This is a genomic window from Kushneria pakistanensis, from assembly GCF_014652795.1.
GTDB lineage: Bacteria > Pseudomonadota > Gammaproteobacteria > Pseudomonadales > Halomonadaceae > Kushneria > Kushneria pakistanensis.
Genome location: NZ_BMZM01000001.1, coordinates 976,515 through 1,206,173 on the forward strand (window position 1 = coordinate 976,515; position 229,659 = coordinate 1,206,173).

General features: G+C 57.0%; 211 protein-coding genes, 5 tRNA genes and 1 riboswitch (1 of these 217 cut by a window edge). Of the genes, 104 read left to right on the forward strand and 112 right to left on the reverse strand.

Translation table 11 applies throughout. The features are described from left to right. Positions 1-1,072: the final stretch of an ATP-dependent DNA helicase DinG gene (gene dinG / locus IE123_RS04400; protein ID WP_189515415.1), read on the forward strand. 1,076 nt of this gene lie to the left of the window's left edge; 1,072 of the gene's 2,148 nt are visible here — the last part of the coding sequence; the start codon falls outside the window, past its left edge; it ends in the stop codon at positions 1,070-1,072. Between the two features lie 79 nt (positions 1,073-1,151). Here the strand turns inward: dinG and IE123_RS04405 are convergent, their stop codons facing one another. Next, positions 1,152-2,225, reverse strand: coding sequence for a 3-deoxy-7-phosphoheptulonate synthase (locus tag IE123_RS04405; protein WP_189515417.1), 1,074 nt, complete (start codon positions 2,223-2,225; stop codon positions 1,152-1,154). 311 nt (positions 2,226-2,536) lie between these two features. Between IE123_RS04405 and rpoE the strand changes: the two genes are divergently transcribed. The 16 genes from rpoE to IE123_RS04485 all read left to right on the forward strand — a co-directional run bounded on the left by rpoE (position 2,537) and on the right by IE123_RS04485 (position 22,026). After that, a complete protein-coding gene (gene rpoE, locus IE123_RS04410; protein ID WP_189515419.1) occupies positions 2,537-3,145 on the forward strand; it encodes an RNA polymerase sigma factor RpoE in 609 nt (202 codons plus the stop codon). Between the two features lie 130 nt (positions 3,146-3,275). Further along, positions 3,276-3,962 carry a sigma-E factor negative regulatory protein gene (locus IE123_RS04415; protein WP_189515421.1) on the forward strand — a complete coding sequence of 229 codons (687 nt, stop codon included), beginning with the start codon at positions 3,276-3,278 and terminating at the stop codon, positions 3,960-3,962. A 67-nt stretch (positions 3,963-4,029) separates the two neighbouring features. Next, positions 4,030-4,974 (forward strand): MucB/RseB C-terminal domain-containing protein, encoded by a 945-nt coding sequence (locus tag IE123_RS04420; protein WP_189515422.1) that lies wholly within the window; start codon positions 4,030-4,032, stop codon positions 4,972-4,974. A gap of 283 nt (positions 4,975-5,257) precedes the next feature. Continuing rightward, positions 5,258-6,667: a DegQ family serine endoprotease gene (locus tag IE123_RS04425; protein ID WP_189515924.1), complete on the forward strand. Its 1,410-nt coding sequence runs from the start codon at positions 5,258-5,260 to the stop codon at positions 6,665-6,667. Between the two features lie 202 nt (positions 6,668-6,869). Continuing rightward, positions 6,870-8,687, forward strand: coding sequence for a translation elongation factor 4 (gene lepA / locus IE123_RS04430; protein WP_189515423.1), 1,818 nt, complete (start codon positions 6,870-6,872; stop codon positions 8,685-8,687). 42 nt (positions 8,688-8,729) lie between these two features. Beyond that, on the forward strand, positions 8,730-9,533 hold the full coding sequence (lepB, locus tag IE123_RS04435; RefSeq protein WP_189515424.1) for a signal peptidase I: 804 nt from the start codon (positions 8,730-8,732) through the stop codon (positions 9,531-9,533). A gap of 129 nt (positions 9,534-9,662) precedes the next feature. Beyond that, positions 9,663-10,346 carry a ribonuclease III gene (gene rnc / locus IE123_RS04440; RefSeq protein ID WP_189515425.1) on the forward strand — a complete coding sequence of 228 codons (684 nt, stop codon included), beginning with the start codon at positions 9,663-9,665 and terminating at the stop codon, positions 10,344-10,346. A gap of 63 nt (positions 10,347-10,409) precedes the next feature. Further along, positions 10,410-11,348 carry a GTPase Era gene (era, locus tag IE123_RS04445; protein WP_189515427.1) on the forward strand — a complete coding sequence of 313 codons (939 nt, stop codon included), beginning with the start codon at positions 10,410-10,412 and terminating at the stop codon, positions 11,346-11,348. Positions 11,349-11,350: 2 nt separating this feature from the next. Next, on the forward strand, positions 11,351-12,061 hold the full coding sequence (gene recO, locus IE123_RS04450; RefSeq protein ID WP_189515429.1) for a DNA repair protein RecO: 711 nt from the start codon (positions 11,351-11,353) through the stop codon (positions 12,059-12,061). A gap of 11 nt (positions 12,062-12,072) precedes the next feature. Further along, a complete protein-coding gene (pdxJ, locus tag IE123_RS04455) occupies positions 12,073-12,852 on the forward strand; it encodes a pyridoxine 5'-phosphate synthase (RefSeq protein WP_189515431.1) in 780 nt (259 codons plus the stop codon). A 70-nt stretch (positions 12,853-12,922) separates the two neighbouring features. Next, positions 12,923-13,819: a cysteine synthase CysM gene (gene cysM, locus IE123_RS04460; RefSeq protein WP_189515433.1), complete on the forward strand. Its 897-nt coding sequence runs from the start codon at positions 12,923-12,925 to the stop codon at positions 13,817-13,819. A gap of 2 nt (positions 13,820-13,821) precedes the next feature. Further along, a complete protein-coding gene (locus IE123_RS04465) occupies positions 13,822-15,195 on the forward strand; it encodes a TRAM domain-containing protein (RefSeq protein ID WP_189515435.1) in 1,374 nt (457 codons plus the stop codon). A 22-nt stretch (positions 15,196-15,217) separates the two neighbouring features. Next, positions 15,218-17,485, forward strand: coding sequence for a GTP diphosphokinase (gene relA / locus IE123_RS04470; protein ID WP_189515438.1), 2,268 nt, complete (start codon positions 15,218-15,220; stop codon positions 17,483-17,485). A 31-nt stretch (positions 17,486-17,516) separates the two neighbouring features. Then, positions 17,517-18,353 carry a nucleoside triphosphate pyrophosphohydrolase gene (gene mazG / locus IE123_RS04475; protein ID WP_189515440.1) on the forward strand — a complete coding sequence of 279 codons (837 nt, stop codon included), beginning with the start codon at positions 17,517-17,519 and terminating at the stop codon, positions 18,351-18,353. 111 nt (positions 18,354-18,464) lie between these two features. Continuing rightward, a complete protein-coding gene (gene ppc / locus IE123_RS04480) occupies positions 18,465-21,188 on the forward strand; it encodes a phosphoenolpyruvate carboxylase (RefSeq protein ID WP_189515442.1) in 2,724 nt (907 codons plus the stop codon). A gap of 205 nt (positions 21,189-21,393) precedes the next feature. Then, positions 21,394-22,026: a superoxide dismutase gene (locus IE123_RS04485; RefSeq protein ID WP_189515444.1), complete on the forward strand. Its 633-nt coding sequence runs from the start codon at positions 21,394-21,396 to the stop codon at positions 22,024-22,026. Positions 22,027-22,103: 77 nt separating this feature from the next. Here IE123_RS04485 and IE123_RS04490 read toward each other — a convergent pair whose 3' ends face one another. Both IE123_RS04490 and IE123_RS04495 read right to left on the reverse strand, forming a co-directional pair. Next, complete coding sequence (locus tag IE123_RS04490; RefSeq protein ID WP_189515446.1) at positions 22,104-24,059, reverse strand: DNA topoisomerase III; 1,956 nt, start codon at positions 24,057-24,059, stop codon at positions 22,104-22,106. 3 nt (positions 24,060-24,062) lie between these two features. Further along, positions 24,063-25,964 (reverse strand): hypothetical protein, encoded by a 1,902-nt coding sequence (locus IE123_RS04495; RefSeq protein ID WP_229819587.1) that lies wholly within the window; start codon positions 25,962-25,964, stop codon positions 24,063-24,065. A 173-nt stretch (positions 25,965-26,137) separates the two neighbouring features. On the opposite strand from IE123_RS04495, the gene IE123_RS04500 reads away from it, so the two are divergent. Continuing rightward, a complete protein-coding gene (locus tag IE123_RS04500) occupies positions 26,138-27,970 on the forward strand; it encodes an SEC-C domain-containing protein (protein WP_189515448.1) in 1,833 nt (610 codons plus the stop codon). 33 nt (positions 27,971-28,003) lie between these two features. On the opposite strand, the gene mltA is transcribed toward IE123_RS04500, so the two are convergent. Together mltA and IE123_RS04510 are read right to left on the reverse strand one after the other, a co-directional pair. Then, positions 28,004-28,963, reverse strand: a complete 960-nt coding sequence (gene mltA, locus IE123_RS04505) for a murein transglycosylase A (protein WP_229819588.1) — start codon at positions 28,961-28,963, stop codon at positions 28,004-28,006. A 243-nt stretch (positions 28,964-29,206) separates the two neighbouring features. Then, positions 29,207-30,448 carry an AmpG family muropeptide MFS transporter gene (locus IE123_RS04510; protein ID WP_229819589.1) on the reverse strand — a complete coding sequence of 414 codons (1,242 nt, stop codon included), beginning with the start codon at positions 30,446-30,448 and terminating at the stop codon, positions 29,207-29,209. Between the two features lie 92 nt (positions 30,449-30,540). Here IE123_RS04510 and rfaH point away from each other — a divergent pair, with 92 nt between their 5' ends. Next, positions 30,541-31,065, forward strand: a complete 525-nt coding sequence (rfaH, locus tag IE123_RS04515) for a transcription/translation regulatory transformer protein RfaH (protein ID WP_189515450.1) — start codon at positions 30,541-30,543, stop codon at positions 31,063-31,065. Positions 31,066-31,078: 13 nt separating this feature from the next. Here the strand turns inward: rfaH and IE123_RS04520 are convergent, their stop codons facing one another. The 3 genes from IE123_RS04520 to IE123_RS04530 all read right to left on the reverse strand — a co-directional run bounded on the left by IE123_RS04520 (position 31,079) and on the right by IE123_RS04530 (position 34,382). Further along, positions 31,079-31,636 (reverse strand): transglycosylase SLT domain-containing protein, encoded by a 558-nt coding sequence (locus IE123_RS04520; RefSeq protein ID WP_229819590.1) that lies wholly within the window; start codon positions 31,634-31,636, stop codon positions 31,079-31,081. A gap of 34 nt (positions 31,637-31,670) precedes the next feature. Further along, positions 31,671-33,377 carry a proline--tRNA ligase gene (locus tag IE123_RS04525; protein WP_189515452.1) on the reverse strand — a complete coding sequence of 569 codons (1,707 nt, stop codon included), beginning with the start codon at positions 33,375-33,377 and terminating at the stop codon, positions 31,671-31,673. Positions 33,378-33,803: 426 nt separating this feature from the next. Beyond that, positions 33,804-34,382, reverse strand: a complete 579-nt coding sequence (locus tag IE123_RS04530; RefSeq protein ID WP_189515454.1) for an outer membrane beta-barrel protein — start codon at positions 34,380-34,382, stop codon at positions 33,804-33,806. Positions 34,383-34,725: 343 nt separating this feature from the next. Here IE123_RS04530 and IE123_RS04535 point away from each other — a divergent pair, with 343 nt between their 5' ends. Continuing rightward, positions 34,726-35,370, forward strand: a complete 645-nt coding sequence (locus IE123_RS04535; protein WP_229819591.1) for a MiaE family protein — start codon at positions 34,726-34,728, stop codon at positions 35,368-35,370. A 59-nt stretch (positions 35,371-35,429) separates the two neighbouring features. Here IE123_RS04535 and IE123_RS04540 read toward each other — a convergent pair whose 3' ends face one another. Further along, positions 35,430-36,185: a UDP-2,3-diacylglucosamine diphosphatase gene (locus IE123_RS04540; protein WP_189515456.1), complete on the reverse strand. Its 756-nt coding sequence runs from the start codon at positions 36,183-36,185 to the stop codon at positions 35,430-35,432. A 60-nt stretch (positions 36,186-36,245) separates the two neighbouring features. Next, the gene (locus IE123_RS04545) at positions 36,246-36,743 is read right to left on the reverse strand and encodes a peptidylprolyl isomerase (protein WP_189515458.1); all 498 of its coding nucleotides are present in this window, start codon (positions 36,741-36,743) and stop codon (positions 36,246-36,248) included. Between the two features lie 205 nt (positions 36,744-36,948). Between IE123_RS04545 and IE123_RS04550 the strand changes: the two genes are divergently transcribed. Together IE123_RS04550 and cysS are read left to right on the forward strand one after the other, a co-directional pair. Beyond that, on the forward strand, positions 36,949-38,628 hold the full coding sequence (locus tag IE123_RS04550) for a glutamine--tRNA ligase/YqeY domain fusion protein (RefSeq protein WP_189515460.1): 1,680 nt from the start codon (positions 36,949-36,951) through the stop codon (positions 38,626-38,628). Between the two features lie 14 nt (positions 38,629-38,642). Continuing rightward, entirely contained in the window at positions 38,643-40,019 is a 1,377-nt protein-coding gene (gene cysS, locus IE123_RS04555; RefSeq protein ID WP_189515462.1) for a cysteine--tRNA ligase, read from the forward strand. 103 nt (positions 40,020-40,122) lie between these two features. Here cysS and folD read toward each other — a convergent pair whose 3' ends face one another. Next, positions 40,123-40,980, reverse strand: coding sequence for a bifunctional methylenetetrahydrofolate dehydrogenase/methenyltetrahydrofolate cyclohydrolase FolD (folD, locus tag IE123_RS04560; protein ID WP_189515464.1), 858 nt, complete (start codon positions 40,978-40,980; stop codon positions 40,123-40,125). Between the two features lie 209 nt (positions 40,981-41,189). Between folD and IE123_RS04565 the strand changes: the two genes are divergently transcribed. The 10 genes from IE123_RS04565 (at position 41,190) to IE123_RS04610 (ending at position 51,399) form a co-directional block, all read left to right on the forward strand. After that, positions 41,190-41,266, forward strand: a tRNA-Pro gene (locus tag IE123_RS04565). Positions 41,267-41,332: 66 nt separating this feature from the next. Continuing rightward, a tRNA-Arg gene (locus IE123_RS04570) sits at positions 41,333-41,409 on the forward strand. A gap of 37 nt (positions 41,410-41,446) precedes the next feature. Then, a tRNA-His gene (locus tag IE123_RS04575) sits at positions 41,447-41,521 on the forward strand. 277 nt (positions 41,522-41,798) lie between these two features. Beyond that, positions 41,799-43,145 (forward strand): trigger factor, encoded by a 1,347-nt coding sequence (gene tig / locus IE123_RS04580; protein WP_189515466.1) that lies wholly within the window; start codon positions 41,799-41,801, stop codon positions 43,143-43,145. A gap of 90 nt (positions 43,146-43,235) precedes the next feature. Continuing rightward, complete coding sequence (clpP, locus tag IE123_RS04585; RefSeq protein ID WP_189515468.1) at positions 43,236-43,856, forward strand: ATP-dependent Clp endopeptidase proteolytic subunit ClpP; 621 nt, start codon at positions 43,236-43,238, stop codon at positions 43,854-43,856. A 66-nt stretch (positions 43,857-43,922) separates the two neighbouring features. Further along, positions 43,923-45,212: an ATP-dependent Clp protease ATP-binding subunit ClpX gene (gene clpX / locus IE123_RS04590; protein WP_189515470.1), complete on the forward strand. Its 1,290-nt coding sequence runs from the start codon at positions 43,923-43,925 to the stop codon at positions 45,210-45,212. 157 nt (positions 45,213-45,369) lie between these two features. Next, positions 45,370-47,787 carry an endopeptidase La gene (gene lon / locus IE123_RS04595; protein WP_189515472.1) on the forward strand — a complete coding sequence of 806 codons (2,418 nt, stop codon included), beginning with the start codon at positions 45,370-45,372 and terminating at the stop codon, positions 47,785-47,787. 171 nt (positions 47,788-47,958) lie between these two features. Continuing rightward, the gene (gene hupB / locus IE123_RS04600) at positions 47,959-48,231 is read left to right on the forward strand and encodes a nucleoid-associated protein HU-beta (protein ID WP_086622767.1); all 273 of its coding nucleotides are present in this window, start codon (positions 47,959-47,961) and stop codon (positions 48,229-48,231) included. 214 nt (positions 48,232-48,445) lie between these two features. Next, positions 48,446-50,284 carry a SurA N-terminal domain-containing protein gene (locus tag IE123_RS04605; RefSeq protein WP_189515474.1) on the forward strand — a complete coding sequence of 613 codons (1,839 nt, stop codon included), beginning with the start codon at positions 48,446-48,448 and terminating at the stop codon, positions 50,282-50,284. Positions 50,285-50,394: 110 nt separating this feature from the next. After that, positions 50,395-51,399, forward strand: a complete 1,005-nt coding sequence (locus IE123_RS04610) for an NADP-dependent oxidoreductase (protein ID WP_229819592.1) — start codon at positions 50,395-50,397, stop codon at positions 51,397-51,399. 55 nt (positions 51,400-51,454) lie between these two features. Here the strand turns inward: IE123_RS04610 and IE123_RS04615 are convergent, their stop codons facing one another. From IE123_RS04615 to IE123_RS04640, 6 genes are all read right to left on the reverse strand, one after another. Beyond that, on the reverse strand, positions 51,455-51,751 hold the full coding sequence (locus IE123_RS04615) for a YkgJ family cysteine cluster protein (protein WP_189515935.1): 297 nt from the start codon (positions 51,749-51,751) through the stop codon (positions 51,455-51,457). Between the two features lie 2 nt (positions 51,752-51,753). Next, complete coding sequence (locus tag IE123_RS04620; protein WP_189515479.1) at positions 51,754-52,602, reverse strand: 6-pyruvoyl trahydropterin synthase family protein; 849 nt, start codon at positions 52,600-52,602, stop codon at positions 51,754-51,756. Beyond that, the gene (gene queE / locus IE123_RS04625) at positions 52,602-53,246 is read right to left on the reverse strand and encodes a 7-carboxy-7-deazaguanine synthase (RefSeq protein WP_189515481.1); all 645 of its coding nucleotides are present in this window, start codon (positions 53,244-53,246) and stop codon (positions 52,602-52,604) included. Before queE ends, IE123_RS04620 begins: the two co-directional genes overlap by 1 nt. A 2-nt stretch (positions 53,247-53,248) precedes the next feature. Beyond that, positions 53,249-53,947, reverse strand: coding sequence for a 7-cyano-7-deazaguanine synthase QueC (gene queC, locus IE123_RS04630; RefSeq protein ID WP_189515483.1), 699 nt, complete (start codon positions 53,945-53,947; stop codon positions 53,249-53,251). A 231-nt stretch (positions 53,948-54,178) separates the two neighbouring features. Next, the gene (locus IE123_RS04635; RefSeq protein WP_189515485.1) at positions 54,179-54,796 is read right to left on the reverse strand and encodes a CBS domain-containing protein; all 618 of its coding nucleotides are present in this window, start codon (positions 54,794-54,796) and stop codon (positions 54,179-54,181) included. Between the two features lie 72 nt (positions 54,797-54,868). Beyond that, the gene (locus tag IE123_RS04640; RefSeq protein ID WP_189515487.1) at positions 54,869-55,369 is read right to left on the reverse strand and encodes a hypothetical protein; all 501 of its coding nucleotides are present in this window, start codon (positions 55,367-55,369) and stop codon (positions 54,869-54,871) included. 302 nt (positions 55,370-55,671) lie between these two features. Here IE123_RS04640 and IE123_RS04645 point away from each other — a divergent pair, with 302 nt between their 5' ends. Both IE123_RS04645 and IE123_RS04650 read left to right on the forward strand, forming a co-directional pair. Beyond that, positions 55,672-55,875: a hypothetical protein gene (locus IE123_RS04645; protein ID WP_189515489.1), complete on the forward strand. Its 204-nt coding sequence runs from the start codon at positions 55,672-55,674 to the stop codon at positions 55,873-55,875. Positions 55,876-56,096: 221 nt separating this feature from the next. Next, positions 56,097-56,687, forward strand: coding sequence for a hypothetical protein (locus IE123_RS04650; protein ID WP_189515490.1), 591 nt, complete (start codon positions 56,097-56,099; stop codon positions 56,685-56,687). A gap of 75 nt (positions 56,688-56,762) precedes the next feature. On the opposite strand, the gene IE123_RS04655 is transcribed toward IE123_RS04650, so the two are convergent. Then, positions 56,763-57,359, reverse strand: a complete 597-nt coding sequence (locus tag IE123_RS04655) for a rhomboid family intramembrane serine protease (protein WP_189515491.1) — start codon at positions 57,357-57,359, stop codon at positions 56,763-56,765. Positions 57,360-57,549: 190 nt separating this feature from the next. On the opposite strand from IE123_RS04655, the gene IE123_RS04660 reads away from it, so the two are divergent. Further along, on the forward strand, positions 57,550-58,938 hold the full coding sequence (locus IE123_RS04660) for an ethanolamine ammonia-lyase subunit EutB (RefSeq protein WP_189515492.1): 1,389 nt from the start codon (positions 57,550-57,552) through the stop codon (positions 58,936-58,938). Between the two features lie 16 nt (positions 58,939-58,954). Continuing rightward, positions 58,955-59,785 carry an ethanolamine ammonia-lyase subunit EutC gene (eutC, locus tag IE123_RS04665; protein ID WP_189515493.1) on the forward strand — a complete coding sequence of 277 codons (831 nt, stop codon included), beginning with the start codon at positions 58,955-58,957 and terminating at the stop codon, positions 59,783-59,785. 7 nt (positions 59,786-59,792) lie between these two features. Here eutC and IE123_RS04670 read toward each other — a convergent pair whose 3' ends face one another. The 7 genes from IE123_RS04670 to IE123_RS04700 are packed head-to-tail and all read right to left on the reverse strand — an operon-like array spanning position 59,793 to position 70,746. Then, on the reverse strand, positions 59,793-61,268 hold the full coding sequence (locus tag IE123_RS04670) for a cobyric acid synthase (RefSeq protein ID WP_189515937.1): 1,476 nt from the start codon (positions 61,266-61,268) through the stop codon (positions 59,793-59,795). Between the two features lie 35 nt (positions 61,269-61,303). After that, complete coding sequence (cobN, locus tag IE123_RS04675; protein ID WP_189515494.1) at positions 61,304-65,185, reverse strand: cobaltochelatase subunit CobN; 3,882 nt, start codon at positions 65,183-65,185, stop codon at positions 61,304-61,306. A gap of 37 nt (positions 65,186-65,222) precedes the next feature. After that, entirely contained in the window at positions 65,223-66,329 is a 1,107-nt protein-coding gene (cobW, locus tag IE123_RS04680; protein WP_189515496.1) for a cobalamin biosynthesis protein CobW, read from the reverse strand. 23 nt (positions 66,330-66,352) lie between these two features. Continuing rightward, a complete protein-coding gene (locus IE123_RS04685) occupies positions 66,353-66,805 on the reverse strand; it encodes a cobalamin biosynthesis protein (RefSeq protein WP_189515498.1) in 453 nt (150 codons plus the stop codon). Next, a complete protein-coding gene (locus tag IE123_RS04690) occupies positions 66,777-68,156 on the reverse strand; it encodes a cobyrinic acid a,c-diamide synthase CobB (protein WP_189515500.1) in 1,380 nt (459 codons plus the stop codon). The genes IE123_RS04685 and IE123_RS04690 overlap by 29 nt, the downstream gene beginning before the upstream one ends. Beyond that, positions 68,156-68,788: a cob(I)yrinic acid a,c-diamide adenosyltransferase gene (gene cobO / locus IE123_RS04695; RefSeq protein ID WP_229819593.1), complete on the reverse strand. Its 633-nt coding sequence runs from the start codon at positions 68,786-68,788 to the stop codon at positions 68,156-68,158. Before cobO ends, IE123_RS04690 begins: the two co-directional genes overlap by 1 nt. Continuing rightward, positions 68,785-70,746, reverse strand: a complete 1,962-nt coding sequence (locus IE123_RS04700) for an AAA family ATPase (protein ID WP_189515502.1) — start codon at positions 70,744-70,746, stop codon at positions 68,785-68,787. Before IE123_RS04700 ends, cobO begins: the two co-directional genes overlap by 4 nt. 194 nt (positions 70,747-70,940) lie before the next feature. Beyond that, positions 70,941-71,158: riboswitch (cobalamin riboswitch) on the reverse strand. A 131-nt stretch (positions 71,159-71,289) separates the two neighbouring features. Here IE123_RS04700 and cobT point away from each other — a divergent pair. The 7 genes from cobT to bluB are packed head-to-tail and all read left to right on the forward strand — an operon-like array spanning position 71,290 to position 77,007. Then, a complete protein-coding gene (gene cobT, locus IE123_RS04705) occupies positions 71,290-72,321 on the forward strand; it encodes a nicotinate-nucleotide--dimethylbenzimidazole phosphoribosyltransferase (RefSeq protein WP_189515504.1) in 1,032 nt (343 codons plus the stop codon). Positions 72,322-72,365: 44 nt separating this feature from the next. Continuing rightward, complete coding sequence (cobS, locus tag IE123_RS04710) at positions 72,366-73,100, forward strand: adenosylcobinamide-GDP ribazoletransferase (RefSeq protein ID WP_189515506.1); 735 nt, start codon at positions 72,366-72,368, stop codon at positions 73,098-73,100. Then, positions 73,093-73,614 carry a bifunctional adenosylcobinamide kinase/adenosylcobinamide-phosphate guanylyltransferase gene (gene cobU / locus IE123_RS04715; RefSeq protein WP_189515508.1) on the forward strand — a complete coding sequence of 174 codons (522 nt, stop codon included), beginning with the start codon at positions 73,093-73,095 and terminating at the stop codon, positions 73,612-73,614. The genes cobS and cobU overlap by 8 nt, the downstream gene beginning before the upstream one ends. Then, positions 73,611-74,264: a histidine phosphatase family protein gene (locus tag IE123_RS04720; protein ID WP_189515510.1), complete on the forward strand. Its 654-nt coding sequence runs from the start codon at positions 73,611-73,613 to the stop codon at positions 74,262-74,264. The genes cobU and IE123_RS04720 overlap by 4 nt, the downstream gene beginning before the upstream one ends. 48 nt (positions 74,265-74,312) lie before the next feature. Continuing rightward, entirely contained in the window at positions 74,313-75,254 is a 942-nt protein-coding gene (cbiB, locus tag IE123_RS04725) for an adenosylcobinamide-phosphate synthase CbiB (protein WP_189515512.1), read from the forward strand. Next, entirely contained in the window at positions 75,251-76,366 is a 1,116-nt protein-coding gene (locus IE123_RS04730; RefSeq protein ID WP_189515514.1) for an aminotransferase class I/II-fold pyridoxal phosphate-dependent enzyme, read from the forward strand. The genes cbiB and IE123_RS04730 overlap by 4 nt, the downstream gene beginning before the upstream one ends. Continuing rightward, complete coding sequence (gene bluB / locus IE123_RS04735; protein ID WP_189515517.1) at positions 76,363-77,007, forward strand: 5,6-dimethylbenzimidazole synthase; 645 nt, start codon at positions 76,363-76,365, stop codon at positions 77,005-77,007. Before IE123_RS04730 ends, bluB begins: the two co-directional genes overlap by 4 nt. A gap of 40 nt (positions 77,008-77,047) precedes the next feature. On the opposite strand, the gene IE123_RS04740 is transcribed toward bluB, so the two are convergent. Next, positions 77,048-78,742, reverse strand: coding sequence for an ABC transporter ATP-binding protein (locus IE123_RS04740; RefSeq protein WP_229819594.1), 1,695 nt, complete (start codon positions 78,740-78,742; stop codon positions 77,048-77,050). Positions 78,743-79,132: 390 nt separating this feature from the next. Between IE123_RS04740 and IE123_RS04745 the strand changes: the two genes are divergently transcribed. The 8 genes from IE123_RS04745 (at position 79,133) to IE123_RS04780 (ending at position 83,984) form a co-directional block, all read left to right on the forward strand. Further along, complete coding sequence (locus IE123_RS04745) at positions 79,133-79,657, forward strand: hypothetical protein (protein WP_189515521.1); 525 nt, start codon at positions 79,133-79,135, stop codon at positions 79,655-79,657. Between the two features lie 50 nt (positions 79,658-79,707). Further along, complete coding sequence (locus IE123_RS04750; protein WP_189515524.1) at positions 79,708-79,863, forward strand: YqaE/Pmp3 family membrane protein; 156 nt, start codon at positions 79,708-79,710, stop codon at positions 79,861-79,863. 75 nt (positions 79,864-79,938) lie between these two features. Then, positions 79,939-80,601: a metallophosphoesterase gene (locus IE123_RS04755; protein ID WP_189515525.1), complete on the forward strand. Its 663-nt coding sequence runs from the start codon at positions 79,939-79,941 to the stop codon at positions 80,599-80,601. Positions 80,602-80,681: 80 nt separating this feature from the next. Further along, positions 80,682-80,758, forward strand: a tRNA-Pro gene (locus tag IE123_RS04760). A 162-nt stretch (positions 80,759-80,920) separates the two neighbouring features. Beyond that, positions 80,921-81,064: a hypothetical protein gene (locus IE123_RS04765; protein WP_189515527.1), complete on the forward strand. Its 144-nt coding sequence runs from the start codon at positions 80,921-80,923 to the stop codon at positions 81,062-81,064. A gap of 292 nt (positions 81,065-81,356) precedes the next feature. Continuing rightward, on the forward strand, positions 81,357-81,563 hold the full coding sequence (locus IE123_RS04770; RefSeq protein WP_189515529.1) for a hypothetical protein: 207 nt from the start codon (positions 81,357-81,359) through the stop codon (positions 81,561-81,563). 488 nt (positions 81,564-82,051) lie between these two features. Beyond that, positions 82,052-82,891, forward strand: coding sequence for an alpha/beta fold hydrolase (locus tag IE123_RS04775; RefSeq protein WP_189515531.1), 840 nt, complete (start codon positions 82,052-82,054; stop codon positions 82,889-82,891). A 310-nt stretch (positions 82,892-83,201) separates the two neighbouring features. Continuing rightward, on the forward strand, positions 83,202-83,984 hold the full coding sequence (locus tag IE123_RS04780) for an amidohydrolase (RefSeq protein ID WP_189515533.1): 783 nt from the start codon (positions 83,202-83,204) through the stop codon (positions 83,982-83,984). A gap of 116 nt (positions 83,985-84,100) precedes the next feature. Here the strand turns inward: IE123_RS04780 and IE123_RS04785 are convergent, their stop codons facing one another. The 5 genes from IE123_RS04785 to gloB are packed head-to-tail and all read right to left on the reverse strand — an operon-like array spanning position 84,101 to position 90,485. After that, complete coding sequence (locus IE123_RS04785) at positions 84,101-85,699, reverse strand: ABC transporter ATP-binding protein (RefSeq protein ID WP_189515535.1); 1,599 nt, start codon at positions 85,697-85,699, stop codon at positions 84,101-84,103. Then, positions 85,696-86,772 (reverse strand): ABC transporter permease, encoded by a 1,077-nt coding sequence (locus IE123_RS04790; RefSeq protein WP_268246924.1) that lies wholly within the window; start codon positions 86,770-86,772, stop codon positions 85,696-85,698. The genes IE123_RS04785 and IE123_RS04790 overlap by 4 nt, the downstream gene beginning before the upstream one ends. 3 nt (positions 86,773-86,775) lie before the next feature. After that, the gene (locus tag IE123_RS04795) at positions 86,776-87,846 is read right to left on the reverse strand and encodes a microcin C ABC transporter permease YejB (RefSeq protein WP_189515537.1); all 1,071 of its coding nucleotides are present in this window, start codon (positions 87,844-87,846) and stop codon (positions 86,776-86,778) included. Between the two features lie 5 nt (positions 87,847-87,851). Continuing rightward, complete coding sequence (locus tag IE123_RS04800; protein ID WP_189515539.1) at positions 87,852-89,693, reverse strand: extracellular solute-binding protein; 1,842 nt, start codon at positions 89,691-89,693, stop codon at positions 87,852-87,854. A gap of 24 nt (positions 89,694-89,717) precedes the next feature. Beyond that, positions 89,718-90,485 carry a hydroxyacylglutathione hydrolase gene (gene gloB, locus IE123_RS04805; RefSeq protein ID WP_189515541.1) on the reverse strand — a complete coding sequence of 256 codons (768 nt, stop codon included), beginning with the start codon at positions 90,483-90,485 and terminating at the stop codon, positions 89,718-89,720. Between the two features lie 131 nt (positions 90,486-90,616). Here gloB and IE123_RS04810 point away from each other — a divergent pair, with 131 nt between their 5' ends. The 4 genes from IE123_RS04810 to nudC are packed head-to-tail and all read left to right on the forward strand — an operon-like array spanning position 90,617 to position 93,503. Continuing rightward, a complete protein-coding gene (locus IE123_RS04810; protein ID WP_189515543.1) occupies positions 90,617-91,486 on the forward strand; it encodes a class I SAM-dependent methyltransferase in 870 nt (289 codons plus the stop codon). A 34-nt stretch (positions 91,487-91,520) separates the two neighbouring features. Next, complete coding sequence (gene rnhA / locus IE123_RS04815; protein ID WP_229819595.1) at positions 91,521-91,988, forward strand: ribonuclease HI; 468 nt, start codon at positions 91,521-91,523, stop codon at positions 91,986-91,988. Next, positions 91,985-92,725 (forward strand): DNA polymerase III subunit epsilon, encoded by a 741-nt coding sequence (gene dnaQ, locus IE123_RS04820; RefSeq protein ID WP_189515548.1) that lies wholly within the window; start codon positions 91,985-91,987, stop codon positions 92,723-92,725. The genes rnhA and dnaQ overlap by 4 nt, the downstream gene beginning before the upstream one ends. Position 92,726: 1 nt before the next feature. Continuing rightward, positions 92,727-93,503 carry an NAD(+) diphosphatase gene (nudC, locus tag IE123_RS04825; RefSeq protein WP_229819596.1) on the forward strand — a complete coding sequence of 259 codons (777 nt, stop codon included), beginning with the start codon at positions 92,727-92,729 and terminating at the stop codon, positions 93,501-93,503. A gap of 51 nt (positions 93,504-93,554) precedes the next feature. Here nudC and IE123_RS04830 read toward each other — a convergent pair whose 3' ends face one another. After that, positions 93,555-93,881: an SCP2 sterol-binding domain-containing protein gene (locus tag IE123_RS04830; protein ID WP_189515552.1), complete on the reverse strand. Its 327-nt coding sequence runs from the start codon at positions 93,879-93,881 to the stop codon at positions 93,555-93,557. An 83-nt stretch (positions 93,882-93,964) separates the two neighbouring features. Here IE123_RS04830 and sohB point away from each other — a divergent pair, with 83 nt between their 5' ends. Then, positions 93,965-95,065, forward strand: a complete 1,101-nt coding sequence (gene sohB / locus IE123_RS04835) for a protease SohB (protein ID WP_229819597.1) — start codon at positions 93,965-93,967, stop codon at positions 95,063-95,065. A gap of 78 nt (positions 95,066-95,143) precedes the next feature. Here sohB and IE123_RS04840 read toward each other — a convergent pair whose 3' ends face one another. Then, complete coding sequence (locus IE123_RS04840) at positions 95,144-95,419, reverse strand: ArsR/SmtB family transcription factor (RefSeq protein WP_229819622.1); 276 nt, start codon at positions 95,417-95,419, stop codon at positions 95,144-95,146. Positions 95,420-95,669: 250 nt separating this feature from the next. On the opposite strand from IE123_RS04840, the gene IE123_RS04845 reads away from it, so the two are divergent. Next, positions 95,670-96,350, forward strand: a complete 681-nt coding sequence (locus IE123_RS04845; protein WP_189515556.1) for a 7-cyano-7-deazaguanine/7-aminomethyl-7-deazaguanine transporter — start codon at positions 95,670-95,672, stop codon at positions 96,348-96,350. A 61-nt stretch (positions 96,351-96,411) separates the two neighbouring features. Then, complete coding sequence (locus IE123_RS04850; protein ID WP_189515558.1) at positions 96,412-97,203, forward strand: alpha/beta fold hydrolase; 792 nt, start codon at positions 96,412-96,414, stop codon at positions 97,201-97,203. Between the two features lie 42 nt (positions 97,204-97,245). Here IE123_RS04850 and IE123_RS04855 read toward each other — a convergent pair whose 3' ends face one another. From IE123_RS04855 to IE123_RS04875, 5 genes are all read right to left on the reverse strand, one after another. Beyond that, on the reverse strand, positions 97,246-98,664 hold the full coding sequence (locus tag IE123_RS04855) for a 3'-5' exonuclease family protein (protein WP_229819598.1): 1,419 nt from the start codon (positions 98,662-98,664) through the stop codon (positions 97,246-97,248). 142 nt (positions 98,665-98,806) lie between these two features. Then, a complete protein-coding gene (gene mntR / locus IE123_RS04860) occupies positions 98,807-99,259 on the reverse strand; it encodes a manganese-binding transcriptional regulator MntR (RefSeq protein WP_189515560.1) in 453 nt (150 codons plus the stop codon). 170 nt (positions 99,260-99,429) lie between these two features. After that, on the reverse strand, positions 99,430-100,443 hold the full coding sequence (locus IE123_RS04865) for an ABC transporter substrate-binding protein (protein WP_189515562.1): 1,014 nt from the start codon (positions 100,441-100,443) through the stop codon (positions 99,430-99,432). After that, entirely contained in the window at positions 100,440-101,237 is a 798-nt protein-coding gene (locus IE123_RS04870) for an ABC transporter permease (RefSeq protein ID WP_189515564.1), read from the reverse strand. Before IE123_RS04870 ends, IE123_RS04865 begins: the two co-directional genes overlap by 4 nt. Beyond that, the gene (locus IE123_RS04875; RefSeq protein WP_229819599.1) at positions 101,234-101,965 is read right to left on the reverse strand and encodes an ABC transporter ATP-binding protein; all 732 of its coding nucleotides are present in this window, start codon (positions 101,963-101,965) and stop codon (positions 101,234-101,236) included. Before IE123_RS04875 ends, IE123_RS04870 begins: the two co-directional genes overlap by 4 nt. Positions 101,966-102,323: 358 nt before the next feature. Between IE123_RS04875 and IE123_RS04880 the strand changes: the two genes are divergently transcribed. Both IE123_RS04880 and IE123_RS04885 read left to right on the forward strand, forming a co-directional pair. Continuing rightward, positions 102,324-103,172, forward strand: coding sequence for a hypothetical protein (locus tag IE123_RS04880; RefSeq protein WP_189515568.1), 849 nt, complete (start codon positions 102,324-102,326; stop codon positions 103,170-103,172). 112 nt (positions 103,173-103,284) lie between these two features. Beyond that, complete coding sequence (locus IE123_RS04885; protein ID WP_189515570.1) at positions 103,285-104,994, forward strand: potassium/proton antiporter; 1,710 nt, start codon at positions 103,285-103,287, stop codon at positions 104,992-104,994. A gap of 63 nt (positions 104,995-105,057) precedes the next feature. On the opposite strand, the gene IE123_RS04890 is transcribed toward IE123_RS04885, so the two are convergent. From IE123_RS04890 to IE123_RS04900, 3 genes are all read right to left on the reverse strand, one after another. After that, the gene (locus tag IE123_RS04890) at positions 105,058-105,294 is read right to left on the reverse strand and encodes a hypothetical protein (RefSeq protein WP_189515572.1); all 237 of its coding nucleotides are present in this window, start codon (positions 105,292-105,294) and stop codon (positions 105,058-105,060) included. Positions 105,295-105,413: 119 nt separating this feature from the next. Beyond that, positions 105,414-105,665: a hypothetical protein gene (locus tag IE123_RS04895; RefSeq protein WP_189515574.1), complete on the reverse strand. Its 252-nt coding sequence runs from the start codon at positions 105,663-105,665 to the stop codon at positions 105,414-105,416. A gap of 225 nt (positions 105,666-105,890) precedes the next feature. Further along, positions 105,891-105,980 (reverse strand) — tRNA-Ser (locus IE123_RS04900). 147 nt (positions 105,981-106,127) lie between these two features. On the opposite strand from IE123_RS04900, the gene IE123_RS04905 reads away from it, so the two are divergent. The 6 genes from IE123_RS04905 to IE123_RS04930 all read left to right on the forward strand — a co-directional run bounded on the left by IE123_RS04905 (position 106,128) and on the right by IE123_RS04930 (position 108,993). After that, positions 106,128-106,793: a Bax inhibitor-1/YccA family protein gene (locus IE123_RS04905; protein WP_189515575.1), complete on the forward strand. Its 666-nt coding sequence runs from the start codon at positions 106,128-106,130 to the stop codon at positions 106,791-106,793. 103 nt (positions 106,794-106,896) lie between these two features. Beyond that, positions 106,897-107,289: a sulfurtransferase complex subunit TusD gene (tusD, locus tag IE123_RS04910; RefSeq protein ID WP_189515948.1), complete on the forward strand. Its 393-nt coding sequence runs from the start codon at positions 106,897-106,899 to the stop codon at positions 107,287-107,289. A 29-nt stretch (positions 107,290-107,318) separates the two neighbouring features. Next, on the forward strand, positions 107,319-107,672 hold the full coding sequence (locus tag IE123_RS04915) for a DsrE family protein (RefSeq protein ID WP_189515577.1): 354 nt from the start codon (positions 107,319-107,321) through the stop codon (positions 107,670-107,672). Between the two features lie 31 nt (positions 107,673-107,703). Then, on the forward strand, positions 107,704-107,991 hold the full coding sequence (gene tusB, locus IE123_RS04920; protein WP_189515579.1) for a sulfurtransferase complex subunit TusB: 288 nt from the start codon (positions 107,704-107,706) through the stop codon (positions 107,989-107,991). Between the two features lie 64 nt (positions 107,992-108,055). Further along, a complete protein-coding gene (locus tag IE123_RS04925; protein ID WP_189515581.1) occupies positions 108,056-108,406 on the forward strand; it encodes a TusE/DsrC/DsvC family sulfur relay protein in 351 nt (116 codons plus the stop codon). An 8-nt stretch (positions 108,407-108,414) separates the two neighbouring features. After that, on the forward strand, positions 108,415-108,993 hold the full coding sequence (locus IE123_RS04930) for an acyl carrier protein phosphodiesterase (protein ID WP_189515583.1): 579 nt from the start codon (positions 108,415-108,417) through the stop codon (positions 108,991-108,993). Here the strand turns inward: IE123_RS04930 and IE123_RS04935 are convergent. The 7 genes from IE123_RS04935 to wrbA form a co-directional block, all read right to left on the reverse strand. Beyond that, a complete protein-coding gene (locus IE123_RS04935) occupies positions 108,979-110,178 on the reverse strand; it encodes a molybdopterin molybdotransferase MoeA (protein WP_189515586.1) in 1,200 nt (399 codons plus the stop codon). The genes IE123_RS04930 and IE123_RS04935 overlap by 15 nt on opposite strands. Beyond that, the gene (gene moaB / locus IE123_RS04940) at positions 110,171-110,692 is read right to left on the reverse strand and encodes a molybdenum cofactor biosynthesis protein B (protein ID WP_189515588.1); all 522 of its coding nucleotides are present in this window, start codon (positions 110,690-110,692) and stop codon (positions 110,171-110,173) included. The genes IE123_RS04935 and moaB overlap by 8 nt, the downstream gene beginning before the upstream one ends. Further along, the gene (locus IE123_RS04945) at positions 110,689-111,009 is read right to left on the reverse strand and encodes a DUF1244 domain-containing protein (protein ID WP_189515589.1); all 321 of its coding nucleotides are present in this window, start codon (positions 111,007-111,009) and stop codon (positions 110,689-110,691) included. Before IE123_RS04945 ends, moaB begins: the two co-directional genes overlap by 4 nt. Before the next feature lie 110 nt (positions 111,010-111,119). Beyond that, on the reverse strand, positions 111,120-111,722 hold the full coding sequence (locus IE123_RS04950; RefSeq protein WP_229819601.1) for a helix-turn-helix domain-containing protein: 603 nt from the start codon (positions 111,720-111,722) through the stop codon (positions 111,120-111,122). 170 nt (positions 111,723-111,892) lie between these two features. Beyond that, positions 111,893-112,537 (reverse strand): pyridoxamine 5'-phosphate oxidase, encoded by a 645-nt coding sequence (gene pdxH / locus IE123_RS04955; protein ID WP_189515593.1) that lies wholly within the window; start codon positions 112,535-112,537, stop codon positions 111,893-111,895. 84 nt (positions 112,538-112,621) lie between these two features. Further along, entirely contained in the window at positions 112,622-113,032 is a 411-nt protein-coding gene (locus tag IE123_RS04960) for a DUF2069 domain-containing protein (protein ID WP_189515595.1), read from the reverse strand. A gap of 2 nt (positions 113,033-113,034) precedes the next feature. Next, positions 113,035-113,646, reverse strand: a complete 612-nt coding sequence (wrbA, locus tag IE123_RS04965; RefSeq protein ID WP_189515597.1) for an NAD(P)H:quinone oxidoreductase — start codon at positions 113,644-113,646, stop codon at positions 113,035-113,037. A 170-nt stretch (positions 113,647-113,816) separates the two neighbouring features. Between wrbA and IE123_RS04970 the strand changes: the two genes are divergently transcribed. Continuing rightward, positions 113,817-115,061, forward strand: a complete 1,245-nt coding sequence (locus IE123_RS04970) for a YihY family inner membrane protein (protein WP_189515599.1) — start codon at positions 113,817-113,819, stop codon at positions 115,059-115,061. Between the two features lie 139 nt (positions 115,062-115,200). Beyond that, positions 115,201-115,800 (forward strand): DNA endonuclease SmrA, encoded by a 600-nt coding sequence (gene smrA, locus IE123_RS04975; RefSeq protein WP_189515601.1) that lies wholly within the window; start codon positions 115,201-115,203, stop codon positions 115,798-115,800. Positions 115,801-115,909: 109 nt separating this feature from the next. On the opposite strand, the gene metH is transcribed toward smrA, so the two are convergent. Next, positions 115,910-119,617 carry a methionine synthase gene (gene metH, locus IE123_RS04980; RefSeq protein WP_189515602.1) on the reverse strand — a complete coding sequence of 1,236 codons (3,708 nt, stop codon included), beginning with the start codon at positions 119,615-119,617 and terminating at the stop codon, positions 115,910-115,912. Positions 119,618-119,879: 262 nt separating this feature from the next. Between metH and nfuA the strand changes: the two genes are divergently transcribed. Further along, positions 119,880-120,467 carry a Fe-S biogenesis protein NfuA gene (nfuA, locus tag IE123_RS04985; RefSeq protein ID WP_189515603.1) on the forward strand — a complete coding sequence of 196 codons (588 nt, stop codon included), beginning with the start codon at positions 119,880-119,882 and terminating at the stop codon, positions 120,465-120,467. A 107-nt stretch (positions 120,468-120,574) separates the two neighbouring features. Here nfuA and IE123_RS04990 read toward each other — a convergent pair whose 3' ends face one another. Continuing rightward, positions 120,575-121,540 carry a DNA-binding protein gene (locus tag IE123_RS04990; RefSeq protein WP_189515604.1) on the reverse strand — a complete coding sequence of 322 codons (966 nt, stop codon included), beginning with the start codon at positions 121,538-121,540 and terminating at the stop codon, positions 120,575-120,577. 238 nt (positions 121,541-121,778) lie between these two features. Between IE123_RS04990 and IE123_RS04995 the strand changes: the two genes are divergently transcribed. From IE123_RS04995 to IE123_RS05005, 3 genes are read left to right on the forward strand one after another with little or no spacing between them, the layout of a single operon-like run. Beyond that, positions 121,779-122,954, forward strand: a complete 1,176-nt coding sequence (locus IE123_RS04995) for a tyrosine-type recombinase/integrase (protein ID WP_229819602.1) — start codon at positions 121,779-121,781, stop codon at positions 122,952-122,954. A gap of 36 nt (positions 122,955-122,990) precedes the next feature. Further along, positions 122,991-123,401, forward strand: coding sequence for a SufE family protein (locus IE123_RS05000; RefSeq protein ID WP_189515605.1), 411 nt, complete (start codon positions 122,991-122,993; stop codon positions 123,399-123,401). 57 nt (positions 123,402-123,458) lie between these two features. Further along, the gene (locus IE123_RS05005) at positions 123,459-123,857 is read left to right on the forward strand and encodes a DUF2628 domain-containing protein (RefSeq protein ID WP_189515607.1); all 399 of its coding nucleotides are present in this window, start codon (positions 123,459-123,461) and stop codon (positions 123,855-123,857) included. Here IE123_RS05005 and yidD read toward each other — a convergent pair. Genes yidD through IE123_RS05025 form a run of 4 tightly spaced genes read right to left on the reverse strand, consistent with a single transcriptional unit; the run spans position 123,848 to position 126,489 of the window. Beyond that, on the reverse strand, positions 123,848-124,195 hold the full coding sequence (gene yidD / locus IE123_RS05010) for a membrane protein insertion efficiency factor YidD (protein ID WP_189515610.1): 348 nt from the start codon (positions 124,193-124,195) through the stop codon (positions 123,848-123,850). The two genes, IE123_RS05005 and yidD, sit on opposite strands and share 10 nt — an antisense overlap. Beyond that, complete coding sequence (hisI, locus tag IE123_RS05015) at positions 124,182-124,631, reverse strand: phosphoribosyl-AMP cyclohydrolase (protein ID WP_189515612.1); 450 nt, start codon at positions 124,629-124,631, stop codon at positions 124,182-124,184. The genes yidD and hisI overlap by 14 nt, the downstream gene beginning before the upstream one ends. A gap of 20 nt (positions 124,632-124,651) precedes the next feature. Further along, on the reverse strand, positions 124,652-125,986 hold the full coding sequence (locus IE123_RS05020; RefSeq protein ID WP_189515614.1) for a dihydroorotase: 1,335 nt from the start codon (positions 125,984-125,986) through the stop codon (positions 124,652-124,654). A 59-nt stretch (positions 125,987-126,045) separates the two neighbouring features. Continuing rightward, positions 126,046-126,489, reverse strand: coding sequence for a Fur family transcriptional regulator (locus tag IE123_RS05025; protein ID WP_189515616.1), 444 nt, complete (start codon positions 126,487-126,489; stop codon positions 126,046-126,048). Positions 126,490-126,762: 273 nt separating this feature from the next. Between IE123_RS05025 and IE123_RS05030 the strand changes: the two genes are divergently transcribed. Continuing rightward, the gene (locus tag IE123_RS05030; protein ID WP_189515618.1) at positions 126,763-127,245 is read left to right on the forward strand and encodes a DUF1161 domain-containing protein; all 483 of its coding nucleotides are present in this window, start codon (positions 126,763-126,765) and stop codon (positions 127,243-127,245) included. Positions 127,246-127,333: 88 nt separating this feature from the next. Here the strand turns inward: IE123_RS05030 and IE123_RS05035 are convergent, their stop codons facing one another. The 4 genes from IE123_RS05035 to gorA form a co-directional block, all read right to left on the reverse strand. Further along, the gene (locus tag IE123_RS05035) at positions 127,334-127,729 is read right to left on the reverse strand and encodes an ectoine synthase (RefSeq protein WP_189515620.1); all 396 of its coding nucleotides are present in this window, start codon (positions 127,727-127,729) and stop codon (positions 127,334-127,336) included. Between the two features lie 82 nt (positions 127,730-127,811). Next, positions 127,812-129,083 carry a diaminobutyrate--2-oxoglutarate transaminase gene (gene ectB / locus IE123_RS05040; protein WP_189515622.1) on the reverse strand — a complete coding sequence of 424 codons (1,272 nt, stop codon included), beginning with the start codon at positions 129,081-129,083 and terminating at the stop codon, positions 127,812-127,814. A gap of 55 nt (positions 129,084-129,138) precedes the next feature. Next, a complete protein-coding gene (gene ectA / locus IE123_RS05045) occupies positions 129,139-129,651 on the reverse strand; it encodes a diaminobutyrate acetyltransferase (RefSeq protein WP_373295794.1) in 513 nt (170 codons plus the stop codon). Positions 129,652-129,939: 288 nt separating this feature from the next. Beyond that, the gene (gene gorA / locus IE123_RS05050) at positions 129,940-131,301 is read right to left on the reverse strand and encodes a glutathione-disulfide reductase (protein ID WP_189515626.1); all 1,362 of its coding nucleotides are present in this window, start codon (positions 131,299-131,301) and stop codon (positions 129,940-129,942) included. 162 nt (positions 131,302-131,463) lie between these two features. Here gorA and can point away from each other — a divergent pair, with 162 nt between their 5' ends. Next, a complete protein-coding gene (gene can / locus IE123_RS05055; protein WP_189515628.1) occupies positions 131,464-132,108 on the forward strand; it encodes a carbonate dehydratase in 645 nt (214 codons plus the stop codon). Positions 132,109-132,232: 124 nt separating this feature from the next. Beyond that, entirely contained in the window at positions 132,233-133,270 is a 1,038-nt protein-coding gene (locus IE123_RS05060) for a hydrolase (protein WP_189515629.1), read from the forward strand. Positions 133,271-133,299: 29 nt separating this feature from the next. Here IE123_RS05060 and msrA read toward each other — a convergent pair whose 3' ends face one another. The 4 genes from msrA to IE123_RS05080 form a co-directional block, all read right to left on the reverse strand. Further along, complete coding sequence (gene msrA / locus IE123_RS05065) at positions 133,300-133,908, reverse strand: peptide-methionine (S)-S-oxide reductase MsrA (protein WP_229819623.1); 609 nt, start codon at positions 133,906-133,908, stop codon at positions 133,300-133,302. Between the two features lie 133 nt (positions 133,909-134,041). Further along, positions 134,042-138,172 (reverse strand): autotransporter assembly complex protein TamB, encoded by a 4,131-nt coding sequence (gene tamB / locus IE123_RS05070; RefSeq protein WP_189515631.1) that lies wholly within the window; start codon positions 138,170-138,172, stop codon positions 134,042-134,044. After that, positions 138,136-140,016, reverse strand: a complete 1,881-nt coding sequence (tamA, locus tag IE123_RS05075; protein ID WP_229819603.1) for an autotransporter assembly complex protein TamA — start codon at positions 140,014-140,016, stop codon at positions 138,136-138,138. The genes tamB and tamA overlap by 37 nt, the downstream gene beginning before the upstream one ends. 63 nt (positions 140,017-140,079) lie before the next feature. Further along, positions 140,080-140,682, reverse strand: coding sequence for a hypothetical protein (locus tag IE123_RS05080; protein ID WP_189515632.1), 603 nt, complete (start codon positions 140,680-140,682; stop codon positions 140,080-140,082). 303 nt (positions 140,683-140,985) lie between these two features. Between IE123_RS05080 and IE123_RS05085 the strand changes: the two genes are divergently transcribed. Next, positions 140,986-141,603: a superoxide dismutase gene (locus IE123_RS05085; protein ID WP_189515633.1), complete on the forward strand. Its 618-nt coding sequence runs from the start codon at positions 140,986-140,988 to the stop codon at positions 141,601-141,603. Between the two features lie 84 nt (positions 141,604-141,687). Here the strand turns inward: IE123_RS05085 and IE123_RS05090 are convergent, their stop codons facing one another. Both IE123_RS05090 and galU read right to left on the reverse strand, forming a co-directional pair. Next, complete coding sequence (locus tag IE123_RS05090) at positions 141,688-142,998, reverse strand: nucleotide sugar dehydrogenase (RefSeq protein ID WP_189515635.1); 1,311 nt, start codon at positions 142,996-142,998, stop codon at positions 141,688-141,690. Positions 142,999-143,000: 2 nt separating this feature from the next. Next, the gene (galU, locus tag IE123_RS05095; protein ID WP_189515637.1) at positions 143,001-143,891 is read right to left on the reverse strand and encodes a UTP--glucose-1-phosphate uridylyltransferase GalU; all 891 of its coding nucleotides are present in this window, start codon (positions 143,889-143,891) and stop codon (positions 143,001-143,003) included. Positions 143,892-144,560: 669 nt separating this feature from the next. Between galU and ubiG the strand changes: the two genes are divergently transcribed. Both ubiG and IE123_RS05105 read left to right on the forward strand, forming a co-directional pair. Continuing rightward, a complete protein-coding gene (gene ubiG / locus IE123_RS05100) occupies positions 144,561-145,280 on the forward strand; it encodes a bifunctional 2-polyprenyl-6-hydroxyphenol methylase/3-demethylubiquinol 3-O-methyltransferase UbiG (RefSeq protein WP_189515639.1) in 720 nt (239 codons plus the stop codon). Next, on the forward strand, positions 145,277-145,969 hold the full coding sequence (locus IE123_RS05105; RefSeq protein ID WP_189515641.1) for an HAD-IA family hydrolase: 693 nt from the start codon (positions 145,277-145,279) through the stop codon (positions 145,967-145,969). The genes ubiG and IE123_RS05105 overlap by 4 nt, the downstream gene beginning before the upstream one ends. 73 nt (positions 145,970-146,042) lie before the next feature. On the opposite strand, the gene ybgF is transcribed toward IE123_RS05105, so the two are convergent. The 13 genes from ybgF to IE123_RS05170 all read right to left on the reverse strand — a co-directional run bounded on the left by ybgF (position 146,043) and on the right by IE123_RS05170 (position 156,890). Continuing rightward, entirely contained in the window at positions 146,043-146,822 is a 780-nt protein-coding gene (gene ybgF, locus IE123_RS05110; RefSeq protein WP_189515643.1) for a tol-pal system protein YbgF, read from the reverse strand. Between the two features lie 14 nt (positions 146,823-146,836). After that, positions 146,837-147,355 (reverse strand): peptidoglycan-associated lipoprotein Pal, encoded by a 519-nt coding sequence (pal, locus tag IE123_RS05115; RefSeq protein ID WP_189515645.1) that lies wholly within the window; start codon positions 147,353-147,355, stop codon positions 146,837-146,839. A 48-nt stretch (positions 147,356-147,403) separates the two neighbouring features. Next, complete coding sequence (gene tolB / locus IE123_RS05120; RefSeq protein WP_189515647.1) at positions 147,404-148,699, reverse strand: Tol-Pal system beta propeller repeat protein TolB; 1,296 nt, start codon at positions 148,697-148,699, stop codon at positions 147,404-147,406. 106 nt (positions 148,700-148,805) lie between these two features. Beyond that, complete coding sequence (gene tolA, locus IE123_RS05125) at positions 148,806-149,999, reverse strand: cell envelope integrity protein TolA (protein WP_189515649.1); 1,194 nt, start codon at positions 149,997-149,999, stop codon at positions 148,806-148,808. Positions 150,000-150,008: 9 nt separating this feature from the next. After that, positions 150,009-150,446 (reverse strand): protein TolR, encoded by a 438-nt coding sequence (gene tolR / locus IE123_RS05130; protein WP_189515651.1) that lies wholly within the window; start codon positions 150,444-150,446, stop codon positions 150,009-150,011. Between the two features lie 10 nt (positions 150,447-150,456). Then, positions 150,457-151,143, reverse strand: a complete 687-nt coding sequence (gene tolQ, locus IE123_RS05135) for a protein TolQ (protein ID WP_229819604.1) — start codon at positions 151,141-151,143, stop codon at positions 150,457-150,459. Between the two features lie 11 nt (positions 151,144-151,154). After that, positions 151,155-151,559: a tol-pal system-associated acyl-CoA thioesterase gene (gene ybgC / locus IE123_RS05140; protein ID WP_189515653.1), complete on the reverse strand. Its 405-nt coding sequence runs from the start codon at positions 151,557-151,559 to the stop codon at positions 151,155-151,157. 5 nt (positions 151,560-151,564) lie between these two features. Continuing rightward, positions 151,565-152,611 carry a Holliday junction branch migration DNA helicase RuvB gene (gene ruvB / locus IE123_RS05145; RefSeq protein ID WP_189515655.1) on the reverse strand — a complete coding sequence of 349 codons (1,047 nt, stop codon included), beginning with the start codon at positions 152,609-152,611 and terminating at the stop codon, positions 151,565-151,567. Then, positions 152,608-153,246: a Holliday junction branch migration protein RuvA gene (gene ruvA / locus IE123_RS05150; protein ID WP_189515657.1), complete on the reverse strand. Its 639-nt coding sequence runs from the start codon at positions 153,244-153,246 to the stop codon at positions 152,608-152,610. The genes ruvB and ruvA overlap by 4 nt, the downstream gene beginning before the upstream one ends. 60 nt (positions 153,247-153,306) lie before the next feature. Then, positions 153,307-153,843, reverse strand: a complete 537-nt coding sequence (gene ruvC / locus IE123_RS05155; RefSeq protein WP_189515659.1) for a crossover junction endodeoxyribonuclease RuvC — start codon at positions 153,841-153,843, stop codon at positions 153,307-153,309. 28 nt (positions 153,844-153,871) lie between these two features. Then, a complete protein-coding gene (locus tag IE123_RS05160; protein WP_189515661.1) occupies positions 153,872-154,630 on the reverse strand; it encodes a YebC/PmpR family DNA-binding transcriptional regulator in 759 nt (252 codons plus the stop codon). A gap of 139 nt (positions 154,631-154,769) precedes the next feature. Further along, on the reverse strand, positions 154,770-156,548 hold the full coding sequence (gene aspS, locus IE123_RS05165) for an aspartate--tRNA ligase (protein ID WP_189515663.1): 1,779 nt from the start codon (positions 156,546-156,548) through the stop codon (positions 154,770-154,772). Positions 156,549-156,647: 99 nt separating this feature from the next. Further along, positions 156,648-156,890, reverse strand: coding sequence for an FmdB family zinc ribbon protein (locus tag IE123_RS05170; protein WP_189515665.1), 243 nt, complete (start codon positions 156,888-156,890; stop codon positions 156,648-156,650). Positions 156,891-157,090: 200 nt separating this feature from the next. Here IE123_RS05170 and IE123_RS05175 point away from each other — a divergent pair, with 200 nt between their 5' ends. The 5 genes from IE123_RS05175 to IE123_RS05195 all read left to right on the forward strand — a co-directional run bounded on the left by IE123_RS05175 (position 157,091) and on the right by IE123_RS05195 (position 162,220). Then, the gene (locus tag IE123_RS05175) at positions 157,091-158,029 is read left to right on the forward strand and encodes a D-2-hydroxyacid dehydrogenase (RefSeq protein ID WP_189515667.1); all 939 of its coding nucleotides are present in this window, start codon (positions 157,091-157,093) and stop codon (positions 158,027-158,029) included. A 201-nt stretch (positions 158,030-158,230) separates the two neighbouring features. Further along, positions 158,231-158,830: an undecaprenyl-diphosphatase gene (locus IE123_RS05180; protein WP_189515669.1), complete on the forward strand. Its 600-nt coding sequence runs from the start codon at positions 158,231-158,233 to the stop codon at positions 158,828-158,830. A gap of 206 nt (positions 158,831-159,036) precedes the next feature. Beyond that, positions 159,037-159,993 (forward strand): nucleoside hydrolase, encoded by a 957-nt coding sequence (locus IE123_RS05185; RefSeq protein ID WP_189515671.1) that lies wholly within the window; start codon positions 159,037-159,039, stop codon positions 159,991-159,993. A gap of 27 nt (positions 159,994-160,020) precedes the next feature. Beyond that, complete coding sequence (gene otsB, locus IE123_RS05190; RefSeq protein ID WP_189515673.1) at positions 160,021-160,788, forward strand: trehalose-phosphatase; 768 nt, start codon at positions 160,021-160,023, stop codon at positions 160,786-160,788. 28 nt (positions 160,789-160,816) lie between these two features. Next, positions 160,817-162,220, forward strand: coding sequence for an alpha,alpha-trehalose-phosphate synthase (UDP-forming) (locus tag IE123_RS05195; RefSeq protein WP_189515675.1), 1,404 nt, complete (start codon positions 160,817-160,819; stop codon positions 162,218-162,220). 93 nt (positions 162,221-162,313) lie between these two features. Here the strand turns inward: IE123_RS05195 and yccX are convergent, their stop codons facing one another. Both yccX and IE123_RS05205 read right to left on the reverse strand, forming a co-directional pair. Next, a complete protein-coding gene (gene yccX / locus IE123_RS05200; RefSeq protein ID WP_229819605.1) occupies positions 162,314-162,580 on the reverse strand; it encodes an acylphosphatase in 267 nt (88 codons plus the stop codon). 79 nt (positions 162,581-162,659) lie between these two features. Further along, entirely contained in the window at positions 162,660-163,577 is a 918-nt protein-coding gene (locus tag IE123_RS05205; protein WP_189515679.1) for a LysR substrate-binding domain-containing protein, read from the reverse strand. A 138-nt stretch (positions 163,578-163,715) separates the two neighbouring features. Here IE123_RS05205 and IE123_RS05210 point away from each other — a divergent pair, with 138 nt between their 5' ends. Beyond that, positions 163,716-164,966: a dicarboxylate/amino acid:cation symporter gene (locus IE123_RS05210; RefSeq protein WP_189515681.1), complete on the forward strand. Its 1,251-nt coding sequence runs from the start codon at positions 163,716-163,718 to the stop codon at positions 164,964-164,966. Between the two features lie 46 nt (positions 164,967-165,012). Here IE123_RS05210 and cls read toward each other — a convergent pair whose 3' ends face one another. From cls to IE123_RS05235, 5 genes are all read right to left on the reverse strand, one after another. Continuing rightward, complete coding sequence (gene cls, locus IE123_RS05215) at positions 165,013-166,434, reverse strand: cardiolipin synthase (protein WP_189515683.1); 1,422 nt, start codon at positions 166,432-166,434, stop codon at positions 165,013-165,015. Between the two features lie 62 nt (positions 166,435-166,496). Continuing rightward, positions 166,497-167,354, reverse strand: coding sequence for an endonuclease VIII (gene nei, locus IE123_RS05220; protein WP_189515686.1), 858 nt, complete (start codon positions 167,352-167,354; stop codon positions 166,497-166,499). Positions 167,355-167,457: 103 nt separating this feature from the next. Further along, the gene (gene uvrB / locus IE123_RS05225; RefSeq protein ID WP_189515688.1) at positions 167,458-169,488 is read right to left on the reverse strand and encodes an excinuclease ABC subunit UvrB; all 2,031 of its coding nucleotides are present in this window, start codon (positions 169,486-169,488) and stop codon (positions 167,458-167,460) included. A 327-nt stretch (positions 169,489-169,815) separates the two neighbouring features. Beyond that, the gene (locus IE123_RS05230) at positions 169,816-170,229 is read right to left on the reverse strand and encodes an OsmC family protein (RefSeq protein ID WP_189515690.1); all 414 of its coding nucleotides are present in this window, start codon (positions 170,227-170,229) and stop codon (positions 169,816-169,818) included. Between the two features lie 60 nt (positions 170,230-170,289). Continuing rightward, the gene (locus IE123_RS05235) at positions 170,290-170,481 is read right to left on the reverse strand and encodes a heavy-metal-associated domain-containing protein (protein WP_189515692.1); all 192 of its coding nucleotides are present in this window, start codon (positions 170,479-170,481) and stop codon (positions 170,290-170,292) included. A gap of 151 nt (positions 170,482-170,632) precedes the next feature. Here IE123_RS05235 and ygfZ point away from each other — a divergent pair, with 151 nt between their 5' ends. Further along, positions 170,633-171,673 (forward strand): CAF17-like 4Fe-4S cluster assembly/insertion protein YgfZ, encoded by a 1,041-nt coding sequence (ygfZ, locus tag IE123_RS05240; RefSeq protein ID WP_189515694.1) that lies wholly within the window; start codon positions 170,633-170,635, stop codon positions 171,671-171,673. A gap of 108 nt (positions 171,674-171,781) precedes the next feature. On the opposite strand, the gene mscL is transcribed toward ygfZ, so the two are convergent. The 3 genes from mscL to IE123_RS05255 form a co-directional block, all read right to left on the reverse strand. After that, positions 171,782-172,282: a large conductance mechanosensitive channel protein MscL gene (gene mscL / locus IE123_RS05245; RefSeq protein ID WP_189515696.1), complete on the reverse strand. Its 501-nt coding sequence runs from the start codon at positions 172,280-172,282 to the stop codon at positions 171,782-171,784. 108 nt (positions 172,283-172,390) lie between these two features. Beyond that, on the reverse strand, positions 172,391-173,977 hold the full coding sequence (locus IE123_RS05250; protein WP_189515698.1) for a peptide chain release factor 3: 1,587 nt from the start codon (positions 173,975-173,977) through the stop codon (positions 172,391-172,393). Positions 173,978-174,202: 225 nt separating this feature from the next. Then, positions 174,203-174,433, reverse strand: coding sequence for a hypothetical protein (locus IE123_RS05255; protein ID WP_189515700.1), 231 nt, complete (start codon positions 174,431-174,433; stop codon positions 174,203-174,205). Positions 174,434-174,641: 208 nt separating this feature from the next. On the opposite strand from IE123_RS05255, the gene IE123_RS05260 reads away from it, so the two are divergent. The 9 genes from IE123_RS05260 to IE123_RS05300 all read left to right on the forward strand — a co-directional run bounded on the left by IE123_RS05260 (position 174,642) and on the right by IE123_RS05300 (position 184,104). After that, positions 174,642-175,940: an ATP-binding protein gene (locus IE123_RS05260; protein ID WP_189515702.1), complete on the forward strand. Its 1,299-nt coding sequence runs from the start codon at positions 174,642-174,644 to the stop codon at positions 175,938-175,940. 6 nt (positions 175,941-175,946) lie between these two features. Then, on the forward strand, positions 175,947-176,483 hold the full coding sequence (locus IE123_RS05265) for a response regulator transcription factor (protein ID WP_189515705.1): 537 nt from the start codon (positions 175,947-175,949) through the stop codon (positions 176,481-176,483). 53 nt (positions 176,484-176,536) lie between these two features. Next, positions 176,537-177,352, forward strand: coding sequence for an inositol monophosphatase family protein (locus IE123_RS05270; RefSeq protein WP_189515707.1), 816 nt, complete (start codon positions 176,537-176,539; stop codon positions 177,350-177,352). Positions 177,353-177,447: 95 nt separating this feature from the next. Further along, positions 177,448-179,256, forward strand: a complete 1,809-nt coding sequence (locus tag IE123_RS05275; RefSeq protein WP_189515709.1) for a monovalent cation:proton antiporter-2 (CPA2) family protein — start codon at positions 177,448-177,450, stop codon at positions 179,254-179,256. A gap of 84 nt (positions 179,257-179,340) precedes the next feature. Next, complete coding sequence (locus IE123_RS05280) at positions 179,341-180,183, forward strand: fructosamine kinase family protein (RefSeq protein ID WP_189515711.1); 843 nt, start codon at positions 179,341-179,343, stop codon at positions 180,181-180,183. Between the two features lie 415 nt (positions 180,184-180,598). Beyond that, positions 180,599-181,477, forward strand: coding sequence for a 1-acylglycerol-3-phosphate O-acyltransferase, YihG family (gene yihG, locus IE123_RS05285; RefSeq protein WP_189515713.1), 879 nt, complete (start codon positions 180,599-180,601; stop codon positions 181,475-181,477). Beyond that, entirely contained in the window at positions 181,459-182,316 is an 858-nt protein-coding gene (locus IE123_RS05290) for a LysM peptidoglycan-binding domain-containing protein (protein ID WP_229819606.1), read from the forward strand. The genes yihG and IE123_RS05290 overlap by 19 nt, the downstream gene beginning before the upstream one ends. Next, positions 182,313-183,545 carry a glycosyltransferase family 4 protein gene (locus IE123_RS05295; RefSeq protein WP_189515715.1) on the forward strand — a complete coding sequence of 411 codons (1,233 nt, stop codon included), beginning with the start codon at positions 182,313-182,315 and terminating at the stop codon, positions 183,543-183,545. Before IE123_RS05290 ends, IE123_RS05295 begins: the two co-directional genes overlap by 4 nt. Further along, entirely contained in the window at positions 183,535-184,104 is a 570-nt protein-coding gene (locus tag IE123_RS05300; RefSeq protein WP_189515717.1) for a phosphatase PAP2 family protein, read from the forward strand. The genes IE123_RS05295 and IE123_RS05300 overlap by 11 nt, the downstream gene beginning before the upstream one ends. 80 nt (positions 184,105-184,184) lie before the next feature. Here IE123_RS05300 and gcvT read toward each other — a convergent pair whose 3' ends face one another. Together gcvT and IE123_RS05310 are read right to left on the reverse strand one after the other, a co-directional pair. Continuing rightward, entirely contained in the window at positions 184,185-185,300 is a 1,116-nt protein-coding gene (gene gcvT, locus IE123_RS05305; RefSeq protein ID WP_189515719.1) for a glycine cleavage system aminomethyltransferase GcvT, read from the reverse strand. 83 nt (positions 185,301-185,383) lie between these two features. Further along, a complete protein-coding gene (locus IE123_RS05310) occupies positions 185,384-186,757 on the reverse strand; it encodes an alanine/glycine:cation symporter family protein (RefSeq protein WP_189515721.1) in 1,374 nt (457 codons plus the stop codon). Between the two features lie 334 nt (positions 186,758-187,091). On the opposite strand from IE123_RS05310, the gene gcvH reads away from it, so the two are divergent. Both gcvH and gcvP read left to right on the forward strand, forming a co-directional pair. After that, positions 187,092-187,490: a glycine cleavage system protein GcvH gene (gene gcvH / locus IE123_RS05315; protein WP_189515723.1), complete on the forward strand. Its 399-nt coding sequence runs from the start codon at positions 187,092-187,094 to the stop codon at positions 187,488-187,490. Positions 187,491-187,622: 132 nt separating this feature from the next. Then, positions 187,623-190,514 carry an aminomethyl-transferring glycine dehydrogenase gene (gene gcvP / locus IE123_RS05320; RefSeq protein WP_189515726.1) on the forward strand — a complete coding sequence of 964 codons (2,892 nt, stop codon included), beginning with the start codon at positions 187,623-187,625 and terminating at the stop codon, positions 190,512-190,514. Positions 190,515-190,643: 129 nt separating this feature from the next. Here the strand turns inward: gcvP and IE123_RS05325 are convergent, their stop codons facing one another. Continuing rightward, positions 190,644-191,582, reverse strand: coding sequence for a LysR family transcriptional regulator (locus IE123_RS05325; RefSeq protein ID WP_189515728.1), 939 nt, complete (start codon positions 191,580-191,582; stop codon positions 190,644-190,646). A 194-nt stretch (positions 191,583-191,776) separates the two neighbouring features. Between IE123_RS05325 and IE123_RS05330 the strand changes: the two genes are divergently transcribed. Both IE123_RS05330 and ppnN read left to right on the forward strand, forming a co-directional pair. Beyond that, positions 191,777-192,061: a YfcL family protein gene (locus IE123_RS05330; protein ID WP_189515730.1), complete on the forward strand. Its 285-nt coding sequence runs from the start codon at positions 191,777-191,779 to the stop codon at positions 192,059-192,061. A 61-nt stretch (positions 192,062-192,122) separates the two neighbouring features. Continuing rightward, the gene (gene ppnN / locus IE123_RS05335) at positions 192,123-193,496 is read left to right on the forward strand and encodes a nucleotide 5'-monophosphate nucleosidase PpnN (RefSeq protein ID WP_308430187.1); all 1,374 of its coding nucleotides are present in this window, start codon (positions 192,123-192,125) and stop codon (positions 193,494-193,496) included. 24 nt (positions 193,497-193,520) lie between these two features. Here the strand turns inward: ppnN and IE123_RS05340 are convergent, their stop codons facing one another. The 13 genes from IE123_RS05340 to galE form a co-directional block, all read right to left on the reverse strand. Beyond that, positions 193,521-193,898, reverse strand: a complete 378-nt coding sequence (locus IE123_RS05340; protein WP_189515732.1) for a hypothetical protein — start codon at positions 193,896-193,898, stop codon at positions 193,521-193,523. Then, the gene (locus IE123_RS05345; protein ID WP_189515734.1) at positions 193,895-194,347 is read right to left on the reverse strand and encodes a flavodoxin domain-containing protein; all 453 of its coding nucleotides are present in this window, start codon (positions 194,345-194,347) and stop codon (positions 193,895-193,897) included. Before IE123_RS05345 ends, IE123_RS05340 begins: the two co-directional genes overlap by 4 nt. A gap of 149 nt (positions 194,348-194,496) precedes the next feature. Beyond that, the gene (locus tag IE123_RS05350) at positions 194,497-194,793 is read right to left on the reverse strand and encodes an integration host factor subunit alpha (protein ID WP_086622906.1); all 297 of its coding nucleotides are present in this window, start codon (positions 194,791-194,793) and stop codon (positions 194,497-194,499) included. Between the two features lie 40 nt (positions 194,794-194,833). Next, the gene (gene pheT / locus IE123_RS05355) at positions 194,834-197,218 is read right to left on the reverse strand and encodes a phenylalanine--tRNA ligase subunit beta (protein WP_189515736.1); all 2,385 of its coding nucleotides are present in this window, start codon (positions 197,216-197,218) and stop codon (positions 194,834-194,836) included. Positions 197,219-197,242: 24 nt separating this feature from the next. Further along, the gene (gene pheS / locus IE123_RS05360) at positions 197,243-198,262 is read right to left on the reverse strand and encodes a phenylalanine--tRNA ligase subunit alpha (protein WP_189515738.1); all 1,020 of its coding nucleotides are present in this window, start codon (positions 198,260-198,262) and stop codon (positions 197,243-197,245) included. 168 nt (positions 198,263-198,430) lie between these two features. Then, a complete protein-coding gene (gene rplT / locus IE123_RS05365; RefSeq protein WP_189515741.1) occupies positions 198,431-198,781 on the reverse strand; it encodes a 50S ribosomal protein L20 in 351 nt (116 codons plus the stop codon). 33 nt (positions 198,782-198,814) lie between these two features. Continuing rightward, positions 198,815-199,009 (reverse strand): 50S ribosomal protein L35, encoded by a 195-nt coding sequence (rpmI, locus tag IE123_RS05370; protein ID WP_189515742.1) that lies wholly within the window; start codon positions 199,007-199,009, stop codon positions 198,815-198,817. 105 nt (positions 199,010-199,114) lie between these two features. After that, positions 199,115-199,660 (reverse strand): translation initiation factor IF-3, encoded by a 546-nt coding sequence (gene infC / locus IE123_RS05375; protein ID WP_189515745.1) that lies wholly within the window; start codon positions 199,658-199,660, stop codon positions 199,115-199,117. Between the two features lie 26 nt (positions 199,661-199,686). Then, on the reverse strand, positions 199,687-201,585 hold the full coding sequence (gene thrS / locus IE123_RS05380) for a threonine--tRNA ligase (protein ID WP_189515747.1): 1,899 nt from the start codon (positions 201,583-201,585) through the stop codon (positions 199,687-199,689). 266 nt (positions 201,586-201,851) lie between these two features. Then, positions 201,852-202,790 carry an OmpA family protein gene (locus IE123_RS05385; RefSeq protein WP_189515749.1) on the reverse strand — a complete coding sequence of 313 codons (939 nt, stop codon included), beginning with the start codon at positions 202,788-202,790 and terminating at the stop codon, positions 201,852-201,854. 340 nt (positions 202,791-203,130) lie between these two features. Beyond that, positions 203,131-203,664, reverse strand: coding sequence for a DUF2489 domain-containing protein (locus IE123_RS05390; RefSeq protein WP_189515751.1), 534 nt, complete (start codon positions 203,662-203,664; stop codon positions 203,131-203,133). Between the two features lie 32 nt (positions 203,665-203,696). After that, positions 203,697-204,833 (reverse strand): glycosyltransferase family 4 protein, encoded by a 1,137-nt coding sequence (locus IE123_RS05395; protein ID WP_189515752.1) that lies wholly within the window; start codon positions 204,831-204,833, stop codon positions 203,697-203,699. A gap of 214 nt (positions 204,834-205,047) precedes the next feature. Then, complete coding sequence (gene galE, locus IE123_RS05400) at positions 205,048-206,067, reverse strand: UDP-glucose 4-epimerase GalE (protein WP_189515754.1); 1,020 nt, start codon at positions 206,065-206,067, stop codon at positions 205,048-205,050. Between the two features lie 193 nt (positions 206,068-206,260). On the opposite strand from galE, the gene IE123_RS05405 reads away from it, so the two are divergent. The 3 genes from IE123_RS05405 (at position 206,261) to IE123_RS05415 (ending at position 210,418) form a co-directional block, all read left to right on the forward strand. Then, entirely contained in the window at positions 206,261-207,715 is a 1,455-nt protein-coding gene (locus tag IE123_RS05405; protein WP_189515960.1) for an SLC13 family permease, read from the forward strand. A 247-nt stretch (positions 207,716-207,962) separates the two neighbouring features. Then, the gene (locus tag IE123_RS05410) at positions 207,963-209,180 is read left to right on the forward strand and encodes a glycosyltransferase family 4 protein (RefSeq protein WP_189515757.1); all 1,218 of its coding nucleotides are present in this window, start codon (positions 207,963-207,965) and stop codon (positions 209,178-209,180) included. Next, positions 209,177-210,418 carry a PIG-L family deacetylase gene (locus tag IE123_RS05415; protein ID WP_189515759.1) on the forward strand — a complete coding sequence of 414 codons (1,242 nt, stop codon included), beginning with the start codon at positions 209,177-209,179 and terminating at the stop codon, positions 210,416-210,418. The genes IE123_RS05410 and IE123_RS05415 overlap by 4 nt, the downstream gene beginning before the upstream one ends. 16 nt (positions 210,419-210,434) lie before the next feature. Here the strand turns inward: IE123_RS05415 and gltS are convergent, their stop codons facing one another. Next, positions 210,435-211,622 carry a sodium/glutamate symporter gene (gene gltS, locus IE123_RS05420; protein WP_189515761.1) on the reverse strand — a complete coding sequence of 396 codons (1,188 nt, stop codon included), beginning with the start codon at positions 211,620-211,622 and terminating at the stop codon, positions 210,435-210,437. A 272-nt stretch (positions 211,623-211,894) separates the two neighbouring features. On the opposite strand from gltS, the gene IE123_RS05425 reads away from it, so the two are divergent. Beyond that, complete coding sequence (locus tag IE123_RS05425; RefSeq protein WP_229819607.1) at positions 211,895-213,310, forward strand: SLC13 family permease; 1,416 nt, start codon at positions 211,895-211,897, stop codon at positions 213,308-213,310. A gap of 158 nt (positions 213,311-213,468) precedes the next feature. On the opposite strand, the gene IE123_RS16275 is transcribed toward IE123_RS05425, so the two are convergent. Both IE123_RS16275 and IE123_RS05435 read right to left on the reverse strand, forming a co-directional pair. Further along, positions 213,469-215,214, reverse strand: a complete 1,746-nt coding sequence (locus IE123_RS16275) for a methyl-accepting chemotaxis protein (RefSeq protein ID WP_308430188.1) — start codon at positions 215,212-215,214, stop codon at positions 213,469-213,471. A gap of 156 nt (positions 215,215-215,370) precedes the next feature. After that, the gene (locus IE123_RS05435; protein ID WP_229819608.1) at positions 215,371-217,080 is read right to left on the reverse strand and encodes a methyl-accepting chemotaxis protein; all 1,710 of its coding nucleotides are present in this window, start codon (positions 217,078-217,080) and stop codon (positions 215,371-215,373) included. Between the two features lie 263 nt (positions 217,081-217,343). Here IE123_RS05435 and guaD point away from each other — a divergent pair, with 263 nt between their 5' ends. Continuing rightward, positions 217,344-218,660 carry a guanine deaminase gene (gene guaD, locus IE123_RS05440; RefSeq protein WP_189515765.1) on the forward strand — a complete coding sequence of 439 codons (1,317 nt, stop codon included), beginning with the start codon at positions 217,344-217,346 and terminating at the stop codon, positions 218,658-218,660. Between the two features lie 80 nt (positions 218,661-218,740). After that, complete coding sequence (locus IE123_RS05445) at positions 218,741-220,120, forward strand: uracil-xanthine permease family protein (protein ID WP_189515767.1); 1,380 nt, start codon at positions 218,741-218,743, stop codon at positions 220,118-220,120. Between the two features lie 16 nt (positions 220,121-220,136). Here the strand turns inward: IE123_RS05445 and IE123_RS05450 are convergent, their stop codons facing one another. From IE123_RS05450 to IE123_RS05475, 6 genes are all read right to left on the reverse strand, one after another. Further along, positions 220,137-220,502, reverse strand: coding sequence for a hydroxyisourate hydrolase (locus IE123_RS05450; protein ID WP_189515768.1), 366 nt, complete (start codon positions 220,500-220,502; stop codon positions 220,137-220,139). 231 nt (positions 220,503-220,733) lie between these two features. Next, entirely contained in the window at positions 220,734-223,961 is a 3,228-nt protein-coding gene (locus tag IE123_RS05455) for an efflux RND transporter permease subunit (protein WP_189515770.1), read from the reverse strand. A gap of 15 nt (positions 223,962-223,976) precedes the next feature. Then, the gene (locus tag IE123_RS05460) at positions 223,977-225,260 is read right to left on the reverse strand and encodes an efflux RND transporter periplasmic adaptor subunit (RefSeq protein WP_189515772.1); all 1,284 of its coding nucleotides are present in this window, start codon (positions 225,258-225,260) and stop codon (positions 223,977-223,979) included. 237 nt (positions 225,261-225,497) lie between these two features. Next, positions 225,498-226,328: an AraC family transcriptional regulator gene (locus IE123_RS05465; RefSeq protein WP_189515774.1), complete on the reverse strand. Its 831-nt coding sequence runs from the start codon at positions 226,326-226,328 to the stop codon at positions 225,498-225,500. 831 nt (positions 226,329-227,159) lie between these two features. Beyond that, on the reverse strand, positions 227,160-227,876 hold the full coding sequence (locus IE123_RS05470) for an RNA polymerase sigma factor FliA (RefSeq protein WP_189515775.1): 717 nt from the start codon (positions 227,874-227,876) through the stop codon (positions 227,160-227,162). 152 nt (positions 227,877-228,028) lie between these two features. Then, complete coding sequence (locus tag IE123_RS05475; protein WP_189515778.1) at positions 228,029-229,258, reverse strand: cation:proton antiporter; 1,230 nt, start codon at positions 229,256-229,258, stop codon at positions 228,029-228,031. Positions 229,259-229,659: the final 401 nt, after the last annotated feature.

A 229,659-nucleotide genomic window follows, 5' to 3' on the forward strand; every position in this document is an offset into this window, starting at 1 on the left:
GGCTCAGCAACTTGTTACGCCCTTTGCCGAGCTCTCACGTCATCTGGAAACCATCAGCGATATCCTTCGTGAAAGCCTTGATCCGGACAAGTCGACCGGTCTTGCCCGTGAACAGGCAGAGGCCTGGCTGCCGTTGATTGCGCTTGTACATGGTCGTGCGCTCGAGGCGCATGCCCTGTGGCAGGCCTTTGGGGCTGATGAGGTCGAGGATGCACCGCCTCAGGCGCGCTGGCTGACCTTTGAACAGCGTATGGGCGAAGCTGAGCTGACCTTCTCGGCCAGTCCCGTCAGTGCGGCTGAAACGCTGGCCCGCTATTTATGGGGCGCCTGTCACGGTGCGGTACTGACGTCTGCCACGCTGACGGCGCTGGGGCGCTTCGATCGCCTCCAGGAGCGCGCGGGTCTGGCCAACCGCTATCGCTATCAGATCCTGCCAAGCCCGTTTGATTACTCGCGGGCGGTGCTGTCGGTGCCACGTGAAGCCGTGGATCCCGGCGATCGTGACGCTCACGAAAGTGCCATCGTGGACTTCATTGAAAAGCTTGGTGCAGATGAAGCAGCGCTGGTGCTCTTTTCCTCCCGCAAGCAGCTTCGTGCCGTCGTGGCAAGGCTGGATGACACAACGTCCACTCGGACGCTGTCGCAGGATGATATGCCGCGGCGTGAATTGATCGAGCGCCATCGAAAGCGTATCGATGACGGGCAGGGCAGTATCATTCTGGGGCTTGCCAGTTTTGCCGAAGGTATCGACCTGCCGGGTGATTATCTGACCCATGTGGTCATTACGCGTCTACCCTTTGCCGTGCCTGACGATCCGGTGGGTGCCACGCTGGCGGAGTGGATCGAGTCCCGGGGGGGCAATCCCTTCATGCGGATTTCGGTGCCCGATGCGTCGATCAAGCTGGTACAGGCTTGTGGGCGGTTGATCCGCAAGGAGGTCGATAGTGGGCGTATTACGCTGCTGGATCGACGTGTGCTGACGCGTCGCTATGGTCGCGCACTGCTGGATGCACTGCCGCCGTTTCGTCGCGAGATTGAAGGTGTCGGAGCGCCGGCAACGCTGGCCTCCTGAAAGACCTGATGTATGCAGGTAAAAAACCCGGCGATGGCCGGGTTTTTTTAGGCTGCGAGCAAACCCTGAGCTGGCTCGGTCAGCGCTTGCGTGACTTGAGCGGCTCGCGCAGCTTGTCGTTCACTTCCAGCAGCAGCTTCTCGCTGGTGTCCCAGTCGATGCAGGCATCCGTGATAGATACTCCGTATTCGAGCTGTGACGGATCGCTGGTCAGTTTCTGGGCGCCCCAGTTGATGTGGGATTCGATCATCAGGCCCATGATGGAGGTGTTGCCTTCCAGAATCTGCTGGGTGATGTTTTCCACCACCAGCGGCTGCAGGGCAGGATCCTTGTTGGAGTTGGCATGGGAGCAATCCACCATGATGTTGAGCTTGAGCCCTGCCTTCTCCAGCTCCTTTTCGGCCAGTGCGACGCTGACACTGTCGTAGTTGGGCTTGCCGTTGCCACCGCGTAGTACCACATGGGCGTTGGCATTGCCGCGTGTACGGATAATGGCGACCTGCCCCTGCTGATCGATACCCAGAAAGTTATGCGGTGAGGCGACCGAGCACAGCGCATTCATGGCCACATCAAGGCTGCCATCCGTGCCGTTTTTGAAACCGACCGGGCCCGAAAGCCCCGAGGCCATTTCACGATGCGTCTGTGATTCGGTCGTGCGGGCGCCAATGGCGGACCAGCTGATGCAGTCCTGCAGATACTGCGGTGAAATCGGGTCGAGTGCCTCGGTGGCCAGCGGCAGGCCCATCTCGCAAAGTTCAACAAGCAGGCCACGGGCCAGATGCAGTCCCTTTTGAATATCGAAGGAGTCATTAAGGTGCGGATCGTTGATCAGCCCCTTCCAGCCGGTGGTGGTGCGCGGCTTTTCAAAATAGACACGCATGACAATAAACAACGAATCACTCACGCGCTCTGCCAGCGTCTTCAGGCGACGGGCATAATCCTGGGCGGCTTTCGTATCATGGATGGAGCAGGGACCGATGACGACCAGCAGACGAGGATCTTCACCGCTGAGAATGCGCTCGATCGTGCGGCGGCTCTCGATGACGGTGTGTTCGGCCTCGCCCGACAGGGGAATCTCGCGCTTGAGAGCATCGGGAGTAACGAGCACGTCCTGGGAGAGAACGTTTAGATTATTGACCTGTTGCTGTGACATGAGCGTGCTATCCGGCAGTGCTTGGAAATCGAAACGGAATGTGGCCTGCATGATACGCGGCTGGCAGAGAATACTACCATGGAACCCAGACGCTTTTTCGTGGTCTCAATACTTTACAGTTTCCGGGAGATTCCTGTCCGGTGGATTGCTGTCGACTTGATGAGGCGTCGATAAAGGGGAACACTAACGCCATGGATCAAGGCCCGGAGCTTTCAGGTTATCACTATGATTTTAATTGTTTGTTACTTTCCTGAAGGGCCTGAAAAGACAGGTTCGAAAGGTTTGAACCCTGTCGTTGCGGGGGATCGCGAATGGGGTTGAAGGAAACGGATCATCAACTGGTCGAACGTGCACAAAAAGGGGACAACCAGGCCTTTGATCTTTTGATACGCAAGTATCAGCACAAGGTGATCGGTCTTGTGGGCCGCTATGTGCATGATCAGGCCGAAGTGCACGATGTGGCGCAGGAGGCCTTTATCAAGGCGTATCGGGCATTGGGACGCTTTCGTAATGAAAGTGCCTTTTATACCTGGATGTACCGCATCGCCATTAACACCGCGAAAAATTATCTGGTGGCTCGCGGGCGTCGTCCGCCCAACAGCGACATGGATATCAGTGATGCTGAAGTGCTGGACCAGAGCGGGCGGCTGGCGGATATCGATACGCCTGAATCGGCCATCGCTCGCGACCAGCTTGAGAGGGCAGTCTTTGAGGCCATTGAAAATCTGCCCGAGGATCTGCGCACTGCCATCACGCTTAGAGAGTTTGACGGGCTCTCCTATGAGGATATTGCCAGCATCATGCAGTGTCCGGTAGGAACCGTCCGGTCACGTATCTTTCGTGCCAGGGAGGCAGTGGACAATCGAATCAGGCCGCTGCTTTATCCGGAACAGCAGGATGACATGGTGCATGAACAATGACGTTGACCATGAGATCTACCCATGCAGGAGTACAGTCGATGAGAAGTGAGTCATGGGTAAAACTTAATCGGGTTTTGACTGTCTACCATACCGTGACGATGCGTCACGACGGGTTTGAGGGTGTCAGGGTATGAATCAGAAAGTACGGGAATCCCTTTCGGCATTGATGGATGGAGAGTGCAGCGAGTTCGAAACTCGACGTGTACTCAAATCGCTGTCTGAAGATGCTTCCGAAGAGGCCGATACCTGGCGTCGCTATCACCTTATGCGCAGCATCATGCAGCGTGAAAGTGCCATCGATACCTCGGTCGATCTGTCTGCTTCCATCCGGGCGCGCCTTGAGCAGGAACACATGCAAGAGGCTGCCGTGGATCAGGAGACGCATCGGCGTACGGTCCCGTTCTCCTTCATGGGCAGTGCGGCCATTGCCGCTGCCGTTAGCCTGATGGTCATGACCGGGGTGCAGGTGTACCGCGCCAATACCGGGCTTGAGAGCGTACCCGGCAATGGCGGTACCAGTCTGGCGTCGCGTGATGCTGCCATTGATGGCAGGGGCACGATGGTCGGCGGTGAGGGTGCCATGGCGTCTCTGGCAGCCTTTCGCGGGACCGGTGGCGAAGAGGGTGGCAATGTCATGCCCATTGGCGCTCAGACCTCATGGTTCATGGCGCCGGGCGAAGAAGATGCCGCGCGCAATGATCGCCAGCAGGCCGAGGTGCTTCAAAACTATCTGAATCGACATGTGGAACAGGCAGGCTATCGCAGCAATGTCTGGATGGCGAACATGCAGGGGCTGGCACCTGCCAGCGGCGAGTAGGGCGGACCTTTCATCAATGCGACAGTGGTTTTGTGCTTCTCTGATGGGAGCCATACTGGTTTCTCCCTTGCTTGCGTCACAGGCCGATGCCGGTGAACCTCACACCGAAGGTCGGACGCAGATTTCCTGCAGTCAGCTGGATCAGGAGGTGGGCGACGAAGGCGAGCAGTGGTTTCGGCGCAGCCTGATGGCCGAGCGCTGTCACGCCTTTCAGGTGGTGGCCTTGCGACTGGGCATGGGCTCGCTTCGGACTTTTCTGTTCGAGCATCGTATTGATGATGGGCAGGAGCAGGAAAATATTCAGTTTCTGGATGGCCCTGCCGAAACCGTTGAACACAAGGGCCATTCTCCGGGACTCTGGTGGACCGGACAATCTGAAGGCGCTCCTCATCTGGCGTCCATCGATGACACCGTCGAGCAGCTCCAAAAACACTACGACTTCAGCCTGATAGCCCGTGATATTGTCGCCGGTCGCAAGGCCGTCGTGCTTGATATTACGCCTCGCGATACGCAGCGCTACCCGCATCGTTTATGGCTGGATGTTGCCAGTGGTCTACCGCTTCGTCAGCAGCTGTTGAATGCCCAGGGATATGCCGTTGATACCGTGCAGATTGTACGTATCGACTCGCTTGTGCGCTCCAGCGACACCCTTTATCTCCAGGAGAGTGAAGGTGATGTAACGCCCGAGACGGCCTGGCAGCCGGACTGGCTACCGCAGGGGTTTTATCGTCAACCGGCAGCGCTTGATGTCACCCTCAATGGTGCAAGGCTTCAGCGTGAAATCTATAGTGACGGTCTTGCGACCATGAGCATTTTTGCAGGTCCGGTCAGCGATGAAAATGCACTGCGGGAAGGCGTCCATCAACTGGGTAACTTTCGCGCTGCAGCCCGCCGTGTGCCACATGATAACCAGACATGGCAGGTGATTGCCGTAGGCGCTCTGCCGGCTGAAGTGCTCACGCACGTTGTCTCTCGAGTGCGTTTGCAGGGCGATACCCAGACAGGGCAATAGCGGTCAGACAAAAACGGGTTGCGATATCTCATTGATGTTGTACTGAAAGCAGCCCTGAAAAGCGTTTGCCCTTTACTGTGGTCAAGGGAAGCAAATCCCCCGTTCCGAGAACTTAATTGGTTCTTAATAGTCTATAAGCGCGACAGGAGGAGCGTTCGGCTCCTGTCCTGATCACCGCATCTGCTACCGCCATAGTCATAAGAGTATCCGGAGTCCAAAGATGGCCGATCTCTCTTTTACCAACGCTCCCGCCGTTCGAAAGCATGCCTGCCGCTGGCAGCTCATGGCACTGTTCATGCTGTTGATAACGGCCCTGATGGCCCTGTCGCTGCCGGCCAGCGCCGTTGAGCAACGCAATGGTTTGCCCGATTTTACTGCACTGGTTAAAAGCGCCGCCCCTGCTGTTGTCAATATTTCGACGACACGCGAAGCCGCCGCCCGTTCCGGCATGAGAATGCCCAATCAGCAGCTGCCGGATATTTTTCGTCACTTTTTTGGCGATCAGTTGCCGCCCGGGTTCGGTGGTATGCCTGAGCAGCCGGGTAGCCGAACGCTGAGCTCACTGGGGTCGGGTTTTATCATCAGCAGTGATGGCTATATCCTCACCAATGCGCATGTGATCGACGGTGCCGATACCGTGACGGTACGACTCAATGATCGCCGCGAACTGACAGCAGATGTGATCGGTCAGGATCAAAAAACCGATATCGCACTGATCAAGGTGGATGCAGGCAACCTTCCCACGCTCAATATGGGCGATTCCGATAGCCTTGAAACCGGTGAGTGGGTAGCGGCCATTGGCTCGCCCTTCGGGTTTGATCATTCGGTAACTGCCGGGATTGTCAGCGCCATTAACCGTACGCTACCCACCGATAGTTATGTGCCTTTCATTCAGACTGATGTTGCCATCAACCCCGGTAATTCGGGTGGGCCGCTGTTCAATCTTGATGGCGAGGTCGTCGGCATCAATTCGCAGATATTTACCCGTAGCGGCGGTTTCATGGGCGTGTCCTTTGCCATTCCGATCAATGTCGCCATGGATATCGCCGATCAGCTCAAGGATAACGGACGCGTGGATCGCGGCTGGCTGGGCGTTGTCATTCAGCCTGTTTCCGAAGATCTGGCCGACTCCTTTGGTCTGGATCGCGCTCGTGGTGCGCTGATTGCCGAGGTCGCACCGGATAGTCCCGCTGAAAAATCAGGTCTTCGCTCCGGTGACATTATTCTCAGGGCCGGGGACAGTGATATCGATACTTCCGATGCACTTCCGCGTTTGATTGGCCGCGTCTCACCCGATGAGAGTATCAACCTGCGCGTGCAGCGTGACGGCCGTGAGCAGAGCATCAAGGTGAAAGTGGGTCAGTGGCCTGATAGTGAAAGCAGCACCAGCGATATGCCCCAGAGTGGCAACGATCGTATTGGTCTGGCGGTGTCTGGATTGAGTCCCGAACAGCGCCAGCAGCTGGGCATCGAGGCCGGCGTACTGGTGCAGCAGGTGGCACCGGACAGCGCTGCGGCACGTGCCGGACTGCAGCCGGGCGATGTGGTCGTTGAACTTGCCGGGCAATCGGTGGATTCGGTCAGCACGCTGCGCAAGCTGGTCGGTCAGCTTGATGACAAAAAGGTAGTGCCCATGCGCATCAATCGTGATGGCACCACACTTTTTGTGCCGCTGCGGATCACGCCGCGTTGATCAATGCAACGATACCGGGGGCCCATTATGGGCCCCTTTGTCGGTCGCCTTACTGTATTGCCTTCAGGGTTTCCCATCAGTGCCTTGCCTATCCCCGGGTCCGTCGACACGCTACAATGCGCCCATTTTCGGCCATGGTCATCAGGCGTCTTTTTCAAGAGCAGTGATGACGCATGGCGCTTCAAACAGGTGATCACCTCGAATGACGAATGACGCAGGCAACGGGACGCTGAAACATATCCGTAACTTCTCGATCATTGCCCATATTGATCACGGGAAGTCCACGCTGGCGGATCGTATCATCCAGATCTGCGGCGGGCTGACCGAGCGCGAGCTCAAGGAGCAGGTGCTCGATTCCATGGATCTTGAGCGTGAGCGGGGTATCACGATCAAGGCGCAGTCGGTCACGCTGGATTACAAGGCCGATGATGGGACGGTCTATCAGCTCAACTTCATCGATACCCCCGGGCATGTCGACTTTTCCTATGAAGTATCACGCTCGCTGTATGCCTGTGAAGGTGCACTGCTGGTCGTCGATGCCGGTCAGGGGGTAGAGGCGCAGTCGGTCGCCAACTGCTACACCGCCATCGAGCAGGGTCTTGAAGTCCTTCCCGTCCTCAACAAGATGGACCTGCCTCAGGCGGATCCCGAAAAGGTCATCCACGAAATCGAGGAGATCATCGGGATTGAAGCCGGCAACGCTTCTCGGGTCTCGGCCAAGACCGGTATCGGCATGGAAGGGCTGCTTGAGCAGCTGGTGAGCTTTATCCCGCCGCCCAAGGGAGATGTCACCAGGCCCGTTCAGGCGCTGATCATTGATTCCTGGTTCGATAACTATCAGGGTGTTGTATCGCTGGTTCGTCTTTTTGACGGTACGCTCAAAAAGGGTGACAAGATCCTGATGAAGTCCACCGGGCGCGAGTGGGACATCAACGATATCGGCATATTTACGCCGCGTCAGACCAGTACCGGGCAGCTGCGTGCCGGTGAGGTGGGTTATATCGTTGCCGGTATCAAGGATATTCATGGCGCGCCGGTAGGCGACACCATTACCCATGCCAAAACGCCTCAGGTGGAACGCCTTCCGGGCTTTCAGAAGGTCAAGCCGCAGGTCTATGCCGGCATGTTCCCGATCAGCTCCGATGACTACGAGGACTTTCGTGATGCGCTCGAGAAGCTGGCGCTCAACGATGCTTCGCTCGATTACATTCCCGAAAATTCCGATGCGCTTGGTTTTGGCTTTCGTGTGGGCTTTCTGGGTACGCTGCACATGGAAATCGTGCAGGAGCGTCTGGAGCGTGAATACGATCTCGATCTGCTGACGACAGCGCCGACCGTTATCTATGAGCTTGCCATGGATAATGGCGAGCTTGTGTACGTCTCCAATCCCTCCAAGCTGCCTGACATGTCTTCGGTCAGCGAGATTCGCGAGCCCATCGTACGCGCCAATATTCTGGTGCCGCAGGAATATGTCGGCAACGTCATTAACGAATGTGTAGTGCGTCGTGGTGTCCAGCTGGACATGCAGGTGCTGGGTAGCCAGATGCAGCTGGTCTATGAACTGCCGATGAGTGACGTGGTGATGGATTTCTTTGATCGATTGAAATCCGTTTCGAAAGGGTATGCTTCACTGGATTACAGCTTTGAGCGCTTTGAAGCAGCAAAACTTGCACGTCTTGATGTCTTGATCAACGGCGAGCGCGTTGATGCTCTGGCCACCATCGTGCATCGCGATCAATCACATCATCGTGGCCGTGCGCTGGTCGACAAGATGCAGGAGATGATCCCGCGTCAGATGTTTGATGTCGCCATACAGGCTGCCCTTGGGGGACATGTCGTGGCGCGTTCAACGGTCAAGGCGCTGCGCAAGAACGTGACCGCCAAGTGCTACGGCGGCGACGTCTCGCGCAAGCGCAAGCTGCTGGACAAGCAAAAGCAGGGTAAAAAGCGCATGAAGCAGGTCGGCAAGGTGGAAATTCCGCAGGATGCCTTCCTGGCCGTGCTGAAAGTCAATGATTGAGCGTAGCGCAGGCTACGCTCCCGTGAGTCGGGAAAGCATGTAATGGATTTTTCACTTCTGCTGGTGATAGCCGTCCTGGTGACCGGGGCGATCTGGCTGCTGGATATTGTTGTGCTGCGTCGTCGACGCGCAGCCACCACGACAGGTGGCAGCCGCCCGCCGGGAGAGGTGACTCACGACACGACCGTGCCGGGCGAGCGAAAGGAGCCCTGGTATGTGGATTATTCCAGGGCGTTTTTCCCGGTGCTGCTGGTCGTGCTGGTGTTGCGCTCGTTTATTATCGAGCCGTTTCAGATTCCGTCGCGCTCCATGGAGCCGACCCTGGATGTGGGGGACTTCATTGCGGTCAGCAAGTTCTCCTACGGCCTGCGCCTGCCCGTGATCAATACCAAAATTCTGGACACGGGCGAGCCGGAACGCGGCGATATCATGGTGTTTCGCTTTCCTGGTGACACTTCAGTCAATTACATCAAGCGCGTGATTGGTGTGCCGGGTGATCGCATTCGTTATCAGGACAAGCAGCTCTATATCAATGGGCAGCCCATCCAGAAGGATCTGCTGGATGACAGCAGCGGCGAAAACGACACCCAGGCACTTTATAAAGAGCATCTCAGAGGTGTGGAGCATCATATCTTCAACAATCTTGATGCGCCGGGCCCGCAAATGAGTGAAGTGACCGTCCCCCCGGGTCACTACTTCATGATGGGCGACAACCGTGACGATTCCAACGACAGCCGCTACTGGGGCTTTGTGCCGGAAGAGAACATTGTCGGCCGCGCCTTTGGTGTCTGGATGCACTGGGACAGCGGTCTGCCGGACTTCACAAAGGCAAGACTGCTGCACTGATGGTTTCCCTGAAGTCATTCATTCTTTTCTGACAGAATGCACCGTTGGAAAATCCCATCTAACAGAAGCTGTCCCTGGACAGCTTCTGTTATCATTTATGCCTGTTTCATTGAATAAAGCGAATATCTCGTGAGCAGTTCCCTGAATATCCTCAGCGATCGTCTCGGCTATCGTTTTGACGATAAGGCCCGTCTTGAGCTTGCCCTGACACATCGCAGCTTTGGCGGCGCCAATAATGAACGACTCGAATTTCTGGGCGATTCCATCGTCAATTTCGTCGTGGGCGAGGCGTTGTACTCGCGCTTTCCTCAGGCACGTGAAGGACAGCTTTCCCGGCTCAGGGCGCGGCTGGTCAAGGGAGAAACGCTGGCCGAGCTGGCCCGTGAATTCGAGCTTGGTCAATTCCTGCGTCTTGGGTCAGGAGAGATGAAAAGTGGCGGGCACCGGCGTGATTCCATTCTGGCCGATGCCGTGGAAGCCATCATCGGCGCGATCTATCTTGATAGTGACATGACCGTTGTCAGACGCTGCGTGCTGGCCTGGTATGATACCCGCCTTCAGGCACTCAACCTTGAGGATACGCAGAAAGATCCCAAGACACGCCTGCAGGAGTTTCTCCAGTCCCGTCAGATTCCGCTGCCGCGCTATGAGGTTCTCAACATCGAAGGGGAAGCTCACGCCCAGCAATTTACGGTCAGCTGCCATGTGGACGTTCTCAAGGCGCCGACCACCGGCACTGGTGCCAGCCGCCGTTACGCCGAGCAGCAGGCAGCCGAGCAGGCGCTGATACTGATCGAGTCGGCTCGCCGATGATGCTTTCCCTGCTTTTTGCATTACCCCCTGCCACACCGGACACACGTTAACGTGGAGCATTTCATGAACGATATCACCACGGACGACACTCCCGAATCCGGTGCGCCCACGCGCTGTGGATTTGTGGCCATTGTCGGCCGCCCCAACGTGGGCAAATCAACCCTGATGAATCGCATTCTGGGCCAGAAGATTTCCATTACCTCCCGGCGGCCGCAGACGACCCGCCATCAGGTCATGGGCGTCAAGACCGAAGCGGATACACAGACCATTTATGTGGATACACCCGGTATTCACATCATGCAGAAAGACCGCAATCGGGCCATCAACGCTTTCATGAACCAGGCCGCTACTCAGGCCCTGCGTGACATCGATTGCGTGGTCTTCATCGTGGATCGCACGAAATGGACCAACGAAGACGATGTGGTACTCGAGAAGCTTTCCCACGTGCAGGCGCCGGTGATCGTGGCCGTCAACAAGGTGGACTGGATCGAGGATCGCGCCAAACTCATGGCATGGCTTGGCGAGCTTGAAAAGCGCCGCAACTTTGCCGCCATCGTGCCGATCTCGGCGCGTCATGGCACCAACGTTGAGGCACTTGAAGCCGAAGTGGCCAAACATTTGCCGCAGAACGTGCATTTCTTCCCCGAAGATCAGATCACCGATCGCAGCCAGCGCTTTCTGGCCGCCGAGCTGGTGCGTGAAAAGGTCATGCGCCAGCTCGGTGATGAACTGCCCTATCAGATGACGGTAGAGGTCGAGCAGTTTCGCGATGAAGGTCACATCATCCACATTCATGCCCTGATGCTGGTGGAGCGGGAAGGTCAGAAAAAGATCCTGATCGGTGAAGGCGGTGAGCGCATCAAGAAGATTGGCCAGGAGGCGCGCCTTGAGATGGAGCGTGCCTTTGACAGCAAGGTCATGCTCAAGCTTTGGGTCAAGGTCAAGCGTGGCTGGTCCGACGATGCGCGTGCGCTGAAAAGCCTTGGTTACGATCTGGACTGATCATGGAACTGCAGCCGGCGTATCTGCTGCACCGCCAGGCCTGGCGTGAAACCAGTGCGCTGGCGGATATCCTGACGCTACATGATGGGCGTATTCGGGCCGTGGCACGTGGTGTCATGCGCCCGGGCAGCCGTACGCGGCATCGTCTTCAGCCCTTTACGCCACTGCATCTGACCTGGCAGGGCGAGGGTGAGCTGAAAACGCTGAGGATCATCGAGTCACAGGGGCCGGGCGCCATGCTGGCAGGTGAGGGTCTTATCTGCGGTCTTTATGCCAATGAGCTGATGACACGACTATTGCCGCTGTCGCTGCCTGTTGACACCCTGTTTGCCTTTTACGCCGCACTGCTTGAAGCCTTGCCCTTTCCGGAGCGGCGTGGCGGCGCGCTCAGGCGTTTTGAGATTACCCTTCTCGAAGCGCTCGACAGTGAACCTGTCTTTCTTAACGAGCAGGACAAACCGCTTGATCCTGAAGGGCGCTATCTTTACGACCCTTCCCTGAAACGTTTTCGCCCGGCACCAGCGGATGGCCCGGCCTTTGAAGCGCGCGCGCTGGGCTGGCTTGCTCGCGGGAACTGGGATTCGCCGGGCCTTGCCGGTACTGCGCGGGTCCTGACGCGTCAGGCGCTGGCGCCGCTTTTGGGAAGTCGTGAGCTGCGATCGCGTGAACTGATGAATGAGCTGATGCGCCGTCGCCGAACCGGTGTGCGCTGAAGGAGAAAAACATGTCGGATCAAGTTGCCAATGCCCTGCCACCACGCATTTTGCTGGGCGTGAATGTCGACCATATTGCCACACTGAGACAGGCACGCGGCACACGCTTTCCTGACCCGGTCCAGGCGGCTCTTGTCAGTGAAGAGGCCGGCGCTGACGGCATTACCATGCATCTGCGTGAGGATCGTCGTCATATTCAGGACCGCGATATCGAGCTCGCCATGCAGATGCTCAATACACGCCTGAACCTGGAAATGGCTGTCGTTGAGGAAATGATCACGCTGGCCGAGCGTTTAAAGCCCGCCAATGTCTGCCTGGTGCCGGAAAAGCGCGAGGAACTGACCACCGAGGGCGGGCTTGATGTGGTCGGCGGCGCTGAGCGCATCCGGGAAGCCTGCCAGCGGCTCACGGCAGCCGGCTGTGAGGTCTCGCTGTTTATCGATCCCGAGCCGGATCAGATACAGGCGGCATTTGATGCAGGCGCCCCGGTCATCGAACTGCACACCGGTACCTGGATAGAGGCGTCGCGTCATGAGGCTGACGTCGAGCTTGCCCGGATTGCCGCTGCCGCAGAGATGGCCCATGCCCTTGGCATGACCGTCAATGCCGGTCACGGGCTGCACTACCACAATGTGGAAGACATCGCGGCGATGCCCTGGTTTCACGAACTCAACATTGGTCATGCGATTATTTCGCGTGCGGCATTGACCGGGCTTGGCGAGGCCGTGCGTGAGATGAAGCGTCTGATGGTACAGGCGCGCGCCTTCAGCACGTTCGAGCGCCAGGACTGAAGAAAAAGCGCTGATCGGGCCGCGCTATAATAGGCTCTTTTTTGGCATCCCGTTTATTGTGGAGCGCTGCATGGATTATCCCACCATCGAATCCACCATCGGGCATACCCCGCTGGTGCGTCTCAAGCGACTACAGGTTGGCAGCAACACGCTGCTGGCCAAGCTTGAAGGTAACAACCCCGCCGGTTCGGTCAAGGATCGCCCAGCACTGTCGATGCTCACACACGCTGAAATGCGCGGCGAGATCGCACCCGGCGACACCCTGATCGAAGCCACTTCCGGTAATACCGGTATTGCCCTTGCCATGGCGGCGGCCATTCGCGGCTATCAGATGATTCTGATCATGCCCGAAAGCGCCAGCAGTGAGCGCAAGCAGGCCATGGCCGCCTATGGCGCCAGACTGATCGAAGTCACGAAAGAGCAGGGGATGGAAGGCGCTCGGGATCTGGCCGACGACATGATTGCGCGCGGCGAGGGCAAGCCGCTCAATCAGTTTGCCAACCATGACAATCCACTGGCGCACTTTGAAACCACCGGCCCCGAGCTCTGGGAACAGACCGGCGGCAACATTACCCATTTCGTCAGCTCGATGGGCACAACCGGCACCATCATGGGCGTATCGCGTTATCTGAAATCGAAAAACGAATCGATCCAGATTGTGGGACTTCAGCCCGAGGATGGCGCCAGCATTGCCGGTATCCGGCGCTGGCCGGAAGCCTACCGACCCAGCATCTTTGAGCAGTCGCGTGTCGACCGGATCCTCGATATTGGTCAGCAGGAAGCCGAGGAGCACATGCGGCGCCTCGCCCGTGAAGAGGGTATCCTGGCCGGAATCTCCTCCGGCGGGGCACTTGCCGGTGCACTTCGTATCGCCCGTGAGGTCGATAACGCCGTGATTGCCTTTATCGTTTGTGACCGTGGAGACCGCTATCTCTCCACCGGTCTTTACGCCCCGGAGCAGCACTGATCATGGCCATGTTGGGACAGCGTCGTCAAAAGCGACCCGCGACGCGCAAGCGTCTGGAGTCACCGGGCGCAAAACGCGACGATGCAGGAAGTGTCGTCATCGAACGCCTGGCGCATGACGGACGCGGCGTGGCACATGATCGTGACGGCAAGATACTCTTCATCGAGCAGGCGTTGCCCGGTGAAGACATCGAAGTGGCCATACATACCCAGCACGGTCGCTATGATGAAGGGCATGTGCGTCGGATTCTCAAGGCCTCCGAAGAGCGTGTGACGCCCGGCTGCGCGCATTTTGGTCGGTGCGGCGGCTGCGATCTACAGCACCTCGCCATCGAAGGCCAGCGCCGGTACAAGCAACAGGTACTGCGTGAGCATCTGGCACGCCATGACATCGAGTTGCCCGAACCTGCCTTGCTGGCAGATGAGGCATGGGGCTATCGCCGTCGCGCACGACTGGGCGTTCGTGTGGGTAGCGATAACCGCATCCACATGGGCTATCGGGTGCGGGGTCAGGATCGACTGTTCAATATTGAGCAGTGTCCCATCCTCGAGCCACGTCTTGAAACATTGCTGCAGCCAATGCGCACACTGATCGAATCGCTGGAGGCGCCGCGTCGCCTGGGGCATATCGAGCTGGTAGCGGGCGATGACGTCGTCATGATCACCCTGCGTCAGCTTCGCCGTGTGCCCGGTGATCTGGCGCGCTGGCAGCAGTTTTCCCGTGAGCATGATCTGCTGCTGAGTGTGCTTTGCGGTGAAGGTGAGCAACCAGTACTGGAGCGTCTGGACGACAGACCTGACACCTGGCCGCACTATCGAGCGCTGGCGGATGATCAGGGCACTGCCATCAGCGTGCGCAGCAGTGATTTTCTCCAGGCCAACGCCAAGGTCAATTATCAGCTGGTCGCCAGCGTACTGGCGTGGGCCGAAGTCCGTGATGCCATGCCTGTAGTGGATCTTTTTGCCGGCGTGGGCAACTTTTCCCTCACGCTTGCTGCAGCTGGCGCCCGGGTAACCGCCTACGAAGGTCGGGAGTCAATGGTGCAGCGTCTGCGCAATAATGCAGAAGCAGCGGGGCTTTCGGAACATATTGATGCCCGCTGTACGGATCTATCCAGTGCGCCGGCCGACCTTGAGAATGCAGCACTCGTAGTGCTTGATCCGCCACGTGCCGGGGCGCAGGGCATTTGTCAGGCGCTGGCGCAGCGCGGGCCTTCACGGGTGCTGTATGTCTCCTGCGAGCCGGCCACACTGGCACGCGATGTACGGTTGCTGGTGGACGGTGGTTATCGTCTGGTCAGGGCGCTGGTGGCCGACATGTTCCCGCAGACGGCGCATCTGGAATCGCTGGTGCTGCTTGAGCGTCAGCCTACATAAGACATGACGGGAAGCGCGTGACATGGTCAAGGTTCGCGAAGATCAGCCGCTCGATGCCGATGGACAGGTCGATATCACGACCTGGATTGCACACCTGCAGGGGGAAGTCCCGCTAAAGGACCCGGCCGAGCTTGAGCGTGCCTGCCGGTTCGCCGCGAAAATCAATCAGGAGGCTGCCAGTCAGCAGCCTGCCTGGCGCGATATCTATTCCGCTTTTCGCATCGGTCTGGAAATGGCCGATATCCTCAGCGAGCTCAAGCTTGATCAGCAGGCCATCACTGCCGCCGTGCTGTATCGCAGCGTGCGCGAAGGGTTGATCCGCCTGGAAATCGTCGAGAAGGAATTTGGCTCGGAAGTCGCCAGTCTGATCGATGGCGTACTGCGCATGGCTGCCATCTCCCAGCTTCAGGCGCCGGATCAGGCCATGACCCAGCACAATCAGCAGGAAAATCTGCGCAAGATGCTGGTGGCCATGGTGGATGACGTGCGCGTGGCCCTGATCAAGATTGCCGAGCGTACCTGCATGCTGCGCCAGGTCAGGGACGGTTCCCGCGAGCGTGCCCTGCGTGTAGCGCGCGAAGTCTTTGATATTTATGCACCGCTGGCGCATCGACTGGGCATTGGTCAGATCAAGTGGGAACTCGAAGACCTGTCCTTTCGTTATCTGCACGAAAACGATTACAAGACCATCGCCAAACAGCTGGCGGAAAAGCGACTGGATCGAAATCGCTACATTCACGACGTCGTGGATACGCTCAAGCGCCTGCTCGAGGCGCAAAACATCACGCGTTACGATCTCTCCGGACGCGCCAAGCATATCTATTCGATCTGGCGCAAGATGAAGCGCAAGCACATCGACTTTTCCCAGGTCTACGATGTGCGGGCGGTGCGGGTGCTGGTGCCTGAAGTGACCGATTGCTATACCGTACTGGGTATCGTGCACTCGCTCTGGCATCACGTGCCCAACGAGTTTGATGACTATATTGCCAACCCCAAGAAAAATGGCTATCAGTCGCTGCATACGGCCGTGTTCGGCCCTGAAGGCAAGGTACTGGAAATCCAGATTCGCACCTTTGCCATGCATGAGGACGCCGAGCTGGGGGTATGCGCGCACTGGCGCTACAAGGGCACCGATGTTGACTCCAAAAGCCGCAGCTATGAGCAAAAGATCGCCTGGTTGCGTCAGGTGCTGGAGTGGCAGGAAGAGGTTGGCGAGCTTACCGATATTACCGAGGGGCTCAACTCCGATATTGCCCCCGATCGCATCTATGTCTTTACCCCAGAAGGGCATGTGATTGACCTGCCGCGGGTCGCCACACCGATTGATTTTGCCTACCGCGTGCACACGGAAGTCGGCCATCACTGCCGTGGGGCGAAGGTGGACGGGCGAATCGTGCCGCTGACCTATCGATTGAAGACCGGTCAGCAGGTCGAAATCCTTAACGCTACCCAGGGCGGGCCGAGTCGCGACTGGCTCAACCCGTCGCTGGGCTACGTTCGTACCTCCCGTGCCCGTGCCAAGATTCAGTCATGGTTCAAGCAGCAGGCGCGCGAACAGAATGAGGAAGACGGCCGCGTTCTGCTGGAACGCGAATTTCGCCGACTGGACCTTGAACGCCTGGATCGTCTGCGCCTGGCGCAGGCGGTCAATTACACCAGCCCGGAAGACATGTATGCCGCCATCGGCGCAGGTGATCTGCGCGTCGGGCAGGTGCTTTCCCAGGCGCAGCATCTCTTTGGCGAAACCGAGGATGTTGACGAGCTTGACCGCCTGCTGGCGCGCCCGCGCCGCCAGGGCGCTCGTGAAAGCACCGATACCATTACCGTACTGGGAGTCGGCAATCTCAAGACCCAGATGGCCAACTGCTGTCATCCGGTACCCGGTGATGACATCGCAGGTTTTATCACCCAGGGACGGGGCGTCACGGTGCACCGTCAGGATTGCCCCAATATCCTGCAGCTTCGAAGCGAGGAGCCGGCCCGTATCGTGCAGGTGGAGTGGGGGCAGCAGCAGCCCATCCAGTATCCGGTGGATATCGAGATCAAGGCCTGGGATCGTTCCAACCTGCTGCGCGATGTGACCGGCATCCTGTCCAATGAAAAGGTCAACGTGCTTGGGGTCAATACGATGACCAATCGTGATGATCACATGGCCACGCTTAAAATCACGCTGGAGGTCTCGGGGCTGGATGTGCTCTCGCGCGTGGTCAATCGTATCGGACAGTTGACCAATGTGACCGATATTCGTCGGCTGCGTCAGGGCGGCGGTGGCATACGAGCGTCTTCATAGATGGATAATTTTCGGGGATAAGGTTATTTCGATGGAAGAGCCACAGCGCTACACGCTGGATGATCTGCTGACGCTGATGCAGGTCCTGCGCGATCCACAGCAAGGCTGTCCATGGGATGTCGCACAGCGCTGGGAAAGCATCGTGCCGCATACGCTTGAAGAGGCACACGAGGTGGCCGATGCCATCGAACGTCGTGCGTTTGATGAGCTGCCCGGCGAGCTGGGAGATCTGCTGTTTCAGATTGTCTACTACGCGCAGTTCGGCAACGAAGAAGGCCGGTTCGATTTTTACGATATCGTCCACGTGCTGACAGCCAAGATGATTGCGCGCCATCCGCATGTGTTTCCCGACGGGCATCTTGCCTCGCGTCGACAGGGCGTGGCGGCAGCCGATGTGAATACCTCGGCGGTCGGGCAGCGCTGGGAGAGCCGCAAGGCCGACGAGCGTCAGGCGCGCGCGGCCACGTCGCTGCTGGATGATATTCCACTGGCCCTGCCGGCACTGTCGCGCGCCAGAAAGCTCTCCGGTCGCGCCTCTCGGGCAGGCTTTGACTGGCCGGACCATCGCGGCGCCCTGGAGAAGATTCGCGAGGAACTGGCCGAGCTTGAGGTTGAAATCGAGGCCGGGCACCAGGAGAACATGGGTGCCGAGCTGGGGGATCTTCTTTTTGCTGTCGTCAATCTGGCCCGCCATCTGAATATTGATCCGGAGCAGGCGCTGCGCGGTACCGGGCAGCGTTTTGAAAGCCGGTTTCGTCATGTCGAGAAGGCCGTTCAGGCCAGTGGGCAACCTATCGATAATACCGATCTCGACACCCTGGAGCGCCACTGGCAGGACGCCAAGCGTATCGAGCGTGAGCAGCCCTGATCAGGGTAAAGTCATTATCGACTTTGGTCGCAAGTCGTTTATGTAGTGTTGTTGTTGTTCCCCGAGCGCGTCAGGCTCTTGCTTCCTGTCATGTGCCTCGCGGAGTCATTCATGCAACACGCTTCCTCTTCTGTCCCTGAAGGTGGCTCTTCAGGGGCTATCCCTGATCACGATAATGCGCTGGAAGACAACGTGCTTCATGCCTCCCTGCGTGAGCATGTGCGCCTGCTGGGCGATAGTCTGGGACATACCATTGCCGATGATCTGGGCACCGAGTTTGTGGATCAGATTGAAAAAATCCGCGCACTGGCCAAGCAGGGGCGCAAGGATGCCAGCGCCCGCGCCGAACTGATCGATTACCTTCGTACCCTGCCGGAATCGCGCATGCTGCCGGTCACGCGTGCCTTCAATCAGTTTCTGAATCTGGCCAACCTTGCCGAGCAGCACTATCGCGGTCGTTTTCGCCGTGTCGAGGACTACCGTCCCGGTACCCAGCCGCGTCTGGATGACCTGCTTGAGCGCCTGAGCCAGGCCGGGCACGACGGTGAGACATTGATCGAGCGTATTGCCTCCATGCGGATCGAACTTGTCATGACCGCTCATCCTACCGAGGTGGTCCGGCGTACCCTGATTCGCAAATATGACGCTATCAACAACTGTCTGGGCGAGCTCAGCGGCAGTGAAGAGTACCCCGAGCGAATGGAGCAGCTGCAGGGCCGTCTGAACGAGCTGGTCAGTCAGGCCTGGCATACCAGCGAGATACGCGCCGAGCGGCCGACGCCGGTAGATGAGGCACGCTGGGGGCTGGCGGTCATCGAGCAGTCGCTGTGGCAGGCCGTGCCGACCTTTTATCGCGAGCTGGATCAACTGCTGCTGGCGCGCGTCGGTCGTCGCCTGCCGCTGGAAGCTGCGCCCATTCGGTTTGCCTCCTGGATGGGCGGTGATCGCGACGGTAATCCGAATGTAACCTCGGCAGTCACCCGGGAAGTGCTGCTGCTTGAACGCCATCGTGCCGCTGAAAGCTTTCGACGGGATGTCGAGCAGTTAAGGCTTGAGCTGTCGATGTGGAAGGCCACACCGGAGCTGATCGAGCTGGCCGGCGGCCCCTGTCCAGAGCCCTACCGCAAGGTGCTCAGCGATCTTGAGCAGCGCCTGGCGGCGACCCGCGACAAGGCGCAGATGATCTGGGAAGGGCATGGCTGGAGCGGTGAGCGGCCCACGGTCGACACCCGTGAGGCGCTGCAGGCCCCGCTGGAAGCCTGCTACCACTCGCTGATGGCCTGTGGTCTGGACATGATTGCCAATGGGGCGCTACTGGACACCCTGCGTCGGGTCGCCTGCTTTGGCACCACCATGACCCGCCTGGATATCCGTCAGGAGTCCACGCGTCATACGCAGGTATTCGAGGAGCTCACCCGGTATCTGGGAGTAGGCAACTACGCCGAGTGGGATGAGTCGGCTCGCCGCGAATTTCTGTTGCGTGAATTGAACTCGCCCCGGCCATTGATCCCCGCGCAGTGGCCCTGCTCGGATGACGTTCGCGAGGTACTCGACACCTTTGGGGTTATTGGTTCGGAGTACAGCGAGGCGCTGGGTTCCTATGTGATTTCCATGGCAGGTCAGGCCAGTGATGTACTGGCCGTGGCGCTGCTCATGAAGGCCGTCGGCGGCCGGGTCAGCCTGCCCATCTCGCCGCTGTTTGAAACACTTGACGATCTCGACCGTGCCGGCCACGTGATCAATGACCTGCTGAGCATGTCGGAATATCGCGCGCTGATCGATGCTCGTCAGGAAGTGATGATCGGCTATTCGGATTCGGCCAAGGATGCCGGCCAGCTGGCGGCGGCCTGGGCGCAGTATCGGGCTCAGGAGCGGCTGGTCGAGGTCTGTCATGGCCATGGCGTGACGCTCACGCTCTTCCACGGCCGTGGGGGCACGGTAGGGCGCGGGGGCGGCCCGGCGCATGCGGCCATTCTCTCCCAGCCACCGGGTTCCGTGCAGGGGAGCCTGCGGGTGACCGAGCAGGGCGAGATGATTCGTTTCAAGTTCGGCCAGCCGCGTATTGCCGTACGCTCCATGGAGATTTATCTCAGTGCGGTGCTTGAAGCAACGCTTCTGCCGCCAATCACGCCGAAGCAGGCCTGGCGCGAGGAGATGGATCATCTGGCCTCACGGGCGCATCAGGTGTACTCGGGCATTGTGCGGGAGGATCCGGCCTTTGTGCCCTATTTCCGCGCCGTGACACCGGAAACGGCGCTGGCGGGACTGCCTCTGGGATCAAGGCCTGCCAAACGCCGTGCCACGGGCGGTGTTGAAACGCTCAGGGCCATTCCGTGGATATTTGCCTGGACACAAACGCGTCTGATGTTGCCGGCATGGCTGGGCAGCGACGCCGCCTTTGCCGAGCGTAGCGAAAGCGAGCAGGGTATGGCGCGGCTGCGCGAAATGATGAACGAATGGCCCTTCTTTGGCACCTTCCTGGACATGCTGGAAATGCTGCTGGCCAAGGCCGATGCCGACATCAATGCCTATTACGAGGAGCGCCTGATCGAGGATGAGGCGTCTCGGGCACTGGGTACCTCGCTAAGAGAGCGTCTGCAGGGGCTTGAAAAGACGCTTTTGCACATCCGAGAGCAGGAGCATCTGCTGGAACATGCGCCCATGATTCGCCAGGCAGTGGATATCCGAAATCCCTATATCGATCCGCTGCACGGCCTGCAGGCAGAGCTTTTGTATCGAAGCCGGGAACATGGCGGGGATATCTCTGCAGATCTGCAGCGCGCCCTGATGGTCACCATGGCCGGTATTTCGGCAGGGCTTCGCAACACAGGTTAAATGTGCTGGAAAGGTCAATGACACCAATGATCAATAAAGAATTGTGTCGTTGGCCTTGAAAAGCCCGTGTTGCCACCTAATGTCTTATAGGACGCATACGGGGTGTGGATGTCATTTCCCGTATCATCAACTTTCATGACGATTGCAGGCAGTGCGTGCAATCGTTGGTTTAAACCCGCTCAGCGAGCGAACAAGGAGTTTGCCCATGGCTTACAAGCTTCCCGAACTGCCCTATGCATTTGATGCACTCGAACCCCATATCGATGCGCAGACGATGGAAATCCACCATGGCAAGCATCACAACACCTATGTGACCAACGCAAACGCTGCGCTGGAAAAGATTCCTGAAGACCTGGCTGGTCTTGAAGCGCCCGAGCTGCTCAAGCAGCTGGACCGCGTTCCTGAAGAGCAGCGCACCGCGCTTCGCAACAATGCCGGCGGTCATGCCAACCATTCACTGTTCTGGGAAATTCTCACGCCCAACGCGCGTGGTCTGAAAGAATTCCCCACGCTGATGAATGACATCGAAAAGACCTTTGGCAGCGTTGAAGCCTTTGCCGAGAAGTTTGAAACCGCCGCCAAGGGCCGCTTCGGTTCCGGCTGGGCATGGCTGGTGGTCAAAAATGGCAAGCTGGAAATCGTCTCCACTGCCAATCAGGACAGCCCGCTGGCGTCCTCGACCTATGGCGGCCACGATGCCACGCCGATCCTGGGTGTCGATGTGTGGGAGCACGCCTACTACCTGAACTACCAGAACCGTCGTCCTGACTATCTCAAGGCGTTCTGGAACGTTGTGAACTGGGCAGAAGTCGAGAAGCGCTACAACGCTGCCAAATAAGCACGTCGTGCGCTGACAGCTCGCTTCGTCGGCCACCCGCATCAGCCAATGCTGATGCGGGTTTTTTATTGCCTGCCTTATGGCTTCGTGCTGCGACTTTTTGAAGGACGTCGTTTGGGACTCGTGCGGGCGGTGGTACGCTGCGTACTTTTACTGCGTCGTGTCGTGGTCTTTTTGCGGCTGGCGGAGGCAGCATCGGGTTGCTCACCGCCGGCCTGCTGCATGGCCTGATGCAGACGCCCGGCATCGACGGCGCTGACCAGCGTTTTCAGCTCGCCTGCCATGTCACCGAGAAAGGATTCCAGAGAATCGGTGCCTTCCCGCACCCGCGAGAGTCGCTGCTCCCAGAGCGCCGTTCGTTCAGGGCCGGAAAGGCTTTCGGGCAGGGCATCAATCAACCCCCGTCCACGCCGGGTCGCGCGGATAGTGCCTGACTGTCGATAGACATATTCCCGCGTCAACAGCGTTTCTATCATGCTGGCCCGCGTGGCTTCTGTCCCCAGCCCATCCGTTTCCCTGAGCGTTGCCCGTACGGCGTCATCGGTCACGTAGCGCGCCACATGCGTCATGGCATTGATCAGGCTGGCATCGGTAAAGGGTTCGGGCGGGCGTGTCTGGCGCGTTTGCATCTCGCACTGCATAACACGGGCGTCATCGCCCTGGGTCATTGCCGGTAAAATGGCATCTTCATCGGGGGTATTGAAAAGCGCCCGCCAGCCCACCTGAAGGATTTCACGGCCTTTTGTCATGAAGCTTTCCTTGAGAGCTTCAAATGTGACGCGGGTATCACGATATTCAAACAGAGGATAAAACTGCGCCAGCACGTTGCGTACCACCAGCGTATAGACGTTTTTCTCCTCCAGGCTCAGTGTTTGAAAGCGCGGTGTCTGCCCGGTGGGGGCAATGGCATGATGAGCGCCGATCTGCTTGTCGTTGAACGCGCGTGACACGCGCGTGGTATCGACGCCGGCATGCCATTGCCCGAGCGTATCATCGCCCTGACAGGCATGGCGCAACGTGGCCTCGATGCCCTTGAGATAGTCGCGCGGCAGGTAACGGCAGTCCGAGCGCGGGTAGGTGATCAAGCGGTGTCTTTCATACAGGCGCTGGGCACAATCCAGCACCGACTGCGCCGACATCTTATAGCGTCGGGCGGCGTCGATCTGAAGCGTTGAAAGCGAGTAGGGCAGCGGCGCACTCTGTCGCTGATGCTTTTGTTCAACGCTTTCGATCACGGCTGGCTGTCCGGGCAGCTTTGCGGCCAGCGCGCTGGCGGGGGCAGGGTCCAGCAGGCGACCCTGATCGTCCAGCCGATGTTGGTCGCCTGGTTGCCACCAGGCGCGAACGGTGCCATTGCGCGTGGCAAAATCAGCCCATAGTGGATAAAAATCGACCGGCTGGAAGTCCTCGATGGTTCTATCGCGACGCACGATCAGCCCCAGCAGCGGCGTCTGTACCCGCCCGATGGAAAGCACACCCTTGATACCGGCCTGCTGGCCGGTCACGGTCCACGCCCGGGTCAGGTTGATGCCATACAGCCAGTCGGCTCTTGAGCGGGTCAGGGCCGCCTGATAAAGCGGCTGAAAGCGCGCGTTGTCCTCAATCGACTGCCAGGCCCGCTTCACGGCGGGTGTATTCATGTCGCTGATGAGCAGGCGTTTGACAGGCCCCTTCCAGCCCAGGTGCTCGATGGTTTCCTGTACCAGCAGCTGGCCCTCACGGTCAGGGTCACCGGCATGGATGACACTGTCAGCAGACTTGATCAGGCGGCGCAGGATGGCCAGCTGACCGCGTGCCTTCGGGCGAGGGATCAACTTCCACTGCGAGGGAATGATGGGCAGGTCATCCAGCCGCCAGCGCTTGAGGCGTTCGTCATAGGCTTCAGGAGCGGCTTGTTCGAGCAGGTGGCCAAAACACCAGCTGACCGTAATGTCGGGGCTGCTCAATGCCCCTTCCGTCTGGCTGAAACGCCCTGGCAGTGCTGCGGCAATGGCGCGGCCCAGCGACGGTTTCTCGGCAATAATCAGTTGCATATGTTAGTTCATGGCCCTCTTGGCCTTGATCAGTGCCCTGTACCAGCGCCTTGGGGCCGTGCCAATACCTGCCGGACGCTGGCTGAGCAGGCTGATGTTGCGATGGGCGGTCTGGTCAATATTGGACAGGATGTTCATTGTTGAGGGGCGAGCACCGTACTGGCGAATTAGAAAGTCGATCGCTTCGGGTTCCAGCGCTACCCGGTAGTGGCGCACCAGTGCGATGGCCAGTGATTCTGCACTGCGTGACAGATCATCATTGATCTCATTGACCATGGCTGCACCCAGTGCCGCCTTGGCCGCAGCAGACAGGTCCGGTTCCAGATGCCCGAAGTAGGCTGCATTGGTGGCGTTAATGGCACGCTGAACTTCCGGGCGCGACAGATGAATATGCGGCTCAAGGGCGAGCGCGATTTCGATGGCCAGATGCTTGGCCATTTCAATATCGCCGCTGGCGGAAGTGTCGTTGCCGGTATGGTCATGCTGACGCGAGCGTTCACGGTCAGCGCGCGTGTCGTTGAGATAGCGCGCCAGATGGCGACAGACGCGAGCCTTTTCGCCATCGGTCAGCGCAATATGATTTTCATGGATGCGAAGTCCGCGCTTGCCCGGGCCAACCTGCAGGTGGGTGGCCTTGTCGTTCATCTGATCGGTAATGGCCTCCCAGCGCTGGGAATGACGGATAAGCGTGGCGTGGCTGCGCGCGATCTGACCATAGTTTTCCTGCACGCTTCGAAAAAGCTTCAGGGCATTGGTCAGAATATCGGCGCGCTCTCGCAGCTCCGGGCGCAGGTCACTGCGTCCATGCTGTACGCCGCTGGCGAGGTGTTCGATCTGTTCAGACAGCGCGTCCATGGCCTGACGACAGCGGGCCGTCAGGGTCTCGGCGCGAAGACCTGCCGCGGCATCCTCGACCAGGGTACCCGACTGCTCGGCAAGATAGACGGTCAACGCCTTGAGGCGTGAAAGTCCCGTGGCCTGCTGGATGCGGTAGCGCGAGCGTGTCTGTTCAAGCGCGTCGAGTGCTCGCGCCAGGTCCCAGCGACCGCGGTACTCAAACGTCAGCATGGGAATACGACGGCCGCAGAGCAACTCAAAGGCCAGAATGATCATCTCCTCGACGTCCTGCAGCGTCATGAGCAGGGCATTGTCCTGCTCGATGGCGGCCAGTACGCGCTCGATGAAGTTCTCATCCCGCGGGACCCCCTGGTGCAGATCGGGTGCCTGTCCTGCAAACCTGTCCCGCAGCAGGGAAATGGCTTCCGGTGCTACATCGGCAAGCTCATTGAGCCGCGGGTCGATATGATCACGATAAAGGGCCACCAGATCGCGGATGCGTGACTGCATGCCGATGCGCCGATAGACATCGATTTGTGAGATGCGTCGGGCACTTTCCTCATCATCAAGTAGCTCAAGGGCGGCAAGTTCTACCCCTTCAGGTGATAGATCGTGCTTGCGCAGCAGCATCGCAGCTGCCTCGCGCCGGCGAGCATCTCCTTCAAGGCTTTCAACGATCAGGTTACGAGTGATCAGCACCAGTTCGGGCAGGGTGTCGAGTACCTGCGACACGCGTGCAGCGGCGCGTTCATGCTTGCGCCCTCGGGTCAGATGATGCGCGAAATTGGCAATGATACCGGCAAGACCGGTAATCAGGGCATAGCTGATGAAGAAGACATAGTTCTCCATCGACGGCCCGCGGCCGTAGCCGAGCAGATAGCCAACCCAGGCGCCCAGCAGGGTCACCGGGCCGCTGACCCACAGAATCTGCATGGCGCTGTTGGTCCAGGGGACCTTGTCCATCGCCTGAGTAATCTGGCGAATGCGGTCGCGGCCTTCGCGCTCAAGACGAACGCGGGGCTCATCGGGATTCGGGCGTCGGTTGAACAGTGAGCGGGGTGAGAACAAGCAGGTATTTCCGGAACTAAAGTGGGCGCAGACTCGCAGGGACTGCTTCAGGGCATGTACAGAGGAGCTTGCCAGGTCATATCCGCGACATCAGCGAGGCGACAGGATGGCGTTATCATGAGACGCATGCAGTCAGCGTGCTAGCATAAGCGTGATCATGGTGGAGGAACAATATGCTGGCAGCCTGGGTTGACCAACTCCTTGGATTTTCGACAGGGGCGCTTGACGCCATACGTCGTGAAGAGCGTTATCCCTCACTGATGGGCTGGGCAAGAAAGGAGGGGGCTGATCTGCTGGGTGGCGATGTGTCCCTGGCACAGGCGCTGGCGCCGGTGCTATGGAACCAGATGCCGCTGCAGCGTCTTGGCTTTCGTATTGAAACGCTGGCGGAGCCCGAGCCTCAGGAACCCTGCTGGTGTGACTCGGGCAAGCGTCATGCCGACTGCTGCGCAGGCGTATTGCTGCCTGGGCAGGTACCGCCGCATCTGATGTGGATGCTTTTACTGCAGCGCCTTCGCGGCAAGGTGCTGCATGCGGCACTGGCGTCCGATGAGGTGCCTGCTCAGGCCCTGCTTGAGGCCGGTATTGTCAGCGCCGAGGGCGGTCAGCTTGGACGCGCCCAGACCATTCTGGAAGCGCTTTTCAATAACCCGGACTGGGAAGGACTGCCGCTGGAAAGTGAGCCTGCCTTTGAGCTTTTGAGTGATCTTTATCAGGAGCGTGGCTTTACTCGCAAAAAGGCCGCGCTGACGGACAGTGCCGTCGAGTATGGCCCCGGATTTCTTCGCGGCGCGGCATTGAAGCGACTGTGTCTGAGGTATCTGGACAGTGATGACCTGCCCAGTGCCCGGGAGACCTTTATCCGAACTCTTGAAACCATGCCCAACGAGCCGGCGCTTGCCTATCTTGAAAGCATGCTGCTGTTGCATGAGGGGCGACCCGAGCAGGCGCGCGCCAGGGCCGATTTCTGGCGTCGTCGGCTGATCCAGCGCAGCGATCTGGATGAGGATCAGCAGGACTTTCTCGAGCAGCTGGCAGAAGATCCTGCAGCCACGCTGGCAGAGCAGATGATTTATGCCGATGAGGAACTGGCCGAACCCCTGGATACCCTGACCAGAATTCTGCGCGAGTTTTCCGGTGCCTCACGGCTTTCCCTTCTGATCAATGCTGACGGGCGGCTTGAATATCAGCAGGGCGATCTGGATCACGCGCGCTACCAGATGTGGCAGCAGCATTTCACAACGGAAAATGAAGAAGCGCCCGGTAGCGGTCTTCAGGGCGATCCCTGGCAGAACGCTCGCCCCTGGCTTGATGCGCTGTGTCTTCACCCCGAATGGCTGGCGACGCCTGCCATCCTGCAGGAGCTTGCCATGGCGCTGGCCGGGCGTTTCGGCAATCTGCCCTGGATGTTCCAGTCCATTTTTGCCCCGCTGACACAGCGGTTTGAAGGCTGGCTCGTCGCCATTGAGGCGGCCGAAAGTCCCTTCGTCTGGGGAGATGGCGACAATCATATTCTGTTCCGGCTCGGGCTCGGGCTGATTATCGGCATGGAGCGCGGTGCGCGTGAACAGTCCAGACAGCTCTCGGAACGTCTGATTCGCCTCGATGGCGAAGACAGCATGGGGCTACGCGAGCTTTTGCTGGAGCAGCTTTTGAGCGATGGCCAGAATGTCAGGGCGCTGATCCTGATCGAGGAGATCGAGCAGAACAGTGACGATAATGAGCTCTGGCTTGGGCTATTGCTGGGCAAGGCGCTGGCCCTTTATCGTCTCGCCCGCCTTGAAGAGGCCAGGCAGGCGCTGGCCATGGTAGAGCAGGCCAACCCCTGGATGCTCAAGCTGCTGGTGCGTGATAACCCCAGGCGAGAACCCGTCACCGGCAATGCGCCGATCCCGGGCTCACGTGCCGAGGCCTGGCAGTACCGTGTGCTCATGAGGCCCCACTGGGTAGCCACTCAGGGGGCGCTTCGCTGGGTGGATGCCAGATCGCGAATGCCTGCCGAATAAGGCCTTGTCCGCTCGGGCATACTGCTATCAAACCTACTGACGGTTGGGTAAAAATACCCACATTTGGCCGGGCTGCTTCATGCGTCCGGCGTTGAGGCTGGCTTCATCACCGTGGCCCCAGAAGAAGTCGGCGCGCACGGTGCCCTTGATCGCGCTGCCCGTGTCCTGAGCCAGCATCAGACGCTGCATGCGCTGGTTGGAAAGCGGACGCGTCGTGGAAAGAAACACCGGTGCGCCCAGCGGAATCTCTTTGGGGTCGATGGCAATGCTGCGCTCCGGCGTCAGTGGCACGCCTTGTGCACCGATTGGACCATCGTTGCTCTTGTGGCCACTGTCGAGTTCTCTGAAAAAGACAAATCGCGGGTTCACATTGAGCATTTCCTGTACCCGGTCCGGATTGGCATTGGCCCACGCCTTGATGCCTGGCAGGGTGGCCTGGGCCGGCGTGATTTCGCCGTGATCGAGCAGCCAGCGGGCAAAGGACTGAAAGGGCTGGTCAGTGGCGCCGGCAAATCCGACCCGCATTTCCCCGCCTTCTGCCAGTTTGATGCGCCCCGAGCCCTGGATCTGCAAAAAGGCGGCTTCTACCGGGTCGTCAACCCACACCAGCTCGCGGCCCCTTAATACGCCACTCTTGATCAACTGGCTGCGGCTGGCGGCCATGAGGCTGCTGTTGCCTAGATTGCGATAGAGCGGTACCTGATAGGGGCCCTGACGGGTACGAGAGCCTCGAAGGACGGGCTCGTAATAGCCGGTAATGGTACCGACCGTTGAGCCATCGCTGTTGACCAGGGTGAAGGGCGTAAAGCGTTGTTCGAAATAGCGCCGGATGGCGCGACTATCCAGCGGGTCGACGTGGCGGGCATCGTTGCAGACCGAGGCCCAGTCAGGCTTGCGTGAAAGCTTTTCACAGCTGGTCTGGAAGGCGCTCCAGGCGCTGAGCAGATTGTCATCGTGCCAGCCGGGCAAATGCTGCCAGCTGGTAGGCTGCATGGGCGTTTTCGCGTTGGAATATTGCGGTGTCTTCGCAGGCTGAAAACCGGACTGGCCGGTGGAACAGGCCGTCAAAAGCACGCCCGCAAGTACAAGGCACGCTCCCCGGCAGACAATATGTGGCAACGATGAAAGGCCCTGAGGGCGAGACATTCTGGCAGATACAAGAGGCAAGATCAGAGTCTCTTCTAGAGGCGTGGTCGAAGCCTGACGCCCGTGGAACAAAAACGGTGCGGAATGATATTACTGTCGGGGAGGGTCAGTAATATCGCGCCATTGGCGAAAATACCAGAGGATCATGAGTCCCGGAACAGCCGCCAGCGTGCAGATCAAAAAGAAGCCGTCCCATCCCACGGCCTCGGAAAGAATGCCGCCGGGGGCTGAAATCACGACTCTGGGCAAACCCATGATCGAGGAGAGCAAGGCATACTGACCTGCAGTGAAGCGTTTGTCGGTCAATGCTGCCATGAAGGCCAGAAAGGCCGCGGTACCCATGCCGGCGGCGGCATTTTCAAAGCTGACGACCGCGGCCAGAACGGCAATCGAATGGCCGACATGGTTGAGCCAGATAAATCCGGCGGTAGACACCATCTGTAACAGCCCGAACCACCAGAGTGAGCGGTAAATGCCGATACGCAGGATAATCAGGCCGCCCAGAAAAATGCCGCCCAACAGTGGCCAGAAGCCAAAGATTTTTACCGTGGCGCCAATTTCGGCATTGGTAAAGCCCAGGGATTTGTAAAAGGGCGTTGTCAGGTTGCCGGCCACCGAGTCTCCCAGCTTGTAAAGCAGGATGAACAGCAGCAGCCAGAGCGCGCCAGGACGCAGCAGGAAGTTGCGGATAGGGTCCAGAAAGGTGTCCCGCCAGTTCTGGGGCTGTGTGGGGCGCTGGGCATTTGGCTCGGGTGCCATGAGCGTGACCAGCATACACATGCCCAGCAGGGCCGCCATGGTGAGATAGGTTGTGCGAAAACCGATGCTGTCGGCCAGCATCAGCCCGCCACCGGAGGCAAACAGCATGCCGGTACGATAGCCGTAGGTATAAAGGCTGGAGCCAATGCCAAGCTCTTTTTCGGGCAGATGCTCACGGCGATAGGCGTCAATGATGACGTCCTGGGTGGCGCTGAAAAAACTGATGCCCAGTGCCACGATGCCTACGGTCAACGGCGCAAGGCCCGGGTCGGAGAGGGCCAGCGCCACAATCAGTGAGGTCAGCAGCAGTTGCGTCAGCAAAAGCCAGCCGCGTCGTCGACCCAGAAAGGGCAGCTCGAAGCGATCCAGCAGTGGCGCCCAGAGAAACTTGAGTGTGTAGGGAATGCCGATCAGTGCCAGCAGGCCGACCGCATCCAGCGCAACGCCTGCATCCGTCATCCAGGCCTGTAAAACACTGCCTGTCAGCAGCAGCGGCAGGCCTGACGCCAGCCCCATCAGGAACGTGATACCATGGCGCGCGATGGCGGCCCGGGCTGTAGCGATTGAAGTCAACGGTTTTATCCAGAAAGTCGCGGGCGTTTATTAAAGGCGCGCCGATTCTCTCAAACCGGTGCGTTCACCGCTACTGACCGGGAAGGGTTTTAATGAACACAACAGTGCCTGAAGGACTGCGCTGGTATGCTGTCCAGTGCAAGGCTGGCGAATCCTTTCGTGCCGCCGAGCATCTGGTCAATCAGGGGTACACGGTCTTCCACCCCGTCATGCAAAGGGAAAAGCGCCAGCGTGGTCGGGCCGGGCAGGCGATCGAACCCCTCTTTCCCTGGTATCTCTTTATTCAAATGAACCCGCTACAGGATAACTGGGCGCCGGTGCGTTCCACGCGCGGGGTAATCAGGTTGCTGGCGTTTGGACAATCGCCCACGGCGGTGCCGGATGCGCTGATCGATGCCCTGCGCCAGCAGGTCAGGGAGCAACCGGTCGAGTCAGGCGAGTATCGCTTTAGTGCAGGAGAGCGTATCGAGGTGACCGAAGGCCCTTTCAAGGCCCTGGAAGGACTTTTCGTGGATGGCAAGGGCGAAGAGCGAGTCATCGTACTGCTCAATATTCTTCAGAAAGAGCATCGGGTAACGCTCGGGTCAGGACAGATTCGAGCTTCTCGAAAAATCTGAAAAGGTGGAATGGCTAGCCGTCTACCCACCAGCGTGTGTCCCAGCGTGTCATGACCTGCTCGGGGTAACGCGTCTTCCCGAGGCTGCCGTTATAACGGGCCAGTGCACGGGTCATGTCTCCCTTTTCGACCTTGAGATACCAGGCCAGAATGGTGCAGCCGTAGCGCAGGTTGGTATCAGGATCGAGTAGGTCATCGCTGTCTCTGCCAATCTCTTTTTTCCAGAAGGGCATGACCTGCATGAGTCCTTCGGCGCCGGCACTTGAGCGCGCTGCAGGCGCAAAACGGCTTTCCACATCAATGACGGACAGTACCAGCTGTAGATCCAGTGAGGCGCGAAGGGCTTCCCGTCGAATGCCTTGTAGCAGGGCCATCCGTTGATGGACGTCGGGCAGGTAGGAGGCGAGTCGCCGATTCATGTCCGTCATCCAGACTTCGGTTTCAAAATGATCTTCAATATGTTGATCATCGGATACGGCGCGGGAGAGCTGTTGGATCATTCTGGCCGAAACGTGTTCCTCGGGTACGGCGGCGGCCAGAGAGGCGTGCGCAAAAAGGGCGCCTGCGATCAAACAGGCGCCCGAAAGACATGCCGAAAGGCTGGCCTTATGCCAGCTTTTGACGAATAAACTCGATAGCCTCCTGCTGCGCCACCATTGTAATGTCGTCGTCACGTCTTCCCTTGTACTCCAGTTCACCGTTTTTCAGACCGCGATCCCCGATCACGATACGATGCGGAATGCCGATCAGTTCAAGATCGGCAAACTTGACGCCGGGACGCTCGTCACGATCATCCAGCAGAACCTCGATGCCCATGTCGTTGAAGGCGCTGTAAAGGCGCTCGGCCTCGTCGCGAACGGCCTGCGACTTGTGCGCATTCATGGGCACCAGTGCTACCTGATAGGGCGCCAGGCTGGCGGGCAGTGCAATGCCACGCTCATCATGGTTCTGCTCGATGGCAGCCGCGACAACGCGGCTGACGCCGATACCGTAACATCCCATCTGCAGTGGTACGGTCTCACCGTTTTCGTCCAGAACGGTAGCGCCCAGCGCCTCGGAATATTTTGTACCGAGCTGGAAAACGTGGCCGACCTCAATGCCGCGGGCGATGGAAAGTGTGCCCTGACCGTCCGGTGACGGATCACCAGCGACCACGTTACGAATGTCGGCTACCATCGGCAGGGGAAGGTCGCGCTCCCAGTTGATGCCAAAAAGATGCTTGTCGTCACGATTGGCACCGGCGCCGAAGTCGCTCATCACCGCGACACTGCGATCAATGATCAGCGGGATTTCAAGGCCCACCGGGCCCAGTGAGCCTGGCCCTGCGCCGACGGCCTGGCGGATTTCGTCTTCGTTGGCCATGACCAGCGGTGACGCCACCTGAGCCAGATGTACGGCCTTGATCTCGTTGAGCTGATGATCGCCACGTACCATGAGCGCGACCAGCCCGCCTTCAGCGCCATGTACGATCAGCGTCTTGACGGTTTTCTCGATCGGGAGCCCGTGCTTTTCCACCAGCGCTGCAATGGTTTTGACATTGGGTGTATCGACTTCGCGCATGCTTTCTTGAGGAGCGGCGCGTTCCTGACGATCCGGCAGCGCTTCGGCCTTTTCAATGTTGGCGGCGTAGTCGGACCCGGTGGAAAAGATCACAGCGTCTTCCCCGGAGTCAGCCAGAACATGGAACTCATGGGAGCCGTTGCCGCCAATCTCGCCGTTATCGGCCTGAACGGCACGAAAATCGAGCCCCAGACGATTAAAGACACGAATATAGGCGTCATACATTTTCTGATAGGAGGCCGCCATTGCCTCCTGGCTGACGTCGAACGAGTAGGCATCCTTCATGAGGAACTCACGCGCGCGCATCACGCCAAAGCGAGGCCGGGTTTCGTCACGAAACTTGGTCTGAATCTGGTAGAAATTGCAGGGCAGCTGGCGATAGGAGCGCACTTCATTGCGGACCAGATCGGTAATGACCTCCTCATGTGTGGGGCCATAACAGAACTCGCGATCATGGCGGTCACGAAGTCGAAGCAGCAGGTTGCCGTACTTGTCCCAGCGGCCTGACTCCTGCCAGAGCTCGGCAGGTTGTACTGCGGGCATTAATACTTCCTGAGCACCGGCGCGATCCATCTCTTCGCGTACGATCTGTTCCACCTTTCGTAGCGTGCGCAGTCCCAATGGCAGCCAGGTATAAAGGCCCGAGGCCAGTTTTCGAATCATGCCGGCACGCAGCATCAGTTGATGACTGACAACCTCAGCGTTGGCGGGCGTTTCCTTGAGCGTGGATAGCAGCAGTTGACTGGCGCGCATGAACCGAATGTTTCCCTTGAGCCGGATGAAATGAACCGCATTGTACGAGCATTCGTTGCCTGTCGGCAAAATGCGTTTCGCAGGGCTGCCAATGATGGTATTTGTCCATCAATGCTATACGCGTACGCAGATAGCACTTGTCATCAATTGATAACAGACAGGGGGCATTATGCAGCGTCGAGGGTCTGGTGTGATGATCGCCATATTGGCACTGATGATATCGGGATGTGCGGGAAAGGATGATACAGAGTTTGTTTGGCAATCACCCCGTGTCAATGATCAGGGCACTCAGGCAGGGCAAAGGGCCTGCATGCCTGGCCCGGACGGCCCCAGCAGCTGTAACCGTTAAGATGGTTGCATGAAAGGGCAGCATAAAAAAACGGCACCCGAAGGTGCCGTTTTGTCAGGCTGATCGACAGGAGTCGATTAGAACTGCACGCCGACGGATGCCATGGCAGCGTCAATGCGGTAGTCGCTATCCATGTCGTAGCGCGTGTATTCAGCACGTGCGAAGACCGGAATGGTTTCGAACTGGTACTTGAGGCCCAGGCCGTAGACCGGGTCAGTGCCATACTGGTTGCTGGCCGGACCCTGCTGAGCATTGGCCTTCCAGTAGGCAGCACCAACACGTGCATAACCGGAAACACCGTAGAACAGGGGCAGCTCACCGATGGCGCTCAGGCTGTAGGCCTTGGTCTGATAACGGCCGTTGCCCTGATCAGTGGCGTAATCAATGTCGCCGAGATCGGCATAATTGATTTCAGTGGAGAACCAGTCATTGAACTTGTAGCCAACGAAGGCGCTCTGGGCAGTGTCATTGTTGTCAGTGATGCGATCACCTGACAGATTGCCGCTGCTGAAGCTGTTGATCTCGGCATCATGCACCTGAGCACTACCCACACCAACACCAGAATAAATGCCGGAGTTGGTATCGGCCATGGCCATCGGTGCTGCTACCAGAGAAGAAGCGAACAGCGGTGCAGCAAACAGTGCGAATTTTTTCATGATTGATGATCTCCTTGCATGAAACCTGTATTGACTGGAGCGTACCTGCTCCATGATCAAATCGATTCGATGAGCTGTTATTACTCGAACAGTGTTTTCAAAAACATTTTTAGCATGAGAATCGGTTCACGTAAAGATTAGAATGCATCAGCCTGTTCGGCGAGGCTGTTTGCAAAAAATCTCTATCCGATACGGGTCGAGAGTATAGCAACAGTCTGAATTTCCGCGCTGTACTATCCCATGTTTTTGACATTCAACTCCGATGACACTGGGGAGGTGGCACCGGCACAAGTACAATCGGTGTTGTTCAGATTATATCTTCAATATGATCATGTGCGCTTTCATGTTCTCTACTGGTTTTGATATGCCCCACGAATTGATGCCCTCCGAACTGCTTGATTTTTTGCCTTGCCGCACGCCCCAGTCCTGGGTCGATGCAGCACTGGGCAATGAACGCCTTTTGATGATTGATCACGCTCAGTGCGAAAAGAAGGCTGCCTCGACGGCCATGAGTCTCATGTATCGTTACACGAGCCGTGCGGATCTTTTGACAAAAATGTCCCAGCTGGCGCGTGAAGAGCTTCTGCATTTTGAGCAGGTCGTGACGCTGATGCGTGAGCGTGGGATTGCCTATGAGCATGTTTCAGCCTCGCGCTACGCGCAGGGCCTGCGCGAGCATGTCCGGGAGCAGGAGCCTGGAAGACTGATTGATGTATTGATTGTGGGCGCTTATATCGAGGCGCGCTCATGCGAGCGCTTTGCCTGCCTGATTCCTCACCTTGATGAGACGCTGGCAAAATTTTATCGAAGCCTGGTGAAATCCGAAGGCCGGCATTTCGAAGACTATCTGGAGCTGGCAGCGCAGTATGCTGATGAGCCCATTGATGGGCGGGTGGCCTTTTTTGGCGACGTGGAGAAGGAACTGATTGAGTCGCCGGATAGTGAATTCCGCTTTCACAGTGGTGTGCCTGTGCCGACGGCGGCCTGACACGCCGTAATATAGACGGCGTTGATAACTGGACGCCCCGAGTCGGGGCGTCCGGTTCATCAGTGGTGGGAAAGCTCCGACAGACTGAAACGCTCCAGTGTCAGGGTCATGCCATCCAGGCGTACTTCCCAGCCTTCATCCCGGGCATGGTGCCAGTCACCCAACACATAGCGTTTGGCCACTTCATCGCCATGCAGGCGAAAATCGTGTACATCAGGACGATGTGTATGCCCGTGAATCAGCGTACGGACATGACACTGTTCCATGATATTTTCCACCGCCTCCTGGCTGACATCCATAATGTCATCAGTCTTGCTGCTGTTGGCACTGCCTGAGCCTTCACGCATGCGATCTGCCAATTGACGGCGTTGCTCTATCGGCAGTGCCAGCGTTTGCTGCTGCCACTTCGGGTCACGCGTCATGGCGCGAAACTGCATGTACTCACCGTCCTGAGTGCAGAGGCTATCGCCATGCATCAAAAGAACGGGTACATCCTCGTCAATGCTGATAATGGCAGGATCATCGATCAGCACCGCCCCGGTAAGCTCGGCAAAGCGCTCACCCAGTAGAAAGTCACGGTTGCCGTGCATGACATAAAGGTGCCTGCCACTGTCACTGAAATGGCGTAGAGCATCGATAATCTGCTGCTCAAAATTACCGATGGCATCATCGCCGATCCAGCTTTCAAATAGATCGCCCATGATGTAGAGCGCGTGGGCATTCCGGGCGCGATATTCCAGGTAGTCCAAAAATGCCTGCGTCAGCTCAGGGGTATCCTGCTGCAAGTGCAGATCGGCAATAAACAGTGTCGTCATGACCTCTCCTGCTTGAAGGGCGCAAGGCATTGCTGCGCCTGAAACATTGTTGTTTGACGATCAGGCATCAGCCAGACGGGCAGACTGGATCACAACATCTTCTGCAGGTACGTCTGCATGCCCATGACGACGTGTGGTGGCTACGCCCTTGATGCTGTCAACGACATCCATGCCTTCAACAACCCGACCAAACACGCAATAGCCCCAGCCCTGGGGGGTCGGGGATGTGTGATTCAGGAAATCGTTGTCGGCCACGTTAATGAAAAACTGTGCCGTCGCGGAGTGCGGGTCGCCCGTGCGGGCCATGGCAAGGTTGCCGCGGGCGTTCTTGAGGCCATTATTGGCTTCATTATTAATGGGCTCGTGAACCGGCTTTTGATTGAACTGGGTATCAAATCCACCGCCCTGCACCATGAAGCCGTCAATGACACGATGGAACAGTGTGTTGTCGTAGTGGCCTTCCCTGACATAACGCTCAAAGTTGGCAGCTGTCTGAGGAGCCTCGTCGTGGAAAAGCTCGATTTTGATATCACCGGCGCTGGTGGAAAAAATGATCATGAAAAAATTCCTGAAAGACAACAAAAGAACAGCTTCAAGGAAGCTATGCGATGGTGGTGCACACCGAGCTTTGGGTCACTCGTGAAGTCGGTACTGATACCTGCATGGCATGGTCCCGGGCGCTCACGCTATAATAGCGGCTTTATCCGGGCAGGCGAAACCGCGCCTGCCGGTATCCGACGTTAACAAGGCCCGATCACGCCCCATGAGCTCAGAAAGCACCAGCGCACCGAATTTCATTCGTACACAGATTCGTGAAGAGATCGAGCAGGGGCGCGTTGATACCATCGTGACGCGCTTTCCGCCCGAACCCAACGGCTTTTTGCACATCGGTCATGCCAAATCGATATGTCTCAATTTTGGCTTGGCCGAGCAGCTCGGAGGGCAGTGCCATCTGCGCTTTGACGATACGAACCCTGCAAAGGAAGAGCAGGTCTATATCGATGCCATACGCGAGGATATCGAGTGGCTCGGTTTTGAATGGAGCGGTGAGGTTCGATATGCCTCCAGCTATTTCGACCAGCTCTACGACTGGGCCTGCCAGTTGATTCGTAACGGTCTGGCCTATGTGGATGATCTCAATGCCGAGCAGATGCGCGAGTATCGTGGCACATTGACCGAGCCCGGCCGCCCCAGCCCATGGCGTGAGCGCAGCGTTGAAGAGAATCTGGCGCTTTTCGAAGCCATGAAAAATGGTGAGTTCGGAGAGGGCGAGAAGGTATTGCGGGCAAAAATTGATATGGCTTCACCCAATATCAATCTGCGTGATCCGACCCTGTATCGCATCCGCCATGCCGCGCATCATCAAAGCGGTGACAAGTGGAAGATCTATCCCTCCTATGACTTCACGCATGGTCAGTCCGATGCCATCGAGGGCATTACGCATTCTATCTGTACGCTCGAGTTTGAAGATCATCGACCGCTGTATAACTGGTTTCTGGACAATCTTCCCGTACCAGCGCGTCCGAAGCAGATCGAGTTTGCACGACTCAATCTGAATTATACCGTTACCTCCAAGCGCAAACTGAAATTGCTGGTGGATCAGGGTGTCGTGGATGGCTGGGATGATCCGCGGATGCCAACCATCTCGGGGATGCGTCGTCGCGGCTATACGCCGGCATCCATCCGCAAGTTCTGTGACATGGTGGGCGTATCGCGTGCCGCAGGCGTTGTGGACATTCAGATGCTTTATCACGCCATTCGTTCGGATCTTGAAGACAATGCGCCGCGCGCGATGTGTGTCATGAAGCCACTCAAGGTTATCCTGACCAATCTTCCCGAGGATCATGAAGAGATCTTTGAGGTGCCGGGTCACCCTGCACGCGAAGACATGGCCATGCGTCAATTGCCGCTCAATCGTGAAATCTGGATCGACCAGGAAGATTTCATGGAAGTGCCACCCAAGAAGTTCTTCCGTCTGGCCCCCGGCAAGGAAGTACGTCTTCGCAATGCCTACGTGATTCGCTGCGATGAAGTGATCAAAAATGAGCAGGGTGAGATAGAAGCCCTTCATTGCAGTGTTGATCTGGAGACGCTGGGACAGAATCCGGAGGGGCGCAAGGTGAAGGGCGTCATTCACTGGGTCAGTGCCCGTCATGGTGTCGATGTTGAAGTACGCAACTACGACAACCTGTTTCAGGTTGAGGCGCCGGACCGGGACAAGGATGGTGATTTCCTCGATCACCTCAATGCGCAGTCACTTGAAGTCGTACACGCCATTGGCGAGCCTTCCTTGCGTCAGGCTGGCGCCGAGCAGCGTTTTCAGTTCGAGCGTGTTGGCTATTTTTGTGCCGATCGTCATGATCATGGTGCTGATCATCTGGTCTTCAATCGTACGGTCAGCCTCAAGGATGGCTGGGCAAAGGCGCAGAGCAAGGCAAACTGAAGGGGAGTCGCAGCGTGCAGATTTACAATACCCTGACGCGTCAGAAGGAAGCCTTTGCGCCCATTGATGCCAATAACGTGCGGATGTATGTCTGCGGCATGACCGTATATGACTATTGTCATCTGGGACATGCCAGGATGCTGGTAGCGTTTGATGTCATTACCCGGTGGCTGCGTGCCAGTGGTTATGGCCTGACCTATGTTCGCAATATTACCGATGTCGATGACAAGATTCTGGTGCGGGCGCGGGACAATAATGAATCAATAGATGCCCTGACAGGCCGCATGATCGAGACCATGCACGAAGACGAACGCCGACTTGGTGTGTTGCCACCGGATCAGGAGCCACGTGCCACAGCGCATATTGACGACATCATTGTCATGATCAAAACACTGATCGAGCGTGGCTACGCCTATCATGCCGACAATGGGGATGTGTTTTATCGCGTGCGTCGGTTTGAGCGCTATGGTGCGCTCAATAACCGCAACCCCGATGATATGCGCTCCGGCGCACGGGTCGATATCGATCAGGCCAAGGAAGACCCGCTGGACTTCGTGCTCTGGAAAAGTGCCCGTCCCGATGAGGCAAGCTGGTCTTCTCCCTGGGGAGAAGGGCGGCCGGGTTGGCATATCGAATGTTCAGCAATGTCGACATGCTGTCTGGGCAACACCTTTGATATTCATGGTGGCGGGCCTGATCTGGCCTTTCCTCATCATGAAAACGAGATTGCACAGAGCGAGGCAGCGACCGGGCAAAAATATGTCAATACCTGGATGCATGCTGGTGCCTTGCGTGTCGATAACGAGAAGATGTCCAAGTCTTTGGGCAACTTCTTCACGGTTCGTGATGTATTGAAGGAACACGATCCCGAGGTCGTGCGTTATCTGCTGGTGGCCAGTCATTATCGCAGTGCTATCAACTATGCGCCTGACACACTCAAGGATGCCAGACGTTCGCTGGAGCGCTTCTATAACGCGCTTGCTGAGGTCAATGTCATCAAGGGCGACGTTAGCGACGATTTTGCTGCGCGTTTTACTCAGGCCATGAATGATGACTTCAATACGCCCGAGGCGCTGGCGGTCATGTTCGAGCTGGTGCGCGAGATAAATCGTCATCGCGATGATGCGGCACGTGCCGGAGCACTGGCGCATGAGCTCGTAAGACTGGGCAATATGCTGGGGCTTCTTGAGCGTTCGCCGGACGATTTTCTTCAGGGATCGCAATCCAGCATCGATGATGAGGAAATTGCACGCCAGATCGAGGCGAGAAATGCTGCGCGCCGGGCGCGCGACTTTGCTGAAGCTGATCGCATCCGTGATGCACTGGCGGCGCAGGGCGTGATTCTCAAGGACAGTCGTGAAGGAACGACCTGGGTAAGCGAAAGCCAGTAGCCATTTGTGCAGCATCCCGGGTAAAAGTGCTCCAGGCATAAGTAAAGGCCCCGTCATTGACGGGGCCTTTATGTATCCGACATTGTCGATCCAAAACGTTTTTTTAGCTGTTGTCGTGCAGCTCGGCCGCCGTCAGCGTGTTCTCAAGCAGTGAGGCCACGGTCATCGGGCCCACACCGCCCGGGACCGGCGTAATATGGGAAGCACGATCCCTGGCACCCTCAAACTCCAGATCGCCGATCAGTTTGCCTTCGGCAGTACGGTTGATGCCGACATCGATCACGATGGCACCGGGACGGATCCATTCGCTTTTGACCAGTCCCGGATTTCCCACGGCCACGATCAGCAGCTCTGCGCTTTCAACGTGTTTTTGCAGATCACGCGTAAAGCGATGACATACTGTAATAGTGCAGCCTGCCAGCAGCAGTTCAAGTGCCATCGGACGGCCAACAATGTTGGACGCACCAACAATGGTGGCCGTCAGGCCGCGGACATCGAGCTGATGCTCATTAAGCAGGGTCATGACACCCATGGGGGTGCATGGGCGCAGGGTAGGCATGCGCTGCGCCAGGCGGCCAAGGTTGTAGGGATGAAAACCATCAATATCCTTGTGCGGATGAATGCGCTCAAGCAGGGGGCGTGCATCCAGATGGCCGGGCAGGGGCAGCTGCAGCAGAATGCCATCAACACTGGTATCGGCGTTCAATTGATCAATCAATGCCTCCAGGGCCTGCTGTGAGGTATCTGCCGAAAGCTGATGCTGAAACGAAAGGATGCCGGCCTGCTCGCAGGCACGATGCTTGTTGCGTACATATACTTCTGATGCAGCATCATCGCCTACCAGTACCACGGCCAGCCCCGGCGCTCTCTTGCCTTCTCGACGGCGCTCGGCTACCTGTTGGGTAACCCGTTCACGCACCTTTTGTGCCGTGGCCTTGCCGTCAATCAACTGTGCACTCATCTGTATTCTGTCCCGGTGACGATTCAAGCGAGCTTCGCTCATTAAGTGGCGCAATTGTCGCATCCCGATGGATGCAGTCAATGAATGTTCCTTCATGAGCTGACGAAAGGCCTGAAACGGCAATATGACAAGTTATGCTTGACCCGAATCGGTTATCAGGTAAAATGCGCCTCGCATTGGCAGCGGCCTCGGCAGAGGTGCTGGCGTTTCGGGGTATAGCGCAGTCTGGTAGCGCGCCTGCTTTGGGAGCAGGATGTCGGGGGTTCAAATCCCTCTACCCCGACCAACTTCTTGATATTGATAAATATTTTCAAATCATGGGGTTGACAGCAAGAGCCACGGTCAATAGAATGCGCCCATAGCTCAACCGGATAGAGCAACGGCCTTCTAAGCCGTAGGTTGCAGGTTCGAGTCCTGCTGGGCGTGCCAATCGATATTGGTTTGTATGACCGGCAAAAGAGTAATGGTGGGTGTAGCTCAGTGGTAGAGCCCCGGATTGTGGCTCCGGTGGTCGTGGGTTCGATCCCCATCATCCACCCCATTATTTTTAAGCGCTGACCTTGTCAGTGCTTGCATCAAAAGGGCGACCCTGATGGGTCGCCCTTTTTTGCTGTATGCGTCACTTTTCGGTGAGCCTTTCAGGATTGGAAGGTTTATCCACATCTCAAATGCAAAGAAATTCCAAATTTCCCCTTGAAATTGTATTAATCGGTGCCAATTAAGGCTTCGAGCTTGCCAGTATCTGATGGGGTTCTTAAAATCTGCGCCCTTGAGTTTTTTATTTCGAACACGCCACCTGAGTGGGTAGAGGATCATTCATGCAAGTTTCAGTCGAAACGACTTCACCGATCGAGCGTCGCGTAACCGTCCAGGTCCCGGCTCAAGAAGTGGACAAAAATGTCGATGAGCGACTCAAGGATACCGCTCGTCGTGTGCGCTTGGATGGTTTCCGTTCAGGACACGTGCCCATGAGCGTTGTGCGTCAGCGCTTTGGTCGCGATGTACGCAACGAAGTTGTCGATGAAGTGATGCGCCAGCATTATGTCCGCGCCATTACCGAAAATGAGCTGAATCCGGCGGGTTACCCGGAGCTGGAAGCTACGGTCAATGAAGCCGGCAAGGACCTTGAGTTTGTCGCTACGCTGGAAGTTTATCCTTCCATTGAGCTGAGCCTCCCTGAAGGCGAGCAGATCGAGCGTCCGCAGGCCGAAATTACGGATGCTGATGTCGATGAAATGATCGACACCCTGCGCAAGCAGAATGCTCAATGGAGTGACGCTGAGCGTGCAGCAGCCGACGGTGATCAGATTACGATCGACTTCGAAGGCTTCCTGGGTGATGAAGCATTTGAAGGTGGAAGTGCCGAAGGTCATCAGCTGGTGCTGGGCTCCAACAGCTTCATCCCCGGTTTTGAAGATCAGTTGATCGGTGTTCAGGCGGGTGAAGAACGCGAGGTCACGGTAACTTTCCCTGAAGATTATCAGGCCGAGCATCTGGCAGGTCAGGAAGCCCGCTTTAAAACCACGACGCACAAGGTGCAGTCGCAGGAGCTTCCTGAAGTCGACAGTGAATTCATGTCGAAATTTGGTGTGGAAGATGGCAACAATGACAGCTTCCGCGCTGAAGTGCGTAATAACATGCAGCGTGAACTGGACAATGCCATCGATAACCGCGTACGCCAGCAGTTGATTGATGCGTTGAAGGCGCGCAATGAAGTATCGGTTCCCAGCGCCCTGATTACTCAGGAAGTGCAGGGGCTCAAGCGTCAGGCCGCGCAGCAGTTCGGTCTGGGCGAAGACTTTGATGTTTCCCAGCTGCCTGATGAGCTGTTTGCCGAGCAGGCTCGTGGCCGTGTTGAAGTTGGGCTGCTACTGGCAGAGGTTGTCAGTCACTTCGAGCTTGATGCAGATGACGACGAAATCCGTGCCTTTATCGAAGAGCAGGCCGGTCAGTTTGAACAGCCCGAACAGGTTGTCGAGCAGTACATGGGCAACGAGCAGATGAAAAATCAGGTGAAATCTGCTGTGCTGGAACGCAAGGCCATCGATCATCTGATGGAGAAGGCCAGCGTTGTCGAAACGCCCATGAGTTATCAGGAAGCACTTCAGGCTGCTCAGCAGCAGGGTGCTGACGAAGCGGAAGAAACCGAAGAGCAGGCCGGCTAATATCTGGCATACAGTCATCGCCAGGCTGGCAGTCAGGACCCGGCGAAAGCCGGGTCCTATCATTGGCCCACATCACTGGAAGGTTGCTACATGAGAAGCGAGTCTGATATTACCAATGCTGGTGGGCTGGTCCCCATGGTGGTGGAGCAGAACGCACGTGGCGAGCGGGCCTACGACATTTACTCTCGTCTGCTCAAGGAACGTGTCATTTTTCTTGTTGGCCCGGTTGAGGACTACAGTGCCAACCTGATCGTGGCGCAGTTGCTCTTTCTGGAGTCAGAGAATCCCGACAAGGATATTCATCTCTATATCAATTCTCCGGGTGGTTCAGTGACTGCCGGCATGTCGATCTATGACACCATGCAGTTCATCAGGCCCAACGTTTCCACGGTCTGTATCGGTCAGGCGGCCAGTATGGGTGCGCTGCTGCTGGCAGGTGGTGAAGCCGGAAAGCGTTACTGCCTGCCACATTCCCGTATGATGATTCACCAGCCGCTTGGTGGTTTTCAGGGGCAGGCCAGCGACATCGAGATCCATACACGTGAAATCCTGACGATTCGGCAGCGTTTGAACGAAATTCTGGCGCATCATACCGGTCAGGACATCGAGAAGATTGCACGCGATACTGATCGCGACAACTTCATGAATGGCGAGCAGGCTGTAGAGTACGGGCTGATCGATGCAACACTGGCGCATCGCCCGGTATCCTGATAGCGTTGATTCAGAGTTTGACCATGATGGCGTGCCAACGCGCCGCTATCTTCAAGAGGTACGCGAATGGCTGACGGCAAAGGCAAGGACGAAGGCGGCAAGCTGCTTTACTGCTCATTTTGTGGCAAGAATCAGAATGAAGTACGCAAGCTGATCGCTGGACCCTCTGTTTACATCTGCGATGAATGTGTTGATCTATGCAACGACATCATTCGCGAAGAGGTCGTGGAGTCCGAAGCGTCTTCCGACGACGAGCGTCTTCCTGCTCCGCGGGAAATTCGCAATACGCTTGACGATTATGTCATCGGCCAGGATCGCGCCAAGATGGTGCTTTCCGTTGCTGTTTATAATCATTACAAGCGTTTGAAAGTGGGTCAGCACAAGGGTGATGACCACGTCGAGCTTGGCAAAAGCAATATTTTGCTGATTGGTCCTACCGGTAGCGGCAAAACGCTATTGGCGGAAACCATGGCTCGTCTGTTGAATGTGCCCTTTACCATTGCTGATGCTACAACGCTGACAGAAGCCGGCTATGTAGGTGAAGATGTCGAGAACATCATTCAGAAACTCCTGCAGAAATGCGATTACGATGTAGAGAAGGCCCAGCGCGGCATTGTCTATATCGACGAAATCGACAAGATTTCCCGCAAGTCGGACAATCCGTCCATTACCCGTGATGTATCCGGTGAAGGCGTTCAGCAGGCGCTTCTCAAGCTGATCGAGGGTACGACAGCATCTGTCCCTCCACAGGGTGGCCGCAAGCATCCTCAGCAGGAGTTTTTGCAGGTAGATACCGGCAATATCCTCTTCATTGTGGGTGGTGCCTTTGCTGGTTTGGACAAGGTTATCAGTGATCGTGCCGAGCGTGGTGGCATTGGGTTCAATGCTGTCGTCAAGAGCAAGGATACCAACAAGGGCGTGGGCGATATTCTGGCCAGCGTGGAGCCCGAGGATTTGGTCAAGTACGGTCTGATCCCGGAGTTTGTTGGTCGTCTGCCGGTAATTGCAACGCTCAACGAGCTCGATGAGCAGGCGCTGATTCAGATTCTGACCGAACCCAAGAATTCTCTTGTACGTCAGTATGTACGTCTATTTGAAATGGAAGGCGTTGAGCTGGACTTTCGTGAAGATGCACTCAGAGCCGTTGCCAACAAGGCGATGGTAAGAAGAACAGGTGCTCGCGGTCTTCGTTCAATACTGGAATCCGTACTTCTGGATACCATGTATGAAATTCCTTCCGCAGAGAATGTCGTCAAGGTGGTCATTGATGAAACCGTCATCAATGGTGACAGCAAGCCCTTGCTGATCTATGCCAACCAGCAGGAAAGCAAGCTGGTAGTCGGCGACGATCGGTAGCCAGTAAGCTGATTGATGATTGGGGGGCCGTCATGGCCCCCCAGTCATATGCAGAACCCCTGCCCGGTAAGCGGTTGTATTTCCTGCCGTCATCCCCATATTGATGCCATCAAAGTCGCTTCCTGCGGCCCACACATAAGATTCGAGGTTGTCTGCGATGGAGCGTAACCCCGCACAGACGTTAAACATACCCCTGTTGCCACTGCGAGATGTTGTCGTTTACCCGCAGATGGTCATACCGCTGTTCGTGGGTCGCGAGAAATCGATTCGTGCCCTCGAAGCGGCCATGGAATCGGACAAACAGGTGTTGCTGGTCGCTCAGCGTGACGCCGGTCAGGATAATCCCGAGATCGAGGATCTTTTTGATATCGGGACCATTGCCAGTGTGATGCAGCTGCTTCGCCTGCCGGATGGTACTGTCAAGGTGCTCATTGAAGGCAGCTCGCGTGCCGATATTGATCACATCAACGATGACAATAGTGAAAATGGCTATCCGACAGCCACGATCACACTTCGGGAAAGCGAGCCTCTAAGCGAGCGTGAGCAGGAATCCCTGGTACGCGTTCTGCTGGATCAGTTTGAGCAGTATGTAAAGCTGTCGCGCAAGGTGCCCAACGAGGTGCTGAGCTCACTTCAGGGTATTGAGGATGCCAGCCGGTTGGTTGATACCATCAGTGCCCACCTTTCCCTTGAAATTGGCGACAAGCAATCGCTGCTGGAAATGGACAAGGTACGCGATCGCGTTGAGCATTTGATGACGCTGATCGAATCTGAAATTGATCTCCTGCAGGTGGAAAAGCGCATTCGCTCCAGGGTCAAGGAGCAAATGGAGAAATCCCAGCGCGAGTACTACCTCAACGAACAGATGAAAGCCATCCAGAAGGAAATGGGTGAGCTTGAAAATACGCCCAACGAAGCGGATCAATACGAGCAGAAGATTGCTGAATCGGGCATGTCGGCCGAGGCGGAGGAAAAGGCCCGTCAGGAGCTCAACAAGCTCAAGATGATGGCGCCGGCTTCTGCTGAAGCAACGGTTGTGCGTTCCTATCTTGACTGGATTCTGGCTGTACCCTGGAAAAAGCGTACACGCGTTCGTCATGACATCAGCCATGCCGAACAGGTCCTGGAAGAGGACCACTATGGCCTGGAAGAGGTCAAGGAGCGCATCCTTGATTACCTTGCCGTTCAAAAGCGGGTGCGCAAGCTCAAGGGCCCGGTACTGTGTCTGGTCGGTCCGCCGGGTGTGGGCAAGACTTCACTGGGTCAGTCCATTGCGCGAGCTACCAATCGCAAGTACACGCGCCTGGCACTGGGTGGCGTACGTGATGAGTCCGAGATTCGTGGCCATCGCCGTACCTATATCGGTTCCATGCCTGGCAAGGTGCTGCAGCGCATGAGCAAAACGGGTGTTCGCAACCCGCTCTTTCTGCTTGATGAAATTGACAAGGTAGGAATGGATCATCGGGGCGATCCTTCTTCAGCACTGCTTGAAGTGCTGGATCCTGAACAAAACGACAAGTTCAGCGATCACTATCTGGAGCTTGACTACGACCTGTCGGATGTCATGTTCATTTGCACCGCGAACTCGATGAATATTCCCGGGCCACTTCTGGACCGGATGGAAGTGATCCGCATTCCGGGATATACCGAAGACGAGAAGCTGGGGATCGCCCGACGCTATCTGGCGCCGAAGCAGCTCAAGGCCAATGGCCTGCGAAAGGATGAGCTGGTACTGACAGACGAAGCCCTTCTTGAGCTGATCCGTTACTACACGCGTGAAGCCGGGGTTCGTGAACTAGAGCGTCAGATTGCCAAGGTAGCGCGAAAGGTGCTGCGCGAACGTATTGGTAGCGAAGCAGCACAGGGCAAGAGTGTTGCTGCACAGCAACTGGAAGCCGCCGATATCGAGCGCTATGCTGGTGTGAGGCGCTTTAGTTACGGTCTGGTAGATGAGGCACACCAGGTAGGTCGAGTCACCGGTCTGGCGTGGACTTCCGTTGGTGGGGAGATCCTCAATATCGAATCGGTGGTGACGCCAGGCAAGGGAAGGGTCAACAAGACCGGCTCTCTGGGCGACGTCATGAAGGAGTCGGTCAGTGCTGCTCATACGGTGGTACGTTCACGCGCAGCGCTGCTTGAGATAGATCCGGAACGGTTCGAGAAGGAAGATCTTCACATTCACGTGCCTGAAGGGGCAACGCCCAAGGATGGCCCAAGTGCCGGTATTGCCATGGTGACGGCTATGGTATCGGCCTACACCAATCGGGCCGTACGCGCTGATGTTGCCATGACCGGCGAGGTCAATCTTCGTGGCGAAGTGATGCCGATCGGGGGGCTCAAGGAGAAATTGCTGGCTGCCCGTCGCAGTGGTATAAAGATTGCACTTATCCCCGAAGAAAATCGCCGCGATCTCAAGGAAGTCCCTGACACTATCAAGGATGCTCTTGACATCAGGCCCGTCCGCTGGATCGATGAAGTTCTGGATATTGCTCTGGTTCAAAAGAGTGATGATGATTTTGAAGACAAGCGGGTAGAAGAAAAAAATACTTCGCAGGCGTCTGTAAATACGCATTAGCATTTTTTTTAAAATGTCTGGCAACAAAGCCTGAAATGACGGGCTTTGTTGCTAACATTGCTTGACGGTATTTATGGTCGTTGATATAAAATGCGGCTCGTTATGATTGCGTATGCTGTTCGATTGCCGCGCTTAATCCTAGCAACGATTGTTATAGTCAAGGGGTGAAGAGTGAATAAATCCGAGCTGATTGAGGCTATTGCTGCTTCTGCAGATATTCCCAAGGCAGCGGCCGGTCGGGCTCTCGATGCCATGATCGATTCCGTTACCGATAGCCTTAAGCAGGGTGATTCCGTGGCACTGGTAGGTTTCGGAACATTCAGCATCAAGGAGCGGGCTGCACGTACCGGTCGTAACCCGCAGACTGGCAAGACCATTGAAATCAGTGCTGCCAACGTGCCCAGCTTCAAGGCAGGCAAGGCACTGAAGGACGCTGTCAACTGATAGCTGTGCTACTGCAATGGAAGGTGTGTGTTCAAGATACCTTCCCTGTATGAGATAAACGCATCGTGAAAACGATGCGTTTTTTTATGCAACCTGGTCATGCTAATCACACCTTCAGTCCGATCTCGACTTATAGCGTGTCGGTTTGCGCCATGTGTCGTTATAATCCTTCGCCAAACCCATTCATCCTCCATTAATTTCAAGGGCCTGCTGCATGCTGCAAAAGATCAGAGATCGGGCACAGGGCTGGATCGCCAGAATAATAGTGGCTCTGATCGCGCTGACATTTACGCTATTTGGCGCAGAGTCACTGCTGAGCTATTTCAATGGTAGCCAGCGTGACGAAGCGGCTTCCGTCAATGGTGAGAAAATCAGCCGTCAGACCCTGGATATCGAAGTTCAACGGGCAGTACGTTCCGGCCGCGTTCCTCCCGAACAGCAGAGCGAAGCGCGACGGGCCATCCTGGACTCCCTGATTACCCGCATGGCCATGGAGCAATATGCTCGCGATGGCGGCATGAGCTTTTCGGATCAGCAGGTTGATCAACTGCTGGTCAATCGGCAGGAGTTTCAGGACAGTAACGGTCACTTTTCTGCCGAACTGTTCCAGAGAAGGCTTGCGAGCGCAGGCTATAGCGCTGAAGAATTCCGTCGTCAGCTTCAGGAAGACATGCTGACCCAGCAGCTTCAAAACGGACTGATTTCAGGCACCTTTGTGCTGCCTTCAGAAGCCAGACGTCTGGCAGAGCTTCGCTATCAGAAGCGGGATTTTCGTTATGCCATGCTTGACGAAGACTCGCTCGAACAGCCGGTAAGCGTCAGTGATGAAGACGTAAAGGCATGGTATGACGCACATCAGCAGGACTATCAGCGTCCTGAAGAGGTCAGGCTCGAATATGTTGTGCTCGATCGACGTCAGCTGGCCGATGATGATCAACCCATTGATGAGCAGCAGCTTCGTCAGCGCTACGAACAGCATCGTTCCACGGCGCCACGTGAAGTGTCGGATATCGTGGTCACCTTTGGTGATGAGCGTACACGAGCAGAGGCACAAGAGCGCGTAAACGACATCGAAGCGCGTCTGCAGAAAGGCGAGGATTTCGCTGCATTGGCAAAACAGTACTCTGATGATCCTTCAAGCGCTGATCAGGGAGGCCGCATGGGCACGGTCAGCGAAGGTATTTTTGGTCAGCCCTTTGATGAGACCGTGGCATCCATGTCACCGGGCGAAGTATCGCAGGGTGTGGAAAGCGACGGCGTTTTCCATGTCATTCGTGTTGATAACATCGATATCCAGAGTTTCGATGACATGCGTGAAGAGTTGAGCCGCGAGGTTCGACAGGGGCAGCGCGATGAGCGTTTCCAGCAGCTTTCACAGCAGCTTAGTGACGAAAGCTTTTCAGCTGATGATCTTGAAGGTGTTGCCGAGCGTCTGAACCTGCCGCTGCAGCGTACGGATTGGGTATCACGTGATGATCAGTTTGAAGGTGATGATGCCGTGCTGGGTGAAGCAGGCATCATGGATGCTGCCTTTAGTGAAGATGTCCTCAAGAATGGCTACAACAGCGAACCTGTAGAGCTGGGCCAGGATCGCCGCGTGGTCGTGCGTGTCACCGAACATCGTCCGGCAGCCACGCTGGCGCTGGATGACGTGCGTGACCAGGCAAGGCATTCAGCGCTTGAGGAAAAGCGGCGCCGGTTACTTGCCGAGCAGGCCGAACAGACGCTGGCCGCCCTTGAGCGCGGTGAGACGCCTGCCGGTCTTGAATGGCACCAGGTCAGCGGTGTTACCCGCGATGGGCAGGGAGAGCTCTCTTCCGAGCTGATCGATGCGGCCTTTGGCATGCCCTATCCGCATGATGGGCAGCCCGGCTATGGTCATGCCGGTGCCGGCAGGCAGCAGGTCATTTTTGCCATCGATCATGTTGATACCGATGTCAGTGATGAACAGATCTCGTCGTTGTCCGATGGTCTATGGAATGCTCAGGCGGGCCAGATGATTGGTGTCATGACAGATGCAATTCGTAACCATGCGGACATCTCGACAAATTAAATAGTCTGCTATCTTTTTAGGGGTGCAACATGCGTTGCACCTTTTTTTATGCCTTGTGTTTGAGCCTTTTTCATTGTTGGTGCCCCTGCCGGGGTATGCAGGAGAGTTACATGACCCAGTCACGTTATTTCACGATCGGTGAGCATCCTGAAGGCTTGCCCGAACGCTCGCTCTTTCAGCTTGAAAGCCGAGAACTGCCAGAGCTCAAGGATGGTGAAGTACGTATTCGCAATCACTGGCTTTCGGTAGACCCGTATATGCGTGGTCGCATGAGCGGTGTCAAAACCTATGTGGAGCCTTTTGAACTGAATCAACCGATGGAAGGTGGTGCGCTCGGAGAAATTATCGAGTCCCGTCATAAGGACCTGAAGGAAGGCGATCGAGTCGTTCACATGGGGGGCTGGAGAGACGTGGCACAGCTTGATGGCAGCCAGGTTCAGCCTTTACCGGATATTGATGTGCCGCCGCAGGCGTTTCTGGGCGTTCTGGGCATGCCAGGCATGACCGCCTGGGCCGGGCTGACACTGGTTGCTGAACTTGAAGCCTCGGATACCGTGCTGATTTCCGCGGCCAGCGGCGCTGTAGGCTCGCTGGCCGCGCAGCTTGCCCATCAAAAGGGCTGTACAGTCATTGGTAGTGCCGGCAGCCAGGAAAAGCGTGAATGGCTCGAGGCGCGTGGTATCAAGGCCATTGATCATCATCAGGATGCTGATGCCATTAAAAAGGCACTGAAGGAAGCAGCGCCACAGGGTGTTGACGTGTATTACGAAAACGTGGGCGGCCCGATGCTTGAGGCGGCGCTGGATGCCATGAACGACTTCGGTCGTATCGCGGTATGCGGCATGATTTCACGTTACAACGAATCGGCGCCTTCAGCCGGTCCAGCCAACATTGCTGCCGTGCTGACCAAGCGGCTGCGCATGCAGGGCTTCATTGTGCATGAATGGGTCAAGGGTCATGAGCAGGAGTTTTATCAGCAGGTAGGTCCGTTGGTGGCTGATGGCAGCATTGAATACCGTGAAACTGTGGAAGAAGGGCTCGAGCGCACGCCGGATGCTTTCCTGGCGCTGTTTGAAGGGTCCAATCAGGGCAAGATGCTGGTAAGGCTGGACTGATTGTTCGGCGTCACACCATCAGCAATGAACCCGCCTATCGGCGGGTTCATCCATTTTATGGCGTACTGCCAGCTTCGAGATAGGCGATATTGTGAAGCGCCTCACCTCTTGTCTGGCCACAAAGCTCGCGATCAAAGTGAAAGGTGTGGCAGACCTTTGGCCTGCGCGGATCACCAAAAAGCCGGCAAAGATTATTGTCATCAAGCTGAATGCAGCGTATGCCGGCGGGTTTGCCCTGAGGCATGCCGGGTATGGCCGAGCTGATGGAGGGTGCGATACAACAGGCACCACAGCCTGCGCGGCACTCATCGTGATGGCTCGTCGCAATCAGCCGATCGTACCCATCAGCCATTGTCACGTCAGCGTCCGAGTGCCGTGAGCTGTCGCCACGGCCCCCTTGTCGATCCCTTCAAAAGCCTGCACGCGTACGCTGCCCCCGTGGAGCGAGGCAATCTCCCTGGCCATCCAGTTGGCGATCTGTTCCACCGTGGTTGGTGTCGGCAGAATCTCGGCGCGATCCTGAGGCAGGCGTATCGAAAAGCGTCCCTGTGCTGATTCGTAGCCGACATGATAGATATCGTTGTCGGCATCGATCAGGTCGGCGTGATCAATCAGATAAATATCTTCCAGCCTTTGTGACCACTGGGATTCAAGCGCTTCGCTGCGCTGTCCATTATGCCAGATGGCCAGACGCGAGCGATGGCCGTGCGCAATACGCTGGCAATTTCCCTTGTGACGTCGAAGGCCATGGCTATACGTATAACCGCCGGCCTCATGGGACTCTTCACGCAGTGTGATGCGTATTTTTTCCACCTGTGCCGGTGGCCGTCTGGAAAGCTCTGCGGAGAGATAGTCACCCAGGCGTTCAGGCGTAATCTGCTGCCAGGGCAGCAGTGTATAAGCCTGGCGCGGTGCGCGTAGTTCCATGGGCCAGGGGTGACGTGTCTGCAGACGCAGTCCCTCATTGCACTCGCTGACCGTAATGTCATGTGCCTTCATGGGCACCAGCAGGGTATGGTCGACGGTGCTGTCAATGCGTGACTTGATCCAGGGTTTGACGTCGCCAAAGTCAAACAGCATGCCGTCTTCACCCAATGCGCCTTCCAGTTCGACATCAATGTGGTAGCTGGCGCCGATCAAACCGCGCTGCGGACACCAGATGGAAACATCCAGTGCGCTCAAGGCATTTACGAAAAGAATCATCAATCAATACCTGCAATCTTGTGTGTCTGCAGGGAGAGGCGCCACTGAGGGTTTGCCATACAGTAGGCCACCGTGTCTGCCATGGTGTTGCCTTGTCCGCCACGAGGCGCAAGATCCATGGGCTGCAGAAAAAAGTGATCAAACTCAAGCGCCATGAAGCGCTCGGGCAAGGCGTCTTCCTGCGGGTAGACCAGCTTGAGCTCGTTGCCTGTCAGTTGCTTGAGTTCAGCGCGCCCCTTGGGGCTGACGCATAGCCAGTCGATACCTTCCGGCGCCGGCAGTGTGCCATTGGTTTCAACCGCGATTTCAAAGCCACGCTCATGCATGGCATCGATCAAAGCGGCATCCAGTTGGAGCAGAGGCTCACCACCGGTAAACACCACGTAGGGACGGGCATGCGCCGTCTGCGCTGGCCATAGCGCCTCGATGTGCGCTGCCAGCTCGGTAGCTTCCCGAAACTTGCCGCCGTTCTGGCCGTCGGTGCCGATAAAGTCGGTATCACAGAAGCGGCAGATGCTGCCGGCCCGATCCTTTTCGCGTCCGGACCAGAGATTACACCCAGTGAAACGACAGAATACCGAAGCGCGACCTGCCTGGCCGCCTTCACCCTGCAGGGTATAGAACGCTTCCTTGACGCTGTACATGGCTACACCTCCCGCGTGCGACGGGGCTGGGCGCGATAGGGCAGCGGGTCCTCAAGACCCATTGATGCAAAGGCCTGCAGGCGCTCACGGCAGCTGCCACATTCACCGCAGGCCAGCGCTTCGCCCAGGTAGCAGGTCCAGGTGTGGGCATAATCGAGTCCCATCTGCAGACCTTCAGCGAGAATATCGCCCTTGCTGGCATGCAGATAAGGGGCGCGTATTTCCACCGGCGTGTAGTTGGCAATCGCCGCAACATCATTCATGCGTGCGACAAATTCCGGCCGGCAGTCAGGATAGATGGCGTGATCGCCGCCGTGGGCGCCGTAATAACAGATTTCTGCTTCCAGGTTAACGGCATGTCCGATGGCCAGAGACAGCAAAATCATGTTGCGATTGGGGACGACAGTCGCCTTCATGTTGTCTTCGGCGTAGTCGGCACTTGGCATCTGCTGGGTGGCATCGGTCAGGGCCGAAGCACCAATGAGCCCATGGATGGCGCGTATATCCACGACCTGATGAGCAACGCCCAGGGTCTGACAGACCTGGCTGGCAACATCGAGTTCACGGGCATGGCGCTGGCCATAATGAAAGGAGAGGGCATGAACGTCGTAACCCTCGCGTAGAGCGCGGTGCAGGACGGTGTAGGAGTCCATGCCGCCGGAATAGATAACGACGGCGCGTGATGCAGTCTGTTGTGTCATGACGGAGAATTTCTTTGCCGATGAAATCGACGCCCGGGATCCGGTCCGGGCGAATGAGGGGCGGCAGTGTAACGCCAAATCACGGTGTTGTCAGCGACAATTTTTATACCGTTATCTTTGAAGGCAGAAAAACTCTCGAACATTTTAATTACTGGTAATAGCCGTTTCGGAAAGAAAAAAGTTTTCTGAAAGCAATGAGGCTGTCCTGCAGCCCCATTGCTTCATCATTTCTTACAGATCGTGCCCCAGTACGACCGAGCGAATGGCCGAGAAGCTATGGGCTTCTGGCGGGTGATCAAGATCAATGCCCAGCGCGTTGCTGACTTCGCGAGCAGAAATTACGCCACGAATATGAAAGCTGCCGTTTTCATCGTGATCGGTCACCAATACGTGACGATCACCTGATGCCTTCAGCGTCTGCACCAGATCGCCTACCGTGGCGCGTTCAAGGCGCTCATGATCAATGGCATGAAGCTCTTCACGTGGCAGTTGGATCATGTCGACCGTGACATCCTCACGCGAAAGCCCCCCTTCCTGCATGACGCGCGTCACGGCACTGCCGCCAAAAAGAATGCGTGCACTCACGACGCCGGTAAACTCACCCTTGTCGTTAATGACCAGCAGCATGTGAATGCGATTTTGCTTCATCATCTGCAGGGCATCATCGACACTGCTTTGCGATGATACTGTAAATGCGCGCACCTGCTGAAAGTCGGTCAGCAGTGCCAGTGCCGGACTGTCCATGTCTAATGACGCGGAAGCGGCGTGATGCCCCGGTCGACAGATACTGGTGACGCTACCCATCTCCTTGAGTGGCAGATGGCTATAAGGTGAAGGGGTATTGTTCATGAGCGCCTCCTGTTGCATGCCTTGTCAGGCGTTTTTCTTTCAAAGATGAAAGATGAAATCAGATGCAGCTGATTACAGATGGGGCTTTAAATCGCCCCGTACAAGATCGACAAAAGTAATGAAACGGGTATCGCGGTCGTCGTCACTGCGGTCCACACGACAACCCAGTTGCATGGTGTTTTTGACCAGTAATTCGTCAAAAATTTCCAGCGTGACGGCAACTGCCGGTCTTGTCCCGGGAGTAATATCGCCATGTTCCAGAGTGAAGGTTTCAAGCAGGGTGCCTCTCACGCGCGTTGTGCCACCTTCTGCGATGACGCGGCGCACAAACAGCCATCCTTCGCAGGCAAGCTCCTCACCATTGTCCTGACGACGGCTGAAAAGCGTTCGGTAGCAGGCGCCTTCCGCCGCGGCCCGCTCTGCCATGCTCTTGTAGGAGGCGGCCATACGTGTCGCCATGGCGCCTGATTTCGCCAGCTTCTGTACGGCACCCCGATGTTCCTGATCCAGCTTTTCCTGTCTGGAGAAACGCTGCCAGTGCCGGTATTCCTCTAAAATTGAAGTCACATCCATCCCTGTCGTCGCTGCGGTTAATAATGTCGAAGGCTATCTTGCCGATACACGGCGCTTCTCGCCAGCCTGTCCAAAAAAATAGGGTGTGTCACGCATCTGAAATCGAACAGTGTACAAATACGGGTAAGGAAAATTTTTTGGCCATTAATTATTGTATAGGTATTGACCTCGCTGACGAGCGCGCTAAAGTCATGTACATGAGCTGTACAGCGACACCGCCCATGGAAGGGCGTAGCTGACAGTTCAACTGCAAGGGATCTGCAGTCGGTCATCAGGGAAGACATTGAACAGGGAGTGTTCACATGCTGGGAATGAGTTGCCATCGTTGTGGTAGCGAGGATCTGAATGTGGCAGCCGATGCCATGGAGTGGGATGAAATTCGTTGCAGGGATTGCGGTGAATTCATCTCGACCTACGGCGCAGCTATCCAGCCACTGTTGCTGGCAGATGCCTGCCTGAAAACGCGTCAACTGGCGCAAACGATGCGCATATCTCTTTCCGGGTAGCAAGGGCCCGGCTTTTGGGAAAAAGCAGTGTCAAAAGGACACCGGGGCAACGTCAAGGGCGGCGAGTGAAAACTCGCCGCCCTTGTGTATCTGGAAGATATTACCGTGCTCTTGATCCTTATTCTTCGTGATTCCCTGCGATCAGGCAGACCCGTTGGGCCACCATCCGTTACACTCAACGTATCTGACAGACTGTCACCCATGAGAAGTGGATCAAAAAGATGATGAAAAAGACATGGATAGGCGTTGCCACTCTGACGTTGATGACAGGATGCGTTTCGGGGCAATACGTTCTGGATGATCAGGTCTCGCAAAGCCGCGAAATCAATCCCGTTCAGGGCGTGGATGGCGACTATCTAGGGTCCTTTGCCGTACGCAGACCCTACACCGAAGTGACCCCCGTGCAGCTTGATCAGTGCCTTGATGCCAGCGTCCAGCAACAGCAGGTCAATCTGGCCACGGGCGTACTGCGCGATCCCATCGGCCAGAAGGAGAAAATGACCTTCAACGCCATGCCCGGGGAAGGCGATGAGGCAGGCGTGACCGGGGTGACGCAACATGAAGGGCGTAACATTGCCTACCGGCTGGAAATACAGCGCATGCCGGAAGCCAACTACTACTACTTTGACCGGCTGGGTGAAGCCAGTGGGCAGAATGATCAGTTCGTGCCGATCGGTGCCTGGGCTGAAGCCGCGCCCCTGCAGGCCACTCAGGGGCTGGAAGCCGTTGCCGATCAGATGCAGTCCTGTCTGGAGCGAGGGGCCACCAATCAGCCGGGTGAAGACCCTACCGGCTGGCAGCCGCAGTCCTGATAACGAAGACAGTATTCAGCAAAAGGCCCCTTCCATGGAAGGGGCCTTTTTTGTGGCATCTATGGCTGGCGGCGGTCAGAACGCCACAATCTGTTCCAGAAAGCGAGGGCCCAGCGCCGGCTCCATGAGCAGTGCAAAGACAACGCCGTAGGCGGCGCCCCACAGGTGGGCACTGTGATTGACGTTATCGCCCCCGCGACGGCCGGCATAAATGGACCAGCCTGTATAAATCACGGCAAAAACGATCGCTGGCACCGGAATGACCAGCACATAGAGCGTGGTCCAGGGCGCGGCCAGAATGAAGGCAAACAGCACGGCAGACACAGCGCCTGAGGCGCCGAGGCTTCGATAGTTCGCGTCGTGACGATGCGCCAGATAGCTGGGGATGATCGCGGCGACAATGCCGCCCAGATAAAACCCGATAAATCCCGCTACGCCGATATAGGAAACAAAAAAGCGCTCGATGGCACGACCAAAGAAAAAGAGCGTGAACATGTTGAAAAAAAGATGCGCCCCGTTGGCATGCACGAAGCCATGGGTGACAAACCGATAAACCTGTCCGCGCGCCACGGCCGGTGGCCAGAACAGCAGCTTCTCGATCAAACGATGGTTGTTGAAGCAGGGCAGGGAGACCGCGCAGGTCACCACGATCAGAAGTAGCGTGAGCGTCATGCGTTTCTCGCATTGAGTATGAGATGCGCCCGATCATAGCGCAGTGCGCCAGGGCGTGCCTGTTTCGCCTGTGACGCTTTCTTCAGCCGCCATTTTCCCGTTGGGCAGCCTATGTCAGTGTCGTTTATGCTGAAAGTCGGCATCATGACAAGGCCAACGAGACAAGACCAACAATGCTTCGGAGGTGCGCATGAGCGGCTATTACCATGACGTCGGCAACAAACGCTATCGCTTTGAAAGCCTGAAAATGCTGATGGCCTGCGCCACGCCCGAGCGCTCCGGCGATCAGCTGGCAGGCATCGCGGCCGCCGACAGCGAAACACGCGCCGCCGCCCAGCTGGCGCTGGCGGAGGTACCGCTCACACGCTTTCTCGAAGAGATGCTGGTGCCCTATGAAGATGATGAGGTCACGCGGCTGATCATCGATGGGCATGACAAGGCGGCCTTTGCCCGTGTGGCCCACATGAGCGTGGGTGAGTTTCGAAATCACCTGCTTTCCCATGAGGTCGACAGCGAGGCGCTGGCGGCGCTGTCACCCGGACTGACGCCTGAAATGGTCGCGGCCGTGGCCAAAATCATGCGCCTGCAGGATCTGGTACTGGTCGCGCGCAAGTGCCGCGTGGTGAGCGCCTTTCGCAATACGATCGGGCTGGAAGGTCGGCTGTCGACCCGACTGCAGCCCAATAACCCGACGGACAACCCCACCGGAATTGCCGCCAGCATTCTTGACGGGTTGCTGTACGGTAATGGTGATGCGGTGATCGGCATCAACCCTGCCACCGACAATACCGGCGCCGTCGTGACGCTTTTGAAGATGCTCGATGACATCATCAGTTACTACGAGATTCCGACCCAGAGCTGCGTGCTCACCCACGTCACCACCGCTATTGAAGCCATCAATCGCGGCGCGCCGACCGATCTGGTCTTTCAGTCCATCGCCGGCACTCAGGCCGCCAATCAGGGGTTTGGCATCGATCTGGCCCTGCTCAAGGAGGGGCAGGAGGCAGCGCTGTCACTAAAACGCGGTACGGTCGGCAACAACGTCATGTATTTCGAAACCGGGCAGGGCAGTGCGCTGTCAGCCAACGGCCACCACGACGTCGATCAGCAAACGCTCGAGGCGCGCGCTTACGCGGTGGCGCGCGAGTTCCAACCGCTGCTGGTCAACACCGTGGTGGGCTTTATCGGCCCGGAATATCTCTTCAATGGCAAGCAGATCACCCGGGCCGGGCTGGAGGATCATTTCTGCGGCAAGCTGCTGGGGGTGCCGATGGGCTGCGATGTCTGCTACACCAATCACGCCGAGGCCGATCAGGATGACATGGATGTTCTGCTGACTCTGCTGGGGGCTGCCGGCTGCAACTATGTGATGGGCATTCCCGGTTCTGACGACATCATGCTCAACTATCAGACGACCTCCTTTCACGACGCGCTCTACGTGCGCGAGGTGCTGGGCCTGCGTGCCGCGCCGGAATTTGAAGACTGGCTTGAACGGATGGCGATCACCAACCAAAAAGGCCGAATCATCGTCGACCAGCACCTGCCGGCCCCCTTTGCCCATGCCCTGACGCGGGCCTGATGATCGGAGTTTGGTCATGACGGACAACACAAAGAACTCGACTGACGCAAATACCACAAGTGCGGTTACCACCAACCCGTGGCAGCAGTTGAGTGAACACACCGATGCCCGGATCGGTTTGGGTCGTGCCGGCGGCAGCCAGCCTACTGCACCGCATCTGGCCTTTCAGCTGGCTCATGCTCAGGCGCGCGACGCCGTGCATCTTCCGCTCGATACCGAACAGATGATGGACGCGCTCGAGTCGCGCTTCGAGCAGGTCGTTCGCCTGCACAGCCGGGCCTGTGATCGCGGCGAATATCTGCGCCGCCCCGATCTGGGGCGACAGCTGAATGACGAAAGTCTCGAGCAGTTGACATCGATGAACGTCAAACAGTGCGATCTGTCAATTGCCCTCGTCGATGGGCTGTCAGCTCGTGCCATTCACGAGCATGCCGCCATACTGCTGGATCACCTGATACCCGCGTTTGATGAGCGCGGCTGGTCCGTTGGGCCGGTGGCACTGGTCGAGCAGGGGCGGGTGGCGATCGGTGATCCGATTGGCGAGGCGCTGGGCGCGCGCATGGGGCTGGTGTTGATCGGCGAGCGCCCGGGGCTCAGCTCGCCGGACAGCCTAGGTGTCTACTTTACCTGGGGCCCGCGGGCCGGCCGACGCGACAGCGAGCGAAACTGTATCTCCAATATCCGCCCGCGCGGCCAGTCGTTTGAAAGTGCCGCGACGCTGATCCTGTATCTGCTCGATGAAGCCAGCCGCCGGGAGGTCTCCGGGATTGAACTCAAGGATGACTCCGAGGGGGATTCCGATCTCGGCGACGGCAGTCAGGGCAATTTCCTGCTGCCGGAGCGTTGATCGCCGGTCAGGCCTTGATCGGGTCCGCTGATATCGGAATATCTTCCGACAGTGGCCAGCGGGACCAGTCGATGGCCGCCTCGACGTGGTCGGCCAGCCGGTCGATCTCGGCCATGCGGTGGGCGTCGTAATCAAACGGGGCCGGGGCGGCCAGCCCCGCCCATTCCAAGAGCACGTTCAGCGTGGCCGGGTGGTCGAACACCCCGTGCAGGTAGGTGCCCAGAATCCGGCCATCCTCGGAAAGCGCACCGTCCCGTCGGCCATCATCGAGCGCAAACACGCCGTGTTCGAGCCCCTCACCGAGGCTTTCCCCCACGTGAATTTCATACCCGGTGACAGGCGCGCGCGTGTCACCGAGCAGACAGTGCCCGGTGACACGGTGCAATTGCTTGGTGGCCTTGAGCGTCGTGGCCAGATCCAGCCAGCCCAGTCCCGCACTCTCACCGGCTGGGCCTTCCACGCCCTCCGGGTCCTCGATGCGCGTACCCAGCATCTGGTAGCCGCCGCAAATCCCGATCACTCGACCACCGTAGCGCAGATGGCGCGCCAGCACCGCTGACCAGCCGCGCTCATAAAGCCAGTCCAGATCGGCGCGCACGTGCTTGCTGCCGGGCAGAATAATCAGATCTGCCGCACCAAGCTCTTTCGGGTCACGCACAAAGCGTACGTTGACCTGCGGATGCAGGCGCACGGCATCAAAATCGGTGTGGTTGCTAATGCGCGGCAACAGAATCACCGCAATATTGAGCCCGCCCGCTGCGCCGGTACTGTCACCAGCACGGGACAGCCCATCCTCGGCTTCCAGGTGAAGATCCTCAAGCCAGGGCACCACGGCCAGCACCGGTTTGCCGGTGCGTGCCTCGAGCCACTCGAGTCCGGGCTTGAGCAGATTAATATCACCGCGAAAGCGGTTAATGACCAGCCCCACGATTCGTTCGCGCTCCGAGGCGCTGATGATGTCCAGCGTGCCGACCAGATGGGCAAAGACGCCGCCGCGGTCGATATCGGCTACCAGAATGACCGGACAGTCCACGGCCTCGGCAAAGCCCATGTTGGCCAGATCATGGGCGCGCAGATTGATTTCGGCGGCGCTGCCGGCACCTTCGACCACGACCCGGTCATAACGGTTGCTGAGCCGGTCATGGGCGGCCACGACCTGCTCCAGCAGTTGAGGTTTATAGGCATAGTACTCGGCGGCCTTCATGTGGCCGATGGCATGCCCCGCCACGATGACCTGAGAGCCCTGATCACAGGTGGGCTTGAGCAGCACCGGGTTGAAATCCACATGGGCCTCCACCTCGGCAGCCATGGCCTGCACGGCCTGGGCCCTGCCGATCTCGCCGCCATCGACCGTCACGGCGCTGTTGAGCGCCATGTTCTGTGGCTTGAACGGGGCGACCTTCAGCCCGCGGCGCGTCAGAATGCGGCAGATGGCGGTGACCAGGGCGCTCTTGCCGGCATCCGAAGTGGTGCCCTGTACCATCAGGGTGCGGGACGCCCGAAAATGATTGGGTCGGCTCACGAGGCGCGCTCCTCCTGCTCGTCAATGGCCAGCAGCAGATCACGCAGGCACTCCTGATATTGCCCGGGGGATTGCCACAATCCTCTGGAGATGGCGTTCATTAATGTCTCCCCCATGTCCTTGAGCGCCTGTGGGTTGTGATCGTTCAAAAAACGCTGGTTGTCGGCATCCAGTACCAGCGCATCGGTAATCTGCTCGTACTGATAGTCGCTGACCAGCGCCGTAGTGGCATCCCAGGCAAAGAGATAGTCGACGCTTGCCGCCATCTCGAAGGCACCCTTGTAGCCGTGGCGCTGCATGGCGCTGATCCATTTCGGGTTGGTCACACGCGAGCGCATGACCCGGTTGAGCTCTTCCTTCAACGTGCGCATGCGCGGGCTTGCCGGGTTGGCATGATCACCGAAATAGAGCGCCGGTGTAGCGCCCTGCTGGCGGGCCGCGACGTTCATGCCGCCCTGAAACTGGCTGTAGTCGCCGGAATCGAGCAGGTCATGCTCGCGGTTGTCCTGGTTCTGGACGATGCCTTCAAGCGTTGCAAGCCGTTTCTGGAAGGCTTCCATCGCCGGTTCTCCCTCGATGCCCTTGCCGTAGGCGTAACCGCCCCAGTTGACATAGGCACGCGCCAGATCCGCTTCCTCCTGCCAATGGCCATTGTCCAGAAGCTTCTGAACGCCGGCGCCAAAGGTGCCCGGGCGCGCGCCGAAAATGCGAAAGCCGGCCTGACGGCGCGCCGTGGCTTCATCGACGCCTTCCGCCAGCAGCACCTCGCGCCGGGCCTCGACGTTGGCGGCGATGGTGTTGCCGTTGCCGGGCTCGTTGAGCTCAACGAGTTTTTGCACCGCGCTGTCATAGAGCGCAATCAGTCCGGGGAAGGCGTCGCGGAAAAAGCCGGACACTCGCAGGGTGACATCCACCCGCGGGCGGCCCAGCAGAAAGCCGGGAATGATTTCAAAATCGATCACCCGCTGAGAACCCGAGGCCCAGATCGGGCGCACCCCCATCAGCGCAAAGGCCTGGGCGATGTCATCACCGCCGGTGCGCATGGTGGCCGTACCCCACACCGAGAGCCCGAGGCTGGTGGGGTAATCGCCGTGTTCCTGCAGGTGGCGCATGATCAGCGCATCAGCCGATTTCTGCCCCAGCGCCCAGGCGGTTTTTGTCGGCATGGCGCGACTATCGACGCTGTAGAAATTGCGCCCGGTGGGCAGCGTGTCCAGTCGGCCACGGCTGGGCGCGCCGCTAGCGCCCGGCGGCACGAATTTGCCCGAAAGACCGTCCAGCAGCGCCGAAAGCTCATTCTCCACGCTCTGATACAGCAGCGGCAGGAGCGTATCCTTCATGAAACCGATCACGGCATGCGTCTGCGGCCAGTCATGCTTTAGGAGTGAAGGAGCATCAGGAGACAGAACGTACTGCTCGATCAGCTGCGCGCCGAGCAACTCCAGGCGCTCGCGGGTATGGGCTGAACTGCGCCAGCTAACTGCCTCCAGGCTGGCCAGCCTGTCCGGCCATGGCCCCTGCCAGAGCCAGGCCTCAAGCGCGAGCGGATCAAACTCGTCGTGTATCTCGAAAAGCCCCAGGTCCGTGGCCATCGCGTTTAGCAGGCTCTGCTCATGGGGCTGGCTGCCGCGCGACAGGCGGACCAGCGCCATCAGGGTGTCGCGCAGCGAGGCGTGTTCCGGCAGCTCGCCCAGCACGTGCAGGCCGTCACGAATCTGGGCCTCCTTGATGTCACAGAGGTAGTTGTCCAGCGCGTCCAGCAGGGTCTGATCATCTTCGAGCGCCTCCTCGATGATTGGGCGCGAACCGCTACCGGCCGACGGCGACAGACTCAACTCCTCGAGCACATGGGTGTTGCGCACCCGCTCGATGATCGCCTCGCGCAGGAACCGCTCGCGGCGCTGATCAAGCCCGAGCGCCTGGTAGTACTCATCGGTGAGTCGCTCGAGCTCGGCGAGATCATCATGGATACCGGCCCGGGTCATGGGTGGCATCAGATGATCGATGATCACGGCCTGGGTGCGGCGCTTGGCCTGGGCGCCTTCACCAGGGTCGTTGACGATAAACGGGTAAAGATGGGGCATGGGGCCGAGCACGATATCCGGCCAGCAGGTGTCTGACAGCGCCGTGCCCTTGCCGGGCAGCCATTCGAGATTGCCATGCTTGCCCACGTGAACGAAGGCATCCACCTCATAGACATGACGCAGCCAGAAATAGAACGCCAGATAGCCGTGGGTGGGGGGCAGGTCCGGGTCGTGATAGGCCGCATTCTGGTCGATATCAAACCCGCGCGCCGGCTGCACGCCGACAAAGGTCTCGCCCAGCCGCATACCGGCAATCATCAAACGCCCCTGGCGATACAGGGGATCATCTGCCGGCTGACCCCAGCGCTCAAGCACAGACTGCTGGCAAGCCTGCGGCAGCTGTGCGAAGTGCTGCTCGTAGTCGGCCAGCGCCAGGCTCTGTGCGGCAGGCCGGGTCTCCAGATGCGCCGCATCGTTGGTGACGGTTTGCGTCAGCCACTCGATCAGCGCTGTCGGGTCATGGGGCAGGGCCTGGGTGACCGGGTAGCCCGCTTCGCGCAATTGAAGAAGAATGTTGAGCGTCGAGGCCGGCGTATCGAGCCCCACGCCGTTGCCGATGCGGGCATCGCTTGAAGGGTAGTTGGCCAGCACCAGCGCCACACGCTTGTCACCATTTTGCTTTTCAGCAAGTGTGACCCAGCGTCGTGCCAGCTCGGTCACGAATCGGGCGCGCTCCTCGTGAAGCGCGTGAATCACGATATCGTGCTGACAGCGCGTGGAGTGATAGTGCGCCGACTTGAAGGCAATCGGTCGGGTGATGATGCGCCCGTCCAGCTCCGGCAGGGCCACCTGCATGGCAATGTCACGTGGCCGAAGCCCCATGGGCTGGGTCTGCCAGTCCTCAAGCGTCGTACCCACCATGATTAGCTGCAGAATGGGAATATGGCGCGTCCAGGGGTGTTGATAGCCTGTCTGTGTGGCATCAGCGCTGGCGGCCAGGGCAAAGCCGGTGGTATTGAGCATGATGGCGGCATTACTCTGCTCGATGAGCTCATCCAGGGTGTCCAGGCACAGACGCTCCTTGAGTGAGGCCACGGCCACCGGCAAGACGTTGAAACCACCGGCTTCGAGAATGCTGATCAGCCCATCGAAGACGCTGGTATTGCCCTGCTGGAGATGGCTTCGATAGAACACCAGTGCTGCCGCCGGGCGTTCGGGCTGCCAGCGCGCCTGCCACTCAAACAGCGTGACCTGTGAGAATGGCGCCTGTGCCTCTTTCGGCGGCGCATGCAGGACGACCCGAGGCAGGGGGCGGGGCTCGCGCCAGGCCCTGGGACGATTCAGGAAGCGATCATCGAGCCAGTCGAGCAGGGCGCGGATATTGTCCGGGCCGCCTTCACGCAGATAGCGCCACACCCGATGGGCGTCCTGATAACTCACCGTACCGGCGCCCAGCAGGCTTTCATCCTCGACGTCCTCGCCCGGCACCACAATCAGCGTGCGACCGCTGCGTTGTGCCCACTCCTTGAGCTGTTCAAGGCCATAATCCCAGTAGGAGGCGCCGCCCAGCAGCGACAGCACCACCACCCGGGCACCCTCGGGCGCCTCATCGACGCGGCTATCAAGCACCCGGTCACGATAGAGATCAAACGCCGCCGGCTTTAACAGGTTCATCCAGTTGGCCAGACGAACGCTGGTCTCGCGCTCATGCTCATCGGCTTCGATGACGGTTGCCAACAGCGCGAGTGCGCTGTCGGCGGCCGACAGGATCACCAGTTCGGCGGGCGACTGGCCAAGATCCACAATGCCGTTGTCATCGCTGAACCCGCCGGGCTGGGCGGCGAAAAGGTGCATGCGTCACACTCCGCGGTAAGGCTTTCGGATTCGGAACTCAGCTGATGCGTTCGTGGTGCTCGGCCTCGGCCAGCATGCTCTGGAGTCGGTCACGATCCAGCGCCTTGCCAATCACCACCAGCCGGGTCTGACGCGTTTCGTCGCTGCGCCAGGGGCGGTCAAAGTGATGGGTAAGGCGATTGCCCACGGCGTGCAGTACCTGGCGCATGGGCTTGCCGACATCAACGAACCCCTTGACGCGATAGATGGTCTGCTCGGCCAGCGCCTGCTCCAGCGCCGGAATCAGCGTCGCGCTGTCCACGCTGCCCAGCGTGATCACGCAGGAATCGAAGTCGTCATGCGCATGGTGGTGATCGCGCCCGTGGGCATGATGGTCATCATGGTGGGTATGGATGTCGTCTGCCCGAGCTTCGGAGGCCAGCTGCATGCCCATGACTGCAGCGACATCCACTTCGCCGTGGGTGGCCCAGAGCGTCTTGACCCGTTCGGGCAGCTCGCCGCGCAGCTGCTGTTCGAGTACCCGGCGCGCCTCATCGTCCAGTGCATCGCCCTTGCTGATGATCACCAGATCCGCCGAGGCGAGCTGATCATCGAGCAGCTCCTGCAGGCTGGGGTCGTGATCCAGGCTCTCGTCAGCCTGACGCTGCGCTTCGATGCGCGCGTGATCATAGGCCACACGACCGGCAGCCAGCGCCGGGCCGTCGACGACCGTGATGACGCTGTCGACGGTGCAGAACTGCTTGATGTCCGGCCAGTTGAAGGCCTGCACCAGCGGCTTGGGCAACGCCAGTCCCGAGGTTTCGATCAGGATGTGATCGATCTGATCGCGCCGCTCGACCAGCTTCTGCATCACCGGCAAAAACTCTTCCTCCACGGTGCAGCAAATACAGCCGTTGGCGAGCTCGAAGACGCCCTGTTCGCGCTCGACGGCGTCTTCCTCGCAGCCCTCGATCTGGCAGCTGCGTACCAGCTCGGCATCAACATCCAGCTCGCCGAATTCATTGACGATCACGGCGATGCGCTTGCCGCCGGCATTGCGCAGCAGGTGCGAGAGCAGGGTGGTCTTGCCGCTGCCGAGAAAGCCGGTCACCACGGTGGCGGGAATCTTGTGTAGCTCGGGACGGGAAGTCTCAATGGATGTCATGACGTTCTCCTGACTCATGGAAATTATTCGGCAGTGGGCGCCGTGGCGACCGGTACGGCCAGCGCGCAGGTGGCGCGGGCACACTGCTGGCGGCTGACGAGCAGTCGGGCAGGCGCGCCGGTATGCCGGCGAATGGCGGCCAGCGCGGCGGCCTCGGCCACCCCCGGCACGCCATGAACGCGACGGACGGTGTCGCTGACATGGCTCATGTCGGGTTCGCTCTCTCTAAGTGCTTCTGCCGGTAGCGCCATCAACGGGGTGTGCCACTCTGCAGCCAGTGACGCGATGGCAGCCTCACTCTGGCGGCCCCCCAGCGTCGCCACCAGCGTGATCTGGTCCGGTCGCAGCCCGGCCAGTGCCAGGGTTGTCATGGCAAGCCGCCTGAGCGCCTCCGGCGGGCAGTCTCGCCGGCAGCCCACGCCCAGCGCGATCGGTGGCCAGTCGGCCTCATTCGGCAGGCTGGTGTTGATCAGCATCTTTCGACGCCCGTGCTGTTTCTTTTCCGCCCACTTTTTGTCTACCCAGCAGTGCCGCCACGGCGTCAGGATTGGAGGGGAAGAAAAGATGCAGATAGCTGGCGGTCAATTGCCCTCTACGAAAGATTGCCTCGCCCGGCGCCGGGTGACTGGCGCGCCGACCGTGCGCAATCGGTTCCAGGGTATCGTGGCTTCGCGAGTGGTGATGGGCATGGCCGCGAATCTCGCCTTCCGGCAGGAGCGCGCTCTGCATGCCCTGGCAGCCGCGTTTGGTGCGCATTTCTCCATGGCCGGGCAGCACGCCGGCCATGGGATGACAGATGCCGGCCTGGTCGGTCAGGGTCTGCTGCAGATAGAGCATGCCGCCGCACTCGGCCAGAATGGGCAGGTCGCGGATATCGAACTGTCGGATGGCTTCGCACATGCTGTGGTTGGTGCCCAGCGCTGCGGCGTGCAGCTCCGGATAGCCGCCCGGCAGCCACAAGGCATCGATACCTTCCGGCAGGGTCGCATCCGTCAGGGGCGAAAACCAGCAGAGCTCGGCGCCCATGGCTTCCAGCAGTCGGGTATTGGCGGCGTAGATAAAGCTGAAGGCGGCGTCTCTTGCAACGCCGATACGTCTGCCTTCCAGTGCGCGGGGCGGCGTGTCGATATCCTGCGGCATGAACGCCACCGCTGGAGGCAACTCGGTCAGCGCCTGGCCTTCAAGCAGGTCGGCGGCAGCATCGAGTCGGGCGTCAAGGGACAGGTTGTCAGGGTCTTCCTGCTCGCCTGGCTGGACCAGCCCCAGATGGCGTGAGGGCAGGGCAAGGCGCTCTTCTCTGGGCATGGCGGCCAGCAGTCGAACGTCGTCCGGCAGGCTGTCCTCGATCAGCTGCCGGTGTCGTTCGCTGCCCAGGGCATTGGCGATTAGCCCATGAAAGGTCATTTCCGGGCGGTAACGGGCCAGGCCAAGACCAATGGCGGCCACGGTCTGCGCCATGCCGCGAGCGTTGATGACACAGGCTACCGGGATATCAAATGCCATCGCCAGATCGGCGCTCGAAGGCGTGCCGTCATACAGTCCCATCGCGCCTTCGATCAGAATCAGATCCGCTTCAAGGGCGGCGCGATAGAGCTGTTCGCGGCAGAAGGCGTCACCGGACATCCAAAGGTCCAGCGGTTCGACCGGCGCACCTGACGCCTGCGCCAGAATCTGCGGATCGAGATAGTCGGGTCCGGTCTTGAAGACCACCACACGGCGGCCCTGGCGGCGATGGTAGCGTGCCAGGGCGGCAGTCACGGTGGTCTTGCCCTGGCCTGAGGCCATCGCGGAGAGAAAAAGCGCCGGGCAGTACGTGGTATCTGCCATCAGTATTCGATCCCCGCCTGTGCCTTGACGCCGAGCCGGAAGGCGTGACGCTCGTCCTGAATGACGCTGATGGTATCGGCAATTTCCTGAACCTCGCGCGCCATGGTCCGCCCGGTGATCATCACGTTCTGATGTGCCGGGCGTTCGCTGAGCGCTCGGGCGATTCGTTCGGCGTCGAGATAGCCGTACTTGATCATGTAGGAAAGCTCGTCAAAGAGCAGAAAGTGGTACTGCGGATCACGAAGCAGCCGTTCTGCCAGGGTCCACGCCTCCTGTGCGGCCTGGCGTTCACGCGCCGGGTCGCGCACTTCCCAGCTGAAGCCGTGCCCCATGACGTGAAAATCGACCCGCGGGTGTTCGTTGAAAAACAGATATTCACCGGTGGCGCGTCGGCCCTTGATGAACTGAATCACTGCACAGCGCTGACCATGGCCCAGGGCGCGCGCCATGGTGCCAAAGGCCGAGCTGCTTTTGCCCTTGCCGTTGCCCTTGAGCACGATCAGCACCCCACGCTCCTGATCGGCCTGCGCAATACGCTCATCGACAATGCGCTTTTTGGTAGCCATGCGCTGCTGATAGCGCTCGGCCTCCTGATCGGTAGAGCTAACGTCGTCATCGTGATGCTGACTCACGGGGTTCTCCTGGGCGGTGTCGCAGTATGGAAATGGGAGGGCGACGTGCTTGAGGGGTTGGTCATCAGGGCATCAAGGGAATGGCTGACGGCGCCCAACGCTGTGGCCAGCTCCTGTGCCCGGCCCAGCGACTGCCCCGCGGGTTCGCAGTCCACGATATGGGTTTCACAGCCAAACGGCATGATCTCAAGATCATCGCGGCTGCGGGCATCGGTCAGTATCCAGAGGCTGGTGGTGACCCCGGGCTTTTGACGTTTGAGCTGCGTCAGGCGCTGGCGGGTGTGATCCAGCCCGCGCCGCAGGGGCGTGCCGCCACCCGGTTGCAGCCCTGCCAGCAGGGCGGCGACCGTGCGTGGGGCACGCCGCGGGGACAGGACTTCGGTAATATGATCACCGCCCAGCGTCAGCAGCATCAGCTGTTCACGGGCGAGATAGGTCTGCCGGGCAAGCCGCTCCACCAGCGCCATGGCTCTTTCGAGCTGCCGGGCACGTTGTTCACCGTGACGGCTCATACTGGAACCGGAAATATCCAGCACGATGCAGGTAAGCCTCTCCGGGCGTCGTCGTTCGCGCTGGCGGACCAGTGCCTGCGGTGAGTCGGGTATTGGATGTCCGGGAGCGCTTGCCGCTCGGCGCAGGCTTCCGGACCAGTCGATGCGCTGGCGGCCAAGCGCTTGCCGTCCTTTCAACGAGGCCGGTACCTGCCGGTGGTCTACCTGTCCTTGAACAGACGGGAGCTGAATGAACCCGCTGGCGGCACTGTCCAGAACAGGCGATGTTGGCCGAGCCGGCAGGCTGCCCCAGTCACCATTGCCCGGATCATCCTGGTCCTGTCCGGGGTCATGATGCTCATCAGGGTGGGCTGAAGGCAGTTGCTGTGGCGGGTCGATCCCGGGCCGGGTGTTTGAGGCATCATGGTCTGGGGCGAGGTCCGGACGTTTTGGCGCATTGGGTGGAGAGCCACGTCCCTGATAGCGTCCCTGTAACTGGTCGGATGCCTGATTATTTCCAGGGTCGTCGTTTGAGCCTTCGCTGGAGCTGCCGCCCCCGTTATTACCGGCACTGCCGTCTTCGGAGATGTCATCCTGCATCCATTCCGGGGCCCGGTGCGCCATGACCAGTGGGGCCAGCGCCTCGATGTCCTCGAGCGCTACAGTGTCTCGGTTCTGCCAGGCGGCATGGGCCAGCGCGCCACGGCGCCAGGCCAGGTCGGCGCGAACGCCTTCAACGCCGGCCTCAACGCAGCGCATGGCAATGGTGCGAGCCAGCTCGGGGGGCAGGGTGACCGTTGCGAGTCGTTCACGAGCAGCCTGCAGTCGATCGCTCAACTGCGACTGCTCATTTTGCCAGGCGGCCATGAAGGCTTCGGGATCATGATCGAAGGCCAATCGGCGCTCGACAATCTGCAGGCGCTGCTCGATATCCGGTGCCGGATGATCCAGTACGGCAAGGCCGAAGCGGTCCAGCAATTGCGGGCGCAGTTCGCCCTCATCAGGGTTCATGGTCCCAATGAGCAGGAAATCCGCGGGATGCTGATGGCTGATACCGTCGCGCTCGATGTGATTGATACCGCTGGCGGCCACATCAAGCAGCAGATCCACCAGCGCATCGGGCAGCAGATTGATCTCATCGATATACAGCACGCCTTCATGGGCGCGCGCCAGCAACCCGGGCTGAAAGGCCACTTCCCGATCACCCAGTGCCCGCCCCAGGTCCAGCGTACCGGTCAGCTGCGCTTCATCGGCGCCCAGCGGCAGGGTTACCAGGCGTGATCCTTGAGAGGGCATCAGCTCTGCAAGGCTGCGCGCCAGCGTCGATTTGGCCGTGCCTCGTGGGCCACTGACCAGCACACCACCCAGTCGGGGATCCAGCGCGGCCAGCATCAGCGCAAGTTTGAGGCGCTCGTGGCCGGTCACGGCAGAAAAGGGAAAAATGGGGCGTGTGGCGCTGCTGCTCATTTCGCCTCCACGACAGCAGGGCATGACAGCGCGCCGTGACGGCACGTCGCCTCCATGTAGATCCAGACGGCATCAGGAAATATGGTGGCTGTCGGCAAGGACGGCCACCTGATAGGAATATGCATCAATCGTGTGCTCCTGCGTATCGACCCGTACGCGTGGCAGTCATTACTGATAATGCCGTAGACATCACCACCCTGTATTATCGCCGGGCCGGTCTCCGGGCTGACGAGCTGGCAGAAGGTTATTCTGCCGGGCTGAAGCACCTTCCCGACCATAAGGGCCAGTGGTTACGCATCAGGCGTTCGCTTCAAGCCACTCGATTACCGTTGCGGGGACAGCAGTGAATTTGCATCACTTTCCCGATTATCCCGTGCAGGCTGCACGGGCACCCGAGCGCTGCTCATCGTGGGCTGGGGCAATGATGGAGTCAAGCCCGGTGCAGTGATGTACTCGGACCCTCTTGAGAAGGCAGGTTACTTTATCGTTGTTTCGTTGCCGGGTGCCTGGTAGCGTCTGTTCATGTTTACCCGAGTCAATATCATGACCTTTAACATTTCACCGCCTGATGGTGCGAATGACGCCAGTATTCAGGCTCATCTTGATAGCCGACTGAAGCCGCCGGGGGCGCTGGGCGTACTGGAAGCCACGGCAGCGTCACTGGTACGTATTCTCGGGCCGTCGACACATGCCATCCGGTCCCCCGTCATGCTGTTGTTCGCCGGCGATCATGGCGTGTCCGCCGAGGGCGTTTCTATCGTGGCGCCGTCGACCACGCATTTGATGGTACATCACTTCCTCGAGGGTAATGCGTCCATCAACAGCTTCTGCCGTCAGGCCGATCTGGCGCTGAAGGTGATCGATTGTGGAACGCTTCAGGCCCACGCGCCGCATCCGCAGCTGGTTGATCATCGGCTGGGCGAGATGACGGCACCTTTCCACCGCGAACCTGCCATGACGCTCGAGCAGCTGGAGACAGGGTTCGAGAACAGTCGCCGACTGATAGGTGAGCTGCACGCCGACGGATGTAACCTGATCGCGCTGGGCGAAATGGGCATTGGCAACACTACCAGTGCCAGCGCCCTGATGGCGGCGCTGACGCATTTGCCGTTTGACGTATGCATTGGCGCTGGAAGCGGCGTGACGCCGACCATCATGAAGCGCAAACAGGACATCGTGCAGCTGGGGCTCCAGCGTCACTCTCAGGCGCTGCAGGATACGCGAACGACCCTGGCGGCACTGGGCGGATTTGAAATCGTGAGCATGGTGGGCGCCATTCTGGCTGCCGCCGAGAAGGGCATGGTGGTTCTGGTTGATGGCTTTATTACGACCGTGGCGGCGCTGTGTGCCTGCCGGATGGCACCAGAGGCACGAGGGTATCTGATCTTCTCGCACTGTGGCGATGAACGCGGCCACAGGCCGCTGCTGGAGCAGCTTGATGCGGTACCGCTGCTCCATATGGGGCTCCGGCTGGGAGAGGGCTCCGGTGCGGCGCTGGCGCTCCCGCTGTTACGCTCGGCACTGGCCTTCTATTACGAGATGGCTTCGCTTGAAGAGGCTGGTCTGGTGTTATGAATCGCAAGGCGCTGGCCCGTCAGTGGCAATGGGGATGCCTGGCGGTGAGTTTTCTGACGCGCCTGCCGGCGCCCATTCACGGCGAGGTTACGCCACAGGCACTGGGGCGTTGTCATCGCTGGTTTTCGCTGGTGGGGGCGTTGATCGGCCTGGGACTGGCGCTGGTCTACTGGGGCTTCGAACAGATGTTCCCCGCCCCGGTTGCAGTGTTTGTGACGCTGGGTATTTCTCTGTGGCTGACCGGTGCCCTGCACGAGGACGGGCTGGCGGACTGCATGGATGGTCTTGGCGGCGGAACGGACGTGGCGCAGCGACTGGCCATCATGAAAGACAGTCGGGTGGGCAGCTATGGTGTGCTGGCCCTGATCGTGAGTCTGCTCGGGCGGTGGCTGCTGTTGAGTACGCTGGCGCAGCAGGACACCGGACTGGTCATGATGGCGCTTATCACATCTCACAGTCTGAGCCGCGGGCTGGCGGCCTTCATGATGGGTATATTGCCGTATCTGCGCTGTGATCGTGACAGCAAGGTGCACGCGCTAACTGGCCATCACCGCCCGAGTGATCGTGGCTGGCTGACAGGCGTTGGCGTCCTTGTGACAGTGCTGGTGGCCGGTATGTCATCGGGGGTCATCCTGCTTGTGGTGACGGCGCTGTGTGGGCTGATCCTGTATCGCTGGCTGAAACAACAGCTTGGTGGCGTCACGGGGGATGCGCTGGGCGCCGTTCAGCAGATGACCGAACTTCTTTTATATCTGACGCTGGCGGCCCTGCATGCATGAGTTGATTCTGGGAGGTGCGCGCAGTGGCAAAAGCGCCCATGGCGAGGCACTGGCCGCACAAAGTGATTGCGCGGTGACCTATATCGCGACGGCTCAGGTATATGATGACAGTGAAATGCGCTCGCGCATTGAAGCCCACCAGGTGCGAAGACCTGACCACTGGGCGCTGGTGGAGGCACCTCTTGCCCTGGGAGATGCCATTGCCTGTCATGCCAGGGCTGATTCTCTGTTATTGGTGGACTGTCTGACCCTCTGGCTGACCAACATTCTGCTTGATGGTGACGCGCGGTTTGTACAGGAGCGTGCCAGCTTGATGGAGGCGCTTGATACCGCTCCCGGTCGTGTGGTGATGGTCAGCAATGAGGTGGGTCAGGGCGTTGTGCCCATGAATGCGCTGTCACGACGCTTTGTGGATGAGGCCGGCCGGCTTCATCAGGCGCTGGCTTCACGGTGCGAACGCGTCTGGTGGGTGGTCGCCGGGCTGCCTCAGTGTCTCAAGGGTGACAGGGCATGACGTTTCAGACCCTGATGATTGATTGTCTGCGTCATGGGGCCTGTGAAGGACCGCAGCAGTGTTTGCGAGGGCACACCGATGTAGCGCTGAGTGCTCAGGGAAGGGCAGACATGCTGGCGGCGGCAGGGCGGTTGCCGCGTCCTCATCTGATCATCACCTCGCCACTGGTTCGCTGCAAAAACGTGGGGGAGACGCTGGCGCATGGCTGGGGCGTGCCGCTGCATATTGTTCCCGAGATCATGGAGATGAATTTTGGAGACTGGGATGGCGTGCCCACGCAGGAACTTCTGCAGCATTCTCGCCCGGCGCTGGAAAGTTTCTGGAAGGATCCGCAGTCGTTTCCACCGCCGAATGGTGAGACGCTTGATAGTTTCCTGATACGTATTGAGCAGGGCTGGCAGCATATTCTTGGAAAGGGCATGGCGCTGGCGGACAGCCACGAAAAGGAAGGGACGCCGGTACGTCTTCTGGCTTGTGGTCATGCCGGTGTAATCAAAAGCTGGGTGGCCATGAAACTGGGCATGTCGATGCAGGAAGGTGCATGGCTTCATCGCCTGTCGCTGCCTTATGCCGGCGTGGCACGGCTACGGATAGATATCGACCGACAAAGCGGAGAGCAGTTTGAACAGCTGTGTTATCTGGGAGCGTAAGATGGCGGGAAAAGGAAGCAAAAAATCATTTTTATACCGTTATCTTTTATGTGGTTAATTATTATAATCTCTTTACTTGTCGATCAAGTATGGGGAGAACCACGCCGATTCCACCCACTTGTTGGGTTGGGCAGGTGGATAACCAGTATCGAAAAACGCTTTTATCCTTCAAAACAGGATAATAATGCTGCCCTGATCGCCGGTCTGACAGGATGGCTACTAGCCGTGATTCCAATCATGCTGCCGGTCGTATGGATCGACCATCTTGTCGATGGTGTCTGGCATGGTCTGCTGGCCATTCTTACACTATATCTGGCCATCGGCCGAAAAAGCCTGGTGGAGCACGCTCATCGCGTTTATCTGCCGCTTTCAAAAGGCGATATAACCCAGGCACGTCAGCAGGTGGCGATGCTGGTCAGTCGGGATACCGATCAGCTCAATACTTCCGATATTTCGCGTGCCACCTGCGAATCCGTACTTGAAAATGGCAGTGACGCGCTTTTTGCAGCGCTTTTCTGGTTCGTCGTTGCCGGCATACCGGGTGTTGTTCTATATCGTATCGTCAATACGCTTGATGCCATGTGGGGGTATCGCAGTGAGCGTTATCTGTATTTCGGACGCGTTGCCGCGCGTATAGATGACGTCATGAACTGGATACCGGCCCGCTTGACAGCACTTTCCTATGCCTTGGCCGGCTTGCACTGGCAAACCTCAAAAAACACCTGTCGTGCCGCCCTACAGTGCTGGTGGAAGCAGGGCAGAAGCTGGAAGAGCCCGAACGCAGGCCCTGTCATGGCCGCCGGCGCCGGTGCCCTGGGTATACGGCTGGGAGGCGGGGGGATCTACCACGGCAGGCACGTCGCAAGCCCGGTACTGGGAATTGGTCGCACTGCATCTACAGCCGATATCCAACATGCCTGTACGCTGATTCAGCGGGCGACACTGATATGGCTGGCAGCACTTCTCATCATCACATGGGTATTGTCATGAATGGTGCCTGGGGCTCCTTGCCCGAGCACGGCGGCAGAGTGTCGGAGATTCATCAACGGTATGGCTTTGAACGCCATGACTGGCTGGACCTCTCCACCGGCGTCAATCCCTGGCCCTACCCAATAACGCCTATCGACGCGAGAGCCTGTCAGGCGCTGCCGGACCATGATCAGAAACTTCATGAGGCGGCAGTTCGTTATTATCTCGGGCATCCGGTCGAGTCAGACGATATTGGCGTTCGGCCATCACTCATGCTCCTGAATATCCCCGGCTCGCAGTGGGCGATCGAGCATCTGCCGCAATGTGTTGCCTCGGGTTGTGTAGCCTTGCCTGATATTGGCTACCGGGAACATGAGTGGCGCTGGCAGCAGGCCGGCCATCAGACGCTTTTCTACGATGCAGACAACCTTGGCACGGTGATGGAGCGTATAGCCGATACAGACAGACTGCGCGCCATGGTCGTCATTAACCCCAATAACCCTGGCGGACAGCACTGGGCACCCCATGTGTTGCGCGGACTGGCTGCTGAACTGCATCGAAAGGGTGCCGTGCTGATTGTCGATGAAGCCTTTGCCGACGCGACACCTAGGCAGAGCCTGTTGCCGGATATCGCCGGCAATCTCATTGTGCTGCGCTCGTTGGGCAAGTTTTTTGGCCTGGCGGGGTTACGGCTGGGTGCTGTCGTAGGGGCAGGGCAATCAGAAATCATGCAGCGATTATCATCAATGCAGGGGCCCTGGCGGGTGACATCACCAACTCAACTGGCCGGCGTGGAAGCTCTTTCAGATCGGCTCTGGCAACAGGCCATGCGGACAACGCTGCAACGTGCCAGCCAACAGCAGGGGCAATGGCTTGAAGAACGGCTCAGACCGCATGGCGATATCATACGCTGGCGACAAGGCGCGCTTTTCAACGGGTTTGATATGCCGCTTGCGCGCGCGCGGCAGTGGCATGAAGCCTTCCTGCATCAGGCCGTCCTGACGCGTTTGTGGGTGGTGGATGATCAGCGCGCCATATTGCGCTTCGGGCTGCACGATGAGAGTTCGCAGGCGATGCGCCAGCTTGAACAGGCAATCTCGGCGGCCAGCAGGATCATGGACAGGTCATCATGAATCACCATGCCTACAGCGAGTTAGAAAAAGCAGCAATCTATCGGGCCATTCGTGAGCGCAGGGATATGCGCCACTTCCTGCCGGACCCGGTGGATCCGGACGTGATACAGCGAATGCTTGAAGCAGCACACGATGCACCAAGCGTGGGTTACATGCAGCCCTGGCGGTTTATCTGCATTCGCGACCCGTCACTGCGTGAAGCCATGGCGCAGCTTGTGGATGACGAGCGCCATGCCACGGCGCAGGCACTGGATGAACGCGGGCAGGCGTTTCTGGAACTCAAGGTTGAGGGCATACGCGAGTGTCCGGAACTGTGGGTGGTAGCGCTTTGCGAGGCACGTGAACAGTATGTGTTTGGCCGTCGGACCATTAACGAAATGGATCTCGCCTCGGCCAGCTGCGCGATTCAGAATCTCTGGCTGGCCGGTCGAGCCGAAGGCATTGGCGTTGGCTGGGTATCCCTTTTTGATCCCGAAGCGCTTAAATCGCTGATTCAGGCCCCCGAAGGGGCATGGCCCATCGCGATTTTGTGCATGGGCCATGTCGAGGCCTTTTATGGCGCCCCCATGCTGGAACAAAAGGGGTGGGATCAACGCCGTTCACTGTCAAATCTGATCGGCATCGATGGCTGGCCCCAATAGCCTCACCATGAAAAACCATTCCGGCAAGACAGGCCCGGGGTTACTGTTGTGCCGGTATGGTTTCTGCAATAAAACCATCGGATTGCATGCGCCACATCGAAGCGAAGATGCCACCCTGGCGGCGCAGCTCGCCTGGTGAGCCATCTTCAATGATCCGGCCCTGCTGCATGACCACGATGCGATCAAAGTTGGAAATGGTCGATAGCCGGTGAGCGACGGCAAGCACTGTTCTTCCCTTGATCAGGTCGTTCAACGCCAGCTGAATCTCCCGCTCCGAATGTGTATCCAGTGCCGATGTAGGCTCATCAAGCACCAGAATGGGGGCATCCTTTAAGAAGGCACGGGCAATGCCCAGTCGCTGACGTTGCCCACCTGACAGACGTACTCCGCGCTCTCCAATCATCGTGTCGTAACCATCCGGCAGCGTCTGAATGAACTCATCACACCAGGCCTGCCAGGCAGCAGCACGCACTTCCTCATCGCTGGCCTCAGGACGCCCATAGCGAATGTTTTCCATGATCGATCGGTGAAAAAGCGCACTTTCCTGCGGCACTACGGCCATGGCGGCTTTCAAACTGTCCTGATCGACTTCATTAACGGGCTGCCCATCAATCAGTACACGGCCGGATTGCGGATCATCCAGACGCTGAATCAGGGTCACCAGCGTGGATTTTCCAGCGCCGGATGGGCCGACAATCCCCACTTTCTGACCCGCAGGAATAGTCAGGGAAAAATCCTGGAAAACGGCACGGGCGTTGGGGTAGGCAAAGGCAACATGCTTAAAATCGATGGCCCCAGAGGTGGCCACAAGTGATTTCGGCGGCTCGGGATCTGTCAGGTCATAGGGCTGGCCGATGATATTGAGCGTATCGGCGATGGCACCAAACTGCTGTGAAATGTCGACCAGCGCCAGGGCCAGATCGCGCGAGCCATGCAAAATACGAAATGTCAGGGCACTGACGACCACCACATCACCGGCAGTAACTGCGCCCTGATGCCATAGCCACAGCGCCCAGAAAAGCATGGTACCCGACATGAACCACAGGCATATGTCGTGCAGGATTCGCATTCTTTCCACATAGCGCCAGCTGCGCAGGTGGGAGGCGGCTTCAATATTGACCTCATGCGAAAGGCGCTCCCGCTCCCGCTCTCTCGCTGAAAAGGCCTTGATATTCCAGACGTTACCGATGAGATCCACCATCTCGCCATTGATGCGTGATGACTGGGCGGCAAACTCTCGATGACGATAGCGCCCATGAATTCCCAAACCGGTAATCAGCGTGGCTACCAGCCCTACAAAGATCACCAGTGCCAGCGCCATGCGCCAGTCGATGATCAAAAATACGACAATGGCGCCAAGGAAATCTACGCAGGGTGGGGTAACGTTCCAGGTCAGCGTTGAAAGAATGCTGTTGGTTGACGCGCCGGTGGCTGAAATACGGGCGCCCAGGGCGCCGGTCGATTGCCGGTTGAAATAACGCATGGACTGCCCGGTGAGATAATGGAACAGATCCACTCGCAGGTCGGCACAGGTTTTCACGATAACGCGACTGCCAAACCAGCCGCTGCCTCGCCATAGCACGCTTTCCAGTACGATCAGGGCAATAAAGAACGTCAGGGGTGTCCACACGTCAGCCGCCTGTGGGTCCCCCTGTGCCATGGCATCCACCAGCAGCTTCATGCCGTACTGTACGGCAACCGCGCAGCTTGCTGCTCCAATTACCAGGGCCGCCAACAGGCCAAATTGCCGTGGGCGCGTCTTTATATAATGCAGCAGGAATCTGGCAGGGCGGTGCGGCAGCGCTGTCAATGACATTGGAAGTACTCATTGTCAGTAGGATCAGACTGAAAGGAAATAGCCGTATGGCTGATCAGGCAGTATCACCACTCTAGACCATGGCCTCCGTTGATCCAGTTATTCGCGTGAACACATCTTAATTCTTTAAACGTAAACCGCTAAAAAGGTTTTACGAAAACGTCGAGACGTTTGCTGGGAAGTTTATGCCCTGGTAATGAGAACGATCATGCTTGTGTTGTGCCCTGCGATTTTCGTTAGAGCATTTGTTAAACGATGATATGGACTATATTGGTGGTGCAGGACTTATTGACTCAAGGAGGATGCTGGATGTCATTTATTAAAAAAGGGGCCACCACGCTGGCCATCGCAGGCGCCATGTTTGCCGTGGCAGGTTGTTCGAGTTCCGAGCCAAAGCAGGAAGATCCCAACATTGATAGCGTGATTCAACAGTCCAATCAGGGCTATCGTAATACGACAGTCGGCTATACCTTTACCTATCCCGAAAACTGGCAGAGCAGCATCGTCGAGCGTGATACGTTCGAGTGGAATGGCAAACGCATGGATGCTCAGAACATGTCCGTTTTTTACTACAAGAATTTTGAGCTCAATAGCGAGCCTGCACCATTGCTGGCTCTGGCGACCTATCCGCAGCAGGAGTGGGAGCAAATGCAGCGCCAGGCGAAGGACCGTAGTGGTTCGACACCGCCACATGTCATCGACACAAGGGACGACAAGGTATTGGTGGCCTACATCAATACACAAAATCCGTATGACGCCGGTTCTACTCAGGGCCAGCAATTTGCCCGTCATGTCCTGTCGCCTGAGCAGGTCAAAAACGCCATCAACTGGTAGGTTGATATGCTGGCAGAGCCCTGAAGGGCTCTGCCATCGAGAATGCTGCAATGGATCCCGTATCCCTGATTGTCCTTTCCTTTTTGTTGCCACCCCTGGCGGTCTATCTGGCGGTCGGTGTCGGCGATGCGCTCTGGCTTAATCTGCTTCTGACACTCATGGGCTATGTGCCCGGCATCATTCATGCCCTGATCGTTGTTACCTGAAAAGACGGGATCAAAATAAGCGACTGTTTCGTTTATGATGCGGCTTTTGCCCAATCTCACTATCGGAGTCCATGAATGCTCAAGCGATTCGAACGCAACGTCAGCGGTCATGACTATGTCGTTGGCGATCTGCACGGGCATTACGCCTTGCTTGAGCGCGAACTGACCCGGGTCGCGTTTGATTCAGACAGAGACCGTCTCTTTAGCGTGGGCGATTTGATCGATCGCGGGCCGGATTCCCTGAAGTGCCTGGAACTGGTGCATCAGCCGTGGTGTTTTGCAGTGACCGGCAACCACGAAATGATGGCTCGCAATGCACTTTTTGATAATCATTGGGGGCAATGGTTAAGCAATGGGGGAGACTGGTCCCGGGAGCATGACAAGGTTGTGCTGAGAAATCGGCTTGCCGAAGCCATGATGAAGATGCCGCTGGCATTTGAGGTAGACACTGCTCATGGTGTGGTAGGTATCGTACACGCCGAACCCCCACAGGACTGGGCTGACATTCGCAAAACGTCTCGTGAAACGCTGCTCTGGTCACGACAGCGTATCGAGTCGGACCATCAGGATATCGTCTCCAATATCGACGCAGTCGTGGTCGGCCATACGCCGGTGCCCGAGCCCAGAACGCTGGGCAATGTGCGCTACATCGATCTTGGATCGTTTTTCAGTGGCCGCATCTGTCTGGAACGGCTTGAAGACATCGCGGCCATGATGGAAAAGAGCAGGAATCCCTGAATGTGTGTTAACTACCTCTTTCCTTTTGCAGAACAGTGATGTAGGATACGCCCCGTTCTCGGCAATAACGAGAGCAGCGTCGGGGCGTAGCGCAGCTTGGTAGCGCGCCACAATGGGGTTGTGGAGGTCGCAGGTTCGAATCCTGTCGCCCCGACCAAAAGATTGATGGGAAAGCCGCTTACGGTTAACTGCCGAAGCGGCTTTTTCGTGTCCGGATGTCTGCCATCGGCAGTCGATTCTGCCTTGTCGTCCGGTCTTTCGTGCCCTGAGCACTCGTTCCTGCTTGAATGGGGCATCAATTCAGCGGTCAGGAGGAAACATGATCAAGAAGCTTCCCGGAATGCTGATCGGCACCGCCCTGGGTCTGGCGATCTGGCTGCCTACTCAAAGTTTAATACCTGCCATCCTGCTTGGCATCGCCTCCGGCGTGGCATGGGATCTCTGGCGCAAGCGCGCTTCATAGATAACACCTGATAAGGCTGACAGCGCCTGCAAAAATAGTAGGGACAAGCCTGCAGGGTCACGGTTATGCTGACACGCGCGACCAAAAGCTGTCTTGTCGCTTAAGAGTTTTTAATCTTCAGTCATTGCAGGCTCGGGAGAAAGGCGTGGCTCGTCAATTGAAAAGCGCTACACGAGGGCTGGCCATCATGATAGCCCTCGGTACACTGTCAGGTTGTTCTCTGTTTTCTTCAGATACACCGAAAAGTGCAGCGGCAGTACCGCCACCGCCGCAACTGGTCGGATATAACGGCATGAGCATGTGCCAGCCCTACAGTGACAAGCTCTGGGGTAATTTCCTGATGATCGGAAAAGTGGTGTCCATCGATTCGCCGGAAAACATGCACGTCAATATCTTGCGTGCCGAGGCCATGAAGCAGCCCTCCATTCAGATGACCGGCTATCCACGCCAGATCATCGATCAGCGCAACAAGTGGTATCCCTGCGAAGGTCAGGGATGAACAGGATTTTCGAATCTGACAATGGATGTCATTGTCAGATTTGCCTCAAATCCACACACAATGTGCGTTATACTTGTTTCATACGCTTACTGCTTGATGAGGAGCAGTGACAGCCGGCTTACCCTGACTAAACGGTCGGTTGTCCAAACCTCATACCGCCTCATCGAGGCGGTTTTTTTATGCCTGCCTCAAGTAGATGGCACACCCTCTCAAATAAAAATAATTCTCTTTTGCATTGATTTCCTTTTCAGGATCGTCCAAAGTGTTTCTCAGACGCTACGGCGTCTGGTTCATTTCGGTATGTCAGGTGCCAAAATGAACTCTCTCCTCATCATCAGGTCCTTTCGCCGCCTTTCCTTTTGAAAGGCGGCTTTTTATGATCTGAACAAGGCATACGAGCCATGCTTCGGACCCATGCAAGCGTAGCCCTGCTGAGCTACCTTGCAGGCTGTGACACGTTTTACTCATCAAATGAGGGAGCCTGATTCATGGCCTATGCCAATCTCGTCGACAGCAATAGCAATGCCATTGACCTTTATTACCAGGACTGTGGGCAGGGGCCGACAGTCGTACTGATCCATGGCTGGCCACTGAGCCACCGCATGTGGGAATACCAGATCAATGCGTTGACCGAGGCAGGCTATCGCTGCATTGCTTATGACCGTCGCGGTTTTGGTGAGTCCGAAAAGCCCTGGCAGGGTTACGACTACGATACTCTCGCTGATGATCTGGCCGGGCTTCTGGAACATCTCGATATCAATGATGCCACACTGGTAGGCTTCTCAATGGGCGGTGGGGAAGTTGCCCGTTATCTGGGCCGGCATGGCAGCAAGCGTGTACGTGGCGCGGTGCTGGTCGGGGCCGTCACCCCTTACATGCTCAAGACCGATGACAATCCGGAAGGTGTGGATCAGTCCATTTTTGATGACATGCTGGCCAATGTGAAAAAGGACCGTCCAGGGTTTCTGGGAAGCTTTGGCAAGCTGTTTGTCAATCATGAAGGACAGGCGCCCACGCTATCTGATGAGCTTTTGACCTATAACCAGAGCATCGCCAGTTTTGCCTCTCCGCGTGCCACCCAGGAGTGCATCAAGGCCTTCGGGTTTACCGACTTCCGTCAGGATCTGGAAAAATTCGATGTGCCCACGCTGGTCATTCATGGTGATGACGACCAGATCGTACCACTGGCTGCCAGCGGTCAACGCTCGGCAGACATGATCAAAAACGCCCGTCTCGAGATTGTAAAGGATGGCCCACATGGCCTTAACTTTACCCATGCGCAAGAACTTAACGAGCTGCTGATCAAGTTCCTTGAACAGGGGCGCTGATAGAAAAGGGGAAGGCCAGTCCATGGCCTTCCCCTGAAAAAAACCGGCCAGCAAGTCAGCTGGCCGTCAGGCTTTACACGTATCATGGGTACGGGAAGTCGTGTGAGCCCGTTCAACCTCCTGTTGCCACCGGACTGCCTGTCCATGTGCCTCCCTGCACGATGTTTTTCTCTTTCCCGGCACGACAACCATGGCTGATCAAGATGACAGGAATGTGATAATGCCATCTCTTTCCACTAAAGGTGTATCGACGAAAAACGTGCTCAGCTTTTTTTAAAACGCTTATAAACACTGGAACCGGATCATTATCATGAGTGAACTGAGAACCACACTGGTGCAGGCCGATCTGCGCTGGGAAGCTATCGATACCAACTGCCAGTTGCTTGATGAGTGGCTTCAGGACGTCACTACCAGTGATCTGATCGTTTTGCCGGAAATGTTTTCAACCGGATTCAGCATGGCGCCGGAGCGCATGGCCGAGCCCATGGCGCAGAGCAAGGCCATTGCCTGGATGCAAAAGGCCGCACAGTCACATAATGCCGTGGTGACAGGCAGTGTTGCGATTGCTGAAGAGGGCAATTATTTCAATCGTCTGGTCTGGGCCCGCCCGGACGGCAGCATGGTCACCTATGACAAGCGTCATCTCTTTCGCATGGCAGATGAGCACGAACATTACGCCATGGGCAATGAGCGCACCATTGTCGAACTCAACGGCTTTAAAATCCTGCTGACGGTCTGCTATGACCTGCGCTTCCCCGTGTGGCTGCGCAACACTGATCTTGAATACGATATTCTGCTCTGTGTCGCCAACTGGCCCTCCGCAAGACGCATGCAGTGGCGTACGCTTTTACAGGCACGGGCGATCGAAAACCTGAGTTACGTCATCGGCGTCAACCGGGTGGGCGATGATGCGAACGGTCTGAGTTATAGCGGCGACTCGATGCTGATCGACTACCGAGGCGACGCGCTGATTGATGAATCGCCCAATCGTGCCTTTGTGCGTACCGGTGTGATCGGCAAACAGGGCCTTGAGGATTTCCGCGAAAAATTCCCTACCCATCACGATGCCGACCGCTTTACGCTGCATGTATAGCAGTATGTGCACGATAAAAAAGCCCCGGGCATTATGGCTCGGGGCTTTTTTATCGCCATGAGATTTTTCACTCTGAGATACGGGTAACAGGCAAGCCGCTGCGCATTAAGGCCCTGTCAATCCGATCGATGAAACGCCGCCGCTATCAGCTGACGCGTATAGGCATGACGTGGCCGCTTGATCACTTCCGGGGTCGGACCATGTTCAACCATCTCACCCTCCTTGAGCACCATGACACGATGGGCCATTGCCCGGATCACCGCCAGATCATGACTGATGAAAAGATAGCTGAGCTGCCGCTCGCGCTGAAGCGTACGCAAGAGTTCGATCAACTGCTTTTGGACAGTGCGATCGAGCGATGATGTCGGCTCATCAAGCACCAGAATGCGAGGATGCAGGATCAACGCTCGGGCCAACGCGATACGCGCACGCTGACCGCCGGAAAATTCATGCGGATAGCGCGCCAGTGCATCCGTTGCCAGCCCGACCGATGACAGCGTTTCAACCACCCGGTCGCGCAGCGCACGGCGATCAAGCTCGGGAAAATGAAAGCACAATCCTTCGCTGACGATATCCTCGATGGTCATGCGTGGCGAGAGGGCACCGAAGGGGTCCTGAAACACGATCTGCATGTGCCGGCGCTCAAGGCGCAGTGCGCGATTGCCCAATTGGTCAATACGGGTATCACCCAGCCATATTTCACCGCTTGATCGCACCAGACGCAGCAGGGCCTGGGCCAGCGTACTCTTGCCAGAACCGGACTCCCCGACGATCCCAAGTGTTTCGCCCTGTCGCAGGGTCAGGGAAACGGGCTGCAAGGCAACGAAAGCGTCGGGACGCGGTTTCAACAGTGGCCTGGGCCCTTGAAAGACCACCGAAAGGTCATTGGCTGACAATACCTCGGGTGCCTGCTCGAGTACGGGAACCGGCTGGCCTTCCGGTTCGGCCTCGATCAGGGACTGGGTGTAGACACTGGTCGGATGTAACAGCACTTCCCGGGTAATCCCGGTTTCCTGCACGCGCCCTCGGTGCAGCACGCATATCCGGTCAGCCCAGCGCCGGACCAGGTTGAGATCATGCGTGATCAAAAGCATCGCCATGCCCATCGAATCTGCCAGCTCACGAAGCAGCAGCAGAATCTCGCGTGCCACGGTCACATCAAGGGCGGTCGTGGGCTCGTCGGCGATCAGAAGTTCGGGACGATTGGCAATCGCCATGGCGATGACCACACGCTGGCGCTGCCCGCCGGAAAGCTCATGGGGCCAGGCATTGATCAGTTGTTCGGCGCGAGGCAGGCGAACCTGCTTCATCAGATCAAGTACCCGCTCGCGCAGGGCATTGCCGCGAAGCGGCTGATGCAGGGTGATGGCTTCGCCGATCTGGCGCCCGATCCGATGCAGCGGGTTGAGCGCACTCATCGGTTCCTGAAACACCACGCCGACGCGATCCCCATGAAGCGATTCCCAGTCACGGCGGGACAACCCCTCAAGCCGGGTATCCCCCAGCGACCGTCTGCCATCCACGCGGATGTTTGGCGGCACAAGATTCAGCGCGGCCATCGCCGTCATGGTCTTGCCGGAGCCCGATTCTCCTACCAGTGCCAGCGTCTCGCCGGCAGCAATGCTGAGACTGACGCCATGTACCAGGGGCGTGTTTTCTGCAAAGACACGCAGCTTTTCCAGCGAAAAAACGATCTTGTCGACTGTCCCCGTCATGCTGCACTCCCGACCACGGGTCGCACGGCATGGCGCGGATCAAAGGCGTCACGCAGACCTTCACCGATAAAGACCAGCAGCGAGAGTAAAACCGCCAGTGTCATGAAGGCCGTAATACCAAGCCAGGGCGCCTGAAGATTGTTCTTGCCCTGCGCGACCAGCTCACCCAGCGACGGCGAGCCCGGCGGCAGGCCAAAGCCCAGAAAGTCCAGCGCGGTCAACGTGGTAATGGCACCGGTAAAGATAAAGGGCAAAAAGGTGAGGGTAGAGACCATGGCGTTGGGCAGGACATGACGCCCCATGATCAGCCGTGCCGGCAACCCCATGGCACGGGCGGCACGCACATAATCAAGGTTGCGGGCGCGCAGGAACTCGGCCCGCACGATATCGACCAGCCCCAGCCATGAAAAGGCGATCATGATCAGTGCCAGCCACCAGACGCTGGGCACCACGAGGCTTGAAAGAATAATCAGAATAAACAGCATCGGCAGGCCGGACCACAGCTCGATGACGCGCTGGCCGACCAGATCCACCCGGCCGCCGACATAGCCCTGCACCGCGCCCACAATGACCCCGATAAGCACCGACCCCAGCGTCACGAGTCCTGCAAACAACACCGACAGTCGAAAGCCGTAGATCACCCGGGCCAGCACGTCACGCCCCTGATCATCGGTACCCAGCCAGTGGCTCAGGCTCGGCGGTGCCGGTGCGGGGGTATTGAGCGTCATGTCGATGCTCTGCCAGGAGAAGGGGATGGGCGGCTGAATCAACCACCCATGATCACGAATCAACGCCAGTACGGCCGGATCACTGTAGAGCGCCGTAGTAGGCAAAAAACCGCCAAAGACGGTTTCGGGATAGTCCACCAGAAGCGGCCAGTACCACTGCCCGTCAAAGCGTACGACCAGCGGCGTGTCGTTGGCGATCAGCTCGGCAGGCAGCGTGATTATCAGCAACGCCAGGAAAAGATAGCTGGCGATCATGGCGCGGCGGTTATCGCGAAAGGCGGCCAGCCGACGACGCATGAGGGGAGAGAGCCGGGCTCTGGCTGAAAAAGAGGCATTGTTGACCAAGCGCTAGCTCTCCCGTCGTTCAAAATCGATGCGCGGATCAATGGCCACGTAGGTGAGATCAGAGATCAGTTTCAGCACCAGCCCGATCAGCGTAAAGAGAAACAGCGTGCCAAAGATAACCGGGTAGTCACGCTGTAATACGGCTTCATAGCCGAGCATACCAAGGCCATCGAGCGAGAAGAGAACCTCGATCAAAAGCGCCCCGGTAAAGAAGATACCCACCAGCGCTGAAGGCAGCCCTGCGATCACGATCAACATCGCGTTGCGAAACACATGACCATAGAGCCGGCGCCGCTCGGAGGCGCCCTTGGCGCGCGCGGTTATCACATATTGTTTGTGAATCTCTTCAAGGAAGCTGTTACGGGCCAGAAAGGTGAGGGTGGCAAAGCTGCCGATGGTCAGTGCCGCAACCGGCAGGGTGATATGCCAGAAGTAATCAACAATCTTTCCCCACCAGGAAAGCTGGTCAAAATCAGGTGATGTCAGCCCACGCAATGGAAACCACTGGAGATAACTGCCGCCGGCAAAGACCACGATCAAAAGCAACGCGAACAAAAAACCGGGGATGGCGTAGCCCACGATTACCAGCGCCGAGCTCCAAAGATCGAACCGGCTGCCCTGGCGCACCGCCTTGAGAATGCCCAGCGGCACGGAAATGAGATAGACCAGCAGCGTGCTCCAGAGCCCCAGCGAGATGGAGACCGGTAATCGATCAACAATCAGCTCTGTGACCGGCTGGCCACGAAAGAAACTCTCGCCTAAATCCAGACGTGCGTAGCTACCCACCATGATGGCAAAACGCTGCCACAGGGGCTTGTCGAACCCGAACTGCGCATTGAGCTCCTCGATGAAGACAGGATCAATACCGCGTGTGCCGCGCAGGGCGTCACCGCTGGAAACGACCCCATCGCTGCCGCCACCAAGGGCAGCATTCGAACTCATTCCTTCGATACGCGACAGCATCTGCTCGACCGGGCCACCGGGTGCGGCTTGCACGATAATGAAATTCAGCAGCAGCACCGCCAGCAGGGTCGGCACCATCAACAGTACGCGCATCACGATATAGCGGGCCATGGGTGCTACTCCTGCTGCACGTCGATCTGACGCGCGCCCTGCGTGTCGACCCACCAGCTGTCGAGATCCAGACCATATTCGGGGCTTTGATCGGGCATGGCCAGTTTTTTCCAGTAGGCCAGTCGCGTGACCGGGGTGTGATACTGGGGAATCACGTAAAAGCCCCAGCGCAGGACCCGATCCAGTGCTGCGGCAGCTGAATCCAGCGCCTCACGGGAATCGGCACGAATGATGTGATCCACCAGATCATCGACGACCGGGCTTTCAAGGCCCATGAGATTGCGACTCTGTGGCTGATGGGCATACTCACTGCCCCAGTACTCACGCTGCTCGTTACCGGGATTGCTGCTCTGGGCAATAACGGTGGTGGTCATGTCGAAATCGAACTGACGCAGACGCACCAGATACTGACTCGAGTCCACGGTACGAAGATTGACCTCTACACCCAGGCGCGCGAGGTTACGCACCAGGGGCAACGCCATGCGCTCCAGGCTTGCATCGCGCAGCAGCAGCTCAAAACGCAGCGGCTGCCCCGTGTCCCGATGGACCATCCGGTTATCGCGTACTTCATAACCGGCCTCATATAAAAGATCCAATGCCCTTTTGAGTCTGGGGCGCAGCGCCTGCGGCGCATCAACGGGCAGTGGTGAATTGAACACATCTTCAGGTAGTTGATCACGCCATGGCGCAAGAAGCGCCTGTTCACCGGCACTCGGCAATCCCCGGGCTTCCATGGAAGAGTGATCAAAAAACCCCTGTGTGCGTGCGTAAAGACCATAAAAGAGGTTGCGGTTGAGCCACTCGAAATCGAACGCCAACCCCAGCGCCTCACGAACGCGGCGGTCCTTGAAGATGTCACGACGCTGATTCATCACAAATCCCTGCATGGGGGCCGGGTTGTGATCCTCGAGTTCAACGCGGTTGATCAGCCCCTGACGAGCAGCGGGAAAGTCATAACCGGTGACCCAGTTGCGTGCGATGTTCTCGATACGCAGATCAACACGTCCCGCGCGAAAGGCCGTCATGGCGACGCTCGGGTCACGGTAGTAGTCAAATATCAGGCGATCGATGTTGTAACGCCCGCGGTTGACCGGAAGATCCTTGCCCCAGTAGTGGTCATCGCGCTGATAGACAATACGCTGACCGGGCTGAACGGAGACAATGCGATAGGGTCCGGAGCCCATCAGGGGCTCAAGCGTGGGGCGGGTAATATCACGGCTCTCAATGTCTGCCGCCGACAGCACCGGCAGCTGCCCCACAATCAGCGGCAATTCGCGCGAGTTGTGTTCGCTGAACTCGAAACGCACCGTAAAGGGCGAGAGCACCTCCACGCCGATAACGTCAGCATAGTAGGCCCGATACATGGGAGAGCCCTGCGTTTTCAGGGTCTCGAAGGTGGTCACGACATCTTCTGCCGTCACCGGGCTGCCATCGTGAAACTGCGCCCGGGAATCCAGATCGATTTCCATCCAGCGCCGGTCCGGGTCCAGCCGAATACCTGCCGCCAGCAGTCCATACAGGGTGAAGGGCTCATCGGGACTTTCGACCATCAGCGTATCAAAGGGCAAACCGCCCATGGCGGTGAGCCCGCTGGCCGGATTGCCACGCACGATAAAGGGATTGAGTGAATCAAAGTTGCCCTGGGCGGCACGCACCATATCGCCACCTTTTGGTGCCTGTGCATTGACCCATGAGAAGTGATCGAAGTTGTCAGGAAGCGCCGGCGTATCGTAAAGCGAGATGCCGTGCACGGTGGGTACCTCACTGACCGGGGCCGCCTGCAGGCCGTGAGCAGACAGCCCCATCAGGAAGCTGCTTGCCCACAACACACCTCGCCACCGGCTCATGCGCGCCATATCAGACGCCGGTTCTTAAAACCGATCCTTCCAGGCACGCAGGGTAGTAAAGGTGGACAAGGCATCATGTGCGTCTCCCTGTGCTGCCGCACTGTCCTGCACGCTCTCAAGATCCACGCGCATGAAGGGGTTGATGGCCCGCTCACGCCCGATGGTACTGGGCAGAGTGGGGCGATCAAGCTCGCGTGCCTTCTGACACTCTTCCAGCAGTGCATCACGAGTGCTGTTATCCGGCTCGGCCGCCTGGGCAAATTTCAGGTTGGAAAGGGTATATTCATGTGCACCAAAGACCAGCGTGTCATCATCAAGCTCTGCAAAGCGCGTCAGGGCCTGATGCATCTGCTCGGGCGTGCCTTCAAACAGACGGCCACAGCCGCCGCAGAACAGGGTATCGGCGCAAAAGAGCAGAGAGGGCGTGCCGGTAGAAAGAAAGGAGATATGATCCAGCGTATGACCGGGCGTGGCCATGACATCGAAGTGACGTCCCATCAGTCGGAAACGATCGCCTTCCCCGACAGCCTCATCGATACCTGCGATGGCAGGGTTATCAGGGCCGATGACATGCGGAGCGTAGCGCTTTTTAAGCTCGGCAAGCCCACCGGTATGGTCCTGGTGATGATGGGTAATCAATATGGCTTCAAGGCCTGCCCCGGTGCGCTCCAGATAATCGATGACCGGCTGTGCCTCACCCGGATCGACCACGACAACATTGCCTGTGTTGTCCTGTTGCATCACCCAGATGTAATTGTCCTGGAACGCTGGCAATGGTTTGACGGTCAACATGACAATCCTCGATGAAAATGTGTTGAAAAAAAGACGTAATGCGCCCGATGTAATGAATGTTTCGGGTAACCGCCAGCCTCAGGAACCGGGGTGGCCATTAAACGCGATAACCATGCGATCAGGGGCCCTGCATGTCAAATCACCACGCAGATCAGGCAACGTTGAGTGAACAGTTCCTTGCCGGACAGCGTTACTGGCAGACAGCCCATGGCCAACGGCAGTGGGAGGCAGAAAAGCAGTGCCTGCATCCATTGCTGGCCAGATCCGGTGTACAGCATGCCCTTGAGCTTGGGGTTGCACCGCCGCTTCTGGCCCATGACAGCATTCGTCATCGCATCGGCTGGGCGCCACAGCGCGATCTGGCCGAACATTCATCGACCCTGATCTGCCGACCCGAAGCCCTGCCGCTGGCTGATGAAGCCCTGGAGCTGGTGCTTGTTCATCATATGCTGGAAATCGTTCCCCAGCCCACGCATCTGCTGCGTGAGGCCGCACGCGTGACCAGCGACAGCGGCCGCCTGATACTGGTGGGCTGGCATCCGCTGGGCATTGCAGGCCCGGCACGACTTAAAAGGTGTCATGAACGCTTTTATCAGCGCAGTCACTGGCTGACGCCCAAGCGGCTGCGCGACTGGCTGGGGTTTGTTGATTTCAAGATTGAGCGTATCGATTATTGCGGCTTTGTGCCCTTCAACAATACGCCGGACTGGCTGCTGACAGAGGAATGGGGGCGGCGCTACAACCTTCCCCTAGGGCGAGCGTGGGTCATCAGTGCAAAACGTCAAATGTGTCGCATGATTCCGTTGAAAAAGCGCTTTGACCCTGCTGCCGTACTTGGACGCCACGCTTCGGCACTGGCCTCGGTAGCTCATGAGCTTCCACCTGATCCCCCGCGCGATGCGCGACAGGACATGATGCCTCAACCAGGGTGCCATGATCCGGACAATCACTCAGGCAACAGACAACGCCACCGCACAGCTTCCCCCGGTGTCATGGCATAATGGTGTTCTGATACCGGATACCACGAGGCGCGCAGTGAGCGATGAAGTACGTCCCCATGTCATTATTCATACCGACGGCGGGTGCCGGGGCAACCCCGGGCCGGGCGGATGGGGCGCAGTACTGCGCAGTGGCTCTCACGAAAAGCGCCTGAAGGGCAGCGAGGCGCACACCACCAACAACCGCATGGAGTTGATGGCTGCCATCTCCGCATTGCGGGCACTGACACGTCCGTGTCGGATTGAACTCTGGACCGATTCCCAGTACGTCCGTCAGGGCATTACCCAGTGGATCCACAACTGGGTCAAAAAGGACTGGAAGACAGCCTCAAAAGCCCCGGTCAAGAATGCCGAGCTCTGGAAAATGCTGCTGGAAGAATCCCGTCGACACGATATTGAATGGCACTGGCTCAAGGGCCATGCCGGCCATGAAGGCAATGAATTGGCTGATCAACTGGCCAATGACGCCATGGATGAACTCAGGACCAGTGAGAAAACGTCATGAGACAGATTATTCTCGATACGGAAACCACGGGTATCGAAGTCAGGGACGGGCATCGCCTGATCGAAATCGGCGGGGTCGAGGTCATCAATCGTCGCCTGACCGGTCGCCACTATCATCAGTACATCAACCCCGAGCGTGCCATCGACCCGGAAGCCATTGAGGTCCATGGCATCACGGATGCGCGTGTGGCCAACGAACCGGTATTTGCCGATATTGCCCATGAGTTCTGGGATTTCGTCAAGGGCGCCGAGCTGGTCATTCATAACGCACCCTTTGACGTGGGCTTTATCGATCATGAGTTTGCCATGGTCAATCGGGCGCGCGGCAACGACGCACTGGGCCCGCTGTCATCACAATGCAGCATCCTTGATACGCTGAAGATGGCGCGTGACCGCCATCCGGGGCAGCGCAACAATCTTGACGCCCTGTGCAAGCGCTACGATATCGACAACGGCCATCGTGAGCTTCACGGCGCCCTGCTGGATGCTGAAATACTGGCCGATGTCTACCTGGCCATGACCGGGGGACAAACCGCGCTGATCCTGGGTGCCGAGCGTGATAGCGATAGTGGCAGCAACAATAGCAGCCATACCGGCTTTTCCATTCGCCGGCTGGCATCCGAACGTGCACCGCTGCGCGTGATTACGGCCAATGACGAGGAAGCACAGGCACACCAGCAAAAGCTGGCCAAACTGCGGGAAAAGGGTGCCTGTCTCTGGGACTCACTGGGGAGTTGACGTGCTGACACGTGATATTCGCACGCTTGCCAACTGCCATGAAGGCTATCTGATTCGTATTGGCGAGCATGGCATCGCCGACAACGGACAGGGCGGCATCCTGCAACCCCGCGGCCGCTGGCCTGATGGCGCCATTGCCATCGGCTACTGGAACGATGTGCCGGTTGCCGTATTATCGGAACAGGGAGAGGAGCAGTGGTTGCCGGCGCGCCACTGGCTGGGTGCATTGCCCGAACAGTCCTTTGGCCTGGTTTCCACGGCACTCCAGATCGTTCGCTGGTCACAGGACCATCGCTTTTGTGGTCGCTGTGGCAAGCGCATGCGCCGGCGCTCCGGCGAGTTCATGATGGCCTGTCCTGCCTGCAGCTTTCGAAGCTATCCCAGAATCTCGCCCTGCATCATTACGCTGGTGACCTGGCGCGATCAGTTATTGCTGGCACGAAGCCCACGCTTTCCTACCGGGCGCTTTAGTACGCTGGCCGGTTTTATCGAGCCGGGAGAATCGGCAGAAGAGGCCGTCCGTCGTGAGGTCTTCGAGGAAGTGGGTGTACAGGTCGGGCGTGTCAGCTACTTCAAGAGCCAGTCATGGCCCATGCCACACTCCTTCATGATGGGATTTTATGCCGAGGCGGCCAGCCGCGATATTCATATTGATGGTATCGAGATCGAGGCTGCCGACTGGTTTACCGCTGATCGTTTACCGGGTCTGCCGCCGTCCTATTCAATCTCGAGTGCGTTGATCGAAAACTTCCTGCGCGGCAGCGCCACCCGAGAGTAATGACTCAGGGGGTGACGATGCAGGTCGGCTAAATCCCTGGCTTTTGAATGATCAGGCGTCGTCACGGCGACGAAAAAGACGCGTCAGGCGCGATGCCAGCATGATATCGCCGCGGGCGCGTACCTTCCCGGACATGACGGCCTGCATGCCACTGAGCTCCTTGTTGATCAGCCGCTCAAAGGTTCGTGTATCGGTCATCAGGGTGACGGAAGGGGCATCATGGTTGCCTTCCTGGATATCCAGCGTGCCATCATCGATCACGACAAAATAACGGGGTCCATCATCCAGCTCGAGCTGCAGGGTCTCGTGGACACCCGCTGCGGCTTCTGCATCGAAGCGTTCGTGGAGTTTTGCAATAAGCGGCGCGGTATCGACCATCTTTATATCCGGTTAATGAGTAAAAAATACATGATAGCCATGTCATGGCACGCAATGCGCGGTCCTCAGCACATTGAGGCGTCATGTGCGATGATGGCGCGCATTCTATCCGTTATACCCGGGAGGTTGAAAACGTGGGCGAATGGTTATCCAGCTACGCGCTGTTTCTGGCACAAAGTGTCACGGTAGTCGTGGCCATTGCCGTGGTCCTGATACTCATGGTTCGGGCGCGTGGCCAGCGCCAGGAGCGCAGTGCCAGGCTTCATGTGCGCAATCGCGGAGAATATTTTCGGCGCCATCGCGAAACACTTGAGGATGCCACCCTCAAGGAGGGCGAGCGCGAACACAATATCAAGGCCCGCCTGAAGGCACGCAAGGCCGAACACAAGAGCGCCAGAAAGCAGAAGCAGGCTGGCGAAAGACAAAAGACCCTGTGGGTGCTGGATTTTGACGGTGATCTTCGAGCATCCCGTGTGCCTGCCTTCACGGAAGAAATCACCAGCGTGCTCATGGCGGCCAAATCCGGTGATGAGGTACTGGTGCGCCTGCAGTCAGGCGGCGGCCTGGTCCATGCCTATGGTCTGGCCAGCGCCCAGCTTGATCGCCTGCGCGAGGCAGGTTTGAAGCTAACGGTCAGCGTGGATAAGGTCGCCGCCAGCGGCGGTTACATGATGGCCTGCTGCGCAGATCATCTAATCGCCGCGCCCTTTGCCGTTATCGGCTCGATTGGTGTGGTCGCCCAGGTGCCCAATCTGCATCGTCTGCTCAAGAAAAACGATGTGGATGTTGAAGTCCTGACTGCCGGACGCCACAAGCGAACGCTCACCATGCTGGGCGAAAATACCGAGGAAGGGCGCCAGAAGTTTCTCGACGATCTTGAAAAGACCCATGACCTTTTCAAGTCATGGATTGCCATGCGCCGCCCCGCCCTTGATATCGAGCAGGTCAGTGAGGGGGACATCTGGTACGGCCAGCAGGCTATCAATCTGGCATTGATTGACGAGGTCAATACCAGCGAAGCTTGGCTGCAGGCACGCAGTGATCAGTGGCAGATCCTGGAAGTCGGCCTCAAGCCACAGCGCTCGATGCTGGAGCGTTTTGGCAAGGGCGCCGAGAGTGCCATTGAACGTGGGGTCGATAGCGCCATCGATCGCATGGTGCGACTGCGCTGGGAAAAGCAGTAGTCATTACCAGACCACTGAAAAAAAAGACGGCCTGCCCCCGTCAGGGAGCAGGCCGTCCTTTAACACTACGCGATCGGATCAGGACGATCGATCAAGTCCTGCCAGCGTATCGATCACTGCCTCAGCGTGTTTGCCACGCAGGGAGTAATAAATCGTCTGGGACGCGCGACGCGTATTGACCAGCTCCTCGCGACGCAGCACAGCCAGATGCTGTGATAACGCCGACTGGCTCAGGTCAAGTTTGCTGTTCAGCTCTGATACGGACATTTCGCCTTCCCTGAGAAGACAGAGAATGCGCAGCCGATTTTCGTTGGCCATGGCCTTGAGCAATGGTGCAGAATCGAGAATGACCATTTCGCACCCCGCTGTCGCGATCGGTGCAGTGGCACATACACTCATTTATAACTCCTTATGAAAAAAAACGCTCTGCGTGTCGAAGCGCTGCTGTCCAAATGTTGTTTTGGCAACCATCAGCGTTTGGACACCGCAGTACCGTGTGCCATGGCAAGATGAACTCACTCATCAAACAGCCTCTGGATTAGCGCTCACGGTTAGATGATTTTATACCTTTCTGGTTCACATAAATCGATTAAAAAACCCAATAATGCTCATATTTAACTATGCCAGAATGCGTATTGCGCTCGCAGTACTGTGTGGCTTTCATATTTCTGTCATTGCTGCCAGTAATTATCTGGTGCAACTTCCTGTTACGCTCCTTGGATTTCATACCACCTGGGGCGCCTTCAGCTTTCCCTTTCTCTTTCTGGCGACTGACCTGACCGTTCGTCTCATGGGTCGACACGCCGCACGACGTCTGATCACCCGGGTCATGCTGCCGGCCCTGATCGTCTCCTACCTGGTATCCGTGCTGTTCCAGCAGGGGCAGTGGCGCGGGCTGGAATCGCTGGGCTCGTTCAACCTGTTTGTCGGGCGTATCGCGCTGGCAAGTTTCATGGCCTATGCCCTGGGCCAGGCGCTGGATATCGCAGTGTTTGATCGGCTGCGCCGACGGCGTCCGTGGTGGCTGGCCCCGGTGGGCTCGACCATTTTCGGCAATTTGCTGGATACCTTTATCTTTTTTTTCGTGGCGTTCTGGCACAGCCCCGATCCCTTCATGGCCGAGCACTGGATTGAAATAGCGCTGGTCGACTATGGTGTGAAACTCACCATCAGCCTGCTGCTTTTTCTTCCTCTTTACGCCATGTTGTTGATCTGGCTGCAGCGATGTCTGCTTCGGCTTTCCGGAGTAGAAGTACAGGGTGTCGATGACAGCAAATACCAGTGATGCATGTACGAGGATTATCACAGCATCATGGCGTCGATATGGACAGGGTTACGGAGACATCATGAGTATTGAGCTTCACTACGCGGATTCAGGCATACCGGAACAGACAGATGCTCCGCCGCTCATTGTTTTACATGGTCTTTTTGGCAGCGCTGACAACTGGCGCTCTCACGCGAAACACTGGCGCCAAACACGTCGTGTCGTTACCGTGGATCTTCGCAATCACGGGCGCTCGGCACATGTTGCCGGCATGCACTACGAGGACATGGCGGCAGATGTACTCGGGGTCATGGACCACCTGAATATCCAGCAGTGTGATCTTCTGGGACATTCCATGGGCGGCAAGGTCGCCATGACACTGGCTCGGCGGCATCCCGAGCGGGTGGTACGCCTGATCGTGGCTGACATCGCCCCCATTGCCTACGATCATGGCCATGACGATATCTTTCGTGCCCATCGACTGGTCGAAGATGAACTACCCGAGTCACGCAAGGAAGCCGATGAGGTCATGGCCCAGGTCATCGACAGTCGAATTACCAGGCAGTTTCTGGCCACCAATCTGATACGCGATGATCAGGGCATTCTGGGTTGGCGCGTCGGACTCGACTTCATCGAGGAAGGATATAGCAACATCGTGGCGCCGCCGGGAGGAGAGACAGCCTACGAGGGGCCAACGCTGGTACTGAAAGGCGAGCACTCCGACTACATCACAGATGATGCTCTGCCTCTCATAAGCGATATCATGCCACAGGCGCAGGTCCATACCATTGAGGGCGCGGGGCACTGGCTTCACGCCGAGCAGCCCGAGGCCTTTATACGGGCCGTTGATGACTTTCTCGAAACATCACGGTAACGCAGGCGTTACCTGCACCGTTATCCCGCTGATGGATTAATATCAATTCTCCAGCGGGATGACGCTGATGCCTTCATGCTCATGGCGCAAAAAGCGTGTCAGGATCCTGTAGGTATCGGCATCGAACACGATATCGGTGGCTGTCGGCGCCTGCTCCAGCTGCTCGACGCTGCCGAGATAACACCAGTGATCCACCAGGTGATAGACCACATCCTGATCACTGGCCGCTTCCCTGAAGGCCACCCGGCCCGCCCAGGGCCAGTGCCGAATGCGCAGGCGCTCCAGCGCCTCCCGGGCCCGTTGCGTATGTGCTGCCAGACTTTCCTGACCGCAGCAGGCCCCGGCGCAGCGTCCGATCTGATAGGCAAAGCAGCGCCCCTTGCCGCGCTCAAGTCCCAGTACGCGCGGACACAAACGCTGCTCTTCGACGATGCTGCTCAGCGCCTGAGTGGCTTCCCGACGTGAGCGAAACATGCCATAGCGAGCGCCATCGACATTTTCATGCAGTGTTTTCTGCCCGGCCAGCTGCGGCGCATGGTCATCCTCCGGCCAGTACCAGGTATGCAGCCCGGCACTACGACGTAGGCGACGATTATAAATGGGGGAGAGCTGCTTGATCAGACGAGCTTCAAGCAGCTGCGCACCCAGATCGCCCGCGGTCTCATGCCATTCCAGATGACGGGTCTGCTGACATATCTTCATTTCCCGATCGTTGCGGTGATCGCTGTTGAAATGACTCAACACTCGTGAGCGCAGATTGACGCTCTTGCCGACATACAGCGGCAGCCGATTGTGTCCATAAAACAGATAGACCCCGGGGCGCGAGGGCAGCTCATCGAGCAATCCAGGATCAAGCTGGGCAGGAAGGCTGCGCCGACGCTCCTGATCAAGCACCAGGGTTTCGATCTGCTCAACGGCATATTGGCCGGACCAGTATTGCCAGACGGAAAAAAGCGTCATGGCATCCCCCAGTGCCCGGTGGCGCGGGGGATGAGGTTCAAGCTGATAACGTTCCAGAAGGGCATCAAGGCCGTGATGATGAGAGCTTTTATCCAGCGCGCGCGACAGCTTGAGCGTGCAAACCACGCGACGGCGAAATTCCCGTCCCAGCCGGCGAAACTCGTTGCGCAAAAAGCTGTAATCAAAGCGGGCGTTATGAGCGATCAACCAGTCATCGCCCAGCCACTGCTCCAGTGATTCGGCGATATCCTCAAAGCCGGGGGCACCGGCGACCAGCGCATTGTCGATACCGGTCAGCGTGGCAATGCGTTCGGGAATATCGATTCCCGGGTTTACCAGCGTCACAAAGCGATCAATGACCTGGCCATCCAGTACGCGAAGGGCAGCAATTTCGGTAATGCGATCGCGCGTGGCGCGAGTGCCGGTCGTTTCAAGATCAATAAAGATCAGCGGCGTATCTGCCAGCGGCGGGTGAGTGGGGGCATTTGGATAAGACGACATGACCGGAGTCTCCCGACGCCTGCGGCGCCCTGTTGAAACACAAGAACAAGAAACATGGCTGCGGAAAAGCGTTCATGGCAGCAGATGAGCGCCGCCATGAATCACCGGTATTACAACAACATCAGGACGGGGAAGAGGAGGCTTAACGGCTGGTCATGCGGGAGATGGCGTCAGGCACCAGATGCGGGTTGTCTGCCAGGAAACGATGCATGGCGGCCACGGTTTCATCGCTACAGTGATGTTCTATGCCTTCGGAATCAGCGCGTGCAATGCTTTCGGGCACACCAAGCGCCAACAGTGCCTGAAGCACAACGCTGTGGCGTGCAGCCACCTTGTGGGCCAGCTCTTCACCCTGATCCGTCAAAAAGATGCCGCGGTAGGGGCGTGCATTAACTAGCCCATCCCGCTTGAGACGTGTCACCACCTTGGACACAGCGGCCGGGCTGACGCCAAAGCGCTCGGCAAGATCACTGGCGCGAGCTTCCCCTAGATGACGGTGCAGATGCGCTATTTCCTCGACGTAGTCCTCCACCAGTTCACGCTGGTGATCCTGGCGCACGCGCTCAAAATGTTCGTGGTGGGACGTTGATGGCATGACTCTCTCTTGATCGATCGCCGAAATGAGCACAAAAGTAACACATAAAAGTTGACTATTATAATAAGGTTTGTAAACAGTGCCGTGGCGAGCAACGCCTGTCAGGATAGCCATTGCGTTGACCACGCCATCTGCCCAAACCTCAGAGAATGTTTTATCCGATTCTGTTGTCAGCGCTCGACGGCATTGACGTCTTCCGCCAGCCGCGCGACCGGGGCGCGCTGTTTAATCACACCGCGATCCAGCAGAAAGTTCTCGAAATCCCGATACCGCGCAGTATCCAGCGCAGCCGGGCGAAGTGCAAAGCGGGCAATACTGGCTTCCCATGCCTTGTGATTGACCTCATTGTCCAGTGAGCGATCATACGCCTTGAAAAGCGTCCAGCTCTCATTGGGGTGGTTCACGATCCACATCGTGGCCTGCTCGACGGCCCTCATGAAGCGCGCAATGAGAGGGCGCTTTTCATCCAGCGTGTCGGTTGCAGCCAGAAAGATCAGCTCATCATAAATGGGGACACCTTCCTCCTCGATAAAGAAGGCACGGCCTTCAACGCCTTCCTGCGCCAGCTGGGCCGGCTCAAAGTTGCGAAACGCGCCTGTCACCCCATCAACCCGACGGCTCAGCAGGGCCGGCGTGAGCGCAAAGTTGACGTTGACGGGCTCGATATCATCCATATCAAGCCCTGAATGGTTGAGCATGGCTGCCAGCAGAACCTCCTCAACGCCGCCGACCGAATAGCCCACCCGTTTGCCCTTGAGATCACTGAACGAATGGATATCGCTGTCGGCGCGTACCATCAACACATTCAACGGTGTACCAATCAGGGTGCCTACCCGTTTAATGGGTAACCCCTCATCCACCTGCAGGTGTAGCTGAGGCTGATAGCCCAAGGCCAGGTCTTCCCGGCCGGCGGCCACCAGCTTGGGCGGAGCAGTGGGATCAGCCGGTGTATCGATGGTGACCTTGAGTCCCAGATCGCGAAAATACCCTTTTTGCTGGGCAATGATGATCGGGCCGTGACTGGGATTGACGTACCAGTCAAGCATCAGGCGAAGTGAGGCTTCAGGAGGCGGCGACAGGGGCGTGGAGCCATCATCGCGCGCACGATCCTCTGCCCTGACCATGCCCGCCAACAGGGTAGCCATGAGCACAGCCAGCCAGAACTGGTTAAATATCCTTTTCATGCAATGTCTCCATTGATCAACGCCTGCCTGCCGGTTTTATCGGGCTGCCAGGGCATGGCCAGCCGGCACAGACGGTCGACGGTAAAATAAAGGGTGATGGTGATCAGCAGTAGTACGATCAGCGCAGCGAACATGAGATCGGTCTGCATGCGGCCATTGGCCTGTAGCATGAGATAGCCAAGACCGGCACTGGAGCCAACCCATTCACCGATAATGGCACCAATGGGCGCCGCAGTGGCCGCCATGCGAAGGCCCGAAGCCAGTGAGGGCAGGGCGGCGGGCAGACGTATATAGAAAAGCCGGCGATTGGCGCTGCCACCCATGGTAGCGGCCAGGTCAAGCCAGCCGGGGCGTGTCTGGCGCAGGCCGTCATAACAGGTCGAGGCGACCGGAAAGTAAATGATCAGGGTCGCCATGACGATTTTCGAGCCCGGGCCATAGCCGAACCAGAGCACCAGCAGCGGTGCAATGGCAAATACCGGAATGGCCTGGGTCAATAGCAGCATTGGCAGTACGGTAGAGCGCAGAAAGGCCCAGCGTGAGAGCGTGAGCGCCGTCCCGATTCCCAGCAGCGTGCCGCACAGGAAACCGGCCACGATTTCTCCAAGGGTAACCAGTGCGTGTTGCCATAAAAGGCCCGACTGGGCGACAAGCGTGTGCATGACGGACAGCGGCGCCGGCAGCATGTAGCGCGGGGCGCCGCTCAATACGACCAGTTGCCAGAGGCCGATCAGTACAGTGATGGCCACTATCAGTCGCAGCAGGGGCAGGGAGAGGAGCAGGGATCGTGTCATGCTGCCTGCTCCGTCAATGCCTTTAGAAGCACGCCATGATGATGGCTCATGGTAGCGCTGGCAGGATCGCGGGGTGGGGCACCTTCAGGCGGCAGAATGCGTTCAAGCCGGGCGGGGCTGCCACGCATGACCAGCAGTTGATCACCCAGACGCAGTGCCTCCAGAGGATCATGGGTCACCATCAGCACGATGCGGTCTGATAGCAGCTCACAGGCCTGGGCGTGAATATCCAGACGGGTCATCGCATCCAGCGCGGCAAAGGGCTCATCCATCAGTACCAGCGCTGCCTGCTCATAGAGGGTGCGCGCCAGCGCGACCCGGGCACGCTCGCCGCCAGAAAGGGTCTGCGGGTAGCAGCGTGCCGCCCAGCCAAGCCCGGTCTTCTCAAGCAGCGCCATGGCACGGTCGGGGTCACTGCGCTCACCACGCATGACTGCACCCAGCTGCACGTTATCAATCACGCGTCGCCAGGGCAGCAGCAGATCCTGTTGTCCCATCCACGCGATGCGCTGTTCAAGGGGGCGTTGTGAGGCATCAATCAACGTCAGGTGCGCATCATTTGAAACGCTCAGGCCTGCCATCATCCGCAGCAGCGAACTCTTGCCACAGCCGCTTCGACCCAGTAGACAGCTCCAGCTGCTCGCCGGCAGGGAAAGAGAGAGATCGTCGAACAGGACACGCTCGCCAAAGGCCAGGCGTGCCTGATGCACCCAAAGCCCGTCTGACACTTGAGAACCGGAAAGTAAATCTGGTGATGACATGAAAGCCCTTTTTAAAGGGCGAAGGGCACGGCATGCGTGATTCGAAATCCCTCCGCCGGCATGAACCGGATCAGGTAGTGGGCGCCATCTGGGCGCCTTGCGGGTTGTGGCTGGCCACTCTCAGCATCGATGCTGTGTCGATACACCCCGTTCGAACACCGCGATTTTAACCTCTTGCGCCAGCGCTCACCACGCTTTCGTGCATGACAGCAAGCATCATTACTACTGCTATCGGCATAAAGGGCTTTTTTATCAGGCCGTTATTTGCATACTAAAAGGGTGCTCACCGTTTTGGGTGCATTTCATCGAAAAGGACTGCATCTGCATGTCACCACCGTGCGAACTTACCGAGCGGCTTTCCTTCTTTCTGGGACGACAGCTCATCGCCCAGCCGCTGGACTGGGAGGATGCGTCCAACTGGCGCTGGAAAAGCGACGCGCTCTCGCCGGAAATGATTCGCATGGCGCGCACCAGTATCAATGACCCCTTCTGGCATGGGCTATGGGCACTGTTCGGATTCGATCGCTGGGCGCATGCCGAATATCTGACGCGTCTGGCCGGTAACCTGCCGGCGCGTCTGCCCATGATGCCGTTGCCCATGACCTGGCTGGGAACGCTCCAGGGCGCCCCGATATGGAGCTTGCCCTGGCGTGCCGGACGTACGGCCACCATGGATACGGCATTTACGTCACGGCTGGGAGAGCAGATTGGGCGCTTGCATGCCGCACCGGTCTCGGGCTGGGGCCACCCGCTTACGGGGGTATGGCCGCTCTCGGCCTGGCCACAAAAGGCGAGCCGCTATCTTGATCAGTATGCCCCGCTGGAGGTGCTGCGGGATCTGCCGTCGCAGGTGCCCATACCTGACAGCGCCGTATGGTGTCTGCCGGACCTGCGCGATGATCAGTTCATTGAAGGTGCGACAGACTGGTGCTGGAGCGATTGGGAGGCACTGGTATGGGCCCCACAGGAATTTGACTGGGCGCTGATTGAACTTCTGATCACCGATCCCGATCAGCAACATCATTTTCTGGATCGCTACTGGCCATTTGGCGATGTCGTCGATATCAGGGCGCACCGGCTGACCTGTCGTGCCATTTTGTGGCAATTCAACTGCTTCGGACCGTGCCCTTGGTCACAGGTACGCGATGCTGCCTGCTGGCTTGACCATCACTGAATGCCGCCGCTGGCATGGGAGGTTCGAGCATGGCCATTCAGGCGCGTAGATGATAATGGGCGGCGATCATGGCACACTACTGCTTATTACAAGAGGTTATTAACGAGACACTGTGATCGACTTTAATAGCATATTCCTGCTTGGCGGATTATTGGTGGCCATGAGCATTCTGGCCAGCCGGGTATCAGCACGCATTGGTTTGCCACTGCTGCCTCTGTTTCTTGGCATCGGTATGCTGGCCGGCGTTGACGGTCTGGGCCTGATCAATTTCAGTGATTACAACCTGGCCTATCTGATTGGCCAGCTGGCACTTGCCATGATCCTGCTGGACGGCGGGCTTCGCACGCGCCTGAAGACCTTCAGGGTAGGCCTGCGACCAGCGCTGTCGCTGGCCACACTGGGCGTATTTCTGACCAGTGGGCTGACCGGACTGTTTGCCATGTGGGTATTCGACCTCAGCCTTTTACAGGGCCTGCTGGTCGGCGCCATCGTTGGTTCCACGGATGCCGCAGCGGTTTTTTCGATGCTCAGCGGGCAGGGCATTCGTCTCAACGAGCGTGTTGGCGCAACGCTTGAGATTGAGTCGGGCACCAATGACCCGATGGCGATCTTTCTGACGTTGATTCTGTCACAGACCCTTGCAGGGTCCATTGATAGCGTCAGCAGCACGCTAATGATGTTTGTCGAGCAGTTCGGCATTGGCGCCGTGGCAGGTATTGCCAGTGGCTGGCTCATGGGAAGGCTCCTGCGCTGGCTGGATCTGGCGCCTGGACTTTATTCCCTGCTGGCCGCGGCCATGGGGTTCAGCATTTTTGCCCTGACCAACATGCTGGGCGGTAGCGGCTTTCTGGCCATCTATCTGGCCGGCGTCATGATTGGCAACATCCGCGGCAAGCATCTTGAGTTCATTCTGCCCGTTCATGACGGGCTGGCATGGCTGAGTCAGATCGGGCTTTTCCTGACACTGGGGCTGCTGGTCACGCCCAGCGAAATGGTTGATTACGCCTGGTCCAGCGTCATGGTGGCCGTAGTACTGATCTTTGTGGCTCGCCCCCTGTCGGTGCTGCTGAGTCTCAAACCCTTTTTTGGTTTTCGCTGGCGAGAGCTTGCTTTCATCTCATGGGTAGGGCTGCGCGGTGGGGTTCCCATCGTTCTGGCCATTTTGCCGGTCATTGCCGGCGTCGAGAACGCTTCGCTGTATTTCAACGTCGCTTTCTTCGTGGTGCTGATCTCCCTGATCCTTCAGGGCACCACAATTGGCCACATGGCACGCTGGCTCAGGGTGGAAGTGCCTGCAGAGACAGCGCCGGCCCGGCGCCGCCTGCTGGGTGTCCTGCCTGAAGATGATTATGAAATGTTTGTCTACAAGGTCGACAGCAAGCGCATCGAAAATACACCGCTGAAAATGCTGCGGTTTCCTTCCGGCGCAGTCGTGGCCGCCATCTTTCGCGAGCATGTCATGATTCACCCTACCGGCAGCACGCGACTGCAGGCGGGGGATGTGGCCTGTGTTATCGCCAGAACCCATGACCTCAATGCCATCAATCACCTTTTCAATGGCGATGCCGAGCTCAAGCGAGAGCGCGACTTCTTTGGCGCCTTTGCGCTGTCAGGTGAGGCATTGATGGGGGATGTGGCCGATGCCTACGGCCTGACCCTGTCACGCTGGGAGCGTGAAGAAACACTGGGCGCTTTTATCGCGCGTCGTGTGGGGGGGTATCCGGTCGTCGGAGACGATATCGACTGGCATGGCATTCACTGGATCGTTCAGGACGTGGAAGGCAACAATGTCACGCGGGTCGGTCTCAGGTTGCACGGCTAGTGTAAAGGCCGAATACAACAACGCCCGCTGACTAGCGGGCGTTGTTGTATTCAACAGGTGGGCTTAATTCATCATGCGCCACTTGTTGTTTTTCTCTGAGGTCGGCGGCAGGGGCTCGTCATCATGATCAAGCTGGATGCGTGTCGATTCGTCCAGTAGATCACCCTGAGGCGTACACTCCTGAAACTCACCGGCATGGCCGGGACGATCACCCGCCTCAAAAACGGCGGGGGGATTGTTGCTCTGCTCGCCTTCTCGATCCATGTTGCCCTTGGTAAAACCGCGTCCACTGTTGGCCATTGGAAACCTCCCTGTCTCATCGGATAACCCTGAAATGAGCCTAGGCAAGGTGACATCACTGTGCAACCAGTGCACCGATACGGCACCGCAAAAGTATGGATACCGGGCAATCATTGATATCAATGAGCAGTTTTTCCCGCACAGGCAAGCTGGCGAAAGGCATGCACGGCACTGTCGCTGATACCCTGCTGACGCCAGGCGGCTTCAAGATTGATGAAGACTTCAAACATCTCATCGCCCAGATAGAGTTCATCCAGCTTGTGGCCATCCTGCCAAAGCTCAAGGCAGGTCGCGCTTGAATCACACGATTGCTGAACCACTTCAACCGGACGCTTTCCATGGGCAGCATCAGGGGCTTGTTGCGAATGCACAGGTATCAAAGCCATTGCCTCAAGAGGTCTGTGAAGTCTCAACAGTAAGTGCAAGCTGTTTCACTTGTAAACTTTTGAGACATAAAAGTTATTGTCCATAATGAAAAAGACTTACAAACCATTTCCCTGTGCGGGTTGGGCAATATTCATCCAGCGAAGCGCGGGCTACCAACAACGAAAAACAAAAAAGGCCTGCTGATCATTGATCAGCAGGCCTTTCAAATTTGGCGGAGGGACAGGGATTCGAACCCTGGAAGGGCGTTAACCCTTGCCGGTTTTCAAGACCGGTGCATTCAACCGCTCTGCCATCCCTCCGGCTTACGGCGATGCATCTTAACAGGCTGTCAGCAAAGGTCAAGGAGCTTAATTCAATCAAAAGGGCTTTGGCTTGCACAGGCGGCCCTTGAGGCTCATTCTTGGTTAAAATTCCACCATAATCAGACACAAGGCAGGGAGTGATCCATGGTCGATCGTACCTATGGGGTCTCGCAAACCGGGGCCAGAAGCGTCGAGTCACACAAGGTATTGCGTAATACCTATATGCTGCTTGCAATGACACTGCTTTTCTCGGCCGTGACCGCCGGGATTGCAATGTCGATGGGCATTCAGCGCATGAATATTTTTGTCTTCTTCATTGGCGCCTACGGATTGATGTTTCTGGTCCACAAGACCGCCCATTCGGCAGCAGGGCTGCTGGCCACCTTCGCGTTTACCGGCTTTATGGGCTTCACCCTTGGGCCGATTCTCAGTGCCTACCTGACACTGTCCAACGGTCCGCAGCTGATCATGACGGCGCTGGGCATGACAGCAGTCACCTTTGCGGGGCTTTCAGCCGTAGCGCTGATTACCCGCAAGGATTTCAGCTTTTTGAGCAACTTCATCATAGCCGGCGCCATCGTGCTGATTCTGGCCATGGTAGTCGCGATGATCTTCAACATTTCCGGTCTGGCACTGGCCGTGTCGGCAGGCTTCGTCCTTTTTGCCTCGGCCGTGATCCTGTTTGAAACCAGCCAGGTGATCCATGGTGGGCAGGATAACTATATTCTGGCGACCATCAGCCTCTATGTTGCCATCTATAATCTGTTTATCAGTCTGCTGTCGCTTCTGGGTCTGACCTCCAGCGACTGAGACATTGATACGTCATGATCTGTTAGTATGAAACCCTGCCTTCGGGCAGGGTTTTTTGTTTCAAGAGGCTCGTTTCTGGAGAGATGTCTTGGCCCCTCAAGGATTGACCTATGCCCTGATGGTACAGGGGGCACCCTACAGCCAGCAGGCGTCTCATAGCGCCCTGCGCTTTGCTGAAGCACTGCCTGCACAGGGGCATCGCGTGGCAGCGGTCTTTTTTTATCATGACGGCGTGTATAACGCCGCCAGCATGATGTCACCTCCTCAGGATGAGCCCCATCTTCTTGAGCGCTGGCGAGCACTTCATCAGGTCCAGCAGTGCGAGCTGCTGGTCTGCGTGGCATCGGCCATTCGCCGCGGACTGCTTGATGAGAGCGAAGCGAAGCGTCATGGGCATTCACACCCCACCCTTGAAGCCCCCTTTGAGCTGACAGGCCTGGGTCAGCTCATGCATGCTGCCCTTCATTATGATCGATTGATTACCTTTGCCCCCTGAGGCAAGCAGGACAAACAGGTAATGACACCATGAGTTCCAAAAGCATACTGGTGATTGTGCGCCATCCGCCGCACGGTTCCAGCTGGGTACGCGAAGGGCTTGAAGCAGCACTGGTAGGCGCGGCGCTGGGCCAGCCACCGACGATTCTATTCAGCGGTGATGGTGTTCTGGCACTGCTTGCCAACCAGCAGCGTGGCGCGCTGGGGCAAAAGGGCAGTGCTGCCATGCTGGAAGGCCTGTCACTTTATGACGTCGAACCGCTCTGGTATGACCACCTCTCGCTTGAAGCGCGCGGCCTTGATGTCAGCCAACTGATGCCGGGATGCCAGCAGGCCTGTATTGCTGACATGATCGCCCGGCACGACGTGGTCATGAGTTTTTAATCCGCCATTACCTGCATCGACGAGTGTTACCATGAGCACGCTTCACCTGATCAACCGTTCTCCTTTCAGTACCAACGTTTTGCACGAGCTTGCTGATGCCGTATCAGAAGGTGACCATATTCTACTGATCGAGGATGGCGTGTACGCAGCGTTTGGTGCGCCCTGTTGGACACTGCCCGAGGGCATCTCGCTCTGGGCGCTTCAGGAAGACTGTGCCTCAAGAGGCGTTACGCCATCTTCTGTCACGTGGGGTACGATGGACATGGCGGGCTTTGTCGCATTGACCGCCAGCACTCATCGCACTGTCAGCTGGTTTTGACTATTGGGCCATCCCCGGTTGTCTGTCGGCCCGACACCTTTCATTGCTTAGAACGCCCAATCCCATGACCCAGAATACGGACACTTTGACACTTGCTGATGGCACGGAAATCGCGCTGGACAGCGACGGTCATCTGCAGAATCTCAACAACTGGTCTCCCGAAGTGGCGCAACAAATGGCCGAACGCGAAGGGCGCGTGCTGACCCCGGCGCACTGGGAAGTCATTGAACTGCTGCGTGATTTTTATACGCGCTTTGAGATGGCACCTGCCATGCGGGCGCTGGTCAAGACCGCTCGCCAGCAGCTCGGCGAAGAGAAGGGAACGTCTCTTTATCTGATGTCGCTTTTCCCCGAAAGCCCGGCACGTGTGGCAGCACGCCTTGCCGGGCTACCACGCCCTACCAACTGTCTTTAGGCCAACGATTGAATTTTCTTGCCCATGCCTGGCTTGCACGCCAGGGCAGCGACATCTTCATGCTGGGTAACCTGGTGGCCGATGGCATCAAGGGCCCGGTACCGGCCACCTCAGAGAGCGGGTTTGCCCAGGGTGTACGGTTTCATCGGCGCATGGACACCTTGATCGATCAGCATGAGACAACGCTTGCGCTCAGACGACAGGCGCCCGAGGCGCAGCGACGTGTCTGTGGCATTGCACTCGATATCGTCTGGGATCACTTTCTCGCCAGGCTTTATCATGATGATGCCCTGAATCGGCGCGTGCATCGGGTGTTGACCAGCCACGAGATCATGATTCCGGAGCGGCAGGTGCGGCTTTTTGAGCACCTTCGTCGTGAAAACTGGCTGGAAGCCTATGGAGATTTCGATTTTACCTGTCAGGCCATTGCCGGCGTTGGCAGGCGTCTGTCCGGACCCAACCGGCTGGCCGAACTGACGCCCTGGCTTGAGCGGGAATATCCACTGCTGGAAGAAAGCTTTCATACGATCTGGCCATGGATGCAGCGTGCGGCATGCGAACATGCCGCAACACTAGCTGACCAGTAGCAGGCAACTGACGCTATCGCCCGGCGCGACCCTTGAATGGGATTTGATAACGGCCAGCGCATTGGCCGCAACACAGGAACGCAGAACCGATGAGTCCTGGTCTTCGAAGGCGTCAGCGCGGTAGCTGTCACCTTCCCACTGCAAAGTGACGCGCATGTAATGATCGCGTCCGGCTGTTTCGGTCGAAAATGCAGCCCGGGCGGTCACCGCCGGCAGGGCCTTCATCTCATCGCATCCCTGCAGGCCGCCCAGCAATGGCCGCAGAAAGAGCCAGGCACCAACGAAACTCGACACCGGGTTGCCCGCCAGCCCCACAAAACGGCACTGATTGATATGCCCCAGTGCCAGCGGCTTGCCGGGGCGAATGGACAGACGCCAGAGATCCAGCTCCCCCAGTGACTCCAGCGCACGACGTACATAATCGGCATCACCCACCGAGACGCCACCGGTCGTGACGATCACGTCGGCCTGACGCGAAGCTCGTGCCAGCGCCTGCGTCATGTCTTCAAGCGTGTCCGGCACCTGTTCCACCAGCGAAAGCTCGGCGCCAAACCGCGGCAAAAGATCCATCAGCATGAACCGATTACCGTTATAGATCTGACCGGGTGCCAGTGCTTCACCCGGCAGCCTGAGTTCATCGCCGGTAAAGAGCAGGGCAACCCGGGGCTTGCGATAGACCGGCACGCGGTCAAATCCCTGGCCTGCCAGAAACCCCAGTGCAGCACTGTTGAGTCGTGTTCCCTGATTCACCAGCACTTCATCGGTCGTGATTTCTCGACCCTGCAAACGAACGCTGTTGCCGACCTTCAGCCCGGCCGGGATAAAAACCCCTTCGTCACGGACTTCCACCTCTTCCTGCATGATGACGCTATCGGCGCCCTCAGGCATGGGCGCGCCGGTAAAGATGCGCGCGCAGGTACCTCTTTCCAGGGGCGCTGCCTGCTGGCCGGCCATGATGCGCTGGCTGACAGATAACACCCGACCGCTGTCTTCGGCGCGCAGGGCGTAACCATCCATCGCGCTGTTGTCGAAGGGCGGCGTGTCGTGTCGGGCATGGAGCGTCTGTGCAAGTACGCGATCGCCCGCCGTCTCGAGCGCTACCCATTCCCACGACAGCGGCGCAAGACCGTTTGAGAGAGAGGCAAGCGCCTGTTGCGGTGTATGCAAACGACCGCTGTCAGCCATGCTGCCTCCGGCCGGGAATCACCAGATTGGCAAAATTGCAGGGCTTGTGGCGGCTGTCGAGCTGCTCGGCAAGAATGCCTTCCCAACCGGTACGACAGGCGCCGGTAGAGCCGGGTAGACAGAACACGGCCGTATGGTTGGCAAATCCGGCCAGCGCGCGGCTTTGTATGGTCGAGCTGCCGACATCGTCTCTTGAAAGCTGGCGAAACAGCTCACCAAAGCCTTCAATGTGACTATCAAACAACACACTGACGGCCTCGGGCGTGGAATCGCGCCCGGTAAAACCCGTGCCGCCGGTCGTGATTACGATCTGCACCTGCGGGTCGGCAATCAGGCGCGCCACTTCAGCTCGAATCTGATAGAGCTCGTCACGAATGATATGGCGAAAAACGCAGCGATGGCCGGCACTTTCCAGCGATTCAATCAGCAGGGCGCCGGAGCGGTCACTGCTTTCATCGCGAGTATCGGAAATTGTTAAAACGGCAATATCCAGCGGTATAAGGTTTTCACTCACGATGACGCGTTCTCCCGAGCCTTCTGACGTGCCTCAAGGGCCTTGAGCTGCTCTTCGGTGGCCGGCGGCTGATGATGGGCCTTCCACTCGCTGTAGGGCATGCCATAGACATGCTCGCGCGCACTTTCCAGATCGAGCTCAACGTGGCGCTCCTCGGCAGCGGTCACCAGCCACTTGGAAAGACAGTTGCGACAGAAGTCGGCGAGAATCATCAGATCGATATTTTGCACATCACGATTGTCATCCAGATGCTTGAGCAGGCGGCGAAAGGCGGCAGCCTCAAGCTCGGTGCGCGTCTGCTTGTCCAGTTGTTCCATGTTCAGCTCCTGTTAACACGCTACATACCGCAAGGGGCGAGCGCTAAAATAAGGGCAGGGATATTGTAGGCGCTCATCAGGGCACCGAGTAGTGGCGGCGACAAGCGCATTCAGGCGCGATCACCCGGAGCGCATACGGAGAGCACCAGGGCATCCTCTTCACTGATGGATACCTTGGCATGTCCCATGTCGCTGTCGAAATAGAGACTGTCACCAACATTAAGCTGAAGCGGCTCATAAAACTCGCTATACAAAAGAATCGAGCCCTCCAGCACCATAAGAAACTCTTCGCCGCCATGACGCACCCAGTCCGGGAACGCCTGAATGCTTCTGGCGCGAACGATGGTCTTGAAAGGCGTCATGAGTTTTTGTGCCAGCTGCGCCGATAAAAGCTCATGCTCATAGGTCGGGGTCGGATGCTGCTCGCCTTCACCGCGGCGGGTCAGATCGCGCCGCCCGGCATTGCAGGGAGCATTGCGCGGGCTTTTCAAAAGCTGTGGCATGTCCAGCTCCAGCCCTATCATGAGCTTTTGCACGACCAGAAAACTGGGAGACAGCAGATCGTTTTCTATCCTGGAAAGGGTGGAGCGCGCCACACCGGTAAGGCGACTGACTTCTTCCAGCGTCAACTGCTGCGCACGGCGAACTTCACGCAGACGCTCGCCCAGACGCAAGGGTTCAACAAAGGGCTTTTGCCCTCGGGCAACGTTCATGCTGGTCCCTTTACTGGCGTCACGATCTATCATCTTTTCCCGGCTATCCGTCACATCGCCTCATCGTAGCACAGCTCTCCTGAGCGTCCGGTCCACGGCAGTTTCTCGCCGGTCAGCAAGGTCTCGGGGACAAGGACAGCCGGCATTGGAGGCTGTCCGCTGCTCGAGGGTCAGGGCGCCAGCCGGCTTTTCAACCAGTGGCCGTCAGCAGCACGCCAGCAATAGCGAATCCGGTCATGCAGTCGGCTGGGCTGGCCCTGCCAGAACTCAACCATGGCAGGGACGACCCGATACCCGCCCCAGTGCGGCGGACGCTCGACTTCATTGTCCTGATAGGCGCTTTCAAAGCGCCGGGTGCGCTCATCAAGCCACTGCCGATTGGGGATCTCTACACTCTGCTGGGATATCCAGGCACCCAGTTGACTTGCCTGAGGGCGTGAATGGAAATAGGCGTCCGACGCCTCACTGGATACCTGCTCGACATGGCCTTCAACGCGTACCTGACGCTGCAGGGTGGGCCACCAGAAGACCAGCGCCGCATAAGGACAGGTGCCCAGTTCACTGCCCTTGTGGCTTTGATAGCTGGTATAAAACACCATGCCGTTTTCATCAAAATGCTTGAGCAGCACAATACGCGCGTGCGGCATGCCTTCGTTGTCGGCCGTGGCCAGCGTCATGACGTTGGCATCATCGCGTTCGCTTTCGACGGCAGCATTAAGCCACTCCGAAAAAAGCGGCCATGGTGTTTCGGGCGTGTTGTCACGATCGAGAAAGTCCCCGGCATAATCACGACGCAAATCAGAAATGGTGCTCATGAGCGGTTTCCTTGAAGCTTCGGGAGGCATCACATGATCTGCCTCACAGTGTTGTTCGGGGCGTGGTTCACGGCCCTGGTTGTGTCATTCACTGCCCGGGGGATGATCGCCACGCTGCCAGTGGCGAATGTGATAAGCATAACTACCGGCAGTGAGCAGCAGTGCCAGAGCGGAAAGCGCCTCGACAAGCCCCAGCCACCATAGTCCCGGCAGTTGCAACATGGCTGCCCCCTGGATCAGATACAGCACGCTGACAAACGCCAGCCAGCCATAGCCGCGCCGGCGCTCGGTCCGCAGCACGATGCCCAGCAGGGCCAGCGGCACAATACGTACCAGCACCGGGAGCAGTGACTCGGTACCGCCGCGCTGTGCCAGCATCAGTCCCGTGGCCAGCGTTACTGCCAGAAGAACACCCCAGCTGATGGCCACTACCCGGCGGGCGCGTTGTCGGGCGCCGGCGACGCCATAGCGCTGCTCAAAGGTGCGAAACAGCACGACTACTGTCCTCTGGTCGTTTCAAGTGCCAGTGCCAGCCGCGCCAGGCGTTTGCCCTGCGCCATCGCCAGTGCGCGCTCCTGCTCATCGATACTGCGGTCGTTATCCGGGCCTGCGAAGTGGCTGGCCCCGTAGGGGGTCCCACCGGTGCGCGTGGTGAACATTTCATCGACGCTATAGGGAATGCCGGCGATGACCATGCCGTGATGCAACAAGGGGTTCATCATGGTCAGCAGGGTGCTCTCCTGACCGCCGTGGATGCTGGAGGTCGAGGTAAAGACCGTGGCAGGCTTGTCGACCAGCGCGCCGTTGAGCCATAGCGTACTGGTGCCATCAAGGAAATACTTGAGGGCCGCGGCCATGTTGCCAAAGCGGGTAGGACTACCCATGGCAAGCCCTGCGCAGTCACGAAGATCATCATGACTGGCATACACCGGTCCCTCATCGGGAATATCACCGGCCACTGCCTCACTCTCGCTGGACACTGAAGGCACCGTACGCAGACGGGCATCAATACCCCCCACGGATTCGACGCCTGCAGCAATATGGCGGGCAATCTCGCGTGTTGCGCCCTGGCGGGAATAATAAAGCACCAGTACGTAGGGTCGGGTCATGACATATCCTTGTGGAAACGATAGAGGCCAATTCTGGCAGGTATGCCACCATTGTGCCCATTGAGGTCAGGGTTGTCAGGGCGCCCCGCTTCAGATTCGATTGGTCAGCACGCCTGACAATCACTATGTTTCAAGGACAATCAACGGGTTACCGCCAGGAGCAGGACAAGGTGAAACGTTTACCCCGGATCCGATATCCATGGCTGCTGCTGACGCCGCTCAAGGCAATACTCAAGCTTTTCAAACGCTTCAATGCTCATGACGGCCTGCAGACTGCCGCGTCACTGACCTACACCACACTGTTTGCCGTAGTGCCGCTGACCACCGTGGTGTACGCCCTTTTTGCCGCCATACCGGAATTTCAAAGCGCCGGCGACCGTATGCAGCAGTTCCTCTTTCAGCAGTTTGTGCCCGAAACAGGACAGACGATTCTGGAGACGCTGCGTGGATTTACCCAGCAGGCGCGCGGCCTGACCCTGGTCGGGATCGCGTTTTTGCTGATAACCTCGATTTTGATGATGATGACGGTCGAAGGCGCGCTCAACCGCATCTGGGGGGTGAAGCACAATCGCCGCGGCCTGATGGGATTTTTGATGTACTGGGCCGTCCTGACCCTGGGGCCCATTCTGATCGGCAGCGGTTTTTTGCTGTCCTCCTATCTGGCCTCCATCAGTATTTTGAACTCGGCGGCCTCATGGCTGGGTGGCAGCGACTTTATTCTGCATTTTCTACCGCCCATTTTAAGCTTTCTGGCCTTCTGGTTTATCTATATAACGGTGCCCAATGCCCGCGTGCGCTCCAGGCACGCCGCCGCCGGTGCACTGCTGGTATCGGTGTCGCTGGAACTGGCCAAGTGGGGCTTCTCCCTGTATGTCACCAATTTCCCGTCTTATCAGATTCTTTATGGCGCCTTTGCCGCCGTGCCGCTTTTTCTGCTCTGGATATTTTTAAGCTGGGCCATCATTTTGATGGGGGCGGAGCTGGCCGCCTGGCTGGATGAATCACAGCATGCCGACTGGCGCCGCTGGCCCCTGTTCTGGCAGGCTGCGGGCATTCTGATCCTTCTGCACCAGAGGCAGGCAAGTGGTCAGGGTGCCCTGAAGACGTCCAAAGTGAGAAAACGTTTGGGAGGGCACTATCACCAGCTGCGCTCAGCGCTGGTCGAGCAGGGCTGGATCGTGATCAGCGAGGAGGATGAGTGGGTGCTGGCAAGGCCGCTGGAGACCCTCTCGCTCAAGGAATTCGTGACACGCCTGCCCTGGACTATGCCAGATCAATACCGGGCGCCCGATGGCTATAGTAGACTTGCCGACATGATGAAAACCGCACGCCAGCGCCATGATGAAGCACTGGATGTTCCGATGTCCTCGGCCGTATCGGACGATACCCGTGATCACCGGCGTAACACCCCATAACGGCCAGAACCGGGAGGTTCGGCACTTCATATCTTATTCCCGACGCGACGCTCTGACACTGATGCTGCCGACCCGGCAGCAAACCCTGTTCGAACGATAAGCCTATTGGTGACGCTGCCAATACGCGAGGAGTAGCCCGATGAATGCCAATCAACGCGACGAGCAGCTTTTTTTCAGCGAAATGGCCGATGTCATTCCGCTTAACAAGGGTCGTAATCGTGCCGATGCCAGCAGCACCGGCGCACGCTCACCCAGCGAGGCTCAGCTGGCCCGACGTGCCAGCGCTCAGGATGGCGAACAGGAAAGCAACTTCCTGTCCGATGAATTTGTAGATCTGCTACCGGCCAACGATCCGATCGAGTTTCGCCGTGATGGCATCCAGACCGGCGTCATCGAAAAGCTGCGTCATGGCGGTTATCAGGTCGACTCCCAGCTCAATCTGCTCAAACGTCCGGTGGCTGAGTGCCGCCGCGAACTGTTCAACTTCATTCGCCAGGCGCATCAGCATGAACTGCGCTGTGTGATGATCATTCACGGTCGCGGCAGAAGTGACGAAAGCCATCCCAATGTGGTGCGATCCTACGTGGGCAAATGGCTGGGGCAGTTTGACGAAGTGCAGGCCTATGCCACGGCCCAGCCGCGCCACGGCGGGCTGGGCGCGACCTATGTCATGCTGCGAAAGTCCCATCGCGCCCGCCAGCGTAACCGTGAGCTGCATCAAAGACGCCGCGCTCCCTGAGCATGAACCTCACGACTATCATTTAAAAAGCCAGCCAGCAAAAGGGCCTCTCAATGAGAGGCCCTTTTTCATATGACTGAAGGTTCACGTTGCCGGCAGGGCAGCCCTGTTATTCATCAGGGTTATAGGAGAGGATCGGGGACAGCCAGCGCTCCATGGTATCGCGCGACATGGCCTTGCGTGTGGCCAGCGCATCAACCTGATCGCGACTGATACGCCCGGTCGAAAAGTAGCGTGACTGCGGATGAGAGAAGTACCAGCCGGAGACGGCGGCGGCCGGCCACATGGCAAAGCTCTCGGTCAGGGTCAGTCCCGTGTTCTGCGTGGCGTCCAGCATCTCGAAAAGCGCCGCCTTTTCCGTATGATCCGGGCAGGCCGGATAGCCAGGGGCCGGACGCACGCCCTGGTATTTCTCACTGATCAGATCATCGTTATCCAGCGCTTCATCCGGTACATAGCCCCAGTGCTCACGGCGAACGCGCTCATGCATGTGCTCGGCCAGCGCCTCGGCCAGACGATCCGCCAGCGCCTTGACCATGATAGCGTTGTAGTCATCGCCTTTTTGTTCGTACGCCTTGGCCAGCTCATCAGCGCCGTGGCCTGCGGTGACCGCAAAACCGCCGATCCAGTCAGCGCGACCGCTTTCCTTTGGCGCGATGAAGTCAGCCAGGCTGTAGCAAAGGCCATCACGGTTTTTGGTCGTTTGCTGGCGAATATGATGCAGATGTTGAACGACCTCACTGCGTGACTCGTCGGCATAGACTTCAATCACATCGTGATCCACCGTATTGGCAGGCCAGAAGCCAATCACGCCGCGCGCCTGAATATGGCGCTCGTCGATGAGCTTGTCGAGCATGGCACGTGCATCCTGATAGAGGTTGCGGGCTGCCTCGCCCACCACATGATCTTCCAGGATCTTCGGATACTTGCCCGCCAGCTGCCAGCTCATGAAAAACGGCGTCCAGTCGATGTAATCGACCAAAGTGCGCAAGTCGATATCATCAAAGACACGCAGCCCGGTAAAGGCCGGTTTCGGCGGTTCATAATCAGCCCAGCCACCATCGAAACGACGCTCGCAGGCCTGGGCATAGTTGAGATCGGCCGATTTGGGGCGACGCTTGCTGTTACGTTCGCGCACCTTTTCATACTCGGCGCGTATCTCGCCCACATAGGCTTCCTTCAGCCCGGGCGAGAGCAGCTTGCTGGCCACCCCCACCGCACGTGAGGCATCGGTAACATAGACGACCGGATGGCTGTAGGCGGGTTCGATCTTGACCGCCGTATGGGCCTTGGAGGTTGTGGCGCCGCCAATCAGCAGGGGAATATCGAAACCCTGACGCTCCATCTCCTTCGCCACGTGGACCATCTCATCCAGCGACGGGGTAATCAGTCCTGAAAGTCCGATAATATCGGCATTGTGTTCCCGCGCGGCGGCAAGGATCTTCTCGGCTGGCACCATGACGCCCAGATCGATGACCTCGTAGTTGTTGCACTGCAGCACCACGCCCACGATGTTTTTGCCGATGTCGTGTACATCGCCCTTGACCGTGGCCATGACAATGCGTCCCTTGGTCTGGGCATCGTCACTCTTTTCAGCCTCGATATGGGGAATCAGATAGGCCACGGCCTGTTTCATGACGCGGGCAGACTTGACCACCTGAGGCAGGAACATCTTGCCGGCGCCAAACAGATCGCCCACCACATTCATGCCATCCATCAGCGGGCCTTCGATTACCTCGATGGGCCGCGCAGCCCGCTGACGCGCCAGCTCGGTATCTTCCTCGATATAGACTGTGATGCCCTTGACCAGCGCGTGTTCGATGCGCTTTTCAACTTCCCAGCTGCGCCATTCAAGATCTTCCTTTTTCTGGACGCCGCCGCCGTCATCCTTGTAGCGCTCGGCAATATCCAGCAGGCGTTCGGTCGCATCACTGCGCCGATTGAGCACGACGTCCTCGACGGCGTTGCGAAGCTCCTCCGGCAGGTCGTCATACACCGCCAGCTGACCGGCATTGACGATGCCCATTGAAAGCCCGGCACGAATGGCGTGATAGAGAAAGACCGAATGGATCGCCTCACGTACCGTGTTGTTGCCGCGAAAGGAAAACGAAACGTTGGACACGCCACCGGAAATCATGGCATGGGGCAGGTGCTGCTTGATCCAGCGTGTGGCCTCGATGAAATCGACCGCGTAATTGTTGTGTTCCTCGATGCCGGTGGCGATGGCAAAGATGTTGGGGTCAAAGATGATGTCTTCGGCCGGGAAGTCGATCTCATCGACCAGAATCCGGTAGGCCCGCTCACAGATCTCGATCTTGCGCGCCTGCGTATCGGCCTGACCCTGTTCATCAAAGGCCATGACCACAATGGCGGCACCAAATCGGCGGCACTGGCGCGCCTGATGGCGAAAGCTGTCTTCGCCTTCCTTCATCGAGATCGAGTTGACGACCGCCTTGCCCTGCACGCACTTGAGGCCGGCCTCGATGATGTCCCACTTTGAGGAGTCGATCATGATGGGGACGCGCGAGATATCCGGCTCGGAGGCGACGAGCTTGAGAAAGTGCTCCATCGCGCCCTTCGAGTCGAGCATTCCCTCATCCATGTTGATATCGATGACCTGCGCGCCGTTTTCAACCTGCTCAAGGGCCACTTCCAGCGCTGTAGTGAAATCTTCTTCCTTGATCAGCCGCTTGAAGCGGGCAGAGCCGGTCACGTTGGTGCGCTCACCCACGTTCACGAACAGCGATTTCGCATTGATATTGAACGGCTCAAGCCCGGAGAGGCGACAGGCAGGGGCGATATCCGGAATAACGCGCGGGGGAAGATCGGTCATCACCCGCTTGATCGCGGCAATATGCTCAGGCGTGGTGCCGCAGCAGCCACCCATGATATTGACCAGTTGCTGCTCGCCGAAGGTGCGTACGATCTCGGCCATCTCATCGGCCTCCTGATCGTACTCGCCGAATTCGTTGGGCAGGCCGGCATTGGGGTGAACAGAGACAAAGGTATTGGCGCGACGCGAGAGCTCCTCGAGATACGGTCGCAGATCCTCTGCACCCAGCGCGCAGTTCAGACCTACGCTGATCGGTCGCGCATGACGCACGGAATTCCAGAATGCCTCGGTTGTCTGCCCCGACAGCGTACGCCCGGAAGCATCGGTAATGGTGCCCGAAATCATGATCGGCACGCGGTAACCCAGCGCTTCGAACAGCACATCAAGGGCGTAGATGGCCGCCTTGGCGTTGAGCGTATCGAAAATGGTCTCGATCAGGATCAGGTCGCTGCCGCCTTCGATCAGTGCACGTGCTGCTTCGACGTAGTTATCGACCAGTGCATCAAAGGTGACATTGCGCTTGGATGGGTCGTTCACATCCGGGGAGATCGAGGCGGTACGGCTGGTTGGCCCAAGAACCCCGGCCACAAAACGCGGAAGTCCCGTCTCGGCGGCAACCTCGTCACATACTTCCCGGGCGAGCCGGGCAGCTTCACGGTTGAGCTCCACGACCAGATCCTCGGCGTGATAATCGGCCTGGGACAGTCGCGTGCTGTTGAAGGTGTTGGTTTCAATAATGTCGGCGCCGGCTTCCAGATACTCACGATGCAGGCGCTTGATCACCTCGGGCTGGCTGAGCACCAGCAGGTCGTTGTTGCCCTTGAGATCACTTTCCCAGTGCGCAAAGCGATCGCCGCGGAAGTCCTGCTCGGTCAACCGCTCGTTCTGGATCATGGTCCCCATACCGCCATCAAGGATCAGTATGCGATCCGACATCAGACGGGTCAGTGTCTCCAGAACCGGCGAATCGGCAGCTGTGAGCATATGAGGTGATCTCCGGATAATAGTAGGGGCGTCTATAAAAGAAGGCGTATTCTAGCAAACCCCTGTCAGGCGGACAGGCTCGCGCCCTGAAAGACATTCACGCTTTACATGAGATCGGGTAATGCATGCTTTCACTGCCATGACCCCAGAGAGCAGCGGACCTGTTTATTTACCCGAGTATTGCACTCGGATTTGTCGCGAGCGGCTGGCTGGCATAAAATATCGACAGATTTCTTTATTGCTATTGTGCACGAGGCCGCCAATGAGTCAGAGCATCGAAATTACTGAAAGTGCGCAGGAGTATCTTGCCGATCTGCTGTCGCGCCAGGACGTTGAAGGCATCGGCGTGCGCGTCTTTATTACCCAGCCGGGCACACCCTACGCTGAAACGTGTCTTGCTTATTGCAGGCCGGGAGAAGAGGAAGAGAGCGATGAGCGTATCCCGCTTGAAAAATTCAACCTCTTTCTTGAAAAGCACAGCGTAGCGTTTCTGGAAGACGCGGTGGTGGACTTCAATGCCGATCGCATGGGCGGGCAGCTCACCATCAAGGCGCCCAATGCCAAGATGCCTCAGGTCAGCGAAGACAGCCCACTGGAAGACCGCGTCAATTACATCCTGTACAGCGAAATCAATCCGGGCCTTGCCGCTCACGGTGGTGAAATTCGCCTGATCCAGCTGACAGAAGACAATGTTGCCGTGCTGCAGTTTGGCGGCGGCTGTCAGGGTTGCGCTGCGGTTGATGTCACCCTCAAGCAGGGCGTTGAGAAAACGCTGACCGAACGCATTCCCGAGCTGACAGCGATTCGCGATGTGACCGACCACACTGATACGACCAACGCCTACTATTAATGGCTGCCTGCTAATCGCTGCTGCGCTTACCGACGTTCGTCGTTGCGTGCATTCGATGTAAAAAAACCCCGGCCTGCCGGGGTTTTTTGTGGGCGTCTGCAGATCGATCAATACACGAAAGGTGGCATGGGTGCCTTTGAAAGGCGCTCCTGTAGCACCCTGAGCTCAGTGCGCAGCCGCGCCATTTCCTGATCGCGTTCGGCCAAAAGGCCTGAAAGGTTCTCTTCGCGGGCACGGCTTTCCGAAAGCTGCTGCTCATGGTGACGCGCCTGCTGACCAATATCACGTACCTTGCGTTCCTCCTCCTGCAGGGTGCGTCGCTGCTGCTCCAGCTGGGTATTGATCTTCTCGATACGCTCCTCGAGCTGCTCCTGACGACGACGTGCCTGCTTCTCGACTTCCTGCTTCTCGTGACGCGCGCTATCCAGCAGCTGCATCAGACGGTTTTCAGCGCTTTCATGGCGCGACTCTTCCTGCGCCAGACGCCGCTTGTGCGTCTGATCAAGCTGCTCAAGGCTTTCGTGGTGCTCACGCTCCATGCGATCACGCTCTTCGCTGAGCGTATCGATCTGTCGGTCACGCATGGCCAGACGCTGATCGCGTTCCTCAACCTGTCCGCGAAGGTGGGCAGCCTCGCTTTCAATCCGCGCAAGGCTTGTGGCCTTTTCCTCGAGCCGGGCAGCCGTACTGTCCAGGCGCTCTCCCAACGCGGCCAGACGCTGCTCGGTGTCTTCCACACGCCGCTGCGCCTGTCGGGCTTCCTCGTGCGCCTGCTCGACCTGCTCATCCGACTGCTGCCGATAGAAGGCAAGCGCTTCACCGGCTTCCTCCTGCGCCTGTTGCCAGAGCCCGGCCAGTGCGTCGTGCAGGCGCTCGGGGATGGCCTGTGGCAGGGGCACATCGCGATTTTCCTCGCGTCTTGCGCGCCACTCCCGCAGGTGATCGCTGATCGTAGTGAAGCTGCCGGTTCCCAATACTTCGCGGATGCGCTGCACACTGGGCGCATCGCCACGCTGTATCAAGGACTCGATAGCCCTTTGTACATCTTCGAATTGCACGCCATTTCGTGCCATGACGGCCTCCTGAGTTCCCTGTGATTGCCCTGTAGTTTCTGTTGTTTTGAGATGGGCAAGGCTTAACCACCACTATAGCGGGTTATTGTGGCAAAAGCATTATTACGTAATATGTATTACGTAATAATATTTATCAACTCTTCTAAAAATTCATGATTACGCACATTACCATGATTTTATTCATCATAATGGATATCATGGCGCACAAGAGTAACGGGAAGCTTTTAATGGTGATGCGATGAAAAGGGCGTTAAGTGTCGAGATGGATACTGAAAGGCCGCGTGACGCCGTACTGATCGAGCACGAGCCGCGCGCCGTACCCGGCTTGCTGGTTGAAGCCAACAGTGATCGCGAGGTCGTGTCGGCATGGCTCATGGAGTATCGCAGCAGCCCGCAGACCTTCAGACAGTACCGCAAGGAAGCCGAGCGGCTGCTGTTATGGCTGGAAGGACAAGGTAGGCGTCTGACAGATATTGATCGGCGTACGCTGGATGACTTCGAGCAATTTATTACTGACCCGAGGCCGGCCAGCGAATGGATCGGGCCACCCAGGCCGCGTTACAGTGAAGAGTGGCGCCCGTTTCGAAAGGGTCTTTCTGCCGCCAGTCGACGCCAGAGCCTGGTAATTTTACAGACGCTTTTTGGCTGGTTGATCGAGGCGGGGTGGCTACACCAGAACCCGTTTCGACTGATGCGCGACAAACGACGGCGTCTGGACAATACGCAAACCGGCATTGAGCGCTACATTGAGCGGCCCCTGTGGCAATGGTGCTGGCAGCGACTCAATACGCCACCGCCAGTGGATGCCGCACCCCGTACTCGATATGAGCATGAACGCCGGCGTTTTATTTTCGCTTTTGCCTATCTACTGGCGCCGCGAGTAAGCGAAATGAGCCACGCGCGCATGAACGACTTTGTTCGATGGGAAGGTCAATGGTGGTGGCAGGTCACGGGCAAGGGCGATAAGCAGGCCCGCATTCCCGTTCCGGATGCCATGATGGCTGCATTGGGGCAGTGGCGCGGAATTCTTGAACTGCCGGCCATGCCGTCGTCTGATGAAGACACGCCGGTAATACGCGCGCTGGATGGACAGAGAGGCGTTGGGGACAATCAGCTTTATCGAATGATCAAGACCGCCTTTGAGCAGCTCGCGCTGGAAAAGGAGCAGCAAGGCGAGGGGAGAGAGCATGAAGCGCAGCGTCTTCGTCGTGCCACACCACACTGGCTGCGCCATACGGCCATTACACATCAGGCTCAACAGGGCGTGGAACTACGTTATCTGGCCCGGACGGCACGCCATTCAAGACTTGAGACCACCGCACGCTATCTCCACGCCGAAAAACAGGAGTGGCATGGACAGATCAATCGTCACACGCTTGATCTATCAGACGAAGGCGACGATGACACGCTATAATGCGGGCCTTTCCCTATACCAGCATACGGAGCCGGCATGAGTTCGCAAGAGGCCCAGCAGGAACTGATCGAAGAATTTGGCATGTTCGATAACTGGATGGACCGTTATCAGTACATCATCGATCTGGGCAAAATGCTGCCCGATTTTCCCGACGAATGGAAAAATGATGACACGCGCCTTGAAGGGTGCCAGTCCAACGTCTGGGTGCACAGTGAGAAGCAGGGCGCACAGCTGCATTTCTACGCCATATCCGATGCTGCCATCGTTTCAGGCCTGATCGCCATATTGCTGCGCATCTATAATGACCGGACACCTCAGGAAGTCATCGACACACCGCCTGATTTCCTGGCAGCGCTGGATCTCGACAAGCATCTATCGCCAACCCGCAGCAACGGGTTGCATGCCATGCTTGAGCGCATCAAGACCACGGCGCATGCGCATGCCTGATGCGTAACGCCCCGAGCGCGCCTATAATGCGTCATCCTTAACAGATGATAAGCATGTATGAAACGCTTTGATGTTTACCAGCATTCCAGTGGCCGCCTTGATGCCGTCAAGCAGGGATGGAGCTGGCCGGCCTTCTTTTTTGGCGCGCTATGGGCACTGTACTGTCGTTTATGGAAGATTGCCGCGTTGACGCTTTTGGGTGTTTTTGTGGTGTCGATGGCAGGTACTTTTGATGAGAGCGGCATGCTTGACTTGATGGTCAATATTGCCTGCCTGGGCCTTTATATTGCCTTTGGCATCAATGGTAACCACTGGAAGCGTCGCCACCTGACCTCTACCGGGTTTCACTTCAAGGAGACGGTGGCCGCCAGAGGTGTCAAACAGGCCATTGCAGAACATCTCGAAAGGCAGCAACCCCTGCCCACTGACGCCAGCAGCCATACCTTTCAGGCCTGATCATTGTGTTTTCGGTCCGGCACGTGATCGGCATTTTTTTCCTCAGCGCCCTCGCAATGCCTGCATGAGATATCTGCCGGCGGCACCGGATCGACCCCGCCCGCACAGAAGGGATGACAACGCAGGAGTCGCTTGAGCGCAAGCCACCCACCGCGAAGGGCGCCATGCAGTTGAATGGCCTCGATCGCATACTGGGAGCAGGTGGGCCAAAAGCGACAGCGTGGGCCAATCAGGGGGCTAATGACATATTGATAGCAGCGCACCAGCCCAACCAGCACCTTGCGAAGCATCTTTTGCAGCCCCCTTGTCAGCTGACGCAGTGCATCAGCTGTTGCCATACAGTGCCTCGGCCGACATCAGCGGCGCTGTAGCCACGTGCGCGCTCTTTTCATTGAGCGCCAGATAAAAGCAGGTGCGTCGCCCGGTATGGCAGGCAGGTCCGGTCTGATCCACCTTGAGCAGCAGCGTATCGCCATCACAGTCCAGCCAGGCCTGATGCAGCATCTGCACCTGTCCCGAGGATTCGCCCTTGCGCCACGGCTTTTGCCGGGAACGTGACCAGTAACAGACGCGCCCGGTCTGTAACGTTTCTTCAAGTGTCTGACGCGTCATCCAGGCCATCATCAGTACTTCGCCTGTATCAAACTGCTGGGCAATGGCCGGTATCAGACCATCATCATTCCAGCCGGCGGACTCCAGAAGTGACTCAAGATTCGTCTCATGCCCGGGTGTAGCCTGCTCGAGCGCCTTGTAGGTAGGAGATGCTGCACTCATGTCCTTATATCCTCCACGGATTATCGACGACGATAGGTCACGCGTTCGCCGGCCGGAGTACTGGCGAGATTCTCGCCATCCCAGGCGATAACGCCATTGACAATAGTGGTATCGATGCTGCCCTGCAGCGCCGTACCTTCAAAAGGGCTCCAGCCGCACTTGTAAAACAGGGCATCGCGCGTCACGGTAAAGCGCTTTTCCAGATCCACCAGCACGAGATCTGCCATGTAGCCTTCGCGGATAAAACCACGATCTTCCAGCTCAAAGCGCCGCGCCACGTTATGGCTGGTTTTCTCGACAATGGTGGTCAGCTCGAAGTGACCGGCGTTGACCTGATCCAGCAGGGAGGAGAGGGCATGCTGCACCAGCGGCATGCCAGAGGGCGCGTTGAAGTAGCTGTTGTGCTTTTCTTCCAGCGTATGCGGCGCATGGTCGGTGGCAATGACATCGATACGCCCGTCGTTGATGGCGTCACGAATGGCCTGACGATCCGCGGCAGTCTTGATGGCAGGGTTACACTTGATCCATGACCCCAGACGCTCATAGTCCTCATCACAAAACCACAGGTGATGCACGCAGGCCTCGGCCGTAATCAGCTTGCCGTCTACGGGGCCGGGCTCAAACAGGGACATTTCATCGGCAGTGGTCAGATGCAGTACATGTAGACGCGTGCCGTGCTTGCGCGCCAGATCAATCGCCATGCTGGAGCTTTTGTAGCAGGCCTCGCGCGAGCGAATTTCGCCGTGCAGTGAAAAGGGCACCTGATCCCCAAAGCGCTCGCGTGCCTGGCGTTCACTTTCCTGAATCATGGGGGTGTCTTCGCAGTGTGTGATCACCGGAATCTTCGCGTTGGCGAAAATATCCTCAAGCGTCTGCTGAGCATCCACCAGCATGTTGCCAGTTGAAGCGCCCATGAAAATCTTGATGCCGCAGGTCGCTGCAGGATCAAGCGCCTTGATGGCTTCCAGGTTGTCGTTGCTCGCGCCATGGTAAAAGGCGTAATTGGCATGCGAGCGGCCACGCGCCAGCGCATATTTGTCTTCAAGTGCCTGGCTATCCAGCGTGGGCGGCTTTACGTTGGGCATTTCCATGTAGGTCGTAATACCGCCGGCGACCGCGGCAGCTGATTCCGTGGCCATGTCCGCCTTGTGTGTCAGGCCCGGCTCACGAAAATGCACCTGATCATCAATCATGCCGGGAAGCAGATAACGTCCTCGTGCATCAATGATCCTTTTGGCGTCACGTGACAGGGAAGGGGCAATGGCATCAATGCGTCCATCAACAATGCCGACATCCAGTTCACGAATGGTGCCTTCGTTGACGACGCGGGCATTGACGATCAGCAGATCGAACATGGCAAAAGACCTGTGTTATTGGAAAAAACGTATTATCCGGAAAAAGACATCATTCCTGATCAGCGTGACTGCTGACATTTCTGACAAACGCCGGAAAGCTCAATGGTCTGACGCTCGATGACAAATCCATGGCTGGCAGCCGTCTGCTCCAGGCGATGCATGGTGTCATGGTCGTGCATCTCTTCGACAAGACCGCAGTGCCGGCAGATCATGAGCTGAAAGCCACGGGCATGGTCGGGACATGGACAGGCCACATAGGCGTTGAGCGACTCGATGCGATGTACCAGTCCCTGTTCGAGAAGAAAGTCCAGCGCGCGATACACCGTGGGCGGCCGCGCTGACGCATGCTCGCTGGATAACAGATCCAGAAGTTCATAGGCCTTGAGGCCACTGGAGTGAGCGCTGATGATTTCAAAGACGCGCCGACGAATGGGCGTGAATCGCGCATCGTTATCGTGACAGCGTACTTCGGCCATGCGCAGCAGGCTGGATACATCAGGCATTGAATGTTCTCATCGTTGAAACGCAGGACAGCATGGGAAATATGTACTTATGGTAACGTCATCAGGCAGGGCTCGCATCTTGCGGGGCAGCACAAATTGTCATTCAGGGCTTGATGGCAACACCCAGCTCATAATGTCCGCATATTGGATTTAACATAATATATATTATGCGAAGTTTGTATGCACGATCAGTGCATCCTTATATGGCCGGCACCATAATGGTTTATATTCATCTCATCGAATAATGATGTGTCGTTTTCAGGAGATTGTTCCATGACGTATTCACGCACGTTCCCAAAAGGCTCGACACTTGCACTGGCATTGACTGCCATGTGTTTGCCCACACTTGCGTTTGGCGCCTGTCAGGATGTACGCGACCGAATCGCCCAGAACATCGAATCCAATGGCGTTGAGCACATGGGCTATTCACTTGAAGTGATTCCAACGGCTGACGCTGATCAGGCCGAAGGCCAGATCGTGGGTCACTGCGAAAACAATCAGTACCAGATTGTTTACAAGCGCCACTATCGCACCAGCAGCGCAGAAACCATGGAGGATGTGTCTGCTGACGAAGATGAGATTGATGGTGCCTCATCAAAGGCATCAGACAATGCCTCATCCGAAACACCCGAACCCGCCTCGAGCCAGATGGATGATGCCGAAACCTCAACGCCGGATCAGACCGACGATATGTCTACATCGAACAGCCGTCGGGTTGAAACCTCCGATATGCCGGTTAATAGCGACGCCTCCTGACCCTGGCCGTTATAAACCCATTTTTTAACTGGTCATCATAAAAAGCCTGCTCACATGAGCAGGCTTTTTGACGCGACCCATACGTTGCTCAGTCATCTGCCGGCGCGTAGGAACCGTCTTCGCGATGTACTTCGCGGCCGGTCAATGGCGGATTGAAAACGCAGGCCACTGTCATGCCCTTTTCCTTGCCGCGCAGCCAGTGCTCATCATGCTGATCCAGCAGATACATGTCACCGGCCTTGATGGTGTACTTCTTGCCATCCGCGATGGTTTCCACCTCGCCTTCGCCTTCATAACAGAAAACGGCTTCAATGTGGTTCTTGTAGTGGATATGGGTTTCGGTGCCCGGACGAATACGGGTGATATTGAAAGAGAAGCCACATTTATCCTCGGCCAGCATCAAACGCGTGCTGTCCCAGTTGCCGTTTTCGGCTTCAACAAAGCGTTCGGTCTTGCGGCATTCTTCGAGGTTACGAACGATCATCAGTCTGGTCGCCTTTTCTGGTCACAATAAACATCGAGCATCACTATCAGTGACGAGCATAGGGCGCGTGCCCTGTTTGGTTTTATCCATGCTTTTCGATAATGCTGCGAACACTTTCTTCGAGGATATCAAGGCCCTGCTTCAGCTCATCATCCGTAATGGTCAACGGACAGAGGCACTTGATCACCTCACCTGCCTGGCCGCTGGTTTCAATAATGAGACCACGCTCGAAAGCGCCATGGGTAATCTCATCGGCCAGCTCCCCGCTGCCCACATCGATACCGCGCATCATGCCGCGGCCACGCTCCTTCGCCGGATGGCCAGCATCGCTGAGAAGCCCTGCCAGCGCCTGAAAGCGTTTACTAATGAGCTTGCCCTTGCGCTGGACGTCCTTTTCAAAGCTGTCGTCCGTCCAGTAATGACGCAGCGCTTCAGCCGCCGTCACCATGGCCAGCGTGTGGCCTCGGAAGGTGCCGTTGTATTGCCCGGGCGTCCACTTGTCGAGGTCGCGGTGCATCATTAACATGGCAAACGGTAGCCCATATCCGGAAAGCGACTTGGAGTTGGTCACCATATCGGGCTTGATATCGGCATGCTCAAAGCTGAAAAACTTGCCGGTACGACCGCAGCCGGCCTGTATGTCATCCACGATCAGCAGAATATCGCGCTGTTTGCAGATATCTGCCAGGCGCCGGGTCCATTCGATGGAGGCTGCATTGATACCGCCCTCACCCTGCACCAGTTCCACAATGACGGCTGCCGGGCGATCAAGACCGCTGGATCCATCATCCAGTGCCTTTTCAACATAATCGAGTGTATCCACGCCCTCGCCCATATAACCATCATAAGGCATGAACTGGGCACCAATGGCTGGTACACCCAGCGCATCACGGAATTTGGCGTTTCCGGTAGTGGCCAGCGCGCCCATGGTGACGCCATGGAAACCGTTGGTGAAGGTCAGGATGTTGTGGCGCCCTGTAATACGACGAGCCAGGCGAATGGCTGCTTCAACGGCATTGGTGCCGGTGGGTCCGGGCAGCTGAATCTTGTAATCCAGACCGCGGGGCTTGAGGATCAGTTCTTCCAGGGTCTGATAGAAATCCTGCTTGCCGTGCGTCCAGAAATCGAGCCCGTGAACGATGCCGTCACGCTCGATATAGTCCATTAGCGACTTTTTCAATACCGGGTTGTTGTGCCCGTAATTAAGCGTGCCGGCGCCGGCAAGGAAATCGATGTACTGCGTGCCTTCAGTGGTCCAGAGATGGGCACCGTTGGCACGATCAAAAACGATAGGAAAAGAGCGGGAATAAGTGCGAACTTCGGATTCCATCCGTTCGAAATACTGTGTGTCCATTTACAACACTCCCCCGTATAGATAATGAATCGGTCAATGATGTCGGATGCTGGCCTCAGATCTGCTGCGGATCAAAGGGCCCTATCCGTACCAGATTTTCTGGATCGTGCTCTCCACCAAGCTGTTCTTCCGAAAAGTATTCGCGACTGTTAAGTGGCGCCTGCCAGCGCTGCGCGAGGCGTCTGAAAAGCCCCCAGGAGGCTTCATTATCCGGCGTAATGGTCGTTTCAAGATGACGTACCCCGGCCTGATGTTCACGCCGCAGGACAGTTTCAACCAGCTTGCGAGCAAGCCCTGTCCCTCTGGCCTTTTCACCCACTGCGACCTGCCATAAAAAGAAGGTGTCCGAGGCATTGGTCTTGATATAGCCCGAAACAAAACCCACGATTTCGCCATCGGCCAGCGTGGCCACGGCGCAGCGATCACGAAACTGCGTGGCAAGCAGCAGATAGGCGTAAGCGGAATTGACGTCCAGTGGCGGGCAGGCCTTGATAAGCTCGTAGATGCCCCAGCCATCATCCGTCCCGGGTGGGCGAATCAGGATAGGGGTCTCCCCTTCAATAATCATCTCGGCCAGTTCGGGATGGGAGATATCACTTGCAGCCGTCGTTGTTTGATTGGTTGGTATCATGGATATTTCGCAGTTGGCGAATTAGACGCGCATAATAACAATAACTTATAGAAGCATCAAATCTGTGAATTATGGATAATGGCGATTCTCATAATCTTCATTTATTAAATTTAAGGCAGCCTTTCCCTAGCACAATTTTAGAAATACCTGCATCGCTCTCATTTAATATAGACAAGAAAAAGCCGCCTGCAGGCGGCTTTCAATGTCATTGTTCTCTGCCATGCATTACGTTCTCGTGACATTGCGCAGAGTGACGAACTCTTCAGCGCTAGTGGGGTGCACACCAATCGTTGCATCAAAGTCGCGCTTGGTGAGCCTGGCACGTACCGCGATGGCCAGTCCCTGGATCAGCTCACCGGCCTCCTCGCCTACCATATGCGCACCTACCACGCGGTCGGTACTGTCATCGACGATCAGCTTCATCAGGCAGCGCTCATCGCTACCGGAGAGCGTATGACGCATGGGTCTGAAATCCGTGGTATAGACACGGATGCTGTCATGGCGTGCCCGGGCCTGCTCTTCAGTAAGGCCGACCGTTCCCATGTTGGGATGACAGAATACGGCGGTTGCTACGCTGTCATAATCGATAGGATCTGCACTGCCGCTACCGTAGTGAAGCTCTACCAGACGCATGGCCTCCTCGAGTGCTACGGGCGTCAGTTCCGGGCCTTCGATAATATCGCCCAGCGCCAGAATCGAGGGGACAGAGGTCTGGTAGCGGTCATCAATTTTCAGCTTGCCATCAAATTCCCGCTCGACATCAACGTTTTCAAGACCGAGGCCTTCAAAGCGCGGCCGACGACCAGTGGCGCCGAGAATGGCATCCACTTCCAGCGTTTCGCCATTGCTGAGCTCCACTGCATAGGCATCATCGCGCTTCTCGACACGAGCAATCGTGGACTCGAAATGCAGGTTGACGCCCTTTTTCAGCATTTCGTCACGAATGAAGTCGCGTAGTTCGTGGTCAAAACCACGCAGGAAAAGCGGGCCTCGATACGCCAGATGGGTTTCTGCCCCCAGGCCGTTGAAGATACTGGCAAACTCCACGGCGATATAGCCACCGCCCATCACCAGAAACCGTTTCGGGAACGAAGGCAGGTCGAAAATCTGATCAGAGGACAGGACATGCTCTCGCCCCTCAAATTCCGGCATCCAGGGCGTCCCCCCGGTCGCAATCAGAATCTTCTCGGCGCTGACCCGACGTCCGTTAATGGCGACCGTGTGCTCATCAACAATTTCAGCGCGCCCCTGAATCAGCTCAACGCCTGCGTTGGTCAGCAGCCTTTCATAAATGCCGTTAAGACGTGAGATTTCAGTCTTCTTGTTGTCTCGCAGCTTCGACCATTCAAAGCGGGGGGCGCTGTCAAAGTGCCAGCCAAACCCCTTGCTATCCTTGAAAGCATCATGAAAATGGGCCGCGTAAGAGTAAAGCTTCTTGGGGACACAACCCACGTTGACGCAAGTCCCCCCCAGGTATCGATCCTCGGCGATGGCGACTCTGACGCCCTTGCCGGCTGCGGTGCGAGCAGCCCTGACGCCACCTGATCCTGCACCGATAACAAAAAGATCGACATCATATTGCGACACGATTGTTGCTCCAGCTGAATAATATTTGAAACGAAGGCGCTTCCGTTGGAATCCTGCCCTGGGAATAATGGGTCATGATGCTATCACATGAGCGTGCGCCCTGGCCGTTCAGGCGTGTTTACCATTCTTTATGTTGTTCATTGAAAAGGCCGTAGAAAAACGATGTGTGATCACAAGAGTCATCAGGACATCTCACAGCTTCTCGAGCAGAATCGGCTCTGGGCCGATCAGATGGTAGAAAATGATCCTGACTTTTTCAGGCGCCTGTCAGATCAGCAAAATCCCGACTTTTTGTGGATTGGCTGTTCCGACAGCCGGGTCCCTGCCAACCAGATCATCAATCTCCCGCCGGGCGAAGTCTTTGTACATCGCAATGTTGCCAATGTGCTGCATCATAATGATCTAAACGCCCTTTCCGTCATCCAGTACGCGGTGGATGTGCTCAAGGTCAAACACATCATGATCGTGGGTCATTACGGCTGTGGTGGGGTCAGAGCGGCGGTCACCGGTGGTGACAACGGCATTGTTGACTACTGGCTCAATACCGTCCGCAATATTTACCATCAGCATCAGGAAAGCCTGGCGCACCTATCTCTGGACGAGCAGATAGATCGCATGTGCGAACTCAACGTCATGGCACAGGTATCCAACCTTTGTCAGACCAAGATTCTGCAACGCGCCTGGGATCGCCAGCAGGAAGTAACGGTACACGGCTGGTGCTACAGTCTTAAAAACGGTCTGGTCAAGGACCTGAATTGCACGGTGAAAACCTACGAAGAAGCCGAAGACTTCCGGTTGTCACGTTGAGCCCAAAATAGTGTCATGACATCTTTTTGGCAGACGTCACATCAATAAACACAACAATGCTTGACCTGTTGGCGGCTCTCGGTGATAACAGGATTTCACCGTTTGCAGGCACCAAAAAATCGCCATGTCAGGCATGATCTACAAGGCCGACTTTCGCCCTGCGCGAGGGTTGGCCAATCCCCATGTTCAGACCCTGCTGCCCCTGATCCTGCCTCGCAGCAAGGTGCGTCTTGAAACAGAGCTTTTGACGCTGCCCGATAACGATATCGTGGAGCTCAGCTGGGCACAGCCTTCACCAGAAGATGCCAAGGCGCCCATTATGGTGCTCTTTCATGGGCTGGAAGGCTCTATCAATTCTCCTTACGCCCGCATGCTCATGCGTACGGCTGCCAATATGGGCTGGCGTGCAGTTCTAATGCACTTTCGCGGCTGCGGGCGCGTGCCCAATCGATACCTTCGAAGCTATCATGCGGGCGAAACGGCAGATGCCTATTGGGTGCTCTCACAGCTGACCCGACGCTATCCCAATGCCCTGAAAGTGGCGGTAGGCGTATCGCTGGGCGCCAACGTGCTGCTCAAGCTGGCCGCCGAACAGGGCGGCGATGGGCTTGATCTGGCAGGCGCCATTGCCATAAGCCCTCCGCTCGATCTGGCCGCCTCGGCGGATGCCATCAATATCGGCTTTGCCCGCTGCTATCAGCGACATATCCTGAAATCCATGAAACGCAAGGTCATGCGCCGCATGGCAGATGGCAGTCTGACCAGAATCAAGCCCCAACAGCTCAAGGAGCTGGATACCTTCTGGGCCTTTGATAATGAAATCACGGCCCCATTACATGGTTTTGGTTCAGCCACGGATTACTATCAACGGGCGTCCTCGGGACTCATGCTTGATCGCATCGAACTCCCTACCCTGATATTGCATGCTGCCGATGATCCATTAATGCCCAAAAGCCTGCTGGATCGTCTACCGGTGCCGTCAAGAAGTGTACGTATTGAAATGGCCGAACATGGCGGGCATGTTGGATTTATCGAATTTCGTCAGGGGCTGCTGCGCCCATGGCTTGCCAGACGTGTAGCACAGCAGCTTGAAAGCTGGCGTGTTGTGCCCGGCAGGCAACAACACACCCGGCCACTGGGACGTAATCAGCCACTTGAATAACAACGACCTGAATACCTCATAAGCATAGATCAGATCGGACAGCTGACTCCGGTACCCTTGAGACCGCAATAACCCATCGGATTCTTGCTCAGATACTGCTGATGGTACTCTTCGGCGTAGTAGAAGGCCTCAAGCGAGGCGATCTGCGTGGTGATCTCACCCTTGCCAACCTGCTGTAGTGCCTGCCCGTACTCTTCAAGACTTTTGCGGGCGATATCACGCTGGTGTTCATTGCGCACCAGAATAATGGAGCGATATTCGTTACCAATATCGTTTCCCTGACGCATGCCCTGAGTTGGGTCATGCGCTTCCCAGAACACCTTGAGCAACTCTGCCAGACTGATCTCTGCCGGATTGAAGACTACACGTACGACTTCGGCATGGCCGGTCTTCCCGGTGCAGGTTTCATCATAGGTCGGGTTAGGCGTGTAACCGCCGGCATAACCAACGGCTGTGGTCCATACCCCCGGCAGCTCCCAGAAAAGACGCTCTGCTCCCCAGAAACACCCCAGCCCCAGGACGATTTCATCAAAGCCTTCAGGGACCGGCGACGCAATGTCACGATCATTGACATGATGGATGCCGCTGATCTGCATGGGTGTATCACGGCCTGCCAGCGCTTCCTCTGCACTGGGCATACGCATTCTGTCGTGTCCGAACATGGTGCCCCCATCAGGTATCGAAACAGGATAAACGTTAACAGGCTACAGGTTATCGGGGCTGACAGGGAGAAACACAAGCCCCCTCGCCCCGAAAACCCTTGATCCTGTATCAATAGGGCCTATCCGGTGTACGGCCCAGGCTGAAGGTATAAATCAAATCCACGGCCTGATTGGCACCTGATACGGCCTGGAGATACAGGTTCTGGATCAGTCGATAGCGCAGGGTCAGCTCGGCAATCGAGGAGAACAACCCAACCCCATAGCTGACCTGGAAGTCGTCAAAGAGATAACCGCTGACCACCACCTGGCTGTCATCGCCACTGCCAGAGGTATCCAGCGACAGATCATCGATGCCAAAGCTTTCACCCAGTTGACCAATGGCCTTACCGCTTCTGGACAGTGACAGCCCGATCAGGGCCGAAGTCAGCATGCCATCACTGTCACCATCGGCATCCGGAGCCCGCCCACGCAGCAGATAGGAAAGTGCGCGCGACTCATTCATGGCCGGCTCGGAGAAGACATCCAGCTCCGGCTGATCGGCCGGGCCGGTCACCCGCAGACCGGCAATGACGTTGTCAGCTGTACTGCTGGGGTTTCTAACGGCCTCAATACTCAGGTAGGGCTGACCAGGCGGGCCGCTGAACAGCACCTGGCCACGGCGAATGATCAGATCCTGGCCCAGTGCCTGGAAGCGACCATCTTCAAGCGATACATCTCCGAAAAGCTGGAGCTGGCTGGCGCTCTGGCGAACATTGAGCCGGCCCTGCACATTGGCATTCAAACCATAGGCAGCCAGCTGTACGTCATTGCCCACAATAATGTTAACGCCAACGTTGACCTCCATGCCGGCCGCCTCGAGGTCCTGAGTATTGGCCCACGCCAACTGACGATCGATCTCGCTGGTGGCCTCGGCAGTGGCCATTTTCTGCTGGCGGGCTTCATACTCTTCGCGAGTGACAATCACCTCATCAGAGGATGGCTTGACGGCTGACGCCGGAATCTGACCGATCTCAAGACGCGCCCAGGGAATGCGAACATCACCGTTGATATCCAGACGCTGCGGATTGGCAGCTACTCGAATATCGGGAGCAACACGCAGACGACCAAATTCCGGCATACGGATCTCAAGCGGTGAGTTGCCGCCGTTAAGCGCCATGTTGGCCTGCCAATTTTCAGTGGTTGGCCAGTTGGCATTGCCATTGAGGTTCCAGCGGGCATTGCCGACCTGCAAATAGCCATCGAGCGTGCCGCGATCGCCCTGGAAGACCATCGCCATCCGAGCATCATCCAGACCAACCGGCAGCTGGTTACCCTGGGCGCGAACGTCGCTGAGCACCATGTTGCCATTGAGGCGCGGCTCGATCAGGGTACCGGCAAGGGCAACATCGCCATTGAGCCGCCCCTGCAGCTCGTTCAGGGCAGCCACCAGTGGCGTATAGGGTGACAGCGTGACACCATCGACCTCCAGCCTGCCGGCCAGCGTTCGGCTACCCAGCGGATCACCGACATCAGCATTCAGACGAATGCTGCCGGCATCACGCAGATTCATATTCAGCCTGGCCTGCGCCCGCTCAGGCGTCGCTTCGGCATTCACGCGAACCCCCAGATGCGGCAACGAGAAAGGCTGGCCCTGCGCATTTTGACCGCGGACATCAACCTGACTCTGCAAGTCGGTATCAACGTTCCATCGGCTGCCCGCCTGTGACCACTGCGCGTTGATATCGCCTTCAAGTCCACCGGCGATCCGCCATTGCGGCGGCAGATAATCATTGGCCAGCGCCAGATCGATATCGGACAAACGCAGCGCCGCACGACCACTGTCGGCACTGGCCTGTAGCGTATCCACCGAACACAGCCGACCGCCCTGCCGTCTGGACAGACAAAACGGCGAGGCGGTCACGCTGGATTGATCCAGCAGCGCCGTAAACTTCAAGGGCCCATCAAGCGCAATATCTCCGCCTTCAGGCGCGCTGACTTCCAGAGGGGAGATCGTTCCGGCGTAGCGCTGTCCCGGCTGATCAAGGCTGCCATCAAGCGCCATGCGGACCCGGCTGACGGGCAGCCCGTCACCACCCTGTACATCCAGGGTCAGTCGATGCTGCTTCAGGGTGCCATTGAGCGCCGTGGTCACCTGACGAATCTGCTGATCGGCTGCACTGATATCGCTGGCATTGAGATCGACATTGAAACTTGGATTATCGAGCCTCTGAGCTCTGGCCGTCAGGCGAAGCGCCCCAATGCGATTATCCTGATAGCGAAGCCCCTGCCCGCGCAGGTCGATGTTGCCATCCGGATTATTCAGTGTCCCTCTCAGCCTGATTTGACCGTTGGCACTACCTCCCAGCTCCGGCAGGATCGTCCCCAGCGCCGGCGCCGCAATATCGGCATTCAATGACAGTCGATCACCGATATCGCCTTTGGCTGACAATCGGTTGTTGCCCTGGCGTAGATCCAGCTGATCGATGTGCCACTGCATGTCGCTATTACCGTTCAGACGCCCTTTCATGGAAAGGGCACGCTCCTGTAACGTGCCATCAATGGCAAGCTCAGGGACCTCAACGCGCCAATCGTCACCCTGCTGCTGGAAGCTGGCGCGCAATTTCCCGTTGAGGCGACCGGTGACCGCGTCGGTAAAGTTCTCCAGACGCAGATTATTGAAATCAAGCGATGACGCCACATCCAGAGACGGTGACCATGTCGCCGTTCCCCGGGCTTCCACCTTGCCCTCACCGGTAGTGACGGTGAGTGGCGCCCAGCTGAAATGGGCAATATCGCCATCACCTTTCAGGCGAATATCCAGTGGCGAGATACCCGGGCCTTCCACATGTCCGGCCATGGCCAGCTGATAGCCTTCAAGCGAACCCTGTGCATCAAAATCGAGATCACTGGCACGCCAGGGTAGCACGCCGGGCTCGTCATCAAGCGGCCAGCGCACCTGCGGACTGGACAAATGCAGCCTGAACGGTAGATCGGGTGCCAGCAGGTCGGCGTAAGCACTCAGGGCTGCCTCGATGGGACCGCTGGCGTTGACGGAAAGATTCAGATCAGAGAGTGCACCGTGTGCGTCAACTTCAACATGCTCTCCCCGAACCGGCGCCTGCAGGGCATCGGCCACCATCGACAGTGTCAGCGGGTAATCATCCCTGAGCGAGGCCTGAGCGCTCATGGACAGACGTGCGATGGAGGAATCAAGCATCAGTTGGCTCAGATCAATGCTTGATTCTCTGGTCTGGACGGCCAGCGCCAACTGATTGACGACCACCGGCGTTTCCCCATCAAGTCTTAGCCGGTTGATGGCAACATCGTTGGCATCGATATCCAAGGGCAACGTGATCTCAGGCATGACAATGCGCCCCTGATCATCCGTTTCACCAATAATCTCGATCAGCGGATTGGCCAGCTGCCTCTGGCCGAGCTCGGCCAGTGTTTCCAGCACGGTGGGCGGTTCGGGATTGGCAATCTTGATGGCACCGTCGATGGCGTTGGTGGAAAGCGCAAAGGCAGCATCATCGGTCAGCAATGCCGCTGGTACGGCGGCTGCAACCGACTCGGCGGCGGCAATGGCCTGTGCGGTAATCATGTCAGGGCGTACCACACGCTGGGCGGTACGCACGTCTACGCTGGCATCGAGGAGATCCGGCTGATCCAGCCCCGGCGAAGACGCAAGGAGTACACGAGTATCTTCCAGCCGCGTTTCACCCAGAGTGAGATGACTACCTTCAAAAACAGCGCTGCTGTGAAAGTGGCCCAGTTCAACCCGGGTACCGTCAGCCAGACGTAGATGAATATCGTCCAGGCGCAGGTCACGCAGTTCTATAGGCAATGGCGTGCTGATACGGTTCATCGAAGAGTCGTCATCCGATGTATCAGGCGCTGACTTGTCGCCACCACGCAATACAACATCAACGCCACTGACCTGCAGCTGATCCATGCAAAGCCGACCGCGCAGCAGGCAATCACTGCTCCAGTGCAACGCAAATTGATCAACATCCAGCCGAAGCGCCGGTAGATCCAGGTGCAGTCCCTGGAGCGTGAAATCATCCAGCAGTGCGCCTTCAGCGCGCTCATAGCTAATAAAGCCGCGTGACTGCGCCTGCTCCAGCAGTTTGGCGGTGCCCCATGGCGAAAGGACAACGCCTGCCACAATCAGGACAAGTGCGATAAGCGTCACCACTGTCCAGAGGATAGCGCGAGGCAGCAACATCAAAATTCGGGGCCGATGCCGAAGTGCAGACGCCAAGAGTCCTCCTCACTATCAAAGGGATGGGCGATATCCAGACGAACCGGCCCAACGGGTGAAATCCATCGCACGCCTACGCCTGCGCTGGTCTTGAGCTCGTCAGGCCACCATTCGTTAAAAGCGTTACCGGTATCCACGAAGGTAGCGCCCCACCAGTTATTGGCGACCTGACGCTGATATTCCAGAGAACCGACCAGCAGGTGCTTACCCCCCTGGAGCTTGCCATTGCTGTTTTCGGGGGCGATGGTTTCGTACTCATAGCCACGTACGCTGCTGTCACCACCGGTGAAAAAACGCAGCGAAGGCGGTACCTGACTGAAGTTATCCGTGCTTGTCGCTCCTACCGTGGCACGCCCTACAAAGCGATTGTTGGCTCCCAGACTTCTGACCCACTGGCTGTTGAGTCGGGTACGCAGGAAGTTGGCGTCCGAACCCCATACATCGCTTGAGCCTTCAATCAGAATGTCCTGTCGGTCTCCCCACATGGGAAAACGAGTGTTATCGGTGCGCGTACGGGTCCAGCTCATGCCCGGGATGAAGAGCACGACCTTATCTTCTTCATCCCCCTGGGTGAAATCTTCGTAGGTGGTACGCAGGTAGGCATTTTGTATCCAGTCATTCTCGAAACGCCATTCCCGGCCAAAGGACACCGAACTTTCAAAGCTGCGGGTATCGCTTTCACTGCGATCGGTATTCTTGAAGCCATAGCGCATGTAGTAATTATCACGCGCCGGGTTATCAAGCGGTACGTTGTATTCCCCTACCAGCGTTTGTTCAGGACCGGAAAGCGTCAGATCATTATTGAGGCTATGCCCCTGATCGTTGAGCCAGGGCATGTTCCAGCCAAAGTTGACTCTGGGACCAACGTCCGTGGAGTAACCAATACCGGTTTCAAACTTGTGGCGATCTTCCGGTGTAACACTGACATCAATGGGTACGGTCGCGCGCTGGGGCCTTTCCTGCGCAGCGAGATCGTCCTGGAAGTTTCTCACCCTGCTATCAGGGTCTTCACCTTCAACGCGCGCATCAGGCGAGGAAGCCACCCCTGGTGAAGGATTTTGACGAGAGCGTTCATCAAGTCGAGGACGAACGCTGATACTTCTAAACCAGCCTGCATCTCCAAGGCGCTGGCTATAGAGCGCAACGTCCGTGGCCAGATAGCGATCATCAGGATCAAAAGGGGCCATCTTTCGCAAGCGTTCCTCACGAATCTGGCTGCCGGTCACAAATACATCGCCGAAACGGTAGCGTTCTCCACTTTCGAATACCAGTGAGATATACGCAGCGTGCTCCCAGGGGTGAACTTCGATGCGGCTTTGGCGATAGCGAGCGTCGAAATAGCCGCGCTCCAGCGCCAACGCTGTCAAACGGGCCTTGAGCGTATCATAAGGGGTATGAAGCAGACGCTTGCCTTCCATTTCTTCCAGCGGGCTAGCCTTGAGCGCCTGCTGGAAGGGCTCATCACTGTCTGCCTCGCCTTCTATGCGTACCACTACCGAACGTACGCGAACGGGCTTGCCACGATCCACATCGATCACGACCTGTTCACGATTGCGAAAACTGACCGAGATCTCGGGCTCATAGTAGCCATAGGGCTTTAGTGCATCCTTTACCCTTTGTGTGACTTCGGCGCCGTAGCTCTGTGTTTCGCTGTTTTCAGGAATATCCAGCGTTTGAAGGTAGTTGCGAATATTGGTGGCCAGCTCACCGCGCACGCCGTTCACGTCAGCCTCAATGGCAAATACAGCAGATGCCTGACCGGTACCGATCATTAGCAGCGTCAGTAAAAGCAACCTTCGAACGGACTTGCTGGCAATCATGCGGTCAGGATCAAAAAATCGCATAACGTTCAGGATCTTCCTTGATGATATGAATCACACCGTATGCCACGGGGCTGACGACACCCTTCAAGGATTGAGAATATCCTGAAGCGATTCCTGAGCGGCCCGCAGACTGGTCTGGCTTTGCTGAAGTCTTTTGTTCTGCGTGACAAGCTCATCTACCTGCTCGCTGATCGAGATCAGCGATCTTTCCTGATCCGCCAGGCGGTCATCAAGCGTTTCCAGATGCTTACCGATCCCTTCGATCTTCTGCAGCTGGCTGGACTGCTCGGCGTTAGTATTGTCTACATCTTCAAAACGCGCATCATAGGTACCTTTAAGACCTTCGATGACGGTTTCAAGCGAATCCTGAGACTGCTGTAGTGATACCAGTGTTTGCTGTCGCAGTGCATCGTTTTTTACCAGTTGATTCAACCGAGCCTGCTGCTCATTATCGTTGGCCTGCTGTTCAACATGATGCTGCAGCCTTTCAAGCTGCGTGCGCTGCATTTGCTGCTCATCCCGAAGCCCCTTGAGCACCTGGTCAAGGTTGACTGACATCTCCTGACGCTCAGACATCTGCTGCTGCGTGCGATCTGTCAGCGCTGCCATCTGCTCGGCCCAGTGCTGGCGGTCCTGATAATACTGTACGCCCATGACCACGATCGCCGCCGTCAGCAGCAGCAACATCGCATACAGGGGCCATGTCGTGATCCTGCGGGCTCGGCCCTGAGTGAGGGCAAGACGTTTTTCTGTACGAGTGGAATACGCAGCGTTGCGATCAGCGCCTATAACGGGCTCTTCATGATCTTTTGGCGGCATGAAAGTCTCGAGAAATATAGCTGTCAGAGATATGGCCCGCCCTTTTCAGCCAGGCCCTGAAAATGCATGCATGCTACGATGTATGGCCTGCGAAAAGCCAGTACAGGCTATCCGGCAAACAGGTTTGAACGGCAATACCAGGGGCTCCCTGGTCAGAATGGAACGTTGATCATGCCCCTTGAACTTCCCTCCCTGCCTTATGCGACAGATGCATTGGCGCCCGTTATCTCCGCGCAGAATCTGCGCATGCATCATGAAGGTATCCATGCGGGCTATCTGCAGCGTTTGAATACGCTGCTTGCAGGTGATGATAAGGATCAGTCACTTGAACATATCATGAATACTGGCCGCGGAGAGGCACAGGCCTGCGCCTGCCAGGCATGGAACCATACCTTTTTCTGGCAGTGTCTGACGCCCTGGTATCAATCGCCGGGCGATGCGCTTGAAAAGGCGCTAACGGCGCGCTGGGGAAGCCTTGAAGGCTTTCAGGAGGCGTTCATGGCCAGTGCCATGGCACATTTCATGGGCGGCTGGACGTGGCTGGTGTATACGCCCCAGGGACGGCTGGATATCCATAACGCAGCTGACGCCGGATCACCTCTGCTAAGAGGCTTCATACCGCTACTGGCCGTCGACATGTGGGAGCATGCCTGGTATATCGACTTTGGGAACAACCGACGCAAATATCTTCAGAAGCTCTGGAGCATCATCAACTGGCCGTTTGTCGAGCAGTGCCTTGAGGATGCCATGGCCACTGCAGAAGGCAGACGCAATTTGCTTCACGTCTGAATGCTGGCGGGATCGTGACATAAAGGCGGCGCTGGCATCGATATACCATCGGGCATGTCGATACAGCGCCGCCTGCCGGTCAAATTAACGATCGTCGTTTGTTGCTCTTTCTTCCGGATCTGCCCGGCGTCCGATGCCTCGATAGTAAAACCCATGCTGCGCCACAAATGCTGGATCATAGATGTTACGACCATCCAGAATCAGCGGGGCTGCCATCAGAGTAGACAGACGCTTCCAGTCAGGATTCCAGTACTCCTTCCACTCCGTCACCAGTAACAGTGCATCAACATTTTCGCAGGCCGACTGTGCAGTACCTGCAAGGGTCAGAAGAGGATGCTGGCCATAGTAGTGCTCAATGGCAGGGAGCGCGGCAGGATCATGCAGCTTTACATGTACACCCTGAGCCCAGAGCGCATCCAGCAAACGCAGTACCGGTGCATGGGCAATTCGTGCCGTACCAGGCTTGAAAGCGGCACCCCAGACGGCAACTGTACGTCCTTCAAGGTTGCCATCGTAATGCTGCCAAAGCTTGCGAAAGAGCTCTTCCTGCTTTTGCTCGTTGACCTGCACAACCTGTTCAAGCAGACCGTTGTGCTGGCCTTCTCGCTCTCGAATACTTGACAGACGATACAGGTTGCGCGCAAAGCTTGGACCACCGAAACCACATCCCGGATAGAGATACTCGCGGCCGATACGGCGATCAGAACCCATTGCCTGACGCACCAGCTCGATATCCACGTCCAGACTGTCTGCCAGACTGGCCAGCTCGTTCATATAGCTGACACGCGTTGCCAGCATGCCGATGACGGCAAGCTTGGTCAGTTCGGCAGCACGTCGAGGCATCAGGCGAACGCTATTTTCGCGCCGATTGAATGCTCTGAGAAGCTCGCCAATCTGACGGGTTGCCCAGTCATTTTCACTGCCCAGGATCCAGCTGTCCGGACGCGTGAAGGTAGCCATGGCACGGCCCTCTTCGAGCATATCCGGTAGAGCAACAGCAATCTGTCGCTCCTTGCGAAGCAGGGTCTCGAGTACTTCCGTGTGACCGATCGGGAAAGTGCTGTTATTGACCAGTACGAAATCGTGCGGCTCGCGCCCCAGCGTTTGTTCGACCCAGTGATCTGCATCGTTACGCTGGTCCGATGACACGGCCAGCCAGTAAACACTGGCGCTTGGCAGGGACTTGGAGCTTTCACACAGCGTCAACGATCCACTATCGATACTCTGTGACAGCTGGTGATAAAGCCCGGGCTCATTCCTTACCCAGTCCGTTTCGGCCAGGACACTCCATGGCTGAGCAGGATGGGGCCACCAGTATACCTGGTGACCAACCATTGAAAGTGCAGCGGCTGCCGTTGCTGCACTCAGTTCGCTTCCATGCACTACCACCTGCATGATTATGCCTCGCTTTGATAGCGCTTCAGCAGCTCGCGGAATCCTTCGCCGTATTTGGGATGACGGCGTGCAAACGACAGAGTCGCTTCCAGATAACCAAGCTGATGACCGCAGTCGAAAGTTTCGCCTTCCATACGATAGGCAGCAACATCCTGCTTGCTACGCAAGGTATCGATGGCGTCTGTCAGCTGAATTTCGTTGCCTGCACCGGGACGTGTTTCAGCCAGCACCGGGAAAATGCTGCCGGGAAGCAGATAACGACCGATAACGGCCAGCGTAGAAGGCTCGGTACCGGCTTCAGGCTTTTCTACCATGCCTGTGATCTTTTCGCTCTTGCCTGCCTCGGGTGTATCACCTTCAAGAGCCACGATACCGTACTTATAGGCAACTTCAGCCGGTACGTTTTGCACCATGATCTGAGCAGCACCCGTTTGATCATAGGCATCAATCATGCCACCCAGATCATTACGCGTCATGCCTTCATCATCGACCAGAACATCAGGCAGAAGAACGGCAAAGGGCTCGTCGTCCCCGATTACCGGACGGGCACAAAGAATGGCGTGACCAAGACCCAGTGCTTCCGGCTGACGCACGCTGATAATGGAAACATCATCCGGAATGATGTTGCGAAGCTCTTCCAGCAGTTCCTTCTTGCCCTTCGCTTCCAGCTGGTTTTCAAGCTCAAAGTGCTTGTCGAAATGATTCTCGATGGCTGACTTCGAGGAGTGCGTGACCAACACGATCTCCTTGATACCGGCCTTTACGGCTTCCTGAACGACATACTGGATGACCGGCTTGTCGACAATCGTGATCATCTCCTTGGGGATCGCTTTCGAAGCGGGAAGGCAACGTGTACCAAAACCGGCGACAGGCAATACTGCTTTACGAATCATTCCTTGTTCCTTTGCTATCCAATATAAGAAATATTTGAAGTCATGGCATGCTTATACCGCCATGCCGGTATCGTGATCGATGATCGATTCGAAATCTTGCTTGAACAGGCGAATTACATCACGACACTCAAAAAGCGGGAGTATGACCCCATAAAATACCGAACCTTGGACGGCATATCCCTGACAAAATGTTTCTTTTTGTGTTCCGCTCTATTTGGAGCTGTTTAAATGGTCAATTTTTCTCTCAAGATAACGGTATAATAATGGTTCTATCAATACCACTACCAGCACTACCCAATAGTCTTTGATGACCTTCAACAGCATGTTAACCAGCAGCGCCTAGCGATGATGTTCATCATGCGTCATGGATATGCAAAGCTTTGGATAACCGACTGTCTTTCAATCGGTTAACAGAATATTTCTTGCCATGATCCAGCCAATCATGTGCTCAGTACAATGATTTCGGTTATCAGTATGATTATAGTGCATCCTTTGCTACTCACATCTTCTTGAAAATCTGTGCGGCCAACTACCCTTTTACATCTTCTTTGGATGGCCAATCGTGCATGATGCTGAAATCATATCGACTTAATAACGAATCAGATTTTACGCCATACAGGCTAATTCGAAAGGCAGCACGGGCTGCCCCACTATTGCAGGAGCTCATCAATGAGTGAAGAACATCGTTACAACGTTGATCCGGGCGAGATTGCCAAATTTGATGGCCTTGCCAGTCGCTGGTGGGATCGTGATGGCGAATGCAAGCCGCTCCATGACATTAATCCCTTGCGTCTTGACTATCTCGACCAGCGCGCAGGTCTCACCGGTCACCGTGTAATTGATGTCGGCTGTGGTGGCGGCATTCTGAGTGAAGCCATGGCGCATCGGGGCGCAGAGGTAACCGGTATTGATCTGGGAGAGGCGCCGCTTTCTGTCGCACGTCTTCATCAGCAGGAAAGTGGCGTTAAAGTCGATTATCAATGCATCAGTGCAGAAGACATGGCCGCGCAGCAGCCGGGCAGTTTTGATGTCGTGGTCTGTTTTGAAATGCTTGAACACGTCCCCGACCCCGGCAGTGTCATTAGCGCGTGTGCACGCATGGCAAAACCCGGTGGCCACGTTTTTTTCTCAACGATTAACCGCAACCCCAAATCATGGGCAATGGCCATCGTGGGTGCCGAATATGTCCTTAACCTGCTACCTAGGGGGACGCATAGCTATCAGCGATTTATACGTCCTTCCGAGCTGGCACGCTGGGCACGCCAGGCGCATCTGGAGGTGCAGGATATTACCGGCATGATCTACAACCCTGTCACACGCCGCTATCGGCTTTCCTCAAGGGATCTGGATGTCAATTATTTCATGCATACACGTGTAGCACGCTCATGAACCTGCAGGTCGCCACGCCAAAGGCCATATTGTTTGATCTGGATGGCACCCTGGTGGATACAGCGCCAGATCTGGCTCATGCCACCAATGCCCTGCGCAAGGCGCATGGGCTTTCACCGCTCTCTCATGACGATATCCGGCGTGAGGTATCCCATGGTGGAAGCGCAATGGTGACACTGGCATTGGGGCTCGAAAAAAAGGCATTGGGGCATGACGAAGCTCTGGCTCTTTTGCTCGATTACTACGGCAAGAACGTGGCCAATGAAAGCTGCCTTTTTGAAGGATTATCAGAAGTTCTTGATAGCTACCGTAGGACACGGCGGCCATGGGGCATTGTTACCAACAAGCCTCGCGCCTATGCCGTACCACTACTGCAGGCATTGAGCATCGAACCGGATGTGCTTTTATGCGCTGACGACCTTCCCGTCAAAAAACCAGACCCCGCGCCCCTGCTGGAAGCCGCGAAACGCCTGAATGTAACACCACAACACTGCTGGTATATTGGCGACCATTTACGTGACATCCAGGCCGCAAACAACGCCGGCATGACAGCCGTGGCGGTAAAATATGGCTATTTACGCCATGGTGATGACCCTTCCAGCTGGCCTGCAAGTTACTTTTTCGAAACGCCCGAGGCGCTTTCAAGAGCCCTGCTGCAGCATGACCTGCCTGAAACAGCACATTCTTAAATAATAAAAGATCGCTAAAAAGCAGCGGGCATTTCGCTTCCCACGAATTGCCCGCGAATTTCGATCTGCGTTATCAGCCACTGGTTTTTTGCATGAATTCGCGTGCAAGCCCAGCTGCATCACTGCCTGAATGTTCGCTGATAACCTTTTTCAGCGTACTCTGGCTTTCGGCACTCTTGCCCTGACGCGCATACACAAGACCCAGCTTATACATAGCATCGGGCACCTTGTTACTTTGCGGATAGTCACTGACGACCTTGCCAAAGGCTGTAGCGGACTTGTCCAGCTGAGACTTGGCAGAATAAAGCTCGCCCAGCCAATACCAGGCGTTTCCGCTCAGGGCTGATTCTGGATAATCGCGATTGAAGGCTTCAAAGGCAGTAATGGCCTGATCAAATTCGCGCTTTTGTACATGAGCAAAGGCAGCCTGATAGGCACCTTGCGCATCATCGGATGAAGATGATGTACCGCTGCCTGTAGACGAAGAAGACCGACCACTTCCTGAAGCTGCCTGGTTGATAGGATCACTATTACCTGATGAAGCACTATCACCACCGGATGACGATGCTTCTCCGCTTCCACCACCGCTGCTCAGGCGCTCTTCCAGATCCAGATAGCGTTGCTGTGAAAGTATTGTCTGCTGCTCAAGTTGATGACGCAGCTCTTCGATTTGCCCACGCAGTTGATTGATATCCTGCTCCTGACTCTGCAAACGATTAAATATCTGCAGGTTACCGGAACCCGAATCCGTAGAAGCCTGATTATAAAAGGAGCCTGTTTGTGCGGATGCCCAAACGGACAGCGGGAGCACAAGGGCTCCCGCGCCGCACAGTCGAATAAGACTGTGTTTCATTGCTTACTCCGGGATCAGTAGTCGATAACGACGCGACGATCCTGAGAATAGGCCTGTTCACCGTTGCCGGAAGCAGCGCGACGCTCCTCACCGTAGCTGACAACTTCGATCTGCGAAGCAGGTACACCCTGAATGGTCAGGTACTGACGTACGGCATTGGCACGACGCTCGCCAAGACCCAGGTTGTACTCACGAGTACCGCGCGGATCGGTATGGCCTTCCAGAACGATATTGGTGCTGGAGTTACGCTGCAGGTACTGAGCATGCTGGTTCAGCATGGACTCGTACTGCGGGCGAATGCTGTCGCTGTCAAAATCGAAGTAGACGCGGTTTTCGCTCGGCATTTGTGCCTGCTGTCCGGTGTTCTGACCGGTTGCACCAGAGCTGCTGTTCATGCCCTGAGTAGAGGAACCGCTGTTCATGCCAGCATTCTGCTGGTCGCCATCCTGTGTACCGCCGCCGCTTGAACAACCAGCAACAACAGCCAGAGAGAGTGCGGCCGCCAGAGTCTTGGCGTAGGAAGAAAACTGCATAATGATCTCCTTGCTCTTATAAAGAATGACACAATTCATTCTAGTCGTTTAATTCAAAAACGGCGACCAGGAAGGTTCACGAACCTCACCATTGGGTGAAGGTATTACGAAAGAAGCCCTGCCATCTGCCGAAACAGCACCGAGCACACCTCGCGCTCCCTGCTGAGTGGCATATATCACCATTGTGCCATTGGGCGCAACTGCTGGTGCTTCATCCTGATAAGTGTTCGTCAATGTTGTCACGCGTCCTGACGACAAATCCTGTTTGGCAACCTGGAAACCGCGATCGGTTCGGGTTGTCATGAAAATGAACTTATTGTCGGGTCCATACAGGCCACCGGCGTTGTAATTACCGGTAAAAGTCATGCGTTTTGCATTACCACCGGCAGCGTCCATCTGATAAAGCTGTGGCTGACCACTACGATCGGAAGTAAACAAAATCGAGCGGCCATCAGAGCTCCAGTCCGGCTCGGTATTAATGGCATTGGTGTTCGTCAGACGCGTAAGCGAGCGCGATGCGACATCCATCACGTAAATTTCCGGATTGCCATCCTTTGAAAGCGACATGGCAAGCTTGCGACCATCCGGAGACCATGCCGGTGCGCCATTGATGCCTCGAAATGACGTCAACTGAACGCGACGCCCACTGGAAAGCTGCTGCACATAAATGGCAGGCCGACCTGATTCGAAGGAGACGTAGGCAAGCTTCTGACCATCCGGCGACCAGGCAGGCGAAAGAATGGGCTGATCGGAAGACAGGATTTGCTGCGGGCGATGGCCATCCTGATCAGCGACATACAGGGCATAGCTGATATTGGGATCAACACCGTTGGCAGTCACGTAGGCAATACGCGTCTGGAAAGCCCCCCGAATGCCGGTAATTTCTTCAAAGATTTGATCGGCAATATAGTGTGAGCGAGAACGAAGCTGATCTTCACTTGAAGTGACCACCTCTCCCAGTTCACGACGCTGCCCTGCTACGTCATGAAGCTCGTAACTGATCTTGTAACCGTTACCGGAAGACTCGACGCGACCGACCACCAGGTAATTGGCTCTTACACGGCGCCAGTCACCATAATTGATATTATCGCCGCTGGCAGGCTGGGAGATCAGATCCTGACGTGCCAGAGGCGCGAACTGACCACTATGCTCCAGATCATCGGCAATGATCTTGCCAATATCCTCGGAAGGACTGACACCCGTACCGCGAAAAGGCACTACTGCGATCGGAATGGCATTATCGTTGCCACGCGTGATTTCGATGGTGAGGTCACCAGCAGCCTGCGCCATCAGGCTGGCCATCATGAGCATCATGAAGCCAGCCAGTGCCATCAGTTTTTTCATCAGCACATACCCTCGGGGTTAAACTGTTCTTGGTTCCCGCTGCCTGCATTTTTTACAGGAAACATCGTCTACGTCTCTACAACAAAATGCCACGTACCTTTTGTGTCTAACGCACATCTTCGGGATTAAAGCGTAGATTGAAACTTCTAAACTTTTGCCTTGCTTCCGGCGGCAGCTTGCTCATTTCTGTAAAGGGCGCCGCCCGCTCAACCGCCTGAACGGCAGAGCGATCAAACCCCGGATCTCCACTACTACTGGATACCGTGGCATTGAGAAGCTCCCCGGTAGGCAACAGCTGAACCCTGACAATGGTAACCAGTCCGGACGCTGCATTTTGTGGTCGAGACCAACTCTGCTCAACGGCGCGCCGTACCAGGTTCATGAAACCATTTGAAGCTTCCTGAGCCTGGCGTGCATTGGCAATGGATTCCGCTTCATTGGTAATTTCGTCACCAAAAGCATCCTGACTGGCCGCAGCTGCTGCCTCTGCAGCACGTTTGCGGTCGGCTTCGGCTTTCTTTTTGGCTGCTGCTTCAGCCTCAGCCTTTTTCTTGGCTGCTGCTTCAGCCTCAGCCTTTTTCTTGGCTTCAGCCTCAGCCTTCTTCTTGGCTTCAGCTTCTGCCTTCTTCTTGGCTTCAGCCTCTGCCTTCTTCTTGGCTTCAGCCTCTGCCTTCTGCTTGGCTTCAGCCTCTGCCTTCTGCTTGGCTTCAGCTTCTGCCTTCTTCTTGGCTTCAGCCTCTGCCTGCTTCTTGGCTTCAGCCTCTGCCTGCTTCTTGGCTTCAGCCTCTGCCTGCTTCTTGGCTTCAGCCTCTGCCTTCTGCTTGGCCTCCGCTTCTGCCTTTTGCCTGGCTTCGGCTGCTGCCTTCTGCTTGGCCTCCGCTTCTGCCTTCTGTTGAGCTTCGGCTTCTCGTGCCTGTCGCTCCTGTAACTGCTGAGCGGCAACCTCTTTGGCTTGTTCAGCGCGACGCTGCGCAGCTTCCTGCGCCTGCTGCGCAGCCTGTTCGGCAGCGTCAGCCTGCTGACGAGCGACCTCTTCGGCAGCATCATCCTGCGTGGCTTCAGGTTCAGGCTGTTCGCGCTCTGGCCCCTGTTGCGCGCGCGGTTGAGCCTCGGTCGCCTGCTGCGCCTGGTCGGTCGCTGTTTCCATTGAAATCAATTCCGCCTGAACAACGGAATTGGAAGTTTCGATGGGATCACTTTGTGGCCAACGAAATACGGTCAGCCCGATAACACCCACGTGCAGCAGGACTGCAAGCACGGTGGGCAATGTATAGCCTACACGGCGATCGTGTCTGGCCATTGTATCTCCCTACTGCTGGTCGCCAGGCGGTGGATCAGAGATCAGTCCCACATTGGGTACGCCTGCGTTTTGCAAGGCGCCCATCAGCGTTACGACCTGCCCATAGGAAACATTACGGTCACCGCGCACCATGACAGGGGTGCCCGGATTGCGATTGAGTACCGCCATGACCTGATCACTGATTTCATCAAGTGACTTGCTTTGCTGCTCCTCACCCAGACTGATGTAATAGTTACCGTCACGATCAACCGTCACTACCAGTGGCTCGTTGTCACTTTGTACCGGCTCGGAGCTGATCTGTGGCAGATCAACATCGATCCCCTGATTGATGGTGGGCGCTGCAATAATAAAAATGACCAGCAGCACCAGCATGACATCGATAAACGGTACAACGTTCATCTCACTGGAGAGCTTTTTGCGCCGGTTGCGTCGATAGGATCCCTGCATGAAACGCTCCTCAGGTGTTCTCGCCAGCGCTGCGGTTTTGCAGATTGCGATGCAGGAAGGCATGGAACTCTTCAGCAAAGTTCTCCATGCGCACCATCAGCTTGTCGGCCTTGTGCGTCAGGCGGTTATAGCCAATGTTGGCGGGTATTGCGGCAAAAAGGCCCATGGCCGTCGCGATCAGCGCCTCGGCGATGGCCGGGGCGATGGTCCCCAGCGATACCTGCTGAGCACCGCCAAGCGCCTGAAAGGTACCCAGTATTCCCCAGACCGTACCAAACAGCCCCACATAAACGGCAGAGGAACTGATGATGGCCAGGATCGCCAGGTGGGTGGTCAGGCGTTCTTCTTCGCGAGATACGGAGACGCGCATGGAGCGCTCAACGCCTTCAAGCACGGCGTTGTGGCTGCGCGACTTGGGAAGCAGCCGGTTGAACTCACGAAACCCCGAACGAAAGATATGGGCTGCTCCCTGGGGGTTATCGGCGGGGACTTCCCGATAAAGCTCGTTGAGATCAACACCCGACCAGAAGTGTGACTCGAACTCATCGAGCTCCTGTGCGTCACGCTTGAGTGCAAAGGCTCGCTGAAAAATCAGCACCCAGGAAAGAACAGATGCTGCCAGCAGTATCAGCATGATGAGCTGAACGACCAGACCAGCGTGAAAAAACAGCGAAATGACCGACATGGAATCGTTCACGAAAAACCCCTTCAGGCGTTCTGGGAATCAAGCGTCATGGCCGAAAGCAGATCTTCTGGCCAACGAGATGGTTTGTAACGTGTTGCATCGATACAGGCAATATCGACCATACCGCGAAAAAGAAGTTTTCCATCTCGCATGACCTGTTGTTCGAATGCCACGGTGCACTGGCGAGGATCACCTGCCCGGGTCTCGACCGTCAGAAGATCGTCCAGACGCGCCGGCAGGCGATACTGGCACTCCATCTTTCGTACGACCAGTGCAATATTGCGTGTCAGCAAGGAGTGCTGATCAAAACCTCGCGCGCGAAGCCACTCAGTGCGTCCACGCTCAAGATAATTCAGATAATTGGCGTGATAAACAATACCGCCAGCATCGGTGTCTTCGATATAGACACGTAAATCGAGGGAGATCATGGCATTCAGGGCTCCGCCGTTACCGAGCCATCGCCGGCATCGGGGATGTCATCCGTGGGTGAAAGATCAAAGTGCAGATAGGCCAGTCGCGTCACCATGCGGCCGCGCGCCGTGCGCAACATGAACCCCTGCTGAATCAGGTAGGGTTCAAGCACATCCTCGATGGTATCGCGCTCCTCGCTGATGGCCGCAGCCAGGCTCTCCACCCCCACGGGGCCGCCATCAAACTTTTCAATCATGGTCAGCAGTAGCCGCCGGTCCATATGATCAAGTCCGTGGCGATCCACGTGCAGCATGTTAAGCGCCTTGTCGGCGATATCTGCGGTCAGTCGGCCATTGCCGCGCACCTGAGCAAAGTCCCGGACACGCCGAAGCAGCCGATTGGCAATACGTGGTGTGCCCCGGGCGCGACGGGCGACTTCGATGGCACCGCCTTCATCAGCCTCAAAGCCCATGAGTCGGGCACTGCGATTGACGATGTGGGTGAGCTCTTCAATGTTATAAAACTCAAGACGCTGCACGATCCCGAAACGGTCGCGCAGTGGCGCAGTCAAAAGCCCTGCCCGGGTTGTCGCCCCCACCAGGGTGAAGCGCGGTAGATCCAGCTTGATGGAGCGCGCCGCCGGCCCTTCACCAATCATGATATCGAGCTGGAAGTCCTCCATGGCAGGATAAAGTACTTCCTCCACTGCCGAGGAAAGCCTGTGAATCTCATCGATGAAGAGCACATCACCCGGCTGCAGGTTGGTCAGCATGGCCGCCAGATCCCCCGCCTTTTCGAGCACAGGGCCTGAGGTCGACTTGATATCCACCCCCATTTCGCTGGCGATGATATGGGCCAGCGTGGTCTTGCCAAGCCCGGGGGGGCCAAAGATCAACGTATGATCAAGGCTGTCATCACGCTGGCGCGCTGCCGTAATGAAAATATCAAGCTGTTCGCGGACCGCTGTCTGCCCGATGTAATCATCCAGCATGCGCGGACGAATGGCGCGATCCACGCGTTCTTCATCAGGTCGCTCGGCACCGGCGATAAGCCGATCGGTCTCAATCATGATGTCCTGCCTTTCCCGCTACGTGTATCGCTGCCGGTCAGTCGATCGGAAAGCGCCATCTTGATCAGTGCCTCGGTAGAAAGCGTGGTATCCAGTCCCGACAGCATTCTGGTGGCTTCAGTGGGCTTGTAGCCCAGCGCAATCAACGCCGCTTCAGCGTCGGCATGATTGTCGCTTTCCAGCGGCAGTTCGACTTCTGCATTGCCCTGCGCGAGCTGCTCGAATTCGGGCCAGTGCTTGAATCGATCCCGCATTTCAATGATCAGGCGCTCGGCTGTTTTCTTGCCCACGCCCGGCAGTTTTGTCAGCGTTTTGGTGTCATCTTCCATGACACTGTTCATGAACTGTTGGCGATCCATCCCTGACAGAATGGCCAGCGCCATGCGCGGGCCGACACCGGAAATTCTGATCAGCTCACGGAATAGACGCCGTTCGGGCTCATCGATAAAACCATAGAGAAGGTGTGCATCCTCGCGCACGCTTAGATGCGTATAAAGGCGCACCATTTCACCCGGTGCCGGCAGGGCCAGCAGCGTATTCATGGAGGCTTCAAGCTCGTAACCGACCCCATGAACATCGACCACGATCAGGGGTGGTTTCTTTTCGAGCAATTGACCGTGCAGGCGACCTATCATGCGTTGTATATCCACAGAAAAACGATAAACGAAAAAAATACACGGTACTGAGCAGCCATGTCAGGGCCGATAGTCACGCCAGCTTGAGGAACGTTGTCTTGTTGAACGTGCAGGCGTCGGTATGGCCAGCGCACCACGACAGGTAAAAAAGTGCGTCAGTGCAATCGCCAGTGCATCAGCTGCATCAGCCTGAGGCAACCCTGAAAGCCTGAGTGTGGACTGCACCATATGCTGTACCTGTGTCTTGTCCGCGCCACCGTTGCCCGTTACCACCTGCTTGATGCGACGCGCCGCATATTCATGCACGTCCAGACCATGATTGGCAGCACAAACAATCGCCGTACCTCGTGCCTGACCCAGCTTCAGGGCAGAATCGGCATTTTTTGACATGAATACCTGCTCAATGGCCATCTCACCCGGGGCATGCTGGGCAATGACTTCGGCCACGCCGGCATAGACCTGCGCCAGTTTCTGGGCAAGCGTTGTGGCATTGATTCTGATACAGCCACTGGCGACATAACGCGGTGTCACGCTGGACACATCGATAACGCCAAACCCGGTAAGACGAGAGCCGGGGTCAATGCCCAATAAAATCATGAGGCTATATCCACCGACTCGAAAATCATCATGACGCCTCCTCGAGTGCATCAAGCACTTGAGAGTCAAAATCAGCATTGGTATAGACGTTTTGCACGTCATCAAGCTCTTCAAGACGCTCAAAGAGTGCTACAACGCGGCGCGCTGTCTCAACATCACCAATGCTGGAATAGCTGTCCGGAAACATGCCCACATCGCTGCGTGTCACCTCGATACCGGCCTGATCCAGCGCGTCTCGTACCGGGCCAAAATCCTCTGGTGTGGTGACGACTTCGATGGTGCCATCCTCCTGAGACTGAACATCTTCGGCACCCGCCTCCAGGGTAGCCTCGATAACGCGCTCCTCCGGTATGCCGGCAGGCAGTACGAGGCGACCCTGTTTGTGAAAGAGGAAAGCTACCGAGCCGCTGGTGCCCAGGTTACCGCCATGCTTGTTGAAGGCGCTGCGTACCTCGGAGACGGTCCGATTACGGTTATCACTCATGCACTCGACCAGAATCGCCACGCCGTCTGGTCCATAGCCCTCATACACCAGCTCTTCCATCGCATCGCTGTCGCTGTTACCGGCACCACGGGTAACGGCACGGTCGATGGTATCGCGTGTCATGTTGCTGGAGAGCGCCTTGTCGATGGCGGCCCTGAGTCTCGGATTATCCTCGGGCGCACTGCCTCCCTGACGCGCCGCCACGGTCAGTTCACGGATCAGACGCGTAAAGACCTTGCCCTTTTTTGCATCCTGAGCCGCCTTGCGGTGCTTGATATTGGCCCATTTGCTGTGTCCGGCCATGGCATGCCTCCTTCAACCGCCTGTCATTATTGATGCAATGACGTCATACAAAAATACGGGTGTGCAAGGCACACCCGTATTAACTCTAACACTACCGGAAAGCGGTGACAGAAACGGTTCGTTTCAGATCGCCCACAAATCAGGACGTTGTGTTATCCGATGCCTTCTGACGCAGGCGAATGTGCAGCTCCTTGAGCTGTTCATTGCTGACCGTGCCCGGCGCTTCGGTCATCAGACAGGCAGCGCTCTGGGTCTTGGGGAAGGCGATCACATCGCGAATGGTACGCCCGCCGGTCATGAGCATGACCAGACGGTCAAGACCAAAGGCAAGGCCACCGTGCGGCGGCGCACCGTGTGCCAGACCATCCAGCAGGAAGCCAAACTTCTCGCGCGCTTCCTCATCGCTGATGCCAAGCGCCTCAAAGACCTGGCGCTGCATGGTCTGATCATGAATACGAATGGAGCCGCCACCCAGCTCGGTGCCGTTGAGCACCATGTCATAGGCACGTGACAGCGCGTTTTCCGGATCACGCTTGAGCGTTTCCGGGTCACAGGCCGGCGCCGTGAACGGATGGTGCAGCGCCGCCAGACGGCCACTGTCATCACACTCGAACATTGGGAAGTCAACAACCCACAGCGGCGCCCAGGGCTGGGTATAAAGCTCAAGGTCACCGCCGATTTTCACGCGCAGTGCACCGAGTGCCTCATTAACAACCTTTGTGCGATCGGCCCCGAAGAACAGAATATCGCCATCCTCGGCATCCACACGATCCAGCAATGTCTCGATCACGCCTTCCATGAACTTGACGATGGGAGACTGGAGCCCCTCGATGCCTTTGGAGCGATCATTGACCTTGATCCAGGCCAGACCACGCGCACCGTAAATACCGACAAAGCTGGTGTACTCGTCGATCTCCTTGCGGGAAAGCTTCGCGCCACCCGGCACCTTCAGCACCGCCACGCGGCCGTCATCGGCGTTGGCAGGACCCGAGAAGACCTTGAAGTCAACATCCTTCATCAGGTCGTCGACATCAACAAGTTCCAGCGGGATACGCAGGTCCGGCTTGTCGGAACCATAGCGGCGCATGGCGTCATGCCATGTCATGCGCGGGAACTGCGGCAGGGATACATCAAGTACCTCGGCGAAAAGACGACGGATCATCTCCTCGGTCATCCCCATGACATCGTCTTCCTCGACAAAGGAAGCTTCGATATCAATCTGGGTGAACTCCGGCTGACGATCGGCACGAAGATCCTCATCACGGAAGCACTTGGCGATCTGATAATAACGATCAAATCCGGCCACCATCAGCAGCTGCTTGAAAAGCTGCGGAGACTGCGGCAGTGCAAAGAACTCACCGGCATGGGTACGGCTGGGCACGAGATAGTCACGAGCCCCTTCAGGTGTGGCACGCGTGAGGATGGGCGTTTCAATGTCCAGAAAGCCGTTGTCTTCGAGATAGGCACGCACGCTGTGCGTGATACGCGAACGAAGACGCAGGCGGTCAATCATCTCCGGACGACGCAGATCGATATATCGATACTTGAGCCGGACGTCTTCACCGACCTTGCCATGCTCATCAAGCTGGAAAGGCGGTGTCACTGCCGTGTTGAGTACGTCAACCTGCGTGGCGAGCACCTCAATCAACCCGGTAGGCATGTTGGCGTTCTGAGTACCTTCCGGACGCATGCGAATACGACCGGTAATACGCAGTACATACTCGCTGCGGGCTCGATCTGCATTGGCAAAGGCGTCCGGAGTATCCGGGTCGACCACAACCTGTGCAATGCCATCGCGATCACGCATGTCGAGGAAAATCACCCCACCATGATCGCGGCGGCGGTGAACCCAACCGCAGAGTGTGACTTCCTGATCGACAAGGCTTTCGTTTAGCTGGCCGCAATAGTGACTGCGCATCTTTAATCCTGTGTTGTAACGCTTGATGTAATGCCTGAGCTGTTTTATTGCCGGGCGCGTTTTGAGTCGTCCGGCATGGGGTGATCCCCTGATACAGCGTCAGTTGTCGGACGTACCGCCCTTTTCGGACTTGCCATCACCGGCAAGATTGCGGCGGCCGGAGCTTTTGAAATCGGTCTCGTACCATCCACCGCCCGACAGCCTGAACCCTGCTGCCGAGATCAGGCGTTCGAGCGCTCCTGCATGACAGGAAGGACATTCCACCAGAGGAGCAGCATCAATCTTCTGAATCTTTTCAAGGCGTGTACCGCAGGCGCGGCACTGGTATTCATAAATCGGCATGGTTTTTCATACCCGATATTTGATGTTACTGCAGGCGCCCCGAGGCGACCTGCGCCTGCCGGGAAACAATATCTGTCGGATGGCAGACATTACTCCCGATGTATTGTTGACGCATCAGTCTGCTGACATGACGATACAGCTTTGCACCAGGTGCGCATTATAGCGCGGCAGACATCATGATGGGCAAGGAGTGCACAACCATGAAGGCAGTAATTCTCGATAGCAATACGCTGGGAAGTGACATTGATCTTTCTCCCATTTCCGAACTGATCGACCAGTTCGACTGCTGGGGCACCACCGATCATGATGAGGTCATTACGCGCCTTGAAGGCGCCACCATTGCCATTACCAACAAGGTCGTCATTGATGACGAGATCATGGGCGCATTACCCGACCTTGAAATGATCGCCGTCACGGCCACCGGCACCAATAACATCGATATGGAAAGCGCACGCAGACGCCGGATTACCGTGTCCAATGTGACAGGCTATGGCACACAAAGCGTGGCACAGCACACACTCATGATGATGCTGACGCTGGCAACCCGCCTGCCACACTATCAGCGCGATGTCGCCAATCATCGCTGGGAGCATGCCCCCTCCTTCTGCCTTCAGGGCCATCCCATCATGCAGCTGGCAGGCAAACATCTGGTACTGGCAGGTAGCGGTGAGCTCGGTCAGGCCGTGGCACAGCTGGCTCGGGCCTTTAGCATGAAGGTGAGCTTTAGTGCACGACCCAACTCACCGAATGATCATCGCCCTGCACTTGAAGCGCTATTGCCCGAGGCCGATGTTGTCTCCCTGCACTGCCCGCTGACGCCTGATACGCATCATCTCATCGGCGAGGAACAATTACGGCTGATGAAGCCTCACGCTCTGTTGATCAATTGCGGTCGAGGTGGCCTCATTGATGAGCGCATGGCGCTGGAAGCGCTCAGGGAGCAAAGACTGGGGGGACTGGGCGTTGATGTACTACCGGTCGAGCCACCACGCGAAGGCCATGAGCTGATTGACGCCCTGGCAAGGGAGACGCTCAACCTGGTGGTCACACCGCACAATGCCTGGATATCCCCGGAAGCGCGGCAAAATATCGTCGCACTGACAGCAGACAATATTCGTTACTTTCTATCCAATCGATGATTATCCCTGAGTTGTTCAGGCTAATTCTTGATAACTGATAACATCATGAAGATAACGGTATAAAAATTACGCTCACTTACGTGATTGTCCTGAAAATAAATTTTTCAACATTGCAGCAGTTGGCATAATCCTTTGGTCGAATAAAGTGTCTAATCGTCAGACGCACGCTCACAAATTATCCTGCAGGTATGTGACAACAGTATGGAAGCGCTCAATCAGCATCTTTTTCTTGCCCTTAATGTACAGCCGCACAGTCATCCAATGGTGATCTGGTTCGCTATCGTGATGGCCAAATATGCCATTTTTTGTATTCCCCTGATCATGATCAAGGGCTGGCTGGGCAAGAGTGAAGAGCGTCACAAAATGATGCTGACGGCCCTTCTGGCCACGGCAGGCGCCCTTGTCATCAACAACCTGATCGGCTCCCTGATCTGGTATCACCCGCGTCCCTTTGTCATGCCGCTGGGCCATACGTTGATCGCGCATGCCCCGACACCATCCTTCCCAAGCAATCACATGACGATCATTTCGACCGTCGCCTTCAGCTTTATCCTGCGTCCGGCACTGCGCAGAATGGGTATAGCGCTGGCAGTGCTCGCCCTGCCCATTGCATGGTCACGCATTTACCTGGGCGTACACTTTCCGCTGGATATGCTGGGCGCCGTCGTGGTCGCCGGAATTGCATCGGTCATGATGCTCTGGTTACAGCCCCTGTATCTTGAAAGACTTTATGGACTGACCCGCGGGCTCTATCGCCGCCTGTTTGCACCATTGATCTCTCGTGGCCTTCTGCATCGATAACGCTGCCTTCACATCCGAAAGCCCGCTTCCAAGCGGGCTTTTTTGTATCATTGACTGCCTCTTTACTGGTCGTCTCCCTGCGGATCAATGACGCAAGGACATAAAACTTATGTCAGACTTGACCCACAGTATTTTCAGCGACTTAGAGCAATACCGTTATCATCTGAACGGTCATTTTCTTTTAAGTACAGACGTGGAGCCCTTTCATGACACATACCATCATCTTTGACACGGACCCGGGCGTTGACGATGCGCAGGCCATCGCGCTGATCATGGCGCATCCTGAGATCGAGGTTTTGGGCCTGACCACTACCTTTGGCAATGTTCGGGTCGAGACGGCGACCCGCAACGCACTGCTTCTGACGGAACTGGCCGGCCAGACCATTCCCGTGGCCCAGGGCGCTGACTATCCGCTGGTGAAAACGCCCCATCCGGTGCCGGCCCACATTCATGGCGCCGATGGGCTGGGCAATCAGACACTTGATGCGCCTTCCGGTCAGGCTCATGAGCTCAGCGCCGCCCAGTTCATCGTAGAGAAGACGCGTGAACGACCCGGTGAAATCACGCTGATGGCTGTAGGCCCACTGGGTAATCTGGCCATGGCCATCGCGCTCGACCCCGACGTCGTCAACCGCGTCAAGCAGGTTGTGATCATGGGTGGCTCAGCAGCGCGTGGCGGTAATGTCACACCGCTGGCAGAGGCCAACATTTTTTCCGACCCGCATGCGGCCAAGCGCGTCCTGACGGCAGACTGGCCGCTGGTCATGGTAGGACTTGATGTCACTCTGGATACAGTCATTACCCCCGATCGCATGGCACGTATCGCAGAAGGCCAGGGTGAGCTCGGCAAGGTTCTGTCCCAAAGCTACGACTTCTATGCGGATTTCTACCGTAGCGCCATTGGGCTTGATGGCTGCTGCCCACATGACAGCTGCGCCGTGGCATGGCTGATACATCCGGAATTCTTTGAAACCGTCACCGGGCATCTGGATGTCGTGACTGAAGGCACGGCGGAAGGCCAGACGATCTTTGCGCCGGCGGAACGTCAGTATGTCAGCGATCGCTGGTCACAAACGCCGGCGGTTCAGGTCTGCATGAAAGTGGATGGTGAAGCAGTCTCAAGCTGGATCGAAAAAACGTTGACTTCATCCGCCAGCGCATGACCCCTACGCCATGACAGGGAGGTAATGGTGAGCACAATATCCAATGAAAAACTGCCCGAGCTGCCGGCGCGCAGCCGGGCATGGGCGCTCTTTCTGGACCTTGATGGCACGCTCGTCGAGCTGGTGGATCATCCTGACAATATTGCAGTGGATGACGCCCTCAGGACGCGCCTTGAAACACTCTCTACCCTGCTTGACGGCGCAGTAGCAGTGATCAGCGGTCGTGCCATTGATGATCTGGACAAGCACCTGACACTGCCCACGCTTGCCATGTCGGGACAACATGGCGCCGAATGGCGTGACAGCCAAGGGCAACGTCAGATTGCCCAAGCCCACCAAAAGGCGCTCGAGGCAGTGCGCCATCAGGTCCAGCAGCGGGTCGATCGTGATGATGCGCTCTATCTGGAAGACAAGGGCGCCAGTCTTGCCCTGCATTATCGCCATCGTCCCGAGGCAGGTGACATACTCAAGGGTGAACTGGTGTCACTGGTCAACGAGTATCCGGACACCCTGGAACTTCATCAGGGCAAGTTCGTGTTCGAGATCAAGGGACAGGGATATGACAAGGGGGTAGCCCTTGAACGCTTTCTGGCATCGCCCCCATTTGCAGACCGATGTCCGGTCTTCATTGGCGATGATCGCACTGATGAAGATGGCTTTCGCACCGTCAATGCCCATCAGGGCATGGCCATCAAGGTCGGTACCGGCGAGAGCGTTGCCGCCAGCCGATTGACGGACCCTCAGGCTGTTCATGAGTGGCTTGATCAATGGATCGCGCTGCTGCAACGCTCATGAATGAATCACAGATTTCACGGAGGAAACCTTGAAGCAACTGATTGTAGTGTCCAATCGCGTCCCTTCACCTGACAAGGATAGTGGCAGTCAGGGCGGGCTGGCGGTAGGGGTCATGAACGCCCTGAGCCGCACCCGCGGACTCTGGATGGGCTGGAACGGCCAGCTGATGGATGATGCCGAGCAGCATGCGCCAGAGAGCTATGAAAACGAGGGTGTCCAGTTCGCCACTTTCCCGCTGACCGAACAGGAGCATGAGCTTTTCTACGTCGGCTACTCCAACGAAGTACTCTGGCCCCTGTTTCATTACCGCTCGGATATGGTCGAGTACACCCGTGAGAAGGATGCCGGCTATCAGCACGTCAATGAGCGCTTTGCCCGCCAGGTAGCCAGCCGGATCCCGGAAAACGGTGATGCCACCATCTGGGTACACGACTACCAGCTGCTCTCTACCGGTCACTATCTGCGAACCATGAATGTGGAAGGCCCGATCGGCTTCTTTCTTCACATCCCGGTGCCCCCCTGGGAAGTGTTTCGCATCCTCCCCCACCATGAGCGCATGATCGAACATCTGTGCGCCTATGACACCATCGGCTTTCAGACCGCCACTGACCTCAGGCACTTTCTCGAAAATGTCGAGCGCAGCGGTATTGCCACCGTGGAAGGCAATACGGTTATTTTCGATCACCGGCGCATCAATACCGGAGTCTTCCCCATCTCGATCGATGTGGATACCGCACGCGAGATGGCAGAAAAGGGAGAACAATCCTCGCGCAGCAAGCGTCTGAAGGACTCCCTGCAGGGTGGCCCGCTGATCATCGGCGTCGATCGACTCGATTACAGCAAGGGACTCTACAAGCGCTTTCAGGCCTTCGAGCAACTGCTGGAAAACACCCATACGCGCTATGGCAATGTGACCTATCTACAGATTGCCCCGCTTTCAAGAACCGGCGTGGAGCGCTACGCCAGCCTGCGTCGTGAGCTCGAGCGCATTGCCGGACATGTCAACGGTCGCTTCTCCACGTACGACTGGATGCCGCTGCGATATCTCAATACCGGCTATGACCGCGAAACGCTGATGGGCTTCATGCGCCAGAGCCGGGTCGGGCTGGTCACGCCCCTGCGTGATGGCATGAATCTGGTCGCCAAGGAGTATGTGGCGGCGCAGGACCCGGAAGACCCCGGGGTGCTGCTGTTGTCAACGCTGGCGGGTGCGGCAGAAGAGCTTGATGGCGCCATGCTGTGCAACCCCTTCGATGTCGAGGAGATGGCCGACATGCTCGATGCGGCACTCTCCATGTCGCTGGAAGAGCGCAAGGAGCGCTGGCAGCGTCTTCACAAGGTGATCAGTACCAATGACATTCATCGCTGGGGAGAAGACTTCATTACCGCGCTGGATCAGTCTGCTGCCGCTCGACATATCGAAAAGCAGTAATCCCATACCGTAAGTTGGCCAAAGCCAAAGCGCCATGTGTAAACCGCATGGCGCTTTTTTTGACGCCTGTCCCCGGCGAGAAACAAGCGCGTATCAGCCACTCTGAAAACCTGACCAGGACTGCGGCGCGATCTCTTCGCTGGTGACCTGATCAACCCGGCTGGCAGGCGGGCCTGTTTCAAGCCATTCGATCAGGGCAGCAACATTGTTGGCACTGCCTGCCATGCCGACCTCAACACTGCCGTCATCGCAATTTCTGGCATAGCCGGCCACATCAAGCTCGCCGGCGCGCTGCGCTGTGGCCTGACGAAACCCCACACCCTGAACATGACCGATCACCCGAGCCTGCATGTATCGCATGACATCCTCCTCCAACATATGATGTCCCGACAGCCTGGCACAATCCCGTCGTGTCACGGCAGGCTATCGCCTGTAAAAGCTACATTTTGAGAAAATCACGCGGCAGCTTCTGTAGCTGATGCCAAAGCCGTTCAACATCAGGCTTGTGCACCAGCGAACAGCGATACAGCCGAATATCCAGCGGTATGTTCCATCTTTCATCCCCTGCGCGCACCAGGCGGTTGGATGTCAGTTCCTCACGAATGCAGAAATCGGGAATCCAGGCCATGCCAACGCCCTGCAGCGCCATGCCCTTGAGCCCCTCTGCCATGGCGGTTTCATAGATGGTGCGAAGTCGCAGCCGCAGCGGGTCGTTTTTTAACAGCATGCGCACGCTGCGCCCTAAAAATGCTCCCTGGGTATAAGCTAGATGCGGAATGCTCTCGTTACTCTCAAGATTGAACAGGGGCTGTCCCTGCGCATCCGGCACACAGACCGGCAGCATGCAGACCTGCCCGATGGAGAAGGAAGGAAAGACTTCACTATCAAGCTGCATGGTGGCGTAGGGATCATGGTAGGCCAGCATCAAATCGCAGTTACCATCACGCAGCACATGGATAGCGTCTCCCACATTCATGGCCATCAACCGTGTGGGCAGCTCCCCGACGCCCTTTTGCAATCGTGAAATCCAGCGCGGGAAAAAGGCCAGCGCCAGCGAGTGTGCTGCTGCGATATCGAGCGCTTCATCGGCAATGTTGAGCCCGCGCAGATGGCTGATGCTTTCATTGAGCTGTTCGACCAGGCTGCGGGCCGTTACCAGAAAAAGCTGGCCCTCGGACGTCAGACTAACAGGCGTTGTAGAGCGATCCACCAGTAGAACACCGGTGGCCTGCTCAAGCGCCCGAATGCGGCGACTGAAGGCAGGCTGTGTCACATGGCGGCGGCGAGCGGCGGCGGAAAAGCTGCGTGTGGCATTCAAGGCCACGAAATCTTCCAGCCATTTGGTTTCTAGATTCAACGCGTGATACCTGCCTTTTTTGTCAGCCTGATCCCGGAGGGCGCGAGGCCGCGATTTTAACCGCCCCGGCCTGGTAAGTGATAGGCTGCCTGTCCCTGAGCGGGCCATATTCCACGAAAGCAGAAAAGAGACAGACTCATGTCCAAAAGCACACATTCGCGCGTCGGCATCCCCCTGTGGCAGAAAATCATGGCAGGGCTCGTGCTGGGCGTCATTGCCGGTTGGTTGCTGGGCGAGCACGCTCGCTGGCTTTCCCCCATCGGTGAGCTTTTCATCAACGCCATCAAGATGCTGATCGTGCCGCTGGTATTCACCTCCCTGATCAGCGGCATCGTCTCCATGGGCGATCCGGGCAAGATGGGCAGAATCGGTGGCAAGGCCGTGGTGCTTTATTTGGTGACCACCGCCTTTGCCATTGCGTTGGGCATGCTGGCGGCCTTTATCCTTCAGCCCGGGACAGGCCTGGAGATGCAGATGGATAACAACGTCTCTCCGGGCGAGGCACCAACGCTTACCGAGATTCTGGTCGGGCTGGTTCCCACCAACCCGATCAGCGCCATGGTGGAAGGCAATATCCTGCAGATCATCGTCTTCGCCATTGCCCTTGGTATTTCGCTGGTATTGATCGGTGAGCGCGGTCAGCCGGCCATTCGCGTTATCGACTCTATCGCCGAAGCCCTCTACAAGCTGACGTCCCTGATCATGGCCTGCGCGCCCGTGGGCGTGTTTGCCCTGATTGCAGTCGTTGCCGGGCAGTACGGTCTGACCGTGCTGATTCCCCTGCTCAAGGTGATCGGCGTGGTCTATATCGCCTGCCTGCTTCATGTACTGGTGGTCTACAGCGGCCTTCTTGCCCTGCTGGCGAGGCTCAACCCGAAGCGCTATCTGACCGGCAGTCTGGATGCCATCGTGATTGCCTTTTCATCAGCCTCCAGTGCCGGGGCACTGCCCGTTTCCATTCGCTGTGCGCGTGAAAGGCTGGGGATCTCACAGGGCGTGGCAGGCTTTGTACTGCCGGTGGGCGCCACCATCAACATGGATGGCACCGCACTGTACATGGGCGTCGTTGCCCTGTTCGTGGCGCAGTTGACCGGCACCGATCTGAGCACGGCCGACTATGTCATGATCGTATTGACCGGCACCCTGGCCTCGATCGGTACGGCAGGCGTCCCCGGCGCCGGGCTGATCATGCTGTCGATCGTGTTTGCCCAGACCAATCTGCCGCTGGAGGCGCTTGGTCTGATTGCCGGCATTGACCGTATTCTGGATATGGCGAGAACCGCCGTGAACGTATCCGGTGACCTGATGGTGACAACACTGGTGGGCAAGAGCGAGCGCGAAATCGATCTGGATATCTACAACGGCAGGACAGCCGGCCAGGCCTCCTGACCCTCTATAGGGCAGCGCTCCTGCTGCCCTCCTTCGGCCTCACCGATCACTGGATCGGTGAGGCCAGATACGCTGCTCGCGCCGCCAGCTTGTGCCACAGCGGGCGCTTTTGGATCTCCTCCAGCGTCACCTGCCGGCAGTTGGCAAAGTCTTCTTCAAGCATTCGTGCCACATCAGCAGCAAACGCCTGATCCGCCACATAGGCCGTGACTTCAAAGTTGAGGCGAAATGAACGGTTATCCAGATTAACCGTCCCGACAGCGCTGGTGTGATCATCAATCAGGAAGGTCTTCTGATGCAGGAAACCAGGTTGATAACGGTATATTTTAACGCCCGCCCGAATCATTTCCCCCAGAAATGAGAAGGCTGACAAAAACACCAGCAAATGGTCCGGGCGCTCCGGCATCATGACCCGCACATCAACGCCCCGAAGCGCCGCCAGCTTGAGGGAGTCCTGTACGCCCTGATCCGGTACAAAATAGGGGCTGGTAATCCAGAAGCGTTCGTTGGCCTGGTTGATGGCATGCTGGATCAAGAGACTGGCGGTTTCCAGCGGATCGGATGGGCCGGAAGGGACGATCACCACGTGCTGGCGCGCCTCACCCGGTGCCTTGCGAGGGTGCCAGGCCAGCGACAGGATATCGCCGGTGGCCCAGTGCCAGTCCTCCCAGAAGGACTCCTGCAGCCCCAGTACCGCCGGTCCTGTCAGTTTCAGGTGGGTGTCACGCCAGTGCCCATGCTTTTTGCTTTCACCGCGATATTCAACGCCAACGTTCAGGCCACCTACCCAGCCCTGATGGCCATCAGCCACCATGATCTTGCGATGATTGCGGAAGTTGACCTGAAAGCGGTGCCGCCAGCCCTTTGAAGACCCAAAGGGGCTGACAGCGATTCCCGCCGCACGCAGCTCTTCGAAATAGCGATCCGGCATGGCATGCGAGCCGATTTCGTCATAAAGGAAAAAGACATGTACACCGCGCTCGGCGCAGTCGATCAGCCGCCGCTTGAGCGCCTGTCCCAGCGCATCGTTGCGCACGATAAAAAACTGAATGAGGACGTAATCCTCGGCCTGATCGATGCCCCGAAACAGACTTTCGAAGGTATCGTGGCCATTAATGAGCAGCTGGCAATGGTTGTCGCCGGTCATTGGCAGCATGGCAAGCCTTTCCACCGCGCGAAGCCGGGCATCCTCCGGATGGGCAAAGGCCGGCTCCACCAGCGTACGAAACTGGTCCAGCACGCGACGCAGTGACGTATCACGCTGCTCACGCGCCGAGACATAGCCATAAAAGCGCGGTCGGCCCAGAAACCAGTAAGCCGGAATCGCCAGATAGGGGAAGGTGATCAGGGAGATAATCCAGGCAATGGCGCCCTGGGAAGTACGACTCGACATCAGGGCCATGAGCCCCGAAAGCGCCCCCAGCAGATGCAGACAGATAATGAGCAGGCCGCCCAGCAAGGCTGTCATGTTGGGGTATCACCTTTGTCATTGAAGCAATGGGCGGAGCATAACCCACTATAACATTCGGGTCATTTTCCCTGACTGATATGCGCTGATGTAGACGTCATATCCTGCTGACAGTGCGGACAGAAATAGAACCGACGCGAAGCCACCATGATTCTTTCAATGGGCGTCCCACAGGCATGACACGGCAGCGTCGCGCGATTGAAAACGGCATGACGCCAGCACCCTCTTGGCTCGCCGGCCTCGATCATGGGCTCACGCCACACGCGCAGATTGGTCACCCCGGCATGGCGCCAGGCCCGCGCCGTCACCTCCAGGATCTTCTCCGCTAGTCGATATCTCTGTGTACTATCGAGATCCATCGGTCGGTAGCGCTCATGCAGTCCCGCGAAGAAGAGAATCTCCGAGCGTAAATAGTTGCCGATACCGGCATAGAAATGCTGATCCAGCAGCAGCGCACCCAGTCGGCGCCGCATGAAGCGCGGGCCTTGCAGGCGGGCCACAATATCCTCGGCACGGACATTGTGAGTGAGCAGATCAGGGCCCAGCCTTGATAAAAAAGGATGCTGATCAAGCTCCTCACGACGCCAGAGCGAGATATCAGAGGCGCTCATCAACCATGCCGAATGGGTCGCCGTACTCAGGCGCAGTCGTGGCGAGCGCTTGCCAACCGGTTCACTGTCACGACGCATGATGCGCCAGACCCCATAAAGCTGGTTGTGCGAATAGATGACATGGTCATCTTCAAAGCAAGTCAATAGCGCCTTGCCCCAGCTATCAACACGGGTCACCTTCTGCCCTTCAAGTCGTGCCTCAAAGGGCTTGAGATGGTCAAAGGCAAACCAGACATCTTCAATGGTACGCCCCGCCAGCACCTTGCCCAGCCGGTCGGCGATACGTCTTATTTCGGGTCCTTCCGGCATGTCATGACGTCCATTGTCAAAACGAATGATGGATAAGACGACGCCTGTCCCATGTCACAAGGTGTCACCAGGCACAAGGCAGGCGCGTGTTACTTCATTTCAGTTACTTCAGCTCGATCAGACGCGCATTGAGCGTCTGCATCTGATCACGCAGCGAGGCCGCCGTTTCAAACTCGAGATTCTGCGCTGCTTCATGCATGCGATCCTCGAGCCTTTTGATCTCGCGATTGACGTCATCAAGGCTCATCTGGCCGATGGCCTCAGGCGTATATTGCCCTTCGGCTTCGGCCACCTGACGATCGCCCTTGCGCTTGCTGCGTCGCGTACCCGGTGCCTGCGCGGCTTCCATGATATCGGCCACATTCTTGGTAATCGTGCGTGGCGTAATCCCATGTTCTTCGTTGAAGGCGACCTGCTTGTCGCGTCGACGCTGGGTCTCATCCATCGCCCGCTGCATTGATCCCGTGATGCGATCGCCGTACAGGATCGCCTTGCCATGCGCGTTACGCGCCGCACGACCGATGGTCTGGATCAGTGAACGCTCGGCACGTAGGAAACCTTCCTTGTCGGCATCCAGGATGGCCACCAGTGAGACTTCGGGGATATCCAGCCCCTCACGCAGCAGGTTGATGCCTACCAGTACATCGAACTTGCCCAGACGCAGATCGCGAATGATCTCGACACGCTCGACGGTATCAATATCCGAATGCAGATAGCGCACACGGATATCATGCTCGCCCAGATAATCGGTCAGATCCTCGGCCATCCGCTTGGTCAGGGTCGTGACCAGTACACGTTCGCCAACCTCAACGCGGGCACGCACCTCGGAAAGCAGATCGTCGACCTGAGTACTGGCCGGGCGCACTTCAATTTCAGGGTCCACAAGCCCCGTGGGGCGCACCACCTGCTCGACCACCTGCCCGGCATGCTCTTCCTCATACGGCCCGGGAGTCGCTGACACGAAAATGGTCTGCGGCAGAATGGCCTCCCACTCCTCGAACTTCATGGGGCGGTTGTCCAGCGCCGAGGGCAGTCGAAAACCATATTCGACCAGCGTTTCCTTGCGCGACCGGTCGCCCTTGTACATGCCGCCTACCTGCGGAACGCTGACGTGGGACTCATCGATAAACACCAGCGCATCATCGGGCAGGTAGTCAAAAAACGTGGGCGGTGCCTGCCCCGGGTCGCGTCCCGAAAGATAACGCGAGTAGTTCTCGATGCCGTTGCAATAGCCCAGCTCCAGCATCATTTCGATATCGTAGAGCGTGCGCTGCTCAAGACGCTGCGCCTCGACCAGTCGATCATGGTCCCGCAGATACTTGAGCCGCTCGGCAAGCTCTGCCTTGATGGAATCAATGGCGCTCAGGATCGTCTCACGCGGCGTTACGTAGTGTGTCTTGGGATAGATCGTCATCCGGGGCACCTTGCCGCGCACTTCACCCGTCAACGGATCAAACAGACTGATGGTATCGATCTCGTCATCAAAGAGCTCCACGCGCACGGCTTCATCCTCGGCGTCGGCCGGGAAGACATCGATGACATCACCACGTACCCGGTAGGTACCACGGCGAAAATCGGTGTCATTGCGCGTGTACTGAAGCTCCGCCAGCCGGCGCAGAAAGTCGCGCTGATTGATCAGTTCGCCACGGGTAAAGTGAAGCCGCATCTTCAGGTACTGATCCGGGTCACCCAGACCATAGATGGCTGATACCGATACCACGATCAAGGCATCGCGGCGCTCCAGCAGTGCCTTGGTGGCCGACAGGCGCATCTGTTCGATGTGATCATTGACCGAGGCATCCTTCTCGATGAAGGTGTCAGAAGACGGCACATAGGCCTCGGGCTGGTAATAGTCGTAGTAGGAGACGAAATACTCGACGGCATTATCGGGGAAAAAAGACTTGAACTCCCCGTAGAGCTGCGCCGCCAGGGTCTTGTTAGGAGCCATGACAATGGCCGGGCGCTGCAGGCGCTCCACTATATTGGCCATGGTAAAGGTCTTGCCGGAGCCGGTAACCCCCAGCAGCGTCTGATGTGCCAGTCCGGCATCGAGCCCCTTGATCAGGCCATCGATGGCGGCCGGCTGATCACCTGCCGGCTTGTAGTCGGAGGCAATGCGAAACTCACGATTCATGCGCACTCCGTGCAGGTAGCAGAGAGGTTGAAATATCCCGCGGCCACCGCACATACGCTGGCCGTATAGACGGCGTTCCCGCCGAAAGCGTAGTCGATATATAAAATGGCAGGGCAACGGAAAGCGCCAGAACTGGCGCCTGCAGAATATATGATGGCAGCCGATGGGTATTGCAAGGCGTGTCGTTCGATACAGCGACATGCCCTGCAACAGCCGGAAAGGAAAAGCGTTAAGGCGACAGCGCCGTATCAGAACCCAGAGGTTTTGCGCAGGCCCGGAGAAGATCATTGAGATAGCACGGTGTCGAGCAACTACCGAATATATGGCTCAGGCACCGCCCAGGTGAGCACGTGTGTCGATATCAATCTGCCCTGTCGTCATCAGCTTGTGAATCGGACACTGCTCGGCAATCTCCAGCAGCCGGTCACGGGCCTGAGCGCTCAGGTCGCCGATTAAACCAATATCCACCTGCAATCGATACTGTCCCGCTTGCTCGTCACTGCTGTCACGCGTCACCCGAATACTGACACCATCCAGCGGCATCTCCTTTTTGCGGGCATACATGATGAGTGTCAGCGCCTTGCAGGTGGCAAGCGAGACATCGAAATAGTCATGCGGGTCCGGCGCACTGCCGTCACCGCCGGCACTGACAGGTGCATCGGTATACAGCGCGTCATGATCGTTAAACACGATGCGCTGGCGCAGCGTGCCCTCGCGTTCTGTTTCGATAAGTATACTCATCGTCGCTTGCTCCCCCAGGCCGTATGGCCGGCATCACTGAGCCGCCGTTTTATTGTCCCTTCAACGCCTTGACGAAAACCCCAGCCTTTCGATGACCTCGGTCACGCGTCCAGGCTGAATGCGTCCTTCCACTTCGAGCCATTCACGGGCGACCTGAACGGTATCCACACCATCAAGTTCCATCAGGGCCGTAGTCAGCCGATTGACATCGTCGGCATCCTTCAGACCGCTGAGCGTAAATGTTAATGCCATGACGTCTTTTCTCCTGGGTAGTGATGCAATGATTGCGCCTGCTTGTAAAGTGATACCCTCGCCCAGATATGGCCTTTCATACCGGGACGGGCATCAGGCAGATCAACCCTGCGTCATTGACACCGTTTGCGCAAATTTTTCTGGAGTCACCATGAGCCATCCGCACTGGCAGACCTTTCTGCAGCATCAGTCAGCCGAGCCCTCGTTGCAACATCCGACAAACGCAGCCCCTGATCTGCTACATGCGACCGCTTTGGTATCCCTCGATGACCGGGTTGTGCTGGAAGTGCGCGGCCCCGACAGTGAAAAATTCCTGCAGGGCCAGACCAGCGCCTCCACGGCACACGCCACCTCGACCATCGCACCGCCAACGGTCTTTTGCACGCCCAAGGGGCGCGCCATTGCCAATGCACAGCTCATCAAGGCCGCTCCCGAGTGTTACTGGCTGCTGCTGGAGCGCAGCATTGCCGATGCCCTGCATCAGCATCTGGCCAAATATGCAGCGTTTTACAAGGCCGAGCTGACCCTGCGGGATGATCTGACCATTGCCGGCATCGCGGGTCAGCATACTCTTGAAACCCTTGGTGCACAGATCCCCGAATTGCCGCAGGCCGGCTGGGGCGTTCGCGTCAGAGTCGACGAAGAACTGGCCATCACTCGTCATCCTCACGACATGACGCGCCTGATTCTGATTGCCCCGGAGGAAAGACTGGCCACGCTCTGCCAGACAATGTCTGCTGAGCTGACGCTGGCGCCGGCCACGCTATGGCAGCGGCTGGATATCGAAGCCGGTCTTTTATGGCTGGACGAGCTTCAGCGTGAAAAGTGGCTGCCCCAGATGTTCAACTGGGAAGCGCTGGCGGGGATCAGCTTCAAGAAGGGCTGCTACACCGGACAGGAAGTGGTGGCCAGAGCGCATTACCGCGGTCAGGTCAAAAAACGCCTGATGCGGCTTTCGATGTCAGGAGATCAGGCACCGGCCGCGGGCACCGAGGTCAGTGATGCCGCCAGTGACAAGGGTCTGGGTGAAGTGGTTAGCAGCGCCCCGGCAGGCAACGATCATGTCGAACTACTGGCAGTGTTAACGCTCAAGGATGACATGCCGGCACTTGCCATCAACGGTCAGCCCGCGCACATGTTGCCGCTGCCTTACGCACTGGAGCGGCTTGATCCGGAAACCCTGTTGGATTGATGCTTTAACGGCGCCGGGTCATGACCCGGCGCCGCGTATTACTGGTTTGCTCCGCCACTGCTTCAACGCTGGTGTTTCGAAGCCTTGCCACCTACCGGGTAAAAGGCATCATGTTGTGGGCACTGTTGCCTTCGGAGAATCAAGCTCGGACGTGCAGCTTGGGCAACGCGTGGCCTCAATTGAAATGGGGGTAATGCAGTAGGGGCAGTTGCGCACGGTCGGAGCTGCTGCCGGCGCTTCATCCTTGTGTGCCCCCAGTTCGCGAATGCGGTGAATATTGCGAATCAGCACAAAACAGACCATGGCTACCAGAGTGAACGAGATCATGGCATTGAGGAAAATGCCGTAGTTGATCGTCACCGCACCAGCAGCCTGTGCATCCGCCAGCGTATTGTAGGGCCCTGCCGTTTGCGTACCGTCCTTGAGCACGAAAAACAGATTGGTGAAGTTGATGCCACCGGTAATCAGTCCCAACACCGGTGTAAAGATATCCTTGACCAGGCTATTGACGATGGCGGTAAAGGCCGAGCCAATGATGATACCCACCGCCAGATCCACCACGTTGCCCTTGACGGCAAAGTCGCGAAATTCCTTGAAAAACTTTGGCATACCACGTTCTCCCGGGACACATTGATACAGCTGCTGACCATCAGAAGGCCAGCAGCCATTCACTATAGCCAATCCTGAATTGGCCGGTACTCACCGGATGCGTGCACTTCAATGCTCGCGCGTGGCATCAAAGGAAAGATCGGGCCAGCGCTCCACCATCAACTGCAGATTGACCCGGGTAGGCGCCAGATAGGTGAGATGGCCGCCGCCATCAATGGCCAGGTTGGTACTGACCTTGTTGCGAAGCTCATCAATCTTGCGCTCGTCGCCATGAATCCAGCGCGCCGTCTGCACGTTGACCGGCTCATAGATGCAATCGACCTTGTACTCGTCCTTGAGACGGTGCGCGACCACATCAAACTGCAAAAGCCCAACGGCGCCCACGATCATGTCGTTGTTGTCCAGCGGCATGAAGACCTGGGTCGCCCCTTCTTCCGAGAGCTGCTGGAGCCCCTTCTGGAGCTGCTTGGTCTTGAGCGGGTCCTTCAGACGGACGCGACGAAAAAGCTCGGGGGCAAAGTGCGGGATACCGGTGAAGCGCATCTGCTCACCGTTGGAGAAGGTATCACCAATCTGGATGGTGCCGTGGTTATGCAGGCCAATGATGTCGCCGGGCCATGCTTCCTCGACCTGGGCACGATCCGCGGCCATGAAGGTCAGGGCATCAGCAATCTTGACGTCCTTTTTGATGCGCACATGATGCATTTTCATGTTGCGCTCATATTTGCCCGAACAGACTCGTAAAAACGCAATACGGTCACGGTGACGCGGATCCATGTTGGCCTGAATCTTGAACACAAAACCGGTAAAGCTGCCATCGGCAGCGGTCACTTCACGCGTGTCGGTATCGCGGGGCTGGGGGGACGGCGCATATTCGACAAAGCCGTCGAGCATTTCACGTACACCAAAATTACCCATGGCCGTACCGAAAAAGACCGGCGTCAGCTCACCATGGCGGTAGGCTTCCAGATCGAACTCGTGAGAGGCACCGCGCACCAGCTCGATCTCGTCACGCAACTCGGCCGCCTGGGCAGCCCCGAGAAGTTCGTCTACTTCGGGGTTGTCGAGGCCCTTGATCTGAACATCATCCGGAATGCGATTGCCCTGCCCCTGCTTGTAGACATGGAGGGTGTCATTGACCAGGTGATAGACACCGCGAAAGTGACGTCCCATGCCCACAGGCCATGTCACCGGGGCGCAGGCAATATTGAGAACCGTCTCGATCTCGTCCATGACCTCAACGGGGTCACGCGTATCGCGATCCATCTTGTTGATGAAGGTCAAAATGGGCGTGGTACGCAGTCGACAGACTTCCATCAGCTTGATCGTGCGATCCTCGACACCCTTGGAGCCGTCCACCACCATCAATGCCGAGTCCACCGCCGTCAGCGTCCGGTAGGTATCTTCCGAGAAATCCTCGTGTCCAGGGGTATCGAGCAGATTGACCATGCGCCCCTTGTAGGGAAACTGCATGACAGACGTTGTCACGGAGATACCGCGCTCCTGCTCCATCTTCATCCAGTCAGAGGTGGTGGTGCGTTCCTGGCGCTTGCTCTTGACCGCGCCTGCCACCTGAATGGCATTACCAAAGAGCAGCAGCTTTTCGGTAATGGTGGTCTTGCCCGCGTCAGGGTGAGAAATGATCGCAAACGTTCTGCGAAGGCTGGCTTCCTGGGCGATTCGGGTATCTGTCATCGATGCTTCATTAGTCATTGTGTACACAGTCTGTACGTGAACGGATTTGTTCATATTCTACAGGCAGTGCCAACGACGGGGATAGAAGCCCTGACGCATCCATACCTGACTGGCCCAAAAGACGCCCTGAAGCGCCACTAGGAAGCAGGAAATGACGCAGACAAAAAAACCGACCCCATTCAGGGTCGGCTTTCTGGTGCAAGCTGTACGCTGATCATCTCAACGTCAGGGCTGATAAGGCGGGGTCTGCTCTGGCGGTACCTCGGGGGGCGGCTGCGACGGCGGTGGATCCTGCAGGGGCGGCTCTTCCATCGGTGGCTCCTGGATCGGCGGCTCATGCGGCTGCGGCGGTTCCTCGGGCGGCGTGTGCGGCTCCGGGTCCGGCGGCTGAATCGGCGGCTCACTCATGGCCATGCAGGGAGCAGGGCCGGTTTCAATACGGGATTGCGTCATCATGATCATTTCCTCCTTCGAGGCGCTTGAACCGGGCGGGCGTTCAAGGAAGGCTCCCTGTGCCCACACCGCTTCATTCACGTTAGGCACGATCTGCTCGCAACGCCAGTACCCTTGTTTCCTGTAGCCGGCGGCCATTCTTTACTCCACGCCCCTGCAGTGATTGCGATATTATTGACACACAACGATACATTCTCCGCTCTGGAACCTCATGACGCAGGCACTACTGCTGACCACACCAGCCCGTAACCTGGTACGGCTGACCATTGCCCGTGGTATTACCTGGACCTGTTTTCTGGTCGTGATCCTCTTTGGCATCGAGGTCATGAACTTCAAGCTCAGGATCGTGCCGATCATTGCCATTATCGTCGCCATGGGACTTTTCAACGTGGCGACCTGGTGGCGGCTGGGCCAGACACGCCAGGTCACGGACATCGAATACCTGATTCACCTGCTCATCGATGTGGCTGGCCTGACCCTGATCTTTTATTACACCGGCGGGGCCACCAACCCGGCCATTACCTACTATCTGATTCCCGTAGCCATGGCCGCCGCCACGCAGCCCTGGCGCCATGCCTGTGTTACTGCCGCCTCTGCACTTGTCGCCTACTCGATGCTCATGCTCTTTTTCGAGCCGGTGCCGGAACTTCGCCATACGATCGGCGACAGTCTTTTGACGCTCAACGTACTGGGCATGTGGCTCAACTTTGCCCTGTGTGCAGGGCTGATTACCTTCGTGATCTTTCGCATGGCCGACACCCTTCGCCAGCGAGACCGGATGCTGTCCCGCACGCGTGAGGCAGCTCTGCGCAATGAGCAGATTCTCGCCGTGGCCAGCCAGGCCGCGGGTACGGCCCATGAGCTTGGCACGCCGCTTTCCACCATGATCATGCTGATCGACGAGATGAAAGCCGAGCCTGTCACCGATACCCAGCGCGCCGATCTTGATCTGCTGCGCAGCCAGGTCGATACCTGCAAGCGTCATCTTCGCGAGCTGGTGGCCAGTGCCGAGCGCCGCCAGAGCGACCCGCCAGCGCGTGTCAACGCCGCCAGCTGGCTTGAAGCGCTGATTCAGCGCTGGCTGGTCATGCGGCCTGATGTTACCCATCAGCTGCATATCGACCATCGCGCGATCACATTGATGGCAGATCCAACGCTGGATCAGGCCATCATGAACCTGCTCAACAATGCCGCTGATGCCAACCCGCACAATATCGCCATTACGCTTGGTGAAAGCTCACTCAAGGAAAACAGGCGCCAGGTCGTCATCTCGATTGTCGATCATGGGCCGGGGATTTCGATGGAGATTGCCAGCCGCATGGGAGAAAGCTTTATCTCCGGGCGATCCAGAGGGCTGGGGATCGGCCTTTTTCTGACTCATTCGACGCTGGACCGCTTCGGCGGCAGCGTCAGTCTTTACAATCAGACTGAAGGGGGCACGCTGACCGAAGTCAGGCTGCCACACCCGGACACCGACCCGGCATCGCCCTCTTCACGCTTACGGGAATGACACCTCATGCACGAAAAGGCTTCCTTTCTGGTCGTTGACGACGACCCCGTATTTCGCCAGATCATGGAGCGCGCCCTGACGCGCCATGAATTTGATGTCATGGTCGCGGCGACCGTCGAAGAAGCGCGGCAGCTGGCGCAGCGGCGCCCGCCGGAATACGCCACGCTGGATCTAAAGCTTGAAGAGAGCTCGGGTCTGCAGTTTCTGCCTACGCTACTCTCGATCAGCCCCGCCTGCCGAGTCGTGATACTCACCGGCTATTCCAGCATCACGACCGCGGTCGAGGCGATCAAGCTGGGCGCCGTGAACTATCTCTGCAAGCCGGTCGAGGTGAGCGAGGTGCTGCAGGCACTGGATGCCCAGGAAGGCAACCCGGATGCCGAGATTGCCGAGAATCCGCCCTCCGTCAACCGACTGACCTGGGAGCATATCCAGCGCGTTCTGCAGGATAACGATGGCAATATTTCGGCGACCGCCCGCAGTCTGGGCATGCACCGACGCACCCTGCAGCGCAAACTGCAAAAACGACCGGTCAAGCGCTGACCCCCGATACGCCAGCAACCCATCTTTCAAGACGATACCTGACAGGAGTTTGCATGACGCTCGAAGAACGCCTTGAAGAGGCTACCCGCATCGCCCACGAAGCAGGACGTCGTATCAAGGCGGCACGCGAGGGAGGCAGCCTTCAACGCAACATCAAGCATGGCAATGAACTGGTCACCGACATCGATGTTGCCGTCGACCGCTATATCAGTGAGCAGCTGGACTCGCTGTTTCCGGGCGAGGCACGCCTGACCGAGGAGCTTTCACCGGATCGCCACGATCTCGGCGATGAAAAGCCCCTGTGGGTCGTGGACCCCATCGACGGCACCGTCAACTTTGCCCATGGCCATCACCATGTCGCGGTTTCCATCGCATGGGTCGACCGGGGACGTGTTCAGGTGGGCGTCGTCCACGCGCCCTTTCTGGAGGAGACCTTCACTTCGATTCGCGGCCGGGGAGCATGGTGCAACGATGAGCCGATCTCGGTCAGTGGCACACGCGAGCTTGATTCATCCCTGATTGGTACCGGCTTTCCGTATGATCGTGATGCCCGTTTTCCGCTGCTCAGACGCCTGCACGCCGTGCTGGAAAACTGCCGCGACATTCGCCGCAACGGTGCTGCCGCACTCGATCTGTGCGCCGTAGCCTGTGGTCGACTGGATGGCTACTATGAAAGCAGCTCCCCCTGGGACTTTGCAGCGGGGCTTTTGATCGCCCGGGAAGCCGGCGCCCGTACCGGTCATGTCTATGAATGTCCGGAAGGCATTTCTGCCGAGCTTTATGGTGAAAACCTGCTGGTGTGTACGCCGGAGATCTACTCACCCCTGAAAGCGCTGATCAAAAAGGCCGATAGCGGGCAGTACCGCTGATCTTCCGTCATCGGCAGCACTGATAGACCGGGTAAAGGTCATGATGTCTTTGCCCGGCCCGCTACGCTGGTCTGCACTGCCTGGAACCTACTGCCATGCACTTTCTGCTTGAAGCCACCGTCATACTGGGGGCTGCCGTACTGGCGGTGCCGCTGTTTGCACGGTTCGGGCTGGGATCGATACTGGGTTATCTGTGTGCCGGTCTGATTCTGGGCCCTTCAATCAGCGGCTTTATTGCCGACCCGGAATCCGTGCTGCACTTTTCCGAAATTGGCGTGGTCATGCTGCTGTTCGTGATCGGGCTGGAGCTGGAGCCTGCCCGGCTCTGGCGCCTGCGCGGACGCCTTTTCGGCCTTGGCAGCCTGCAGCTTTTTCTCACCGGCCTTTTACTCACACCGCTTGGGTTCATGCTGGGACTGGGACAGGCTGCCTCCATCCTGCTCGGCCTGACGCTGGCGTTGTCCTCCACGGCCTTTGCCCTGCAGCTTCTTACCGACCATCAGCATCTTGCCAGTCCCCATGGCCAGACAGCCTTCGCCATCCTGCTGTTTCAGGACCTGGCCGTTATCCCCCTGCTGGCACTGCTGCCCGTGTTTGCCGGTAATTCGGATGTCGAAAACAACAATCTATGGCTGACGATCGGCACAACCACCGCCATCGTGGCCGCTACGCTGCTGGTGGGTCGCTTTATTTTTCCGCGGGTGCTGCGTCTCGTCGCTCGCAGCGAAGTTCATGAAGTCTTTACGGCCGCGGCCCTGTTGATGGTGCTGGGGACAGCCTGGGTCATGGAGGAAGCCGGCCTTTCCATGGCGCTGGGCGCCTTTCTGGCCGGCGTATTGCTGGCAGATACACCCTATCGCCACGAGCTTGAAGCCAATATTGAACCCTTCAAGGGCATTCTGCTCGGTCTGTTCTTCATCTCGGTCGGCATGTCGGTCGACCTGGTGCTGGTCATGCACAATCTGCTGACCGTGCTGGGCATCACTGTCGCCATTCTGGTCGTCAAGATACTGGTGCTGTGTGTAATAGGTCTGATTGCCCGTCTGCCTCGCCAGAACATTCCGCGCCTGGCTGCGGTGATCGCCCAGGGCGGCGAGTTCGATTTCGTGTTGTTAACCACGGCCGTGGCTGCCGGTGTCTTTGAACAGCGTATTGCCAGTCTGTGTATCGCGGCCGTGACGATTTCGATGGCCTGTACGCCCTTTCTTTACACACTGGGAAGTCGTCTCGGCAATCGCCTGAAACCTGCAAGAAGCTGGGACAACCAGTTCCCCGATGATGACCCACCGGTGATCATTGCAGGCCTTGGGCGCTTTGGTCAGATGGTGGCACGCGTTCTCAAGATGCAGAACGTGCGCTTTACGGCGCTGGATCCCAACATTCGCCAGGTGGAATTCATCCGCCAGTTCGGCTCACGCATCTATTACGCCGATGCTACCCGGCTGGAACTTCTTCGCTCGGCGGGGCTTGATCGTGCCCGCATGCTGATCATCTGTGTGGATGACGAGCAGGCAGCACTGACCATTGCGCGTCTGGCGCGAGAAAATTATCCCGACCTGAGTATCCATGCCCGTGCCCGTAACCGCCATCATGCCTGGCGCCTGCAGGAGATGGGCGTGGAAGTCGTCGTACGGGAAACCTTTGCGGCCAGCCTTGAGCTGTCTCAGGAGGTGCTGGTCGGACTGGGCTATCCCAGCGCCAGCGCCAGTCAGGCGGTCAGGACCTTTCGCGATTTTGATATGCGTCTGTTTGAAGAGTCCTACCAGTATCGCAACGACAACGCCCAGCTGCTCGAAAGCGACCGGGCCGCCATGGAAGAGTTCTACAAGCTCTTTCAAAGCGAGGAAAGGCCCCAGCGGGATACCCCACGGCAGAAGCATCACGAGGAAGATGGCCCCGACTAGGACACCGTTGCCTGACCCGATGACAGCCCATGGCGCTGCTACGCTGGGAAGACCTTTTCCATGTCGACACAGGAGCGAAGCGCCATGACACCATCCACGCCCCAGGAAACGCTCGAGATACTGGGCATCAGTGCCACAACATCTCCCGAACCACTCAGCGGTGGGGATATCGGTCAGGTCTGGCGCGTGACAACGCCGCAGGGGGATGTGCTGGTCAAGCATGCCAACCCGGCAGGGCTCGAGGCAGAAGCAGACGGCCTGAAAGCCCTGCTTGCGGCAGACACCGGCCTGATCATTCCGGAGATTGTGGGCGCGCTGCCGGGCGCGCTGGTCATGAGCTATCTGCCGCCCGCCCGGCCCGACCAAAAGGCACATGAGGCCTTCGGCCGCGGGCTTCGCGCCCTGCATGCCCATACCAGCACCGAGCACGGCTGGCATCGCGACAATTTCGCCGGTACCACACCACAGATCAACACCGGTCATGACGACGGGCGCGTTTTTCAGCGCGAGTGCCGTCTGCTGCCGCTGGCTGAACGATGCCTGCGGAAAAGGCGCATGGATCACACACTGTTCGATCAGCTCTCAAACGTTGCCAATGCGCTGGAGAGCTGGCTGCCAGACGCACCGGCAAGTCTGGTCCATGGTGATCTGTGGTCCGGCAATGTGCACTTCAGCACGCAGGGTCCTGCCCTGATAGACCCGGCCGTCTACCGCCACTACCCCGAAGCGGATCTCGCCCTGCTGGAGCTTTTCGGCAGCCCCGCAGATGCCTTTTACGAGGCCTATTGGGATGGCGACACTCCCGATGACTGGCCGCGCCGACGCGCCCTTTTTCAGCTCTACCCGCTGCTGAATCATCTCTATATGTTTGGCGGCAGTTACGCTCAGGGCGTGCGCTCGGCCATGGCACAGCTGCCCGGGGCCTGAACGTTACCACCCTGGCAATGACATCCACTCATTGGGGCAAACTCAAGCTCGAGTGAGTGGGATGCAGGAAGCGATACGGTATCAAAAAACGTCTTCAATCCTTCGAACCACAAACTGTACGCCAGGCGAGGCGCCGCCATTCCAACGGGCGCTGCTGTAGAAGTGCCTTTAGCGGTCGCCTGAGCACCGTTTCATGATCAAGATGTGCCAATTCATAAAACATATCGAGATAACGGTATAAATTAAAAATCACAAGCCTGTTGTTACTCGTACCGCACCATCGGGGTTGGTGCTGCTGCAATTTCACCGGCAGACGGCCATGGCAGTGGCCAAGCCCGGCCTGCGTCATCCTTGTACTGGGCCCAACGCAGTCGATCCATTAGGATACGGGCACTGCAACAAGGATCAGGACACCATGGCATGGCTCAAGGGCATCATTAGTATCGTGCTGCTGGTCGGCAATACGCTTTTCTGGGGCATTCCGCTGGTGGTATTAAGTCTGCTCAAGCTGGCGCTTCCCTTTCGCGCAGTGCAAAGACAGCTACTCAAGGGACTCAACCGGATCGCCAGCCTCTGGATTGCAACCAATAATCTCTGGATACGCCACTGGCTCAAGCCGGATTGGCATATCTCGCTCCCACAGACGCTTTCCAGGGATCGTCACTGGCTCGTGATCGCCAATCATCGCAGCTGGACTGATGTCTTTGTCATGCTGTACGCCCTGCATGAGCACCTGCCCATGCCCCGTTTTTTCATCAAGCGTGAGCTCATCTGGGTGCCCATTCTCGGGCTGGCCTGGTGGGCGCTTGAATTCCCCATGATGCGTCGCTACTCCGCCAGCCAGCTTAAGCGTCGTCCACATCTGGCAAAACACGATCTGCGTGCCACTCAAAAACTGCTGACCCATATCGACCGTACGCCTGTTACCATTTACAACTTTGCCGAAGGCACGCGTTTTACCCGGACCAAACATGAACAGCAGCAAAGCCCCTATCAACATCTGCTCAAACCCCGCGCCGGCGGCTGCGCTCAGGTCATGACCATGATGGGCCATGAACTCTCCGGTATCATCGATATCACCATTGACTACCAATACGGGCGGCCGCGCTTTAGGGATTTTCTGTGTGGACGAAGCGCCAGGATCTCCCTGATGGCAAGACGGCTGGACATTCCCGGCTGGATGCCTGGCGGGGATTACCTCAATGACACGCATCACAGGGAACGCTTTCAGGCATGGATCAACGCACTATGGCAGGAAAAGGATCAGCAGCTCTCATGTACTACCGTTTCCTGATTCTTTTAGTGCTCCTTTTACTCGTCGGCTGCGCAGGTCGTAGCACCGGCGGTGGCGGTGAGGCGGGCTATGTCACCGTCCAGCGAGGGGATACCATGAGCGCCATTGCACGCAAGGCAGGCATTCCCCTGTTGCGTCTGCAACGCTTCAATCCGGGTGTCAGGGCCAACGACATGCGTATCGGACAGCAGTTGATGCTGCCCGGGCGTCAGGAGCGCGCCCCGGGTGATGGCCAGTATCGCTACGCCGTCAGAAGCGGCGATACGCTGGGACGTATCGCCAGCCACTTTGCCACCTCCAGCAGCCGTATCAGCGCTGCCAACCGCGGCATCGATCCCAACCGATTGCGTATCGGTCAGATGCTGACCGTCCCGGTCGGCAATGCCTCAGCCGCCGCTGCCTCTCGCGCTACCGGTACTGCAGGCGCTCAATCCACGCCAGCGCCAGCAAGCGCGCTGCCAAAGGGAGCTGGCCCATGGGCATGGCCCCTGCGTGGCGGCCAGGTGCAGCGCGAATTCGGCAAGGATGGTCGTGAAGCCCTGCAGCCCATGCTGATTTCCGCCGGCAGTGATCACACTGCCCGTGCCGTGGCATCCGGCACTGTGCGCTTTGCTGGCACCATGCGTCAGCTGGGCGGAGTCGTGATCATCCATCACGACAAGAACCTGCAAAGCGTGTATGCCCAGTGCGCGCAGATCAATGTCAGTAATGGCCAAGGCATCAGCACAGGCACCCCAGTTTGTGAAGTACGGCGTGACGCTGGTACCGGTCGTCATGATCTTCTCTTTGATACACGCAATGCCGGACGTCCCTTTAATCCCAGGCAGATTATGCGATGACACGCGACACAAGAACGTCACCTGATCGCCCCGTGACCGTCATCAATGATGACCATACTGGCATCCAACACGATAGCGCCCGAGCATCTCTCAGGGTTGCCTTTGTCAGCGAAACCTGGGCGCCCGAGATCAATGGCGTCACGCACACGCTTGGCCACCTTTCGCGCCACCTCAAAACGTGCGGGGCGTCCCTGCAGCTGATTCGCCCTCGCCCTCGGGAGTCCCATCATGACGCGCTCATGAGCGAGGAGCTGCAGGTGGGCGCCATTCCCATTCCGGACTACGACGGGGTCAGCATGGGATTTCCGGCCTCACGCAGAATTGCCGGGCTGTGGAAGACGCATCGCCCCGACGTGGTGTATATCGCCACCGAAGGGCCGCTTGGTCTTTCTGCCCTTAACCAGGCGCGCAAAATGGGTATTCCCGTGATCAGCGGCTTTCATACCAATTTTGACCAGTACAGCCGACACTACATCATGCTGAAAGTGCTCAGCCCGCTGGTAAGGCCCTTTCTTCGACGCTTTCATAACCGCTCGACCATGACCCTGGTACCGACCAAAGCCCAGGCTGACAAACTCACCCAATATGGTTATGACAATGTTAAGGTGCTGAGTCGAGGGCTTGATTGTGAGCGTTTTTCGCCCCGCCAGCGTGACACTTCGCTGCGCGCCCAATGGGGCGCTGACGACGATACGCCTGTTGCCCTGCACGTCGGGCGCCTGGCGGCCGAGAAAAATGTGCTGCTGCTGATCGATACACTGGAGGCCATGCGCAAGCGTCAGCCGAATCTCAAGGCAGTGCTGGTGGGCGATGGGCCACAGCGCGCGCTGTTGGAAAAGCGCCTGCCCTGGGCACATTTCGCGGGCTTTCAACGCGATCAGGCGTTGGCCAGACATTATGCCAGCGCCGATATTTTCCTGTTTCCGTCACTATCGGAAACCTTTGGCAACGTTGTTACCGAGGCAATGGCCAGTGGACTTGCCGTTGCGGCCTTTGACTATGCCGCTGCAGGTGAGCTGATTTGTGAGGGTATACACGGTAAGCTTGCCGCCCCTGACAAACCGGCGCAGTTCATCGAGGCCGGTGTAGCACTTTGTGGCGACATGCCATCTGCCCGAAAGATGGGCCGTACTGCCTGTGAGCGGGTACACACACTGGGCTGGCCAAAGATTGGCGATGCCTTTATTGACTATCTGCTTCAGGCACAGGAGGTGAACGATGGCAGGTGAACGACTTATTCCGGTATTCAAAAGGCTCGATACGCTGGAATGGAAAGCGTGTAATCGGCTGGCCCGTCTTGGCGCCTATCGTCCGCTGCTTTTCGTATTGCGCTGGGCAAGCCGCCTGGGTGATGCCCCCGCATGGATTGTCATGTGCCTGAGTATCCCGCTGCTGACACAGTGGTGGTATGGCTGGTTTCTGGGGGTCTGCTTCGGTCTTTCAGCAGCCGTGGGCGGTATTCTCTATCGCCTGCTCAAGAATCGGCTGTGCCGTGAGCGTCCTTATATTTCCTTTGAAATCCCCTGCACCATGCCGCCGCTGGATCGCTACAGCTTTCCAAGCGGACATACGCTTCATGCCGTGATGTTTACTACGCTGGCGGCCCTGTTCGTGCCTCAACTGCTGATTGTGGTCGCGCCCTTTGCCGTACTGGTCATGCTGTCGCGAGTCATCCTGGGCCTTCACTACATTACCGATGTGGCGGCCGGTGCGCTGATTGGTTTTGTGCTGGCGCACGGTACAGCGCTGGTCATCGTGGCCCTGCGCGGCATGCTGTTTGGCATGTAGATTCAAAACCGTCAGGGCACATTACCCGCCTGTGGCCTGCACTCAAGCCCTGCGTACTGACGCAGGGCTTTTTTGTGGTTTCAGCCGCGATAATGCCGAGGCGTTACGAAGGGCATCGGTGTAATGGTCATGTCCAGCCGACGACCACGCACTTCTGCCTGTAGCGTCTGCCCAAGCTCATGGTACTCACGCTTGATATAGCCCATGGCCACGGGAGCGCCGACCGAAGGGCCGAACGTGCCCGAGGTTACTTCACCGACGGGATCACCTTTCATGTCATACAGTTTGGCACCTTCTCGAACCGGCGCCCTGCCATTGGCCTTCAGCCCTGCTCTGACACACTCGGTGTCCTGATCATTTTGCTGGGTGAGGATGACATCCGCGCCCGGGAATCCACCCTCACGCTCGCCGCCCCGGCGTCGTGCCTTACCGATGGCCCAGCCCAGCGAGGCTTCAACGGGCGTGGTCTCCTTGTCCATGTCATGGCCATAGAGGCAGAGCCCTGCTTCGAGGCGCAACGAGTCACGCGCACCCAGACCAATGGGCGCTACTTCCTCCTGATCCAGCAGCCATTCGGCAATGGCCATGGCGCCCTGGGCCGGAATCGACAGTTCAAAACCATCTTCTCCGGTATAGCCCGAGCAGCTGATCCACAATTCATGCCCCATGACATCAAAACGACCATGCTGCATGAAGGTCAGATCGGCGGCTTCAGGACACAGCCTGCGCATCACTTCACGTGCCATGGGCCCCTGAAGCGCCAGCAGGGCGCGGTCCTCGATGACCTCAAGCTCGCCCTCTTCTCCCAGGCCACTTCTCAGCAATGCAGCATCCGATGCACGGCAGGCAGCGTTAACGACCAGGTAAAGATGATCTCCGGCATTGACCGCCATGAAATCATCATGGATACCACCGGTACTGCTGGTAAAAAGCCCGTAGCGCTGACGCCCGGGTGCAATCCCCACGGCATCAATGGGAGACACCCGCTCCAGCGCATGTGCCGGCCGACTTCCACGAATCAGCATCTGCCCCATGTGGGAGACATCAAACAACCCACACTGGCTGCGCGTATGCTCATGCTCCCGCTTGATCCCCATGTCGAACTGGACAGGCATTTCGTAGCCGGCAAAGGGCACAAATTTAGCCCCGCGCTGTTGCCAGAGCGTATAAAGCGGCGTTCGATGCAGGGTTGACATAAATCCTCCAGACCCGATTCATGAATGAATACTGTTGACTGTTCATGGCCGTCATCTGCAACGGCCATGTACCCGCAGCCGACTTATTGCTGACGACGATCGGTGGATGGCCCGTTGAGATTGGCAAAATGCTCCCGGGTCAGCTTGAAAACAACCGGCGACAGGAGGGCCAGCGCAATCAGGTTGGGGATGGCCATCAGCGCGTTAAAGGTATCCGCCAGCAACCAGATGAAATCAAGATGTGCCATCGCTCCTACAGGAATCGCCAGCACAAAGGCAATTCGATAAAAGCGCGCAGCCCGGCTGCCAAAAAGATACTGGAAACATCGTTCCCCGTAGTAGGACCAGCCCAGAATGGTGGTAAAGGCAAAAATCGCCAGCGCAATGGCCACGATATAGTCTCCCGGTCCCGGCAGCGCGGTACGAAAGGCCAGTGACGTCAATGAAGCGCCCGAATCACCTTCAAGCCACTGCCCGGAGGTCACGATCGCAAGTGCCGTGATCGAACAGACCACGATGGTATCGATAAAGGTTCCCAGCATGGCCACCATACCCTGGCGCACCGGACTGTTGGTCTGCGCCGCAGCATGCGCAATGGGCGCACTGCCAAGGCCTGCTTCGTTGGAGAAAACCCCGCGCGCCACACCAAACCGAATGGCGGCCGCAACCGCTGCACCGGCAAAACCACCGGCAGCAGAAATGGGTGTAAAGGCGTGCTTGATGATCAGCCAGAACGCTTCGGGAATGGCCGTGAAATTGATGGCCAGTACGACCAGGCCTGCCAGCAGGTAGGCCACGGCCATGAATGGCACCAGTCGGCCGGCAACGCTGGAAATACGCTGGATCCCGCCCAGAATGACGGCACCTGCCAATACCATGATGACCAGACCGGTCACCCATGTAGGGATGCTGAAAGAGGTAGACAGCGCATCGGCGACCGAGTTGGCCTGTACGGTATTGCCAATGCCGAACGAGGCCAGTATTCCAAACAGGGCAAACAGCACGCCCAGCCAGGCGTAGCGTTTGCCCAGGCCGTTTTTGATGTAATACATCGGCCCGCCCACGAAATTGCCTCGATCATCACGTTCGCGATAGCGCACGGCGCAGACCGCTTCAGCATACTTGGTAGCCATGCCCACCAGCGCCGTCATCCACATCCAGAACACGGCGCCCGGTCCACCCAGCGCGATGGCGGTGGCGACTCCGGCAATGTTACCTGTACCGATAGTGGCCGAAAGCGAGGTCATGAGCGCATTAAACGATGAGATCTCGCCGCTGTCCTTTTCACCCGGGGCACGTCCCTGCCACAGCAGGGCAAAGGCTCGACCGATATTACGCACCGGCATGCCCTTGAGCCCTATCTGCAGATAAAGCCCTACCCCCAGCAGCAATATCAGCATCAGTGGCCCCCAGACCACGCCATTGATACCTTCCACCAGTCCTTGCACAGCTTCCATGGCCCATTTTCCCTGATTCGTTATTGAAGTCATTGTTCGTCGAACGACAGAGACGCCGGCGAGTCATGAAAATTTACAGGCTGGCCCTGCCAATGTCATGACAAGCCTTGCCGAAGGCAGAGGTTTTTCGTGCCAGCCCCTTTTAGTCCTTGATTGGCAACGTTACGATAAGCAAAAAGTTTCCGATCGGAAACACGCCGGCATAACAAACCCCCCGGCCCGCAATCAGCAGTGGACGAGCAAGCTGGCTGAAGCCACCCTATAGGCAGGTCAGCCTCGTTATCTCCGGGATGTTTCGCCATCCGTCATCTTGGCATTGAACAGGACATATAATATGAGCCAGATCCCCACTAATCTCCGCTATTCGGACAGCCACGAATGGGTCCAGGACAATGGCGATGGTACGGTCACCATCGGCATCACCGACCATGCTCAACACGCCCTTGGCGATGTGGTATTCGTGGAGCTTCCCGAGGTTGGCAGCACTATCACCACCGGTGAGGAGTTCGGTGTGGTTGAATCAGTCAAGGCTGCCTCCGACCTTTACGCCCCCTTGAGCGGCGAAGTTATTGGTATCAATACGCTGCTCGAAGACGCGCCGGAAAGTCTCAATGAAAGCCCCTATGACGATGCCTGGCTGATCAAGATTCGTCTGGCAGAGCCCGATGAACTCGAATCACTGATGGATGCCGACAGCTATACCGAGCTTGTCGCCAACGAAGCAAACGACTGATAGCGTTTTTTACTGACACCACGAGGCTGACCTCCTCGCTGTTGTCAGAAAGGATCACCTGATCGTCGCTCGACCATCTACCGGCCGTGCCCTGCTGTGACACTTTCTGACACTTCATCCTACGGATATCTCATGGCCGCTGATTCTCGCTCGCTGGACGAACTCCTTGTGCATGATGCGTTTATTGCCCGTCATATCGGGGTCGATGCCACGGCACGCCACCATATGCTCAAGGCACTTGGCGCCGATACGATGGCCGAACTGATTTCGCATGCCATTCCTCACGACATTCGCCTTGAGGGCGAGCTGAATCTGGCTGAACCCGTTTCTGAGCTGTCAGCGCTGACACGTCTGCGCCGTCTCATGAATACCAACCAGGTCATGAGAAACCATATTGGGACCGGTTATTACGGTACCGTGATGCCTGCCGTCATTGCGCGCAATGTGCTGGAAAACCCGGGCTGGTACACGGCATATACGCCCTATCAGCCCGAGATTGCTCAGGGACGTCTTGAAGGGCTTCTCAACTTCCAGCAGATGGTCATGGACATGACCGGCATGGCGCTGGCCAACGCCTCATTGCTGGATGAAGCGACTGCAGCGGCCGAGGCCATGGCGCTGTGTAAACGTGCCAATCGAAAAAACAAAAGCTCGGCCTTTTTTGTGGCCGACCACGTCTTTCCGCAGACGCTGGACGTCGTGCGTACGCGTGCCCGCTGGCTTGGTCTTGAAGTAATCGTGGACAGTGCCGAGCGGCTTGATCAGTACGATGTCTTCGGCGCACTGCTGCAATATCCGGCCGAGGATGGCAACGTGACGGATCTCGGCGCACTCATCGAACGCGCCCATGAACGTCATGTCATGGTTGCCATCGCCACTGATCTGCTGGCTCTGGCGCTTTTGAAGACGCCCGGAGAGATGGGCGCCGATATCGCTCTAGGGTCAGCCCAGCGATTTGGTGTACCCATGGGCTTTGGTGGCCCGCATGCCGCCTTTTTTGCCGTCAACGATGATCTCAAGCGCGCCATGCCCGGACGTGTAATCGGCGTTTCCCGCGACCGTCACGGCAAGCCCGCCCTGCGCATGGCGATGCAGACGCGTGAGCAGCACATCCGTCGCGAAAAGGCGACGTCCAATATTTGTACGGCTCAGGCACTGCTGGCCAATATTGCAGGTTTTTATGCGGTCTATCATGGCCCCGAGGGTATTCGCACCATTGCGACACGCGTCCATCGGATGGCCTGCATTCTGGCCAGCGGTCTGGCAGACAGCAGTGTCAGCGTTGAAAACGAGCACTTCTTCGATACGCTCACGCTGCGTGTTGATAAGCCATCAGCACTGCGTCATCGTGCCGAAGCAGCCGGTCACAACCTGCGCTACCGAGAAGATGGCCGCGTGGGCATCAGTCTGGATGAGACCACCACGCCAGAAGATCTCGAGGCGCTTTTCACTATCCTGCTGGGTGAACAGCATGGACGTGATGTCGCAGATATTGACCGTGAGCTTCGCCTGGCCGGTCACCAGCTGCCCGAAGCCTGCCTGCGCCAGTCGGATTTTCTGACACACCCGACCTTCTCGCGCTATCACAGCGAAACCGAGATGCTGCGCTACCTGAAGCGTCTTGAAAATCGCGACCTGTCGCTTACGCACGCCATGATCCCGTTGGGTTCATGCACCATGAAGCTCAATGCCACCAGTGAAATGGTCCCGCTGTCATGGACCGAGTGCGCCGATATTCATCCCTTTGCACCCGAGGAACAGGTGTCGGGCTACATGACGATGATCGGCGAACTGGGTGACTATCTGATTGAAGTAACCGGTTACGATGCCATCTCCATGCAGCCCAACTCCGGGGCGCAGGGCGAGTATGCCGGCCTTCTGGCCATTCGCCGCTATCAGCAGTCGATCGATCAGGGGCACCGGCACATCTGCCTGATTCCGTCATCGGCGCACGGCACCAATCCGGCATCGGCGGCCATGACCAGCATGAAGGTGGTGGTAGTGGAATGCGATGCCAACGGCAACATTGATCTCAACGATCTACAGGCAAAGGCCGAAAAACACAGTGATGAACTGTCGGCCATCATGCTGACCTACCCTTCGACCCATGGTGTGTTCGAGGAAGGCATTCGCAAGGCATGCGACATCGTGCACCAGCACGACGGGCAGGTGTATATCGATGGCGCCAACATGAATGCCCAGGTCGGCCTGTGTCGGCCGGGCGACTATGGCGGCGACGTCTCGCATCTCAATCTGCACAAGACGTTTTGTATTCCCCACGGTGGCGGTGGCCCGGGTATGGGTCCAATCGGCGTCAAGGCCCATCTGGCGGACTATCTGCCGGGTCATGTCCACCGTCCGGGTCATACGCACTTTGAAACCGGCACTGCCGTCTCCGCGGCCGCTTTTGGCAGCGCGCTGATCCTGCCCATTTCATGGGCCTACATTGTCATGATGGGGGCACGAGGGCTGCGCGAGGCCAGCGAAAACGCCATCCTGAATGCCAACTACATCGCGCATCGCTTGAGTGAGCACTACAGCGTGCTCTATCGTGGTAAAGAGGGACATGTGGCCCATGAGTGCATCATCGACATTCGTCCGCTCAAGGCCACCAGCGGCATCGATGAAGAGGATATTGCCAAGCGCCTGATGGATTACGGCTTTCATGCCCCGACCATGTCCTTTCCGGTAGCAGGCACCCTCATGATCGAGCCAACCGAGTCCGAATCGCGCCAGGAACTGGACCGTTTCTGCGAGGCCATGATCGCCATTCGTGAAGAGATTCGCGCCATCGAGCAGGGTGACGCGGCACGCGATAACAACGTACTAATCAATGCCCCGCATACGCAACAGGACCTGTACCGCGATGAATGGCCCTACCCTTATTCACGCGAGCAGGCCGCCTTTCCTACCCAGGCGACAAAATCGGCCAAGTTCTGGCCCAGCGTCAACCGGGTCGACAACGTCTACGGCGATCGCAATCTGATCTGCAGCTGCCCAAGCATTGATGACTATCGTGATTGAGCACCCCTGATGCATCAGGCCACCACAATAAAACACATTTTGGTGGCCTGAATCTGCCGGTGCCCTGGGTCGGGTTTACCTGTAGCGCTTCAGAAAGGCGAATTCATGCGCTGAATGCCCTGCTGCAGACTATCGTTGAACGCTGCTTTCTTCACAGATCATGTCGACAGGCGCCTCATAGCCATAAAGCGCATTGCGGCGCTGCTCGCGAAACTCATCGAGCAACTGACGATAACGACGGGGCAGCTCGGTTCCCCTGCGCGTTAATACATAAAGGGATTCATAAACCGGTACTGACAGCGGTACTTCCTGCACCTGACGCTGCCAGGGCGAGGTTTCAAGCACCGGGCGCGACACAACAGTGAACCCAAGGCCACGCGCGACCGCATCCAGCACGACAGCCACATCATTGGTATAGCCCTTCTGGGGGAAATGACTGATCGAGCGAAAATCATTCGGGTAATTCTCGCGCAGTACCTGGCTTGCGTTATTGACACCGTCAAAGTAGTTCAAAAAGCCCAGTGCCAGCAGCTCGTTAAGGCTGTTGCCACGAAAGTCCGTAGGCACGACCAGGCATAGCGGCTCATGGTGCCAGAGTTCATGGTCAAGGTCCGGGTGGCGCGTGATATCTGTCACGATGCCCAGATCATAACGGCCGGCCAGCACGTCCTGGACAATGTCGGCATTGAAGGCAAGGTTGTAGCTGATGGTCAACCCGGTATGGACCTGCTGATAGCCCAGTGAGAAGGGATAGAACATCAAGCCGATGCTTGAAGGGCTGGCAATACGGCAGTTACCGCTGCTGAGAGACTCATCATCAAGCCCGTGGCGGAACTGCTCGTGCTCGGCAAAAAGCCGAATGGCATAGTCATAGGCACGCCTGCCCGCTTCAGTCAGGGTAAAGCGCCGGCCATGACGCAGCAGCAGGCTCTTGTCGAGATAGTGCTCAAGCTTTCGAATATGCTGGCTGACGCCAGGCTGGGTCATTTCCAGCTTGCGTGCCGTATGGGTAAAACTGCCTGTTTCCACCAGCGTGATAAAGGTTCTGAAATACTGGGCATTAAACATGAGGAGGTATCAGCTCACTGACGCCCTGGCCGTAGCGCGACCAGGACAAATAAAAATCTTCATTTCTGATCAGACAGATACGGCGTGATCAGCTACTTTATCAGAAAATTTTATAGCCCGCATGAGCTCGCCGGGTTCCCATGTTAGCATCCAGAGACATCATTTCTGCCACCGCTGGTCACTGAAGGTCAACCATGTCCGACCCCTTTCTGAAACGCGCTGAAGCCATCAAGAAGACACTGCTTTTGATGGAAACCGAGGCGGCCGATGAAGATCTTTTTGCGCTGGGCTACATGATTCCCCAGATAGAACTTGTTCAGGAAATGGCGCAGTACGATCCAGGCGATGTCACCGCTGAGGATTTTGATGTCACCTACCGTCAATGGCTGGAAAGTACCTTCATGGAAGATGCCATGGAAGATGATGACCGCCAGCGCATCGAAGAACTCTGGCAGAGCGCCGTAAGCCGGACGAGCTGATACATTCCGCCAGGGCCTGCCTCCGGCATTTGTCGATTGCAAGAAAAGGATATCAAAGAGGATGAAAGAAGCGACTCGAATTTCAGCCACCATATCGCCGGAAGGCAGTCTGGAAGTACTCTCCCAGCAGGAAGTCAATCGCCTGCGGGACACCTCATCCAACGGCATGCATGATGTACTGCGCCGCTGCGCACTGGCGATTTTGAACTACGGCACCATGGTCGATGACAGCTGCAGCGTGCTTGAGACCTATCACGACTTTGACATTGAAGTCATCCAGCAGGATCGGGGTATCCGCCTGAAACTCAGCAATGCTCCGGCGCACGCCTTTGTGGATGGCAGCATGATTCGCGGGATCCGCGAGCTGCTTTCCTCGGTACTGCGTGATGTGGTCTATGTCTCCAATGAAATCGAAAAGCATGGCCGCTTTGATCTCGAATCTGCCGAGGGCATCACCAACGCTGTGTTCCATATCCTGCGTAATGCAGGCGTCATGAAACCCTCTCGCGACCCCAATCTTGTGGTCTGCTGGGGTGGACATTCGATTTCACGCGAAGAGTACGATTACAGCAAGTCGGTCGGCTACCATCTGGGCCTGCGCGACATGGATATCTGTACGGGCTGTGGCCCGGGTGCCATGAAAGGGCCGATGAAGGGCGCCAATGTGGCGCATGCCAAGCAGCGTCGTCGCAACAGCCGTTATCTGGGAATTTCGGAGCCGGGTATTATTGCTGCCGAATCACCCAATCCGATCGTCAACGAGCTGGTGATCATGCCGGATATCGAAAAGCGCCTTGAGGCCTTCATTCGAGTCGGACACGGCATCATTATCTTCCCCGGCGGCGTGGGTACTGCTGAAGAAATTCTTTATCTGCTGGGCGTATTGCTGCATCCCAACAATGCTGACATCCCCTTCCCGATCATCTTTACCGGGCCCGCCAGCAGCGCCGACTATTTCCGGCGTATTGACGAGTTTATTGCCTTTACCCTGGGTGAGGAGGCACAAAAGCACTACCGCATAATGATTGATGATCCCATCGGTGTGGCACGTGCCATGAGGGATGGCATCGAGGAAGTAACCGCGTTTCGCCGTCAGCATCAGGATGCCTTTTACTTCAATTGGCGCCTGGAAATTCCGCAGGACTTTCAGCAACCCTTTATTCCGGACCACGAGTCAATGGCCGGCCTGGCCCTTCACCGCCGCCAGAACGTGCATGATCTGGCCGCCAACCTGCGTCGTGCCTTCTCGGGTATTGTGGCGGGCAACGTCAAGGAGCACGGGGTACGCGCCATCGAACGCCATGGCCCCTTCCGCCTGAACGCAGAAAGCGAGCTCATGGCGCCGCTTGATGAACTGCTCACTTCCTTCGTGGCACAGGGGCGCATGAAGCTGCCGGGCAGTGAATACGTTCCCTGCTATACCTTGAACGCATAGCCCGGCATCCACATACTGGTGGCGCTACTGCTCGACAGGGCGCCACCAGCCATAAAGGGCATGAAGCAGAAGCCCTATGGTCATGCCTCTGGGCAGCCATTGATACCAGAACGCCGGCTCCCCCATGATTACCTGCCAGAGTGCCGTGGCACCAACACCCGCCACCAGCCATAGCAGTAGCCGTTTCAACGATCGATGCGCGCTACCTTTAACGCTACTTGAGGCGCGCTGCCATAGTATGGCGGAGACGACGACCAGTGCCGCCACACCGGCGCAAACCAGCACCAGTCGTTCATTGTCACGAACGATATAGTAACCGGGTGCTGCCATCAGCATGGTCAGGGCCAACCCCAGTAAAATGGAAATTCGCTCGCCACTGGTCAGCAATCCCTGACGACTCATGAATGCTCTGCCAGCCATTGCTCCGCCCAGGGCAGCGCCGCATCGTCAGCCATGGGCGTTTCCGAGGCATCCACTTCCAGGCGCTCCCCTGCACGACTGGCCCCAAGCTCGGTCAACAGCGTATCCAGTTTGCGACCGGCACCACAAAAGCTCTCTTCATAGCTGCTGTCGCCCATGGCAATCAGAGCATATCGAAGCCCCTGAAGTGACGGACGCTCCTGCTCAAGGGCACTGCTTAAATTTGTAAAGTTACCGGGAAAATCACCTCGACCTGTCGTGGAGATACAAAAAATCGCCAGGTCCGGCTGTGGTTCGACAAGGTTTGTCAGCGTTGGCGTTTCATGAATACTGACACCGTAGCCTGCTGACTCAAACAGCGGGGCTATCTGTTCTGCGACATCCAGCGCGCCGCCATATACGGTGGCCACATAAATTCCAATATCAGGCATGGTTCATGCTCATCAGTGTTAAATTTGAGGAATGGTAACATAGCGCGTTTGATGCCTTCCCCATTGCCGGCATACAAAAAAGCCCCGCCAGCAAGCGGGGCTTTTCGTTAAACGACAAATATGACCATGTCCTTAAATACGGCGAGGGACTATGCCTTGTCGCGTTCTTCCACCAGAGCCTTGAGCTTCTGGCCCGGCCGAAAGGTCACAACGCGGCGTGCAGAGATAGGGATTTCCTCTCCCGTCTTGGGATTACGACCAGGCCTTTCACGCTTGTCACGCAGATCAAAATTACCAAAGCCCGACAGCTTTACCTGTTCGTTTTCCCTGAGACATCCCCGGATTTCGTCAAAAAACTGCTCGACAAGCATTTTGGCTTCACGCTTTGAAAATCCAAGCGACGTGTGCAGATGCTCTGCCAGTTCAGCCTTGGTCAACGCACTCATTATCCGACATCCTGTAGGAGATAATATCCCGCCGCCGCACTCAATTACGCAGCAACGCGCCAAAACGTTCCGAGGAAACGGCCACAATATTGTCAATCGTCTGATTGATCTCGGCATCTGTCAGCGTGCGCGAAGGATGCTGCCAGGTCAAGCCCAGTGCCAGGCTCTTGCGGCCCTCTTCTACACCCGCGCCCTGATAGACGTCAAAAAGGCGTAGATCCGTCAGTGCATCTCCGGCCTGCTCATGAATCGTGTCCAGAAGCGACTGCACCGGCAATGCCTCCTCCACCAGCAACGCCAGATCACGCCTGACTTCCGGATGCCGAGACAGGGGACTGAATGCGGCAAGTCTGCCCTGCTGCAGGGAGGCCAGCTCAAGCTCGAAGACATATACTTCAGGCTTGATGCCGAGCTTTTCCCTGACTGCAGGATGCAGCGCACCAACCCAGCCAACGCACTGATCGCCGCGCAGGATCCGGGCACATTGCCCCGGATGAAGGGCATCATGCTCGCCTGCCTCAAAGCGCCATTCGCTTTCAACACCGCCCAGTGCCAGCAGACGTTCGACATCGCCCTTGATATCGAAGAAATCAACCTTCTCTTTTCGGGCTGTCCATCCTTCCGGATCACGCGTACCGCAAATCATGCCGCCCAGCATGGGCTTTTGCGTCAGCGTATCAATGTCACCATTGAACACCAGACCCGTTTCAAAAAGGCGAACACGCTGTTGCTGACGATTGAGATTGTGCACCAGCGCACGGCTGAGTCCTGCCCAGAGACTTGAGCGCATGACCGACATATCGCTGGAAATGGGATTGGCAAGCGTAGGCGTCACCACAGCCGGATTCAGCGCCTGCTGCAACTCACCGGAGACGAAGCTGTACGTAATGGCTTCCTGATACCCACCGGCCACCAGTTGCTGGCGAATGACATCAAGAGAGACCTTCGTGCCATCATCACGACGGGGCGCGAGGTTTGCCTGCGGATACCGTACAGGCAAACGGTTATAACCGTGAACGCGTGCCAGTTCCTCGACAAGGTCTTCTTCCAGACGTACATCAAAGCGCCAGGCAGGAATACCGACGTGCCAGACGCCTTTCTCCTGCGGGGTCAGCGTCATGCCAAGGCGCGACAGGATATCGCTGATCTCGTCATCGGCAAGTGTCATTCCCAGAATGCGACTAACACGTGCAGCGCTCAGCGTGACCTGACAGGTATCGGGCAGCGCCCTTGAATCCGTCTGTTCGATTACCGGTCCTGGGGTCCCACCTGCCAGCTCGACAAGCAGCTTCGTGGCACGCTCGAGGGCACGCACCTGCAGCGTTGGATCAACACCCCGCTCGAAACGATGGGAAGCATCTGTATGCAGGCCATACTGGCGCGCTCTGCCAGCGACAGCCAGCGGTGCGAAAAAGGCCGACTCCAGCAGTACATGACGTGTCTCACTGTTGACGCCCGAACGCTCTCCGCCCATGACGCCGGCAATGGCCAGCGGGCCATGTGCATCGGCAATCAGTAGGGTATTGTCCTCAAGCTGAACGTTCTGGCCATCGAGCAACGTCAGCGTCTCGCCGGCACGCGCATTTCGCACTTCAATATGGCCCTGAAGCCGGTCCAGATCGAAGGCATGCATGGGCTGACCAAGCTCGAGCATCACGTAGTTGGTAATATCGACCACAATATCAATGGAGCGCAGGCCACAGCGACGAAGATGTTCTGTCAGCCACAGAGGCGAAGGCGTGCTGACATCGATATCACGTACGACACGCGCACTGTAACGTGGGCAGGCATCGCCATTGTCGAGGCGAACCTCGAAGCGCTCATCCATCTGTGCAGCAACGGGTGTCATCTCGGGCACCTTGACCTCAAGACGATTGAGCACGCCAAGCTCACGCGCAAGACCCATTACGCTCAGACAGTCGCCGCGATTGGGGGTCAGGTCCACATCAATACTGTGATCGTCCAGCCCAAGCCACTGCCTTATATCCTCGCCGACCGGCGCATCTTCCGGTAGCACCCAGATGCCTGGGGACTTCTCCTCGACCAGCCCCAGCTCGGATTCGGCACAGATCATGCCATGCGACGCCACACCCCGGAGCTTTGCTTCCTTGATGGCAAAATCACCGGGCAATATCGCACCCGGCCTGGCCAGCGCCACCCTCTGACCGGCGGCCACATTGGCAGCCCCGCATACAACCTGTTGAAGATGACCACTACCATCATCGAGCTGACAGACGCGTAGACGATCTGCGTCAGGATGCTGTGCAACCTCGTTGACTTGTGCAACGACCACGCCTGAAAACGCCGCTGACACCGATTCAATGGCATCAACTTCCAGCCCTGCCATGGTGATCTGATCGGCAATCGCCTGCACATCCTGCGCTACATCAACCCATTGACGCAGCCACTGTTCGGAAACTTTCATCTTGCCTCGCTATACCGAAACGAATTACTGGAACTGGCGGAGAAAGCGCAGATCGTTGTCGAAAAAAAGACGCAGGTCATTGACGCCGTATCGCAGCATCGCCAGGCGCTCAACGCCCATACCAAAGGCAAAACCGCTATAGCGCTGCGAATCAATGCCGACATGGGCAAACACATTGGGATGCACCATGCCGCAGCCCATCACTTCCAGCCAACCGGTATGAGAGCAGACGCGGCAACCGTTGCCACCACAGTTGACACACTGGATGTCAACCTCTGCTGAAGGCTCGGTAAACGGGAAATAGGAAGGTCGAAAACGCACATCAAGCTGTTCACGCTCAAAGAAGGCTTTCAAAAAGGCCTCTATAGTGCCCTTGAGATCAGCAAAACTGACATTTTCATCCACAAACAGCCCTTCTACCTGGTGGAACATGGGGCTGTGGGTGAGATCGGAATCGTTACGATACACACGTCCTGAACACACTAGACGCACCGGGGGGGCCTGGTGCTCCATGGTACGAATCTGCACCGGTGACGTATGCGTACGCAGCACATGGCGCGCATCAAAATAGAAGGTATCATGCATGGCACGCGCGGGATGGTGTGCCGGTATATTCAATGCTTCGAAGTTATGATAATCGTCCTCGATTTCAGGACCTTCAGCGATATCATAACCAATATTGGCAAAGCACTGCTCAATACGCCGCAGCGTTTGAGTAATGGGATGAAGCCCACCTGACGACTCACGCCGACCCGGCAGGGTCACGTCCACTTTTTGTGCAGCAAGTCTTGCGGCCATCGCACTTGCTTCAAGCTCGGCTCTTTTAGCTTCCAGCGAGGCTTCAATCTGCTGTCTTGCCTGATTGATCACTTCCCCGGCAGCAGGGCGCTCCTGTGCAGGCAGCTTCCCCAAACCTTTCAACAGGGCGGTGACTTCGCCCTTCTTGCCCAAATAGCGGACACGGATGTCTTCCAGTGCCCTGATATCTTCGGCAGCATCGATAGCTTCGGTTGCCGTTGCTACTACTGTGGAGAGATGCTCCATCCGTCCTGCTCCATGAAAAACGGCAGATTGCAGATACCAGGAAAGCTCTGCAGATTGATCCTGTTATCAGGGGTCTGACGATAAATGGTTGTCGCACAAAAAAACAAGGGAAGAGCGACGGCTCTTCCCTTGTAGCACTTCGGCAGGTGACATTGGTCACCCGTACCGTCAGGCAGCCTTGGCTTGCTCGACGATCGCGCCAAAAGCCTGCTTTTCGTGAACGGCCAGATCAGCAAGGATCTTGCGGTCGATCTCGATATTGGCCTTTTTCAGACCATTGATAAAGCGGCTGTAGGACATGCCGTGAATGCGGGCTGCAGCGTTGATACGTGCAATCCACAGCGCACGGAACTGACGCTTGCGCTGACGACGGTCACGATAGGCATACTGACCTGCCTTGATGACCGCCTGCTTGGCAACACGGAAAGTACGCGAACGAGCACCGTAGTACCCTTTTGCCTGCTTCAAAATCTTCTTGTGACGACGGCGAGCGACGACACCACGCTTTACACGAGCCATGAAAACCTCCTGACTTCAGTTGTTAAAATCGACTTAAATATAAGGGAGCATGCGCTCGATCAGACGGCGATCGGCATCATGAACCTGCTTCATACCGCGCAGCTGACGCTTACGCTTGGTCGATTTCTTGGTCAGGATGTGGCTGCGAAAGGACTGCTTGTGCTTAAAGCCCTTGGCAGTACGCTTGAAGCGCTTGGCCGCACCGCTATTGCTCTTGATTTTCGGCATGAGAATAACTCCGCACGATATTTTTTAGAAAACCCGAGGCCAGCATACCGCGCTATCATTGAAGCTTCGAAATAGCGCAGACACGCTCGTTAAATTGCCCGCGGATCACTTTTTCCTGGGGGCCAGCATCATGATCATTTGCCGGCCTTCCATTTTCGGACGCGATTCTACAACAGCAAGGTCACCCAAGTCATGTTCTACACGCTCCATGAGCTTGCGTCCGATGTCCTGATGCGCCATTTCGCGACCGCGAAAACGCAAGGTAACCTTGCCCTTGTCGCCTTCTTCGAGAAAACGCGTCAGGTTTTTAAGCTTGACCTGATAATCGCCTTCATCAGTTGCCGGTCGGAATTTGACTTCCTTGATCTGAATCTGCTTCTGCTTCTTCTTCTGAGCAGACTTCTGCTTTTTCAGCTCAAACTGATGCTTGCCGTAATCCATGATCTTGCAAACGATCGGATCGGCATTGGATATCTGTACGAGATCAAGCCCAGCCTCTTCAGCCTTGGCAAGCGCCTCATTCATGGGCACAACACCCAGCTGCTCGCCCTCGCTATCGATAAGCCGAACTTCATCCGCACGAATGCGGTCATTTATGGGTGCGCGCTTTTCCTGAGGGCGCCCACGTTGGTTATTTCGCTTGATCGTCAAGTCTCCATTGCTGAAAAGAAAAGCTGCTATCTGCGCTCGTTATCGAGTCTGGCGAGAAAATCAGAAACTGTCATCGTTCCCAGATCTTCACCAGTCCGCGTTCTGACAGCAACGCTATCCGACTCCACTTCCTTATCACCGACTACCAGCAGATAAGGCACTCTCTGGAGTGTATGCTCACGAATTTTAAAACCGATCTTCTCATTCCTCAAGTCTGACTTGACACGAAGACCGGCTTGTTGCAACTGCTCGGTTAATGCTGTGGCGTAGGACGCCTGCGCATCAGTGATATTAAGTACCACAGCCTGTTCTGGAGAAAGCCACAAGGGCAATGCCCCTGCATGGTGCTCCAGCAGAATACCGATAAAGCGCTCAAAAGAGCCGATGATGGCACGATGCAGCATAACCGGGGTGTGGCGGTTGCCATCCTCACCGACATATTGCGCACCAAGTCGCCCTGGCATCATGAAGTCGACCTGCATGGTGCCTACCTGCCACTCACGTCCCAAGCAGTCACGCATATGATACTCGATCTTCGGACCATAGAAGGCACCCTCACCGGGTAACTCCTGCCACTCCACGTCGCAGGCCGTAAGCGCAGCACGCAGCGCACCCTCGGCCTTGTCCCACTCTTCATCGCTACCAATGCGTTTTTCAGGACGCAACGCAATCTTGACGTCAATATCGCTGAAACCGAAATCTTCGTAGACCTTGAGTGCCTGACGATGGAAGGCGGTCACTTCCGGCTCGATCTGCTGCTCAGTACAAAAGACATGGCCATCATCCTGAGTGAAGGCGCGCACTCGCATGATACCGTGTAATGCACCCGAAGGCTCATTACGGTGACAGCCGCCAAACTCTCCGTAGCGGATAGGCATTTCGCGGTAGCTGTGCAAACCCGAATTGAACACTTGGACATGCCCCGGGCAGTTCATCGGCTTGAGGGCATATTCACGTTTTTCCGACTCGGTAAAGAACATGTTTTCCGAGTAATTGTCCCAGTGGCCGGACTTCTTCCACAGGCTGACATCCATGACCTGGGGACAACGGATCTCCTGATAGCCGCTGTCACGATAGACATTGCGCATGTACTGCTCGACCACCTGCCAGATGGCCCACCCTCGCGGGTGCCAGAAAATCATGCCCGGCGCTTCTTCCTGCTGATGGAAGAGATTGAGCTGACGAGCAATCTTGCGGTGATCGCGCTTTTCCGCTTCTTCAAGACGCTTGATATAAGCGTTGAGCTGCTTCTTGTCCGCCCAGGCAGTGCCATAGATGCGCGTCAACATGGTATTGGACGCATCACCTCGCCAGTAGGCGCCGGCCAGCTTCAAAAGCTTGAAGGACTTGAGGTGTCGGGTATTGGGAACATGAGGTCCCCGACACATGTCCGTGTATTCCTTATGATGGTACAGCCGGATGGTTTCACCTTCAGGAATTCGAGAAACAATATCCTGCTTGTAGGGCTCATCGCGTGCTGTAAAAGCCTCAAGGGCCTGATTGCGATCTACATATTCCCTTGAAACGTCATAACTTTCATCGATCAATTCGCGCATGCGCTTTTCGATCTTTTCAAGATCATCACTTGAAATGGACTGCCCAAAATCGATGTCGTAATAGAAACCTTCATCGATGACAGGTCCGATGGCCATCTTGGCTTCAGGGTAAAGCTGTTTGACGGCATGGCCGATCAGATGTGCACAGGAGTGGCGAATAATCTCAAGGCCCTCCTGATCCTTTGCAGTCACGATGGAAACAGCTGCGTCACGGTCAACGACATCGGCTGTATCAACCAGCTGTCCATCGATCTTGCCGGCTACTGCAGCCTTGGCCAGGCCGGCACCGATAGACTCGGCGATCGCCATGATGGAGACGGGAGAGTCGAATTGACGCTGGCTACCATCAGGAAGCGTAACGACGGGCATAAATATTCTTCCTTGTTTCAGTGGTGACCGCTACCAGGAGTCACTTGAGGCATTACATTGTCAGCATGGCGCGGAAAACGCGTCATGGAACTGGCAGGCGTGGGGAATCAGGCTATCGAGCCGCAATGCAAACTAACAAAGAGTAATGAATCGCGTCCAGTCGATACAGGTAAATCAAGGAATGTCTTTCCTGCACGCCTGCATAAAAGTCACATAAAAAAGAGGGCGCCGAAGCGCCCTCTCCTGCAGATGGAAATCAGTAAAAATTACTGATTGTTACCACCATTCTGACCAGTACGGTCCATCACCTGACCATCGTCACCCAGCGGATGAACTTCGGTACGACGGTTTTCAGCGCGACCTTCAGCAGTGTCGTTGCTGGCTACCGGACGCTCTTCACCGAAGCCGAGGGCTTCCATGCGATCAGAGGAGACACCCTGCGAGGCAAGGTAGTCACGTACGGAGTTGGCACGACGCTGTGAAAGATCCTTGTTGTAGGAAGCGCTACCGACGGAGTCAGTGTGGCCTTCCAGACGTACACGAACCTGTTCGTTGCTGTTGAGCTTCTCGGCAACGTCGTTCAGTGTCTGCTCGGCGTTGGAAGTCAGCTTCGCGGAGTCAAACTCAAAGTTGACGTCACGCAGTACCAGCGCTGCCGGGCAGCCCAGGGCGTTGACCTGAGTTCCTGCCGGAGTGTTCGGGCACTGATCCTGATAGTCCGGCACGCCGTCACCATCGGAATCCAGCGGGCAACCACGCGAATCGACTTCTACACCAGCCGGAGTACCCGGGCACTGGTCGAGGTAATCCGGCACGCCATCACCGTCAGTGTCGATCGGGCAGCCCTTGGCATCAACGGCAACGCCAGCAGGTGTGTTCGGGCACTCGTCGCGAGAATCCGGCACGCCGTCGTTATCGGAATCGAGTTCACGGCTATCACCGCCAGAACACAGCAGTGCACCTGCTGTTGCGCCAGCAGTAGCACCAATGGCTGCGCCAGTCTCTTCATCGTCGTTGCTGCTGACACCGTAACCGAGGCCACCACCGATCAGGCCACCAGCCAGACCGCAGACGAAAGGAGAAGAGTACCAGGAATCACCACTGGAAGCTTGGGAACCAGAAGATTGAGAACCGGAGCTGGCGCAGCCGGCAAGACCCATTACGAGAGCGGATCCCAGCAGCAAGCCAGTTGTTGATTTATTCATGCAAGACTCCTTCTTTTTTGCAACGCTAGGGCAACGATGTTGTTACTAAGCGGTTCCGAGTATAGGCAACGCCAACGGCACTAGAAAGTTTTTCTTCGACCGGCAAGAAAAGCACATCAAGAGCATTTGAGCCATCTTGTGACCACCCTGCTTTGGTCTCTCGAAACAGCCACACGATGCCATGATGAAAAACGCGTCACTGGCAATCCATTGTGACGTATTCGAACACTGTTTTCGCACTGAAAGCGCTGAAAGTCAAACCCTGATTATTGTATTGATTAAATTTCAGGTTAACTGCGTCGAACTTCAAAAAAATGGATCTTCCTGAAAAAGTATTTTATTAATGCATTGCAACATGGTGCGTTCGGCTGATCAGTTGCCGGGCCGCCTTTAGAATATCTTCTTCATGTTGACTGATAATCTGCAGCCTGTGTTGATCTTCCTGCATTCTGTCACGCGCTGTAAGTGTTGAGCGTGCCTGATGGGTATGGAGATGAGCGGTGCTGTCACTAACAAGTTCGATAACTGTCAGCTGGTCATCCTGCCACCAGCCTGCATCGAGAATATCAATGATAACCCGGGCCCGCAGGCACCCTTCCACAAGGTCCATCTGCCCTTCCTGCATGGCACGGCCTATAACATTGAGATTGGACAGACACTGATACTCGGCCTGCGCCTTCTCCTGTAGCTGACGCTGCCTGCGACGACGCAACTCGCGGGACATGCGCAAAATGATTAACAGCAGAACGCCAACAATTACGATGGCCAGGCATAAAAGCGCCATTGCCCACGTTTGTGACACGATAATTATCACCCCTTTGGCATGGATTGAACGATGAGATATATCAAGAACACATCTACTCGTTTTTGGCATATCAAATGAACAAGAAGATAGCGCTCGCCAGCTTACTCAGCGCCAAGCGCCCGGAACGCAGCAATCAACTTCTCCTGCTGCTGCTCATGGGAATAATGCCTTGCCAGAGCTGATAACTCGCCACTTAATACCTGGCGTCGGTCACTGTCATCGAGAAGCTTTTGGGCACATTGTGTCCATCCGGAGGTATCCATGGCATCAAGCACGAGCTCAGGATAACGATCTTCCAAAAGCTCTGCGCATCCAACACGCGAGGACAGCATGACCGGAGTACCACACGCCATGGCTTCCAGCGCAACAAGGCCAAATTCTTCGATATGCGCAGGAAGCATGAAGATATCCAGTGCCCCATAGAATTTTTCCACTTCACTTACCGTGGAGCGCCAGACGAATTGTTCGGCAACACCAAGTGCTTTTGCCTGATGCTGCCAATGAGAAGCATCATCCTTGCCTACGACGAGGAAGCGGCAACGTTTAGGCATAAGCCGGTTCAGCTCTGCTGCCACCTTTACGAAACCTTCAACGTTACGCTTTTTAAAATTACCGGAAGTCACCAGGCCTATCAGGAAGTCACCCGACGCAGCGCCCAGTGACTGGCGGGTTTTTTCTCTATCGGTGCGAGCGCGGTTCGGGTTGAACTGTTCAGGGTCATATCCTGGATAACTGATATCGATCCTGTCAGGAGAAATGCCGTAACGGGCCGTCAGATCCTGGCCCATCATTTTTGAATTGACAGCTATGCGACGAAAGCGGCCCCCCTTGAGCACATGATCATGGATGGCAGCTACTTCATGATGCTCGGGCAACCCGCGACCATGTATGGCCTGACTTGCCAGATGCACACAGTTGTGTAAATACACCACATCTGGCGTTTCTACTTCACCGTGACTTATTAGCAGATCCGGTCGATGGCGACGTGCCCATGCCTGCACACGACGATTAAACCAGAAACGTCGATAGGCACCCTTGAAGGGCCAGCGCCATGTTCTGACCAAACGCGCCCCAGTATGGGCGATTAATCTGGCTGTCCCTCGCTCAGCAATAACCACCACCTGATAGCCCACGCTGACGAGGGCTTCAGCTTGTGCAAGAGCAATTCGACTGGCACCTGTCGTTTTTTCCACCTGGCGGATGGCAATAATGGCCAGAGGTCTTGCATGTTCTGTCATTCAGGCAGCACTCAAACAGCAGTATCCACGAAAGTGTTGTCACTGGTAGCAACAGACATCAGCAATGATGAATCACTCCTCAGTGCGCTGGCACCAGTAACAAGAACACCTTAAAGCAGGTATCGATTACCGATTGAATATCATCCTATCACGAAGCGCTGCATGAGCCATTCCGGGATGGCGAGCCTGGTTGCCCCTGAGCCCTCATGCAGGATCAGGATTCTGAAGTACTGTAGCCCTCTGGATTTTTTTGTTGCCAACGCCAGGTATCTGCCATCATTTTCTCGAGATCAAACTCGGCAACCCAGCCAAGTACCTCTTCGGCATGTGCCGGATCGGCATAGCAACGTGCAATATCTCCCGGCCGACGCGGATGAAATTCATATGCCACTTTCCTTCCGCTTGCCTTTTCAAAGGCCTGAACCACGTCAAGTACGCTATAGCCCTTGCCGGTTCCCAGGTTAAAGGTATGCAAACCATCATGGCGAGAGAGATAGTCGAGTGCCATCAAATGCCCCTTCGCCAGATCCGTGACATGGATATAGTCACGAACGCCGGTGCCGTCGCTGGTATCGTAATCGTTGCCAAAAACCGACAGCACCTCACGACGGCCAATCGCCACCTGGCTCACAAAGGGCACCAGATTATTGGGAATACCGTTGGGATCTTCGCCGATCATACCACTGTCGTGGGCCCCTACCGGATTGAAATAACGCAGTACGGAAATGCGCCACGCTGGATCGGATACGACAAGATCGCGCAGAATTTCTTCGACCATCAGCTTGGAGCGGCCGTAGGGATTGGTGGCAGCAGTAGGAAAATCTTCCCGAATGGGTACTGATGCAGGATCACCATAAACAGTCGCTGAAGAGCTGAAAACAATCTTTTTGACACCGGCGCGCGACATGGCCTCACAGAGCACCAGGGTGCCATTGACGTTGTTATCGAAATAGGCAAGTGGCTTCTGCACACTCTCGCCAACGGCCTTGAGTCCGGCAAAGTGAATGACCGAGTCGATCTCGTTCTGGCTGAAAAGATTATCAAGCAAGGCTTCATCACGAATATCGCCTTCCACCCAGTGCACTTCCCTATTGGTTAGCGCACCGACCCGCTCCAGAGACTTTTTGTTGGCGTTGCAGAAATTATCCAGTACCAGCACCTCATGGCCAGCCTCCAGTAGCGCCAGAACCGTATGCGAACCGATGTAACCTGCACCCCCGGTGACAAGAATCATGTGCTTTCCTTTGTCTTGAATGGATAAACCGCTGAATGAACACTGCCCTGTAAGGTGTTTCAGTATTCATGATCGACGAAAGGCGCAAATACAATCGTCTTATATTTCATTATAAACATGAATAAAGTCGAGGATTTATGCTGATCCATCGGTTGCCTTTCCCTTATCCAACCCCTGATGCCGAGAACCAATGATGCCTGACACGACGACAGATACTGACAAGCCCTCTTCAGGCAAGGCACCTGTCATTGGCTTGTGGCTGGGTCTGCTATGGATTGTGATGGTACTGATGGTACCCGCGCTAGGTGGCATGTCAGAAAGTGCATGGCACTGCATCGGTCTGGCGCTTTTAATGGCGACCTGGTGGTCAACTGAAGCCATTCCCATACCCGCCACTTCTCTGCTTCCCATTATCCTGGCGCCTGCCATGGGCATCGGCGGTCTCAAGGACGTGACATCAGCCTACGCTGATCCGATCATTTTCCTCTTTCTGGGTGGTTTCCTGCTGGGCCTTGCCATGCAGCGCTGGAACCTGCATCGACGTATTGCGCTACGTACTCTGATTGTTGTCGGCTCTGACCCCAAAAAACAGATTGGCGGCTTCATGCTGGCGACCGGTTTTATCAGCATGTGGGTCTCTAATACAGCAACAGCCATCATGATGTTACCCATCGGCACCTCTGTCATAGCCCTGCTGTCCACCAGCAATGAAAGTGAAGTACGCCGATACTCAACGGCTCTGCTATTGGCGATCGCCTACTCGGCAAGCATTGGCGGAGTAGCGACTCTGATAGGTACGCCACCCAACGCGCTGCTGGCTGGTTACCTGTCCAATAATCAGGATATTGATATCGGTTTTGCACAATGGATGGTCGTGGGTCTGCCCGTATCGATAGCCATGATGCTGCTTGCCTGGTGGTGGCTGACCCGACAGGGTTTTGACATTGAGCAAGGGGATGCCGGCAGCAACCTCCTCAAGGAGGAGCTTGCCAGGCTGGGAGAGATGAGCACTGCCGAAAAGCGGGTTGGCATTGCCTTCCTCGTGGCTGCCTTTGCATGGATTACTCGTCCTCTTATTAACAACCTTGGCCTGGACTGGCTCAGTGATACCACCATCGCGATGGCGGTGGGTATTGGGCTTTTTCTTGCCCCTTCCGGTAGTCGCAGGAAAGAAAAGCTTATGGACTGGGAAAGCTCGGCATCATTGCCCTGGGGTGTGCTGCTGCTGTTTGGCGGCGGACTGGCGCTGGCAGGTATTATTCAGAGTTCAGGGCTGGCGGCCTGGATTGCCGAGCAGCTATCGCTTTTCTCGATTTTCCCTCTGGTCGTGTTAATTGCCATCGTTGTGCTGGTCATCATTTTCCTCACGGAGGTGACTTCCAACACAGCGACTGCGGCTGCATTTTTACCCTTGCTGGGCGCACTGGCCATTTCACTGGGGCTTTCGCCGCTGTTGATCACCGTACCGGCCGCCATTGCCGCAAGCTGCGCCTTCATGATGCCTGTGGCAACCCCGCCCAATGCCATCGTATTTGCGACCGGACAGATGAAGATTCAGTCCATGATTCGCGCCGGACTGTTTCTCAATCTTGCTGGCACAGTGATCATTACGCTGCTGGTCTACATGCTGATCAGCATGCTCTGGTAACGCCCGCTCCATTCACTATCCATGAAAGCCGTCTGCTGCTGCAGGCGGCTTTTTTGTGCCTGCAGTTTTTATCCCCCAGGAGCCGCCAAAAAGCCCCTTTGCTGGCAAAGCTTAAATATTGATTAAAATCCGCCCACTTATTAAGATAACATTAAGATCATTTAACACTTTCCCAGCCTTTCAGACACCCTGGCATTAGACAACGGGCTTTTAAAAAACACTTATGCACGTCGCACACTATATCGGCTTGAAAAATCTGGGTGGCGCAGAACTTCTGTTTGCAGGTTTGAGTAATGCGTGGGCGCATCGTGGCCTGACACAAAGCGCTTTACTTCGAAGCGCACCTATCCATCAGGAAGTCAGAAAAAGGCTTCCTTCCTCCCTGTCTGCGATTGATTACAAACACTGGAAGAGCTTCAAACTTCCTGCCAGCCCTGCATTCATAAGACAAATGCATGTTCAGCGTGCCATGCAGCATCTTCCCCGACCGGATGTTTTCCTGAGCTGGTCAAACTTGCGTCCAAATCCAGCCTTGCAAGGCTCTTCAAGGCATCGCGTCCCCTACATTCATTACGAGCATGGCGTGAGCTGGATCCACAGAGCAGATGAGGAAGGGATACGCTTTTTAAACGCTGCGAATGGCTTCATTTGTGTGTCACATGCTGCCAGGCGCATGCTGGAGCTCAAGTGGGGAATCAACAATAAAGCGATTACCGTGGTACCAAATCCACTTCGCAATACCGGAATGAGCGCATTAGAACGTCGCTCGCCGCTCGAAGGCCGCCCCCTCAAACTGGCTTTTGCCGGGAGACTCACGGCTATCAAGGGCGTTACCGTTGCTCTTCACACGCTGGCCTTGCTTCATCGGCAAGGGGTAAATGCTGAGCTTCATATTGCAGGCAATGGATCAAGACGCGCTGCACTGGAAAAACTGGCTGAAGATCTTGGTGTTTCAAAGACCTGCCATTTTCATGGCTTCGTAAACGATACGCAGGATTTTTTCAGCAAAATGGATATTGCGCTGTGTCCTTCCATTCGTGAGTCGTTCGGCATGGCCAGCCTGGAAGCCAGCGCCGCAGGATGCCCGGTTATCGGCAGTCGTGTGGATGGGTTACCTGAAACCATCAGGGAGGGTATCAGTGGTATTACCCTACCCTATGAGCATGACCCAAGGCGTTATTACGGCAGCAATATCATGACTCAGCTGCCAGAACTGGTTTACGATCCCGACACCGATCAATTGAGAGCGCCTGCAGTAATCGACCCTCAAAGACTGGCTGATACGATCGGCATGCTCGCGACAGACCAGCAGCGTCTGGATAACATGCGGCAGCATGCCATTGTCCATGCCAACCGCTTTAACGATCTTCAGCAATATGGAGATCAATTACTTGGACAGGTACGTCAGATCATGGCCATGCATGAAGGTCAGACCCATCACGATAGCGCTCCTCTGACATCATGAATGCTATCAGCACCAGCATCCCCCTAAGTAAAAGCACGCCCATTGACGCCATCCTGGCATCATTGGCAATCGCCCATTCTGATCGGCTAACAGTTCAACTGACATGTCGCATCAAGCATCGCCGCTGGCGACTCTCGCTACCTCAGATCAACGTGCATATTGGCGAAAAAGTTATCCCCTTTTCGATGCATCGCCAACATGAGCAGGTAGCACTGACTTTTTTACTGACTAAAAAAGAGCTCACCAGCTCCCTGAGTCTGTCATTCAGAGGCTGCAAACCTTTGGATACGAACGGCGATATTACGGTCACTTCTCGGCCAATGCTTGATGACGGCCCCATCATGATTGTCGCACCGCACCCGGATGATGCCGAAATTGCCGCAGGGGGTCTTTATACTGCACACGACTCACAGACGCGCATCGTGACGCTCTCGGCAGGTGAGCTGCTGCGCAAACTGGACCGGCAATACATTGCGGCTCTGGATAATGACCTGACAACCGCCCGACGGCGCAAGGGTGAGGTCAGAAGCTGGAACAGTGCCGTGACGCCACTTCTTTCCGGTGTTGCTGTCGAACACTGTTCGATGCTGGGCGTGCCCGATGGGCATGGTTGGGAAATCATGCATGATGATGCAGTCGTTGATCCTGTACTACCTGTTACCCGGGCCAGACGATTCAACGTTCTTTCTCTGCCAGGCGATAGTGTCGAAACACTACGTCGTGATGACATCATTGAGGATGTCAAGCATCTGATCGAGTACTGGCAACCTGCCACGATACTGGTAACAGACCCTGAATATGATCCTCACGCCGATCACCGCGCGGCGGCACTGGCGCTTGCCAGGGCACTGGAGCAGTGTCGTTACAGACCAGCACGCATTTTACTCTATGCCAATCACTACCGTGATGCTCATCCTCCAGGGCCCGCCTTTCAACCGGCATGGACGCCCTCACCGGCGCTAAGAAAGCCCTGCTTTCAGCGCCCAGCGCCCTATCTTTTTCCTCTTGATGAAAAAATGCAGCGTCACAAGGCACTTCTATTGGATGCCATGAGTGACCTATCGCGACGGGATCGCCCTCGACAGATCAAAAAAAAACATCGCAAGGAGGGCTTTATCCCCTTATTTGCCCCGGACAGGGACCGCTATTTTCAGTGGGCTGTACGCAGCAGCGAATATTTTCAGATGGTTGAGGTAGAAGACTTTATTGAAGGTGCTAAAAAATTGCTGCCGGGCTGACCACCCGGCAGCGACCTCATGTGAAAAATAAAAAGCCCTTGATAATCAGTGCATTGGCAATATCGATCAAGAATCCACCAACAACCGGCACAATAATGAAAGCTAATCGGGAAGGCCCGAAACGCTCGGTGACTGCCTGCATGTTAGCAATGGCTGTCGGTGTGGCTCCCATGGCAAAACCGCAGTTGCCTGCCACCAACACCGCGGCATCATAGCCACCACCCATGACCCTGAAGGTCACCTGCGTGGTATAGAAAAAGACCAGCGCTACCTGCACCATCAAAATGACCAGCATCGGTAGTGCGAGGTTGGCCAGATCCCACAGCTTGAGGTTCATCAACGCCAGGGCGAGAAACACGGAAAGGGCCACGTTGCCGACCGTATTGTTGGCATCATCATTGACATGATAAAGGCGGCTGATACGCAGGAAGTTGCCGATAATGACACAGGAGAAAAGAACCCATACGAATGTCGGCAGACTGAAGGGGGTATCCTCGAGTAACCCATGAAGTGCAGTGCCCGTGACAAGCCCCGCAAAGAGACAGCACAACACGCGAATCATGCTGCCGACATCGGTTCTCTCATCCTTGCCTGTCAGGTCAGCGACATCTTCCTGCTCATCGCTCTCCATAACGAGCCCTTTCCTTTTGGCCCTCCTGATCAGGAATGACGCTGTTGGCCCACCGATCAGGGAGCCAAACACCAGACCAAAGGTTGCTGCCGCCATTGCCAGTGCCATGGCGCTTTCCACACCATAATTATTGGTGAACACCTCAGCCCATGCTGCGCCGGTACCATGCCCGCCGGACATGGTGATCGAGCCGCCCAGCAGCCCCATCACCGGCGACAGTCCAAACAGGGTGGCAATGCCGACCCCAACGATGTTTTGCAACACCAGCAGCCCCACCACGAGCGCGAAGAAAATCAGCAGCCTGGAGCCCCCCGCTCGAATCAGGCCAAAGTTGGCCGACAAGCCAACCGAGGCGAAAAACAGCAGCATGAAAGGTTCCTGAAGCCCACCGAAAAAGGTGATTTCGATACCGAAGGCTCGCAGCGCTGTGACAACAAGCGTTGCGACAAGTCCTCCCACTACCGGCACCGGTATATTGAACTCTCGTAAAAAACGCACGCGCTTGACACACTGCTGGCCAATGACCAACACCACAATGGCGATAAATAGCGTCGTTATGGGACCGGGCGTCATAATGATTCCTGTAAGTTATTGATGTAATACACTGCAACGCCAGAAAAGGCAGGGCCGAGTATAAGTCATCAGGCCCACCTGAACCCAACCCGGCTGACTTGCTTAAATCCTTTGCAATCAACATTACCGTGAAAGCAAGCGCTTCATTACCCGTTCAGACCACGTCAGCTGCATAACAGGAGAATGAATTCTAATTAAGCATTACGCTTGTCTAACCCCCTATCAACACCGAGGTTGCAATGCGCGAGGATGACCAGGAAAAACCGCCATCCATGAGTGCCCGGATCGGGCTATGGACAGGCCCACTATGGGTGTTGGCAACGCTATTGATGCCTCCTCCGGGTGACATGGCACAGGAAGCCTGGCGCTGTGCCGGGCTGGCACTACTGATGGGCACCTGGTGGGCCACGCAAGCCTTGCCACTGGCCATAACGGCCCTGCTACCCATATTCATGGCACCAGCACTAGGCATTGCCGCCCTTGATGATGCGGTGCCGGCCTATGCCGATCCTGTCATTTTTCTTTTTCTGGGCGGCTTTCTTCTCGGGCTTTCGATGCAGCGCTGGGACCTCCACAAGCGCATTGCCCTCAAGATTATGCTGGTCATGGGCCAAAACCCCCGCCGCCAGATCGCCGGATTCATGATCGCGACCGGGTTTCTGAGCATGTGGGTCTCCAATACTGCTACAGCCGTCATGATGCTTCCCATTGCCACATCCGTCATGAGCCTTCATGGCGATGCGGACAGCGAAGGAACACGCCGTTATGGCACCGCCCTGTTACTTGCCATCGCCTACTCGGCAAGCATCGGCGGCGTCGCCACATTGATCGGTACACCGCCCAATGCGCTTTTGGCAGGCTATCTCTCATCACAGACGGACATGGAAATTGGCTTCGCTCAGTGGATGAGCGTCGGTTTACCGGTGGCCATCGTCATGATGTTGATTACCTGGTGGTGGCTGACACGCGGCGATATCTCGACAGGCGAAGAAGATCCCGAACAGGGTCAGAACCTGCTCAAGGAGGAAATGGAAAAACTTGGCGCCCTTGGCAGTGCCGAAAAGCGGGTGGGTATCATCTTCATGCTGGCGGCCATCGGCTGGATTACGCGGCCTCAGCTCAACACTCTGGGGCTTGAATGGCTGGACGACACCACCATTGCCATCATGATCGGCACCCTGCTTTTTCTGATACCTTCAGGGACAACCAAAGGCAAGCTGATGACCTGGGAAGCGGCCAGCAAGATGCCCTGGGATGTCCTGATACTCTTCGGTGGCGGGCTTGCCATGGCCGGCATCGTTCAGGAGACAGGTCTGGCAGAATGGATTGCCGAACAGCTGACGCTCCTGAGCGTGCTGCCTACGCTTTTGCTGATCGGTTGTATTGTCCTGATCATCAAGTTCCTGACAGAAATCACCTCCAACACGGCAACCGCGGCCACCTTCCTGCCCCTTCTGGCAGCCACCGCCGTGTCACTGGACATGCCGCCATTGCTGATTCTGGTGCCTGCCACCATCTCGGCGGCCTGCGCCTTCATGATGCCGATCGCCACGCCACCCAATGCCATCGTCTTTGCCTCCGGACAGCTGCGTATTACCGACATGATAAAGAAAGGGCTCTTTCTAAACCTGGTCAGCACTCTGGTCATTTCGGGGCTGTGCTATGCCATCGTGGCCTTTCTCTGGTAAAAGCGTTTCATTGATTCAGGCTGACTGAGCATTCTCGATGCCTGTCACTTTCTGACTGCCATGGACACACAAAAATGGGCGCATAAAAAAGGATCGCCGCTTGCGCGGCGATCCTTTTGAGTCACTCACTTCATACTGTGTATCAGCGATGTTTTCCCTTAGAACGTTTCCCACTCATCGGCATCGCTGGTCACAGCTGGCGCCTTGACACTCTTGCTTTTTGCCGGCGTCTTGAGCTCGACGCTTGGCTTATGTACCGGCGAGCGTGTCGAAGCAGCGGATGTTGACGGTGTGTGATTCACCGATTTTTCCGTCATACGGCTGGCAACAGGTGCTGGCGCATGTCCTCGTGCGCCACCTTTGGAGACCTTGAAGAACGCCACCTGCTCACGCAGTACTCGCGCGCTGTGTTCCATCGAGCGACTGGCAGCGGCCGCCTCTTCCACCAGCGCAGCGTTCTGCTGGGTCACGCTGTCCATCTGCGAAATCGCCTGGTTGACCTGATCAATGCCAGTAGACTGCTCGCGGCTGGCTGCGGCAATTTCGGCAACGATATCGGTCATTTTATTGATGCTTTCAACGATACCACCCAGCGTCTGACCCGAACGGTTGACCAGCTCGGCGCCGTTGGCGACCTTGCTGACGCTATCGTCTACCAGCGTCTTGATCTCACGCGCCGCCTCGGCACTGCGGCTTGAGAGCGTACGCACTTCACTGGCGACCACCGCAAAGCCACGACCCTGCTCACCGGCGCGCGCTGCCTCTACCGCGGCATTAAGCGCCAGCAGGTTGGTCTGGAAGGCGATCGAGTCGATCAATCCCACGATCTCGGCAATCTTCTGACTCGAGGTACTGATCTCGTTCATGGCCAGCGTGGTCTGCTCGACTACCTTGCTGCCATCACGCGCCTGTTGACGCACGTTGAGGGCCAGCTGATTGGCCTGCGCGGCGTTGTCGGCGTTCTGTTTGACGGTCGAGGTCATCTCTTCCATGGAAGCGGCGGTCTCTTCAAGGCTTGCCGCCTGCTCCTGCGTACGACGTGACAGGTCATCATTGCCCGAGGCAATCTGACTGGAGGCAGAGCCCACCGATTCAGCGTTAACGCGAACATCGTTGACCACGTGAGACAGCTGTTTCTGCATGGCACTCAGGCTGTGCAGCAACGTGGCGAATTCATCATGTCCCTTTGCCTCGATATGGTTATCCAGCTCACCCTGAGCGATGGATTCAGATACTTCGCTGGCACGTTTGAGCGGAGCCATGATGCCGCGAATCAGGAACCAGGCAATGGCAGCCATGAGGGCAAGCGCTACCATAATTACAGTAACAATCACGCCGATGGACTTCGACGCGCCTGCCACACCGTCGCTATAGGAACGCTCGGACTGCTCGGCATTTACCTTCAAAAGCGTGCCCAGGGCCTGAGAGAGATCATTGAAATTATCACGCCCCTGCTGCATGGCAGGCGACAGTTCAAATCGTCCCTGACTCATGTCACGGGCAACCTGTTCATAAAGTGCCCAGTAAGCCGTCAGCAGCGGCCCCACCTGATCAGCGAGGGCTCTTTCCTGAGCTGACGTTACCTGTGTAGTGCTATACACCTGCCAGAGTCTGTCAACGTCGTTTTTGTATTGCTGCTGATAGGTACTCAACAGCGCAGCGGCGCCCTGAGGCTCACCATCCAGGCGCGCCTTGAAGGTGGCCATGCGAGACAGATTAATGCTGGATCGGATGCTGGCAACGTTTTGCATCGGTAGCACGTTGGTCTTGTAAACTTCCTCAAGATTGCTGTTGCTGCGTTTCATGCCAAACACGCCGGCAGTGCCAATCACCACCATGAAAATGCCCATGACGACCATGGTGGCCACAAGCTTGTACTTCACACTGCGATTCAGGCCGAACATGCTGACCACTCCCGAGATAATGTAATGGAGCGGCCTGAAGGGCCGCGTGTGGCTTATAACGGCCGGGTAGATAGCTTCTGAAGTACTCTGGCCCCTACTACAAAAATAAAGCCGCCCCTCCGGGCGGCTCTTGTCAGCAACCAACGTCATGAACGTTTAAAACGTCACCCATTCGTCAGTATTCTCTGTTTCACTTTTTTGTACGGGTATCGCTTTTTTCTCGGCTATTGCCGGTCTTTTCAATGCACTCTGGGCCACATCGGCATGCTCGCTTTTAGAGCGTGTGGTCGATGCTGCCACAAGGGTACGTGCCGAACCTTCCTGACCGACCTTGAAAAACGCCACCTGCTCACGCAGTACTCGCGCGCTGTGCTCCATCGAACGACTGGCAGCTGCCGCTTCTTCCACCAGCGCGGCATTCTGCTGGGTGACACTGTCCATCTGCGAAATCGCCTGGTTGACTTGATCGATCCCCGTTGACTGCTCGCGGCTGGCCGCGGCAATTTCGGCAACGATATCGGTCATTTTATTGATGCTTTCGACAATGCCCCCAAGCGTCTGACCCGAACGGTTGACCAGCTCGGCGCCGTTGGCGACCTTGCTGACGCTATCGTCTACCAGCGTCTTGATCTCACGCGCCGCCTCGGCACTGCGGCTTGAAAGCGTACGCACTTCACTGGCGACCACCGCAAAGCCACGACCCTGCTCACCAGCCCGGGCGGCTTCCACCGCAGCGTTAAGCGCCAGCAGGTTGGTCTGGAAGGCAATCGAGTCGATCAGCCCCACGATCTCGGCAATCTTCTGACTTGAGGTACTGATCTCGTTCATGGCCTGAGTCGTCTGCTCGACCACCTGACTGCCGTCGCGTGCCTGCTGGCGAACATTGAGCGCCAGCTGATTGGCCTGCGCGGCGTTGTCGGCATTCTGCTTGACGGTCGAGGTCATCTCTTCCATGGACGCAGCGGTTTCTTCAAGACTGGCTGCCTGTTCCTGGGTACGACGCGACAGATCATCGTTGCCCGATGCAATCTGGCTGGAGGCAGAGCCTACTGATTCAGCATTAACGCGAACATCGTTGACCACATGAGACAGCTGTTTCTGCATCGCGCCAAGGCTGTGCAGCAAAGAGGCAAATTCGTCGTGACCCTTTGCTTCAATATGGTTGTTCAGCTCCCCCTGAGCGATGGACTCGGAAACGTCACTGGCGCGCTTGAGCGGGATCATGATATTGCGGATCAAAAGCCAGGCGATAACGCCCATGACCAGAAATGCGATGCCGAGGACCACCAGAATGGCAACAAGCGAGACATGTGAACTCTGATTGCTGGCCGTATAAGCACCTTCTGCCTCTGTTACGTTAAAGCTGAGCGTACTGCCGATACCAGTGGCAGCCGTCTGAAAGGTATCGCGAAACTGGCTCATTTCCCCGGGGGAAGGAAAACTGCCATTGGCCATATTATTCAGAAAGCGCTCATAGTTTTGCCAATACGCCGCCAGCGCAGGCGTGATACTCGCTGCCAGCGCCTGCTCTTCAGGCGTATCCACAAACTGATCAGAGTAGGTTTTCCAGAGCTGATTGAGCCGGTCCCGATGGTCATTTTCGTAGCGAGAAAGCAGCTCACGCGCAGTGTCAACGTTTTCATCGATCTGTACACGCATGAAATCGACACGTGAGGCATAAAGACCTGCTCTTAAATTCGCCAGCATCTGCATGGGGACAACATTACCGCTGTAGACATACTCGAGATTACGATCGGCTGACCTGATGCCGAAAATGCCGGCCATACCAATGATCAGCATGATCAGTGCGGTTATGACGACATTGCCGACGAGTTTATATCTGACGCTACGATTCAGACCCAGCATGATAGGATTCCCCTGACGAACATATTTAATGTGGTAGTTGAGTTCCTATCGGCGCATTAGAAAAAAATGTTGATAACATAAGCTACATAAATATTAATAAAAACGCGTTTTCCAATAGCCCTGATCATCATCGATCAGAGCCATGTATGCGATAAAACGAGCAGATACCAGATCGCACTTGTATATGACGTTTTGGCTCTGCACTGCTTGAGCTGACGCACTGTCAACGCGGATAGACAATATCAAAGGGGAGTCAATACACGATGAGTACACTACACGCGCTTCGGGGCATGATCCTTCATTTCCATGAGGACCCGGGCACCGACGATGAGCCCCGGGAAGGCAGTGTGGAGTACCATCAGGATGGTCTGATCCTGATTCAGGATGGGCACATTCTACGCAGCGGCCCGGCGCAAGCACTGCTGGAGACGCTCCCGGCAGGCACACCCATCGATCACTGGCCGGATCAGTTGATCATGCCGGGATTTATCGACCCGCATCTTCATTACAGTCAGCTTGATATCACGGCCTCCTACGGCCGCCAGCTGCTGGACTGGCTCAATACCTATACCTTTCCGGAAGAGTGCCGCTTCAGCGACCGCGCCTACGCCGATGAAATCGCCAACGCCTTTCTGGAACAGCTGCTTGCCAACGGCGTCACCACGGCACTGGCCTTTTGCACCACGCACCCGGCCTCCGTTGACGCGTTGTTCAGCGCTGCCCTTGCGCGCAACATGCGCATGCTGGGCGGCAAGGTGATGATGGATCGCCATGCCCCCGAGGCGCTTTGTGACACGCCCGAAACCGGCATTCGTGACAGTCGTCGTCTGATCGAGCAATGGCACGAGCGCGGCCGCCTCGAATACGCCATTACGCCACGCTTTGCGCCGACCTCAACGCCGGAGCAGCTCACTGCCACGGGGCAGCTGTTAAGCGATTACCCGGGCATGGTACTGCAGACGCATCTTTCTGAAAGTCGACAGGAAGTGGACTGGGTGGCCTCGCTGTTCCCTGAGGCGCGCGACTATCTGGATGTCTATTCGCGCTATCAGCTGGTGCGTCCGCGGGCCATTTTTGCCCACGGCATTCATATTGATGATGATGTCCGCCAGCGGCTGGCCGATGACGGTGGTGCCATTGCCTTCTGCCCCAGCTCCAATCTGTTTCTGGGCAGCGGTCTTTTTGACTGGCGCAGTGCACGGGAGCAGGAGGTTAGAGTGGGCATTGCCAGCGATATCGGCGCCGGCACCAGTTTCAGCCCCTTCCAGACACTGCAGGATGCCTACAAGGTCGGCCAGCTATCGGGGCAGCCGCTGACGCCCTGGCAGGCCTTTTATGCCCATACGCTGGGCAATGCCCGGGTGCTTGATATCGACCGCCACGTCGGCGGCCTGGCGTCTGGTATGGAAGCCGACATCACGGTCATCAACCCGCGTGCCACTCCCATGCTGGCGCGCAAGGATCGAAATGACCCCACGCTCATGGAACAGCTTTTCAATCTGATGATCCTGGGTGATGAGCGCTGCATCAGCGCGACCTACGTCATGGGCAAAAAACTGTATGATGCCGCCAGCCATTGATCCTTCGGCGACCGGATGAGTCGCCGCCCTTCTCTTGCCGGCGCATGACGCGCCATGAGTGACCCCGCGGAACCTATTGCATGCATGACAACGAGCTGATCTTTCGACACGGCGACCGTCCGCCGTTTCATACTGCCTCTTTGGTAGCCTTTCAACATGTGCTGGCCTGCTTCGTGGCCATTATCGCGCCCACCATTATCGTGACCGGGGCGCTAGGGCTACAAAATGAGGCCCCCTACCTGATCAGTCTGGCGCTGCTGATGTCCGGCATCAGTACGCTGATCCAGACCCAGCGTGTCGGCCCGCTGGGTTCCGGGCTCCTTTGCGTTCAGGGGACCAGCTTCTCCTTTGTCGCCGCGCTGATTTCGGCGGGCCTGATTGCTCGAGAGCGCGGCGCCAGTGACCATGAGGTGCTCGCGGTGCTGTTTGGCATCTGCATTGCCGGCAGCCTGATCGAGATGGCACTGGGCAGTGTGCTGCATCACCTCAAGCGCGTGATTACACCGACGGTGACAGGTGTGGTCGTGACACTGATCGGGCTCAGCCTGATCAGCGTCGGCGTCACGGACATCGCCGGCGGCCATGGCGCCGAAAACCCCGGCGACCCCATGAACCTGTTGCTGGCCGTGATCGTGATTGGTGTAGTGCTGACCTGTCAGCTCAGCCGTCACCCGATGCTGCGCGTAGGATCCGTCTTTGTAGGACTCCTGGCAGGCTGTATTGCAGCGGCGTTGATGGGTCGTCTGGATCTCGGTGGCGTGGCGGATGCCCCGCTTTTTCAACTCCCCCAGCCGCTGCGCTATGGCCTGGGTTTTGATGTGGCCGCCTTTATCCCCGTGGCTTTCATCTTTGCCATCACGGCCATCGAGACTGTCGGTGACCTGACCGGCTCATCAAGGGCCTCTCACCTGCCGACAAGCGGGCCGGAGTATCAAAAGCGCATTCGCGGCGGCGTGCTGGGCGACAGCTTTAACTCTCTGCTCGCTGGTATCCTTAATACCTTCCCCAATACCACGTTCAGTCAGAATACGGGCATTATCCACCTGACCGGAGTCGCCAGTCGTCATATCGGCCTTTTCGTCGGCGGTATCCTGATCATTCTGGGGCTGATCCCGGCCATGGGCGCCGTGCTGCAATCCATCCCGCAGCCGGTTCTGGGGGCAGCCACGACCCTGATGTTTGGCCTGATTGCGGTGTCGGGCATTCGAATGCTGGCCGAGCAGCGCATGACCCGCAAACGGATCATGATCATTGCGCTTTCTCTCGGAGGCGGGCTGGGTGTGGAGCTGGTACCGGAAGTACTTTCGGGGCTGCCCAATCTTGTCCAGAGCGTTCTATCTTCCTCCATCACTACGGGCGGACTGCTGGCCATCATCATGCATCTGGTTCTGCCCGAGCGTCAGGCCACGGAAGAAGACGAGATCAAAACGCCCGCCTCGCAGACAGCCGATACGCAATAGCATTGCAACCGGCCATTTAGTCCCTGATGGATGAATTGCCATCGTGACAGCGTCCGCTGTCACGATGAACGCTATATCCCCAGGGGCTTATCAGCAGCACAATGACCTCACAGGCACCTCGTGCCAGTGTCAGTTCAACCGGCACCTGATCAAGCAGCGGGCAATCCACGCCCCGGCTCAGGAAATAGTCGCGTACATGATAGACAAGGCGGTAATGCCCGCCGCTACCCTCCTGCAGCAACGCCTCCTCAAGCTCTCCATGGGCATTGGTATGCAGGGTCATGATGGGCTCTTCATCGCCATGCGCCTCAAGAGATACCACCATGCCTTCCACTGGAATGCCGTCGTATTGATCCAGCACTCGGGTTGTTAGTGTTGCCATGCCTGCCTCCTGAAAAAAGCTGCCTTGAGCAGCGTCCTGGAGCATGGATGGCAAAACCATCATGCTCATCCCGCCCACCAGCCCTGAACCATTTCAGCAGGCTGATGGTACTGCGAGACTGTAGCCGCATGGGCCATCACTTTGGTCCAGGACAGACAGGATATTGGCTCAGAATAAACATAAAAAAAGGCCACACCCTGAGGTGCGGCCTTTGCTCAACAACAGTGCCAATCAGGCACGGCTGTCGTCATCAGAAGCATGCGTTGAACGACCGGTAGACGCGTTGGCCGTATTGCCCTGCGCTTCTTCCTTTTTCTGACCAATGCCCAGTTTGCGACTGGCCCACTCGGAACCCTGCATGATGTAGACATAGGTGGCCGGCACAAACAGGCTGGCAAGGATCGTGATGGTGATCATGCCGCCAACCACGGGCGTGCCGATATGATGGCGGCTGGCCTCACTGGCGCCACTGGCCAGGGCCAGCGGCAAGGTGCCGCCAATAAAGGCAAGTGATGTCATCACGATCGGGCGGAAACGCTGCAACGCGGCGTGTTTGGCAGCCTCCACGATCGACAGGCCTTCCTGCGAGCGCTGCTGCTGGGCAAATTCCACGATCAGGATCGCGTTTTTCGCCGCAAGCCCCACCACTACCAATAGTCCAACCTGCAGATAGACACTGGTATCAAACTCACGCAACCAGACCGCCAGCACCGAACCAAGGAAGGCAAAGGGAACGGCTGCGATAACTGCCAGCGGCAATGTCCAGCTTTCATACTGGGCGGCAAGGATCAAAAACACCATCACGATACCGAAGATGATGGCAATGGTGGCGGCATTACCTGCGTTTTGCTGCTGGTACGCCTCGCCGGTCCACCCCATCGAATACTCGGTGCCCAGTTCATCATTAATGATGCGCTCGATGGCCTCGATGGCCTGGCCATTACTATAGCCGGGCGCGGCGCTGATCTGGAACTGCGCCGCCGGATAGACGTTGTAGCGATCAAGCGTGGTAGGCGCCTGCTGTCGGGTCATGGTGACCAGTGTAGAAAGCGGAATACGCTGACCGTCACCACCGCGCACATACACCCGATTCAGGTCATCCGGCGACTGTCGAAACTCGTCTTCGGACTGCAGATAGACCTGGAAGTTACGGCTTTGGCGCGTGAAGAAGTTCACGAACGAGCTGCCAAAGGTGCTCGAGAGCGTGGTATTGAGATCACCAATATTCACGCCAAGGCTCTGCACCTTATCCCGATCCACTTCAATATGATAAGTGGGCACCGAGGTATCCAGCGTACTGAAGGCCTGAGCAATGGCCGGATCCTGATTGGCCGCCTGCATGAGCTTCAGCGATGCCTGATAGAGCTGCTGTGAATCCGCACCGCTCAGGGATTGCAGATAACCGGTCAATCCCCCCGTAGGCGACAGGCCGATAATGGGCGGCAGATTGAAGGCCATGGCCTGCCCATCAGGGATGGCAGCCCCCTTTTGCATAATGGTGCCAATCAGCTCATCGGCGGTGATATCGCGATCCGACCAGGGCTTCATCGAAATGAACATGGTGCCTCTGGCGGTATTGGCCGCACCCGACAGAATGTCAAAGCCCGGGATGGAGGTCACATAGTCAACGCCTGGTATCTTCTCAAGCTCGCTTGAGAGCTTTTGCATGTACTCATCAGTACGTCCAACGGACGAACCGGTCGGCAGTGATACCGAGGACAGTACGACGCCCTGGTCCGTGGCCGGTATCAGGCCCTCCGGCAGCTGTGAGTAAAGCCACCAGGAGAGCACACAACAGCCGGCAAACATGGCCATGGTGATAAAGAAGTGGCGAATCAGAAAGCCGACACAGGCCATGAAGACACTGGTGAACTTGTCAAAGCCACGGTTGAACCAGACGAAGGGCTTTTTGACAATCTTCAGCCAGCGCGGCTCTTCATTTTCATTGTGTCGCTTGATGAAAATGGCGCTCATGGCCGGTGTGAATGACAACGCCACCAGCGCCGAGATGCCGACCGAGATCGCAATGGTGATGGCGAACTGGCGATACATCTGGCCGGTCATACCCGAGATAAAGGCGACGGGAATGAAGACGGCCGCCATGATAAAGGACGTTGCCAGTACCGGGCCGGTCACCTCCTTCATGGCCTTGAAGGCGGCATTCATTGGGGTGGTATCAGGCTCTTCCTCGAGTATTCGCTCAATGTTTTCGATGACCACGATCGCATCATCCACCACGATACCGATGGCCAGTATCATGCCGAAAAGCGACAGCAGGTTGATGGAGAAATCGAGCAGATACATACCGCCAAAGGTACCCACCACCGAGATGGGGACTACGGACATCGCCACCAGTGTCGAGCGCCAGTTCTGCAGGAACACAAACACGATGACGGCGACCAGCAGCAGCGCCTCGATGAAGGTGTGCGACACTGCCTCGATGGAGGCATCAATGAAGAGCGTCGTGTCATAGGGAATGACGTAATCAAGCCCGGACGGAAAACGCTTTTTCATGTCGGCAAGCGTGGTCTTGACCTCTTCAGCCACCTCGAGTGCGTTGGCGCCCGGCTGCTGATAGATCGCAATCGGCGCAATGGGCGAGCCGTTCACGCGCCCGATGACCCCATAGCTTGAAGAACCAAGCTCGACACGTGCCACATCGGACAGCTTGAGGGAAGAACCGTCTTCGTTGGTACGCAACAGGATATTGCGGAACTGCTCGGCCGACTCAAGACGTCCCTGAGTGGTAACGGTATAAGTAAAGGCACCGGGCTTGCGTTGCGGCTCGCCGTTGAGCTTGCCTGCCGAGACCACCGTATTTTGTGCCTGAATGGCAGAAGAGACTTCTGACGGCGTCAGATCATACTGCGCCAGCTTGTCCGGGTTGAGCCAGATACGCATGGCGAAATCCTGGTTACCCAGTACTTCAGCACTGCCCACGCCCGGCAGACGGCGGATCTCATCAAGAATATTGATGTTGGCGTAGTTGTTCAGATAAAGGCGGTCATGCTCATTATTGGGCGAATACAGCGCCGTAAACAGCAATACGCTGCTTGACTGCTGCTCAACGGTGACACCCTGGCTCTGTACCTCGCTTGGCAGCTGAGACAGCGCACGCTGCACGCGGTTGTTGACGTCAATGGTCGCCTGATCAGGATCAGTGCCGATATTGAAATAGACACTCATGCTCAGCTGACCACTATCAGCGCTCGTCGACGTGATATAGATCATGTTCTGAACACCGTTGATCTCTTCGGTCAACGTCGAAGCCACGGTGTCTGACAATACCTGAGCACTGGCGCCGGGATAGCTGGCGCTGACCGACACGGTCGGCGGCACTACCTGAGGATACTGCTCGACCGACAACCCTCTTACCGACATGAACCCGATCAGCGTGATGATGATCGAAACGACGGTGGCGAAGATCGGCCGATTGATGAAAAAGCTCGATATATTCATCGACTCGAATCGCCCTTAGTTATCACTGCTGCGTTCATCAGCACTGGTTTGCTCGGTCTCGCCGCTGACACTGGTGCCCTGTCCGGGAGACTTGCTCGCTCCGCTGCCATCCATGCCGGAAGGATTTTTGGGCTCGTCATCGATATTGCCATCAAAGGGCTGGGCATCGATGCGGTCACCGGCAGACACGCCGCCGATATTGCTGACAATCACCCGATCACCCTCACTCAGTCCCTCGGTCACGATAATCCAGCCGCGAGCCTGTTCGCCCATGGTGATGAAACGGCTTTCGGCCTCACCATCATCGTTGAGCAGCAGTACCTGTGGCCCCTTGAGACCTTCCGTGACCGCCACTTCAGGCACTGCCAGCACATGAAAACGCATCAGGTTTTTCAACTGCACACGAACAAACTGGCCGGGCAGGAAAAGGCTCTGTGGATTTTCAAAAACCGCACGGGCCTGAACGGTACTGGTGGACTCATCAACGCGTGCCCCCAGAAAGTCCAGATCACCCATCAGCGAAGTATCGGTCGTGGCGCTGTCATCGCCATAGGGGAAGTCGAGTTCGACACTGACATTGGGCGCGCCCTCCATCTGACGCTGGCGACGCAGCGCAAAGGCATCAGATTGTGGCAGTGAGAAACGCACTTCGAGCGGATTGATCGGCGTGACGGTCGTCAATCGGGTCTGATTCTGACGCGTCACATAGTTGCCGACATTGACTTCATTGAGACTGACCTGACCTGACACGGGCGCCTTGACGTCGGTGTAGTCAAGATCGATCTGAGCGCTGTCCAGTGCAGCCTGTGCCTGCGCGACAGCAGCTCTTGAGGTATCACGCTGGCTGAGGGCCTGATCACGCTGCTGCTGGCTGATCGAGCCATTCTGGTAAAGGCGCTGGTAACGTTCATAGTCGCGCTGTGACTCGTTGGCACGGGCACGGGCGCTCTGCAGATCAGCCCTGGACTGTGCAACGGCGGCCTGGTAGGTATCCTTTTCGATCGTGAACAGGATATCGCCCTTCTTTACGATCTCACCGGCGCGATAGTGCTGCTCTTCCAGCGTGCCATCCACACGCGCGATGATATCGACCGAGCGATCACTGCGCACCATGGCCGGATAGGTCTTGTCCATCTCCAGATCAAACGGTTTGAGTGTCTGTACCTGCGCCTGCTTGGGCGGAGGTGCCTGTTGCTCTTCACTCTGCTCATCGTCATTACCGCCACAGGCAACAAGCAACAGCGAGAAGACTCCAATCAGACTCCATCCCTGGATCCGTCTGGCAAACTTCTGATTCATCTGGATGATATCCGTCGTTATTAGGTGATCGGCTGGCGCCCTTTTAGAGCGTGCGTTGAAGGTCAAACCAAGAATGCAGCCAGTTTAGATGCATTCCTGTATGTATGTAAATTAACGGCGCCCAATAGCCATAATAGTCCGGGTCAGACATGACCGAATTTACCCGGCATCGAATAACGGATAGTAACAAAAACGCCCCGCGATGCGGGGCGTTCAGGGATGTCCTGTCGTTACCGATCAATCGAGCGGTACGCGCAGTTCCAGACTCTTCATGCCGGCATCGCGCATGCCTTCATGATAGATGACGCGAGAGTGATCCACACGGATCTGCTCGTTGTGCTCCTGCGCCCAGCGGATCGCCATGTGCTTGAAGCACTGCTCGCGATCCTTCTCGCTGCCCAGCGTGGCACTCATCGAGCGGCCTGCCGGTACCGTTACCCAGCGCAGCGGCAGCGGCGGATTCCATGTCGCCCGGCGTGTCATGCGATAACCAACGTCCTTGCGCATGCGATGCGTCGGGGTAATGTTCGGATCGTCATAATAAAAGCAGACAGACTCGACGATGGATTCCTTGGCATGCTGCGGGCACATGGACAGCAGCATCTGACGCAGGCTTTCTTCACTGTTCTTGTCATCGCCAAAGGAGCGCATGACCAGGAAGTACTCTTCCTCATGATCGATCACGTTAACAGGTGTCGCGTCATCGCGTACCAGCCCGTTGGTGGCAATCTCCATGCGCATGCTTTCACGATAGCCGCGTGGCGAGCTGCCAAAGTGACGACGAAATACACGACTGAAGGCGGCGTGGTCCTGATAACCGCACTCAAGCGCGACTTCCATGATGGATTTACGAGTGTAGATCAGCAGCATGGCGGCGCGGTCCAAGCGGATCGCGGCGTGATAGTCGGTCGGTGTAACCCCGAAGGACTGTTTGAACTTGCGACGCAGATGCGAGCATGACAGGCCGACCTGCTGGGCGACCAGCGTCATGGGCATCAAAATGTTGGTATGTTCATGAAGAATGACTTCCGTTGCGGCGACGTCAAATTCTCTGCTGTCCATCATCATATCCATTCCCTCGGCAATAGCGCTTGGTGTACGGCATGGCGCATCTGTGCGCCAGATTCTTCAGGACTGAAGGCAGCGGCGTCTGATGCAACAACACAGGCATAACGCGGCGTCAGGACCTTCAGTCGGTAACCGTTTTCAGAAGCAGCACGCGTATCGAAACATGACGGTCGCAAGGGAAAACACACCACCTGCTGTCTGCATAACGACAATATTTCAGTGCTGACTCGCTGAAAGTTGTACGCAGAATAAGGGAAGGGCTGATCAAGTAAAGTATGAAACTGTCAAAGATTATTAAAATCGCGCTTTGATACATAAACCGGCCGGTTAAACGCTAAACCCAAAAGAAGGAGATAATATGGTCAAAAATATTTTTTATAATTAAAATTATAATGCTTGTTTTAAAGAATAAGATTAGATATCTAATACTCATGCGCAGATGAGCCTCGTTCATGCAGCCTTTCTCAGCACGTTGCCGCGCCAGTCCTCAAGCCTTGGCAGCCATATGAATGACAATAGTGTGAAAGAAAAATAACATGACAATGACATACCCATTCTTTGTTCATACGTACTTCTGAAAGCTGCAACCCATTGCTGGCAATGAAATGTTTCAGAAGGTAATGGTTGATATGCGCCTGAGGTACTCCTGTTTGAGAGAAGATATACGCGGCGTAACGCACCATTAAATTATATTAACGAATACCCAACGTTATCCCTCTTCCACTATTCATGCACGTTTCGATTTATTGCCGAAAAGTTTATCCGGAAACAAAAAAAGCGCCTCGAAAGGCGCCTGAAAAAATAGGGGGACTTGACAGTTCAAAAAAAGAGTTAGTCCTCTATCGATACCAGTGCGGCACGAAGCCTTGCCACGGCCTGACCATGAAGCTGACACACGCGTGACTCGCTCACACCCATAACCGCTCCAATCTCCTTGAGATTAAGTTCTTCCTGATAATAAAGCGCCATCATCAGTTTTTCCCGCTCTGGCAGCGCCTCGATGGCGGCCATCAGTTCATGGCGCTCGGCCCCGGCAATCCAGACATCATGCGGATCAAGCGAGGTTTCGATCTCCTCGGACAGACGTGAGGCTTCTGCTTCATCGGAGCTTGAATCCTCATAGGTCATCAAAAAGCCGTTGTTGGTATCGCTGAGCACCTGCTGATACTCGCGCAGCTCAATACCCAGCTCGGAAGCGACTTCACGCTCGGTCGGTGCACGCCCGTCGCGCTGCTCAAGTTTCCAGATTGCCCGGTCGATATCACGAGCACTGCGCCTGACGCTGCGCGGCAGCCAGTCACGCGAGCGCAGCTCGTCAATCATGGCACCACGGACACGCTGGGACGCATAGGTCGAAAACGTCGCCCCCTGATCGGCATCAAAGCGCTTGAAGGCATCCAAAAGCCCCAGCATGCCCGCCTGTATCAGGTCATCCAGCTCCACACTGGCCGGTAGACGAACCTGCATCGAAAGTGCCTGACGTCGAACCAGTGGCATATAGTCGTCCAGCAGTTGCCTCTGATCGATCCTGCCCTGAGCCGTATACATGCCCATATCCTGAAATCCGTTTGATGAGGGGGCACACGATGCGCCCAGCCTGTCTTGTGAACACATTATTGACAGACCGACACAAAAACGAATGGGAAAAGAGCTACAAAAAGTACGGCTTTCTTTGAGGATTGGTAACAGTGACCGCACCGCTACTGCTTCTGCCGGCGCCTTTTATCCAGTATCGCCATCAGCGGCCCGGCGCTGACGCCATGAAACACGACCGATATCAGCACGATCAGACTAACCACGGTCCAGACCGTCTCAATCTCGCCAAATTCCGCGTGCGTCAGGGCATAGGCCAGATAGTAGAAGGAGCCGATGCCGCGAATACCGAACACACTGACCACGCCACGCTCATGCCAAGGCATGGCGGTACCCATCAAACCGATCATGCCCGTCAGCGGGCGAATCAGAAATACCGTCACCACTGCTGCTATTACGATCAGACCATTCACCCCCTCAAGCGCCGTCCCCGCAATCGCCGCCCCCAGAAAGACCAGCATGGCCATCATCAGCAGTTTTTCGATCTCCTCGCTGAAATCGGCAAGCTGTACATGGTAATCATGCTTGTCTTCTTCACCGCGCAGCGTCAGTGCGCAGACAAAAACGGCGATAAAGCCATAACCATGCAGTGTCTCGGCAGCGGCGTAGGTCAAAAAGGTGCCCCCCAGCGCCGCAAAGCCCTGCCCGGTGCCGGCCAATGACAGCTTTCCCATGCGAAACGTGACAATCCCTAACAGGCGCCCTATCGCCCATCCGGCCGCCACGCCAAGTGCAATACGCCACACCACATCCACGCCCAGCCAGTGCCAGTTCCACGTATCAAACAGCGCGGTATGAGTGGCCACCGCAATGGCGAGATAGGTAAAGGGAAAGGCCAGCCCGTCGTTAAGGCCAGCCTCGGAGGTCAGCGCAAAGCGCACCTCATCTTCCGGCCCCGAGCGTGGCGGGCCGACCTGTACATCAGACGCCAGTACCGGATCCGTCGGCGCAATCACCGCCCCCAGCAGCAGTGCGGTTTCAAGCGGCAACCTCAGTAAAAAGATTCCCACCAGCACCACCATCAAAATCGTCAGCGGCATGGTAATACCCAGCAAACGCCAGGTATTGGCCCATCGCCTGAGCCCTATTTTTCGATCCAGACGCAGCCCCGCGCCAGCGAGCGAAATAATCACCGCAATCTCGGTGACCCTTTCAAGGATATCCGGGTGCAACAAGGGGCTTGGCGCCGAATCCCCCATCAGCCGTGCGATGCCATAACCCACCGCGATACAGACAATCGGTAGTGACAGCGGCAATCGCTTGATCACCAGCGGCAGCCACGCCACCAGCAGAATCAAAAGCCCGATGCCGCCCAGCACCATAATATGCATATCCATTGCGTACCTGCTCTCCAGAAACCGTAGCGTCCTTTATAAGGCCTGAAGACACTTCCAGGGCTTGTTTGAGGTTAAGTAATGCGCTCGACACACAAAACGCTACACAAATTCTCGCCTTAAATATTCATTCAATATCAGTCATATAGCGAAGAGATAGGCAGAACAGGAGCTGTTTTCTGCCAAAAAATGCATTTACCGCTAAAGCAATTTCCCTGGCGCGTCGTTAATGGGCTTGCAAGCACGGTGAACCGCACCAGCGGCGTGCAGGGATGAGTGGCCCACAGCGGTAACCACTTCACCGGGAAGCGAAAAATCTTCCTGAAGCAGCTAAAGAAACGAACACGCAGTACCGATAATTGCATCAGGCGGCAGATGCCGCGAAACACGGCTCACAGAGTCGC

Bases quoted from the DNA above. Each gene is read 5' to 3' on its own strand.
- IE123_RS04405 (WP_189515417.1), bottom strand. From the start codon at position 2,225: ATGTCACAGCAACAGGTCAATAATCTAAACGTTCTCTCCCAGGACGTG.
- rpoE (WP_189515419.1), top strand. From the start codon at position 2,537: ATGGGGTTGAAGGAAACGGATCATCAACTGGTCGAACGTGCACAAAAA.
- IE123_RS04415 (WP_189515421.1), top strand. From the start codon at position 3,276: ATGAATCAGAAAGTACGGGAATCCCTTTCGGCATTGATGGATGGAGAG.
- IE123_RS04425 (WP_189515924.1), top strand. From the start codon at position 5,258: ATGGCACTGTTCATGCTGTTGATAACGGCCCTGATGGCCCTGTCGCTG.
- lepA (WP_189515423.1), top strand. From the start codon at position 6,870: ATGACGAATGACGCAGGCAACGGGACGCTGAAACATATCCGTAACTTC.
- lepB (WP_189515424.1), top strand. From the start codon at position 8,730: ATGGATTTTTCACTTCTGCTGGTGATAGCCGTCCTGGTGACCGGGGCG.
- era (WP_189515427.1), top strand. From the start codon at position 10,410: ATGAACGATATCACCACGGACGACACTCCCGAATCCGGTGCGCCCACG.
- recO (WP_189515429.1), top strand. From the start codon at position 11,351: ATGGAACTGCAGCCGGCGTATCTGCTGCACCGCCAGGCCTGGCGTGAA.
- pdxJ (WP_189515431.1), top strand. From the start codon at position 12,073: ATGTCGGATCAAGTTGCCAATGCCCTGCCACCACGCATTTTGCTGGGC.
- cysM (WP_189515433.1), top strand. From the start codon at position 12,923: ATGGATTATCCCACCATCGAATCCACCATCGGGCATACCCCGCTGGTG.
- IE123_RS04465 (WP_189515435.1), top strand. From the start codon at position 13,822: ATGGCCATGTTGGGACAGCGTCGTCAAAAGCGACCCGCGACGCGCAAG.
- relA (WP_189515438.1), top strand. From the start codon at position 15,218: ATGGTCAAGGTTCGCGAAGATCAGCCGCTCGATGCCGATGGACAGGTC.
- mazG (WP_189515440.1), top strand. From the start codon at position 17,517: ATGGAAGAGCCACAGCGCTACACGCTGGATGATCTGCTGACGCTGATG.
- ppc (WP_189515442.1), top strand. From the start codon at position 18,465: ATGCAACACGCTTCCTCTTCTGTCCCTGAAGGTGGCTCTTCAGGGGCT.
- IE123_RS04485 (WP_189515444.1), top strand. From the start codon at position 21,394: ATGGCTTACAAGCTTCCCGAACTGCCCTATGCATTTGATGCACTCGAA.
- IE123_RS04490 (WP_189515446.1), bottom strand. From the start codon at position 24,059: ATGCAACTGATTATTGCCGAGAAACCGTCGCTGGGCCGCGCCATTGCC.
- IE123_RS04500 (WP_189515448.1), top strand. From the start codon at position 26,138: ATGCTGGCAGCCTGGGTTGACCAACTCCTTGGATTTTCGACAGGGGCG.
- mltA (WP_229819588.1), bottom strand. From the start codon at position 28,963: ATGCAGCCTACCAGCTGGCAGCATTTGCCCGGCTGGCACGATGACAAT.
- rfaH (WP_189515450.1), top strand. From the start codon at position 30,541: ATGAACACAACAGTGCCTGAAGGACTGCGCTGGTATGCTGTCCAGTGC.
- IE123_RS04525 (WP_189515452.1), bottom strand. From the start codon at position 33,377: ATGCGCGCCAGTCAACTGCTGCTATCCACGCTCAAGGAAACGCCCGCC.
- IE123_RS04530 (WP_189515454.1), bottom strand. From the start codon at position 34,382: ATGAAAAAATTCGCACTGTTTGCTGCACCGCTGTTCGCTTCTTCTCTG.
- IE123_RS04535 (WP_229819591.1), top strand. From the start codon at position 34,726: ATGTTCTCTACTGGTTTTGATATGCCCCACGAATTGATGCCCTCCGAA.
- IE123_RS04540 (WP_189515456.1), bottom strand. From the start codon at position 36,185: ATGACGACACTGTTTATTGCCGATCTGCACTTGCAGCAGGATACCCCT.
- IE123_RS04545 (WP_189515458.1), bottom strand. From the start codon at position 36,743: ATGATCATTTTTTCCACCAGCGCCGGTGATATCAAAATCGAGCTTTTC.
- IE123_RS04550 (WP_189515460.1), top strand. From the start codon at position 36,949: ATGAGCTCAGAAAGCACCAGCGCACCGAATTTCATTCGTACACAGATT.
- folD (WP_189515464.1), bottom strand. From the start codon at position 40,980: ATGAGTGCACAGTTGATTGACGGCAAGGCCACGGCACAAAAGGTGCGT.
- tig (WP_189515466.1), top strand. From the start codon at position 41,799: ATGCAAGTTTCAGTCGAAACGACTTCACCGATCGAGCGTCGCGTAACC.
- clpP (WP_189515468.1), top strand. From the start codon at position 43,236: ATGAGAAGCGAGTCTGATATTACCAATGCTGGTGGGCTGGTCCCCATG.
- clpX (WP_189515470.1), top strand. From the start codon at position 43,923: ATGGCTGACGGCAAAGGCAAGGACGAAGGCGGCAAGCTGCTTTACTGC.
- lon (WP_189515472.1), top strand. From the start codon at position 45,370: ATGGAGCGTAACCCCGCACAGACGTTAAACATACCCCTGTTGCCACTG.
- IE123_RS04605 (WP_189515474.1), top strand. From the start codon at position 48,446: ATGCTGCAAAAGATCAGAGATCGGGCACAGGGCTGGATCGCCAGAATA.
- IE123_RS04610 (WP_229819592.1), top strand. From the start codon at position 50,395: ATGACCCAGTCACGTTATTTCACGATCGGTGAGCATCCTGAAGGCTTG.
- IE123_RS04615 (WP_189515935.1), bottom strand. From the start codon at position 51,751: ATGGCTGATGGGTACGATCGGCTGATTGCGACGAGCCATCACGATGAG.
- IE123_RS04620 (WP_189515479.1), bottom strand. From the start codon at position 52,602: ATGATTCTTTTCGTAAATGCCTTGAGCGCACTGGATGTTTCCATCTGG.
- queE (WP_189515481.1), bottom strand. From the start codon at position 53,246: ATGTACAGCGTCAAGGAAGCGTTCTATACCCTGCAGGGTGAAGGCGGC.
- queC (WP_189515483.1), bottom strand. From the start codon at position 53,947: ATGACACAACAGACTGCATCACGCGCCGTCGTTATCTATTCCGGCGGC.
- IE123_RS04635 (WP_189515485.1), bottom strand. From the start codon at position 54,796: ATGAACAATACCCCTTCACCTTATAGCCATCTGCCACTCAAGGAGATG.
- IE123_RS04640 (WP_189515487.1), bottom strand. From the start codon at position 55,369: ATGGATGTGACTTCAATTTTAGAGGAATACCGGCACTGGCAGCGTTTC.
- IE123_RS04645 (WP_189515489.1), top strand. From the start codon at position 55,672: ATGCTGGGAATGAGTTGCCATCGTTGTGGTAGCGAGGATCTGAATGTG.
- IE123_RS04650 (WP_189515490.1), top strand. From the start codon at position 56,097: ATGATGAAAAAGACATGGATAGGCGTTGCCACTCTGACGTTGATGACA.
- IE123_RS04655 (WP_189515491.1), bottom strand. From the start codon at position 57,359: ATGACGCTCACGCTACTTCTGATCGTGGTGACCTGCGCGGTCTCCCTG.
- IE123_RS04660 (WP_189515492.1), top strand. From the start codon at position 57,550: ATGAGCGGCTATTACCATGACGTCGGCAACAAACGCTATCGCTTTGAA.
- eutC (WP_189515493.1), top strand. From the start codon at position 58,955: ATGACGGACAACACAAAGAACTCGACTGACGCAAATACCACAAGTGCG.
- IE123_RS04670 (WP_189515937.1), bottom strand. From the start codon at position 61,268: ATGGTACAGGGCACCACTTCGGATGCCGGCAAGAGCGCCCTGGTCACC.
- cobN (WP_189515494.1), bottom strand. From the start codon at position 65,185: ATGCACCTTTTCGCCGCCCAGCCCGGCGGGTTCAGCGATGACAACGGC.
- cobW (WP_189515496.1), bottom strand. From the start codon at position 66,329: ATGACATCCATTGAGACTTCCCGTCCCGAGCTACACAAGATTCCCGCC.
- IE123_RS04685 (WP_189515498.1), bottom strand. From the start codon at position 66,805: ATGCTGATCAACACCAGCCTGCCGAATGAGGCCGACTGGCCACCGATC.
- IE123_RS04690 (WP_189515500.1), bottom strand. From the start codon at position 68,156: ATGGCAGATACCACGTACTGCCCGGCGCTTTTTCTCTCCGCGATGGCC.
- IE123_RS04700 (WP_189515502.1), bottom strand. From the start codon at position 70,746: ATGAGCAGCAGCGCCACACGCCCCATTTTTCCCTTTTCTGCCGTGACC.
- cobT (WP_189515504.1), top strand. From the start codon at position 71,290: ATGACCTTTAACATTTCACCGCCTGATGGTGCGAATGACGCCAGTATT.
- cobU (WP_189515508.1), top strand. From the start codon at position 73,093: ATGCATGAGTTGATTCTGGGAGGTGCGCGCAGTGGCAAAAGCGCCCAT.
- IE123_RS04720 (WP_189515510.1), top strand. From the start codon at position 73,611: ATGACGTTTCAGACCCTGATGATTGATTGTCTGCGTCATGGGGCCTGT.
- cbiB (WP_189515512.1), top strand. From the start codon at position 74,313: ATGTGGTTAATTATTATAATCTCTTTACTTGTCGATCAAGTATGGGGA.
- IE123_RS04730 (WP_189515514.1), top strand. From the start codon at position 75,251: ATGAATGGTGCCTGGGGCTCCTTGCCCGAGCACGGCGGCAGAGTGTCG.
- bluB (WP_189515517.1), top strand. From the start codon at position 76,363: ATGAATCACCATGCCTACAGCGAGTTAGAAAAAGCAGCAATCTATCGG.
- IE123_RS04745 (WP_189515521.1), top strand. From the start codon at position 79,133: ATGTCATTTATTAAAAAAGGGGCCACCACGCTGGCCATCGCAGGCGCC.
- IE123_RS04750 (WP_189515524.1), top strand. From the start codon at position 79,708: ATGGATCCCGTATCCCTGATTGTCCTTTCCTTTTTGTTGCCACCCCTG.
- IE123_RS04755 (WP_189515525.1), top strand. From the start codon at position 79,939: ATGCTCAAGCGATTCGAACGCAACGTCAGCGGTCATGACTATGTCGTT.
- IE123_RS04765 (WP_189515527.1), top strand. From the start codon at position 80,921: ATGATCAAGAAGCTTCCCGGAATGCTGATCGGCACCGCCCTGGGTCTG.
- IE123_RS04770 (WP_189515529.1), top strand. From the start codon at position 81,357: ATGAGCATGTGCCAGCCCTACAGTGACAAGCTCTGGGGTAATTTCCTG.
- IE123_RS04775 (WP_189515531.1), top strand. From the start codon at position 82,052: ATGGCCTATGCCAATCTCGTCGACAGCAATAGCAATGCCATTGACCTT.
- IE123_RS04780 (WP_189515533.1), top strand. From the start codon at position 83,202: ATGAGTGAACTGAGAACCACACTGGTGCAGGCCGATCTGCGCTGGGAA.
- IE123_RS04785 (WP_189515535.1), bottom strand. From the start codon at position 85,699: ATGACGGGGACAGTCGACAAGATCGTTTTTTCGCTGGAAAAGCTGCGT.
- IE123_RS04795 (WP_189515537.1), bottom strand. From the start codon at position 87,846: ATGGCCCGCTATATCGTGATGCGCGTACTGTTGATGGTGCCGACCCTG.
- IE123_RS04800 (WP_189515539.1), bottom strand. From the start codon at position 89,693: ATGAGCCGGTGGCGAGGTGTGTTGTGGGCAAGCAGCTTCCTGATGGGG.
- gloB (WP_189515541.1), bottom strand. From the start codon at position 90,485: ATGTTGACCGTCAAACCATTGCCAGCGTTCCAGGACAATTACATCTGG.
- IE123_RS04810 (WP_189515543.1), top strand. From the start codon at position 90,617: ATGTCAAATCACCACGCAGATCAGGCAACGTTGAGTGAACAGTTCCTT.
- dnaQ (WP_189515548.1), top strand. From the start codon at position 91,985: ATGAGACAGATTATTCTCGATACGGAAACCACGGGTATCGAAGTCAGG.
- IE123_RS04830 (WP_189515552.1), bottom strand. From the start codon at position 93,881: ATGGTCGATACCGCGCCGCTTATTGCAAAACTCCACGAACGCTTCGAT.
- sohB (WP_229819597.1), top strand. From the start codon at position 93,965: ATGTGCGATGATGGCGCGCATTCTATCCGTTATACCCGGGAGGTTGAA.
- IE123_RS04840 (WP_229819622.1), bottom strand. From the start codon at position 95,419: ATGGTCATTCTCGATTCTGCACCATTGCTCAAGGCCATGGCCAACGAA.
- IE123_RS04845 (WP_189515556.1), top strand. From the start codon at position 95,670: ATGCTCATATTTAACTATGCCAGAATGCGTATTGCGCTCGCAGTACTG.
- IE123_RS04850 (WP_189515558.1), top strand. From the start codon at position 96,412: ATGAGTATTGAGCTTCACTACGCGGATTCAGGCATACCGGAACAGACA.
- IE123_RS04855 (WP_229819598.1), bottom strand. From the start codon at position 98,664: ATGTCGTCTTATCCAAATGCCCCCACTCACCCGCCGCTGGCAGATACG.
- mntR (WP_189515560.1), bottom strand. From the start codon at position 99,259: ATGCCATCAACGTCCCACCACGAACATTTTGAGCGCGTGCGCCAGGAT.
- IE123_RS04865 (WP_189515562.1), bottom strand. From the start codon at position 100,443: ATGAAAAGGATATTTAACCAGTTCTGGCTGGCTGTGCTCATGGCTACC.
- IE123_RS04870 (WP_189515564.1), bottom strand. From the start codon at position 101,237: ATGACACGATCCCTGCTCCTCTCCCTGCCCCTGCTGCGACTGATAGTG.
- IE123_RS04880 (WP_189515568.1), top strand. From the start codon at position 102,324: ATGTCACCACCGTGCGAACTTACCGAGCGGCTTTCCTTCTTTCTGGGA.
- IE123_RS04890 (WP_189515572.1), bottom strand. From the start codon at position 105,294: ATGGCCAACAGTGGACGCGGTTTTACCAAGGGCAACATGGATCGAGAA.
- IE123_RS04905 (WP_189515575.1), top strand. From the start codon at position 106,128: ATGGTCGATCGTACCTATGGGGTCTCGCAAACCGGGGCCAGAAGCGTC.
- IE123_RS04915 (WP_189515577.1), top strand. From the start codon at position 107,319: ATGAGTTCCAAAAGCATACTGGTGATTGTGCGCCATCCGCCGCACGGT.
- tusB (WP_189515579.1), top strand. From the start codon at position 107,704: ATGAGCACGCTTCACCTGATCAACCGTTCTCCTTTCAGTACCAACGTT.
- IE123_RS04925 (WP_189515581.1), top strand. From the start codon at position 108,056: ATGACCCAGAATACGGACACTTTGACACTTGCTGATGGCACGGAAATC.
- IE123_RS04935 (WP_189515586.1), bottom strand. From the start codon at position 110,178: ATGGCTGACAGCGGTCGTTTGCATACACCGCAACAGGCGCTTGCCTCT.
- IE123_RS04945 (WP_189515589.1), bottom strand. From the start codon at position 111,009: ATGGAACAACTGGACAAGCAGACGCGCACCGAGCTTGAGGCTGCCGCC.
- IE123_RS04950 (WP_229819601.1), bottom strand. From the start codon at position 111,722: ATGAACGTTGCCCGAGGGCAAAAGCCCTTTGTTGAACCCTTGCGTCTG.
- pdxH (WP_189515593.1), bottom strand. From the start codon at position 112,537: ATGAGCACCATTTCTGATTTGCGTCGTGATTATGCCGGGGACTTTCTC.
- wrbA (WP_189515597.1), bottom strand. From the start codon at position 113,646: ATGACCCGACCCTACGTACTGGTGCTTTATTATTCCCGCCAGGGCGCA.
- smrA (WP_189515601.1), top strand. From the start codon at position 115,201: ATGAATGCCAATCAACGCGACGAGCAGCTTTTTTTCAGCGAAATGGCC.
- metH (WP_189515602.1), bottom strand. From the start codon at position 119,617: ATGCTCACAGCTGCCGATTCGCCGGTTCTGGAGACACTGACCCGTCTG.
- nfuA (WP_189515603.1), top strand. From the start codon at position 119,880: ATGAGTCAGAGCATCGAAATTACTGAAAGTGCGCAGGAGTATCTTGCC.
- IE123_RS04990 (WP_189515604.1), bottom strand. From the start codon at position 121,540: ATGGCACGAAATGGCGTGCAATTCGAAGATGTACAAAGGGCTATCGAG.
- IE123_RS04995 (WP_229819602.1), top strand. From the start codon at position 121,779: ATGAAAAGGGCGTTAAGTGTCGAGATGGATACTGAAAGGCCGCGTGAC.
- IE123_RS05000 (WP_189515605.1), top strand. From the start codon at position 122,991: ATGAGTTCGCAAGAGGCCCAGCAGGAACTGATCGAAGAATTTGGCATG.
- IE123_RS05005 (WP_189515607.1), top strand. From the start codon at position 123,459: ATGAAACGCTTTGATGTTTACCAGCATTCCAGTGGCCGCCTTGATGCC.
- yidD (WP_189515610.1), bottom strand. From the start codon at position 124,195: ATGGCAACAGCTGATGCACTGCGTCAGCTGACAAGGGGGCTGCAAAAG.
- hisI (WP_189515612.1), bottom strand. From the start codon at position 124,631: ATGAGTGCAGCATCTCCTACCTACAAGGCGCTCGAGCAGGCTACACCC.
- IE123_RS05020 (WP_189515614.1), bottom strand. From the start codon at position 125,986: ATGTTCGATCTGCTGATCGTCAATGCCCGCGTCGTCAACGAAGGCACC.
- IE123_RS05025 (WP_189515616.1), bottom strand. From the start codon at position 126,489: ATGCCTGATGTATCCAGCCTGCTGCGCATGGCCGAAGTACGCTGTCAC.
- IE123_RS05030 (WP_189515618.1), top strand. From the start codon at position 126,763: ATGACGTATTCACGCACGTTCCCAAAAGGCTCGACACTTGCACTGGCA.
- IE123_RS05035 (WP_189515620.1), bottom strand. From the start codon at position 127,729: ATGATCGTTCGTAACCTCGAAGAATGCCGCAAGACCGAACGCTTTGTT.
- ectB (WP_189515622.1), bottom strand. From the start codon at position 129,083: ATGGACACACAGTATTTCGAACGGATGGAATCCGAAGTTCGCACTTAT.
- ectA (WP_373295794.1), bottom strand. From the start codon at position 129,651: ATGATTATTGAAGGGGAGACCCCTATCCTGATTCGCCCACCCGGGACG.
- can (WP_189515628.1), top strand. From the start codon at position 131,464: ATGTGTGATCACAAGAGTCATCAGGACATCTCACAGCTTCTCGAGCAG.
- IE123_RS05060 (WP_189515629.1), top strand. From the start codon at position 132,233: ATGTCAGGCATGATCTACAAGGCCGACTTTCGCCCTGCGCGAGGGTTG.
- msrA (WP_229819623.1), bottom strand. From the start codon at position 133,908: ATGCCCAGTGCAGAGGAAGCGCTGGCAGGCCGTGATACACCCATGCAG.
- tamA (WP_229819603.1), bottom strand. From the start codon at position 140,016: ATGCGATTTTTTGATCCTGACCGCATGATTGCCAGCAAGTCCGTTCGA.
- IE123_RS05080 (WP_189515632.1), bottom strand. From the start codon at position 140,682: ATGTTGCTGCTGCTGACGGCGGCGATCGTGGTCATGGGCGTACAGTAT.
- IE123_RS05085 (WP_189515633.1), top strand. From the start codon at position 140,986: ATGCCCCTTGAACTTCCCTCCCTGCCTTATGCGACAGATGCATTGGCG.
- IE123_RS05090 (WP_189515635.1), bottom strand. From the start codon at position 142,998: ATGCAGGTGGTAGTGCATGGAAGCGAACTGAGTGCAGCAACGGCAGCC.
- galU (WP_189515637.1), bottom strand. From the start codon at position 143,891: ATGATTCGTAAAGCAGTATTGCCTGTCGCCGGTTTTGGTACACGTTGC.
- ubiG (WP_189515639.1), top strand. From the start codon at position 144,561: ATGAGTGAAGAACATCGTTACAACGTTGATCCGGGCGAGATTGCCAAA.
- IE123_RS05105 (WP_189515641.1), top strand. From the start codon at position 145,277: ATGAACCTGCAGGTCGCCACGCCAAAGGCCATATTGTTTGATCTGGAT.
- ybgF (WP_189515643.1), bottom strand. From the start codon at position 146,822: ATGAAACACAGTCTTATTCGACTGTGCGGCGCGGGAGCCCTTGTGCTC.
- pal (WP_189515645.1), bottom strand. From the start codon at position 147,355: ATGCAGTTTTCTTCCTACGCCAAGACTCTGGCGGCCGCACTCTCTCTG.
- tolB (WP_189515647.1), bottom strand. From the start codon at position 148,699: ATGAAAAAACTGATGGCACTGGCTGGCTTCATGATGCTCATGATGGCC.
- tolA (WP_189515649.1), bottom strand. From the start codon at position 149,999: ATGGCCAGACACGATCGCCGTGTAGGCTATACATTGCCCACCGTGCTT.
- tolR (WP_189515651.1), bottom strand. From the start codon at position 150,446: ATGCAGGGATCCTATCGACGCAACCGGCGCAAAAAGCTCTCCAGTGAG.
- ybgC (WP_189515653.1), bottom strand. From the start codon at position 151,559: ATGATCTCCCTCGATTTACGTGTCTATATCGAAGACACCGATGCTGGC.
- ruvB (WP_189515655.1), bottom strand. From the start codon at position 152,611: ATGATTGAGACCGATCGGCTTATCGCCGGTGCCGAGCGACCTGATGAA.
- ruvA (WP_189515657.1), bottom strand. From the start codon at position 153,246: ATGATAGGTCGCCTGCACGGTCAATTGCTCGAAAAGAAACCACCCCTG.
- ruvC (WP_189515659.1), bottom strand. From the start codon at position 153,843: ATGATTTTATTGGGCATTGACCCCGGCTCTCGTCTTACCGGGTTTGGC.
- IE123_RS05160 (WP_189515661.1), bottom strand. From the start codon at position 154,630: ATGGCCGGACACAGCAAATGGGCCAATATCAAGCACCGCAAGGCGGCT.
- aspS (WP_189515663.1), bottom strand. From the start codon at position 156,548: ATGCGCAGTCACTATTGCGGCCAGCTAAACGAAAGCCTTGTCGATCAG.
- IE123_RS05170 (WP_189515665.1), bottom strand. From the start codon at position 156,890: ATGCCGATTTATGAATACCAGTGCCGCGCCTGCGGTACACGCCTTGAA.
- IE123_RS05175 (WP_189515667.1), top strand. From the start codon at position 157,091: ATGAAGGCAGTAATTCTCGATAGCAATACGCTGGGAAGTGACATTGAT.
- IE123_RS05180 (WP_189515669.1), top strand. From the start codon at position 158,231: ATGGAAGCGCTCAATCAGCATCTTTTTCTTGCCCTTAATGTACAGCCG.
- IE123_RS05185 (WP_189515671.1), top strand. From the start codon at position 159,037: ATGACACATACCATCATCTTTGACACGGACCCGGGCGTTGACGATGCG.
- yccX (WP_229819605.1), bottom strand. From the start codon at position 162,580: ATGCGATACATGCAGGCTCGGGTGATCGGTCATGTTCAGGGTGTGGGG.
- IE123_RS05210 (WP_189515681.1), top strand. From the start codon at position 163,716: ATGTCCAAAAGCACACATTCGCGCGTCGGCATCCCCCTGTGGCAGAAA.
- cls (WP_189515683.1), bottom strand. From the start codon at position 166,434: ATGACAGCCTTGCTGGGCGGCCTGCTCATTATCTGTCTGCATCTGCTG.
- nei (WP_189515686.1), bottom strand. From the start codon at position 167,354: ATGCCGGAAGGACCCGAAATAAGACGTATCGCCGACCGGCTGGGCAAG.
- uvrB (WP_189515688.1), bottom strand. From the start codon at position 169,488: ATGAATCGTGAGTTTCGCATTGCCTCCGACTACAAGCCGGCAGGTGAT.
- IE123_RS05230 (WP_189515690.1), bottom strand. From the start codon at position 170,229: ATGAGTATACTTATCGAAACAGAACGCGAGGGCACGCTGCGCCAGCGC.
- IE123_RS05235 (WP_189515692.1), bottom strand. From the start codon at position 170,481: ATGGCATTAACATTTACGCTCAGCGGTCTGAAGGATGCCGACGATGTC.
- ygfZ (WP_189515694.1), top strand. From the start codon at position 170,633: ATGAGCCATCCGCACTGGCAGACCTTTCTGCAGCATCAGTCAGCCGAG.
- mscL (WP_189515696.1), bottom strand. From the start codon at position 172,282: ATGCCAAAGTTTTTCAAGGAATTTCGCGACTTTGCCGTCAAGGGCAAC.
- IE123_RS05250 (WP_189515698.1), bottom strand. From the start codon at position 173,977: ATGACAGATACCCGAATCGCCCAGGAAGCCAGCCTTCGCAGAACGTTT.
- IE123_RS05255 (WP_189515700.1), bottom strand. From the start codon at position 174,433: ATGATGACGCAATCCCGTATTGAAACCGGCCCTGCTCCCTGCATGGCC.
- IE123_RS05260 (WP_189515702.1), top strand. From the start codon at position 174,642: ATGACGCAGGCACTACTGCTGACCACACCAGCCCGTAACCTGGTACGG.
- IE123_RS05265 (WP_189515705.1), top strand. From the start codon at position 175,947: ATGCACGAAAAGGCTTCCTTTCTGGTCGTTGACGACGACCCCGTATTT.
- IE123_RS05270 (WP_189515707.1), top strand. From the start codon at position 176,537: ATGACGCTCGAAGAACGCCTTGAAGAGGCTACCCGCATCGCCCACGAA.
- IE123_RS05275 (WP_189515709.1), top strand. From the start codon at position 177,448: ATGCACTTTCTGCTTGAAGCCACCGTCATACTGGGGGCTGCCGTACTG.
- IE123_RS05280 (WP_189515711.1), top strand. From the start codon at position 179,341: ATGACACCATCCACGCCCCAGGAAACGCTCGAGATACTGGGCATCAGT.
- yihG (WP_189515713.1), top strand. From the start codon at position 180,599: ATGGCATGGCTCAAGGGCATCATTAGTATCGTGCTGCTGGTCGGCAAT.
- IE123_RS05290 (WP_229819606.1), top strand. From the start codon at position 181,459: ATGTACTACCGTTTCCTGATTCTTTTAGTGCTCCTTTTACTCGTCGGC.
- IE123_RS05295 (WP_189515715.1), top strand. From the start codon at position 182,313: ATGACACGCGACACAAGAACGTCACCTGATCGCCCCGTGACCGTCATC.
- IE123_RS05300 (WP_189515717.1), top strand. From the start codon at position 183,535: ATGGCAGGTGAACGACTTATTCCGGTATTCAAAAGGCTCGATACGCTG.
- gcvT (WP_189515719.1), bottom strand. From the start codon at position 185,300: ATGTCAACCCTGCATCGAACGCCGCTTTATACGCTCTGGCAACAGCGC.
- IE123_RS05310 (WP_189515721.1), bottom strand. From the start codon at position 186,757: ATGGAAGCTGTGCAAGGACTGGTGGAAGGTATCAATGGCGTGGTCTGG.
- gcvH (WP_189515723.1), top strand. From the start codon at position 187,092: ATGAGCCAGATCCCCACTAATCTCCGCTATTCGGACAGCCACGAATGG.
- gcvP (WP_189515726.1), top strand. From the start codon at position 187,623: ATGGCCGCTGATTCTCGCTCGCTGGACGAACTCCTTGTGCATGATGCG.
- IE123_RS05325 (WP_189515728.1), bottom strand. From the start codon at position 191,582: ATGTTTAATGCCCAGTATTTCAGAACCTTTATCACGCTGGTGGAAACA.
- IE123_RS05330 (WP_189515730.1), top strand. From the start codon at position 191,777: ATGTCCGACCCCTTTCTGAAACGCGCTGAAGCCATCAAGAAGACACTG.
- ppnN (WP_308430187.1), top strand. From the start codon at position 192,123: ATGAAAGAAGCGACTCGAATTTCAGCCACCATATCGCCGGAAGGCAGT.
- IE123_RS05340 (WP_189515732.1), bottom strand. From the start codon at position 193,898: ATGAGTCGTCAGGGATTGCTGACCAGTGGCGAGCGAATTTCCATTTTA.
- IE123_RS05345 (WP_189515734.1), bottom strand. From the start codon at position 194,347: ATGCCTGATATTGGAATTTATGTGGCCACCGTATATGGCGGCGCGCTG.
- IE123_RS05350 (WP_086622906.1), bottom strand. From the start codon at position 194,793: ATGAGTGCGTTGACCAAGGCTGAACTGGCAGAGCATCTGCACACGTCG.
- pheT (WP_189515736.1), bottom strand. From the start codon at position 197,218: ATGAAAGTTTCCGAACAGTGGCTGCGTCAATGGGTTGATGTAGCGCAG.
- pheS (WP_189515738.1), bottom strand. From the start codon at position 198,262: ATGGAGCATCTCTCCACAGTAGTAGCAACGGCAACCGAAGCTATCGAT.
- rplT (WP_189515741.1), bottom strand. From the start codon at position 198,781: ATGGCTCGTGTAAAGCGTGGTGTCGTCGCTCGCCGTCGTCACAAGAAG.
- rpmI (WP_189515742.1), bottom strand. From the start codon at position 199,009: ATGCCGAAAATCAAGAGCAATAGCGGTGCGGCCAAGCGCTTCAAGCGT.
- thrS (WP_189515747.1), bottom strand. From the start codon at position 201,585: ATGCCCGTCGTTACGCTTCCTGATGGTAGCCAGCGTCAATTCGACTCT.
- IE123_RS05385 (WP_189515749.1), bottom strand. From the start codon at position 202,790: ATGAATAAATCAACAACTGGCTTGCTGCTGGGATCCGCTCTCGTAATG.
- IE123_RS05390 (WP_189515751.1), bottom strand. From the start codon at position 203,664: ATGCCAAAAACGAGTAGATGTGTTCTTGATATATCTCATCGTTCAATC.
- IE123_RS05395 (WP_189515752.1), bottom strand. From the start codon at position 204,833: ATGACAGAACATGCAAGACCTCTGGCCATTATTGCCATCCGCCAGGTG.
- galE (WP_189515754.1), bottom strand. From the start codon at position 206,067: ATGATTCTTGTCACCGGGGGTGCAGGTTACATCGGTTCGCATACGGTT.
- IE123_RS05405 (WP_189515960.1), top strand. From the start codon at position 206,261: ATGCCTGACACGACGACAGATACTGACAAGCCCTCTTCAGGCAAGGCA.
- IE123_RS05415 (WP_189515759.1), top strand. From the start codon at position 209,177: ATGAATGCTATCAGCACCAGCATCCCCCTAAGTAAAAGCACGCCCATT.
- gltS (WP_189515761.1), bottom strand. From the start codon at position 211,622: ATGACGCCCGGTCCCATAACGACGCTATTTATCGCCATTGTGGTGTTG.
- IE123_RS05425 (WP_229819607.1), top strand. From the start codon at position 211,895: ATGAGTGCCCGGATCGGGCTATGGACAGGCCCACTATGGGTGTTGGCA.
- IE123_RS16275 (WP_308430188.1), bottom strand. From the start codon at position 215,214: ATGTTCGGCCTGAATCGCAGTGTGAAGTACAAGCTTGTGGCCACCATG.
- IE123_RS05435 (WP_229819608.1), bottom strand. From the start codon at position 217,080: ATGCTGGGTCTGAATCGTAGCGTCAGATATAAACTCGTCGGCAATGTC.
- guaD (WP_189515765.1), top strand. From the start codon at position 217,344: ATGAGTACACTACACGCGCTTCGGGGCATGATCCTTCATTTCCATGAG.
- IE123_RS05445 (WP_189515767.1), top strand. From the start codon at position 218,741: ATGCATGACAACGAGCTGATCTTTCGACACGGCGACCGTCCGCCGTTT.
- IE123_RS05450 (WP_189515768.1), bottom strand. From the start codon at position 220,502: ATGGCAACACTAACAACCCGAGTGCTGGATCAATACGACGGCATTCCA.
- IE123_RS05455 (WP_189515770.1), bottom strand. From the start codon at position 223,961: ATGAATATATCGAGCTTTTTCATCAATCGGCCGATCTTCGCCACCGTC.
- IE123_RS05460 (WP_189515772.1), bottom strand. From the start codon at position 225,260: ATGAATCAGAAGTTTGCCAGACGGATCCAGGGATGGAGTCTGATTGGA.
- IE123_RS05465 (WP_189515774.1), bottom strand. From the start codon at position 226,328: ATGATGATGGACAGCAGAGAATTTGACGTCGCCGCAACGGAAGTCATT.
- IE123_RS05470 (WP_189515775.1), bottom strand. From the start codon at position 227,876: ATGTATACGGCTCAGGGCAGGATCGATCAGAGGCAACTGCTGGACGAC.
- IE123_RS05475 (WP_189515778.1), bottom strand. From the start codon at position 229,258: ATGGATATGCATATTATGGTGCTGGGCGGCATCGGGCTTTTGATTCTG.